This is a genomic window from Mucilaginibacter mali (genome assembly GCF_013283875.1).
GTDB lineage: Bacteria > Bacteroidota > Bacteroidia > Sphingobacteriales > Sphingobacteriaceae > Mucilaginibacter > Mucilaginibacter mali.
On sequence record NZ_CP054139.1, the window covers coordinates 1,378,965 to 1,609,650 of the forward strand.

The 230,686-nt window shown below is 45.0% G+C and carries 188 protein-coding genes and 3 tRNA genes (2 of these 191 only partly in view); 105 read left to right on the plus strand and 86 right to left on the minus strand.

Annotation, left to right across the window (positions count from 1 at the left end; genetic code table 11):
* The 5 genes from HQ865_RS05975 to HQ865_RS05995 form a co-directional block, all read right to left on the minus strand.
* Positions 1 to 1,165, minus strand: partial view of a dicarboxylate/amino acid:cation symporter gene (locus HQ865_RS05975; protein ID WP_173414015.1) — the 5' portion only. Its footprint begins 233 nt before the window's first position; the window shows 1,165 of its 1,398 coding nt (coding positions 1-1,165); the start codon lies at positions 1,163 to 1,165; its stop codon lies off the left edge, out of view.
* Positions 1,166 to 1,353: 188 nt separating this feature from the next.
* A complete protein-coding gene (locus HQ865_RS05980) occupies positions 1,354 to 1,875 on the minus strand; it encodes a hypothetical protein (RefSeq protein ID WP_173414016.1) in 522 nt (173 codons plus the stop codon).
* A 572-nt stretch (positions 1,876 to 2,447) separates the two neighbouring features.
* Positions 2,448 to 3,083 (minus strand): DUF4291 domain-containing protein, encoded by a 636-nt coding sequence (locus HQ865_RS05985; RefSeq protein ID WP_173414017.1) that lies wholly within the window; start codon positions 3,081 to 3,083, stop codon positions 2,448 to 2,450.
* Positions 3,080 to 3,562, minus strand: coding sequence for a hypothetical protein (locus HQ865_RS05990; protein WP_173414018.1), 483 nt, complete (start codon positions 3,560 to 3,562; stop codon positions 3,080 to 3,082). The genes HQ865_RS05985 and HQ865_RS05990 overlap by 4 nt, the downstream gene beginning before the upstream one ends.
* 43 nt (positions 3,563 to 3,605) lie before the next feature.
* A complete protein-coding gene (locus tag HQ865_RS05995; RefSeq protein ID WP_173414019.1) occupies positions 3,606 to 4,166 on the minus strand; it encodes a 2'-5' RNA ligase family protein in 561 nt (186 codons plus the stop codon).
* Positions 4,167 to 4,435: 269 nt separating this feature from the next.
* Between HQ865_RS05995 and dinB the strand changes: the two genes are divergently transcribed.
* A complete protein-coding gene (gene dinB, locus HQ865_RS06000; RefSeq protein ID WP_173414020.1) occupies positions 4,436 to 5,620 on the plus strand; it encodes a DNA polymerase IV in 1,185 nt (394 codons plus the stop codon).
* Positions 5,621 to 5,622: 2 nt separating this feature from the next.
* Here the strand turns inward: dinB and HQ865_RS06005 are convergent, their stop codons facing one another.
* Positions 5,623 to 6,033 carry a hypothetical protein gene (locus HQ865_RS06005; protein WP_173414021.1) on the minus strand — a complete coding sequence of 137 codons (411 nt, stop codon included), beginning with the start codon at positions 6,031 to 6,033 and terminating at the stop codon, positions 5,623 to 5,625.
* Between the two features lie 361 nt (positions 6,034 to 6,394).
* Between HQ865_RS06005 and HQ865_RS06010 the strand changes: the two genes are divergently transcribed.
* Positions 6,395 to 6,739 carry a hypothetical protein gene (locus HQ865_RS06010; RefSeq protein ID WP_173414022.1) on the plus strand — a complete coding sequence of 115 codons (345 nt, stop codon included), beginning with the start codon at positions 6,395 to 6,397 and terminating at the stop codon, positions 6,737 to 6,739.
* A gap of 193 nt (positions 6,740 to 6,932) precedes the next feature.
* Here the strand turns inward: HQ865_RS06010 and cmk are convergent, their stop codons facing one another.
* Positions 6,933 to 7,619: a (d)CMP kinase gene (cmk, locus tag HQ865_RS06015; RefSeq protein WP_173414023.1), complete on the minus strand. Its 687-nt coding sequence runs from the start codon at positions 7,617 to 7,619 to the stop codon at positions 6,933 to 6,935.
* 125 nt (positions 7,620 to 7,744) lie between these two features.
* Here cmk and arfB point away from each other — a divergent pair, with 125 nt between their 5' ends.
* Positions 7,745 to 8,155 (plus strand): alternative ribosome rescue aminoacyl-tRNA hydrolase ArfB, encoded by a 411-nt coding sequence (gene arfB / locus HQ865_RS06020; RefSeq protein ID WP_173414024.1) that lies wholly within the window; start codon positions 7,745 to 7,747, stop codon positions 8,153 to 8,155.
* 94 nt (positions 8,156 to 8,249) lie between these two features.
* Here arfB and HQ865_RS06025 read toward each other — a convergent pair whose 3' ends face one another.
* Positions 8,250 to 9,197, minus strand: coding sequence for a lipid A deacylase LpxR family protein (locus HQ865_RS06025; protein ID WP_173414025.1), 948 nt, complete (start codon positions 9,195 to 9,197; stop codon positions 8,250 to 8,252).
* A gap of 154 nt (positions 9,198 to 9,351) precedes the next feature.
* Here HQ865_RS06025 and HQ865_RS06030 point away from each other — a divergent pair, with 154 nt between their 5' ends.
* From HQ865_RS06030 to HQ865_RS26105, 3 genes are read left to right on the plus strand one after another with little or no spacing between them, the layout of a single operon-like run.
* On the plus strand, positions 9,352 to 9,555 hold the full coding sequence (locus tag HQ865_RS06030; protein WP_173414026.1) for a hypothetical protein: 204 nt from the start codon (positions 9,352 to 9,354) through the stop codon (positions 9,553 to 9,555).
* Positions 9,548 to 9,820 carry a PIN domain-containing protein gene (locus tag HQ865_RS25845; RefSeq protein WP_202020455.1) on the plus strand — a complete coding sequence of 91 codons (273 nt, stop codon included), beginning with the start codon at positions 9,548 to 9,550 and terminating at the stop codon, positions 9,818 to 9,820. Before HQ865_RS06030 ends, HQ865_RS25845 begins: the two co-directional genes overlap by 8 nt.
* 19 nt (positions 9,821 to 9,839) lie before the next feature.
* Positions 9,840 to 9,980, plus strand: a complete 141-nt coding sequence (locus tag HQ865_RS26105) for a hypothetical protein (RefSeq protein ID WP_394353367.1) — start codon at positions 9,840 to 9,842, stop codon at positions 9,978 to 9,980.
* 119 nt (positions 9,981 to 10,099) lie between these two features.
* Here HQ865_RS26105 and lon read toward each other — a convergent pair whose 3' ends face one another.
* Positions 10,100 to 12,571, minus strand: coding sequence for an endopeptidase La (gene lon / locus HQ865_RS06040; RefSeq protein ID WP_394353368.1), 2,472 nt, complete (start codon positions 12,569 to 12,571; stop codon positions 10,100 to 10,102).
* Between the two features lie 385 nt (positions 12,572 to 12,956).
* Here lon and HQ865_RS06045 point away from each other — a divergent pair, with 385 nt between their 5' ends.
* A complete protein-coding gene (locus HQ865_RS06045; protein WP_173414028.1) occupies positions 12,957 to 13,556 on the plus strand; it encodes a tetratricopeptide repeat protein in 600 nt (199 codons plus the stop codon).
* A 2-nt stretch (positions 13,557 to 13,558) separates the two neighbouring features.
* Here HQ865_RS06045 and HQ865_RS06050 read toward each other — a convergent pair whose 3' ends face one another.
* Together HQ865_RS06050 and gpmI are read right to left on the minus strand one after the other, a co-directional pair.
* The gene (locus tag HQ865_RS06050; RefSeq protein WP_173414029.1) at positions 13,559 to 14,119 is read right to left on the minus strand and encodes a hypothetical protein; all 561 of its coding nucleotides are present in this window, start codon (positions 14,117 to 14,119) and stop codon (positions 13,559 to 13,561) included.
* A complete protein-coding gene (gpmI, locus tag HQ865_RS06055; RefSeq protein WP_394353374.1) occupies positions 14,106 to 15,632 on the minus strand; it encodes a 2,3-bisphosphoglycerate-independent phosphoglycerate mutase in 1,527 nt (508 codons plus the stop codon). The genes HQ865_RS06050 and gpmI overlap by 14 nt, the downstream gene beginning before the upstream one ends.
* 109 nt (positions 15,633 to 15,741) lie before the next feature.
* Between gpmI and HQ865_RS06060 the strand changes: the two genes are divergently transcribed.
* The 5 genes from HQ865_RS06060 (at position 15,742) to HQ865_RS06080 (ending at position 21,317) form a co-directional block, all read left to right on the plus strand.
* On the plus strand, positions 15,742 to 16,134 hold the full coding sequence (locus HQ865_RS06060; protein WP_173414031.1) for a DUF4783 domain-containing protein: 393 nt from the start codon (positions 15,742 to 15,744) through the stop codon (positions 16,132 to 16,134).
* A 190-nt stretch (positions 16,135 to 16,324) separates the two neighbouring features.
* Positions 16,325 to 18,601, plus strand: a complete 2,277-nt coding sequence (locus HQ865_RS06065) for a family 78 glycoside hydrolase catalytic domain (protein WP_173414032.1) — start codon at positions 16,325 to 16,327, stop codon at positions 18,599 to 18,601.
* A 16-nt stretch (positions 18,602 to 18,617) separates the two neighbouring features.
* Positions 18,618 to 19,784, plus strand: a complete 1,167-nt coding sequence (locus HQ865_RS06070; protein ID WP_173414033.1) for a serine hydrolase domain-containing protein — start codon at positions 18,618 to 18,620, stop codon at positions 19,782 to 19,784.
* Between the two features lie 175 nt (positions 19,785 to 19,959).
* Positions 19,960 to 20,913 carry a hypothetical protein gene (locus HQ865_RS06075; RefSeq protein WP_173414034.1) on the plus strand — a complete coding sequence of 318 codons (954 nt, stop codon included), beginning with the start codon at positions 19,960 to 19,962 and terminating at the stop codon, positions 20,911 to 20,913.
* A 164-nt stretch (positions 20,914 to 21,077) separates the two neighbouring features.
* Positions 21,078 to 21,317, plus strand: a complete 240-nt coding sequence (locus tag HQ865_RS06080; RefSeq protein WP_173414035.1) for a hypothetical protein — start codon at positions 21,078 to 21,080, stop codon at positions 21,315 to 21,317.
* Positions 21,318 to 21,511: 194 nt separating this feature from the next.
* On the opposite strand, the gene HQ865_RS06085 is transcribed toward HQ865_RS06080, so the two are convergent.
* The 3 genes from HQ865_RS06085 to HQ865_RS06095 form a co-directional block, all read right to left on the minus strand.
* The gene (locus tag HQ865_RS06085) at positions 21,512 to 22,078 is read right to left on the minus strand and encodes a DUF1543 domain-containing protein (protein WP_173414036.1); all 567 of its coding nucleotides are present in this window, start codon (positions 22,076 to 22,078) and stop codon (positions 21,512 to 21,514) included.
* 357 nt (positions 22,079 to 22,435) lie between these two features.
* The gene (locus HQ865_RS06090; protein WP_173414037.1) at positions 22,436 to 22,888 is read right to left on the minus strand and encodes a ferritin-like domain-containing protein; all 453 of its coding nucleotides are present in this window, start codon (positions 22,886 to 22,888) and stop codon (positions 22,436 to 22,438) included.
* A 22-nt stretch (positions 22,889 to 22,910) separates the two neighbouring features.
* A complete protein-coding gene (locus HQ865_RS06095) occupies positions 22,911 to 24,641 on the minus strand; it encodes an FAD/NAD(P)-binding protein (RefSeq protein WP_173414038.1) in 1,731 nt (576 codons plus the stop codon).
* Positions 24,642 to 25,140: 499 nt separating this feature from the next.
* Here HQ865_RS06095 and nadC point away from each other — a divergent pair, with 499 nt between their 5' ends.
* Genes nadC through HQ865_RS26110 form a run of 7 tightly spaced genes read left to right on the plus strand, consistent with a single transcriptional unit; the run spans position 25,141 to position 28,919 of the window.
* Entirely contained in the window at positions 25,141 to 25,989 is an 849-nt protein-coding gene (gene nadC / locus HQ865_RS06100; protein WP_237073803.1) for a carboxylating nicotinate-nucleotide diphosphorylase, read from the plus strand.
* Positions 25,990 to 26,034: 45 nt separating this feature from the next.
* Positions 26,035 to 26,694: a glycerol-3-phosphate 1-O-acyltransferase PlsY gene (gene plsY, locus HQ865_RS06105; protein WP_173414040.1), complete on the plus strand. Its 660-nt coding sequence runs from the start codon at positions 26,035 to 26,037 to the stop codon at positions 26,692 to 26,694.
* Positions 26,691 to 27,488 (plus strand): M48 family metallopeptidase, encoded by a 798-nt coding sequence (locus HQ865_RS06110; RefSeq protein ID WP_173414041.1) that lies wholly within the window; start codon positions 26,691 to 26,693, stop codon positions 27,486 to 27,488. Before plsY ends, HQ865_RS06110 begins: the two co-directional genes overlap by 4 nt.
* A 43-nt stretch (positions 27,489 to 27,531) precedes the next feature.
* Positions 27,532 to 28,266: a YqjF family protein gene (locus tag HQ865_RS06115; protein WP_173414042.1), complete on the plus strand. Its 735-nt coding sequence runs from the start codon at positions 27,532 to 27,534 to the stop codon at positions 28,264 to 28,266.
* A 42-nt stretch (positions 28,267 to 28,308) separates the two neighbouring features.
* Entirely contained in the window at positions 28,309 to 28,542 is a 234-nt protein-coding gene (locus HQ865_RS06120) for a hypothetical protein (RefSeq protein ID WP_173414043.1), read from the plus strand.
* A 2-nt stretch (positions 28,543 to 28,544) separates the two neighbouring features.
* On the plus strand, positions 28,545 to 28,772 hold the full coding sequence (locus tag HQ865_RS06125) for a PIN domain-containing protein (protein WP_173414044.1): 228 nt from the start codon (positions 28,545 to 28,547) through the stop codon (positions 28,770 to 28,772).
* 36 nt (positions 28,773 to 28,808) lie between these two features.
* Positions 28,809 to 28,919 carry a PIN domain-containing protein gene (locus HQ865_RS26110; protein ID WP_173414045.1) on the plus strand — a complete coding sequence of 37 codons (111 nt, stop codon included), beginning with the start codon at positions 28,809 to 28,811 and terminating at the stop codon, positions 28,917 to 28,919.
* Between the two features lie 2 nt (positions 28,920 to 28,921).
* On the opposite strand, the gene HQ865_RS06135 is transcribed toward HQ865_RS26110, so the two are convergent.
* The 6 genes from HQ865_RS06135 to HQ865_RS06160 form a co-directional block, all read right to left on the minus strand.
* Positions 28,922 to 30,187, minus strand: a complete 1,266-nt coding sequence (locus HQ865_RS06135) for an anthranilate synthase component I family protein (RefSeq protein WP_173414046.1) — start codon at positions 30,185 to 30,187, stop codon at positions 28,922 to 28,924.
* A 365-nt stretch (positions 30,188 to 30,552) separates the two neighbouring features.
* The gene (locus HQ865_RS06140) at positions 30,553 to 31,833 is read right to left on the minus strand and encodes an adenylosuccinate synthase (RefSeq protein ID WP_173414047.1); all 1,281 of its coding nucleotides are present in this window, start codon (positions 31,831 to 31,833) and stop codon (positions 30,553 to 30,555) included.
* A 9-nt stretch (positions 31,834 to 31,842) separates the two neighbouring features.
* Positions 31,843 to 32,469: a nucleotidyl transferase AbiEii/AbiGii toxin family protein gene (locus tag HQ865_RS06145; RefSeq protein WP_173414048.1), complete on the minus strand. Its 627-nt coding sequence runs from the start codon at positions 32,467 to 32,469 to the stop codon at positions 31,843 to 31,845.
* A complete protein-coding gene (locus HQ865_RS06150) occupies positions 32,424 to 32,717 on the minus strand; it encodes a DUF6922 domain-containing protein (protein ID WP_173414049.1) in 294 nt (97 codons plus the stop codon). The genes HQ865_RS06145 and HQ865_RS06150 overlap by 46 nt, the downstream gene beginning before the upstream one ends.
* Before the next feature lie 2 nt (positions 32,718 to 32,719).
* The gene (locus HQ865_RS06155) at positions 32,720 to 33,190 is read right to left on the minus strand and encodes a Fur family transcriptional regulator (protein WP_173414050.1); all 471 of its coding nucleotides are present in this window, start codon (positions 33,188 to 33,190) and stop codon (positions 32,720 to 32,722) included.
* 163 nt (positions 33,191 to 33,353) lie between these two features.
* Complete coding sequence (locus tag HQ865_RS06160) at positions 33,354 to 35,582, minus strand: RelA/SpoT family protein (protein WP_173414051.1); 2,229 nt, start codon at positions 35,580 to 35,582, stop codon at positions 33,354 to 33,356.
* Between the two features lie 107 nt (positions 35,583 to 35,689).
* On the opposite strand from HQ865_RS06160, the gene HQ865_RS06165 reads away from it, so the two are divergent.
* The 3 genes from HQ865_RS06165 to bshB1 all read left to right on the plus strand — a co-directional run bounded on the left by HQ865_RS06165 (position 35,690) and on the right by bshB1 (position 37,689).
* On the plus strand, positions 35,690 to 36,301 hold the full coding sequence (locus HQ865_RS06165; RefSeq protein WP_173414052.1) for a DUF4294 domain-containing protein: 612 nt from the start codon (positions 35,690 to 35,692) through the stop codon (positions 36,299 to 36,301).
* 4 nt (positions 36,302 to 36,305) lie between these two features.
* A complete protein-coding gene (locus HQ865_RS06170) occupies positions 36,306 to 36,809 on the plus strand; it encodes a glutathione peroxidase (RefSeq protein WP_173414053.1) in 504 nt (167 codons plus the stop codon).
* 151 nt (positions 36,810 to 36,960) lie between these two features.
* Positions 36,961 to 37,689, plus strand: coding sequence for a bacillithiol biosynthesis deacetylase BshB1 (gene bshB1, locus HQ865_RS06175; RefSeq protein ID WP_173414054.1), 729 nt, complete (start codon positions 36,961 to 36,963; stop codon positions 37,687 to 37,689).
* A gap of 13 nt (positions 37,690 to 37,702) precedes the next feature.
* Here bshB1 and HQ865_RS06180 read toward each other — a convergent pair whose 3' ends face one another.
* The 4 genes from HQ865_RS06180 to HQ865_RS06195 are packed head-to-tail and all read right to left on the minus strand — an operon-like array spanning position 37,703 to position 39,818.
* Entirely contained in the window at positions 37,703 to 38,182 is a 480-nt protein-coding gene (locus HQ865_RS06180) for a hypothetical protein (protein WP_173414055.1), read from the minus strand.
* Positions 38,183 to 38,225: 43 nt separating this feature from the next.
* Positions 38,226 to 38,744 carry a GNAT family N-acetyltransferase gene (locus HQ865_RS06185; RefSeq protein ID WP_173414056.1) on the minus strand — a complete coding sequence of 173 codons (519 nt, stop codon included), beginning with the start codon at positions 38,742 to 38,744 and terminating at the stop codon, positions 38,226 to 38,228.
* Positions 38,744 to 39,334, minus strand: a complete 591-nt coding sequence (locus HQ865_RS06190) for a hypothetical protein (protein WP_173414057.1) — start codon at positions 39,332 to 39,334, stop codon at positions 38,744 to 38,746. The genes HQ865_RS06185 and HQ865_RS06190 overlap by 1 nt, the downstream gene beginning before the upstream one ends.
* Positions 39,321 to 39,818, minus strand: a complete 498-nt coding sequence (locus HQ865_RS06195; protein ID WP_173414058.1) for an RNA polymerase sigma factor — start codon at positions 39,816 to 39,818, stop codon at positions 39,321 to 39,323. Before HQ865_RS06195 ends, HQ865_RS06190 begins: the two co-directional genes overlap by 14 nt.
* An 823-nt stretch (positions 39,819 to 40,641) precedes the next feature.
* On the opposite strand from HQ865_RS06195, the gene HQ865_RS06200 reads away from it, so the two are divergent.
* From HQ865_RS06200 to HQ865_RS25935, 5 genes are all read left to right on the plus strand, one after another.
* Positions 40,642 to 41,472, plus strand: coding sequence for a DNA adenine methylase (locus HQ865_RS06200; protein WP_173414059.1), 831 nt, complete (start codon positions 40,642 to 40,644; stop codon positions 41,470 to 41,472).
* Positions 41,469 to 43,748: a DGQHR domain-containing protein gene (locus HQ865_RS06205; protein ID WP_173414060.1), complete on the plus strand. Its 2,280-nt coding sequence runs from the start codon at positions 41,469 to 41,471 to the stop codon at positions 43,746 to 43,748. The genes HQ865_RS06200 and HQ865_RS06205 overlap by 4 nt, the downstream gene beginning before the upstream one ends.
* Positions 43,749 to 44,343: 595 nt before the next feature.
* A complete protein-coding gene (locus HQ865_RS06210) occupies positions 44,344 to 44,700 on the plus strand; it encodes a VOC family protein (protein ID WP_173414061.1) in 357 nt (118 codons plus the stop codon).
* Between the two features lie 105 nt (positions 44,701 to 44,805).
* Complete coding sequence (locus HQ865_RS25930) at positions 44,806 to 46,926, plus strand: ATP-binding protein (protein WP_237073754.1); 2,121 nt, start codon at positions 44,806 to 44,808, stop codon at positions 46,924 to 46,926.
* A gap of 175 nt (positions 46,927 to 47,101) precedes the next feature.
* A complete protein-coding gene (locus tag HQ865_RS25935; RefSeq protein WP_237073755.1) occupies positions 47,102 to 49,105 on the plus strand; it encodes a sensor histidine kinase in 2,004 nt (667 codons plus the stop codon).
* 303 nt (positions 49,106 to 49,408) lie between these two features.
* Here the strand turns inward: HQ865_RS25935 and HQ865_RS06225 are convergent, their stop codons facing one another.
* Complete coding sequence (locus tag HQ865_RS06225) at positions 49,409 to 49,936, minus strand: hypothetical protein (RefSeq protein ID WP_173414062.1); 528 nt, start codon at positions 49,934 to 49,936, stop codon at positions 49,409 to 49,411.
* An 84-nt stretch (positions 49,937 to 50,020) separates the two neighbouring features.
* Between HQ865_RS06225 and HQ865_RS06230 the strand changes: the two genes are divergently transcribed.
* The 6 genes from HQ865_RS06230 to HQ865_RS06255 all read left to right on the plus strand — a co-directional run bounded on the left by HQ865_RS06230 (position 50,021) and on the right by HQ865_RS06255 (position 58,736).
* Entirely contained in the window at positions 50,021 to 50,347 is a 327-nt protein-coding gene (locus HQ865_RS06230) for a YbjQ family protein (protein WP_173414063.1), read from the plus strand.
* Positions 50,348 to 50,573: 226 nt separating this feature from the next.
* Complete coding sequence (locus HQ865_RS06235; RefSeq protein ID WP_173414064.1) at positions 50,574 to 51,173, plus strand: RNA polymerase sigma factor; 600 nt, start codon at positions 50,574 to 50,576, stop codon at positions 51,171 to 51,173.
* Positions 51,174 to 51,218: 45 nt separating this feature from the next.
* The gene (locus HQ865_RS06240; RefSeq protein ID WP_173414065.1) at positions 51,219 to 52,406 is read left to right on the plus strand and encodes a FecR family protein; all 1,188 of its coding nucleotides are present in this window, start codon (positions 51,219 to 51,221) and stop codon (positions 52,404 to 52,406) included.
* Positions 52,407 to 52,611: 205 nt separating this feature from the next.
* Positions 52,612 to 55,839 carry a TonB-dependent receptor gene (locus tag HQ865_RS06245; protein WP_173414066.1) on the plus strand — a complete coding sequence of 1,076 codons (3,228 nt, stop codon included), beginning with the start codon at positions 52,612 to 52,614 and terminating at the stop codon, positions 55,837 to 55,839.
* 30 nt (positions 55,840 to 55,869) lie between these two features.
* The gene (locus tag HQ865_RS06250) at positions 55,870 to 57,510 is read left to right on the plus strand and encodes a RagB/SusD family nutrient uptake outer membrane protein (protein ID WP_173414067.1); all 1,641 of its coding nucleotides are present in this window, start codon (positions 55,870 to 55,872) and stop codon (positions 57,508 to 57,510) included.
* Positions 57,511 to 57,539: 29 nt separating this feature from the next.
* Positions 57,540 to 58,736 carry a CehA/McbA family metallohydrolase gene (locus HQ865_RS06255; RefSeq protein WP_173414068.1) on the plus strand — a complete coding sequence of 399 codons (1,197 nt, stop codon included), beginning with the start codon at positions 57,540 to 57,542 and terminating at the stop codon, positions 58,734 to 58,736.
* Between the two features lie 71 nt (positions 58,737 to 58,807).
* Here the strand turns inward: HQ865_RS06255 and HQ865_RS06260 are convergent, their stop codons facing one another.
* From HQ865_RS06260 to HQ865_RS06270, 3 genes are read right to left on the minus strand one after another with little or no spacing between them, the layout of a single operon-like run.
* Positions 58,808 to 60,523: a glycoside hydrolase family 26 protein gene (locus HQ865_RS06260; protein ID WP_173414069.1), complete on the minus strand. Its 1,716-nt coding sequence runs from the start codon at positions 60,521 to 60,523 to the stop codon at positions 58,808 to 58,810.
* Positions 60,498 to 64,253, minus strand: coding sequence for a glycosyltransferase family 2 protein (locus HQ865_RS06265; RefSeq protein WP_173414070.1), 3,756 nt, complete (start codon positions 64,251 to 64,253; stop codon positions 60,498 to 60,500). Before HQ865_RS06265 ends, HQ865_RS06260 begins: the two co-directional genes overlap by 26 nt.
* Positions 64,250 to 65,599, minus strand: coding sequence for a hypothetical protein (locus HQ865_RS06270; RefSeq protein WP_173414071.1), 1,350 nt, complete (start codon positions 65,597 to 65,599; stop codon positions 64,250 to 64,252). Before HQ865_RS06270 ends, HQ865_RS06265 begins: the two co-directional genes overlap by 4 nt.
* 368 nt (positions 65,600 to 65,967) lie before the next feature.
* Between HQ865_RS06270 and HQ865_RS06275 the strand changes: the two genes are divergently transcribed.
* The 3 genes from HQ865_RS06275 (at position 65,968) to HQ865_RS06285 (ending at position 76,573) form a co-directional block, all read left to right on the plus strand.
* Positions 65,968 to 67,074 (plus strand): acyltransferase family protein, encoded by a 1,107-nt coding sequence (locus HQ865_RS06275; RefSeq protein ID WP_173414072.1) that lies wholly within the window; start codon positions 65,968 to 65,970, stop codon positions 67,072 to 67,074.
* A 233-nt stretch (positions 67,075 to 67,307) separates the two neighbouring features.
* Complete coding sequence (locus HQ865_RS06280; protein WP_173414073.1) at positions 67,308 to 75,875, plus strand: FG-GAP-like repeat-containing protein; 8,568 nt, start codon at positions 67,308 to 67,310, stop codon at positions 75,873 to 75,875.
* Positions 75,872 to 76,573 (plus strand): hypothetical protein, encoded by a 702-nt coding sequence (locus tag HQ865_RS06285; RefSeq protein WP_173414074.1) that lies wholly within the window; start codon positions 75,872 to 75,874, stop codon positions 76,571 to 76,573. The genes HQ865_RS06280 and HQ865_RS06285 overlap by 4 nt, the downstream gene beginning before the upstream one ends.
* A gap of 562 nt (positions 76,574 to 77,135) precedes the next feature.
* On the opposite strand, the gene HQ865_RS06290 is transcribed toward HQ865_RS06285, so the two are convergent.
* Positions 77,136 to 80,120 carry a DEAD/DEAH box helicase gene (locus HQ865_RS06290; RefSeq protein ID WP_237073756.1) on the minus strand — a complete coding sequence of 995 codons (2,985 nt, stop codon included), beginning with the start codon at positions 80,118 to 80,120 and terminating at the stop codon, positions 77,136 to 77,138.
* 86 nt (positions 80,121 to 80,206) lie between these two features.
* On the opposite strand from HQ865_RS06290, the gene HQ865_RS06295 reads away from it, so the two are divergent.
* Positions 80,207 to 81,202: a PDDEXK nuclease domain-containing protein gene (locus HQ865_RS06295; RefSeq protein WP_173414075.1), complete on the plus strand. Its 996-nt coding sequence runs from the start codon at positions 80,207 to 80,209 to the stop codon at positions 81,200 to 81,202.
* A 59-nt stretch (positions 81,203 to 81,261) separates the two neighbouring features.
* On the opposite strand, the gene HQ865_RS06300 is transcribed toward HQ865_RS06295, so the two are convergent.
* The 3 genes from HQ865_RS06300 to hscB form a co-directional block, all read right to left on the minus strand.
* Positions 81,262 to 81,777, minus strand: a complete 516-nt coding sequence (locus tag HQ865_RS06300; protein ID WP_173414076.1) for a DUF6155 family protein — start codon at positions 81,775 to 81,777, stop codon at positions 81,262 to 81,264.
* A 98-nt stretch (positions 81,778 to 81,875) separates the two neighbouring features.
* Positions 81,876 to 81,959, minus strand: a tRNA-Leu gene (locus HQ865_RS06305).
* Between the two features lie 24 nt (positions 81,960 to 81,983).
* Positions 81,984 to 82,508 (minus strand): Fe-S protein assembly co-chaperone HscB, encoded by a 525-nt coding sequence (gene hscB, locus HQ865_RS06310; protein ID WP_173414077.1) that lies wholly within the window; start codon positions 82,506 to 82,508, stop codon positions 81,984 to 81,986.
* Positions 82,509 to 82,620: 112 nt separating this feature from the next.
* Between hscB and kdsA the strand changes: the two genes are divergently transcribed.
* Complete coding sequence (gene kdsA / locus HQ865_RS06315; protein WP_173414078.1) at positions 82,621 to 83,397, plus strand: 3-deoxy-8-phosphooctulonate synthase; 777 nt, start codon at positions 82,621 to 82,623, stop codon at positions 83,395 to 83,397.
* A gap of 3 nt (positions 83,398 to 83,400) precedes the next feature.
* Here kdsA and HQ865_RS06320 read toward each other — a convergent pair whose 3' ends face one another.
* Entirely contained in the window at positions 83,401 to 86,190 is a 2,790-nt protein-coding gene (locus HQ865_RS06320) for a SusC/RagA family TonB-linked outer membrane protein (RefSeq protein WP_173414079.1), read from the minus strand.
* A gap of 118 nt (positions 86,191 to 86,308) precedes the next feature.
* Between HQ865_RS06320 and HQ865_RS06325 the strand changes: the two genes are divergently transcribed.
* From HQ865_RS06325 to HQ865_RS06490, 34 genes are all read left to right on the plus strand, one after another.
* Positions 86,309 to 87,244, plus strand: coding sequence for a KpsF/GutQ family sugar-phosphate isomerase (locus HQ865_RS06325; protein WP_173414080.1), 936 nt, complete (start codon positions 86,309 to 86,311; stop codon positions 87,242 to 87,244).
* 89 nt (positions 87,245 to 87,333) lie between these two features.
* On the plus strand, positions 87,334 to 88,653 hold the full coding sequence (locus HQ865_RS06330; protein ID WP_173414081.1) for a nucleotide sugar dehydrogenase: 1,320 nt from the start codon (positions 87,334 to 87,336) through the stop codon (positions 88,651 to 88,653).
* A gap of 80 nt (positions 88,654 to 88,733) precedes the next feature.
* Entirely contained in the window at positions 88,734 to 91,199 is a 2,466-nt protein-coding gene (locus tag HQ865_RS06335; RefSeq protein WP_173414082.1) for an SLBB domain-containing protein, read from the plus strand.
* A gap of 28 nt (positions 91,200 to 91,227) precedes the next feature.
* Positions 91,228 to 92,295 carry a Wzz/FepE/Etk N-terminal domain-containing protein gene (locus HQ865_RS06340; RefSeq protein ID WP_173414083.1) on the plus strand — a complete coding sequence of 356 codons (1,068 nt, stop codon included), beginning with the start codon at positions 91,228 to 91,230 and terminating at the stop codon, positions 92,293 to 92,295.
* A gap of 3 nt (positions 92,296 to 92,298) precedes the next feature.
* Entirely contained in the window at positions 92,299 to 93,297 is a 999-nt protein-coding gene (locus HQ865_RS06345; protein WP_173414084.1) for an NAD-dependent 4,6-dehydratase LegB, read from the plus strand.
* Between the two features lie 3 nt (positions 93,298 to 93,300).
* Positions 93,301 to 94,455, plus strand: coding sequence for a LegC family aminotransferase (locus HQ865_RS06350; RefSeq protein WP_173414085.1), 1,155 nt, complete (start codon positions 93,301 to 93,303; stop codon positions 94,453 to 94,455).
* A 16-nt stretch (positions 94,456 to 94,471) separates the two neighbouring features.
* A complete protein-coding gene (locus HQ865_RS06355; protein WP_173414086.1) occupies positions 94,472 to 94,702 on the plus strand; it encodes an acyl carrier protein in 231 nt (76 codons plus the stop codon).
* Positions 94,703 to 94,755: 53 nt separating this feature from the next.
* Positions 94,756 to 95,508: an SDR family NAD(P)-dependent oxidoreductase gene (locus HQ865_RS06360; protein ID WP_173414087.1), complete on the plus strand. Its 753-nt coding sequence runs from the start codon at positions 94,756 to 94,758 to the stop codon at positions 95,506 to 95,508.
* Between the two features lies 1 nt (position 95,509).
* Positions 95,510 to 96,517 carry a 3-oxoacyl-ACP synthase III family protein gene (locus HQ865_RS06365; protein ID WP_173414088.1) on the plus strand — a complete coding sequence of 336 codons (1,008 nt, stop codon included), beginning with the start codon at positions 95,510 to 95,512 and terminating at the stop codon, positions 96,515 to 96,517.
* 45 nt (positions 96,518 to 96,562) lie between these two features.
* Positions 96,563 to 97,198 carry an acetyltransferase gene (locus tag HQ865_RS06370; RefSeq protein ID WP_173414089.1) on the plus strand — a complete coding sequence of 212 codons (636 nt, stop codon included), beginning with the start codon at positions 96,563 to 96,565 and terminating at the stop codon, positions 97,196 to 97,198.
* Entirely contained in the window at positions 97,198 to 98,208 is a 1,011-nt protein-coding gene (gene neuB / locus HQ865_RS06375; protein ID WP_173414090.1) for an N-acetylneuraminate synthase, read from the plus strand. Before HQ865_RS06370 ends, neuB begins: the two co-directional genes overlap by 1 nt.
* 3 nt (positions 98,209 to 98,211) lie before the next feature.
* Complete coding sequence (gene neuC, locus HQ865_RS06380; protein WP_173414091.1) at positions 98,212 to 99,369, plus strand: UDP-N-acetylglucosamine 2-epimerase; 1,158 nt, start codon at positions 98,212 to 98,214, stop codon at positions 99,367 to 99,369.
* 30 nt (positions 99,370 to 99,399) lie between these two features.
* Entirely contained in the window at positions 99,400 to 100,449 is a 1,050-nt protein-coding gene (locus HQ865_RS06385; protein ID WP_173414092.1) for a nucleotidyltransferase family protein, read from the plus strand.
* Position 100,450: 1 nt separating this feature from the next.
* Positions 100,451 to 101,470 (plus strand): Gfo/Idh/MocA family protein, encoded by a 1,020-nt coding sequence (locus HQ865_RS06390; RefSeq protein WP_173414093.1) that lies wholly within the window; start codon positions 100,451 to 100,453, stop codon positions 101,468 to 101,470.
* Positions 101,467 to 102,216: a cytidylyltransferase domain-containing protein gene (locus tag HQ865_RS06395; protein ID WP_173414094.1), complete on the plus strand. Its 750-nt coding sequence runs from the start codon at positions 101,467 to 101,469 to the stop codon at positions 102,214 to 102,216. The genes HQ865_RS06390 and HQ865_RS06395 overlap by 4 nt, the downstream gene beginning before the upstream one ends.
* 12 nt (positions 102,217 to 102,228) lie before the next feature.
* Positions 102,229 to 103,527 carry a glutamate-1-semialdehyde 2,1-aminomutase gene (locus HQ865_RS06400; RefSeq protein WP_173414095.1) on the plus strand — a complete coding sequence of 433 codons (1,299 nt, stop codon included), beginning with the start codon at positions 102,229 to 102,231 and terminating at the stop codon, positions 103,525 to 103,527.
* Complete coding sequence (locus HQ865_RS06405; protein ID WP_173414096.1) at positions 103,527 to 104,264, plus strand: SDR family oxidoreductase; 738 nt, start codon at positions 103,527 to 103,529, stop codon at positions 104,262 to 104,264. The genes HQ865_RS06400 and HQ865_RS06405 overlap by 1 nt, the downstream gene beginning before the upstream one ends.
* Positions 104,265 to 104,308: 44 nt before the next feature.
* Positions 104,309 to 105,484, plus strand: coding sequence for a hypothetical protein (locus tag HQ865_RS06410; RefSeq protein ID WP_173414097.1), 1,176 nt, complete (start codon positions 104,309 to 104,311; stop codon positions 105,482 to 105,484).
* A 4-nt stretch (positions 105,485 to 105,488) separates the two neighbouring features.
* Positions 105,489 to 107,030: an oligosaccharide flippase family protein gene (locus HQ865_RS06415; RefSeq protein ID WP_173414098.1), complete on the plus strand. Its 1,542-nt coding sequence runs from the start codon at positions 105,489 to 105,491 to the stop codon at positions 107,028 to 107,030.
* Between the two features lie 32 nt (positions 107,031 to 107,062).
* Positions 107,063 to 107,971, plus strand: coding sequence for an NAD-dependent epimerase/dehydratase family protein (locus HQ865_RS06420; RefSeq protein ID WP_173414099.1), 909 nt, complete (start codon positions 107,063 to 107,065; stop codon positions 107,969 to 107,971).
* Between the two features lie 4 nt (positions 107,972 to 107,975).
* Positions 107,976 to 108,743, plus strand: a complete 768-nt coding sequence (locus HQ865_RS06425) for a class I SAM-dependent methyltransferase (RefSeq protein WP_173414100.1) — start codon at positions 107,976 to 107,978, stop codon at positions 108,741 to 108,743.
* A gap of 1 nt (position 108,744) precedes the next feature.
* Complete coding sequence (locus HQ865_RS06430; RefSeq protein WP_173414101.1) at positions 108,745 to 109,947, plus strand: glycosyltransferase family 4 protein; 1,203 nt, start codon at positions 108,745 to 108,747, stop codon at positions 109,945 to 109,947.
* Between the two features lie 48 nt (positions 109,948 to 109,995).
* Positions 109,996 to 110,898, plus strand: coding sequence for a glycosyltransferase family 2 protein (locus HQ865_RS06435; RefSeq protein WP_173414102.1), 903 nt, complete (start codon positions 109,996 to 109,998; stop codon positions 110,896 to 110,898).
* Positions 110,899 to 112,080, plus strand: coding sequence for a hypothetical protein (locus tag HQ865_RS06440; RefSeq protein WP_173414103.1), 1,182 nt, complete (start codon positions 110,899 to 110,901; stop codon positions 112,078 to 112,080).
* Complete coding sequence (locus HQ865_RS06445; RefSeq protein ID WP_173414104.1) at positions 112,070 to 112,918, plus strand: glycosyltransferase family 2 protein; 849 nt, start codon at positions 112,070 to 112,072, stop codon at positions 112,916 to 112,918. Before HQ865_RS06440 ends, HQ865_RS06445 begins: the two co-directional genes overlap by 11 nt.
* Positions 112,919 to 112,927: 9 nt before the next feature.
* Positions 112,928 to 113,674, plus strand: coding sequence for a glycosyltransferase family 2 protein (locus HQ865_RS06450; protein ID WP_173414105.1), 747 nt, complete (start codon positions 112,928 to 112,930; stop codon positions 113,672 to 113,674).
* 1 nt (position 113,675) lies between these two features.
* Positions 113,676 to 114,566: an NAD-dependent epimerase/dehydratase family protein gene (locus tag HQ865_RS06455; protein WP_173414106.1), complete on the plus strand. Its 891-nt coding sequence runs from the start codon at positions 113,676 to 113,678 to the stop codon at positions 114,564 to 114,566.
* Between the two features lie 99 nt (positions 114,567 to 114,665).
* Complete coding sequence (locus HQ865_RS06460) at positions 114,666 to 115,634, plus strand: MraY family glycosyltransferase (protein WP_173414107.1); 969 nt, start codon at positions 114,666 to 114,668, stop codon at positions 115,632 to 115,634.
* A gap of 15 nt (positions 115,635 to 115,649) precedes the next feature.
* Positions 115,650 to 117,245, plus strand: coding sequence for a hypothetical protein (locus HQ865_RS06465; protein ID WP_173414108.1), 1,596 nt, complete (start codon positions 115,650 to 115,652; stop codon positions 117,243 to 117,245).
* Positions 117,246 to 117,344: 99 nt separating this feature from the next.
* Positions 117,345 to 119,285, plus strand: coding sequence for a polysaccharide biosynthesis protein (locus HQ865_RS06470; protein WP_237073757.1), 1,941 nt, complete (start codon positions 117,345 to 117,347; stop codon positions 119,283 to 119,285).
* Between the two features lie 143 nt (positions 119,286 to 119,428).
* A complete protein-coding gene (rfaE1, locus tag HQ865_RS06475) occupies positions 119,429 to 120,394 on the plus strand; it encodes a D-glycero-beta-D-manno-heptose-7-phosphate kinase (protein ID WP_173414110.1) in 966 nt (321 codons plus the stop codon).
* Positions 120,395 to 120,758: 364 nt separating this feature from the next.
* On the plus strand, positions 120,759 to 122,162 hold the full coding sequence (locus tag HQ865_RS06480; protein ID WP_173414111.1) for an undecaprenyl-phosphate glucose phosphotransferase: 1,404 nt from the start codon (positions 120,759 to 120,761) through the stop codon (positions 122,160 to 122,162).
* 3 nt (positions 122,163 to 122,165) lie between these two features.
* Positions 122,166 to 122,957 carry a helical backbone metal receptor gene (locus tag HQ865_RS06485; protein WP_173414112.1) on the plus strand — a complete coding sequence of 264 codons (792 nt, stop codon included), beginning with the start codon at positions 122,166 to 122,168 and terminating at the stop codon, positions 122,955 to 122,957.
* Positions 122,958 to 123,022: 65 nt separating this feature from the next.
* Positions 123,023 to 123,104 (plus strand) — tRNA-Leu (locus tag HQ865_RS06490).
* A 37-nt stretch (positions 123,105 to 123,141) separates the two neighbouring features.
* Here HQ865_RS06490 and HQ865_RS06495 read toward each other — a convergent pair.
* Positions 123,142 to 123,633 carry a hypothetical protein gene (locus HQ865_RS06495; protein ID WP_173414113.1) on the minus strand — a complete coding sequence of 164 codons (492 nt, stop codon included), beginning with the start codon at positions 123,631 to 123,633 and terminating at the stop codon, positions 123,142 to 123,144.
* Between the two features lie 208 nt (positions 123,634 to 123,841).
* On the opposite strand from HQ865_RS06495, the gene HQ865_RS06500 reads away from it, so the two are divergent.
* Positions 123,842 to 123,991 (plus strand): hypothetical protein, encoded by a 150-nt coding sequence (locus tag HQ865_RS06500; protein ID WP_173414114.1) that lies wholly within the window; start codon positions 123,842 to 123,844, stop codon positions 123,989 to 123,991.
* Between the two features lie 60 nt (positions 123,992 to 124,051).
* Here HQ865_RS06500 and HQ865_RS06505 read toward each other — a convergent pair whose 3' ends face one another.
* On the minus strand, positions 124,052 to 125,140 hold the full coding sequence (locus HQ865_RS06505; protein WP_202020456.1) for an MBL fold metallo-hydrolase: 1,089 nt from the start codon (positions 125,138 to 125,140) through the stop codon (positions 124,052 to 124,054).
* Positions 125,141 to 125,238: 98 nt separating this feature from the next.
* On the opposite strand from HQ865_RS06505, the gene HQ865_RS06510 reads away from it, so the two are divergent.
* The 3 genes from HQ865_RS06510 to HQ865_RS06520 are packed head-to-tail and all read left to right on the plus strand — an operon-like array spanning position 125,239 to position 129,262.
* Entirely contained in the window at positions 125,239 to 127,083 is a 1,845-nt protein-coding gene (locus HQ865_RS06510) for a CocE/NonD family hydrolase (RefSeq protein WP_173414115.1), read from the plus strand.
* A 12-nt stretch (positions 127,084 to 127,095) separates the two neighbouring features.
* Positions 127,096 to 127,644, plus strand: a complete 549-nt coding sequence (locus HQ865_RS06515) for an RNA 2'-phosphotransferase (protein ID WP_173414116.1) — start codon at positions 127,096 to 127,098, stop codon at positions 127,642 to 127,644.
* A 25-nt stretch (positions 127,645 to 127,669) separates the two neighbouring features.
* Positions 127,670 to 129,262: a M1 family metallopeptidase gene (locus HQ865_RS06520; RefSeq protein ID WP_173414117.1), complete on the plus strand. Its 1,593-nt coding sequence runs from the start codon at positions 127,670 to 127,672 to the stop codon at positions 129,260 to 129,262.
* Positions 129,263 to 129,265: 3 nt separating this feature from the next.
* On the opposite strand, the gene HQ865_RS06525 is transcribed toward HQ865_RS06520, so the two are convergent.
* Positions 129,266 to 129,838 (minus strand): hypothetical protein, encoded by a 573-nt coding sequence (locus HQ865_RS06525; protein ID WP_173414118.1) that lies wholly within the window; start codon positions 129,836 to 129,838, stop codon positions 129,266 to 129,268.
* A gap of 73 nt (positions 129,839 to 129,911) precedes the next feature.
* On the opposite strand from HQ865_RS06525, the gene HQ865_RS06530 reads away from it, so the two are divergent.
* Positions 129,912 to 130,784 (plus strand): glycoside hydrolase family 25 protein, encoded by an 873-nt coding sequence (locus HQ865_RS06530; RefSeq protein WP_173414119.1) that lies wholly within the window; start codon positions 129,912 to 129,914, stop codon positions 130,782 to 130,784.
* A 70-nt stretch (positions 130,785 to 130,854) separates the two neighbouring features.
* The gene (locus tag HQ865_RS06535; RefSeq protein WP_173414120.1) at positions 130,855 to 131,031 is read left to right on the plus strand and encodes a hypothetical protein; all 177 of its coding nucleotides are present in this window, start codon (positions 130,855 to 130,857) and stop codon (positions 131,029 to 131,031) included.
* A 230-nt stretch (positions 131,032 to 131,261) separates the two neighbouring features.
* On the opposite strand, the gene HQ865_RS25940 is transcribed toward HQ865_RS06535, so the two are convergent.
* From HQ865_RS25940 to argH, 6 genes are all read right to left on the minus strand, one after another.
* On the minus strand, positions 131,262 to 132,566 hold the full coding sequence (locus HQ865_RS25940) for an asparagine synthetase B (RefSeq protein WP_237073758.1): 1,305 nt from the start codon (positions 132,564 to 132,566) through the stop codon (positions 131,262 to 131,264).
* A 239-nt stretch (positions 132,567 to 132,805) separates the two neighbouring features.
* On the minus strand, positions 132,806 to 135,391 hold the full coding sequence (locus HQ865_RS06545) for a zinc-dependent metalloprotease (protein WP_173414121.1): 2,586 nt from the start codon (positions 135,389 to 135,391) through the stop codon (positions 132,806 to 132,808).
* A 108-nt stretch (positions 135,392 to 135,499) separates the two neighbouring features.
* Positions 135,500 to 136,186: a DUF1345 domain-containing protein gene (locus HQ865_RS06550; RefSeq protein WP_175582431.1), complete on the minus strand. Its 687-nt coding sequence runs from the start codon at positions 136,184 to 136,186 to the stop codon at positions 135,500 to 135,502.
* 67 nt (positions 136,187 to 136,253) lie between these two features.
* Entirely contained in the window at positions 136,254 to 136,460 is a 207-nt protein-coding gene (locus HQ865_RS06555; RefSeq protein WP_173414122.1) for a YwbE family protein, read from the minus strand.
* A gap of 9 nt (positions 136,461 to 136,469) precedes the next feature.
* Positions 136,470 to 137,576 (minus strand): TlpA disulfide reductase family protein, encoded by a 1,107-nt coding sequence (locus HQ865_RS06560; RefSeq protein WP_173414123.1) that lies wholly within the window; start codon positions 137,574 to 137,576, stop codon positions 136,470 to 136,472.
* Between the two features lie 80 nt (positions 137,577 to 137,656).
* Entirely contained in the window at positions 137,657 to 138,994 is a 1,338-nt protein-coding gene (argH, locus tag HQ865_RS06565; RefSeq protein ID WP_173414124.1) for an argininosuccinate lyase, read from the minus strand.
* A gap of 221 nt (positions 138,995 to 139,215) precedes the next feature.
* Between argH and HQ865_RS06570 the strand changes: the two genes are divergently transcribed.
* The gene (locus HQ865_RS06570; RefSeq protein WP_173414125.1) at positions 139,216 to 140,004 is read left to right on the plus strand and encodes a hypothetical protein; all 789 of its coding nucleotides are present in this window, start codon (positions 139,216 to 139,218) and stop codon (positions 140,002 to 140,004) included.
* 123 nt (positions 140,005 to 140,127) lie between these two features.
* Here HQ865_RS06570 and abc-f read toward each other — a convergent pair whose 3' ends face one another.
* From abc-f to HQ865_RS06585, 3 genes are all read right to left on the minus strand, one after another.
* Positions 140,128 to 142,050, minus strand: coding sequence for a ribosomal protection-like ABC-F family protein (abc-f, locus tag HQ865_RS06575; RefSeq protein ID WP_173414126.1), 1,923 nt, complete (start codon positions 142,048 to 142,050; stop codon positions 140,128 to 140,130).
* A 254-nt stretch (positions 142,051 to 142,304) separates the two neighbouring features.
* On the minus strand, positions 142,305 to 143,486 hold the full coding sequence (locus HQ865_RS06580) for a TlpA disulfide reductase family protein (protein WP_173414127.1): 1,182 nt from the start codon (positions 143,484 to 143,486) through the stop codon (positions 142,305 to 142,307).
* 116 nt (positions 143,487 to 143,602) lie between these two features.
* A complete protein-coding gene (locus HQ865_RS06585) occupies positions 143,603 to 144,361 on the minus strand; it encodes an SGNH/GDSL hydrolase family protein (protein ID WP_173414128.1) in 759 nt (252 codons plus the stop codon).
* Positions 144,362 to 144,478: 117 nt separating this feature from the next.
* On the opposite strand from HQ865_RS06585, the gene HQ865_RS06590 reads away from it, so the two are divergent.
* Entirely contained in the window at positions 144,479 to 145,519 is a 1,041-nt protein-coding gene (locus HQ865_RS06590) for a quinone-dependent dihydroorotate dehydrogenase (RefSeq protein ID WP_173414129.1), read from the plus strand.
* A gap of 166 nt (positions 145,520 to 145,685) precedes the next feature.
* Here HQ865_RS06590 and HQ865_RS06595 read toward each other — a convergent pair whose 3' ends face one another.
* The 3 genes from HQ865_RS06595 to HQ865_RS06605 form a co-directional block, all read right to left on the minus strand.
* Positions 145,686 to 145,862 (minus strand): spore protein, encoded by a 177-nt coding sequence (locus HQ865_RS06595; protein WP_173414130.1) that lies wholly within the window; start codon positions 145,860 to 145,862, stop codon positions 145,686 to 145,688.
* 27 nt (positions 145,863 to 145,889) lie between these two features.
* Positions 145,890 to 145,960: transfer RNA gene (locus tag HQ865_RS06600), tRNA-Cys, on the minus strand.
* Between the two features lie 51 nt (positions 145,961 to 146,011).
* Positions 146,012 to 146,758, minus strand: coding sequence for a TrmH family RNA methyltransferase (locus HQ865_RS06605; protein ID WP_173414131.1), 747 nt, complete (start codon positions 146,756 to 146,758; stop codon positions 146,012 to 146,014).
* On the opposite strand from HQ865_RS06605, the gene tamL reads away from it, so the two are divergent.
* Together tamL and HQ865_RS06615 are read left to right on the plus strand one after the other, a co-directional pair.
* Complete coding sequence (gene tamL, locus HQ865_RS06610; protein WP_237073759.1) at positions 146,749 to 149,097, plus strand: translocation and assembly module lipoprotein TamL; 2,349 nt, start codon at positions 146,749 to 146,751, stop codon at positions 149,095 to 149,097. The genes HQ865_RS06605 and tamL overlap by 10 nt on opposite strands.
* A 542-nt stretch (positions 149,098 to 149,639) precedes the next feature.
* Positions 149,640 to 151,232 (plus strand): ABC-F family ATP-binding cassette domain-containing protein, encoded by a 1,593-nt coding sequence (locus HQ865_RS06615; protein WP_173414132.1) that lies wholly within the window; start codon positions 149,640 to 149,642, stop codon positions 151,230 to 151,232.
* Between the two features lie 322 nt (positions 151,233 to 151,554).
* On the opposite strand, the gene HQ865_RS06620 is transcribed toward HQ865_RS06615, so the two are convergent.
* The gene (locus HQ865_RS06620) at positions 151,555 to 153,042 is read right to left on the minus strand and encodes a PAS domain-containing sensor histidine kinase (protein WP_173414133.1); all 1,488 of its coding nucleotides are present in this window, start codon (positions 153,040 to 153,042) and stop codon (positions 151,555 to 151,557) included.
* A gap of 264 nt (positions 153,043 to 153,306) precedes the next feature.
* Here HQ865_RS06620 and HQ865_RS06625 point away from each other — a divergent pair, with 264 nt between their 5' ends.
* A complete protein-coding gene (locus HQ865_RS06625) occupies positions 153,307 to 154,488 on the plus strand; it encodes a DUF1624 domain-containing protein (protein ID WP_173414134.1) in 1,182 nt (393 codons plus the stop codon).
* A gap of 75 nt (positions 154,489 to 154,563) precedes the next feature.
* Here HQ865_RS06625 and HQ865_RS06630 read toward each other — a convergent pair whose 3' ends face one another.
* Positions 154,564 to 155,001 carry an RrF2 family transcriptional regulator gene (locus tag HQ865_RS06630; RefSeq protein WP_173414135.1) on the minus strand — a complete coding sequence of 146 codons (438 nt, stop codon included), beginning with the start codon at positions 154,999 to 155,001 and terminating at the stop codon, positions 154,564 to 154,566.
* Between the two features lie 95 nt (positions 155,002 to 155,096).
* Entirely contained in the window at positions 155,097 to 157,757 is a 2,661-nt protein-coding gene (locus HQ865_RS06635; protein ID WP_173414136.1) for a glycoside hydrolase family 2 TIM barrel-domain containing protein, read from the minus strand.
* 326 nt (positions 157,758 to 158,083) lie between these two features.
* Between HQ865_RS06635 and HQ865_RS06640 the strand changes: the two genes are divergently transcribed.
* On the plus strand, positions 158,084 to 158,512 hold the full coding sequence (locus HQ865_RS06640; RefSeq protein WP_173414137.1) for a hypothetical protein: 429 nt from the start codon (positions 158,084 to 158,086) through the stop codon (positions 158,510 to 158,512).
* 49 nt (positions 158,513 to 158,561) lie between these two features.
* Here the strand turns inward: HQ865_RS06640 and HQ865_RS06645 are convergent, their stop codons facing one another.
* From HQ865_RS06645 to HQ865_RS06660, 4 genes are all read right to left on the minus strand, one after another.
* Positions 158,562 to 160,382, minus strand: coding sequence for a DNA polymerase III subunit gamma/tau (locus HQ865_RS06645; RefSeq protein WP_173414138.1), 1,821 nt, complete (start codon positions 160,380 to 160,382; stop codon positions 158,562 to 158,564).
* 155 nt (positions 160,383 to 160,537) lie between these two features.
* On the minus strand, positions 160,538 to 162,364 hold the full coding sequence (locus tag HQ865_RS06650; RefSeq protein WP_173414139.1) for a phospholipase D-like domain-containing protein: 1,827 nt from the start codon (positions 162,362 to 162,364) through the stop codon (positions 160,538 to 160,540).
* A gap of 286 nt (positions 162,365 to 162,650) precedes the next feature.
* Entirely contained in the window at positions 162,651 to 163,139 is a 489-nt protein-coding gene (locus HQ865_RS06655; protein WP_173414140.1) for a VOC family protein, read from the minus strand.
* Between the two features lie 93 nt (positions 163,140 to 163,232).
* The gene (locus tag HQ865_RS06660) at positions 163,233 to 163,856 is read right to left on the minus strand and encodes a hypothetical protein (protein ID WP_173414141.1); all 624 of its coding nucleotides are present in this window, start codon (positions 163,854 to 163,856) and stop codon (positions 163,233 to 163,235) included.
* A gap of 165 nt (positions 163,857 to 164,021) precedes the next feature.
* On the opposite strand from HQ865_RS06660, the gene HQ865_RS06665 reads away from it, so the two are divergent.
* From HQ865_RS06665 to HQ865_RS06710, 10 genes are all read left to right on the plus strand, one after another.
* Complete coding sequence (locus HQ865_RS06665) at positions 164,022 to 166,814, plus strand: outer membrane beta-barrel protein (RefSeq protein ID WP_173414142.1); 2,793 nt, start codon at positions 164,022 to 164,024, stop codon at positions 166,812 to 166,814.
* A gap of 116 nt (positions 166,815 to 166,930) precedes the next feature.
* Positions 166,931 to 167,554, plus strand: a complete 624-nt coding sequence (gene yihA / locus HQ865_RS06670) for a ribosome biogenesis GTP-binding protein YihA/YsxC (RefSeq protein WP_173414143.1) — start codon at positions 166,931 to 166,933, stop codon at positions 167,552 to 167,554.
* Between the two features lie 160 nt (positions 167,555 to 167,714).
* Positions 167,715 to 168,596: a UbiA-like polyprenyltransferase gene (locus HQ865_RS06675; protein ID WP_173414144.1), complete on the plus strand. Its 882-nt coding sequence runs from the start codon at positions 167,715 to 167,717 to the stop codon at positions 168,594 to 168,596.
* 446 nt (positions 168,597 to 169,042) lie between these two features.
* Positions 169,043 to 169,507, plus strand: coding sequence for a GNAT family N-acetyltransferase (locus HQ865_RS06680; protein WP_173414145.1), 465 nt, complete (start codon positions 169,043 to 169,045; stop codon positions 169,505 to 169,507).
* A 297-nt stretch (positions 169,508 to 169,804) separates the two neighbouring features.
* Positions 169,805 to 171,889 (plus strand): HEPN domain-containing protein, encoded by a 2,085-nt coding sequence (locus HQ865_RS06685; protein ID WP_173414146.1) that lies wholly within the window; start codon positions 169,805 to 169,807, stop codon positions 171,887 to 171,889.
* Positions 171,886 to 172,665 carry a uroporphyrinogen-III C-methyltransferase gene (gene cobA, locus HQ865_RS06690; RefSeq protein WP_173414147.1) on the plus strand — a complete coding sequence of 260 codons (780 nt, stop codon included), beginning with the start codon at positions 171,886 to 171,888 and terminating at the stop codon, positions 172,663 to 172,665. Before HQ865_RS06685 ends, cobA begins: the two co-directional genes overlap by 4 nt.
* Positions 172,643 to 174,160, plus strand: a complete 1,518-nt coding sequence (locus HQ865_RS06695) for a TSUP family transporter (protein WP_173414148.1) — start codon at positions 172,643 to 172,645, stop codon at positions 174,158 to 174,160. The genes cobA and HQ865_RS06695 overlap by 23 nt, the downstream gene beginning before the upstream one ends.
* Positions 174,160 to 174,903, plus strand: coding sequence for a phosphoadenylyl-sulfate reductase (locus HQ865_RS06700; protein ID WP_173414149.1), 744 nt, complete (start codon positions 174,160 to 174,162; stop codon positions 174,901 to 174,903). Before HQ865_RS06695 ends, HQ865_RS06700 begins: the two co-directional genes overlap by 1 nt.
* Positions 174,904 to 175,362: 459 nt before the next feature.
* Positions 175,363 to 176,262: a sulfate adenylyltransferase subunit CysD gene (cysD, locus tag HQ865_RS06705; protein ID WP_173414150.1), complete on the plus strand. Its 900-nt coding sequence runs from the start codon at positions 175,363 to 175,365 to the stop codon at positions 176,260 to 176,262.
* Position 176,263: 1 nt separating this feature from the next.
* The gene (locus HQ865_RS06710; protein ID WP_173414151.1) at positions 176,264 to 177,517 is read left to right on the plus strand and encodes a sulfate adenylyltransferase subunit 1; all 1,254 of its coding nucleotides are present in this window, start codon (positions 176,264 to 176,266) and stop codon (positions 177,515 to 177,517) included.
* Between the two features lie 380 nt (positions 177,518 to 177,897).
* On the opposite strand, the gene HQ865_RS06715 is transcribed toward HQ865_RS06710, so the two are convergent.
* Entirely contained in the window at positions 177,898 to 178,113 is a 216-nt protein-coding gene (locus HQ865_RS06715; RefSeq protein WP_173414152.1) for a hypothetical protein, read from the minus strand.
* 360 nt (positions 178,114 to 178,473) lie between these two features.
* Here HQ865_RS06715 and HQ865_RS06720 point away from each other — a divergent pair, with 360 nt between their 5' ends.
* Together HQ865_RS06720 and HQ865_RS06725 are read left to right on the plus strand one after the other, a co-directional pair.
* On the plus strand, positions 178,474 to 178,683 hold the full coding sequence (locus tag HQ865_RS06720; protein WP_173414153.1) for a hypothetical protein: 210 nt from the start codon (positions 178,474 to 178,476) through the stop codon (positions 178,681 to 178,683).
* Positions 178,684 to 179,094: 411 nt separating this feature from the next.
* Positions 179,095 to 180,318, plus strand: a complete 1,224-nt coding sequence (locus HQ865_RS06725) for a multidrug effflux MFS transporter (protein WP_173414154.1) — start codon at positions 179,095 to 179,097, stop codon at positions 180,316 to 180,318.
* Between the two features lie 348 nt (positions 180,319 to 180,666).
* On the opposite strand, the gene HQ865_RS06730 is transcribed toward HQ865_RS06725, so the two are convergent.
* From HQ865_RS06730 to HQ865_RS06755, 6 genes are all read right to left on the minus strand, one after another.
* Complete coding sequence (locus HQ865_RS06730) at positions 180,667 to 180,942, minus strand: hypothetical protein (RefSeq protein WP_173414155.1); 276 nt, start codon at positions 180,940 to 180,942, stop codon at positions 180,667 to 180,669.
* 162 nt (positions 180,943 to 181,104) lie between these two features.
* Complete coding sequence (pnp, locus tag HQ865_RS06735; protein ID WP_173414156.1) at positions 181,105 to 183,243, minus strand: polyribonucleotide nucleotidyltransferase; 2,139 nt, start codon at positions 183,241 to 183,243, stop codon at positions 181,105 to 181,107.
* A gap of 128 nt (positions 183,244 to 183,371) precedes the next feature.
* A complete protein-coding gene (gene rpsO / locus HQ865_RS06740; RefSeq protein WP_173414157.1) occupies positions 183,372 to 183,650 on the minus strand; it encodes a 30S ribosomal protein S15 in 279 nt (92 codons plus the stop codon).
* 194 nt (positions 183,651 to 183,844) lie between these two features.
* Entirely contained in the window at positions 183,845 to 184,888 is a 1,044-nt protein-coding gene (locus tag HQ865_RS06745) for an adenylate/guanylate cyclase domain-containing protein (RefSeq protein ID WP_173414158.1), read from the minus strand.
* Between the two features lie 4 nt (positions 184,889 to 184,892).
* Positions 184,893 to 185,270 carry a response regulator gene (locus tag HQ865_RS06750; RefSeq protein WP_173414159.1) on the minus strand — a complete coding sequence of 126 codons (378 nt, stop codon included), beginning with the start codon at positions 185,268 to 185,270 and terminating at the stop codon, positions 184,893 to 184,895.
* Positions 185,271 to 185,289: 19 nt separating this feature from the next.
* Positions 185,290 to 186,597, minus strand: coding sequence for a sensor histidine kinase (locus HQ865_RS06755; RefSeq protein WP_173414160.1), 1,308 nt, complete (start codon positions 186,595 to 186,597; stop codon positions 185,290 to 185,292).
* Positions 186,598 to 186,788: 191 nt separating this feature from the next.
* On the opposite strand from HQ865_RS06755, the gene HQ865_RS06760 reads away from it, so the two are divergent.
* Positions 186,789 to 188,063 (plus strand): MFS transporter, encoded by a 1,275-nt coding sequence (locus HQ865_RS06760; protein WP_173414161.1) that lies wholly within the window; start codon positions 186,789 to 186,791, stop codon positions 188,061 to 188,063.
* Between the two features lie 127 nt (positions 188,064 to 188,190).
* On the opposite strand, the gene HQ865_RS06765 is transcribed toward HQ865_RS06760, so the two are convergent.
* On the minus strand, positions 188,191 to 189,834 hold the full coding sequence (locus HQ865_RS06765) for a glycoside hydrolase family 28 protein (protein WP_173414162.1): 1,644 nt from the start codon (positions 189,832 to 189,834) through the stop codon (positions 188,191 to 188,193).
* Between the two features lie 365 nt (positions 189,835 to 190,199).
* On the opposite strand from HQ865_RS06765, the gene HQ865_RS06770 reads away from it, so the two are divergent.
* Both HQ865_RS06770 and HQ865_RS06775 read left to right on the plus strand, forming a co-directional pair.
* Positions 190,200 to 191,117, plus strand: coding sequence for a DUF72 domain-containing protein (locus tag HQ865_RS06770; RefSeq protein ID WP_173414163.1), 918 nt, complete (start codon positions 190,200 to 190,202; stop codon positions 191,115 to 191,117).
* 474 nt (positions 191,118 to 191,591) lie between these two features.
* The gene (locus HQ865_RS06775; RefSeq protein ID WP_175582432.1) at positions 191,592 to 193,226 is read left to right on the plus strand and encodes a S10 family peptidase; all 1,635 of its coding nucleotides are present in this window, start codon (positions 191,592 to 191,594) and stop codon (positions 193,224 to 193,226) included.
* A 212-nt stretch (positions 193,227 to 193,438) separates the two neighbouring features.
* Here HQ865_RS06775 and HQ865_RS06780 read toward each other — a convergent pair whose 3' ends face one another.
* Entirely contained in the window at positions 193,439 to 194,320 is an 882-nt protein-coding gene (locus HQ865_RS06780; protein WP_173414164.1) for an AraC family transcriptional regulator, read from the minus strand.
* 112 nt (positions 194,321 to 194,432) lie between these two features.
* Between HQ865_RS06780 and ppsA the strand changes: the two genes are divergently transcribed.
* A complete protein-coding gene (gene ppsA / locus HQ865_RS06785; protein ID WP_237073760.1) occupies positions 194,433 to 196,898 on the plus strand; it encodes a phosphoenolpyruvate synthase in 2,466 nt (821 codons plus the stop codon).
* A gap of 123 nt (positions 196,899 to 197,021) precedes the next feature.
* On the opposite strand, the gene recN is transcribed toward ppsA, so the two are convergent.
* The 9 genes from recN to HQ865_RS06830 form a co-directional block, all read right to left on the minus strand.
* On the minus strand, positions 197,022 to 198,677 hold the full coding sequence (gene recN, locus HQ865_RS06790) for a DNA repair protein RecN (protein ID WP_173414165.1): 1,656 nt from the start codon (positions 198,675 to 198,677) through the stop codon (positions 197,022 to 197,024).
* 410 nt (positions 198,678 to 199,087) lie between these two features.
* Positions 199,088 to 201,469 (minus strand): M56 family metallopeptidase, encoded by a 2,382-nt coding sequence (locus tag HQ865_RS06795; protein ID WP_173414166.1) that lies wholly within the window; start codon positions 201,467 to 201,469, stop codon positions 199,088 to 199,090.
* Positions 201,470 to 201,481: 12 nt separating this feature from the next.
* The gene (locus HQ865_RS06800) at positions 201,482 to 201,859 is read right to left on the minus strand and encodes a BlaI/MecI/CopY family transcriptional regulator (RefSeq protein WP_173414167.1); all 378 of its coding nucleotides are present in this window, start codon (positions 201,857 to 201,859) and stop codon (positions 201,482 to 201,484) included.
* A gap of 414 nt (positions 201,860 to 202,273) precedes the next feature.
* Complete coding sequence (locus HQ865_RS06805; RefSeq protein ID WP_173414168.1) at positions 202,274 to 203,200, minus strand: IS982 family transposase; 927 nt, start codon at positions 203,198 to 203,200, stop codon at positions 202,274 to 202,276.
* Positions 203,201 to 203,457: 257 nt separating this feature from the next.
* On the minus strand, positions 203,458 to 204,354 hold the full coding sequence (gene porD, locus HQ865_RS06810) for a type IX secretion system protein PorD (protein WP_173414169.1): 897 nt from the start codon (positions 204,352 to 204,354) through the stop codon (positions 203,458 to 203,460).
* Entirely contained in the window at positions 204,351 to 205,550 is a 1,200-nt protein-coding gene (gene coaBC / locus HQ865_RS06815) for a bifunctional phosphopantothenoylcysteine decarboxylase/phosphopantothenate--cysteine ligase CoaBC (protein WP_173414170.1), read from the minus strand. The genes porD and coaBC overlap by 4 nt, the downstream gene beginning before the upstream one ends.
* Before the next feature lie 513 nt (positions 205,551 to 206,063).
* Complete coding sequence (locus tag HQ865_RS06820; protein ID WP_173414171.1) at positions 206,064 to 206,783, minus strand: hypothetical protein; 720 nt, start codon at positions 206,781 to 206,783, stop codon at positions 206,064 to 206,066.
* A 222-nt stretch (positions 206,784 to 207,005) separates the two neighbouring features.
* Positions 207,006 to 208,163, minus strand: coding sequence for a molecular chaperone DnaJ (gene dnaJ, locus HQ865_RS06825; RefSeq protein WP_173414172.1), 1,158 nt, complete (start codon positions 208,161 to 208,163; stop codon positions 207,006 to 207,008).
* A 98-nt stretch (positions 208,164 to 208,261) separates the two neighbouring features.
* Positions 208,262 to 208,858: a nucleotide exchange factor GrpE gene (locus HQ865_RS06830; protein WP_237073761.1), complete on the minus strand. Its 597-nt coding sequence runs from the start codon at positions 208,856 to 208,858 to the stop codon at positions 208,262 to 208,264.
* A gap of 563 nt (positions 208,859 to 209,421) precedes the next feature.
* Here HQ865_RS06830 and HQ865_RS06835 point away from each other — a divergent pair.
* The 3 genes from HQ865_RS06835 to argS all read left to right on the plus strand — a co-directional run bounded on the left by HQ865_RS06835 (position 209,422) and on the right by argS (position 215,310).
* On the plus strand, positions 209,422 to 211,662 hold the full coding sequence (locus HQ865_RS06835) for a PAS domain-containing sensor histidine kinase (RefSeq protein WP_173414173.1): 2,241 nt from the start codon (positions 209,422 to 209,424) through the stop codon (positions 211,660 to 211,662).
* Between the two features lie 139 nt (positions 211,663 to 211,801).
* Positions 211,802 to 213,337, plus strand: a complete 1,536-nt coding sequence (locus HQ865_RS06840; RefSeq protein ID WP_173412997.1) for an IS1182 family transposase — start codon at positions 211,802 to 211,804, stop codon at positions 213,335 to 213,337.
* Between the two features lie 206 nt (positions 213,338 to 213,543).
* Positions 213,544 to 215,310 (plus strand): arginine--tRNA ligase, encoded by a 1,767-nt coding sequence (gene argS, locus HQ865_RS06845; protein ID WP_173414174.1) that lies wholly within the window; start codon positions 213,544 to 213,546, stop codon positions 215,308 to 215,310.
* A 188-nt stretch (positions 215,311 to 215,498) separates the two neighbouring features.
* On the opposite strand, the gene HQ865_RS06850 is transcribed toward argS, so the two are convergent.
* Positions 215,499 to 216,338 carry a phosphatase PAP2 family protein gene (locus tag HQ865_RS06850; protein ID WP_173414175.1) on the minus strand — a complete coding sequence of 280 codons (840 nt, stop codon included), beginning with the start codon at positions 216,336 to 216,338 and terminating at the stop codon, positions 215,499 to 215,501.
* Between the two features lie 149 nt (positions 216,339 to 216,487).
* Positions 216,488 to 216,901 carry a winged helix-turn-helix transcriptional regulator gene (locus HQ865_RS06855; protein ID WP_173414176.1) on the minus strand — a complete coding sequence of 138 codons (414 nt, stop codon included), beginning with the start codon at positions 216,899 to 216,901 and terminating at the stop codon, positions 216,488 to 216,490.
* 131 nt (positions 216,902 to 217,032) lie between these two features.
* Here HQ865_RS06855 and HQ865_RS06860 point away from each other — a divergent pair, with 131 nt between their 5' ends.
* A complete protein-coding gene (locus HQ865_RS06860; protein ID WP_173414177.1) occupies positions 217,033 to 217,788 on the plus strand; it encodes an SDR family oxidoreductase in 756 nt (251 codons plus the stop codon).
* Between the two features lie 117 nt (positions 217,789 to 217,905).
* On the opposite strand, the gene HQ865_RS06865 is transcribed toward HQ865_RS06860, so the two are convergent.
* The 10 genes from HQ865_RS06865 to hisG form a co-directional block, all read right to left on the minus strand.
* Positions 217,906 to 218,805 carry a WD40 repeat domain-containing protein gene (locus tag HQ865_RS06865; protein WP_173414178.1) on the minus strand — a complete coding sequence of 300 codons (900 nt, stop codon included), beginning with the start codon at positions 218,803 to 218,805 and terminating at the stop codon, positions 217,906 to 217,908.
* Positions 218,806 to 218,919: 114 nt separating this feature from the next.
* Complete coding sequence (gene hisIE, locus HQ865_RS06870) at positions 218,920 to 219,510, minus strand: bifunctional phosphoribosyl-AMP cyclohydrolase/phosphoribosyl-ATP diphosphatase HisIE (RefSeq protein WP_173414179.1); 591 nt, start codon at positions 219,508 to 219,510, stop codon at positions 218,920 to 218,922.
* Positions 219,511 to 219,593: 83 nt separating this feature from the next.
* Positions 219,594 to 220,133, minus strand: a complete 540-nt coding sequence (locus HQ865_RS06875) for a GNAT family N-acetyltransferase (protein WP_173414180.1) — start codon at positions 220,131 to 220,133, stop codon at positions 219,594 to 219,596.
* 182 nt (positions 220,134 to 220,315) lie between these two features.
* A complete protein-coding gene (hisF, locus tag HQ865_RS06880; protein ID WP_173414181.1) occupies positions 220,316 to 221,068 on the minus strand; it encodes an imidazole glycerol phosphate synthase subunit HisF in 753 nt (250 codons plus the stop codon).
* A gap of 147 nt (positions 221,069 to 221,215) precedes the next feature.
* Positions 221,216 to 221,965 carry a 1-(5-phosphoribosyl)-5-[(5-phosphoribosylamino)methylideneamino]imidazole-4-carboxamide isomerase gene (locus tag HQ865_RS06885; RefSeq protein WP_173414182.1) on the minus strand — a complete coding sequence of 250 codons (750 nt, stop codon included), beginning with the start codon at positions 221,963 to 221,965 and terminating at the stop codon, positions 221,216 to 221,218.
* 5 nt (positions 221,966 to 221,970) lie between these two features.
* Positions 221,971 to 222,561: an imidazole glycerol phosphate synthase subunit HisH gene (hisH, locus tag HQ865_RS06890; protein WP_173414183.1), complete on the minus strand. Its 591-nt coding sequence runs from the start codon at positions 222,559 to 222,561 to the stop codon at positions 221,971 to 221,973.
* Between the two features lie 83 nt (positions 222,562 to 222,644).
* Positions 222,645 to 223,796 carry a bifunctional histidinol-phosphatase/imidazoleglycerol-phosphate dehydratase HisB gene (hisB, locus tag HQ865_RS06895; protein ID WP_173414184.1) on the minus strand — a complete coding sequence of 384 codons (1,152 nt, stop codon included), beginning with the start codon at positions 223,794 to 223,796 and terminating at the stop codon, positions 222,645 to 222,647.
* On the minus strand, positions 223,789 to 224,835 hold the full coding sequence (gene hisC / locus HQ865_RS06900; protein ID WP_173414185.1) for a histidinol-phosphate transaminase: 1,047 nt from the start codon (positions 224,833 to 224,835) through the stop codon (positions 223,789 to 223,791). The genes hisB and hisC overlap by 8 nt, the downstream gene beginning before the upstream one ends.
* A 129-nt stretch (positions 224,836 to 224,964) precedes the next feature.
* The gene (gene hisD, locus HQ865_RS06905; RefSeq protein WP_173414186.1) at positions 224,965 to 226,257 is read right to left on the minus strand and encodes a histidinol dehydrogenase; all 1,293 of its coding nucleotides are present in this window, start codon (positions 226,255 to 226,257) and stop codon (positions 224,965 to 224,967) included.
* A gap of 149 nt (positions 226,258 to 226,406) precedes the next feature.
* Entirely contained in the window at positions 226,407 to 227,264 is an 858-nt protein-coding gene (gene hisG, locus HQ865_RS06910; RefSeq protein ID WP_173414187.1) for an ATP phosphoribosyltransferase, read from the minus strand.
* 484 nt (positions 227,265 to 227,748) lie between these two features.
* On the opposite strand from hisG, the gene mutS reads away from it, so the two are divergent.
* Positions 227,749 to 230,358, plus strand: a complete 2,610-nt coding sequence (gene mutS, locus HQ865_RS06915; RefSeq protein ID WP_173414188.1) for a DNA mismatch repair protein MutS — start codon at positions 227,749 to 227,751, stop codon at positions 230,356 to 230,358.
* A gap of 53 nt (positions 230,359 to 230,411) precedes the next feature.
* On the opposite strand, the gene HQ865_RS06920 is transcribed toward mutS, so the two are convergent.
* A protein-coding gene (locus HQ865_RS06920) for a beta-propeller fold lactonase family protein (protein WP_173414189.1) crosses the window boundary here: on the minus strand, positions 230,412 to 230,686 show its final stretch. 3,664 nt of this gene lie beyond the right edge of the window; the window shows 275 of its 3,939 coding nt (coding positions 3,665-3,939); its start codon lies beyond the right edge, outside the window; it ends in the stop codon at positions 230,412 to 230,414.

Below are 230,686 nucleotides of genomic sequence, written 5' to 3' on the forward strand. Positions count from 1 at the left end.
ACATCAGCACCAGTAGCATGGAGACTTCCTGACCAATGGATAGATGCACCCCGTACGATTGCGCCAGGAAGATAGACGCGAAGGTCATATACATCATCGAACCATCCAGGTTAAACGAGTAGCCCAGCGGCAGTACAAAGCTTACTATCTTATTATTACAGCCAAATTTCTCCAGTTCAATCAGCACGCGCGGGTAAGCGGCCTCGCTTGTCGAGGTGCTGAAAGCCACCAGCATAGCATCTTTTATATTATTCACCAGTTTAAAGGTACGGCCCTTCAGCACCATAAAGCCGGCGAATACGATCACCAGCCAAAGCAATATCAGCGAAAAATAAAACTCGCCGATGAAAATGGCATAAGTTGAAAGGATGCCCAAACCCTGTTTAGCCACAACAGCCGTAATAGCGCCAAACACGGCGATTGGGGCAAGTTTCATCACGTAGCCGGTAATTTTCAGGATAACGTGGGCGATAGCATCCATGGCTTTCACCACAATTTCGCCTTGCTTGCCAATGGCGGCGGTAGCCACCCCGAAGAACATCGAGAAGATCACGATTTGCAGGATCTCGTTATTCGCCATCGATTCGGTAAAGCTGCGCGGCACTACGTGGCTGATAAAATCCTTTAATGAAAGGGCCGACTTTTTAATTTCGGTACCCAAATGGCTATCCGGCAGCGGGATGTGCATGGTAATTCCCGGCTTAAACATATTCACCAGCAGCATACCCAGTAGCAGCGATACCAGCGTAGCACTTAAAAACCAAAGCAGCGTTTTGCCGCCAATACGGCCCACCGCCTTAATATCGCCCACCTTGGCTACGCCTACCACAAGGGTAGTGAACACCAGCGGAGCTACGATCATTTTGATGAGGCGAAGGAAAATATCGCTTAGAATAGTGAAACCTTCCAACTTGTCCTCGCGGATGCCGTCGTTCTCCTTTTTTACCTTTACTTCGGCTACGCGTTGCGTTTTCAGGGTCTTGAATTCGGCAACGGTAGTATCTTTCATCTCCACCAGTTTGGTGTCTATGGCTTTGATGTTGGCATCGGCCGTACTTATTTTTTTGTTGTACTGGTCTATTACGTTAAGGTTGTACAGATAGCCGGTAATTACACCAACTACCAATGCGATGAAAATAAAAAGTGTGAGTTTGTTTTTTAGCATTCCGGTGGTTTTGATGGGGCTAAAGTACAAAATTGGACGATGATTTTTGAATGCCTCACTGATTTTGCATTGGTGGCAATTTAACCACAAAGTACACTAAGTACACCCCTCCCAAACCCTCCCCAAAGGGGAGAGGGTTTCAGAGAATTTTTAGAACCCTCTCCTTTGGAGAGAGCAGGGTGAGGTACTTATTCGGCCAGGCTATAGGTATAGCCCCGGGTCGATTTTACTTTTAAGGCGATACGCTCCAGGCTTTCTTCCAGATTATCTACCTGTTTCTTATTGCTTGCCGCCAGCAATGCCTTCCTGAACATGCCGGATGCCTGTGTCCAGTTGCCGCTTTTTTCGGCCAGTAAACCTAACTGCTTGTAAACAGCAGCATGATCTACACCGGGCACCTGCAACGCCTTTTGGCTTACAGCGCCGGCCTGTGCAGCCATATTTAAAAATACCAGCAGTTGCAAATAGGGTATATAAGCATCCGGAAACTGCGGCTCCAGTTCAGCGCATAACTTCAGGTGATAGCCGGCCGTTTGGTAATCGGCCATGTTGTAATAATATATCAGCCCCAACTGGTAATGCGCACGGGCATACAGCGGGTCTGTTTGTATAATATCGTTAAGCAGTTGCAGGCTTTTAGGCATTTCGCCGTAATAGCGCTCCTCCACCGCCTGAAGATACTTTTCTTCGATGGTATAAAAAGTGTCCATAAATATATTAATGGCTGTTAAGCCTTGTAATCAATAATAAATAAAATTTGATGATCGTCTGTTTAAGCGGGTACGCTAAACAGGAGCGGAGAATGACTGAGCCGGTGCAAAACCATCCCCCTGCACGCCCATGGGCTGCATACAAGTTGAGATATGTTTTTGAAATAGCATCGGTTTGAGATTTATTTTTTGCGAAGATATGGAATTATTATCGAAAATAAATATCAACTAACTGCCTGCAATAATGTGCTGCTGTAAGAGATTTAGGCTAAAGCCCTCCGGATAGCCTGCTTACCCGTTGGCTGAAGCCAACGGCAATGAGTTAGAAATGTTTATACCGGATAATTTAGGGCAAAGACATCGTGGGGATTTATTACCGTCCCATTTATGGTACGGATAGCAAGTTTATAAAACCGGCTTTAGCCAAAACAAATCAGGAAGATTGTTTTGAAAAGCACTGCCAGTGCTGCTATCAATGTTTGTTCCCGTGCTGCACTCCAACTCCTCGCGCCACCGCGCAATGCCGGCGCTGGCTGTGGGGTTTCCGCTTCGCCCGGGTTTATGTTGAACGGTTATGCTATACCGAGTTTCATATTCAAACTTTCGTCCCTTGGCCTGAACACAGTTTCAACCGGAACCGTCAATTCATCTAAACGATCGTCATCAAGCAGAATTTTCTGCTGCTTTACAAAATCGGTGATATCCTCAATAAACGCGATCTGCTGTGTAAACGCTTTTAAAACATCGCCCTTTAAACCCAGTTGAATAGCGCGGCGCTCCAGTTTATTGCCATGCGGGTCGTGGTCAGGGTCCCATTGCAAGCGTATTTCTTTTGTGGCAAGTTCGTTCTTCCATTCGTCGTGGGTGCTATAATTCCCCTGCGCAAAGGATGAGAACGCGGCTTGCGCTAATATTTGTTCGAAGCTTTCCTTCGTTATCCAAATTGCTAAAACGCGCTCCTGGTTTTCCTTTCCGGCCCAGCCGCAGCGGTACATCATCCACAAAAAATTAGGCTTTATCCACGACATGCGGTTCATGCTAAAATCTGTCCCGCCCAGCGTTTGATGCTTAATCGCGTAATTGGCAATAGCTGGCTTGTAGGCCTGGTAAACCAGTAAATGGGTATCGGTTTGGTGAGCTAAAATATGCTGCCCGCTTTGCGGCAGCGCTGATAAACTTTGTCTGTAAGAATGTAAAACAAGTTTCATATGAACCATGGAAATGTTTTGGCAGAAAAGTACTCGTCCAGTTCATCAAAGTCACCGCACGCATCGCACTCGCATATATACGTTAGGGCCTTCAAAGCCTCGTCGCTGTTTTGTTTTTGTAGGAAGCTGATAGTATCCGTTACGCCGGCAAACGGCACTAATTGTATATCCAGGCCACAGTAGGTATCAAAGTCGATGGTTTTAGCATCCCATATTTTTAAGCAATCTTCGATATGGTTTTGCAGCCCTAAATTAAAGCAGGCCAACATCAGATCTTCTGCGGGCATTATACCATCCGGCTGTCGCCTGGTAGTTATAAATTTATCCAGCAAAGCCAGTGCAAATGCCCTATCCTTATTTTGCCTGGAATAGCTAATAAGTTCTTTACGTAAGGCAGTATCGGCTTGAAACGCCGCAATTGTTTCTGTATTAATATCGTTCTCGGTATGAAAGCGATCAAGTATTTCGTATATCGTCATTAGCAATAATATCCACAATTTCCCCCACTTTTCAAAATGCCTTTTAATACTCCATCAACTGCTCCCCAAACTTAAACTCCTTAAATTTTTGCCAGCGGGCGTTGGGGTTGTAGGTTTCGCGTTCCAAAACCATCAGTCGGTCGGCCACAAAACTGGCTTTAAATTTGCACTGCTCAAACTTTGGCCATAACAATTTAAATTTATCGGGATGGATATTGCGCACTACCGTAATATGCGGAACAATAGGTTTTTGAATGATACGCATACTACCCTGCAAGCCTTTAAACCAGCGCTGGGTACGCTCATCCATCACCACGCAGGCGTAAATGGTCATGCCGGTATCGCCATGGGTAAAGTATTTAAAATTGCTGATGTACAGTTCATGCGGCGTAAGCAGTCCCAGTTTACCCGCCATCTGACTAATGGCATGCCGCGCCACAAAAGGCTTGCAGCGGTGCTGATGGTTAATGCTGATATGTGCCGGCGAGGTCAGTCCATCGTAATTTCCGATCACCCGGGCCGAGGCACGCTTATAACGGTCGATATCGTACCTGATCGCGTCGGACGGGGCAAGTAGCATTAAGTAATCAGTGTATCCGGTCATGGCAAAATGATTTTGGATAACAAATTTGCTAATATTTTTAGTAAAATATCAAATTTATTTAGCAATTTTGTGAGGTTACTCACCCCGGCAATGCTTCGCTGGTCGGCCCTCTCTCCGCTGCGCGGAAAGAGGGCCGGAAATACTTTGCCGCTATACAGCGATGGGGTTCAAACCCATCGCTACCGTTACCACCCTCTTTCCGCGCAGCGGAGAGAGGGTGGTCGAGCGAAGCAACGACCGGGTGAGTAAAATGGCGATCAAGAGAAAAATTGGAACACAAAAAACATATCGTACACATCGATCTCGATTCGTTCTTCGTATCGGTAGAGCGGAAGTTTAACCCTGCGCTTATCGGCAAGCCGGTGCTGATCGGTGGCTCGGCCGATAGGGGCGTGGTGGCTTCCTGCAGTTACGAGGCGCGCAAGTTCGGTATCCACTCGGCCATGCCGATGAAAACGGCTATGAAGCTTTGCCCGCATGCTATTATCATCCGCGGTACGCATGGTCGCTATGGCGAGGCATCGCGCGAGGTAACGCAGATCATCCACGATACCGTGCCCCTGTACCAAAAAACATCGGTAGATGAATTTTATATCGACCTGACCGGCATGGAACGCTATTACGATTGCTACAAATTCGCTACCGATCTCCGGCAAAAAATCATCCGGGAAACAAAATTGCCTATCTCGTTCGGGATGTCGTCGGGCAAAACGGTATCAAAAATGGCCACCAACCAGGCTAAGCCTAATGGGCAGTTATTTGTCCCGCACGGCAAAGAGTGCGAATTTCTGGCTCCGCTGCCCATCCGCAAAATACCCATGCTGGGTGAAAAGACTTGCCAGAAGTTATACAGCTACGGCATTGAGAAGATAGGCGATCTGCAAAAGGTAAACCTGAAGTTTCTGGAAGCCGTGTTTGGTAAAGCAGGATTATTTATATACGAAAAGGCACACGGGATTGATCATAGCGAGATCGTGCCGCATTCCGACCGCAAATCCATATCGACAGAAAATACCTTTGAAACCGATGTGTCTGACCAGCGCGTACTGGAAAACATCCTGACATCCATGACAGAGGAACTGGCCGGCAAACTGCGCCGCGAAAACAAGGTAGCCGGCTGCCTGGCCATTAAGGTACGCTACGCCAATTTCGAAACGCATACCATCCAGGAAAAGATCGCCCTCACGGCCGCCGAGCATATCCTGCTGCCCGGCGTAAAAAACCTGCTAAAAAAAGCCTGGAACGGTCGCCGGCCCATCCGCCTGATAGGAGTGAGGTTAAGCAACCTGGCCACCGGCAGCTACCAGATCAACCTGTTTGAAGATAACGAGGAACGCATCAGGCTATACCAGGCTATGGACCAGATCAACTTTAAGTTTGGCGATAAAACCATTTGCCGGGCAGCCGGTATGGAAATTGGCACCCGCAACTTTAACCCTTTTATGAAAGGTTAAGCTTATTTAATACGCACATATTTATAACTGTAACCATCGGTGATGTTGTAATCGAACAATAGCAAAGTATCCGGCGCTTTTAAAACGTACGATTGGGTGTTTGAGCGGGTAGAGTAATATATTACACTGTCTTTTACATTGGGCGAATAAACGGGTGTAGCCATAGCTCGTATATGATAAGTTCCCTGGTCTACAATAAGGTTATTAGCATAGTTTTTATAAGTGCTGTCGGTATTAAACTCAACCGTTGCCTTGCCGTTGGGGCGATATACCCCGCCAGCGATACCGCCCGAAAAAACTACGAGGTTCCATTTGCCAATAAGGTTATTGTGGGTTGATGCAGGCGCGCTTTTTTCTTTTTTGCAGCTAAATACGGCGAGGGTTACCAGTGCGATGTATATGGTCTTTTTCATAACGGGTGGTTTATGAAAGGTAATACGGATGTAAAAGGAAAAACGCTACAGTATTACAGCGTCATCCTGAGCGATAGCGAAGGATCCCCGGTAAGTAAGTTCGATTACTATTGGTATGAGTAGAACTTCATACCGAACTTGTTTCGGCACCCCACTTGCATGGTTAGTTTTGCATATGGGATATGTATGATGGGATGCTGAAACAAGTTCAGCATGACAGTTTATTTTTCCGCTGAAGCCTCACCCTGCCCTCTCCAGAGGAGAGGGTTCCAAAGTCTCCCCTTTTGGGAAGATTTAGTGGAGGCTTTCATCGGCATATCATAAAAACCATTAGAGGCCTGCCGGGATTATATTACTCAGCATGACAGTTTGTTTTTCCGACAGCAAAAGAGCTTCCGGGCGAAAGCGGGCAGAACAATGGTGGCCTGTGGGCGGAAGGGGCATTAGCTTGGTGCTGAAGCGTAGGCTTGTGGGTGCGAAGCAGGGCATCAAGGTTCAGCCCGTGGTTCAGCCCGCTTTGCTGGGCAAAGGCCTGTGCGGCAGAGGAAGCATTTTTGCTGTCTTGAATTTTGCTACTTTTTTTCAAGAAAAAGTAGTAGGCCCCTGCGGCTATGAGCAGACCAACATTCATGAAAGCACAACCGATCATCCTATGAGATTGCCACGCTATCGCTCGCAAATGACAATACCTTTTAATGTCATTTAACCACTAAGAGGCCGCCGGATTTTTATAACTACCCATGACATGTTTGTTTTTCCGCTGAAGCCTCACCTTGCCCTCTCCAGAGGAGAGGGTTCCAAAGTCTCCCCCTTTTGGGGAGATTTAGTGGGGGCTTTCATCGGCATGTCATAGAAACCATTAGAGGCCCCCCCGGGATTATATTACTCAGCATGACAGTTTATTGGGCAGATTTCTCCATAAACGGCTTTATCCTATCCAGCGCGAATTGCAGTTGTTCGTCGGGTGTAAGGTCGGTGTTATCTAAAATAATGGCGTCATCGGCGCGGGTTAGCGGGCTTTCTTTGCGGGTGGTGTCCTGGTAATCGCGGTGAGCCAGGTTCTCAAAAACGTCCTCTAAGGATATATCGGGGTTTTTGGGCAGCAATTCTTTATAACGACGCTCGGCACGGATCTTCGGGTCGGCGGTCATGAACAGCTTCACCTGCGCGTGAGGGAATACCACAGTACCAATATCGCGGCCATCCATTACAATATTTTTTGATTTGCCCATGCGTTGCTGCTGCTTCACCATTTCCACACGCACACTGTGGATAGCCGAAACTGCGCTCACATTTTCGGATACCGGCATCAGGCGTATCTCTTCAGATACTTCTTCATCGTTAAGTGTGATGTGGCTTTCATAATCGCGCGAGTGAAAGTTCAGGTGGATGTTTTCCAAAACCTGTGCTACCTGGGTTTCATTTTGCAGATCGACGTTGTTGCGCAAAAAGTACAGGGTAACTGCCCGGTACATGGCGCCGCTATCGACATATATGAAATGGAGTTTTTTGGCCAGTGCTTTGGCTAAGGTACTTTTTCCGCATGACGAGTAGCCATCAATAGCTACCACAATGTTATTGCTCATCGGGAGACAAAGGTAGTTATTTTAGTTGATTGGGTTGATTAAGTGAGCAGTTGAATTAGTTGTTTTTTCTGTATACCCAACTATTCTCCTAATCAACCCAAGCAACTAATTCATTAAATTTGGCCATGAATTTAAACAAGGCCGATCTGCAAAGAGAGGTTACCTATAAAACATCGCGCAGCGGAGGCAAGGGCGGTCAAAACGTAAATAAAGTATCAACTAAGGTTGAATTATTGTTCCCGATAGATACGTCATTATTGTTTACCGGCGAGGAAAAGCAATTGCTTACCCATAAACTGCATTCCCGTTTCAATAAGGATGGTTTGTTACAGGTGGTATGTGATGAAGAGCGCAGCCAGTTGTTAAACAAAGAGATCGCGCTTGAACGTTTAGCCCAGTTATTAAGCCAGGCGCTGATCGTTCCGAAAGCGCGCAAAAAAGTTAAGATATCCAAAGCCAAGAAAGCTGCCAGATTGGATGCCAAGAAGCAGCACTCGGCCAAAAAGGAATCGAGGCGGAGAGATTTTGATTTTTAAAAGATAACCGTAGAGACACGATACCTCGTGTCTCTCTTATTTAAATTTAACTTGCATAGCGGGGGCCACAAATATGTGGCTCTACAATATTTTTTTAAAACCTATACAAAACCGTAGCCGATCCCCACTGGTGCACCCTTACCTGTTCCTTAGTATCTTTGGTATGAAATATCGCCGCGAAGCTTAATACCCAATGGCTGGCAGTGTAGGCCACGCCAACTTCGTTACTTAGCATAATAGGTTGCCGGTTTGATGTGATTTGTAAGGGGGCCGAACTTTTGTTACTGGATAAACTACCCTGTATGGTAGCATCGTAAGCCACATAGTTAAGCACCGGTTTGTAATAGGCAAAAAACTCGTGCGGGTGCAGCAGATCTTTGCTATCGATATTGCTGGCCGTGCTTTGGGTGCTTACCGAATTGAACAACTGGTTAAAATTACCTGCACGAACCATCAACCCCGCACCGGCGCCGCTAAAACCCATACCAAGATTGCCGTACCCGGTAAACGACAGGTCGATGCCATCGCCGCGGGTAAGCAGTTTATTATATTCGGCCGATAGATTAATAACCGCGCCATCATGTATCTGGTATTCCCAGCCGGTTGGGTGGTAAAAGTTAAACCACCTGTGCACGGTGTTTTGTGTACCCTCGGCGCCTGATCCGGGACCGATAACACCTACCTGCGCACCCAGCTTTAAATTGCTTTCGTTAGCATAAAGCAAGTTCAGGGTGGCGCCGGCATACAGGTATCCCGCAAAAGGCCTGTCGATATATTGCGGGCCAGGGATATTGCCGCCCTGCGGGTTAAAGATCTTTTGCCCGGCCTCGAACCCTAATACCTTGTTTTTAAGTTTGGTGCCATCTGCCTTAAGCGCATGGCGGAAGTAAACGAAGATGCCATCGGTATAATACCTGTCGGATCCCTGCGCCAGGTACGAGTCGTTATCCGACTGTATGCCGATCTCGTTTTTATGTGATTGAGCGACGCTGGTATACGTAAGGGCAAGGCTTACAAATAGGGATATTAGTTTTATTCTCATTGGTTATTAATTAGCAGAACGGTAAAAATATAAAAAGGCTGGATATGTTTAGGCGATATGAATTATTAATTGTATTGGCCGATAGGATAGAGATCACCAACATATTCAGGAAATAAATTTGTAAATTTGTATATAAGCACCATATTTAGCAGTTATGAGTACCTTAAATTATCCATTGAATAATGCGCAGGTTGAGTTAATGAAGATACTCGACAGGAATTTGTCGGAAAACGATATTAAGGACCTGAAAGAACTGCTGTCCCGGTTTTTTGCAGATAAAGCCATAAAGGCTGCAGATAAAATATGGGATGAAAAAGGCATGACAGATAATGATATGGATCGTCTTTTAAATGGATAGAGTTAAACCGCTGGTTGTTGTGCTCGATACCAATATTCTGCTGGTATCTATTTCAAGTCGCTCAAAGTATCACTGGCTATATCAAGCTTTGTTAAAAGGCGATTTCTATATCGCTATCACTCCTGATATTTTATTTGAATACGAAGAATTAATTACAAAACATTGGAATAGTGAAGTTGCTATTAATGTAAGCCGTTCCATAACCGAACTTCCTAACGCCATTTTCACCACAGTATATTATCAGCTTAATTTAATTACCTGCTGATACCGATGATGATAAATTTGTGGATTGTGCATTTGCTGCAAATGCGGACTACATTGTGACTCATGACAATCATTTTAATGTTCTTAAAACCATCCCTTTTCCACGCATTCCCTTAATCGATATCCATAGTTTTAAACTCATTTTAGAAGAAGCGAAGTAGGATGACCTTAACACCCTCATCAGGTGCCTCGCGTTTAAACTAAAAAAGGAAAGTTATAAACTTTCCTTTACTCGGGGCTTCAGTTATAAACTGAAGCCAGTAAAAAAATATGATCCGGTTTAAACTGTCGCCTTGGGTTCTTCCTTCACTGTCAGATCCAGCGGATCGTCCACCAGTTCATCCAACAGGGCCAGGTCTATCACCTCGCGCATTTCCTTTACGTAATGGAAACTGAGGTCTTTAATATAATCTTCCTTGATATCCAGGATATCCTTCTGGTTAGAGCGGCACAGGATAATATCTTTAATATTGGCGCGCTTGGCAGCCAGTATCTTTTCTTTAATACCACCTACGGGCAGCACACGGCCACGCAGGGTGATCTCGCCGGTCATGGCCAAATGCGGGCGCAGCTTACGCTGGGTAAATGCCGATGTTAAGGCGGTTAGCATGGTTACACCTGCCGATGGGCCATCCTTAGGGGTAGCGCCGGCCGGTACGTGGATATGCACATCCCACTGATCGAACAAGCGCGGGTCGATCTTAAAGTAATTGGCATGAGCGCGCAGGTAGGCGAGGGCTATCGTAGCCGACTCCTTCATTACATCGCCCAAATTACCGGTCAGGGTTAAGCGGCCCTTACCTGGGCTCAGGCTCGATTCGATAAACAAAATATCGCCGCCAACCTGTGTCCAGGCCAGGCCGGTTACTACGCCGGCCACATCATTGCCTTCGTACAGGTCCTTATCAAATATCGGTGCGCCTAATATCTTCTCGATGTCTTTTTTGCTTACGGCCGGGTTATACTCCTCCTTCATTGCGATGTTTTTGGCCACGCCGCGGATCACCGAACCGATCTGCTTATCCAGCGTACGTACGCCCGATTCGCGGGTATAATCTTCAATTACCTTTTCAATCACATCGTTCTTTAGCGTAACATCCTTAGCTTTTACGCCGTGGGCTTCGCGCTGTTTTGGAACAAGATGTTGTTTGGCGATCTCGATCTTCTCCTCGATAGTATAACCATTCACCTCGATGATCTCCATACGGTCTATCAAAGCGGGCTGTATGGTGCTTAGCGAGTTGGCGGTGGCGATAAACATCACGTTACTCAGGTCGAAGTCCATTTCCACGTAATGATCGTAAAAAGTACTGTTCTGTTCCGGATCCAGCACTTCCAGCAGAGCGGATGACGGATCACCTCGGAAATCGTTCCCCACCTTATCAATCTCATCCAAAATAAACACAGGGTTAGCCGCGCCGGCTTTTTTTATCGATTGGATGATACGGCCCGGCATAGCGCCAATATAAGTTTTACGGTGACCACGCACCTCGGCTTCATCGCGGATACCACCCAGGGCCATACGCACATATTTGCGGTTCAAAGCCTTGGCTATCGATTTACCCAGCGATGTTTTACCAACACCCGGAGGGCCTACTAAACAAAGGATAGGGGCCTTCATATTATGCTTTAGCTTCAATACGGCCAGGTATTCAATAATACGCTGCTTTACCTTATCTAAGCCAAAATGATCTTTATCCAATATCTTTTGGGCTCGCTTCAGGTCGAAGTTATCCTTGGTAAACTCGTTCCATGGCAGGTCCAGTAACAGTTCAAGGTAGTTGATCTGCACCGAATAATCTGCCGCGGCGGGGTTCATACGGGCCAGCTTTTCTATCTCTTTATTAAAGTGGTCTTTTACTTCAATGGCCCATTTCTTTTTAACGGCACGGTCGCGCAGGTTTTCTATCTCCAGGTCGGGCGTATTGCCGCCTAGTTCTTCCTGTATCGTTTTTAGCTGTTGGTTCAGGAAATAATCGCGCTGTTGTTTATCCAGGTCGGTGCGCACACGGGTTTGGATCTGGTTCTTCAACTCCAGCATCTGTATTTCGGTGGTGAGGTGTTCCAGCACCATTTTGGCACGCTCACGCAGATCGGCAGTCTCCAGCATTTTCTGCTTGGCCTCCATATCGGCGTTCATGTTTGATGAGATAAAGTTGATCAAAAACGAAGTGCTCTCGATATTACGGATGGCGATGCCGGCCTCGCTGGGTATATTTGGCGAAAGCTGGATAATGCTCATCGCCATATCTTTAATAGATGATATCAGCGCCTTAAATTCTTTATCCTCGGCAGGTTTTACCTCTTTGAAAGGTTCAACTGTAGCCTTAATGTAGGGTTCGCTTTGTACCTCGTCCTGTAAAACAAAGCGCTTTTTGCCCTGTAGAATAACGGTGGTGTTACCGTCGGGCATCTTAAGCATTTTTATAATAAGGGCGGTTGTGCCTACACGGTTCAACTGATCGAAGATCGGGTCTTCGATGTTTACATCCTGTTGCGATACCACGCCGATCAGGCGGTCTTTTTTATTGGCTTCGCGAATGAGGCGGATGGATTTATCGCGGCCCACGGTAATGGGCATCACCACACCCGGGAACAATACGGTATTACGCAGCGGCAGGATAGGCAAAACAGAGGGCATCTGTTCGTTATTCATTTCCTCCTCGTCTTCCGACGACATTAAAGGAAAAAACTCAGAATCCTCATTTATGATTGGTAAAGCAGATTTAAAGTCAAATGGATCGAAGCTCATCAAGTACCTCTCTATTATGGTAAAAACGTCAAAATGTCAGCCTGTATTGCTACAAACTAACTTAAATAGCAGCTATAAATAAAAAGCCGCCTGTGTAGCGATATGTTTCAATCCCTGTGCCAACTTATAGCCTCAGCATAGTTTATATCATGTAAAAATATAAATACCTGAGCGAATGCCCATTATAAAATTAAAATTTGCTGGTTCAAAAAAAATATCAGATAATTGGGGCTGTTAAAAAGTCAGGGATAATTTTCCCCGCCCCATAAAACTATTTTTTGCGAAAAAACTTAATTAAGATATAATAATTTGGTTTTATAACAGTTATTATTGATACTATTTGGTTGCGTAACATTTGATGAGGATATCCGTCATTCTTTCATGCTTGATCATTTCGTCGGTTAGTGTCCGTCCGTCACTTGCCCAAAACGCCTATGTAAGTATGGGCCGGCAGGCTTTAATGGATGCCGACTTCCGTACAGCGGCAAAACACCTGGAACGGGCCTGCGTGGTTGACTCTACCAATACCAACGCGCTTTGGATGCTGGGCTATTCCTACTTTCATAGCGAAAGCTACAAAAAGGCCATCACTACTTATTCAAAGCTTATTGCCCTTAAACCGGCCGAATGCATGGCTTATTATTACCGCGCACTGGCACAGGGCCGCTTGGCTAAGGATGCATCCACTTCAACATCCGATAAAGATAAGTGCCTGTTAGCCTCTATTGTAGATTTTACCAAAGCCATTGAAATTGAGCCCGGCGATATGAAGATCTATCAGAACCGCGGCATCGCTTATCGCGAATACGGTATATTTAAAGTGCAAAGCACCAAACCAAACGATAAAGCCCGTGGTATTGCATCGTTAAAGGCATCGGTTACCGATTTTGAGAAGGTTTTGAATAATGATCCTTCAAGAGGCGATATCGAATCGCTGATCGCCCTGTCAAAAGAAAAACTGGCTACCGCCCAGGGACACCACTAAATTTAAAACACCCCCTTTACCGAATACACGTTTTTGCCTAACAGGCGAACAGTCTGCGTGCGATCTATCTGGTAGGCTGAATCAGGGAAATAGCTAAGCTTCTCCACATTTTCATACAGCAGGTTTTTGGTGTGGTTATAAATAAGGATGTAGTTTACCCTATCGCCAGTTTTCTTGATGACGATCCTGGTCGTTTTCAGATCCGGGTCCTTTGATTGATAAATTGTCTGATCGTTGGCCGATCGAGTTTCGTAACTATCGCGCCAGGCTGGTTTATTGATGTCCGAATTTTCGAACAATTCAAACTCGCGGCCCCAGTTATCAATATAAACCTTTTTGGTTTGCGATTCGCCATTGTGCATTACCGTTTTGGTGATCAACGGATGCTTAATACTTAACCGCGCCGAATAGGCACGGAAGTAGCCTTTGAGATCGAAGTACTTCTGCTCGGCCTTAGTTTCCTTTATCTCGGGCCTGCACGACGCGATAAAAGCAGCAATAGCCCCGAGGGCTATCGCTGTATAAAAATTCTTATGCTTTAAAGGTTGCTTATACCAATACATCTCCAGTCATTTCTGCCGGGATAGCCACGCCCAGTATATTTAATACGGTCGGCGCGATATCTCCAAGCTTGCCATCCTTAACGGCGGTAACATCCTTATCAATCACAATACAGGGCACCAGGTTGGTGGTATGCGCCGTGTTTGGCGAACCATCTTCGTTGATCATGTAATCGGCATTACCATGGTCGGCAATGATGATGAACGAGTAGCCGTTCTTCAGGCCGGTTTCTACCACTTGCTGTGTGCAGGCGTCAACGGTTTCAGCAGCTTTTACTACGGCTTCGAAAACGCCGGTGTGGCCCACCATATCGGTATTGGCAAAGTTAAGGCAGATGAAATCGGCCCAGCGGCTTTCCAATTCGGGTAATATCGCGTCGCGGATGCCCTCGGCGCTCATTTCGGGCTGCAAGTCATAAGTAGCCACTTTTGGCGATGGCACCAACAGGCGCTTTTCATTCTCAAATTCCTTTTCGCGGCCACCCGAGAAGAAGAACGTTACATGCGGATACTTCTCGGTCTCGGCAATACGGATCTGCGTTCTGCCGGCATCCTGCAAGATCTCGCCAATGGTTTTCACCAGGTCATCCTTGCGGAAAACCACCTGCACACCGTTGAACGTTTCATCGTAGGTGGTCATGGTGATATAGCGCAGGTTTAGCGGGTGCATATTCTGCTCAGGGAAAGCCTTTTGGGTAAGTGCCACGGTGATCTCGCGGCCACGGTCGGTGCGGAAGTTGAAGCACAATACCACATCGCCATCTTTAATAACGGCCAGCGGCTGTCCGTTACTGTCGGTTTTAACAATCGGTTCTACAAACTCGTCGGTTACACCGGCTGAGTATGATTCGCTGATAGCGGTCAGCAGGTTTTCGGTCGGTTTGCCGGTACCGTTCACCAGCAGATCGTACGCTTTTTTAACACGTTCCCAACGATTATCACGGTCCATAGCAAAGTAACGGCCAATTGCCGACGCTACTTTAACCCGCGTATTGCTGATATGGCTTTCCAAATCGGTCATGAAGCCAATGCCCGAATTAGGGTCGGTGTCGCGACCATCTAAAAAGGCATGAATAAACACCTTTTGCAGGCCAAACTCGGTAGCGGCATCGCACAAACCCTTTACGTGTTTAATATGCGAGTGCACACCACCATCGGACACCAGCCCGATGAAGTGTACATCTTTATTGTTTTCCTTAGCGTAGGCAAAGGCGTTTTGTATTACCTCGTTTGTGCTAAACTCCTTATCTTCAACAGCTTTATGGATTCGGCCCAGCTCCTGGTAAACCACGCGGCCCGCGCCCAGGTTCATGTGGCCTACTTCCGAGTTGCCCATCTGCCCGTCGGGTAAACCAACGGCCATTCCCGATGCCTCCAGTTTGGAGTTGGGGTATTTGGCCAGCATGCTGTTAAAGAAAGGCGTTTTAGCGTTAAATATAGCGTTCGATTTGTCCTGGCGGCCGTATCCCCAGCCGTCCAGTATAATTAGTGCAAGTTTTTTTTGTTGTTCCACAATGCAAATATAAAAGCAACGTTGTATAGTAAAGTTAATTTATTTGTCTATTTTCATGGCTTAACGAAAAGTACGACAAGAAACCGAATAATCTTTTTAGACCGATCCTGTTATGATGACCAGGTTGTTTATTATGCTGCTGTATATCATGCCCATAGGCCACACCGCCCCTGGCCCAATAGATAACGCGGCCGACCTGATCAAAGCCAACAACATCCATAAACTGGCCGAAATGTTCGCGCCGACGGTTGAAATTACCATCCTTAACGAAGAAAATATCTACTCTGCCGCCCAGGCAGAGGTGGTGCTGCAAAACTTTTTTAAAGCCAACCCGGTAAAAAGTATGCAGATCGTGCACCGCGTAAACTCTAATCCCATCATCCGTTACGCCGTGCTGCAACTGGTTACGGCTAATGGCACTTATCGCACTTCCATATCGCTGAAGCAGGTGGATGGGAAGTTTCTGTTGAATGAGATAAAGGTAGAGACGGATAAGAAGGGGTAGTTACAAACCGTAGAGACACGATACTTCGTGTCTCTCACTATGCAATCAGATTTGAATAATGATAAAGAGACACGAAGTATCGTGTCTCTACTACAATTGCTTTTCCTCAACAGACAGCCAAGGATAGTTTTTCTCCCCACTTTTATTAACTTGGCTAAACCAATACAAAACTGATCAAAACCGCATTCGCATGAGAAAACTATATGTGCTATTAGCTGCGCTATTTTTAAAATCGATAACCGCCCATGCCCAAACCGGTGTTAAATGGCAGGCGAAATGGATAGAACCCGCCGATACCACCAACGGCCCCGAGCGGGCGGCGCAATATTTTCGTAAAACGTTTAAAGCCGATCAAAAGCCTGTTTCGGCCACCTTATACATTACCTGCCACGGCCTGTACGAGGCCCAACTGAACGGCAAACGTGTAGGCGATGCCTATTTTACACCAGGCTGGACCGAATACAAAAAGCGCCTGCAATACCAGCAGTACGATGTTACCAGTCTTCTTACCCAAGGCAACAACACCATTAACGTCACCGTTGGCGACGGTTGGTATCGCGGCAACTTCGGCTTCAACGCCGCGCGAGACAGGTACGGCAAACACCTGGGGCTGCTTTGCCAACTGGAGGTGAAATACAAAAACGGTAAAACCGCTATTTTTACAACCGATAACGACTGGCAAAGCGCTTCGGGGCCGATCCGCATGTCCGAGATCAACGCCGGCGAAACCATCGACGCACGTGTGCAACCTACCAACTGGAGTGCCGTTACAACAGCCAATTACGGGTACGATCTGCTGCTGCCTACGCAAGGCACGCTGGTTACCAGGCACGAAACCTTTAAACCTATAAAAGTGATCACCACACCTAAAGGCGAAAAAGTGCTGGATTTTGGCCAAAACCTGGTTGGCTGGGTAATAGTAAAAGCCCGCGGCACGGCCGGTACCAAAATAAGCATTAAGCACGCCGAGGTGCTGGATAAGGACGGCAATTTCTATACCGAAAACCTGCGCGCGGCCAAAGCCACCGCTACTTATATTTTGGCCGGTAACGGCGAGGAGACCTTCGAGCCGCATTTTACTTACTTCGGCTTTAGATATATACAGGTTGATGGTTACCCGGGTGCTATTAATCCCGATGATTTTACGGCTGTTGCACTGTACTCGAACATGGCGCCGACGGGTACCTTCGAATGCTCGAACCCGATGATCAACCAGTTGCAGCACAATATACAATGGGGACAGAAGGGGAACTTTTTAGATGTACCTACCGATTGCCCTCAGCGTGATGAGCGCCTGGGCTGGACCGGCGACGCGCAGGTGTTCTTTCGCACGGCAGCTTATAATTACGATGTGAAGCGCTTCTTCACCAAGTGGATGGCCGATGTGGCGGTATCGCAACGTGCTGATGGTGCTATTCCGCATGTGGTGCCCGATATCCTGAACGGTTCGGGCGGCTCGGCAGGCTGGGCAGATGTGGCGACGATTATACCGTGGAATATGTATTTGGTTTATGGCGATAAGGCGCTGCTGGCCACCCAATACCCAACTATGGTAAACTGGATTGGGTTTATGACCAAAAATAGCACCAATAACCTGTGGAACAAAGGCAACCACTACGGCGACTGGTTAAGCTATCACTCGCCAAACGATGACGGTTCGGACGCGATCACTGATAAATACGAGATAGCGCAATGTTTCTATGCTTACTCAACCCAACTGGTTATCAACGCCGCCAAAGTATTGGGTAAAACCGAAGACGTTGCCAGATACCAGCAATTGCTAAACGATATTAAAGCCGCTTACAATAAAGAGTACGTTACCGGCGGCGGTCGCCTGATGAGCAATACCCAAACCGCCTACGTGCTGGCCTTGCAGTTTGATATGTTGCCCGAAGACAGGCGTGCGCAAGCTGCCAAATACCTGGTGGATAACATTAAGCGTTATAATAACCACTTAACCACCGGCTTTTTAGGCACGCCTTATTTGTGCCATGTACTAACCCGCTTTGGCTACACCGATGTTGCTTACCAACTGCTGCTGCAACCCACTTACCCGGGCTGGCTGTACCCTATAAAAATGGGCGCCACCACCGTATGGGAGCGTTGGGACGGCATCAAGGCCGACGGTACCTTCCAATCCAGCCGGATGAACTCGTTTAATCACTATGCTTATGGCGCCATCGGCGATTGGATGTACCGCACTATTGCAGGTATAGATACAGATCCTGATCAGCCGGGATATAAGCATATCATCATCAAGCCACATCCGGGCGGGGATATGACTTATTGCAAGGCATCGTTTAAAACGCAGCATGGCGATATCAAAGTGGAGTGGCATAACGAAAACGGCAAGTTTAGCATGAGTGTTACCGTGCCCGAAAATACCACGGCTACAATCAGCGTGCCGGATAACACCGGGGCAAATTATACCGTGCACGAGGTGAAAGCAGGGCAGTATCAGTATTAACCGAAAGCAGATCGTTATGGCTAACAACAGAATCAAAAGCGGAATCGTAACGGCACTTATCTGCCTTTTATGGTCGTTGCACACCTTTGCCCAGCAGGCGGCGTTTAAGCAAAATCTGCAGGCCAGGGTCGATTCGCTTTGCGCGGCGGGACATTTCCCGGGCTTATCGGTGGCGGTTGTTTTTCCGGATGATAAAATGGTAGCCGTAGCATCGGGTATGGCCGATTCGGTTAAGCATCAACCCATGAAAACCGACGACCGGATGATGGAGGGCAGCGTTGGAAAAACCTACGTATCGGCCATTGCCATGCAGTTGATAAAGGAGGGCAAATTTAGCCTGGACGATAAGGTGTCCAAATACCTGGGGCATTACAGCTGGTTCAACCGGCTGCCCAATGCTGCAGATATCACCATAAAAATGCTGATGCAGCATACCAGCGGCATTATGCGCTACGAATTTAAGCCAGCCTTTACCAACGACCTGACCGCTAACCCCGCCAAGATTTGGAAGCCCGAGGAACTTTTGGCCTATGTGTTTGACGAAAAGGCGCCCTTTAAAGCCGGGCAGGGCTGGGATTATGCTGATACCAATTACATCGTACTGGCTATGATCATGGAGCAGGTTAGCGGCAAAGCCTATTACGATATGCTGCGCGACCGCATCCTGAAACCCTTTCATCTGACGGAAACCCTGCCATCGGACAAGCGGAAACTGAAAGGCCTGATACAAGGCTATGCCGGCAAGAATAACGATTTTGGTCACCAAAGCGAGGTGATAGCGCCCAACGGCGAGTTTATCATCAATCCACAATTTGAATGGACCGGCGGCGGCGTTTACGCCACCACGGCCGACCTTGCCAAATGGGGCAAAATGCTCTACGAGGGCAGGGTGTTCGACCCGGCGATGCTACCCATAATGGAAGACGGCGTACCGGCCCGGATGCTGGGCCGTAACACCAATTATGGTCTTGGCGTTATCATCAGGCAGTCGCCCGACTTTGGTGTTTCTTATGGACACAGCGGCTTCTTTCCGGGATATATGACCGAGATGTGCTATTTTCCCAAATACAAAATTTGCATAGCCGTGCAAACCAACTCCAGCGATTACGCCAGTTTTAAAATGCAGCCCTTAAGGGTGTTGAACGAGGTGGTGAAGTTGTACGCGGCGACATATAAGGATTAACCCTGCAGAGACACGATACTTCGTGTCTCTTTTTGTTTGGCATGGCGGGAGACACGAAGTATCGTGGTTCTGTAATCAATTTTGAACGTTTGCCAGAATAAGCAGTCATTAGACATTTGCTTATCTAATCGCATTCCGCTAACTTGTACCACCATACCATCGGAAAAATTACCCCATGAAATACCTCTGCCTGCTCACCCTTATCCTGCTTACCGGTTGCAGTTCCTGCGGAAATAAAACCGAAATGCCCAATCTTCCCGCTGCTGATCTGTTACAGGCTGGTAATGTAAAGGCGCTCGTGGCTAAAAATCATCAAAACCTGCGTGGAGTAGATGGCGACTTCGAATCGTTTAAGGAATACCTGAACGGGTTAAAGGACGATGACGCCGCCTCGATCCCTTACGCAATGGATTATATTAAAACATGCCTGCCATCAGACATGGCCGGGCGCGATTCTGTAGTTCTGTTATTTAACGTAAAGTTTTTTAAGATCACTAATTTTATCAGTAGCAAGCTGGAGACCCGCTACGCGGCTATGGTAAAGCTGTATGATGGCGAACCCCAATCGGCAAAACTTAGGATCTTTAAAAACAACCTGAAGACTTGCGGTATCGGCATTTTCCAAACCGAGGGGAATTGTTATTTGGATGTGTTGCCCGATTACTTTTATACCAATTTTAAGAACCGCGTATCGGCAGGGGTGAAGGAATACCTCAATATCAGGCGGGTGGAGCTGGCGCAGGGCTTTTCGGAAGATGCCGGGCTGCTGATCAGCTACAGGCAGTTATATCAAAGGGTTAAGCGCTGGGAAAAATATATGAAGACGTACCCTACATCGGTATACCGTAACGAAGCTGAAAACTATTATACCACCTACCTGGAAACCTTGCTTACCGGCATGGATAATTCGCCCGTATTTGAGGGTTTTAGCGAAACGCTTTCGCCCGAAGTAAAGGCCATTTACGAGCAGGCTATCCTTAGGGATCCCGAATCGCCCTCATCAAAGATCATTACTTATTATTACGGCCTGCTTTCGCGTAATGATTTCAGGCGTAATGATAGTATCCCCATATTTTTAAACGAGCACAAGCTATCCAACATGAGCGGTATTCAGCCGGATACCAGGTGAGGACATTTTATGTAGAGGCACGACACTTCGTGTCTCCCGATATGAAGGCCGGATTTACAGGTAACACAGGAGCCACAAATATGTGGCTTTACACATTTATGTTAAATTACCACCAATAGGTTTAATCTTCTTAAACACATTCAGCTTGAGTGGGTTATTTCTGTATGAAAAACACTTACGAAAAACAGGATAGAAGCCTGTTGATAGGAGCCATTGCCTTAGGCGCTGCCATTGCTGGCGGACTGGCTTATCTATTCTTAACCGAAAGCGGCACAACCCTGCGCGGCAAAATGAAAAGCGCCATAAAGGAAAAGGGCAAAGATGTTGCCGCCAACGCGCTTACAAAAAAGACCGGCGTACCCAAGAATATCACTAAGGCAGCCGCCAATACGATGCTTGATTAGATTTACACCCCTGCCACTCCTGCCGCTTGTCATTTCGAACGATAGTGAGAAATCTTATGCGCGCGATAGTCTTGGCGTATAATTTCTCCTCACTCAAAGGCTTGTCCCCACTCAAGTTCGTTCGTATGACAAATTGGTTTGAAGTCGTTGTTGGAGACAAACCAATAATGATTCCGGCAACAATCCCCGAAACTTTAAAGCTTATGCAATTGCAAATAACCCAGGTGTATCTCATCATCGGGTAAATCAACATCAGGCGAAAGCGCAATATGATAAGCGGCCTTATCGGCATCGCTTAGCAGGTCATCAACGCGGTAGATCTCATCCACATCAATACCGTACTTTTCGTCGATGTGGGCATTGGCACCTTTTACTTTGGCAATGGTGGCGGTTTTGAAAAAGGCGGTAAGTTTTGATGCCGACAGGGCCGACAGGCGGTCGTTTTGCACGGTAAGTAAGGTGTAGTGTTGCTCCTCCAGTTTGCCTGATGTATACCCGCCAAGGTTGATGAAGAAGAGGCGCTCTGTAGCCGTATTCGCCGCGTCTTTTGGCATCACCTCAACTCGGTACCCATCAATATGGGTTATCCGCCGCCAACCGTCAATATGCAGGCTGTTGCCTGCCTCGGGCCAAAAGTTGCGCATCGCTGGCACCAGGTGGCGTAGCTCGCTTGCTATACCGAAGAAGAAATCGTGCTGCTCTGTATTGCGGGCGGGTGCTTTTGATCCCAGCAGCACCATGAACAGGTATTGGCTTTTCATAGGTTAAAAATAATTATCTGCCGGCAATCTGTCATCCCGAACTTGTTTCGGGATCCCATTTGCATTGTTTAAACTTTGCATGTGTTATACCTGTTTGATGGGGTGCTGAAACAAGTTACCCATGACATGTATGTTTTTCCGCTGAAGCCTCACCCTACCCTCTCCAGAGGAGAGGGTTCCAAAGTCTCCCCCTTTGGGGGAGATTTAGAGGGGACTTTCATCGGCATGTCATAAAAACCATTAGAGGCCGCCGGGATTATATTACTCAGCATGACAAGTTATTATTAAAGGGCATTAGGTATAAAAATAGTAAAAGCCGCCTTTTTTACGGGCGGCTTTTACTGAAAAATGTTCAATTTACGCGGCATCACGCAACGCTTTGATACGATCGTGCGCGGCGTTAATGTCCTGCGCCTGCGCGGTTACTGTTTCATAAGCATCGGCGCTTAGTTCGCCGCTGCTCAGGGCATCGCGGTAAGCTTTTTTAATGGCATCCTCGCCACGTTCGGCTTCGCTTAAAATGCTTTCACGGTCGCTGCCGCCAAATAATGCTTTAACGTCTATCCAGGCACGGTGCAGGCTGCCGCTTGCGCTATTTCCTGTCTCCGCATCGCCGCCGTTAGCAGCTACTATAGCGGTCAGTTTTTGGCTAAACTCACGGCTTTGCGCGCTATAATCCTGAAATAGTTCCTTCAGGTCGATATTCTCGTCCTTAATATCGGCTATCACTTTTTCAAAGCCAGCTACGCGGTCGTTGTTGATCTCGATCAGGTCGTTCAATGTGTCGATTGATTTTTCTGTAGTTGCCATAGGTTTTTAAATTTTGATGTACCTAATCGGGGGCAAGCATTGTGCCAAGCAGGCTGCCTAAAATTATTTTCGAGGCCGCTTCGCAAAAATCAAGGCCCGAATAGTCGGGGTTATAACCGCCAATAAAAGGCACAGCCATAATGTACAGCCTGTCATTCAGTGCGTTGTAGCTATCCAGGGGCTGGAAGTGATCGTTAATGGCCAGGCCCGGCACGGTTAGATAAGTTACTCCGTTTAGTGCTACTATATTTTTATCGCCTTGTGCCAGTAATTCCTGTCCGTATTTTTGGTCATGGAAGCGCAGCCGGGCCGGGCTTATCGTATGCCACTCCCGCAAACCGGGAAACGGAAGCTGGTTAAAAACCAAATGCGGCTGGCCAATACTATCCACAAACACAGGATAATGATCTTTATGCTGTTGGCCATCTTCGGTGTAACTGTAGGTAGCGCCGCCGTTTTCGTCCGGGATCACCTCGCTATCCTCGCCAACGGTCACCATGCTAAGGCGGCCGGCATCATGCAGGGCCATCAGCATTTCTGCCGAACTTTGGGGCACAAAGGCAATAACTACCGAGATCAACGGCATCAATGTTTCCTGCAGACACAGCATATCTTCGGCAGAAAAATGTTTGGCCGGGTAATTCATCGCGAAGCTGAGGATGGCCAGCATCTCCTTCCAGTAAACCGAACGTTTTTGTTTGATGGACCGTTCAGCTTCAGCATATTCGGCTTTTAGTAATTCAAATGGATCGCGCTGCTCGCGGCTGTTCATCGTATAAGCCACAAAATCCTCCATGCGCATGTCCTTTATCTTTTGATAATAGTCAGGATCATGCTCGCGGATACCATCCTTAAAATTGTATTCAAACACGTAATCGAGCGGCAGGAAGCCGTCGTTAAGCTCCATTTGCCGTCGGATCACCTTTTCGTCCAATACCGTATCCTTGCCCAGGTGGGTATCCTCCAAATGAAAGCGCACCGCAGGCAGTAAACCGTTGCGCGAGTGCATGACGATGCGGAAATTGGGACTATCAGCACTTACCTGAAAACAGAGTTTGCCCTTCTTGTCCTTTATAAACTCACCATTATGGCGGGCAAGAGTACGTACGGCGTCGATAGCGGTAAGCGATGCGCCGCGAATGGCTACAGGGTGGTTGGCATATAGCGAGATTTTCTCTGGTGGATAAGGCGAATCGAACCAACCGGGTACCTTACCCTCGTGCTTTTTAGGCCATAAGTGACCGGTGCAGATAATCACGCGGTCGTATAGTGCTTCGCTGCCGTCAGGCATTAATACATTCACCATTTCCTGTTCGGGTTGATCTATCAGGTCGGCTACCAGGCTTTTGTAGTGGATATTGGTTTCAAGTCCGGCCGCTTTGGCCTGTTTAAGTAATAAGTTAAATTGATAGGACAGGTATTGGCCGAACAGCAGGCGGGGCAATACCTTGTACTCGTTAAAACGGTCGGGGTCGATATGGTATTTATCCAGTGTATCCTTAGGGACGGTTTTGATCCAATCAGACACGGAGGTAGCCATTTGCGGTATCTCGTTGCCCGATACATTGGTGATATGTTCGTCGGCGGCGCCGGCGCGGCTGTAAGGCATGCCGCAGCCCAGGCAATCGCCCTGTTCGTATATATCGATAGCCAGGTTCTGCACGCCGCTATCTACTAAGCGTTTAAACATAAACAGGCCGCTTGGCCCGCCGCCTATGATGGCGATCTTTAAAAATCCGGTTTTAGTTTTCATATATCGTGCCGCATAGCAGGATAAGAACCCTGAAGGTTGGGGTTTTGTTTAAGGGATTGGAGGGAAAGCCCGGAGCCGAAAGAGCATGCGCGCCGCTTGGTGAGGACTTGTACGAAAGCCCGCCCGCCGGCAACGCCCTTATTATTATTGATCGTTATGTTTAGCGTTTGGGTTATCTATTGCGCCTTTTTGCCACAAAGTATCTATAATATTTATAACAAATGGTGGCGAAAAAATGTCAGTTCCCTCAAAAAAACCAAAAAGTAGAAAAAATGAAATATTGAACAATCGCATATATTGAATTGTAAGTCAATGTGTTGCGTGTTCAATTTTTGTTCAAAAAACGTGTTTTTTTGTTCAGTTTTTTTCTTCGCGTGAACATGATGGCCGTGATTTGGGCTGCAATGAGTTATTTCCGTTCGATGTTTGAAGATGAAAAAAACATGAAAACAAAAAAATGCCAAATGTTATTACTTTTGTGGCAAAACACATATACGATTTGGACCAGCATATTATCCATCAGTTTATAAAAAATGCCCTTGCCGAAGACGTAGGCGATGGCGACCACACTTCACTGTCAACCATCCCGGCCGGAACGCAAGGTAAGGCCAGGCTGATCATTAAAGATACCGGCATACTGGCCGGTGTTGAGTTGGCGCTGGAGATCTTCCGTGAGATTGACCCGCAGTTAAAGGTGAACGTAACGCTAAATGATGGCGCCGAGGTAAAGTTCGGCGATATCGCTTTCGAGGTGGAAGGCAGCGTACAAAGTATCCTGGTGGCCGAACGCCTGGTACTAAACTGTATGCAGCGTATGAGCGGCATTGCCACTACCACCAACGAAATAGCCGATATATTGCGTAACACCAATACCCGTGTGCTGGATACCCGCAAAACCACTCCGGGAATGCGCTATTTGGAAAAATGGGCCGTGAAGATAGGAGGAGGAGTGAATCATCGCTTCGGGTTGTATGATATGATCCTGATCAAAGACAACCACGTAGATTATGCCGGCGGCATAGCTAATGCCATCACCAACGCGCAACAATATTTATTGGATACCGGCAAAAAACTGGCCATAGAAATAGAAGTGCGTAACCTGGAAGAACTGGAAGAGGTACTGCAGGTTGGCGGTGTTGACCGTATTTTGCTGGATAACTTTAAGTTTGATGTGCTGAAGCAGGCGGTGGCTATGATAGAGGGCCGGTATATCACCGAAGCATCGGGCGGTATTACCGTTGATAACGTGTTGGAGTACGCCCTGTGCGGCGTGGATTACGTATCGATGGGCTCGTTGACGCATTCGGTAAAAAGCCTGGATATGAGCTTAAAGGCCATAAAACAATAAATAAAAGCGGGATTTGATCTGTCATTTTAGTATAATTGTGGTGAGATGATAACTATCTACTCAATTACTTCCCTGATTTTGGCGTACCTGTTAGGTTCCATCCCCACAGCTGTGTGGATAGGGCAGGCCTTTTACAAAGTCGACGTACGCGAATATGGCAGCGGCAACGCGGGGGCTACCAACACCTTTAGAGTACTAGGCAAAAAAGCCGGTATCCCGGTAATGCTTATAGATATACTGAAAGGGTTTACGGCTACCAATTTGGCCTACCTGAGTATTTTGGGCATGCCATCGGCGGTGGATTCGCATTCGGTGGTATTTACTAATTACGAGCTGGCTTTGGGCATCACCGCGGTGATGGGCCATTTGTTCCCGATTTTCGCAGGTTTTAGGGGCGGCAAGGGCGTGGCTACACTTTTTGGTATGGTACTTGCCGTGCATTTACAAGCCGCGTTGCTTTGCGTAATTGTGTTTATTGTGATCTTATTACTCACCAAATACGTGTCGTTGAGTTCAATTGTGGCCAGTTTTACTTATTTAATTGGGGTTACATTTGTTTTCCCGGTGTCGGTACGTTCGGTGGTGATCTACGGCATGTGTATCTGTGTGCTGATCTTAGTCACTCATCAAAAAAATATAGAACGCTTGCTGCACGGACGGGAATCGAAAGTGAACCTGTTTAAGAAAAAAGTAGCAAGCGTATGAAAAACTACAGGATAACCTTAGCAATAATTTCTTCACTTATATTTTTTGGCTGTGCCACCGTTCCGCTCACCGGACGAAAGCAGCTAAGTTTGGTTGGCGACGGGCAAATTAACCAATCGGCCGCGCAGAGCTATACCCAGCTATTATCAGATCCCAAGACAAAAGTCATCAGCGGTACGGCTGATGCCCAGCGTGTGAGGCGCGTAGGTAACCAACTGGCAGCCGCGATAGAAAAATACCTGAGCGATAACGGCTATGCCGGCAAATACGATTTTAAATGGGAGTTTAACCTGATACAAAGTAAAGAGATAAATGCCTGGTGCATGCCCGGTGGCAAGGTAGCCGTTTATAGTGGCATTATGCCTTTAACCAAAGATGATGCCGGCCTGGCCACTGTGATGGGGCACGAGATCGGCCATGCCATTGCCCGCCACTCGGCAGAGCGGATATCACAGCAATTTGCGGCACAAACCGGCGGCGCGCTGGTTGGGGTAGCATCGAGCAACCAAAGCAGCACTACGCAAGCCATCATTAATCAGCTATATGGCACCAGCAGTGGCTTAATGTTACTGCATTACTCACGCGCGCAGGAATCAGAAGCAGACAGGCTTGGCTTAACCTTTATGGCCATGGCCGGATACGATCCTAATAATGCCGTCGGCTTTTGGGAGCGTATGGCTGCCCAAAGCAAAAACACCACGCCCGAATTTTTAAGCACGCACCCGGCCGATGCCACCCGTATTGCCGATATCCGTACGCATATCCCTGAGGCGATGAAATATTATCGTAGATAAGCTGAAAGGTTAGAGGCGAAAGCTAAAAGGTTTATAAATGCCTATGCAAAAACGGACATTCCTCAAGGCCAAATGGATCAACCTCCTGATGCTGAATTATGAGGTTGATCCGGATATATTAAAACCGTATCTACCACCCGGCACCGTATTGGATACATGGCAGGGCAAAACGTTGGTAAGTATGGTGGGTTTTCTGTTCCAGGATACCCGTATGATGGGTGTCCGCTGGCCATTCCACGTTAATTTTGAAGAGATCAACCTACGTTTTTATGTACGTTATTTTGATGGGAAAGGTTGGAAGCGTGGCGCTGTATTTATCAGCGAGATAGTACCCAAATACATGATAGCCGCCATAGCCAATACTTTTTATAACGAACATTACATGGCCATGCCAACCCGGCATGAAATTATCCCCATTGATGACTCCCAAACCCGCTACAATTACGGCTGGAAATATAAAGGGCAATGGTGCCGCCTTGAAGCTACCGTAAATAATACCCGTCAGCCCATCATACCCGACAGCGCCGAGGAGTTTATCTTTGAACATTATTGGGGATACAATAAAGTAAGTGAAAATACCACCATCGAATACCAGGTTGAGCATATCACCTGGCAAACAGGCGAGGTGACCGAAGCGGTTTTTGAAGCACCTATAGCCAAGTTGTACGACCCGGCTTTTGAACCGTGGTTAACACGCCAGCCCCAATCGGCATTTTTTGCCGATGGGTCTGATGTTATTGTAAGGGCTGGGAGCAGGTTTAATAGTACAGCTTTGTAATCCAGTTATAATTATTGTATTTTTGTTATACAACGCAATAAAATGGAATTGATCCTTAAATCGAACAATGAGCAAAGCCTTGCTAAAATAATAGCCTTGGCAAAGAGGCTGGATGTTGCCGTTGTTCAAAAAGATGCTGAGGTAGATAGTTCTACAGCGCGGGATAAGATCAAAGACCGCATCTTAAATTTCAAAGCCAAAGGCAGTTCCTCGTTTGGTGATGCAAGCGATTGGCAAAGACAACAACGCGAAGACAGGGAACTTCCTCTTTCCTGAACATGGCTTTTTTAATAGATAGTAACATCATTATTTATTCCTACTCAGACGAGTATCAATATTTGCGTGAAATTATTTTAGATGATTCTGTCTATATCTCTGAGATATCAAGGATAGAAGTCCTTGGTTATCATAAATTGAAACCCGATGAAGAAAGATATTTTATCGATGTTTTTGATGTTGTGCCGGTCATAACTCCTTCGCGAGCAATATTTGGTAAAGCTATATAAGTTCGCAAACAATATAATCTCAAGTTGGGTGACAGTTTGATAGCAGCTACCGCGCTTGTTCATAACTTGGTGTTATATACCAGGAACACTGACGATTTTGAAAAAATTAAAGAACTGAAGTGTATGAACCCAGTACGGGCTAAATAAGATCATAATATTCCCAATACCTCAAACATCGCCGAAGCTTTTACCAAACACTCCTCATACTCCATTTCTGCATCGGCATCATAAGTGATAGCACTGCCAACATGCAGGGATAAATATTTATTTTTAGCATTGTACAATAAAGTGCGGATAATTACGTTAAAATCGCAATTACCATCCGGAGAGAAATAACCCACACTACCGGAATACACGCCCCGCCTGCTTCGTTCAAACTGTTCCATTAGCTGCATGGTACTTATTTTTGGTGCACCCGTCATGCTGCCCATGGGGAACGTGTTTTTAATGGCCTGTACATCCGATAAGCTATCCTGCTTTTCGCAAACCACGGTCGATATCATTTGATGTACCTGGTTGAAGCTGTATATGCCAAATAACTCCTCGGTTTTAACCGTACCCGGCTTGGCCGAATGGGTAAGATCATTACGCACCAGATCAACTACCATCACGTTCTCCTGCCGCTCTTTTTGGTTGGTTTGTAGTTGGTGTTTTATTAGTTCGTCCTGCTGGTAATTAGCTTGTCTTTTAGCCGTGCCTTTAATGGGTTGCGAGATGAGTTTGTTCCCCCGTTTAGCTAAAAACCTTTCGGGCGATGCGCAGATGATATATTGCTGATAATGCTTAAAAAAACAAGCAAAGGGGTTGGGCGATAGCGCGTTTAAGCGGTTAAAAACATCCAGCGGGTCTATCACCGCATTGTCTGCGTAAAACTCCTGACAAAAGTTGCTTACGTAGATATCGCCGCGAACAATATGTTCCTGTATCTTCCTGACTGTATCTACATAATCTGATCTGCTGAAGCGTGGTTGCAGGTTAATAGCAGGAGAGCCTTGATAAAACTGTATTCCCTGCTTTTCTATCTCTTGCAGGATATTCTGCGAATCATCTGATGTGATAATCACCTCATCCCCTTTTATAATGATCAGATGTTCAGGAACAAAAAAATACAGACCGGGGAGGTGCAGATGATCAGGATTACTGGATGATAGCTGTTCTATCTCATTCTTCAAATCGTAGGTAAAGAAGCCCGTCATCCAACCCGGATGCTCATACCTGTACTGCTCTAACTGCTCAAATGCCGAACCGATATCCGCCTTCAGTTCATGCTTAACACCAGTCGCGATCAGCGCATCAAAATTAGTGTATGGGTCGCTGAAGTTATTCGAATCGAGATAACAGGCCACACCGAACCCTGAAGCCCATTGCAGTGCTTTTTGTTTGAATGCGGTAATATCGGGGGAGATGAAATTCATCGGGCTGTAAAGTTATGAAAACAAAAATGTCCGCATTTTAAATGTGGACATTTTTGTTTTCATCTGAAAAGGCTCATTAGCTTACTAAATCCCCATATCGCGATTATAACTATAATAAAAGCGATGTTATATACCATCATTACAAATCGTACATGTGGGGTGAAATATACATAAGCCACAACTGAAAGAATTATAGCAATTGTTATTTCTATGATATTTCTTTTAGTATAAGCACGATACCTGAGCGTAATAAATATTAGTATTACACTGCAAGGCGGAGCTAAAGTTCCGGATAAAGCAGCGAGATAAGTTGTAATATCTTTTAATGCCGGCATTAACGGGATATGTTTTGAATTGAAATATTCCTAAACTGGCAACACTAGGGTCTGCACCCTATCCGGCCCAACCGAAAGGTATTTTACCGGAACGCCTAATTGCTCTTTCAAAAACAGCATGTAGTTATTCAACGATGCCGGGATCTGGTCCAGTTGGGTAATACCGGTGATATCTTCGTTCCAGCCTTCTATCTCCTGTAAAACAGGTTCAGGGCTAATGGTGCAGATATCGTATGGCATATAATCTATCACCTCGCCATTGTAATTGTAATGGGTACAGGCGTATATCTTTTCAAAACCGCTTAATACGTCGGCCTTGGTCATCACCAGTTGGGTAACGCCGTTAAGCATAATCGCGTATTTTAAAGCAGGCAGGTCTATCCAGCCGGTACGACGCGGGCGACCGGTAGTAGCGCCAAACTCATGGCCTAATTTGCGTAGTTCTTCGCCGGTTTCGTTATCCAGTTCGGTAGGGAAGGGGCCACCGCCTACGCGGGTGCAATAAGCTTTAAATATGCCAATCACCTCGCCAATTTGGCTTGGGGCTATACCTAAACCGGTGCAGGCACCTGCCGAGGTAGTGTTTGATGAGGTAACAAACGGGTACGAACCAAAGTCGATATCCAGCATAGCGCCCTGGGCGCCTTCGGCCAGTACTTTTTTGCCCTTGCGGATATAGTCGTTCACAAAGTGCTCCGAATCTACCAGCGGGAATTGTTTGATCACGTCCAACGCTTCAAAGAACGCCGCTTCGCGCTCGGCAAAATCAACAACTTCGCCGTATAGAGCCTGTAGCATAGATGTATGCTTGGATACCAGTTTTTGGTAGCGCTCTTTAAAATCGGGCAGGGTAATATCGCCAATGCGCAAACCATTACGGCCGGTCTTATCCATATAAGTTGGGCCAATACCTTTCAGGGTAGAGCCGATCTTGCCGTCGCCCATCTTTTTTTCCGACGCGGCATCCAGCAATTGGTGGGTTGGCAATATCAGGTGCGCTTTTTTGGCGATCACCAGGTTCTTTTTAGCCAGCAGGTCGTGCCCGGCGGCTTTCAGTTTATCAAGTTCTTTTTTTAGGGTGATGGGGTCTATCACCACGCCATTACCTATCAGGTTTAGTGTGTTGTCAAAAAATATACCCGAGGGGATGGTGTTCAGTACAAACTTCTGCCCGTCAAACTCCAGCGTATGGCCGGCATTCGGGCCGCCCTGGAAACGCGCGATCAGATCGTAATCGGCAGCCAGTACATCAACAATTTTTCCTTTACCTTCGTCGCCCCATTGCAGGCCTAATAAAACGTCAACAGCCATTTATTTTATTTATATCTTTCTTTTATAGTAAACTTCCAAACCTTTGCTGATCGTCTTTTTCACGTCAACCCAGGTTATTTTATCTAATGTATCAGGATCAATGTCATCTTCCGCATCGTTAAAGTATGCCATTGATCTAATTACCGCAAAGGTATCATCATAAGTATATCTATCATGATAAAATTCAAAAAGATTATCAAAAGAATAGAATTCTAACAATTTAGCGATGTCCCAAAAGTCTTTTTTGCGCCCCCGGCCTTTAATAGCATTCAATTTTAAGGCGATCAATTCCCTCGTATCAGGAAAGGGAATACCGTCTAATATTTGCACTGGATATATGAAAGGGTCTCTGATGGCAACAAGGTCGACTTTCACGTTTTGGATGTTACATTGAATGATATTTCTTGTTATATCCCGGGATTTAATGTCCCCGAAGATGTTTTCTAATGTAGAGACGACTATATCACGTTCGATCTGCTTATCAGTAAAAAGATCAAGATCTATCGATTTGCGGTGGCCATATAGTAGAGATATTGCAGTACCTCCAACCAGTCTGAAATCTTTCATTTCAGGCAATGAAATGATTTGCTTTAAAAGTCCCAATGTAGCCGGTTCGACTGTTTCTTCTCGTAACATTTAAAGTCGGTAGGTTTTACTTTGAATAGTGCGCAGCAAAAGCTTATGCTTATATCCGATAGCCAGAGCGCCTGTAAGGCAAGCTGTTTGACATGCTCAAAGCCATAAAATTTTAATATGCTAATAAAGTCATCATTTGTACCGCGCTCGATCACCTTTTCAACAACGTGGCGAGCATTCTTCTCATAGTCGATCTTATCCATATCAACATCCCAAAATGCCTGTTTACTTAAGATCGGTTTATTCATGATCAGGAAACTTTTCGGTCACAAAAACCTTCTTTAAGTTTAGTACAATTGCCATAAAGATTAAGCGAGTGGTGCTTGATGTCGAATTTCAACAAACCGCCCATCATACTTTGGATCTGCTGGATGCGCGGATCGCAAAACTCAACCACCTTTCCGCAATCAATGCAAATGATATGGTCGTGCTGTTTATACCCGTACGATTTTTCGAACTGGGCCATATTCTTACCGAACTGGTGTTTGGTCACCAGGTCGCACGATACCAGCAATTCCAGCGTATTATATACCGTGGCGCGGCTAACCCGGTACTTTTTATTTTTCATGTGGATGTATAACGATTCCACATCAAAGTGGTCGTTCCGCGAATAGATCTCTTCTAAAATGGCAAAGCGCTCGGGGGTTTTCCTCAGGCTTTTATTTTCGAGGTAAGCTTCGAAAATTTTTTTAACCATAGCTATGGTTTCTGTTTGCGACATATGGGCAAAGTTATGAATTAATGTGCAAATGTGCGGATATGCAAATGTGCAGATGTTACAGATGTGTAAATATGCAAATATGCAGATGTGCAAATGCTTACATTGTGGTTATTAATTAAAAATATCAATTGCACATACGCACATCTGCATATATGCACATCCATCAGGATGCCCGCTCTACCGCCGGGGCCGAATCAAAGCGGGTAACCGCAGTGATGCCGCGCACCATTTTTAAACGCTTGATCAGGTTTTCCAAATGCTCGGTATCGTTCACGTAAACCATTATCGAACCCTCGAAGATCCCGTTATCGCTATCTACAGTGATGGAGCGGATGTTTACTTTAAAATCGTTAGAGATAACCGTAGTTAACTTATTGATCAGGCCCACATCATCAATACCCGTAATGCGCAAGCCGGTTAAAAATGCCAGCTCCTGTTGGTTTGTCCAGCGGGCTTTTACAACGCGATAACCATAGTTCGACATCAGTTTGGTAGCATTAGGACAATTGGTACGATGGATCTTAATACCTTCACTCACGGTGATGAAGCCAAATACGTCATCGCCCGGGATAGGGTTGCAGCAATTAGCCAGGGTATAGTCTATCTTCTGCATATCCTCGCCAATCAGCAGCATATCGCTATCCTTCGTTTTGATGCTTTTCAGCAGACTTTGTACCTGGTCGGTATCAATTTTATCCTGCGGCTTGTTCTCGACGCTCTTTTCCGATGCCTGGTATTCTTTCAGGTCTTTCAGATCGATCAAGCCTTTGGCCACGTTGTAGAACAGTTCCTGGGTAGATGGCAGCTTAAAATAATAGCTTAGCTTATGCAGGTTCTCTGAATTATAAGTGATCTTCAGCGATTTTAACTTACGCTCCAGTATCTCCTTGCCATCTTCAGCTATTTTGCGTTTCTCTTCTTTTAACGATGATTTGATCTTGGCTTTGGCCTTGGCCGTTACCACAATGTTCAACCAATCCTCTTTAGGTGTTTGCTTGCCCGATGTGATGATCTCTACCTGGTCGCCGTTTTGCAGCTTATAGTTCAACGGCACCAGTTTGTGGTTCACCTTGGCGCCGATACAACTGGCGCCAACATCCGTATGTATCTCAAAGGCAAAGTCCAAAGCTGTAGCGCTTGATGGCAATTGTATCAGGGCCCCTTTTGGCGTAAAGATGAAGATCTCGTCGCTAAAAAGGTTCATTTTGAAATCATCCAGGAAGTCCAGCGCGTTGCTGTCGGGGTTCTTCAACATGTCGCGCACCTTTTGGATCCATTGGTCAAGGCCGTTATCTACCGATGATTCTTTATATTTCCAGTGTGCCGCGAAGCCCTTTTCGGCAATTTCGTTCATGCGTTTGGTACGGATCTGCACCTCTACCCATTGGCCGCGGGGACCCATTACAGTGGTATGCAACGATTCGTAACCGTTGGCCTTAGGCGATGATACCCAATCGCGCAGGCGGTCGGGGTTGGGGCGGTACAGGTCGGTAACGATAGAATAAGCTTTCCAGCAATCCGATTTTTCGTTCTCGGGCGCGCTGTCCAATATGATGCGGATGGCAAACAGATCGTATACCTCTTCAAACGGGATCGCCTTTTTCTTCATCTTATTCCATATGGAATGGATGGATTTTGGACGGCCAAACATATCGGCCTGCAAGCCCTGCCCTTCAAGCACTTTTTTTATCGGGTCGATGAAATCGCGGATAAACTTCTCGCGTTCGGCCTTTTTTTCGTTTAGTTTATTTTTGATGAACTGGTAAGTTTCGCTTTCCATGTATTTCATAGAAAGGTCTTCCAACTCTGACTTTATGGCATATAAACCCAGGCGGTGTGCCAGCGGGGCATACAGGTATACGGTTTCCGACGATAGCTTCAGCTGCTTATCGCGCGGCATAAACTCCATAGTGCGCATGTTATGCAGGCGGTCGGCCAGTTTGATCAGGATCACCCTCACATCGTCGGCCAGGGTAAGCAGCATCTTACGGAAATTCTCGGCCTGCAGCGAACTGTTGGTATCGAATACGCCCGAGATCTTGGTCAATCCATCGATGATCTTGGCTACCTTTTTGCCAAACTCGCGTTCGATATCATCCAGCGAAACGTCGGTATCTTCAACAACATCGTGCAGCAGGGCGCATACAATAGAGGTAGTGCCCAGGCCAATTTCCTCGGCAGCTATTTGCGCAACGGCAATGGGGTGGTAGATATAAGGCTCGCCACTTTTACGGCGCATATCTTTATGGCTTTCCAGCGCCATATCGAAAGCTTTGCGTATCATGCGTTTATCGCCTTTTTGCAGGGTTGATTTGGATGCGCGCAGCAAAGCCCGGTACCTTTTCAGTATCTCGTTCTTCTCTGCTTCTAAATCTATCACTATATCTTTCATTTATAACCCCTTATCATTTATGCCCTAAAAACAGGCCCCGAAAAAAATATTGCATTCAATTTATGAAATTGAATAAAAAATAGCATTATTTTTGTAATCGTAAAAATATGAAATTTATTGGCTTTGTATTGGTGTTTTGCTGCTTCGCTTCCATAGCGCTGTCACAAAATACATTGCCACGCCCTAAGTTAGGCAAAAACGATACCATTAAAACTTATTTAACAGAATATGACGGAGAGTTGATACCGTGGACAGTTACCCCCGAAGTTAAAATAGTTGACACCCGAATTTTTAAGAGCGAAAAAGACCGCCAGGATTACAACCGCCTGCGCTACAACGTGTATAAGGTATTGCCTTACATGCGTTTTGCCAGTGCCCAGTACCAGCAGTTACAGCGCGATCTGGCTACCACCGGCGATAAAAGCAAGCAAAAGGAAATGGTAAAAGCTTGCGAAACCAGGGTGAAGGACCTATTTAACAAGGAGATAAAGAACCTGACCATTACGCAGGGCGAGATATTGATAAAATTAGTTAACCGCGAAACAGGAAATACAAGTTATGATATGCTGAAGGAATTGAAGGGCGGATTGAACGCCTTTATGTTCCAGTCTATTGCACGGATATTTGGCCATAACCTGAAAGAGACCTACAATCCCGAAGAGGAGAGGGATATCGAATCTATTCTGCAATCGGCAGGGTATATTTCCTTCAATAATTAAATTAATGGACGATAAGAGCATTTACCAGTTTAGCGTTAAAAGGCTAAACGGTGAAGAAGTTAACCTTGGCGATTATAAAAACAAGGTACTGTTAATTGTAAATACCGCGTCGCAATGCGGTTTTACCCCACAGCTTAAGGAGCTGGAAGAACTGAGAAAGTTATACAAAGACCAGGATTTTGAGATACTGGCATTCCCATCTAACGATTTTGGCGGGCAGGAGCCTTTAGCTGGCAGCGAGATCAGTAAGTTTTGCGCCATCAACTTTGGTACGCATTTCCCGCTGTTTGACAAAGTGAGGGTACGCGGGCCTTATAGCCATCCGTTGTTCCAGTTTTTGGCGGACAAGAGACTGAACGGTACCGTAGCATCGGCCCCAAGATGGAATTTTCATAAATACCTTGTTGATGCCCACGGTTTGGTAACCGACTTTTTTTACCCGTTTACCAAGCCAACATCATCAAAGATCAGGAAAAAGATAGACCGCCTGCTGGCAGCGGGACATTGATCTCTTGTTAATGTCATTGCGAGGAGCGGACGGGGTTGTGAAATGGGGCGACGAAGCAATCTCGTAGCTATGCATCGTCGATACACAAACTACGAGATTGCCGCGCTATCTCTCGCAATGACAAAGTTTTAACCTTAACATCTACACCATTATGCAAAAACTGGATATACTTGTACTGGCCGTTCACCCGGACGATGCTGAATTAGGTTGTGGCGGCACTGTTGCCAAACATGTGGCTATGGGATATAAGGTAGGTATAGTTGACCTTACCCGCGGCGAATTAGGTACCCGCGGCACAGCCGAAATTCGCGATCAGGAAGCTGCTGAAGCCGGCAGGATACTGGGTTTGGCGGTAAGAGAAAACCTTGCCATCCCCGATGGTTTTTTCGAAAATACCCGCGAATATCAGTTGAAGATAATTGCCGCTATCCGCAAGTTTCAGCCCGGGATCGTAATTACTAATGCCTATCACGACCGCCACCCGGATCATGGCCGCGCTAACGAATTGGTAGAAGCTTCGGCTTTCCTTGCCGGCTTGCGCAAAGTAGAAACACTTGACGATAACGGCCAGCCCCAGGAAGCCTGGCGACCAAAGCAGGTGCTGCATTTTATACAGGATAACTACATCCACCCCGATATTGTGATTGATGTTACCGATTACTGGGATACTAAAATGGCCAGCGTATTTGCCTATCAATCACAATTCCATAACCCTGACTGGAACAGCGACGAACCGCAAACCTATATCTCATCACCGCAATTCACCGCCGTGGTAGAAGGCCGTGGCCGCGAGTTTGGCAAAAGCATCGGCGTAAAATATGCCGAAGGCTTTACCAGCCGGAAGGTATTGGGTGTGGATAGTTTGATGGATTTGCGGTAGTAGTACTATAATACTAAGGTTTTGGTATTTGCGTACGGCCGAATACGAGATCCATCTCCGTATGATCAGCAATTACGTATGCGCCACTATCCTGGCTTTGATAAGTATCATGGTTAGGATATTCTGAATGTACACTTAGCCTGGAATCGCTGACATAGGTGATTTTAAATTTTGTTGTATAGTTTACATCAATAACTAAACTATCTCCCTCGGAATTTGATTTTATGGTATAGTTATATTTTTTAGAACCATAATCGCAGGTATTATCATCATAAAAATGATAATGTGATGCAGCATAAAGATCTCTTGTTGTTTTTGCATCGTGGGACAAAGGGGACTTACCAACGAAAACTTCTGTGCTATATGATTGGTAGTACCAGTCTCCCTGGATCATTGTTTTAATTTCCGCTTCCCTTTTATGATTACTTCCGTCTTTTTTACAGCCTATATAAAATAAGGATGCTAATGCAATCAATGGTAGAATTTTTTTCATGATAAGATATAATTTCTGACAAAAGTATAGATTTATAGCGATGTTAAAGAGATTTTCGCATCAGCAGATCCGTTTGCAGGTCGCTTCCCAATAAAAAATCATGACTGCCAAAAACTTCAAAGCCATTTTGCTGATAGAATTTTACAGCCCGGTGGTTTTGCTCCCACACGCCCAGCCATATGTATTGCAGGTTGGCTTTCCGGGCTATCTGCACAGCGTGGTTTAGCAATTGCGCGCCAATTTGCTTACCCTGGTGATGTTTGCTTACGTAAACCCGTTCTATTTCTAAGGATGCCGGGTCTTTAATATCCGACTGCGCTTCAGCGAAGTTTATTTTGGTGTAACCCGCTATCTCGCCATCAATCTGCGCGAAGTAAAATGCCGAATTTGGTTTAGCAATTTCAGCGGACAGCTTTTCTTCGTTCAGGAATTTATCTGCGTAAGCCAATATGTCTTCCGGCTTGTTAAGGTGGTAAAAGGCGTCGAAAAATGTAATATTGCTGAATAACGTTAAAGCCTTAACGTCGGTTAAGGTGAGTTTGGTGAAAGTTACAGGCAACATTATTCAAACTGCGATTTAAGGCGTTCCAAACGATCTATCATCATATCCAGTTTCTCCTGTTCATTCTTAAATATACGCCGTTTTAAATAGAAGGTACAAAACAGCAGCCACACTACCGTAGTACCGTAAACCATCACTTTGCCCGCTGTTGAAAAAGTGGTTAATATCTCGTAGAAATACAGCAACAGCCCCAGGCTGATCAGTAGCACATAGATATAATAGAACCAGCCGACGATCTTACCGCGCTCTTTCTGATATTCGTGCAGGCTTACCAAATATTCGGTTGGGTTTTGGGTGGCATCGTGCTTGCTTAAAATTCGGTAATGCCTGATGATAAGCGTAAAGTACATCAGCATACATACCATCATAATGAGTATGCCTGCGTAGGTTACCCATGAGTTGAATACCAGGAAGAACATCACAAAAAAGGTACTCAACAGCAAGGCTACCACAGCCATAATGCTCCAGCGCATTCGGCTGGCAATCCCTCTTACATCCTTCTTTACCTGCTTCAGTACGCTATCCACTGAAAGCTTGTCGTGTACAGGCTGCTCCTGCCACACCGACATTATGTGATCAAAGTCTTTCATGGTGGTTATATAATTCGGTTAACTTCTGTTTAATACGATGAATTTTTACCCTCAGGTTACCCTCGGATATGCCCGAGATCTCGGCTATTTCGGGGTATGGCAATTCATCCAGCACCATGGTAATAATTATCCTTTCCGACTCCTCCAATTTCGATATGCACTTATATAACAGGGCCACCTGCTCGTTCTTTTCCGAAAACTCTTCGGCGCGGGTTTCTACCAGCGTTTCCGTCAGTTCGTCCTTGGCCTGGCGTTTTTCCGATCGTAAATAGGTTAGGCAGGTGTTAACGGCAATACGGTATATCCAGGTACTGATCATGGCCTGGTTGCGGAATTTATCCAGGTTTTGCCAAACCTTCAAAAAAGTTTCCTGTAGCAGGTCGTTCGCGGCATCGTTATCGCCGGTATAACCATAGCACAAATGAAATATCTTCTTTGAGTTGGCTGCAAATATATTCCTGAAGGCAACTTCCTTGTCGGCCACTATGCTGTTAATTTATGGGTTGGATGTTTCGCGGGTGCAAATGTTACAATAAAAGTTCAAATTTGGTAGAGGCGGGGTGCTTTTGTGCCTGTATACGCAAATCTTATCATCACAACCTTGTTCGAAATTCAATTTCAAGCCTCCCGGATTTTGCGCCCGGCTTTCCAAATAATGGAAGCCATAGCGACAAAACCCCCGCATACGCGTTGTATAAGCAATTTATGCCCTGTACATATCAAAGAACACCGTGCTTTTGCTGTTTGCCTGATGGCTGTTTTGAGAAATTTTATTTGGTGATTTAGACTCGCCTAAAAAGTGGACTTTGCAAACATTGTACAATGGCGGTATTGTACCAACGACAGGATATACAATATACGCAAAATTACCGGGATAAGCAAGCAGGATTTGCGCGGTAAGCAGTGGATGCCGGTATGACCGATGATGCCATTTGTCTGAACCTGGATTAAACAGATTTAACAGATGGCAGGATTTTAAAATGGTTGCAATTACGCAAACCAATTACAGTGAAGCGGAATTACCCTAATGACTATAATGGCGTTGCCTCCGGCCCGGGCTATTCGTTACAAGTCCTCGCTTTGCTGCCGCGCAATTTCCCCGCACGCTGTGGGCTTTCCACTGCTATCCCTAACGCGGGTGGGTGGTGAGGGTTGCACCTACACTTGCTGTAGAGGCACGAGTACGCCAGCCTCAAACCGTACGCTGCATACTCGCGCCAGTTAGGGGGAACAAATAATATTATAATAGTTTGTCTCTTCAATAAATATTTATACATTCGAAAAATAACCTTATTCCTTAATCCACAATGGATGAAACTAAACCTAAACTCAAATCAGTAACTCGCCCTTTTTTAAGATGGGCAGGTGGAAAAACATGGCTTGTCAAATATTTAACTAAAGTAAAAGAAAGCAAGTTTAACAACTATCATGAAATCTTTCTTGGCGGCGGCGCGACTTTCTTTTTCCTTAAACCTCAAAATCATTCTTATTTATCAGATTTAAATATTGAATTAATAAAAACATATCAAACTTTAAAAGACGATGTGGAGGGCGTTATACGCGAATTGAAAAACTTTAGAAATGAGGAAGCCTATTATTATAAAGTGAGAGAAACAGTTTTTAATGATAAACTAGAACAGGCTGCTCAATTTATATATTTAAATCAGACCTCTTTCAACGGAATACATAGGGTTAATACGCGAGGAAAATACAATGTGCCTTACGGGTTTCGAAAAAAAGACTTTTTAGATTCAGAGGGTCTACGGGCTGCAAGTTCAGCCTTATTTAATACAACAATTTCCAATGGTGATTTTTATTCGACAATTGACAATATAAAAGCGAAAGATCTTGTATTTCTTGATCCCCCGTACACTGTATCACATAACAATAACGGCTTTATTGAATACAACGAAAAGATATTCCAATTAAGTGATCAACGTAGGCTAAGTAGAATGATTGATGATATAAAAAAGAAAGACGCGTATTATATTTTAACAAATGCTGCGCATAATACTATAAAAGAAATATTCGAAAAAGGTGACACTAGAATCGAATTAACACGGGCAAATGCTATTGGCGGTGCCAAAGCACAACGTGGGCAAACATCAGAGTTAATTTTTACAAATATTGAATTATGACAGAAGACCTACGCAAAACTCTTTTAAATGAATTTATATCTGATGAGGATATCCAAAGACTACTAAGAATAAAGAAACTCGACTCCTACAAAGAAAGTTTCAATAATGGTTCTGCGGCTCTTGAGGAAAAATTAAATGAGGGCTGGGAAATTGACACTGTTTTAAAATCTAAAACTAAAATTTCTAAGCAAAAAGATAATGGTGTACTGTTTAAAGATAAGGTATGGTCATTATTTGCTCAGTTGGGCTTTACTACTTTAAATCGATATAGTTTTAATATCCCCTACGACAAAAAGGATATCTCATTAACACACAAAATAGACGTGTTTGCTAAAGATGATGAAACAGTATTGATAATTGATTGTAGATCAGCGGTGAAAAACACCGCTTGCGATTTTAGTGATGAACTTAATGAAATAAAATTCAGAAAGGCTGGTATTATCAATACCATTCTTGCGTTGTTCCCGCAAACTAAACCTAAAATCAAGTACATTTTAGCAACACGTAATATTGCTATCTCAAGCGAGAATGTAGAAGCGCTTAATAAAGTTGATGCCATTCATTTTCCGGAAGAAACAATAGATTATTATTATTCTTTACATTCACAATTAGGTATTGCGGCGCGATATCAACTTTTAGGTGCATTATTCTCTGGACAAGAAATCCCTGACTTAGATAATAGAATACCTGCAATAGAGGGGAGAATGGGTGGACATATTTATTACTCATTTTCTATAGAGCCGGAAAAGTTATTAAAAATTGGCTATGTATTACATAGAAATAAGGCAAATGAGAATATGATGCCAACATATCAACGTCTTATAAAAAAAAACAGATTAAAAGAAATACATAAATTTATAGACGAGGAGAAAGGCTACTTTCCCAATTCTGTTATTATAAATATTGAATCAGACAAAAATAAAGATTTAGTTTTCGAACGCAGTGGCAATCAGGTTCCTGATGCTATATCTCGAATTGGGGTTCTTCATCTTCCTAAAAAATATAGATCCGCTTATATCATAGATGGTCAGCACCGTTTGTATGGGTATTCAAATTCTAATTACAAGAATACAAACACAATTCCGGTAGTAGCCTTAGTAAACTTAGAGCGCGCTGAACAGGTAAGGCTATTTATGCAAATAAATGAAAACCAAAAGCCTGTATCCAAAGATTTGCGAAATACTTTAGACGCCGATTTATTATGGGATTCTGAAAATTATACAGAACAAATCAGGGCTCTGAAATCAAGAGTTGCGATTAAGTTAGGGGAGGATAGAAATTCACCATTTTATAATAAAATATCAATTGGTGAAGATAAAAAAGCTATCTCAACTCAACAAATAGGTATAGCGCTAACAAGGAGCGATTTTTTAGGTAAAGTAAAAGCAAAAGAAATAGAAAAGAAAGGTACTTTTTATGTTGGAAATCTAAACCGAGCATATCACAGTATCTCCGAATTTCTTATGAAAAGCTTTGCTTACATCAAAGATGGAGTAGACGAACTATGGGAACAAGATGGGAATATAATTGTCATTAATAAAGGCTTTTATGGTATTACGATGATATTGAATGATTGTGTTAATCATCTTGTCGCAAATGATATGATAGATACAAACACTTCAGCAAAAGAGGTTTTTGAAGAAGTGAAGATTTATTTAGATCCGATAATTAATTTCTTTAAAAACATTGATGAAATAAAAATTAACGAACTAAAATCGGCATATGGTACGCCTGGTGATGCAAAATATTGGCGTACATTGCAAATAGTACTCAGACAAGATTTTCCTGAAATACACTTCGAGGGCTTAAACGAATATTTGAAAAAAGAAGAAAAGGAAAATAACGAAGCTGCCTTTAAATATATAAGAGAAATAGAAAGCTCATATTTAAAAGATGCAATAAAACAAAAACTCGAAGAAGAGTTTGGTAAAAATTGGTTCAAAAAAGGTGTGCCTGAGGGGGTGTATTCTGAGGCCATGGTCTTAGCGGCTAAGAAAAACCGCGAAATTGATAATGAAGAAGATGAAAAAGATCCTTGGGATCAATTACACTTAATTAATTACAGAGAAATTATATTAAAAAACTGGCAGAAACTGTTTGAAAAAATGTTTACCAAGCCGGGTGAAGAAAAAATCCCAGGGGGAAAAGAGGCAAAAACTAAATGGATTTTTGATCTAAATCGTATAAGAAACGAAAACTCGCATACATATTATGTAACAAGTGATGAGTTGTCTTTTATAGAAGAGGTTTACGATTGGCTGTCAAAACAAGCATAACCCCCCGCCTATCCAAGCGTGTCGCTTGGATATTAAGAAAGTTTAAGCGTCCCGCTTAATTTGGCTGAGCGAGCAAAAAATTAAGCGACACGCTTAATTAATACTTGGCATTCAAGCGGCACGCTTGAATGGGCGTAATAGGCGCTACGTTAACCCTGTGCACATAGCCCTCCGTTAAACTTGCGCCAGCTTCTGCTAATAGCCCTCCACCCGCGTTAGGGATAGCAGTGGAAAGCCCACAGCGTGCGGGGAAATTGCGCGGCAGCAAAGCGAGGACTTGGAACGGATAGCCCGGGCCGGAGGCAACGCCATGATAGTCATTGGTCATTTCGCTTCGCTGTCATTGGTTAATTAGTCATTATGCTTCGCGTCATTGGGGCACTCGCTTCGCTGTCATTGTTTACAGGAATACCACGTTTTTAAAAATCCTGCCATCTGTTAAATCTGTTTAATCCCGGTTCAGACGAATTGGGTCATTACGCTTCCCTGTCATTGGTCATTTGGCTAAGCATCTATAAATGCCGCAGGCATTTAATCTCAAATCTCAAATCTCAAATCTCAAATCTCTATCTTAGCAATACTAACCCCATTTATTATGAAAGCATTAAGTTTGGCCGTAGTTGTGCATGTAAGCAACCTGGATGCGGCCATGGAGTACTATACCAATGTGTTGGGCTTCAGCACCGACTTTGTGTTTGGCGATTATGCCGGGATGATCTTTAATGATGTACTGATCCACCTCAACGGCCCAACCAACCAGGGCACCAAAAAGGTACCCGGCAGCGCCCATTTTTGCATCGATTGCGACGGGATAGACCAATACTACCAACAGATCGTCAGCAAGGGTGCCATTATCGAAGCACCGCTGGCCGACCGCCCTTACGGCATGCGCGACTGTGCCATCAACGACCCCGACGGCAACACCATTGTATTCGGCATGGCACTGGAGTAGCGGACTGGGGCATTTCTTCCAACATATTTACTTTGCTTTTTTAAAAAAGCCATCCACTATTAGTACATTAGTCTCATTATCGCCCTGTCTCAATTAAGCCGACTAATGAGAAAATTGCTGCTCGTTATTATTTTAACCATTCCGTTATTTGCTTTTGCCCAAACACAGGCAGATACCATTGTTAAGCTACCCGCCACCGGCTACCCGCTGGCAAAAGGCTGGAAATTTCAGCCCGGCGATGACGCAGGCTGGGCTGCCGTTAACTTTAATGATAGCAAGTGGCAGGGTATCAATCCATCTTTACTTATTCATGATCTGCCGCAGATTAGCCGGGCGCAAATAGGCTGGTTCAGGATACACTTATATGTTGATAGTGCCCTGAGGGGCAAAACAGTGGCGCTGGTTACCAGGCAAATTGGCGCGTCGGAAATTTACGTAAATGGCCTGCTGGTAAAAAAATATGGCAGGGTAAGCGCCAACTACCACGATGAGGAAACCTATAATCCCAATTACGAGCCGCTAACCATACAATTGAACGCACAGGCAGAGCAGGTGCTGGCCATCCGTTATTCGTTCAATAAGCAAAACTGGTACGCGGCAACCGGCAGGCCAGTGCTTACCGTGGCCGCTTACCAGCCCGATGATGCCTGGGCAATGTTTAATACCCGGCTAAACAGGAACGCCAACCGGTCGTTCGTTTTTGGGGTATTTTTTATTTTAACCATACTGCATTTTGCCATTTACCTGGCCTACAAAAGCCGCAAGCTTAACTTTTACCTGGCTTGTTTCACCTTTTTGCAGTCGCTTACTTTTATAGATGGCTTAATGGTGAACTGGCGTAGTAACGGACTGTACGAATTTAGCCGCGCCCTGTTTTGCGCCGCTGCGCCGGCAACCTTTGCTTACCTGCTGTTCATGGTTTACGGCCTGTTTGGTTACAGTAGGCCACCCTGGGTAAAATGGCTGGCTTATTTAGCCCCGCTTATTACCGTTTTACAGTTTTTTGCAAGTTTTGGCGAAGCAGTGCTGATCTGGTATGCTGTTATTATTTATGGGATAACCATCTATGTGGCTATACGTGCCTTAAGTGATAATAAAAGCGGGGCTGTACTGTTTTTAATTGGCCAGGTAACGGCCTTTGTGTTTTACTGTAGCTTTAACCTTAATTCCTATTATCTCGGCCTAATACCATTTGTTGGCCAACTGGTACTGATAGATATGGCATTTCTGCCACCAGCCATTGTTATCTCGGTTTTGCTGGCACGGGAGTTTGCTCAAAATAACTTCAGCCTGCAACTGCAGCTAAAGCAGGTAGAAGAACTTTCGGCAAAAAATATGGAGCAGGAACAGGAAAAGCAGCAAATACTGGCATCACAAAATGAGTTACTGGAGCAGCAGGTGAACGAACGCACATCGGAGCTGAACCGATCGTTAACTAACCTGAAAGCCGCGCAGGCACAATTGATACAGGCCGAAAAAATGGCTTCGCTGGGTGAACTAACGGCCGGCATCGCCCACGAGATACAGAACCCCTTGAACTTTGTGAACAATTTTAGCGAGGTAAGTATTGAGCTGCTTAGCGAAATGGGCGAAGAACTGGATAAAGGTGATGTGGAAGAAGCCAAAGCCATCAGTACCGATCTGAAACAAAACCTGCAAAAAATAAACCAGCACGGCAAACGCGCCGATGGTATAGTAAAGGGGATGCTTGAACACAGCCGCGCAGGCAGCGGCGAGCGCCAGTTAACTGATATTAACCAACTGGCCGATGAGTTTTTGAAATTGGCCTACCACGGCATGCGTGCAAAGGATAAAGACTTCAACGCCGGGATTGTTACCAATTTTGCCGAGAACCTGCCCAAAGCCAACATTGTGCAGCAGGACATTGGCCGCGTACTGCTCAACCTGTTCAACAACGCGTTTTACGCGGTGAATGAAAAGAAGAAGACCGAGGGTGATGGGTACACTCCACAAGTAACCATTACAACCTTTACGCCCCCTTTAGGGGGCTGGGGGGCTATCGTTCGTGATAACGGCAATGGCATCCCCGACGCGATAAAAGATAAGATCATGCAGCCATTCTTCACCACCAAGCCAACCGGCCAGGGTACGGGATTAGGTTTATCCATAAGTTATGATATAGTAGTAAAAGGCCACGGCGGTAAAATTGAGGTGCAGAGCAGGGAGGGTGAGGGTTCGGAGTTTGTGGTGCAGATACCAGGGTGATCATTATAGGCTTCGCGTCATTCACTGCGTTATCATTGAGTGATTATGCTTGAAGCATCGGGTCCTTTACATATCTTATTCATGCGGTAAAAATATCCGTTGCTTATACTTACATTAGTTGAATAATTTATTTAGCTGTAAACCATTACAATTTTAGCCGTTGCCAATACCCCTTATGAAACGATTTATCCTGGTTTGTTTGCTGCTTTGTTCCGGCCGGCTTATGGGGCAGCAAATTAATGTGGATAACCTTATCCATATAGCCATTGCCCGGGCCAGGCCGGTGGGCACTTACGCCGGGCAAAGCCACGATAGCCTTTTCGCGGCGTTTAGAGTGGCTAAGCCGGGTAAAGAGCGCACCAGGATCATTTACCAGATCATCAATTACGGGCAGCCTACTTCCAGACTGGGGCTTACTTATCATTACAAGATACTGGACTGGTCGCGCAAAAATAACGACCGCATCAGCGAAGCCATTATTATGGCCGAGATCGCTTTTCAGCTTGCGCAGAACGGCGATGTTGCCGAGGCCATTAAAATGGACCTGGCCGCCCTGAAACTGGCTGAAAAAACCGGCGATAACGAGGCGCTGGGCATTATATACGATAGCCTTGGCTGTTGTTTTAGCAATGCCGACGATACCTTTACGGCCAACAATAAGCAAATGATCTGGTATTTCGGGATGGGTTTGAAGTACTCGGCGTTGGCCCACAACGATATTTTTATTTCGTATGATTACGGCGGCCTGGGTGCCGCTTACCGCGTGCTCCACATGCCCGATTCGGCCGCGTACTATAGCTTTAAAAGCTTTGAATACGCGGTGCGCAAAAATATTACGGTGCAGGTTGCGCAAAGCTTACTGGATATACAGCAACTGCAAACCGCCGACGAACTGAAACTGAAGTACGCACGCGCCGCTATTGCGGTAGCTACCCTTGGGAAGGTAAACCACGTGCTGGTGGTGGGCAATGCTATGCTTGCCCAGTTTCACAAAGCGCATGGGCGGGCCGATTCGGCCATGTTTTATGCCAGGAAGTCTTACGGATTTTCGTTCCGGCAGGCGGTATTCGCGCAGATCGAGCCTGCCGGGTTGTTGAAAGAGTTTTACACCGGCCACAATGCCGATAGCGCGCTGAAGTACGCCAATATTTATTACAGCGCGCGCGACAGCGTTTTTAACATCGGCAAATCACAACGGGCGCAGGCGCTGGCTTACTCAGAAGAGCAGCACAAGCAGGAACTGGAAGCGCAAAAAGCTGCCGACGCGGCCCGGCAACGGCTTTACCTGTTGGTGTTGGTCATTGCCTTCATATCAGTTATCGCCTGGATTTTTTGGCGCAACAGTGTGCGCAATAAAAGGGACAAGATAAAGATCCAAAGTACACTGAACGAGCTGAAGGCAGCCCAGGCACAATTGATCCAATCGGCAAAAATGGCATCGCTGGGCGAACTGACGGCTGGTATAGCCCACGAAATACAGAACCCGCTGAACTTTGTAAACAACTTTAGCGAGGTAAGCATCGAACTATTGGAAGAACTGAAAGAAGAGGCTGAAGCCGGTCATACCGAAGATGTGATAGCTATTGCCGATGACCTTACTCAAAACCTCGAAAAAATAAACCAGCACGGCAAACGCGCCGATGGTATTGTAAAGGGGATGCTTGAACACAGCCGCGCGGGCAGCGGCGAGCGCCAGTTAACCGATATTAACCTGCTGGCCGATGAGTTTCTGAAATTAGCTTACCACGGCATGCGGGCAAAGGATAAAGACTTCAACGCCGAGATAGTAACCAATTTTGACGAGAACCTGCCCAAAGTCAACATTGTGCAGCAGGACATTGGCCGCGTACTGCTCAACCTGTTCAACAACGCGTTTTACGCGGTGAATGAAAAGAAGAAGACCGAGGGTGATGGGTACACTCCACAAGTAACCATTACAACCTTTACTCCCCCTTTAGGGGGCTGGGGGGCTATCGTTCGTGATAACGGCAACGGCATCCCCGACGCGATAAAAGATAAGATCATGCAGCCATTCTTCACCACCAAGCCAACGGGGCAAGGTACGGGATTAGGCTTATCGATAAGTTATGATATAGTAGTAAAAGGCCACGGCGGTAAAATTGAGGTGCAGAGCAGGGAGGGTGAAGGTTCGGAGTTTGTGGTGCAGATCCCCGGGTGATTTAACCGCTTAACCTGATGACTAAATCTAAAACCTCCGTCCGCTACCGCAGGTTTAGCGCAGCGTAACCTGTGGTCAACATCGTAGAAGTTTCAAACTTCCGCGAAACCCAGGCACAAGTTAACCCTGCACACATTGCCACCATTTAAACTTGCACCAGCTTTTTAATACTTACCACCTCACCCGCGTTAGGGATGGCAGCGGATACCGGCCTTGTGGCTAAAGCCTGCAGGCGTATGAGCGTACAGCCCGGGCCGAAGGCAACGCCATGGTTCAGATGACTAAATATTTACACGCAGCAAATTAAATCTCAAACTCCATCTTATTAAACCACGATAGCTTAGCATCCGCGGCATCCAGCAATTGGGTGTAATCGGTCATATAATCAAATTGCAGGTCTTCGTGCAGTTTGCTGATGAGCTTGCCTACCTTTTCTACCTGGCGGATGAGGATGGTGCGCAGGGGTTTGTAGTTTACTTTGGTGTAGGTATACTCCAGGTAATTGGTGCAGAAGCTGATGAGCAGGGTGATCTCGACGCCTTTGGATCCCGAGAAGCGCGACAGCTTGGTGATATAACGTAATATCTTGCGCAATACCTTTACAGCGTTAAAAGGCTGCGAGGGCATGCTGTAAAACATCATTCCTATTTCGTATTTAGCTTGCTGGATGAACGCCTCTTCGTCGCCGGCTAAAAATAGCAGGTAAGCCAGCAGTTCCTTGTTCTCTTTTTTATAGCGGGCCAGGCACAGCACTAGTTCGGCCAGCCGGGGGCTGCTAAGGTGTTGCAGTTCCTTTTTAATGTCTTGCAGTCCGTACGCGTCTATTGCCATATTTTCAGCAAATTAATAATTTACTCTTCATATAAATATCGGCATTAACAACTATGTTTGAATAAATTAAAACCGGACAACCAAATGATAGTAACAACCAGCACACATTTAGAGGGTTACAAGGTAACCGAACATTTAGGCGTTATCAGGGGTATTACCGTGCGTTCGCGCGGGGTAGGGGGCAATTTTCTTGGCGGACTGCAAAGCCTGGTAGGTGGCCGCAACTCGGTTTATACCGATCTGTGCGAGCAATCGCGCCAGGAGGCTTACGATTTGCTGATGCTGCATGCCCAGCAGGTAGGCGCAAACGCCATCATCAATATGCGGTACGATGCCAATGAGGTGATGCAGGGCATTACCGAAGTGCTGGCCTACGGCACCGCGGTTAAAGTACAGAAGATAGAGGGATAGTAACATCTTCCGCAATAAGGCAACCACAAGGCCCCGGTTTTTAAAAACCGGGGCCTTGTGGTTTTTACAGTAACGGGAATCTTACATTTTTTAGCCCGGCATTGCCATAGCTTTAACAAATTGATAATATTAGCTAAACCGGAAGTGCACAGACAGACGGCAACTTTGTTCCGCCCGAAGTTCTCAGATAATGCCCAGTTTTGTAAAGTCCGGTATAGCCCTAAAAATGCATTGGGACACTTTCATTATAGAAGGTGGCCAGGATGTTTTCTATACGTTATACTCTCATTATCATGATTACCTCATCTACCTCGGTGGTTTAAAAGGTGCAACGCTTGATAGCTCGAAGGATTGTATTAACGACCTGTTCCTGTATGTTTTCGAGAACCGCAGCCGGTTGCAGTATATCCGTAATCACCACAACTACCTGGTAACGGCTTTCCTGCGTAACCTGTTCCGCAAGCGGCATTTTAGCGCCGAGGAGGGCTTGGAGCTGGATGATCTGCCCGAAATGCCGGTTTACCCATCGGTAGAAGCCGAGTACATCAGGCAAACTACCCAAAAACAGGTAACGCAGGTGCTGAACGATTATATCAGCGAATTGTCCGACAGTCAGTCGAAGATCGTATACCAAAAATTTTATTTAGGCCTAAGCTACGAGGAGATCGCCGGCATTAACAATATCTCAGTAAAAACGGCTTATAATACCATATACAATTCTGTCGAGAAACTCCGGAAACTCATCGGGCAGGATTACGTGAGCGTGCTTTCTGCCGCTATTTCCCTGTTCACACTTATTTTTATAATTTTTTTCAAAAAAGCATAGGAAAAAATTGAGGCTGCCTGCTCTATTGTGCAAAGTCTGCCAAAAATGCTTGAAAAAGACCTCGGTCACCTACTCCATCAGGAAAGCTTCCTGAATTATTGTTTCGGGAGAGACGATAACGATGTCAGATATTGGAATAAATGGCTGGCCGAACACCCCGAAGATGCGGTACAGGTAGAAGACCTGAAGCGGACAGTGATCATGATGGCTAAAGCCTCGCGTAACGCGCTGCGGGATAAGCATTTTGAAGAGCTTCAGCAAAAGATGGCAGGCGCCCCTGTAATTCAGCTGAAGAGGAAGCGGGCATTCTGGCAGCCGGCGTTGGCAGCCGCTGCGGTATTGCTTATCGTATCTGTTGCCGCGCTTATCTACTATCCGGGCATTGAACCGGTGCAGAAAAATCCCATCGCGCAAAAAATTGATGTTAAGCCCGGCGGCAATAAGGCCATCCTGATACTGGGCAACGGAAAGAAAATTACACTGACAGACTCCCTCAACGGCCAGATCGCGGTGCAATCCAAAATAAAGATCACCAAAACCGCGCAGGGGCAAATAGTGTATGAATTACCTGCCGGTGTGGCCACTAACGATCCCGTACCCGAATATAATACTATCGAGGCGCCTACCGGCGGACAATGGGAGGTAGTTTTGCCCGACCGTTCGAGGGTTTGGCTCAATGCCCGATCGAGCCTTACTTACCCCACTTTTTTTGCCGGGAACGAACGCCGGGTACAGCTTAAGGGCGAAGCCTATTTTGAAATTACCCACAACGCCCAAATACCCTTCAGGGTAGCCAGCGGGAGCCAGGTAGTTGAGGTATTGGGTACACATTTTAATATCATGGCTTATGATGATGAACAACTGATGCGGACAACCCTGCTGGAAGGTTCGGTGAAAATTTCGGATCATGGTCAGTCGCGCATCATTGTACCGGGCGAGCAGGCACGGGTTAGCGATGCCGGCATAAAAGTAACCAATGAGGTGGACCTGGAAGACGTAATATCCTGGAAGAACGGCTATTTCAAGTTTAACGAAAGCCTGGAAAGCATTATGCGCAAAGTTGCCCGCTGGTATAATGTGGAAATAATTTATGCAAGCAATATCGATCCGTCGATGCGTTTCGGCGGAAAGATCTCCCGCTATAAGAATCTGTCATCTGCGCTCAAGATCATGGAATTAACCGGAAATATTCACTTTAAAGTAGAAGGAAGGAGGGTTACCGTTATGCAGTAAGCAGACCTGGTAAAACGGTAATCCACAAAAAAGCCAGGGGTGCTTGGAACCACCACTGGCGTGCTTTGGGCTTACCATTCCGCTTTAACGGAAAAAAATAATACGCAAATAAGATTTTTCGATTAAACCCTAATAACAAATGTATAAAACTTTTTTATATGTCGGGCATGGTTTTTCGTCCCGCGCCCTAAAAAAATGCCTGTTGATGATGAAACTTACGATGATCATACTAACAATGGCTATCATACAGGTAAGTGCCGCCTCTTTTGCACAAAAAATTACGCTGAAAAAAACCAACGCTTCGCTCGAACAGGTTTTTGATGATATCCGTAATCAAAGCGGTTATGATTTCTTTTATAATCTAACCCTTATAAAAAGCGCCAAACCGGTTACGGTAAATATAAAAAATGCAGAGCTGGAGGACGCTCTCGCGCAAATTTTCAACAATCAGCCTTTAACTTATACCATAACCCGCGAGGATAAGGCCGTAGTTATTAAAGAACGTAAAGCACCGGCACCACCACATGCTGTAACCGGTAAGGTGGTTGATGAGCAAGGTACGCCGCTGATAGGCGTTGTAGTAAAATGCAAGGTTAACAATGCGGTTGCATCTACCGATGTAAACGGCAATTTTACCATCACTGTGCCCGATGATAACGCGGTACTGTCTTTCACCTATATTGGATATAAGCCAATTGAGATAGCCGCGGGCCACAGCAGCCTTAGCATTACCATGCAGCAAACAGTTTCGGCGCTTAACGAAGTGGTTGTTGTGGGTTATGGCACACAGAAACGTACCGACCTTACCGGCGCGCTCAGCTCTGTATCTAATGATAAGCTGGTGGCTACGCACTTCAACAATGCTATACAATCGCTGGCCGGCCAGTTACCGGGTGTAGATGTTACCACATCAAGCACCAAGCCTGGTGGCGGTTTCGATATCTCCATCCGCGGACAGAACACCATTAAATCGGGCACAGACCTGAGTGGCATCAACCCACCCCTATATGTGTTGGATGGTATTTATGTTAGCTCTATCAACGATATTTCGCCTACCGATATTGAGCGGATCGACGTGCTGAAGGATGCTTCTTCTACGGCTATCTACGGTTCGCGCGGGGCCAACGGTGTTGTTATTGTTACCACCCGCAAAGGCAAGCAAGGCAAAAATTCGGTAGAGTATATCGGATCGGCTTCTGTAAACTCGGTAATGAATTTGCCTCATTTCACTACTGCTACCGAATGGGTGCAATATCGTATAGACCGCAGCAAAGGGCAAAACTATACCAACCCGGCTTACGAACCTAATTTGGCCACATTGCTGGGTCAGGCGGCATACAACAATTACCAGGCAGGCAATTCAATCAGTTGGCCGGATGAGATACTGAAGAAATCTTACACGCAATCGCATGCAGTAAGCTTGAATGGCAGCGCCGAAAAGCTTACTTATAGCCTGGGCGCGGCAATCAATTCAGAAAAAGGCGAGATTGAGGGCGATGGCTACACCCGTTATAATGTGAGTGCAGCGCTAAATAAGCAGATAAACAATACATTTAAGATAGGGACCAATATATATACTGCTTACGAAATTGCAACCGGCGCCAGCCCCGAAACCTTCCGGACCATCTATCGTTTGAACCCGCTGACAGATAAGTACAACGCGGACGGGTCGCTAAAGTTCTATCCGGATGGTATAACAACCATCACCAATCCCTTTTTAGAAGAGAAGAACAGGCACACGCAAACTAACAACACGCATGTTTTTGGAAACATGTACCTTGAGGTGAAACCGCTGAACTGGCTGAAGTTTACCACCACCTTTGCACCCGACATCAACCATACAGAAGGCGCGTCGTACATCGGCTCGATGACAAAAACCGGTGCAGGTGCGCTGGCCAATAGCAGTGCCCAGTACCAGGCAGGCCGTACCATAAAATATACCTGGGATAACTTATTGCAGGCCGATAAAACCTGGGGCGATCATAGCGTAAACCTCCTTTTGGGCGCATCGCAGTACAAATCAGCCATCATGACCTCGGCCGAGGCGGCAAGGGCGTTCCCTACCGATGCATACGATTGGTATAACCTTGGTGCAGGTACCATGTCCTCTATGTCTACCAATTATATACAGGAGCAGCTGAGTTCGTTTTTTGGACGTGTTAACTACGACTACAAAGGGCGCTACCTGTTAACAGCAACAGCACGTACAGACGGTAGTTCTAAATTGGCCGAAGGCCATAAATGGGCATTCTTCCCATCGGCTGCTTTGGGTTGGAGAATCTCTGAAGAGGAATTCTTGAAAGACAAAACCGCCCTGTCTAACCTGAAACTGCGTTTTAGCTATGGTGTATCGGGCAATAACGGCGTGTCGCCTTATAGCAGCTTTCCAACAGTTGCTAATGCCCGGTACCTTTTTGGTACCACAAGTGTGGTGAATACATCGTCGGTAACACGCTTTGCAAACAAAAACCTGACATGGGAGCGCACTAATGAGTTTAACCTTGGTGTAGATTTCGAACTTTACAAAGGACGGATCGGTGGAACGATAGACGTGTACAACCGGCGGACAAACGGCATTATCATGAACCGGGTAATGTCGATACTTAACGGGTTTACCAGCCTGACGGATAATGTGGGTTCGGTTAACAATAAAGGTATCGAGTTTTCCCTGAATACGACCAATGTTAAAACCGACAGTTTCTCATGGAACACATCGCTTAACGTAGCATCTAACAGCAACAAGATCGTAAGCCTTGCTGATGGTTCACAACGTGATGAGGCCAACGGTTGGTTTGTGGGCCAACCCGTGGGCGTAGTGTGGACATATGACCAGGTTGGTTATTGGAGCGAAAGCGAAGCGGCAGACGCTAAAAAGTACGGACTGGCACCAGGTAGTATCAAGGTGCGCGATATTGACAATAGCGGCACGATAAACAATGCCGACAAAGTATTTAAAGGGTCTCTTTTCCCTAAATGGACGGGTGGTATTACCAATAGCTTCGCATATAAAAATATAGACCTGGCATTCACCGTAACTACCCGCCAGGGACAATATTCATATTCGCAGTTCCATGGGTCGTATTCGTTAGAGGATAACGAGAATTTCAACGTACTGAAACTCAACTACTGGACACCGCAAAATACCAGCGGTACCTGGGTGCGCCCCGGTGTACCTTCAGGCCCGATGGAAGTGTTATACTTTCAGAAAACCGCATACGTAAGGGTAGGCTATATCAACGCCGGCTACAATTTGCCTAAGGGCTTGATAGGCAAAGTAGGGCTTAGCAAGTTGCGCGTATTCGCTTCGTGTCAAAACCCTTTCATCTTTACCGATTATGCAGGCTGGGACCCGGAAATAGCAGGCAGGGACACGCAAACCTATGGCTATCCGATGACACGCAAGTTTATGTTCGGCCTCGATCTGGCGTTTTAATTCATTAAGAATCACACATATTATTAATCCATGAAAAAATTAATCACTTATATAGCGGCGATTTTGGTGCTGATCCTCGCGCACTCCTGTAAACTGGACGAAGTTAACCGTTCGTCGGTAACGAGTGACAAGTACTTCGTAACCCAGGACTCGTACGAGGAGTTGGTGAACGAAACTTACCGATACCTGCGCCCATTATTGCAAAACACCGGGCACATGTGGTATGGTACCGATATGTACGACCGTACCGGCGTAGTAGATGACACCCAATTGCCCATTAACGATTACACCGTGTTTACAGGCAACGAAAGTCAAAGCTGGTGGACTGACAACTACAATCTGATAACCAAAGCCAACACCGCCCTGTCACGCGGCGCGGCCATACAAAGCAGTATCGACCCCAAAGTGTACGCCACACGCACCGGCGAATTACTGGCCTTGCGCGCTTATGCCTATTTAAACCTGGTTGAATCATTTGGCGATGTGCCGCTGATCACCAGTGAGGTGACCGACGCTACCTATAATTTCACCCGTGCCCCGGAAGCAGATGTGTATAAACAAATGGTGGGCGATCTTAACCAGGCCATCAACCAGCTGCCGGCCGATCCAAGCGACTACGGACGGGTAGCCCAGGCCATGGCCCAGCACTTGCTTGGCAAGGTGTTGCTTACACGCAGCTATAAAACCTATGCGCAGCCTACCGACCTGGCAGGTGCCGTTAGCGCCCTGCAGGTAGCCATGAACAAATCAACGCTTACGACATGGGAAACACTCTTCGGCGACCAATATACAGTTGGCAATAAAGAAGTGATCTTCGCGGTGCGCTATTCCAGCACCGATGCGAACAACAAAAATGGTAACAACCTGTACCAGCAATTTAAGTTCTGGACCGATAGGTTTCCGGGTGGGGCACTGGCAGCACCTTATTGGAGGCAAGACGCGTCTTACCAGCCTACGTCATATGTTTTCAACCTTTATAGCGCTAATGACTTTAGGGCATCCGAGCGCTTTTTACAAAGGCATATCGTGGCGGCTACCAACAACGCCGCGGGAACTAATGGCGCCATTAAAACCGGAGACGTTGTGATCTACCTGCCCCAGGTGGCTATGACCGATGCCGAGATCACTGCCTACAAAGCAGCCAACAAGCCAACATATTATGTAGTGAACCCCAATCAGTACCATACGTTTTTTGGATCGAACGTTATCTATCCCATCATCTGGAAATTCTACGACCCTACCGTTGTAGTTTATACCAACGCGGGGGTTGATCCGCAAGGGCATCGCGATACGTATGTGTTCCGTCGAGCCGAAACCATGTTGCTGCTGGCCGAAGCGTACGTTAAGCAAGGCCAGGGCGCCCAGGCTACCGCATTGATCAATCAATTGCGCCAAAGGGCCAAACTTTCAGGCAGCGACCTGCTTGCCGGAAATGCCACTATAACAGATGTGCTTGACGAATCGGCCCGCGAACTTTTCGGTGAATCAAACCGCTGGATGGACCTTAAACGCACCGGAACGCTGCTTACCCGTGCCGCGCAATACAACGCCTTTACCGCTCATAATCATCCTACCGCCATCGATACTAAGTATTTGGTACGTCCTATCCCGGTAACGGAGATCGTGCGCAGCCCAACTCTTACACAGAATCCCGGCTATCCCGGTAAATAATTATCACATCACCTTTAACATTAAAAAACATGTACAAAAATATTCGCATTGCATTTTCACTGCTGGCCATCATCGGCATCAGCAATATTGTATCTGCACAAGACCTAAAGCCGGCACAGTATCTGCCAAAAAATCATGTTAACCCATGGATCAAACCATTGGGCGCCCTGCCGCCAATAGCCAGCCTTACCGATGGCGTATGGTTAAAAGGAGACCTTCACGTACACTCGAGCCATAGTAGCGAAGGCGGATATGACCCTAAACGCCACCCGGTTAAAGACATTATTGCCTTTGCTAAATCAGTAGGATTTGGCTACATCGCCATTACCGATCATGATAACCATGTGTTAGGAGATGTAGAACACAACACCTGGGCCGACCCCGATTTCAAATCAGATTCGGTACTGTTATTATATGGTGCCGAGTGGACCACCACCCGCGGCCACGGTAATACCTTTTCGGCGAAGCCATACGATCATCAAAAATTTTATGATGTACGTGATCAGCGCGATGCTAATATCCTCGCGGTAAAAAAAGAACTGGGTATTCATTTATCGGCTAATCACCCTGCTGGTCCAAAAGATCACTTCGGCTTTTCGTACGACATGGTTGACGCGATGGAAGTTTGGAACTCGTGCCTATGGACCAAGAACGCCAACTCAAACCTGATCTGGGAAGATATGCTGGCTTCCGGTCGCAGGGTAACTGCTCGTGGTGGTAGCGATGTTCACAGACCAAGCGACGTTAACTATATTGGTACCCCTACAACCTGGGTATTCGCTGCTAAGCGCAACGCGCAGGGTGTGGTTGATGGTTTGGTAAACGGCCGCGTTTCGGTAAGCGCGAACCCTTTCGCGCCACGTGTTGAGTTTTATGCGGATATTAACGAAGACGGTAAAATGGATATGATGATGGGTGATAACGCCAAATCTACCGGTAAGCCTATCAAATTCCGTGTTGAACTTAAAGGAAACGTAAAAAAGGATAGCACTTATACCATCAATGTAATTAAAGATGGCCGTAAGTTTGGCAGCTATAAAATGGCAGGCAGCAACCCTGTGGTTGAGTTTACCGATACGCCAAGATTAGTTGAGCGCATGTACTACCGTTTGATAGTTGAAGGCCCGGCTACCGATTACCCGCAGGTGCCCCGCTCGGCAGCGGTTACCGGTAACATGGTTGCGTTATCAAACCCGATCTATTTCAACTTCGATCCGAAGTTTTAAAAGGGATTTGACCGGATAAAAGAAAGCCGCCTGTACTTTGAGTACAGGCGGCTTTCTTTTAACTGATATCTTTAGTTTCCGGCGTTTACACTGTTGCAGAAAAACTGCATGTTTTGCGGCGATATGCTCCAGTCGGGGGCTTTAATATGTCCCCAGGTTTTGGGGTTATCATATAAATTAAAGTAGCAAATGCCAAAAACATGCTTGTTGTGCCGCAGCGTATTGGCGGCATCGGCCAGCCATTTGTGCTGATAATCTTCAGGCCCCTTTACGCCAAACTCGGTGATAAACAGCGGGCGGTTAAGGAAGCGCATGCGATAATACTTACGCTGAAAAATGGTGCTGAAAAGTTCCTGCTTGTTAGGGTCGGTAATGTTTTTATCGGGCAGGCCGTAAATGGCAATGCTGATATAATCAACCACATCGCTTCCGGGCCACCAATCGGCCGAACCACGGTCGCCGGCGGGGCCCCAAACACGTTTGATATTTTTGGCGTGGATTTTATCGGCCTGCATAAAATAGCGGAACGCCCGGATATAGGTAGCCGGATCCTTACTTTGCCAGGCGTAGCGCTTAATGGGGATCTCCATTTCGTGGGCGAAGCGCAGATAAACCGTTTGCCCGCAATTGCTGATCAGCTGATACAACTTTTGGATCGCCGGGTCAAAACGGCCATCCAGCGTACTTTGCAGTACGTTAGGGTCAGGCCGTTTGATGGTATCCTTCCATGGCTCAACGGTTAACACCACATCATGATGGCGCGCAAGGATAGAATCGAACCGAAGCTTAAGTTCGCCCCGCTCAATTTCACCCATATCGGTAAAAATATGTTCGATGCTTACGTTGGGGTTATTGATCAGCCTGCGATTGGGGTCGAACACACCAACTTTTAGTTTTTGCCGTACCGGTTTATCGGGATCGGTCGTAATAAAGTTTGCTGGTGAATAAACAGTAGTATCGTATCGTCTCTCCTGTCTAACCTGCTGCTTTAACCAATCGGGCTGTAAAGGCGATGCAGCGCTGGCTTGCCCGCCTAATACCAGTACCGGCTTATCCATAAAGCGTAACCTGTGAAGTTTGGAAAACAGCATGCCTGGTAGCTGGGGCTGATAAGGATAAGCAGACGATGTTTGCTCTGATTGGCTGCCGAGTGTTACACTGATAAGATCTACATATTTGTTTCCCGGCCAAAATTCAGAATCGCCGGGGAAACCGCTTGGCCCCCAAATGATCTTCGCGGCGGGAGCGGCCTGCTTTAATTTTGCAGCCATATAATTAAACGCCCTGATGTATTGCGGTGCCGACTGGTATTGCCACGGAAACTGGTATACCGGTACTTCCATATCCGGATCGAACCTTACATAAATGCTGTGGCTGCTTTGCTTGATCAGGCCTGCCAGCTCATCGAGCTGGCGGTTGAAGCTACCTTTAAGTATCGCGGTGAGGGCATCGGTATACCATGGCCCGGCATAAGCCTGTGGCCAGGTCTCTATACTGAGCAGCACATCGCTTTTTTTGAGCAGGCGCAATAGTTCACCGCTGTTTTTAAATTTTATGGCTGTGCTTTTCCAATACAGGGTATAGTGCGGCATGCCGGTCAGCCGTGTGGCAGTGCTGTCGCCGTGTTTAAAAAGTGCCAGCACAGGCTCGTTATTCCGTTCAGTAAACTGATCGAAAAAAGTATTACGCACATATCCCGGGCCTTTAACTATCACGGCTGCCAGCAACAGCAGCCCAATAATACCAATCAGTGTGGCACGATTAATCTTCAACCGGTACTTCCTCATGTTGCAATGGGATGTTTAATATAGAATATGCAGTAGTTACCCGCTGTCCGTCTGTAGCAACCAGGTATAGCTTGTATAACCGTGGGTTTTCGGGTACCTTGTAGTTTAACAACGGGCCATCGCCAAGGTGTACCATTTTTAGCGGCGTTCCCCACCTGTCTGTACGTACCTGGTACCATTCAAAACGGAGCCCGTTTTGTACGCTTTGCGCGAATTTCCAGCCGCCCGGATCTTTAACAAGCGCGTTATAAGGCAGCACATCGTCGGGTACGGTAGCCGCCGATGGGCGCAGGATCTTAATTTCGGGCAGACGGTTAACATGGGTGCCTGCGCCCCAATGCTTTATCAATTCGTCAAATGCCAGTTTAGAACGGCCCTGCATATCTTTCAATCCGTCAAAAGTAACGCCCGACGCGGTTTGCTGGTCCTGCCAGTTAGCAAGAATGGCGGCGGTTGAAAGGCTTTTGTACTGAAAATAAAAATCAGGATTTACATTACTGAAATAATAAGGGACAGACAATTTGCCGATCAATGTGGAATCCTTCAATCTATCCTTCCAAACCAAACCAAACGCGTCTATTTGCGGCACCTGGTCGTGCAATTGCGCAACGGTGCGGCGCATATCGCCGGCTACTTTCACATCAACGGTAACAGCCCTGCCCGGATCGGCTTTTTTAATTTGCTGCACCAGGTTCTTCAGCCACGTGGTATAAGCCTGGCGGCGGTAAAACAGTTCGGGTTGCAGGTAAACATCGTTCATTTGCTGCAGTGTGCAGCTGCCGATATTCCAGCACTGGATCAGCTGGTTGTTTTTATGGTCGTTTACGGTCGAGAGGATATTTCGTGCAAGTTTGGCCAGGTAAACGCTGTCGGCCATTTGCAGGGCCGGATCGGGTACCCAAAAGCTGTAGTAAACCTTCAGGCCGGTTTCGCGGGCGGCCTGTAGGGTAATATGATCGTAGATGCCGGGGCCGTAAATTTTTATGGTGTTCAGGCCGGCCTGGCGTATGGCTGTAAAATCGTTAACAATAGTTCGGCGCGTAATGGCGTATGTATTGCCATACCAGTTCTGCCCCTTCGCGTAAAGCACGCCTTTGGTATCTCCGGAGAAAATGCTGGCTGTTGAACGGGGGATATTACGCGGCGCGGCAGCTATGGGTTGCTGTTGTAACGGACGTGCGCTGCCGAAAGACTTTAAGGTGGCCAAATTATCCTGGCGCCAGTTAATACTGGCAACACTATGGTTAGGTACATTCTGATCAAAGGCCGAGTTAAACAATACCAAGCCTTTAATTTCGGGGAAGCTATAACGGGTGCTTTGGATACCGGCCTGCAGCCACGCGGTTTGATCGACAGCTTCTTTTACGGAACCCATTTCGGCTATCATTACCGGAATGCCCCATTTCATGATCTTCAGCCGGTGATAAGGCATGTATATTTGCTTAAACGACCAGGATCGGCCATCTATGCCATACTTTCCATAGTTTAAACCAGTGATACCTATCCAGTCTATATATGCATAGCCCGGGAAATAGGTCTCGGCAGCTTTGGGAGTCCATGGGTTCCATACCCAGGTTACGTTCCAGGCGCCATTCGCTATAAACAGGTTATGCACATATTTCCAGGCGGCCTTGAAATCTTCGGGTGTATTTTTACCCGCAGCCGACCATGGGTAAGCCGGGTTATCGGCTTCATGCGCGAAGCGTAAAAACACCGGGCGGTTAAGCGCGCGCAATTGCCCGGCCATGCGGGTAATATAATCATCGTATTTACCGGCCAGTATGTGGGCAAATACAGATTCATCCTTTTGGCCCGCAAAGCCTGAGAACAGATTTTGCCATGGTTCCCAGGTGATCATGGGGGTAGAGTTATTGCGATAAATACTATCCATCAGCGCGGCCGGCACAAAACATTTAGGCTGATCGCCCCATGACAGGTAAACGGAAACGATATCAAAGTGAACTTTCCCGCCCTGCTGAAGATGGTTTACGTTCGACATGGCCGTCAGCCCATCGCCGGCTTTAGCGGGATCGAAAATGCCGCTTAACAATACATTTTTATGTACAGGCGGCAGTACCGGCGAATCGCCTTCCTGCGCGCGTTTGCTTGCGTAATAAGACAAACAGATAGACGCGATCATTAAAGGGAGGCTAATAGTTCGCACCACGGAATAGATCCGCCTGCGAAACAGCCAGAACTTGCGTTTAAACTCCCCAATACTGTTGCGCACGGCCGAAAGCCCGCTGTGGCGGTTTTGGTACGACCGCAGTTGAAGCTGTTGGCTGGCCATCAGCATAAACACCATGAAACAGCAGTTGATGCTGCAAATGCCGGCCATGATGATGGTAAAGGGGTTCCAATCGTTATATAAACTATAACCAATGGCGGCTACCGACAAGCCCAGGATAGCGATATTGGGCAAATTGATGCCGAGGTTCCGCTCTTCGGTATCATCCTTGGGGGTGGGGATATAAGGTACTTTTTTGCGTATGATGGTGTAAACAAAGCCAACAATAAATACCCACCACGTACCGATGAGCAATAAACCACCGATAACATGGAAGCCCCGTTCCTGGTCCTCCATCACCCAGCGCTGTACAAAATGCCTGATGAGCAGCACGGCCATAATAAATGGAACGGTTACGATAGCGAATACCGAAAAATCCATCCGCAGGGGATAAACATCGGCAAAAAGTGCCGCTATAGGGATAAGGAAGTTGAGCAGGTAGATAAAGCCCGACAGGTAGAACATGGGCACCAGCCCGTAGTGCAATTTTTGTCGCCAGGTAAACTTGCGGAACAGGGTGATATACGAAGTTACAAGCAATTCGAACACCCCACGCGACCACTTGAGTTGCTGCTTATAATAAGCAGAGAGGGTAGCCGGTACCAAACCGCGTGATAATACCGCGGGTACGTATACCGATTTCCAACCTTTGGCATGCAGTTGCATAGAAGTGTGCATATCTTCGGCCAAACCGGCCGCGTGGCCGCCGATAGAATCCAGCGCGGCACGCCTGAAGGTACAATTGGCGCCAATGGCCTGGGCGGTGCCATAGGCGTTCATGGTCATCATCATCGGGCCGTAATACTGGTAGGTTTGCTGGGCCGCGCCCTTGGCTATCCAACCCTGGTCCTGGTTAAAATAAGCCTGGACGATCTGTACAAAGCCTACTTCGGGGTTGTTAAAATGATTAACAATAGGATCTAAAAAGTCGGGAGAGGGCACATGGTCAGGATCCAGCACTACACATAAGTCCCCATTGGAATGCCTGAGCGCGTTGTTGATATTGCCGGCTTTGGCATTTACTTTTTCGATACGGGTTACATGGTGCACACCCAGTTTACGGCAAATATCTTTTAAGTAAGGGTCGTCGGCCTCATCGCACAGATAAGCCTGGTGCGGATAAGTGATCGCTTGTATTGCTTCCAGCGTTTCAACAATCATCTCGTAGGGTTCACCGGCACAAAAGGTGGTAAAAATATCTACCGTAAAAGCCTTGCCGGGCGGGGGAGGAGTATCTATTTTAATGGTCCAGTAGTGGTACCATTCGTATAGCACTTTTGCGGCGGTAAAGGCAAAAGTAATGATCAGTAAGGCGTATAGCGGCCGGTAACCACGCGCAGCCGGCTGAAGCAGGTAATAAGCGAAGAAAGCCATGCAGCCAATGCCGATCAGGATCATTAGCCGCAGGCTACGCCTTTGGTTTTTATCAGGTGGTTTGATCATTTGAGCGGCGGGGTATTGGGGCTAACCACATAAAAAGGCGTATTGCAGGTGGCAAAGTAGCCCTTGTCGTTATAAATATAAACATAAACACGGTAAGGCCCTTCAGTTGTGGGCGCACGAAACACAAAACGATCGGCAGTGGCGCTGATGGTAAATTCATCAAGCGAGCGCTTTTCTTTTTGGTTGTAAAAATGTTGTACACGAAACCAGTCTTCCGGTTGTAAAAACCAACGGTAACTCAAATTGCTGCTGCTGTCCTGCATGTAAACCTGTGCGTTGATCACTGTTCCGGGGTTGTATAACAGGTTGTCTTTAGCACCTTTTCCGTCAACCAGCATATATTTAACTTTAGGCGCACGGTGAGGGGCCGGCCGGCCTGTCCATAGCTGCTGTAACACATCAACAGAGGCCGATCTGTTGCCGTCTTTATCAAACAGGCTGAACCAGGTGGGGGTTGTTTCCTGTTTATAGCCCCAATAAAACACCATCGACCCCAGGAAACCGGCCTCCTTTTGCGGCATATAGCGCTCGTATAGTTCGCGGTATTGTTCGGCTTTCTTTTCGCTGGTTTGTTCGATGTAAGCATTCCAGGCAGTTTGCTCATGCCCGGGCCATGGGCCATCTATGCCCCACTCGGTAATCAGGAAAGGGCCGCGCCACCAGGTATGAAAGTTGTCGAGGTCTTGGCTAAGGTGTCTTATCGCGCCAAAGATGTTGAACGAAACAAAATCAATATGTGTCCACAGTTTGATATTGAGCAGGTACCGGTCTTCGAAATTGATCAGCGTGGTGGTTACCGGGTGATCCGGGTCTTCGCTATGGATCATATCAATAAAGCGGTTAAAAACCCCATAAAATTTGAAGTATTGCGGTTTAACCGGGTAGGCTAGTTCGTTACCCAGGCACCAGCATAAAATTGCCTTGCTGTTACGGTATTTCCGGATAACGTTTTGATATCGTTTAAACAGGCTATCTACCTTGGCATCGTTGTTATAAAAGGCGTCCATGTTATCGTTATACGGCATAAACAAACCTACTATTACCGCTATCTGGTTCCGTTCAGCGTCGGCAAGAACCGAATCGAGGTTGGTTTCATCCCAGGTTCTGATGGTATTTCCGCCGGCGGCCTGCAATTCGGGTAAATGTGTATTGCCAGCGGCACCTTTTACCGTAAACGGCTTGCCGAAGCGGTAAAGAGCATATCGCCCATTTTCGTAGCGGATATAAACGGCTTTTTTTTGCGGATCTTTAAACCTTGAGGGGTAAGGGTTCCACAAAGCAAACAGTAACACCCCGCAAATGCAGAGCAGAATTACGGCTATCAGGATGATGTATTTTAAGCGCAAGTGTAAGGCATATGTTAGCAGTAAAACTAATTAATTATCCGGCGATAACAAAGAGTTATAATGCAATTAGATGAATAAATATGTCGCTGAAGGAAATAAAGATTACTTTGGTGAAAATGAGTAGGTTAGATATAAAGCGTTTGCGCCGTTGAATAAAGTGCCGGAATTTACCGGCATAAATAAAGGAGCAAGCTGTTTTGATCGATCGGTTCGGCGGATCAGTTAACCATAGTTAAACATAGGTTCAGCTCAGCATAGTTCACTCCCTGAAAAGAAAGATACGAATATTTTCCTGCCCGGTTGGATAGCGATGCATCGTTTTCCTATTTTGCGCCGGTTTATTTCGTAGCCTGCAATCTATTTTATTAATGAACAATAACGAGTTGGCCACCAAGCCACACTATCCAATATTAGATGGCCTTCGCGGTGTCGCGGCTATTATCGTGGTAACTTTTCACCTGGGCGAGCCATTATCTACCAGTAATTTAGATAAACTGGTTAATCATGGCTACCTGGCGGTCGATTTTTTCTTTTTATTATCTGGTTTTGTTATCGGCTATGCTTATGACGACCGCTGGACGAAAATGACCACAGGCAGCTTTTTCAAACGCCGTATCGAACGCCTTCAGCCCATGGTGGTTTTGGGGATGACCATAGGCGCCATCGGGTTCTATTTTACCGACTCTACATTGTGGCCGCTTATCCACACCATTCCGGCCTGGAAGATGCTACTGGTGATGCTGATCGGTTATACCATCCTGCCCGTACCTTTATCGCTTGATATACGGGGCTGGGAAGAGATGCACCCGCTGAACAGCGTAGGTTGGTCGTTATTTTTTGAATATATCGCTAACATCCTTTATGCTGCCGGTATCAGAAAATTCTCTAAAACGGCGTTAAGCATCCTGGTGGTTATCGCGGCTATCGCACTCGCGCAACTGGCCATCACCAACGGCGATGTGAGTGGCGGCTGGACATTGAACGTACCGCAAGTGCGCATTGGGATAACCCGTACCATATATCCATTCTTTGCCGGGCTGCTGCTTTCGCGTGTAATGAAGCCCGCTAAAGTTAAACATGCCTTTTTATGGTGCAGCGCGCTGCTGGTTGTGATACTTTACATGCCGCGCATTGGCGGTGCCGAACATGTTTGGATGAACGGGATCTATGAATCTGTTTGTATCATCATCATTTTTCCGCTGATCGTATACCTTGGTGCCAGCGGGGTGATTAAAACGCAGCGGGAAAACCGGATATGCAAGTTCTTAGGTGGTATATCCTACCCGCTTTATATGGTACATTACACACTGGTTTATTTCTACGTCGCGTGGATCAGCGATCATAAAGGGGTAACCATTGCGCAGGTATGGCCTTATGCCTTAATGATTTTAATTGGCGCTATACTTTTGGCCTATGCCACGCTAAAATGGTATGACGAGCCGGTTAGGAAATGGTTGCGGAAAAAGCTTGGGTAGGGAGGTGCGCAAGCGAAGTGCCTCATATACCATATTAGATTAACCAAAGTTTACTTATTTAGCCTTAATTAGAACAGGGTAGTATCTCAAATCGATTTACTTTGTTGTTGTACTTTGCTGTCATTCTTTGAACTACATTGATAGCGGAGTTACGGCACCCCATCGGGCGATAAGTAAAAGAATCCTATATCCTTATCTGTGTAATAATATTATATTTGGTAAAAATATCTTTTGTGGTCAAACCTCTACTTTATTACTTCCTGATCTTTATCACCTTTTCCGGATTTGCACAAGCGCCGGTGGTTAATTCTTTTAACCCGGTAGCTGCAAATGTTGGGGCAACCATAACCATTTCTGGGGCCAATTTTAATGGAAGCGCGGCCGGAAACCTGGTGCTTTTTGGCACTTCGAAAGCTACGGTTTCGGCGGCAACAGCCAATAGCCTGACGGTAATTGTGCCAGCCGGTGCCACGTACGATCATATTTCGGTATTGAACAGCGATAACCATCTATCAGGCAGTTCGGCTGCCGCGTTTATACCCACCTTCAGTACCAGTAATAAGGGAAACAAGCCCGCGCTTGATCCGGAGTTTAATATTACCAGGGCTTTCGGGCCGCTTTCAGTAGCAGCGGGCGATATTGATGGCGATGGCAGGCCCGATCTTGTCTTCACTAATTCGGAGACCAATGTGATCTCGGTTATGCGTAATACCGCCACAGTAGGCACTCTTTTTAATGATGCCTCATTTGCTATAAAGGCAGATTTTGCCACCGGCAAGCAACCATCAGCGGTAAAGCTTTATGATATGGATGGTGATGGCAGGCCGGATCTCGTGGTGAATAATATTGCCGACCGAACGATATCTGTTTTTCGTAATACGGCAGCGCCAGGAAATATCAATACAAATTCCTTTGCCCAACGTATGGATTATCCTGTCGGTGCCATGCCGCTTTCCTTTTGCATCGGCGATATGGATGGCGATGGGAAACCTGATATACTGGTGGCTAACCAGGCTGATAATACCGTTTCGTTTTTGCGGAACGCGTCGGTACCCGGTGGTTTTACTAATGCCAGCTTTAGTAAAACAGATCTCCCGGTTATCTCTTCGCCGGCAAGCATCGCTACCGGTGATATAGACGGCGACGGCAAGCCGGATATGGTAATCACCAATACAGTCCTTGGTGTAGGTAATGATAATAATATCGCTATTTACCGAAATGCCGGCGGCAATGGAGTTAACACAGCCTTGTTTGCCCCTGGTTTTGAAATGCAGTATACCGAGGGAGCTCCTGTCGCGGTAGCCCTTGCCGACCTGGATAACGATCAAAAACAGGACTTGCTAATTACCACTTCGTATGCCAAACTCATCGTATATCAAAATAACGCCACGCCGGGTGTCCTTAACGCAGGTTCGTTTGCTGCACCGGTAGGTTTTAACGTACAAAGCAGCCCACCGGGCGCAATCGCGATCGGCGATATGAATGGTGATGGTAGGCCGGATGTTTTTTTGGGTGCCGGTCGGATGTATCCACCATGGCTGCTGACCAATACTTCGACCAAAGGTTTTATAGATGCCGGCAGCCTTTTAACCGATGGATATGTTACCCAGTACGGATCGGCGGTGGCCATCGCCGATATGGACGGCGATCATAAGCCGGATATGATAACAGTGAATCCCAATAACGGGGTTATTTCAATTGTGCGTAATATCACCACCGACGTGCCGCCCGTTATAACAGGCGTAATACCGTCCAGCGCCCCGGTTGGGAGTACGATAACTATTAGCGGGAATAATTTTAATGGCGACAAGGACGCAAACACGGTGACATTTGGTACGGTAAATGCCAAAATACTTTCGGCAAACGCTTCACAATTGCAGGTAACCGTACCTGCTGGCGCAGCTTATCAACCCATCAGCGTAACCAACACACCCGCGGCCCTAACCGCTTTTAGCCGCTTGCCATTTAATCCCACCTTCTCTGGTAAAAATAGCATTGCCGCTACAGATTTTGATACACCAGTGGAAATCCCCTCTGGTAATTCGACGTACAGCTTCCTGGCTAATGCCTTTACCTTTAACGATATTGATGGCGATGGTAAGCCGGACCTTCTGGTGGAAGATGGTGACAAAGTATTATACATTTATCCTAATATCGCTTCGGCAGGCAAGGTAACTAAAGCCTCATTCGGCCCGCCGGTTAGCATACAGGTGGCCTCAAACTCACCGATCACCAGTATTAACTCGGCCGATATGAACGGCGATGGCAAGCCGGATGTATTGATAGGGTATGACAGCGGCAAGATATTGATCCTCCTGAATAATTCCAGGCCGGGAAACTTTTCCTTCGGTGCCATCGCAGGCTATAAAAACCAGGATGGGAATTATTATAACCTGGTTGCCGATGTTGATCTTGATGGCAAGCTGGATATTGGGCGCCTAAGTCCGTCCACCGCTTCGCTTATTACCAACCTGATTTTAGACTACAGTTACATGTCGGCCGACCCGTATAAGGGCAGAACCGTTTCCAATCAGGGTTCGCCCGGCGGTATGGCCATTGCTGACGTGGATGGAGATGGCCGGCCCGATCTGATCGTGACGGAGCGGGACAAGGCCGTTGTTTCGGTATATCAGAATGTGAGCGACCAACCCCTTTACGGGAATCCCAATTATAATTTAGCCCCCAAGGTAAGTTTCGCTACCGGAACAGCCCCCTATGCAATAAAAGTGGCCGATATCGACGGAGATGGCAATCCCGACCTGGTTATCGCAAGCCAGTCCGCCAATGAAGTATACGTTTTACGCAATACCGCGGTAAAAGGCAGCATTTCGGCGAGTTCGTTTGCTCCTAAGGCAGTTTATAACACCACGGCGGCGGGTGCGGCATTGAGTATTGCCGATATAGACGGGGATGGTAAACCCGATATCGTTGTCAACACCAGCGCGGGCATTAGTATATTGCGCAATCAGGCAACGGCCGGAACCATTGGGGCCGCATCATTTGCTCCCCACACGGATATTGCAGGTACGCTGGCCGGTCGGGTAGAAATGGTTGATGTGGATGGCGACGGCCTGCCTGATATAGCCGGGCTTAACAGCACAACCAAAGCCATTGTTATTTATCGTAATGACCCGCTGAGCGCTACACTACAGATTAAGGCAAGCACGGGTAAAACGATATTTAATTACGCCAGTACGTCAGCGCCCGCGCCAATAATTGTTGATGCCGGAATAACTGTGGCCGACGCCGGAAATTCAAAGCCGCGCAGCGGTACAATATCCATCGCTAATTTCGTGGCAGGTAACGATGTCCTGGCTTTGATTTCGAATCCCGCTTCGATGGGGGATATCACCGCTAAATTCAATACAGGCAATGGTGTTTTGTCGCTTTCATCAGTGGCGGGTGCAAGCATTGCACAATGGCAGGCGGCCCTAAAAGCCGTCACCTATGTTAACCGAAATACCACTAACCCTGACCTGTCTGACAGAACCATCGGCTTTGTTTTGAATAATGGGGCTATTGGCAGTAATACCGAAACAAAGACGCTCGGCTTTATCAATAACTCCGACGCCCGTTTGAGCAACCTGCAACTGAAATTTGGCAACCTTACGCCGGCTTTTAATCCCGATAGTTTGAACTATAAATTCCTTATCGGTAGCAATGCCAGCCCAATGACGATTACCGCCACTGCCGCGGTTGGAAGTGCCACCATAAAAGTTAATAATGTAGTTGTCGCCAGCGGTACAGCAACAAACGACCTGGTACTTAACACCGGCGACAATACCTTTAGTTTCGTTGTTACGGCTGCCGATGGAATTACACAACGTACTTATACCGTGGTATTCACTAAAGTGGCAGTAGCGCAGGCCTTATCAGTACCGGCAACGGCAACCGTTAAATATGGTACTTCATATTACCAGGTGGATGTAGCCAAAACAACAAGCTTTCAACCCGTCTCTTACACAAGTAGCAACAGCGATGTTGCTACTATTGATGCCAGCGGTTATGTGAAGGTGCGCGGCGTGGGTACAACCACCATCACAGTCAGTCAAACCGGTTCGGCATCGGTTACCCAGCAATTCACCGTAACCCCTGCAGACCTAATTGTTACCCCCAGTAATGTTTCCATTGCCTACCTGGACAAGGTGCCCACTGCTTTTTCATTAAATTACCTGGGTTTTGTGAACGATGATAATCAATACCAGATCACCGATCCGCCGAAAGCGACAACAACCGCCACAGCAAATTCGGTAGTGGGAAAATACCCGATCACGCTGAGTGGTGGCTCCGCCCGTAATTATAAGCTGGTTTATCAGGCGGCAACACTGGCCATCACCGGTCCCGTCATCAATCCGCTTACAACGCCTGTTACACTAACCCTGGCGGCCAACGGCAGCCGGAGTGTGCAGTTATCCGACCTGGCTAAAATATCCAATAACAGTAAGGGCCTGAGCCCACCTGTCAGCATTACGCCATCCGTTCTTAACTGCGCTACGCTGGGCAAGCAAAATATCACTATCACATCTACCGATGGTAATGCGCTGAACGCGGGTGTAGCCTTCAACAGCCCCGCCAGTATCGCTATGGATGCAGCCGGTAATTATTATGTGGCTGACGCCGCAAATTATGTTATCCGTAAGATCAGCACCACGGGATTGGTGACCACCTACGCCGGAAATGGCTATAGGGGATCGGCGGATGGACCGGCTGCTACCGCGAGTTTTGGGTACCCGGTTGGGCTTGCGGTAGATGCTGAGGGAAATGTATATGTGGGAGATAATTGGTACAAGCGCCTGTGTAAGATTGATGTGAACGGGATGGTAACTACCATTGCCACTTATCCAACCGAGAATATATATTCGATGACGATCGATAGTCGTAAGAATATCTATTTTATCGGTGATGGCTCTTGCGTTTACAAAATAAGCGCTACAGGCGTGTTCAGCATGCTGGCAGGAAGTAATATACACGGGACGCCGTACCTGGGCCAGGGGATTGCCCCGGACGTATCTTTTGATGGGATCAACAGTGTATTTGTAGATGAACAGGACAATGTACTGGTGGCCGACCGGACAAGGTTGTTGAAGATACAACCCAATAATACGGTGACCACAATGCTGACGTTTTACAGCGCGGACAAGGTGATGATGGATAGCCAGCATAATTGTTACGTATACTCGTACTACAGCAGGGCCTTATTAAAATATAAATATCCTAACGCCTATGGCGAGTTGTTAGCAGGCAGCGGGACCCCGGCTTCAGAAGACGGCATTGGCGCGGGCGCTTCCGTTTTAAACATCATTAGTATGGTTGCGGACCGCTCAGGCAACGTATTGGCGATTGAGGGTAACACGCATAAAATCAGGAAGGTTACACCAGATGGTGTAGTGTCCACATTTGCAGGCAGCGGCATGGCCGGATTTTCGAACGGCGACTTAAGCGCTGGTGATAATGGCCGGGTCTTTTCGATGCAGGTGCCGGTTAATGTGAAAAGCAGGCTGGCCATAAACACCGTATATAATAATATAACGCTTACTCCCGATGCCTCGGGCAAAGTGCTGATGCCCGACTACGCGTCGTCGGCAAATGTGGGCAGCAGTTGCCCCAATGCCGGTATAAAGGTTGCTCAATCTGTACTGGCAGGTACGGTATTGCCGCCAAACACGGCGGTAACCGTTACCATAACCGCAACAGACGATACCGGCGCTAAGGACGAAAAAGTATTTAACGTTACAGCAACGGCTTCGCCAATTCAACTCACCGCCAATACCGGGCCTATCGTGCTGAAACTGGATAAAGCGACAACCAGCAAAAAATTGGTAGCGGCAGACCTGGTTAAAGCGAATAGCCCTGCCGCAGTGTTTACCTTTGCACCCGCGGTGCTCGACTGTTCTACACTGGGGCCGCAAACCATCAAGGTCAGCGCCGCGAGTAACGCGCAGGGTACCCCGGCATCTGTTAGGTTTGACCGGCCCTATGGCATCACGATAGACCCGGCGGGGAACATTTATTTTACAGAAAATAATTTATCATCCGTCCGGAAGATTAGTACCACAGGGGACGTAAGTACCTTAGCGGGGGGCAGAGGCCAGGGTTTTGCGAATGGTACGGGAACCGCGGCGCTTTTTAATTCGCCCTACGGCATCGCTACAGATGCAGGTGGCAACGTATACGTAGCCGATTATCAGAATAACAGCATCCGGAAGATCACTTCGACCGGTGTGGTTACCACGCTTGCCGGCAGCCAAAACTGGGATAATGACGGCTTCGGCACTTTGGCCAGTATAGATATGCCTTATGCTGTAGCGGTAGCGCCCGACGGCACGGTTTACGCCGGGGGCGTAAATACCAATATCCGGAAGATTACCCCTGAAGGAGTAGTTACCACTATCGCGGGCACAGGATCTGTTAACGCCACCGGCACCTCTCTTGACCTGGGCGTGGCGAACGCGATGATCTGCGATAAGCAGGGTAATGTTTACACGGCCGACCGCAGCAATTCCAGGATTATCCGCATCACGCCTTCGGGCCAGGTTAGCACCTATGTGGCTAACGTGATCAGCCCAACTGGCTTAGGTTTCGATTCGAAGGGGAACCTGTTTATTTCACAGTCTTTCAATTATACCGGCCGGATATCAAAGTGTGATACCAACGGCAACCTGAGCACTTTTTTGGATTTTTTGAACCCTTTCAGTTATATCTCCCCATCGGGCCTGGCCATCGACGCGTCGGACAATATCTACTTTACAGATACGACCAATGGGCGGATAATCAAGGTAACGCCGGCCGGCGTAATGACCTCTATTGGAGACAGTACGGCACCGCTTGATGGTAATATTGGGAACGCCATGGCGGCTACTTATGCCAGTATCGATATCCCTGTGACCGTGCTGAGTACGCCTGCGATTACCAGTAGTTACCCTAATGAGCATGTGATTGCCAATAGCACAGGAAATGCCTTATTACCCGATTATACCGTAACGGCCACAGCCACCAATAACTGTACTAACAGCAAAGTGACCTTTACCCAAACACCAGCAGCGGGCACTGTTGTTCCTGCTGGAGGACAGATTAGTGTTACCCTTACAGCTACCAATGTCGAAGGGGGGACCGATCAGCTGACCTTCCCGGTCAGCGCTACTTACTTGTCATTCAGTGCACTGCCGGCAAAAACCTATGGCGCGGCCGATTTTAGCCCAGTGGTTACCGCATCAATTACCGGCGAGATCACTTATACCAGCAGTAATACCAGGGTTGCCACCTTCGTCAATGGTAAGATACATCTTGTGGGGGCCGGTACCGCTAATATCACGGCAATATTTAACGGGAGTACGTCTGGCTCGCTGACGCAAACCTTACAGGTGAATAAAGCGCCTTTAACCATTAAGGCCAATAACGTGTCCAGGGCCTATCATGCCGATAATCCGGCGTTTACCTTCACTTATACCGGTTTTGTTAATAACGAGGATGTGAACAGCCTGGCTGCTATGCCAATAGCAACAACCACAGCGACTTACAGTTCAGACCCAGGTGGGTATTTTATTACACCAGCCGGTGCGGTGGCGGCCAACTATACCATCACTTATGCCACGGGGGTGCTGACAGTCTCCCTGCAGCCACAGATAACCAGCATATTGCCGGCGGCAGCAAAGCCGGGCGCTACCGTTGTGCTGTCAGGTATCAATATCAATAATGCAACTTCGGTATACTTTGGCGATACGCCGGCAGCTTCGTTCACGATCAACGGCAATGGCAGCATCTCGGCTGTGATCGGGTCGGGCACCTCCGGGACCGTTTCGGTTACCGGGCCGAATGGCACAGCTACTTATCCGAACTATCCGGTGGTGCAGGTGCCAGTCATTACAGCCGGTGGGCCTACTACTTTTTTTAACGGGAACAGTGTTGTATTGACGACCAGCCCTGTCAATGGTTATGCCTATCAATGGTTCAGGGACGGCTCGGCTATTACTGATGCTACATCAGCCAGTTATACGGCAACACAAAGCGGGGCATATACGGTCGGCGTCAGCATCAATGCGATCACTCAAACATCAGTCCCAATACAGGTTGCCTCGGTATTCAGCCTGCCGGCAGACAATTTTAAGGTATCGGCCACCAGCGCTACCTGTAGAGGATCGGCTAACGGTGCGATCAATATTACCGCTAAGCGGTCGCTGGCATACACGGCTACCATAACGGGTGGCGCGCTAAATAATTCTGTATCCTTTACAACTACCGGGCTGGTCGATAAACTGGCCGCGGGTACTTATAATGTTTGTATCACCGTTGCAGGACAACCCGATTATCAAAAATGCTATACCCTGGTAATCAGTGAACCCAAAGACCTCTCGGTTTATACGGCTGTAACGCCCGATCAGCATGCTATAAACCTTACCTTAACAGGTGGAACCACTTACTATATCCAGCTGAACGGGGTAAAAAGTACGGTCACCGATAGCATACTTACACTACCGCTTAAGGCCGGTACCAATCATTTGATCGTTACGACAGACAAGGCCTGCCAGGGGATCATTGAAAAATCTGTGGTGGTGGAAGATAAGGTATTGCCTTATCCCGATCCTTTTGGCGATACTTTAAGTATAAACCTGGGCTTTGAGCAGACAAGCACCGCTACCGTAGAGATCTACACATTGTTTGGCCAGCGGGTATATCAGCAGCAGTTCAATACCCCCGGCGGTACTATCCGGCTGGATGTAAGTAGCATTAAAAATACCGGTGTTTACTCGCTCCACTTACGGACCGATGCGGGGACGAGGATATTTAAGATATTTAAAAAATGAAGAACATTTGCTTGTTATTTTTAGCGCTGCTTTTCGCCTCTTCCTGCGGAAAGAAGCAATCAGATAGCCCCCCTGATCCGGTCCCTGCTGTAATAGTGCCGGGAAAAAGCAGTTTATTGCTGCCTGCGGCAAACGCGGTTTGTACTACCGGTAGTGTAGTTTCAAACACGCAAAGCGTGATCGATTTTAGCTGGACGGCCACCGATCATACAGATAGTTATACCATTGTCATCAAGAATCTGTTAACTGCGGCCACTGTACAACAAAATGTAACAACTAACCGCACACAAGCCACACTGGACCGGAATACGCCCTACTCGTGGTATGTAACTTCTACATCGTTGAGCGCTTCTGCTACTACACAGAGTGATATATCGAAATTTTATAATGCAGGCCCTGCTGTGGTGGATTATGCGCCATTCCCGGCCGAGCTAACCGCTCCTGCCTTTGCCGCGACCATCAGCGCAGGGAATATCAATTTAACGTGGAAGGGCAGTAGTACCGAAAATGATATTGCCGGTTATGATGTATACTTAGGTACAAGCAGCAACCCGCCGTTGTATAAGAACAATGTTACCGATATGTTCCTGAATAATGTACCTGTAACTGCGGGCACACAGTACTATTGGCGGGTAGCCACCAGGGACACGCAGGGAAACGCCTCAACTTCGGATACTTACCAGTTCAAAACCAACTGACCGGGCTGGGAACAAGCGCTTTTGGGGATATTAGCATTTTTGAGAGCTGGGTATAATGTTTACTTTTTGCCTGGTGCAAGCCGCTGGGAGGTGTTTAACTCACCAGTCTTTCTGCCACCCTGTCCTCCTCATCGGGCACGATTAAGAAGCGCACCTTCTATCCTAAATTTGATGATTGAACATACCAATCGCTGGTAGTGTCTTCAGATGTGAAAGATTTTAAGATAATATTGAAACTCCATTTCTAATCTGGCTGTCATCCCAGGGAGTTACGTCAAAGGAGCCATGTTTCATTAATATTTGATATATACCTTAGGTTGATGAAAATGCCCCTTTTCACGCAAATTATACCGATGCCGAGTTGGCAGGGCTATTGCGTGAAGGTGTTGACATCATAAAAAAAGGAACAATCTGTTAAGATTGTTCCTTCCTGTACCCCTCGCCCTTATATATACGAACCGATTTAGAGATCATTTGAAGCGTGTGGCAAGAATAAATTGGGGTTTAAAGAGTGATGGGACAGGATATATTGATAAATAACGTATTAACTATTGCTTTTTTTTTAGAATAGTTTTTCTTCCAATAAGTCTTTCCATATAATTAAACCTTTATTGTCATCCGAATAATTATGTACAATGCGGCTAAAATGTTCGGGATTAGTTTCAAGATATTGTTGACGGCCTTTTGTCCTTATTTGGCCGAGCAAGCTGTCTATTCGCTTTACACCCCGTTCCAGTTCGTAAATAGATTTTTCAATGTGCCATATATAAGTTGCTTCTTCAGTATCTAATGTTTCCCATACCAAGTGATATTGATTATTGCCAGAAAGCAGAAACATAAATGAAAATGGCTCCAATACAAAGCGGAGCTTTAATATAGATCGTTCATGTTTCTGAGAAAGATACCGAAGATGGCGATGGTGTTTATATTGTTTAAATGTCAGTATATTTTCAAGTAAATCATCTTCGTTGGTATAAACTAATTGCTCGTTGCCGCCTTGCACTTGCCCGACGTTCAATAGATTTTCTTCGCCGGCCAGGGCACCTTTTATAATCTCTTTATTTAAAAACCGGAACTTTACACTTTCAATAACCTCGTGATTTATTTTATCAAGGTCGTTTGAGGTCGCTGATTTAAAGACTAATCTGTTATATTGGAACGTAGCTCGGATACTGACTAACACAGTTGTGCTTTTTAGAAATCGAATAAAATACGGTTTAAGTACGGTGAACTCCGGTCTGATATTTAAATTCTCTATTTCAAACTCAACCTCTTTATTATTAAAATCGGCAATGACATGTTTAAAAGTAATACTGCCAAATCTAAATTCTAATTGTTCGATTGTTACCTCGATTTTCTTATTTATTTGACCACTTACTATTTCGCTTTCATCTATTGGATTTGTTAGGCCGCTTTTATCAAGTTTTTTATAGTACAGGTTTCTTTTCTGAAATAGTTTTTCGAGGTAGCTAATCTTATGGTCCCGATAATCATAGATAACGGGCGATACTTCTGATCTTCGTACCCTGCCGATATATTGAATGAGCTTACCCTCAAAAGCGAATGGGTAAACTAAAAATAAACACGCTATATTGTGAATATCAGTCCCTTCCCCAAAATACTGGCCCGTTGTGATCAGCACCTGAAAATCACCTTTATTTATGGCCGCCCACTTAGATTTTTTACTTATGTCAGAATCTTCGCCACTCAATGCAATAGTGTCGTATTGTTGTTTCAAATATTGTTGAAGCGAACCAATATGCTCCTTTCGCTCTGTTATTATAACAGCTTTCTTACCTAAATTCAATTGCGAAACTACGTCATTCAAAATAAGTTGGTTCCGCACGGAATCATGTATCAAGATCTTAAAAAGGGTTTCAAACTTATCTGTCTTAATGTTGAATGGAACAAACAGGTCGGTATCTCTAACAATGATCTGACTACCAATTTGGTTTTGTACTTCTGGCGCTTTGACCTCATGGATGATCTCGCCCAAATAAATAAATATTAGGTTACCATCATTATATTTTCTGAATGGTGTAGCAGTCAACCCGTACATGTAACAACTATTCAGTTTTCCGATAACCCGCTGATAGGTTTCCGCTGGGATATGGTGGCACTCATCAATAATAACAGTACCAAAGGCATTGTTTAATTCCGGGGATTCTGCTGCATTCAGCGCTTTTTCCATACTTTGTATCATGGCGACTGTGATGCGTTTGCCTATTTTATTTTTCCCCTGTCCAATACGTCCTATGTCTTTTTTCGGGATACCCAAGAACGACTCTACACGATCTATCCATTGATCAGCCAACTGCTTACGATGAACTAAAATGAGTGCCGGTTGCTGTTTGTCTTTTGTGATAGCTAAACTCAATACCGTTTTACCAGAGCCGGGTGGAGCAACAATAACTCCAAAGTCTTTTTTTGTAGCTGCCTGCTGCGCTGCCAGTTGATACTCCCGTAATGTTATAGCGCCTTTGAATTTGATCGTTTCCGTCTTTTTTCTTTGATCCTCAAAGTTATACTCAATTTGCTGTTCTTTACAAAAACGTAATAATCTACCAATAAAACCTCTTGGAACAGTGATCGATTCGGAGGTTTCGTTAAGTAATTTAAAATAACGCTTTATACCAAATGTATTTTTGTTAATGTTCTTTTTTACCTGGTATTCAGTATTGGCAAAGTTTAACTCCTCCTTTAAAAAAGCTATAAGTGCAACAGGTAATCCTGCCCTGCCAATGTGAATTTCATTACGTAACACAATTGACAACTTTCCTGTAATGGGGTGCTCCTTTTGAAACAGCCCTGTAGAAATTTCATCCTGATGGGTTTGATCTTTATAGATAGAATTGAGTTGGCTTATTGTGATCCTTTTAATCGTTTTTAAAAATGCCCACTGGTCATCAAATGACTGTAAGGTTTCAGGATCAATAAAACAGCTATTGCCATTACTCAAACTTATTTTGTTTAAAGGTAGGGCGATCAGGTTACCTAAGCCCTTTTTCGAGTGATAATCCTGATTCGGAAAAAGCCGGTCGAAACTTGAGTTTTTATCGAACACAGAAATAATCCCTGATTTCTGCAATAGCGACAGCACTATTTTTCTGCTTCTAAATGCCTCATACGGTTCTTCAAAAAATACCCATACGTGGCCGCCTTTTCCTGAACGCGAACGCTCTAAGTAGGCAGGTATATCATGTTCCTCACAAATTTTAATAAATGCGCGGCATTCTTCTATCCAATCTGCTTCATCAAAATCTGCCGCAATAAACCACGATGTGTTATCTTGCAGTAAGGGATAAAGGCCGACGACCTGTTCTCCTTTGAAATGTTTAATTAAATGATTGTCTGTTAATGTCTCGTAAGTTTTATCAGCAAAAGTTTGAAAAGTACCGCCCTTCATTTGATGCAGCCGATATCGATGAGGATCAAAATTATATGCGGGCATATAGCTGCCTTTACCACCTTTTTCCCGTCTAAGTGCAAATACATCTTCTCTACCTTTAAATAAGGACTTGTATAAACTCAATCGATCATCTTTCATCAAAGGTGGATGTTTAGCTAATATTCAAATTTAGGTAAACCGCCTGTATTTTGTAAATTTGACAATTACCTAAAATTCAAATTACTATGCTTATCAATAAATTGGTAATTGCTGACATCCAAGCTATAATTCTTCAGGCTAAAGACAACGCGATCCGACTGGTTGACCATGAACGTACATTAATGTATTGGCAAATTGGGCAACGTATTTTTGAAGAAGAACAGCAAGGAAAAGACCGGGCCGATTATGGCAACTACTTAACTAAATTTATTGCTGAGCAATTAGAACCGGAATATGGTAGCGGTTTTTCTAAACGCCAAATAGAATTATTTCGGCAATTTTATAGGACATTCCCAATTGCGAATACAGTGTATTCGCAATTGAGCTGGAGCCAGTATAAAGTTATTATCAGGCTTGATAGTCAAGATAAGCGCGACTTTTATGTAGCTGAAACAATTAAGAATAATTGGACGGTACGCCAATTAGAACGTCAAATCCATAGTAGCCTATGGGAAAGGTTATTGATGAGCAATGATAAAGATAGTGTATTAGCTGTTGCTCGGGATGAAAGACAACCGTCTGATGCCAAAGAGATCATTAAAGACCCTATGTATCTTGAATTTTTAGGATTACACCGTGAGGCTTCTTACTATGAAAAAGACCTGGAACAAGCCATTATTACACACTTGCATGATTTCTTGTTGGAAATGGGTAACGGCTTCGCTTTTGTTGCAAGGCAAAAGCGATTACATATTGAGGGAGATGAGTTTTTTATTGATCTTGTTTTTTACAACCGCCTCCTACAATGCTTCGTAATTATAGAGATTAAGACCTCAAAATTCACTCACCAAGACATTGGTCAACTACAGATGTACGTCAACTATTATGACAGGTACGAAAAGAAAGACTTTGAAAATCCAACCATAGGTATCTTATTATGTGCTGAAAAGAACAACGCTGTTGTTAAAATATCCTTGCCTGAAAATAATAAGACCATTTTTGCAAGTGAATATAAATTGTACCTGCCTACTGAGGAACAGCTAATAGCAGAAGTTAAAAAAGAGATAGATAGTAGAAGTTAAGAAAGATATGAATATCACTTTCAACTTACGGTAAGTGCTTGATAATTTATCAGGTGTTATTATTCGTCATCATAAAATTGGTAATAAATATCAATCAAGCAATCGTGAAAACCCCATCCTATGTTAATAGTATTATCTATAATCTTACTTGCTCTATCATAAAACGTATCCAATAAAGCCTCACTCTTCATAAACTTCAAAGCTGCGAGATAAGTAGACTCCATACTTGAATAAAAAGGCTCGTTAATGTCTCCAAAATCATTAGTAAATTGTACACCAGTTTCTACATAAAAAAGCATTATGTCTGCAATCCATTGCGAAGAAGTTCCTAATTTTTTGAAATCAGTTATAGCCTGTTTGCCATCTTTAAGGTTATAATTAAAACCTCGTTTTGGATAAAATGCTTCATAAACCTTATTGCGGTATTTGTTGAATAGCTCATTTTCATTCGGAGTTGCATAGAAATCAAGAAATTCTTTAACAGATTTGTTTTTTGTGTATAAATCCGCAATAAGGTTAATGAGTTTGTCTTTGTCAAGCTTTCTTAGTTCCTTTTTTACATCACTTAGTCCCATATCTATTCGAGTAATGACATCGTTATAAAAGTACAAATAGCTCCATACACAAAAAAACCGTAAGCTAAACATATGTTCAACTTACGGTAAGTGATTTGTACCCAGAGCCGGGGTCGAACCGGCACGGCCTTGCAGCCATTGGTGTTTGAGACCAACGCGTCTACCGATTCCGCCATCTGGGCATTGCCTAAACAATTGTTGCTTGTTCAGAATCGGGCTGCAAATGTATCTAAACTCTCTTTAATTCGCAACAAATATTTTTGTCTGTAGTAAATATCTGCAATTTTATTTAGCCGGTCTTCCTTTGCGGTATCGCTTAAGGTTTCATAATCAGCAGTTAAGGCATTGAGATTGTTTTGCAGGTCATTTTCAACAGCTAAGGTTTCCGCACTGATTTCGCCTAATTGGGTGGCGTTTTCTACCTCCATCAGGCGTTCGTTTATATCCATCATCTCCATTAAAAAATTACCGGGGAGTTGCGGTTTGGCGCCTTCCGATACCAGGTCATGGCTGCGCAGGATATATTCCAGGCGCTTTGCCGGGTTGCCTAATGTTTTGTAGGCTTTATTATTAAGGGTGGATAGTTCCAGTATTTCCTGTTGGCGTTCGTCGGTATCGTTGGCGTAAAAATCGGGGTGATATTCCTTGCTCAACTGGTAAAACTTCTTTTTAAGCAGGGCCTCATCCGGGTTGAATGATTCGGGTATGTCGTAAAATTCAAAGTAATTCATGGTGAGGCAAAGGTACGAAAGAACGGCTGAAGTCCTAATTAACGGTGCTTTGGTTATGAGTACCTGCTAAGGATTTTAAAAATCATATCTTTGCCGCTATAAACCAAACAGTATGTTATTCGATCAAATGCGGCAAAAGCCGTTCTTTATATTAGGCCCATGTGTAATGGAAAACCAGGATTTGCTTTATACGGTAGCCGAAAAGGTAGCCGAAGCAGGTCAGCGTTATAATGTGCCTGTGGTATTTAAATCATCGTTTGATAAAGCTAATCGCACGTCCATCCACTCGTACCGTGGGCCGGGTATTGAAAAGGGAATGGAGATGTTGCAAAAAGTAAAGGAACGTTTTAACCTGCCAACAACTACCGATATCCACGAACCTGCACAGGCGGCTATAGCTGCACAGGTGGTTGATATTTTGCAGATCCCCGCTTTCCTGTGTCGCCAAACCGACTTGTTAGTGGCAGCCGCGCAGACCGGCAAAATTGTAAATGTAAAAAAGGCACAGTTCCTGTCGGGCCAGGATATGTTCTACCCGGCGCAAAAGGTTGTTGAGGCTGGTAATACACAGGTAATACTGACCGAGCGCGGCAATATGTACGGCTATAATAACCTGGCGGTAGATTTTAGGAATGTATACGATATGAAAGCCTTTGGCTATCCCGTTTGTATGGACTGTACCCACTCGGTACAGCGCCCCGGCGGCGCAGGCGGTAAAACCGGTGGCGACCGTACCTTTGTACCCATGATGGCCCTGGCCGCAAAAGCATTCGGTGCCGATGGATATTTCATGGAAATACACCCCGATCCGGATAATGCGCTTAGCGATGGGCCCAATATGGTTAAATTGCAAGACCTGGGCAAGGTGATGCAGCCTTTAATTGCTTAATTGTTATTTTACGATGTAAGTTAAAGTTTTTCGCAATAGGTTGCCCCTAAAGTCCATCCCTTCAAGGGTAACTTTGTAGGTGCCTTCGCCATCGGCGTTAAAGTAACTGAAATTTGTTTTTCCCTGCACATCGGTAACCAGGTCGGGGTTCCAATATATGGTCGATCTCAGGTCGGTCATTTTATCGGCTTCAGATGGCGCATCGTATGCAGGCGCGTAGAATTCTTTAGTTACCGAGTATCCCCGGGCAGTAACCTTGCTTACATTAACCAGGGGAATATTCACCAACCCCTCGCCACCGCGTTTGGATGTGATCAGTATCACGCCCCAGTAACCATCGTTGCCGAAGATCGCAGTGTTTGTTTCCGAAGTTAGTATTTCTATTGCTGCAATACCATCTGTCGGTATCTCCATCAGGTCACCCAGCTGTATCCTGGCACCATCCAGCATAATCATCATTGGTTGCGATTGTGTGTCAGGATCGGCAGTAGATACCATGGCTATACCACCCTTTACGGCTTTAGGTGTAAAGGTATTGTTTTGCAAACGGTTAGTATGGCCTATGCGAAATATCCCTCCCTTTTTTACCGATATATTTGATATGCCGTAAAGTGCCATTAATAAACCGCTTTCCTGGCCAATCTTTTCCTGTGTTATTACCCTGTCTGCCGAACCTGGATTGGGGTTAACAGAGTTAGGTACTACCTTTGCCGATGTGTAGGTTTTTTGTGCCACTATTTTAACTTCTTTAAGCGGTACAACGTTTTTAAACAAACCAAACTTGTTCATTTCGATAAACCGGCTTTGGGTAGCCTTTATATATTCGTTCAGGTTTGAATTGGCAAGTGGGTTTGCAAAAACACCATAAGGTGATGCGGATTGTATAATTGGTTTACGGTCCATCACAATCTTAACATTTTTACGGTCTTTTTGATCTGTTGCACGTATAGTGGCTCTTACGGTATCAGTAAAATGCAGGTTTCTAAAAACAAAATGTCCGTTTTCGTCTGCTACTGTATCTATAATAATTGTATTATCGCCTTTACTTGCAAAGAGGGTCACTTTGCCATGAGGTACTGGTTTATCCATCAGATTAACAATTTTGCCGCCTATCGAAGGGTTTTCTTCGGGTTGATAAATTATCTGCGGAAACTTATTAGTCAGCACATCAGCCCAGTTAAAACGGCGCCAACCCTGGGTAAGTAATAATTGGTCAAGATGTTTTTGTCTGTCTGGATTTTGCGGGTTAAAATAATAGTTAGGCTGTTCTATATAGCCTTTAATATCTGATGTGAGCAAAAGGTTCGAAAGGATCGAAGTTTCATTATTTTCGTCCGGTTTTACTTTGCCCTCATCTGTAACCGATACCGAAAAATTGCCCGAAATCGGCTGTCCGCCCGCATCGGTAACGGTAATATCCATGTTTACTTTACCACGTTTGCTGTAAACTTCTTTATCGGGTTTTATAACGGACCGCAAATAGTCGTTATGGTTAATAAACACCAGTCTTTCAGCCAATGGCGTCATCTCTGCCGAAAAAAGTGTAAACTGTATAATACCTGTCGGGATGTTTTTGGCTGTTATATAACTTAGGTTAGATGCCCTGTCCATGCGGGTTTTAGCCGCGAATTGCACTACGCCATTACTTTGCCCCACAATGTACATTTCTTTCCCGTTAACCAGCGTTGCACTGGATGCTACCCTTACCGACAGAGAATCGCTGCCAATATGGTTTATGTTAAGGATATAGCCCTGTGCTTCGGCTTTTGGCAGTGCGTAGCGTTTTTCTGAACCGTCTTCGTGCTTAATAACAGCCGTATAGGTCTTGCCGGTTTGTGGCATCAGGGCAAAAACACCCATACCCGCGTGCTCCGATTTAAACTCAGCAACATGTTCGTTCTTTTCGTCGGCTATATAACCGCTGATATCTTCGCCCAGGCCGTTAGGTTTAAGCGCTTTGAAACCTACTTTGGTGCGCAGATTGTCGACAAGGTGGCCACCCTCGGGAAAAAATTGAATATTGGCAACCTGGGCAAGGGGTTTAATTACAAAATCGCGTGTAATGGTTTGCCCTTTGGCTGTAGTGAAACTTGCGTTAATAACAACGTTAGCGGTTTTATATTCATCCTTTATTAAAGCGGGAACATTTAGCAAACCATCGTTATTAGTGGTGCCGCGGCTATCCGTAATCGTTTTATCATTAACTTTTACAGTGTAGCTTACCTGCTGGTTGCTTATGGGGGTAGTGTTGTCTTTTTTAAAAATGATTTGAGCGTTAATTTGCTTGCCTGTTGGTGCGGCGTTGGCCTTATACTCCATGTTAGCGCAAATAGCGCCACCTATAGCGTTAACTACTTGTATATCTTTCCTGAAATAATAGTCGCTGCTAAAATTACTCATCCACTTAGTATAAGCGTAAATGTGGTAATTACCTGCTTTAAACGTGGTATCGCTAAGGTGTAGGTTGCCAATGGCCATACCATTTATCATTGGCAACAGCAAAGTATTGCATACCGAATCGCGGTCATCGATCATGTCCACATAAAGTATCTGGCTGTGGTTTGAAAGGTGATTTTTTTCGGCATTTACCACATAAGCCTTAAACCACACATCCTCGCCCAAACTATAAAATGGTTTATCAAAATGCAGATGCACTTTTTCCTGGGGGTAGGCTGCCGTTAATTTTTCTAAAGAAGCCAGTAATTTATCTAAAGGGGAATCCTTAAATCTGAAGGCCAGTAAAAGCAAAAAAGGTAAAATAAATAGCAGGGCGATCAGGCGTTTTTTTTTCATAGCATAAGGTATGTGGTAAGCCTAATTTACAAAAATGACACATGCAAAAAAAACTTTTGCACTTAAAATATTAGTTATATTCATAATTATACAGAATTTAGCAGCCAATTACATACTTATGAAAGACATTGCCAGGCAGGTATTCGCTACCGAAATAGAATCATTGCAGCATGTTGCGGCTTGTATCGACGATCAGTTTGCCCAGGCAGTAAACACCATTTTAACTGCTACCGGCAGGCTTATTATAGCCGGGGTAGGCAAATCGGGTATCATCGGGCAAAAAATAGCTGCGACACTAACAAGCACCGGTACCCCCAGCTATTTTCTGCATCCGGGTGAAGCTTTTCATGGCGATTTGGGCATGGTGGCCCGGCGCGATCCGGTGATACTGATCTCTTACTCGGGCGAAACCGACGAGGTATTACAGATCATCCCCTTTTTAAAATGGAACGAAAATACCATCATTGGTATAACAGGCAACCCGGCATCAACCCTGGCAAAAAACAGCAGTTACCATTTAAATATCAATGTACTGCACGAGGCTTGTCCGCTTAAGCTTGCGCCCACATCGTCAACCACGGCGGCGCTTGTAATGGGCGATGCCATAGCTGTTGCCCTGATGGAGGCCCGCCAGTTTCAGCACGAGGATTTTGCCCGTTTTCATCCCGGCGGCAGCCTGGGGCGTAAGTTACTGGTTAGAGTGAAGGATATGATGCGTACAGATAACCTGCCATTTATTGATGAAGCGGCTACATTTACCGAATTGTTGCTCCGCATGTCCGAAGGGCGCCTTGGCCTGGTAATAGTAGGCAAGGCCGACAGTATTAAAGGCATTGTTACTGATGGCGACTTGCGGCGCGCCCTGCTAAAGTTTGGTGATATCGCCCACATACACATTGCCGAAATAATGACAGCAAACCCGGTGATAGTAGAAGCAGATGAATTTATTAACCAGGCCGAACATATCATGATGGAAAAAAAGATCACAACGATATTAGTAGGTTCGGTAAAACAAAGATCGGTTAATGGCGTTTATCAAATTTATAATTCATAAAACCAGCGTATTAAATATGCGTGATATTAATTTAACATTCTCATTTAGAAATAAGGCTATATTTACGGCCTGATAAGAAAACAGTCCTAATGCCTGATCAAACAATTGCTTCGACCGATAGCTTTCTTCCTCCTGCTCATATCAGTATCGCTGTAATTGGTCTTGGATATATTGGTTTACCTTTGGCTGTTGAGTTTGCAAAAAAGGTTAAGGTTATTGGTTTTGATATCAAGCAAAGCAGGCTCGATGAACTGAATCGGGGCTTTGACCGTACGCTGGAAATAGATGAGCAGGAACTAAAGATTGTAATTGCAAACAACGGGCTAAAATTTGCTTCAAATGCAGAGGCAATACATAGTTGTAATATTTACATTATTGCCGTACCTACCCCAACAGACCGCCATAATCGTCCAGACCTCACCTTGCTTAAAAAAGCGAGTGAAACTGTAGGTAAGGTGCTTTGTAAGGGCGATGTTGTTATTTACGAGTCAACCGTATACCCGGGTGCTACCGAAGAGGTTTGTATACCCATACTTCAACAGGCTTCAGGCTTACAATATAATTTTGATTTTTTTGCTGGTTACTCGCCCGAGCGTATTAACCCTGGAGACAAGGTACATACCCTTACCAATATTTTAAAGGTAACGTCAGGTTCTACACCACGAGCGGCCGATTTTATTGACGATTTATATCGCCTGGTGGTAACTGCCGGTACCCATAAAGCGCCCAGCATAAAAGTAGCCGAAGCTTGCAAAGTAATAGAAAACTCGCAACGCGATATCAATATTGCTTTTGTAAACGAACTGGCTAAAATATTTAACATTATGGGTATCGATACCCATGCGGTATTGGAGGCTGCCGGCACCAAATGGAATTTTTTGAAATTTAAGCCAGGTTTGGTTGGCGGGCATTGCACCGGCGTCGATCCGTATTATTTAGCGCAAAAGGCGCAGGAGGTAGGTTATCACCCTGAAATTATATTGGCCGGCCGCAGGCTTAACGACGGTATGGGGACATATGTTGCCCAGGAAGTTGTTAAGCTGATGATAAAAAAAGATATAGCTGTAAAAAACGCCGATATATTAATACTGGGCTTTACGTTTAAAGAAAATTGCCCTGATGTACGTAATACACGTGTGATAGATATTATAACCGCTTTACAGGAATATGGCGCAAGTACAGAAATATACGACCCATGGGCTGACAAAGCTGAAGTTAGAAAAGAGTACGGCATTGATACAATAAATAGTGCCTCACAGTTAAGAGAAAATTACGACGTTATTATAGTAGCTGTGGCACATAACGAATTTGGCAGTTTAAATTACGCTAAATTAAAGAAGAGCAACGGTGGTATTATTTACGATTTGAAGGGAATATTACCCAATCATGTGTCAGACGCCAGATTATAGGTCGTGAGAAATAAATTAGCTATTATTGCACTTGATTAATAATAACAAACTTGTAGTATTATAAACTACAGTATTTATTTATGAAATATTTAAAAGTTTTATTTACTCTAATTATATTAATTACTGCCGCTGGAAAATTTACAACGGTAAATGCCCAAAATATTCCGGCTGGTACCAGTATCGATCAATACTCTGATGCGCAATTAAAGCTATACCTGCAGCAAGCACAAGCGCAAGGCCTGTCTGACGCGCAAATTATCCAACAGGCCCAAACTCGAGGTTTATCTGCCGATCAGGTTGCCAAATTACAGCAACGCATAGCTAGTATACGTAAGACAGGGTCAAATAATTATGTTGCGGGCGATACCACCCAAAGCCAATCGCGCAAGGTAAACTATGGCAGTGATACTATCAGTGCACAAAATAGCCTTAATAATGGCATAAAAGGCCCCCAAATATTTGGAGCCGATTTATTTAGAAATGGTACGATATCTTCTGCACCTAATTTAAGGCTGGCTACCCCGGTAAATTACATATTAGGTCCTGACGATCAGTTGCGCATTAATGTTTATGGTAATTCAATAGTTAACTGGAATTTGAATGTAACACCAGAGGGTAATATAAATATACCCGGAGTGGGCCCATTAAATGTGGTTGGCAAAACAATTGAACAAGCTACGCAAAGTATTAAAACTAAACTTGCAGTAAATAAGTACGCCATTGGTAAAGGTACCGATGTAAAAGTAACGTTGGGCGATATCCGAACCATTAAAGTAAGAGTTGTAGGCGAGGTTGTAAAACCTAATACCTATAATTTACAATCGTTCGCTACGGTATTTGACGCATTATATTCGTCTGGCGGTCCCAGTAATAACGGCACTTTCAGGCAAATTGAGATAATAAGAGGAAATCAGATCATCCGCAAACTGGATGTGTATGATTTTATAGTAAGTGGCAGCCAAAAAGATAACATCAGTCTGAAAGATCAGGATATCATACGTGTACCCACTTATCGTACAAGAGTTGAATTATCAGGCGAGGTGAAGATCCCCGCTTTGTTTGAAGTATTGCCTGGTGAAACGTTGCAAAATGTGATTGATTTTGCCGGCGGTTTTACCGAGCAGGCATATACCGCCCGCATAAAAGTACAACAGGTTAGTGATCAGCAACGGCGCTTGGGCGATATTATTGAAAGTGATTATAAAAACTATATTCCTTTAAGGGGCGATAAGTATATTGTAGATAAGATACTTGACAGATATGAAAACCGCGTTACCATAAGCGGCGCCGTATTCAGGCCCGATCAATATGAACTGCAAAAAGGATTAACAATATCGCAATTAATAAAAAATGCAGGCGGTATAAAGGAAGACGCGTTTACCGGGCGTGGTAATATTACCCGTTTAAAGCCCGATAATACTACAGAGCAGGTATCTTTTGATGTTTTAGGGGTTATCAATCACACAGTGCCTGATATAACACTGCAAAGGGAAGACGTAGTTAACATAGCGTCGATATTTGATTTGCGCGATAAGTATACTGTCAATATTCAGGGTGAAGTTAGGAATGCCGGCCAGTTTGCATATGAGGAGAACATGACAGTCCAGGATCTTATCATTAAGGCAGGCGGCCTTAGCGAAGGTGCAAGCCCAAAGCGCATTGAGGTTGCCCGCCGTGTAACTGATAGCAACCCGTTGGCAACTAATAGTTATGTTGCAAAGGTATTCAACATCGATATCGACCCTACATTAAAAAACGGCGATACCAATTTTAAACTTGTGCCATATGACCAGGTTTCAGTTTATATGTTACCGGGGTACCAGGCACAAAAAACAGTTAAGATTGAAGGAGAGGTTTTGTTGCCCGGACCTTATACCATCGAGAAAAAAAATGAAAAAATATCTGATATAATTGTAAGGGCAGGAGGTTTAACTGCGTCAGCTGACGTAGAAGGCGGCACGCTTAAACGTAGTAATATTGCAATATTAGGTATAGATAAAAGTAAAGTAGATACAACAGGTATCGAAAAGGAGCATGCAAACCAGATTAAAAGGTTACAACAGGCTAACAAAGCCACAACAAATATAGATAGCTTGCAAACCAGGAATGATTACGTAGGCATTGATTTGAAGAAGATACTTGAAAAGCCCGGTACCAGTTCAGACCTGATTTTGGAAGATGGCGATATTTTACGGATCCCCAAAAAGCAGCAAATTGTAAGGGTTAATGGCGAAGTTCTGTATCCTAGTGCCGTTGTGTTTGAAAAAGGCAAAGCATTTAGCAGTTATGTTTCTAATGCAGGAGGATACTCTCCAAAAGCGTTAAAAAGCAGGGCATATATAGTATATCCTAACGGCACTGTAAAGGGGACACATAAATTTCTATTTTTTAATAGCCATCCAAGCGTCAGACCAGGTAGCGAAATATATGTTCCTTTAAAGCCAGAAAAAAAGGGGCTGGGTGCTACAGAAGTTGTAGGTATAACAACAGGGGTGGCCTCTATAGGGGCTGTATTGCTGGGGGTGATAACCCTTATGAAGAAATAAAAATTACATAACAATTGGATTATAATACATGGAAAACACTGGAGATGACAAAGAGATATCTTTAAAAGATGTTGTCATCAAATTGAAAGAATGGGTAGAATTCCTTTTCTCAAAATGGCCGACAATTGTTATTATGTGTGTTATAGGCGCTATACTGGGTATAACTTACGCATATATAAAAAAGCCCATATATAAAGCACAATTAAGTTTCGCATTGGAGGATGATAAAGGGAGTAGCGGACTTTCTGCAGCAGCCGGTTTGGCAAGTCAATTCGGATTTGACATTGGTGGCGGCGGTGGCGGCGCATTTTCTGGCGATAACTTAATGGGGCTTATGAAATCGCGGTATATGGTAGAGAAAGCCTTACTTACATCTGTCAATATAAAAGGGAAAAAAGAAACACTTGCAGAGTATTATATTATTTTCAATAAGTTGCGTGATAATTGGAAGAATAAGCCTCAATTAGCCAGAATTCATTTTCTACCCGATGTTAACAGATCCACATTTTCTTTACAGCAAGACAGTTTATTAGGGGAAATTTATCGGGCGATAACAAAAACCGATCTAACAGTAGATAAAACAGATAAAAAGCTAAGTATTGTTAATATAGCAATGGCTTCTGAAAATGAATTATTTGCAAAATACTTTGTCGAAAATATAGCAAAAACAGTTTCGGATTTCTACGTGACCACTAAAACTAAAAAATCTGAACAAAATGTTAGTATTCTTCAGCATCAAACAGATTCGGTGAAGAATGAACTAAATAATGACCTTGGTGGCGTTGCTTCCTCAATCGATGCAACACCTAATATAAATCCGGCCCGTCAGATACTCAGAACCCCATCACAATATAGACAGGTGAAGGTAGTTGCAGACCAGGCAATACTAACAGAGCTTGTAAAAAATCTGGAAGTATCAAAGATAGCTTTAAGAAAAGAAACCCCCCTCATACAAATTATAGATACCCCTATCCTGCCGTTGGAAAAGGAAAAGGTAGGGAGGTTGAAGGGAGCAATATTAGGTGGAGGGATAATGGGCTTTTTGACAGTTTGCTTTTTTTTATTAAAAAGACTAATAATCGACTTATTAAAATAACTAATGAATTTGCAAGGAAAAAAGGTTTTAGTAACAGGAGCTGATGGTTTTATCGGGAGTCATTTGGTTGAATTATTACTACAGGAAGGAGCAATAATTCGGGCATTTGTTTATTACAACTCCTTTAATAGCTGGGGATGGTTGGAGACGTTGCCTAAGGAGAAATTACAACAAATAGAGATTTTTGCCGGCGATATTAGAGATCCTAATGGAGTGAGAACAGCAATGAAGGATATAAATGTAGTATTTCATTTAGCGGCATTGATAGCTATACCATTCAGCTACCATTCACCAGATTCGTATATTGATACCAATGTAAAAGGTACCTTAAATATTGTTCAAGCAGCAAAAGATATGCACGTTGAACGTATATTGGTTACCTCAACTTCCGAGGTTTATGGTACTGCAAAATATATTCCGATAGATGAAATCCATGAGCGCCAGCCCCAATCACCTTATTCTGCATCAAAGATTGGCGCCGATGCTATTGCTGATTCTTTTTACCGCAGCTTTGATCTGCCCTTAACCATTGTACGGCCATTTAATACATACGGGCCAAGGCAATCCGCACGTGCCGTTATCCCAACCATTATTTCTCAGCTGTTAAATGGAATGAGAGAAATAAAATTAGGTGACACATCACCTACACGGGATCTGTTATATGTAAAAGACACAGTGAAGGGGTTTGTGGAAATAGCAAAGTCAGATAAACTGAATGGACAGGACTGTAATATTGCTACGCAATCTGAAATTTCGGTTGGAAACCTTGCCCAGGAACTGATCAATCAGATTAACCCAGACGCTAGAATAGTGTCAGATGAACAGAGATTGAGACCAAGCAAATCAGAAGTGTTCAGGCTGTATGGCTCTAATGAAAAAATTATTAAAAATACAAATTGGAAACAATCATATAGCCTGCAACAAGGCTTGGCTGAAACTATAGAATGGTTTAAAAAACCTGAAAATTTAACGCAATACAAAGCCGATATCTATAATATTTAAATTATGGATAAAAATTATTTCGAGAACATAATTCTTTGTATTAAAGAACAATTCACACAGCAGAATTTTATACCATTACACGCCCCCGTTTTTATAGGTAACGAAAAAGCGTATGTAATGGATACACTTGAATCTACCTTTGTGTCGTCAGTTGGCGCATATGTTGATCGCTTTGAAAAAATGATGTGTGATATTACTGGCGCTAAATATGCCGTGGCTATTGTTAATGGTACCAATGCTTTGCATATGGCTGCTTTGCTTGCAGGGGTAAAGCCTGGAGATGAAGTTATATCTCAAAGCTTAACTTTTATAGCCACGTGCAATGCGATAAGTTATATTGGTGCTCAGCCAGTATTTGTTGATATTGATAGATCTACATTAGGGATGTCTCCTGAATCACTAGCTGATTTTTTAACTAAAAATGCAATTATTGGCGAGGATGGGTATTCTTATAACAAGTTAAGCGGCAAACGTATAAAAGCCTGTGTACCAATGCATACATTTGGGTTTCCCTGCCGGATAGATGAAATAGCAGTAATATGCGACAAATGGAATATTACGTTGATAGAAGACGCAGCAGAATCCATCGGCAGTTATTATAAACGCAAGCACACCGGTATTTATGGCAATATTGGCGTATTTAGTTTTAATGGCAATAAAACGATTACGTGCGGCGGCGGCGGTGCATTGATCACCAATGATCAACTAATAGCTAAACGAGCAAAGCATTTAACAACGCAAGCCAAGGTGGCTCACCCCTGGGCTTTTATACACGATGAAGTAGGCTATAATTACAGAATGCCCAATATTAATGCAGCATTGGCATGTGCTCAACTTGAACAGCTTGATAATTTTGTTAAAAATAAACGTGAATTAGCCGCCATTTATAAGGATAAATTTAAAAAAATAGGAGCTAATTTTTTTTCTGAGCCTGCTGATGCCAAATCTAACTATTGGTTAAATGTGCTGATTATGGATAATTTGCGCCAAAGAAACGAGTTTCTTGAATTTGCAAACGCCAATAATGTAATGAGCAGGCCGGCTTGGGAGCTGATGCACAGGTTACCAATGTTTAAAAATGCTGTTTGTGCAGATCTAAATAACAGTGAATGGCTGTCGGATAGGTTGGTGAACATACCAAGTAGTGTAAGATTATAATAAAATAATAAGTATCATGGAATTGGATAAATTCATAAAAAATTTCGCAAATCAGTTTGATGAAACGGATATAGCTGTGTTTGAAGCAGGGACAATTTTTAAAGATCTGGAAGAATGGTCTTCTTTAACTGCATTATCAATTATTGCAATGATAGATAATGAATACGGTGTAAAAATAGCTGGGAGTGATATAAAAAACGCCTCAAAAATTGAAGATTTGTATAATATAATTGCCCAGAGAAAATAATTATTTTTACTATAAATATATTCAATTTAATTTAATGGTGCGATAATTTTCCTATGACGTATAATCCCTTTTCATTAGCTAACAAAAAAATACTTATAACCGGTGCCTCATCCGGCATCGGAAGATCTGTAGCTATTGAATGCTCTAAGCTGGGTGCAGATGTATTTATAAGCGGCCGTAATGCTGAAAGGTTGAATGAGACTTATGCACTTTTAGCAAAAGGAAATAATGGGCAGATAACCGCAGACCTTAATTCACCAGAAGATCTGGCATTTCTTGTCAACAAAATTACTGCTATCGATGGCATTGTACACTGCGCAGGCATCTTTGGACATAAACCTTTTACTTTTTTGCAAAAAACCGATTTTGCAGAGATGTTTGACATTAATTTTTTTGCTCCTGCGCAAATGACAATTGAGCTGCTTAAACAAAAGAAGATCAGTAAAAATGGGTCGATCGTTTTTATAACATCAATTTCCGGTATCCTCACATCTTATTATGGCGGGGCACTTTATTCATCAACCAAGGGTGCGTTAAACGGACTTATAAAAGGAATGGCGTTAGATCTGTCTGCAAAAAAAATAAGGGTTAACAGCGTAATGCCTGCCATGGTTACAACTGATATTATGAGCAATGGTGCTGTAACTGATGAACAGATTAACGCTGATATAAAAAAATATCCGCTAAGCAGGTATGGCAAGCCCGAAGAAGTAGCATATGCTGTTGTATATCTCCTTTCTGATGCTTCGTCGTGGGTTACTGGTTCAAACATCCTGTTAGACGGCGGCAGGACAATAGCATATTAATATGAAGGCATTTATAAATAGTATATCGTATTATCTGCCAGAGAAAATTGTAACAAATGAAGATCTTATTTCGGACTTTCCGGAATGGACTGCAGAGAAAATAGTAAAAAAGATCGGTATTAATAAGCGGCATATAGCCGCTGAAAATGAATTTGCGTCGGACCTGGCATTTCACGCAGCCGAAAAACTATTTAACGAACACAATATTGACCGTTCAATAATAGATTACTTATTGTATTGTACCCAATCGCCAGATTATTTTCTTCCAACCACTGCTTGCTTATTGCAAAACAGGTTGAAATTATCTGTTAACACAGGGGCATTGGATTTTAATTTAGGTTGCTCCGGATTTGTTTATGGGTTATCGTTGGCTAAAGGATTAATCGCGGGACAGGTTGCAAAAAATGTTTTACTTATAACTTCAGAAACTTATAGTAAAAGTATACACCAAAAGGATAAAAGTAACAAAGCCATATTTGGTGATGGGGCAACAGCCACATTAATTTCAACACATGGTTTTGCCGAAATTGGCATGTTTGCGTTAGGTGCCGATGGCTCTGGCGCGGATAACCTGATGATAAAAACAGGCGGGTTCCGTTTTAAAAATCGACTAAATGATTTGTATTTTGATGAAAACGAGAACCCCATTTCATCGGATTATCTTTATATGAACGGAGTAGAAATATTTAATTTTACTTTAAGTGCCGTTCCGGAGCTTGTAAAAAACACTTTGCAAAAAAATAAATTATCACAAGGTGACATAAATATGTTTGTTTTTCATCAGGCAAATAGATTTATGATGGACTTTTTACGTAAAAAAATAAAAATAGAAGAAGAAAGATTTTATTACTATTTAGAGGAAGTAGGAAACACGGTTTCGTCAACCATTCCTATCGCCTTATATCATGCCCAAAAAGATGGCCTATTAAAAGGGAATATAGTTTTAGCCGGCTTTGGTGTAGGCTATTCCTGGGCAGGCACCGTATTAAAATATGCCCCCTTAACCTGATCATATTGAGCGACAGATTTAAGAAAAGAAATTGTTAAATGCATCATGGAAGATATATATATATTAGGCAGCGGAGGCTTTGCAAAGGAAGTTTATGCGTTAGTTAAATCGTTAAATCTTTATAAAGTTGTAGCATTTGTTGACATCGAAGAAAGAGATGACATTCGTTTTAATGAACGTAGCGTGCCGGTAATTTCAGAGGACGGTCTTGCAACAATAAGTAATAAAGCAGATAACAAGGTAAATTTAGCCATTGGTGTTGGCGATCCGCTTTTAATTACCAAGCTGGCACATAAGTTTAACGATTTTGTTTTTCCCAATCTCATCCATCCGTCTGCTATATATGACATTCATGAAGTGGAATTTGGCAGAGGAAATGTTATTACAGCCGGTGTAATATTTACAACTTGCATTAGCGTTAAGGATTTTAATATTTTTAATTTATCCGCCACTATTGGGCACGACTGTCAAATCGGGAGTTACAATGTGATAAACCCATCTGTAAATTTATCTGGTGGATTGCATATTGGCAACAGTAATTTATTTGGCGTTGGTTCTGTGATTTTGCAACATTTAAACGTGGGTAACAATAATACGATAGGGGCATCTGCCTTGGTGACGAAAAATATCGATAATGATTCTATACACATAGGGGTACCGGCTAAAAAATTTTTAAAATAATGGGATCAACAATTATAATCGCCGAAGCTGGGGTTAATCATAATGGCATTATGGAAAATGCTTTCCGTTTGATTGACGAAGCGGCAAATGCCGGTGCAGATTATGTAAAATTTCAAACATTTAAAACAGAGTTGTCGATTACTAAAAATGCTGGCAAAGCAGCCTATCAAATAAAAAACTCAACCATTGAAAATGAATCGCAATTTGAAATGGTAAAGAAACTTGAGTTATCATTTAAACAGCATGATGAGCTTATCAGTTATTGCAAGGCCAAAAATATAAAGTTTTTTTCAACAGCTTTTGATCGTGATTCACTAAATTATCTTGCACAGGCAGGGTTAGATTTGGTTAAGATTCCATCGGGTGAAATTACAAATCTCCCATACCTGCGTCATGCTGCAAAACTGTTTAAAAAAGTAATCCTATCTACTGGTATGGCACAATTAACCGAAATAAGACAGGCTGTTGATGTTTTTCTTCGATCGGGTATTTTGATCAGTGATATTGCGATACTTCATTGTAATACAGAATATCCTACGCCTATGAAAGACGTAAACCTTATGGCGATGCTCAATATTAAAAAAGAGTTTGAAACAGAGGTAGGGTATTCAGACCATACATTGGGCATTGAGGTGCCAATTGCTGCTGTAGCCTTAGGGGCGTCAGTTATTGAGAAACATTTCACATTGGACAAAACAATGGATGGGCCGGACCATCGCGCTTCGCTGGAGCCTGCCGAATTAAAGGCCATGGTTACCGCTATTAGAAACATTGATATCGCGATTTCAGGTTCAGGGATAAAGGAGCCGTCTGAATCTGAAAAAAAGAATATAGAAATAGCCAGAAAAAGCATAGTGGCTTATTGTAATATATCAAAAGGCGAATACTTTTCGGAAAATAATTTAGCTGTAAAACGACCAGGAAATGGCATTTCTCCAATGAAGTGGGACGAAGTTATTGGAAAAATAGCGAAACGGGACTTCTTTGAAGATGAATTAATAGAACTATAACAGATGAAAGTTTGCATAGCCACAGCAACAAGGGCTGAATATGGACTGTTAAAACCTTTAATAGATAAGATATTAATTGAACCTGGGTGGACGCTTCAAACATTAGTAACAGGTGCTCATTTATCGCCTGAGTTTGGCTTAACTTATCAGCAAATTGAAAGAGATGGCTTAAAAATAGATGCCAAAGTAGAAATGCTGCTTTCATCTGACACAGCCGGGGGGATCGTGAAATCAATGGGCTTGGGTATGATCGGATATGCCGATGCCTTTAAAAACCTAGCGACAGACCTGCTTATCATACTGGGCGACCGATACGAAATGCTTGCAATTGCATCAGCGGCTTTAATATACAAGATACCTATTGCGCATATAAATGGCGGAGAGGTTACTGAAGGTGCTTATGATGACGCTATAAGGCATGCCATTACTAAAATGAGCCATTATCATTTTACTTCAACAGATGAATACCGTAAAAGGGTTATTCAATTGGGTGAACACGCTGAACATGTTTTTAATGTAGGTGCTTTAAGTATAGATAATATTAAAAACATAATTCCGCTTAGTAGGGAGCAATTGGAAAGAGACTTGGGTATCAAATTTTTGAAGTATAATTATCAAGTAACGTTTCACCCAACCACGTTAGGAGATATATCTTCAGAAAAACAATTTAAGGAACTGTTAAGTGCGATAAATACGCAGGATGAGAGTTTTTTTATTTTCACCAAGGCTAATGCTGATACCGATGGAAGGATTATCAATCAAATGATAGATGAATATATCAGTATGAACCCTGATAAAGCTGCATCTTTTACATCGCTGGGAACAATTCGGTTTTTATCTGTATTGAAAGTTTGTGATGCAATAGTTGGAAACAGTTCAAGCGGGATTGTAGAAGCTCCATCTCTTGGGATAGCAACCATCAACATTGGGAGCAGACAACATGGAAGAATACAGGCACAAAGTATTATTAATTGTAGCGTAAATACAACTGAAATAGTAAATGCATTTGAACAGATTAAAGATTCTGAATTCAAATTAAAAACAAATTTAGTGATTTCACCTTATGGTAATGGAAATGCCGCACAGGAAATAGTTAATGCCATAAGATCGATACATGTAAAAAAATATTCTCCCAAAGTATTTAACAATATTGCCTTTTAAAAACAGGCATTACTTTAATGTACATTTTAAATGAAATATGATTATAAGAAGCATTTAATTTTATCTGACAGTTCTATAAAAATAGCTTTGGCAACATTTAATGAACTGGGACCTGATGCTATCCTGTTTGTTATAAACAGAAGCGGGCAGCTTGTTGGGTCGCTGACAGATGGAGATGTTAGAAGGGGCTTGTTAAAAGGCCTGACTTTGGAAAATAATGTTGACGAATTTGTTCAACCGAATCCCAAATATATACAGCGCGGAAACTATACAATTCAACAAATAATTGGATATAGAGATAGTGGTTATAAAATTTTGCCCGTTATAGACTATAATGGAGTTGTTGTAAATATTATTAATTTTCGATTTCTGAGATCTTATTTGCCGATTGATGCCATTATCATGGCCGGCGGGCGGGGTGAAAGATTAAGACCACTTACAGATACGGAACCCAAGCCGATGCTAAAAGTGGGAGACAAGCCTATTATTGAGCATAATTTAGATCGTCTGGCAGATTTTGGAATAGATGATTTTTGGATATCTGTTAAATACCTGGGTGAAAAGATAAAAGATTTTTTTAAAAATGGCGAGGGTAAAGGTGTAAAGATTAACTATTTGGAAGAAAATTTGCCGCTAGGTACAATTGGATGTGTATCTACAATAGCGACATTTGAGCATGATCATATTTTAGTGACAAACTCTGACGTGTTGACAAACTTAGATTATGAACAATTTTTTTTGGAGTTTATTAAATCGGATGCAGATTTTTCAGTTGCTACTATACCTTATAACGTAAACATCCCATACGCTATTTTAGAAACCCAGGAGAACCTTATCCGGAGTTTTAAAGAGAAACCCACCTATACATATTTTGCAAATGCAGGGATATACCTGATGAAAAAAGAAATGTGTGAACGAATACCGCGTGAAACATTTTACAACGCTACAGACCTTATGGATGATCTTATTAAAAATGGGTTTAAGGTAACTTCTTATCCGTTGCGGGGGTATTGGCTGGATATTGGCAAACACGACGATTATATAAAAGCTCAACAAGATATTAAATATATAAAATTTTAAAATGGAAGGTCATATTTTGATAATTGGATTAGGCTCTATGGGTAAAAGAAGGATAAGGAATCTTTCTGCTATAGGCTTAAAAAATATCATTGGTTTTGATAAAAGAGAAGATCGTTGTGCAGAAGCTTCTGATAAATATAAAATACCTACGGCGACAGATTTTGATTCGATTATTCATGAGTATGAAATTAAAGCATTCGTGATCTCTGTACCGCCGGATGTTCATCATATTTATATGAACAAGGCTTTGCAATTAAATATCCCTGCATTTATTGAAGCCAGTGTTGTGGATACAGGCATGGAGGAAATTATAAAAGAAGCGGATAAAAAGAATATTTGTTTAGCCCCGTCATGTACTTTATATTTTCATCCGGCAATACAAAAGATTAAAAGCATTATCGAGAAAGGTGAGTTAGGCACTATCTCTAACTTTTTATACCATTCTGGTCAATATTTACCAGATTGGCACACATATGAAAATGTATCGGATTATTACGTGTCAAATAAAGCTACAGGCGGCGGAAGGGAAATAGTACCATTTGAATTAACCTGGATTACCATGATCTTAGGATTACCTAAAAAAGTTGTTGCATTTTATAAAAAAGCGATAAATATACAAGGTGCAGAAGAAATTGATGATACATACAACCTGCTGCTGGATTATAATACGATGATATTCAATTTAACTGTTGATGTAGTGTCCCGTCATGCAACCAGGAGATTGGTGATCAATGGTGACAAAAAGCAATTATCTTGGGATTGGGATGATAATGCAATAAAAATTTTTGAACCCGAATCGAATCAGTGGGATGAGATTACATATGAAATAACATCTGCACAGGCCGGATATAATAAAAATATTACCGAGCAAATATATATTGATGAAATGGATGCTTTTTTAAAAGCTGTTGCCGGTGAGGGTTTTTTCCCAAATACATTATCTAAAGATCATAAAGTTTTGCAGCTGCTATATGCTGCCGAACGGTCCTGTGACGAAGACATAATAGTGAAATTTATATGACAGGCATCTTTATTACCGCACGTTTAGGTTCAACAAGGCTTAGCCAAAAGCATCTGATAGAAGCTAATGGAAAAACATTTATTGAGTGGTTGATACAACGTTATGCCTGTGAGTTTGATACGGAAATTAAGAATAATGAGATCAAGATATTTATAACAAGTTCTATCGCGCCGGAAAATCATAAGTTTGCTGAACTTTTAAAGCATCAAAATGTAGATATTTTTTATGGTTCAGATGAAAATATACCACTTCGGCATTTAGAATGTGCAGAGGCTAATAAGATTAATAAGATCATATCAATAGACGGTGATGATATATTATGCTCTGCAAAAGCCGCACGGCTGGTGTTTGAAGGTCTTAAACAGCACGAAATTGTACAAACCAGTGGATTGCCGATAGGGATGAATGTGTTTGGGTATTCAAAAACAATACTCGAAACATCGCTACGGAATCATATATCAAAAAAACTTGAAACAGGCTGGGGTAAAATATTTGATAATTATGAAAAATATAATATTGCCTTTGTAGCGAATGATAACGAAAAAAAAATCAGGATGACTTTGGATTATCCTGATGATGCGTTATTTTTTAAAAAAATAATTCAGATCATGGGCGACAAGATAATATCTATAAGCGACAATGAATTGATAAATATTATTTTGGAACAAAAAATATATTTACTAAATACACATCTTAACGAACAATATTTAGTGAATTTTAATAAATTAAAAGAATTAGAAAATTAAAGATCCTACTAAATGAGAGACTCATATTCAAACAGATTACATAATGCCATACCTGGTGGTGCGCACACTTATTCGCGAGGAGATGATCAATACCCGTCAAATGCTCCATCTATATTAAAAAGTGGTCACGGAGCGTATGTTCTTGATGCATACGATAAAAAATATCTTGATTATGGCATGGGCTTACGATCTGTGAATATTGGTTATGGAAACAAAGAGATTGCAGAAGCCTGTTATCAAGAGATACTGAATGGCAATAATTTAACAAGAGCATCACTTACCGAATTAAAAGCTGCTGAATTATTGATCGAGACCATACCATCAGTTGATATGGTTAAATTTGCGAAGCATGGCTCAACAGTAACATCTGCAGCAGTGAAATTGGCCAGGGCTTATACCAATAGGAAATATATAGCCGTAGCTGCCGAACATCCTTTCTTTTCGTTTGACGATTGGTTCATTGGCTCGACACCATTAACAAAAGGTATCCCCGAAGAGATGCGGACTTTAACTCTAAAGTTCAACTATAACGATGATAACTCACTTAAAAATTTATTTGAGCAATATCCAGATCAAATAGCGGGAGTGATGCTGGAGGCGGCGACTACTGTAGGACCTACAAACAATTTTTTACATACAGTGAAAGATTTGTGCAGACAAAATGGAGCAGTGTTTATCCTTGATGAAATGATAACAGGCTTTAGATGGCATTTGCAGGGGGCTCAGGCATTTTTTGATGTAGAACCTGACTTGTGTACGTTTGGAAAGGCAATGGCTAATGGCTTTGCGGTAGCAGCACTGGGCGGTAAAAGAGAAATTATGCAAATTGGCGGTATATTGGAAGAAGGGGCAGAGCGAGTGTTTCTAACTTCAACCACACACGGTGCTGAAATGAGTGCTTTAGGTGCATTTATAAAAACTATCGAAGTACTGAAGAGAGATAATGTTATAGCGCATTTTTGGCGTTATGGAGAAACTTTGATAAATGAGGCGAATAATATTGCGACCGAATTAGGTATTGCCGATCGCTTTTATCTGGAAGGATACCCATGCTCGCCAAATTTTGTCACAAAAGATAATGGTGGCAACCCTTCGTTGCCAATGCGAACATTATTTGCACAGGAGATGATAAATAACAATGTATTAATACCGTGTATAGCCATTTCTTATGCCCATAAAGAAATAGAACTGGATATGACCCTGTCAGCAATTAAAGCATCATTAACTATTTATGCCCAGGCTTTGGATAAGGGTACAAATGCATATTTAAGATCCCCGGTTATAAAACCGGTATTTAGAAAGTATAATTAATGTTCTCCGTTAAAGATAAAGTAATAGTTGTTACCGGGGGTAATGGATTATTAGGTAAAAAAATTGTAAATAGTCTTCGCGCCGAAGAAGGTATTGTAGTATCTGTCGATATAAAATTTGATCACCAGCATAGCGACAACCTTATGATGGATATAACAAATGAAACTTCCGTTAATAAGGGAGTTAGCGAGATATTGTCTAAATACGGTAAAATAAATGCGTGGATTAATAACGCATATCCCAGAACAGCAGATTGGGGCAATGCGCTTGAAGATGTCGAATTTGATTCGTGGCGAAAAAATGTCGATATGCACCTAAATGGTTATTTTTTATGCTGTAAAATAGTGCTGAATACAATGAAGGACCAGGGGTATGGATCATTAGTAAACATGTCATCCATATATGGTTTAGTAGGGCCCGATTTTACTGTTTATGAAGGAACACAGATGACAAATGCGGTAGCTTACTCAGCTATTAAGGGTGGCATCAATAATCTTACCAGGTATCTTGCATCATATTATGGTCCTTATCAGGTACGTGTTAACTGTGTATCGCCAGGGGGGATATTTGATAACCAATCAGATGTTTTTTTAAAAAATTATAATAAAAAGGTGCCAATGCGACGGATGGGTACTCCTGAAGATATTGTAGCCGCAGTTCATTATTTGATCTCAGATGAGGCAAGCTACGTAACAGGGCATAATTTGATTGTTGATGGTGGTTGGACCGCAATTTAATTAACATTACACGACATCTTATTTGCCTTTCGTTTATTAACAATATGATCAGAAAGATTATTTTTGTAACCTATCAGCCCATAACAAAAGTTTTTATAAAGAACTTTTTTTTAACTGAATTAATAGACAACGGGGGCTTCGAAATAGAATATTGGGACCTCAGTGAAGTTTTTTTCCCAGGTATTTTAACAGCAGAATTTGATTGTCCATATGTAATCAAGATAAATAGTTTAAATGGTGTAGAAGCGGAAATAAAAAAACAAAGTACAGAAAGTACTTTGTTTATGATTATTATCACGTATGAAGCACGGGTTATGCAATTATTTAAGCTATTGACTAAATATAAATGCTTTACCGCATTTTTTGCAAGGGGCGCGGTTCCAATGCCACACCTTGCGTTTTCAACCAATGCCTTAATATCGAAAATTCGTAAGTTGTTTAATGCTAGGTTATTGTATTTATTTCTCATAAATAAAATTGCTTTGGCATACAAAAAATACGGCTTGGTTAAGCCTTATGATATTATATTTAATTCGGGTAAATTAGGTATATATACTGTTGGCGTAGGTTCCCAAATAGATAATGATAAATCAAAGCTGATAAATATAAACTCGTTTGATTATGAGCGTTATCACCAAACCAGAAACAGCACCAGAGTTACGCATTCAAAATATGCGGTTTTTTTGGATGATTATTTGCCACACCATCCTGATTTCTCTATTCTTGGTATTAAAACAGTAACTGTTGATACTTATTACAAGCAATTAAACGCGCTTTTTAAATTTATAGAAGAACGATACGATCTAAAAGTGATCATTGCTGCACATCCTAAAGCTGATAATTATAAGAAAGAGAATCCCTTTCAGGGAAGAGGAGTATATTTTGACCAAACAGCTGAATTAACGCGACATTGTGAATTTGCTATAAGCCATTGTTCCACATCACTTAATTTTGCGGTATTAAATGAAAAACCGATCATCTTTATCTATAACGATGAGATAAAAAATACAATGCCACATTTTTACCAAACAATTAATTATTGCGCACAAACGTTAGACAGCAGTTTGGTAAATTTTACTGTTATAAATAAAAACCTGGCCGCTTTAAAAGAGATTAATATTTTAAAATATTTTGATTATAAATATCAGTATTTAACGTCGAGGGAAAGTGAGAACACATTATCGTTCGATATTGTGAATAATACTATTTCTAAAATATAATTACATGCGCAGGCAATCATACTTATTACAATACGTTAAAATATACATATGGCAGGGAGTATCACTGATATTAAACTTTTTATCAATGTTTGTGGTTGTGCCCTATCTTACAAAAGACCCCTCAACTTATGGTATATATTCGGTATGTATTTCCGTTTCAATTTTTCTTGCATATTCTGATCTGGGGTTTATGGCAGCAGGGCAAAAATATGCTGCAGAACATTACTCCAGGAATGAAAAGGAAGATGAAATAAAAGTAATAGGCTTTACTTCATTCATTTTATTGATATTTATATTATTATGTTCGGCAATCTTTTTATATCTGGGTTTTAATCCTCAGGTACTCCTTAAAGACTTGAATACTCCCGCGAAAGTTTCTATCGCTTCTAAGTTATTGATCATTTTAGCTTGTTTTGCACCCTTAACGGTGATACAGCGTATTACACAAGTAATATTCAGTATACGTTTGGAAGATTATGTGATACAGCGCATTTTTTGCGTAGCAAGTGCTCTGAAAATAGTTTCTGTCTTATATTTTTTCGGCGGCAGTAATTATCTGATTGTCGAATATTTTTTGTTTAGTCAGGTAATTACCGCTATAGCGTATCTCACCTTTTTAGCTATGGCTTATTACAGATACAAGTATGATTTTCGTTTATTCGTCCAATGTTTCCGTTTCGACAAAGGCATTTATAAAAAGGTAAATAGCTTAGCACTTTCGAGTTTGTATGTAACAATAGCCTGGATATTGTATTATGAACTGGACAGTGTTGTAATTGGTAAATTTTTAGGAGTCGATAAAGTGGCGATATATGCTATCGGTCTTACAATGCTATCCTTTTTTCGAAGTATTTTCGGTATACTCTTTTCTCCATTCAGCGTTCGTTTTAATCATTTTGTTGGGGTTAAGGATACAGAAGGATTAAAGATATTCGTAAGGCAAGTAATTCAAATTACCTTACCACTTGTGATATTCCCAATTATAGCACAAGTGATTACCACAAGATCGTTTGTTTTATCCTGGGTTGGTGCAAGTTATGAGCAAAGTACGATATTGGCCCAGATTCTTATTTTTTGTAATATCTTTGCTTTCATTTCTTATCCTACGAGTATGTTGTTGCTGGCTCAAGAAAAAATTAAGCAAATGTATACAATCAATACAATTATACCTGCTGTATATTGGATAGGGATTATAGGCCTATATTCTATTTTGGGACTAAAGTCGTTTGCAGTGTTTACATTTATCGCATTCTTACTGTCGGCTTCATATTATACATTTTATTTGCTAAAGTTTTTGGATACCTCTTTTATCAGTTTTTTAAAATCAGTGTTAGAGCCTGTTATTATACCTGTTGTCTTTTTGGTAATAGTTTTATTAGGCGCTAATGGGTTTTTACCACACGAAAAATCAAAGATTAACCTAATCCTTGTAATGGGCGTGACAGGAATTGGGGTACTCCTGTCGTTTTTTATTCAATACTTTTTCTCTGCAAAAACCAGGAAAACAGTGAATGAACTATTGTTTACCATCAAGCAAAATAAATAATATTGGCCTGATATCGCTGTTTTCAACATTTTATGAAAAGTAAGATCTTAGTTTTAGGCGCAAACGGTTTCATTGGTAAAAATTTAGCGTCTTATATTGCTCAAAACCATTATATTGATAAACACGTTTTTTATTTTGCAAGCAAAAGCGAGTTTGCGGAACCTGTGCAAGATATAAACTATTTAAGGTTTGATTTTTTTGAACCATTATCACTTCAAACGATACTGGCCGAAGTAGTCCCGGATTATATTATTAATTTGGCAGGTACGCTTGACAATAATGACATTAATAAATGCCTTGCATTAAATGCGGAATTATCGAGACGAGTATTAGAAACGATCATTGACCTTAAACTAGAAATCAAGAAGGTTTTGTTTATTGGCTCTGCCGCTGAGTATGGGGCAAACAGCGTCATTCCGCTTTCAGAAAATCATGAATTGTTGCCGATAACGCCGTATGGGCTTTCTAAAGTTATACAAACGCAGTATTTTAACTATTATACCCGGAAATTTAAGATACCAGCGAACATTGCGCGAACCTTTAATATAATCGGTAGGTCAATGTCCGACAAGCTTTCCATAGGTTCTTTTATAAAGCAGATTAATAATAGTAAAGATGAAGATGTAATATTTACAGGCAATCTATCTTCAGAAAGAGATTATTTATTTATAAACGATGTTTTAGATGCCTTTTTCAAAATACTATTTGAAGGTAAAGCCGGCCAAATTTATAATGTATGTAGTGGTAGTCATATTGCAATGTCAAAAATACTTGATTCGCTTATAAAAGTATCGGGGAAAAGCATTACGGTAAATGTAAAGCCAGAATTAGTTAAAAAAGACGACATACCTGTAAGTTGTGGTGATAACAACAAGCTTTTTAAAGATACCGGATGGAGGCAACGCTATAAAATAGAAGAAATTTACGATAATTTGCTTTAAAAAAATGAAAAAAACAGAAGAAGATTTTTGGGCGGGTTTTTGGGCGAATTTAAAATTCCCTCAGATCGTCAACTATAATTTAAAAAATGACCGTGTCATTTCAGATAATATTGTAAAGTATATCCCTAAAGCCAACCTTAAAAAGAAGGTTTTGGAAATAGGTTGCGCTCCAGGTAAATGGCTTGTTCTATTTTATGAAAAATTAGGATACCACATTACCGGAATAGAATACGTAGATATAGCAGCACGCAAAACTATTGAAAATTTCCAAATACTTAATATTCCGGAAGAAGCGTATGCTATTCAAATAGCCGATTTTTTGGCTGTTGATGCTGTTCCGGAGTTTGACGTTGTTTTTTCATTAGGTTTTATAGAGCATTTTGATAACTGGGATGCAATATTGGATAAGCATATCAAATTCTGTAAGCCTGGCGCGCATTTATTAATTGGATTACCAAATTTTAGAGGTATCAACTATATAATTCAAAAAATTATTGATAACAACACTACTGATACTAAACTTCTACCCATTCATAATCTTAATATTATGGATACAGCAGTTTTGAGGGATTATGCAGAAAAAAGAGGACTCGAAATAATAAAACTGGATTATGTAGGCGGATTTGAACCTGCGCTTTTTAATACAAATGCAGGTAATAAATTTGTGCAATTTATACTTAAATGCGCTGTGAAAACCGGGGCGTTAATTTTCGGTAACTTAAATACTAGCAAAACCAGCAGCTATATTTTGGGGGTATTTAAAGTTAAATAACTTGAAAAAGATACTTGTATATACCGAAAACTATGAACGCGGGGGAGGGAACCAATACGTAATTGACCTGATCAATAATTTCCCCGAAAACTGCTCTTTTATCCTTATTTCTAATAAAAATGGGATGTTTGAGAGCGACTTGGAAAAAATAGAACGACAATTTCAATATCATACAATTAATATTAGGTCTATACCTATCCTATATCAAAATATAAAATCGGGTAGGCTAAGCAAGTTGTTTTTTTTTATATGCCGAGTGCTGATCAAGGCATTTAGGTTTTTAATTTATGGTTTTTTTAAGTGGTCTAATAATAAAAAAATCAAAAAAACAATTGCATATCATAACCCGGCGCTTGTTATTAGCTGTAATGGTGGATATCCATCTGCAATTACATGTTTAGATTGCGTAAACTCCGCGAACCAATTAAAGATTCCTGTATGGCTAACGGTAGTTTCAATGCCGCACAAAAAGACGATGGTTGATTTACTTTACAAAAAAATAAAAGATAATATAAACTATTTGATTGTAAATTCTGAGTGTATAAAAAATGAATTTATTGTTAAGCGGGGTTTTTTACCGGATAAGATTGTGGTATTGCATAATTTTATTCCAACTAAAGAAATACACAACGGCCCCGTTAATTTTACCAGGTTTAATATAAATCTACCGGTATATAAACTTGGCTACATTGGTAGGATAGAACAAGCCAAGGGAATTATGTACTTGCTTGATTCTTTTAAAAAACTGTTAAAAGATTACCCGAACCTGCAACTAATATTAACTGGATCAGGACGTGATATGGCATTGGCCCAAACATATTGCACAGAAAATGGCATTGCCGACAAAGTGATATTTATGGGTTATTATCACGGCAACGTGAAAGATGTATTAACGACATTCGACGTTTTTATTTTTCCATCGTTATGGGAGGGGTTGCCCTATTCTGTACTTGAAGCAATGGCAAACGCGAGGTTAGTGATTTCAACAAATGTAGGTGGGATACCGGAAATCATTACGGATAATGAAAACGGTTTTTTAGTTGAACCAGCAAATTCAGAAAAACTGTACGATAAGATTAATTATGTGCTAAATAGTGATGATAACCATCAAATAATTGCGAACGGGGTAGCAACTATAAAAGATAAGTTCTCCGGAACATTGTTCCGTCAAAAACTCAAATCACTTTTAGATAGCAGTATATAATTAAATAGAAGCAAGTTAAAATTAGCATAAATTTTGCATGATTTAGGTATGTTTACCCATAATTATAAGTTTTCTATTATCATACCTACTTATAATAGGGCAACTGAATTGGACAGATGTTTACTATCAGTACTAACGCAAACTGTAAGCGATCTGGAAATAATTGTCGCAGATGACGGATCAACGGATAATACAAAAGACATTGTACAAAGATACAAAGACAATTATCCGCAAACAGCAATACACTACATTTATACCGAAAATTGGGGGGGGCCTGCACGCCCAAGAAATTTAGCTTTGCAACATAGTTCGGGCGAATGGATATGTTTCTTAGATTCCGATGATTGGTACATGACCGACAGGTTACACAAACTATCACAGCTGAAATTAGATGATTATGATTTTTTTTATCATGACCTTATCATGATAAAGAATGAGGCCCATTACAAGACAATGACCTGCCGGCAATTAAAAGATAACTGTTTTTATGACCTTCTTTTTAACCTGAATACCATCGCAACTTCATCAACATGCATCAGGAGATCATCATTAATAAAGAGCGGTGGCTTCAGTGAAGCAAGAGACATCATTGCTATGGAAGACTACGACTTATGGCTGCGAATGGCTCAAAGCGGAATAAGATTTAAATACGTGCCGCAAAAACTTGGATATTATAGCCTGGGAGATGATAACATCACTTTATCCGATAATAGGCAAGTAAACAGATTCAAATCATTATATCCTTACTTTATAGATAAATTAAACAACCAATCATTAAAAAAAAAGGCCATCGGAGCAATGCATTATCAAATAGCCAGGATATTTTTAATGAGTAATAAAACTCATGATTTTCTTCATCATATATGGTTATCCTTCATAAATGGTAATCACATCATTAAATTTAAATCATTATATCAGGTAGGCTGTTGCTTAAAAAAAAGGATGTTTTAAATGAAAAAGGCGTTTATAGCAATTTTATTTTTTTATCTGATATTTCATTTTATAATCCCCCAAATATATATTCTATGTTTTGGCGATATTCACTTATATTCTGATATAACCGATTCAGGTGCGTCTATCAAGGTTTTTTGGCTTAATGTATTGCCAATTTTAATTACTGTGTCATTGTTATACATCTTGCCGCTGAAAAACTTCCAGGTTAAACCCGCAATCCGATCTTCGGCAGCCAGCGAACTTTTTTATGTTTCAATGTGTTATACAGTGTTGTTTGTGATTGTTGCAGGTGGTTTTAAAGGGATAGTTTCTGGAGCACTTTCGGGTAGCTTATTTAATTACGTCAATTTATTTTTAAATCCGCTTGTACTATTAATGGCTGCCATTTTTTTGCAGGAAAAAAAAATGAAAGTTGTTCAAATGATATTGATTTATGTAGTGGTTATAACTTTATCCGGCAGCCGCAGCGCTATTATTGGTATTGTGCTTGTTTTTTTAATCGGTATTGGTTTTTATAATTTCAACAAGTACCAAAAGGGGATTAAGAAACTTTTGGTTTATGCCTCGATTATATCGCCTGTTTTATTTATACTCGCCACCCAACTGCGTGAAAGTTTTTCAGCGGTTGACCTAAGTGTTATTTCTTATGTTATGATCGGTCGTGTTTCATGTATTGAACTGGGAATGATCCCAGTTCATTTTATGGACACGAACAGCCTGGATTTTAGTTTGTTTTTTGAGAAATATGGTATGATCCATCAACTGAAACTTATTGTGGACTCTCTTGTGCCTGGAGATCTATTTGGTTTTGATATAATGCCTAATCAATATTACAGGCAAATATTTTTCGGGCAATCTGAAAGCTTCGTATTAGAAAACTATATGTCAATAAATATAACATTTCCTGTTTATTTATACCTGTATTTTGGCTATTGGTCTATTATATTAACAGTGCTTTTTTTGTTGTTATATTTCATTTTTTTGTATAAATTAAAAAATAACTCATATATATTGTTGCTTTTTTTGCCTCCTTTATATCACATTTTAATATATTTTGATTGGGTTATGATATTCAATGAGTTTTTTGTTTCCTTATTAACTGTAGGAACTTTGTTTGGTTACAAGTTATTTAGGAATTATTTTGTTGAAAGTGTAAAATCAGATTCTCATGTTAATTAGTTTAATTGTTGCTACCTATAATCGGTCGGAAGAATTAAGGGAACTTCTTGAATCGTTAACCAAACAAGTATATAAAAATTTCGAGGTGCTGATTATCGATCAAAATGATAAGATAAGCATTGATCATATCGTTAGCGACTATTTTACACTGTTAGATATTAAGCATATTAAATCAGCCAAAAAAGGTATCGCGATTAATAAGAATATTGGAATTAGACACTCCCGTGGCGAACTAATTACCTTTCCGGACGATGATTGTACGTATTATCCTGAAACCATACAACAAGTGTATGATTTTAGCATGGCTAATAAACACGTGGATATGTTTTATGGCCGTATATACGATTTTGAAACGAAAACAAATATTATCAGAAATTGGTCTGTTAAACCTATAAGGCTAAATAAAATCAATTTCCATAACAATAACTCGGCGATAACCTGTTTTAATAAACGCAAGGAACTACTGTTTGATGAAAATTTTGGTGTGGGCTCTAAGTATGGATCGGGCGAAGAATTTGATTATATCATGAATGCTTTAAACAAGGGGTATGAGGTAATGTATACGCCTGCAATATCTATATGGCATCCCCTTTTGCATGTAACAGTAATGTCTAACGATAAGGTTTATTATTATGCTAAAGGGTATGGCGCTATCTTCAGGAAAAATCTGAATCTTATTTATGGCCTGTTATTTTGCTTTTCATTAAGCTTTCAAATCATTCAATCGCTCATTAATCTATTAAAGGCAGATTTTACTACGTTTAATAAAAGACGTATAGCCTTTAAAGGCCGTATTGTTGGATTTTTAACTTTCAAACGTTCGGCTACCACCCCATAATGCTACCAAATGACTATCTCAATAATTACTGTTGTTTATAATAACAATGAAACGATCCTGGATGCCATACAATCTGTTTTATCTCAAAAAAATGTTGAAATAGAATACATTGTGATTGATGGAGGCTCAACTGACGGTACCGTTGAACTGATCAAAAAAAATAGCGATCAAATAAGCGTGTTTATTTCTGAACCCGACCTTGGTATCTACGATGCCATGAACAAAGGAATTGGATTGGCCAAAGGTGATGTTATTGGGATATTGAATTCTGATGATGTTTATGCCAATAGTAATGTTTTAAATGATGTTTGCCTATCCTTTAGGAACTATCCCGAAACAGAAATATTGTATGGAGATCTGATTTATGTAAAAAAAGATGATATCAATAAAAAAGTTAGAAGTTGGAAATCAATGCCTTATTATAAAAATTTTTTTGAAAAAGGAAATGTACCACCGCATCCCACTCTTTTTGTCCGTTCTCATATATATCAACAAGCAGGGGTATTTGACATAAAATATAAACTCGCCGCTGATTATGAATTTATGTTAAGAATATTTAAGAAATATGACTTTAAAGCAAAGTATGTTGATCAATTAATGGTGAAAATGAGGCTTGGTGGGGCTACAAATAAAAGCATTTCCAATATATTAAATGGTAATAAGGAAATAGTGGCAGCATGGAAAAAAAATGGCCTAAAGCCTCCACTTTTTTTAATGCCATTACGCTTTTTTAAACGTTTGGCGCAATTTTTTTGAAATGAAGGTAATAATAACTGGAGCCACTGGTTTTTTGGGTAAAACAATTGTACAAAATTTGATTGCTCTGCAACACGATGTTTTTACTCTGGCTCGTGATAATGCAGATATTACAAGTGACCTGGCCATAAATATCCCTTCGTTACCAGCATGCGATTTGTTGATACATGCGGCAGGTAAAGCTCATATTGTACCTAAAACAGAAGAAGAAAAAAAAGATTTTTTTGATGTAAATGTTAAGGGTACACAAAACCTACTAAGAGGTTCAGAAGCATCCGGCTTACCCAAAAGTTTCGTATTCATTAGTTCGGTTGCTGTTTATGGGCTTGAAAGTGGGACAAATATAAAAGAAGATATGCCATTACTTGCGAAAGAGGCATATGGAGAAAGTAAAATTGAAGCCGAACGTCTGGTGTGGGCATGGTGCCAAAAAAATAATGTAACCTGTACCATCCTGCGCTTACCACTGCTGGCGGGCAGCAATCCGCCGGGTAATTTGGGTGCCATGATATTGGGCATAAAAAAAGGCTATTACTTTAATATAGCCGGAGGGAAGGCAAAAAAAAGCATCGTATTGATTGATGATGTTGCAAATGCTGTTTTAACGGCGGCTTCGACAGGTGGGATCTATAATCTGACAGACGGTTATAACCCCTCGTTTTATGAATTAAGTACGTTTATTGCAAAACAACTGCATAAAAAACAACCATTTAATATGCCTTATTTTATTGCCAAAATGTTGGCTTTTACAGGTGATATAATAGGCAGCAAAAGCCCCATTAATTCGGTCAAGCTAAATAAAATAACAGCCGATCTCACCTTTGACGATAGCAAGGCCCGCGCATTGTTAAAATGGGCACCGCAACCTGTTTTAAAAGGATTAAAATTATAACGTTTAAAACTTAATTACTGATGTAACGTTAAATAAAAGTAAGTTATAATTTCAGATTAAACCTTTCTTTAACAAACTTGTCATAGGTTTGCGCAAAATATGATCTATCTTCTCTATCTGGTGTTGCTGCTTATAATTGAACTGGCTTATTTTAAAATAGCTGATCGTTATAACATTATCGATAAACCTAACCATCGCAGTTCGCATACCGAAATTACCATACGGGGTGGAGGTGTAATTTTTCCTTTTTCGGTTTTTTTGTGGTTCGTTTTTTCGGGGCTTCAATATCCATGGTTTGTTGCAGGTTTATTGCTGATATCGGCCATTAGTTTTTTAGATGATATTAAGGATTTTTCAAGGCGCCTGCGCTTATTAGCGCATTTACTGGCTATGTTGATGGTGTTTTGGCAATTAGGATTGTTTAGCGTTAACTGGATATATATACCTGTAGCATTTGTGTTGTTAATTGGTGTTATAAATGCTTATAACTTTATGGATGGCATTAACGGCATAACGGGTTTATACAGCGCGGTTGCATTGCTTACTTTGCTTTGGATAAATACTTATAAAACTTATTTTATAGATTCGTCTCTGCTTTTATCTGTTATCATAGGTGTTTTAATATTCAATTTTTTCAACTTCCGCAAAAAGGCTGCTTGTTTTGCAGGGGATGTTGGCAGTATATCTATTGCTTTTATTATTTGTTTTCTGTTAATCAAACTTATCTTTCAAACGTCCGATATCCGGTATGTTCTATTATTAGCAGTTTATGGGGTAGATGCTGTATTTACAATTATTTTACGGTTACTTAAAGGTGAGAACATATTTTTGGCACACCGTTCGCATTTATATCAGTTAATGGTAAGCGAGCGTAAATTTAAACATTTAACTGTTGCTACTTTATATGCTTTTATGCAGTTAATTATAAATTGGATAATAGTAGTTACTACAGATATAAATAAATATCAGTTAATATGTATTATATTAATTATATTATCGGTGTTTTACATAATATTTAGAAATATAGTTGCCAGCCGACGCTTTACAAAACGGGTACGGTGTAACTAATTAACGATGTACTAAATGAGAAGATACTTACATGTGCTTTTAATGTTGGTTTTGAATTTTGCCTTTGTGAAAGCCAAAGCTCAATCAGAATTAATACCTATAAGCAATTACATTAACAGTAAAATTGATAAAAGTATATACTTTTCAGGCAGCGAGCGTAGTCATACAGCTATGCGCCCGTTTATAATAGGCGATGTGCTCGACTCGGCAAAATATGCTTCGTTATTAAGCCCAGTTCAATTTAAACAATGGCAAACAGATAGCTGGCTGGGGCGAAAAATATTTGCAGAGCATTTAATAGAGTTTAAAAGACCCGACTTCGAATTAACTGCCGACTTTTTGCCCGATCTGGCCTTCGGTAATGAAAAATCGCGTTCGCTATACCTTAATACCCGCGGTTTTGAAATTAAAGGAGTGGTTGGTAAAAAGAAACTCTTTTCCTTTAACACATATCTTTATGAAAACCAGGCAAAATTTGCAGGTTATATTACCAAATTTGTGAATGATAACCAGGTAGTGCCCGGGCAGGCCACACTTCATAACACTACGGTACATAACACATTCGATTATGCCTATTCAGGCGGTACAATTTCGTTTACCCCGAGCAATTTTTTAAACATGCAAATGGGTTACGATAAAAACTTTATAGGCGATGGGTACCGCTCGTTACTCTTATCGGACAACGCGGTTAATTATCCTTTTATCAAATTAACAGGAACATTGGGGCCGCTAAGGTATATGGCCATGTATGCCGAGTTCACGGATGATTATGGCCTTGTTTCTAACGATGATATCCCCTTCCCCAAAAAGCACGGCATATTTCATTATTTAAGCTGGAATGTAAATAAAAACCTAAACTTTGGCTTGTTTGAAAATGTGATGTGGGAACCAGGGGACATTGACTTCACTTATTTAAATCCAATCATATTCGCGCATCCGGTAGATCAGGCCAACGGGTCGCCGGGTAAATCTACTATTGGATTTACAGGCAATTATAAATTCCTGAATCACTACGTGCTTTATGGACAGTTTGCCCTAAATGAATTTACATTTAAAGAGTTTTTTGCCGGAACCGGATACTGGGCCAACAAACACGGCGAACAATTAGGGTTAAAATACCTGGAGGCTTTTAATATAAAAGGGCTTAACTTGCAGGCTGAGCTTAATTCGGTGCGGCCATATACATATGCTTCGCAAAAAACAGCTACTAATTATAGCCATTTAAATCAGTCTTTAGCTCATCCGTATGGCGCAAATTTTAAAGAATTTTTGATGATCGGCACTTACAATGTTAAAAGATTTACAATACGTGAACAACTTGGTTATAGTTTGTACGGGCAGGATACCTTAGGCGTTAATTATGGAAAAAATATTAATCTATCGTATAAAGATAGAGCTGCTGATTATGGTAATTTTATAGGGCAGGGTGTTAAAACGCACTTATATTATTCCACCCTAAATATTTTTTATTTATTAAACCCCAAAAATAATTTAGGTATTGAGTTGGGATATGCCGCGCGTCGTGAAAGCAGTATCGCCTCAACAAACAATACGTCAATTATAACGTTTGGGATTAAAAGCTCGTTCAGAAATATATACTATGATTTTTAAGCTGGTTGTCTGCCTAAGTTATTTAGAATTTAATTAAGCGTTTTTTAAAATTTCATACTATTTTTGCAAATATTTAAATTATCTATCATGTTAAATAGAATGAATATTGTACCCAGATGGATTATTTTTTTCCTGGATATATTTTTTTGTACAATATCTTTAATATTAGCACATGCTATTAGTAATAACTTTGAAGTAGGCCATGTCAATTATAGTCTGTTAAATAAAGCTTTATTTACTTTCCTTATCATTAACTGCCTCGTATTTGGTGTATTAAAAACATATGCTGGTATTGTACGGTATACCAGCGGTCAGGATTCTATACGTATATTATTTTCAGTGTTAACAAGTAATGTCGCATTTTATGCGATAAGCAAATCTTCTCTGCTTAGTCATTTTGTAAGCAGGATAGAGCAAATAATCATAATTAACATCTTATTTAGCTTTGTATTGCTGATAAGTTACCGCTTATTGGTAAAATACATGTTTGCTTATATAAATAACCTGAAGCTTAATCAAAAGCGTGTAATAGTGTATGGTGCAAGTGAAACAGCCATTACAACCAAGCGCATACTAGATCAACAGGGCACGGGGCTAAATATGAATATAGTAGCCTTTATTGACGAAGATAACCGCATACGCGGCAAAAAAATAGACAATATTAAGATACATCCATTAGCAGATATTGAAAAAATCATTGTATCAGAAAAAATCAACGAACTTGTTATTGCAAAAGAAGATATCGATATCAATATAAAAAGCACCATAGTTGATGTTTGCCTTGCCAACAATGTTAGGGTTTTAAATATACCGCCAATTGCAAACTGGATAGGCGGACATCTTAACCCAAGTCAGTTGCAAAATATAAAAATTGAAGATGTATTGGAACGTGAGCCAATACATATTAACAATACACTGATTGAAAGTCAAATAAACAGTAAAAACATATTAGTAACAGGTGCAGCCGGCTCAATAGGTTCTGAAATGGTGCGGCAATTAATGAAATATAAGCCTGCCCTTATCATTTTAAATGATATCGCCGAAACAGCTTTACATGAATTGCAATTAGAGTTAGAAGATACAGGCTATGATAATGTCAGTTTTGTAACCTTTATAGGCGATGTGCGTAATATAGAACGCATGAGTGTTTTGTTTGAAACTTACCAGCCAAATTATGTGTATCATGCAGCAGCATATAAACATGTGCCGATGATGGAGAACAATCCTTGTGAAGCGATAAATACCAATGTACTGGGTACTAAAAACATTGCAGACCTATCTATGCACCACGGTGTAGAAAAATTTGTGATGATATCTACCGATAAAGCGGTAAACCCAACAAATGTTATGGGCGCGTCGAAACGTATTGCCGAAATGTATGTGCAATCTTTGGTTGATTTCCACAGTGACGATCATATTGTGCTCAACAAAAATTTGAGTGTTATCAATAGTAAATCGAAAAATAAAAACCGTACAAAATATATCACCACACGGTTTGGTAACGTATTAGGCTCTAATGGTTCGGTAATACCGCGTTTTAAAGCGCAGATACAAAAAGGCGGGCCAATAACAGTAACACACCCCGAAATTACCCGTTATTTTATGACCATACCTGAAGCCTGTCGACTGGTACTTGAAGCCGGTTCTATGGGCAGTGGGGGAGAGATATACCTTTTTGATATGGGTAAATCGGTTAAAATTGTCGACTTGGCAAAAAAGATGATCAGGCTTTCGGGCTTCGTTGTCGATCAGGATATCAAAATTACCTTTACAGGTTTACGCCCAGGCGAAAAATTATACGAAGAGTTATTGAATGATGCCGAAAACACCATCCCAACTCATCATCAAAAGATCATGATAGCTAAAGTACGCAAGCAATCTTACATACAAATAAACAAACACATTACAGAATTGGTTAACCTTTCCGGCTCGTTTAACGATGCAATGGTTGTACGAAAAATGAAAGAAATTGTACCCGAGTATAAAAGTAACAATTCGATATTCGAGGAATTTGATGTTGCCGTGCCCGTTGCTTTATAAATGCAAAGCCTGCTAAAAAAGCCGGTTATTGCTAACCGGCTTTTTTGTTGTTTAAATTTCTTTAGTAATACAACAAGATATACCGATATTCGCAACTTAAATACTAAAACTATGTTGTACAGTTTTAGATCAATTACTATTTAATGACTGCTTTTACACTACCTCGTAACAACGAGATAAGGATATGTGTTATAGGCGATATGATGCTTGATCACTATATCAATGGCTCATGTAGCCGTATATCGCCCGAGGCACCCGTACAGGTGGTGGATATTTCTGGCGAAAAATACAGTTTGGGCGGAGCTGGCAATGTGCTGAAAAATCTTAATTCGTTAGGCTGCCAGCCTACTATAATCAGTTTAATAGGCGATGATGATGCTGGTAAGGTAATGCATGGTGAGTTAACCAATACAGCTTCCTCATCTGTTGCTTTAATAACTGATGCAACCAGGCGCACAACAATAAAAACCAGGGTTATTGTAAGCCGGCACCAATTGATACGCCTTGATAAGGAGGACAGGCACTATTGTAGTAAAGATATGGCCGATAAAATTATTGCAAGATACCGGGAATGTATTCATGAGACAGACCTGTTGATCATATCAGACTATTGTAAAGGCGTGTTAAGCCCATACCTGGTTGAGCAATTGATAAAATTGTCAACAGAACACAATATCAGTACTATTGTTGATTCGAAACATAAGGACCTGTCGAAATACAAGGGGGCAACTTTAATTAAACCTAATAAAAAAGAAGCGGCTTTGGCTTCGGGGGTAAATATAGTTGATGACAAAACACTTGAACAGGCTTGCGGAATAATAGCAGCGGTAACAGCCTGCCAAACGGTAGTTGTTACTTTGTCCGAGGATGGTATAGCTATCTATCATGCGGGCCAACTTACCAAAATACCTACAAAAGCAATAGAGGTGTTTGACGTTACCGGAGCAGGAGATACGGTTATTGCCGCGTTGGGTGTAGCCTTAGCCAATGGTATGGATATTAGCACAGCCTGCAATTTTGCAAATCATGCCGCAGCTGTTGTAGTAGCCAAGTTTGGCAGCGCCGTAGCCACTTTAGATGAAATTAATAAATTAAGCACCACTTTTTAAGTGGGCGACAAACATAAATATCAGACCAAATAACCGAACATAATACGGTTATAAAACAATATCCGCGCCCGCTTTATCAATGATATCTGGTTGGTTTTACAGGAACGATGGGTGCAAATGAAAGATATATACAATAAAACAACAGCCCGTATACAAGAAATGCACATACTTATCGTGCACATCATTTGTGCCCATATAGATGACAAATCTTGAATGAATCAAATTACTTTCTGATTAATTATTTTGATTGCCGGTAGTTGAAAAAAGTATTTCAGCAATATCAATATCAGTTTAAAATTCACAGTAATTTGTGTTAAATTAGCGCAATAATAAAAAGCACTCCCAGGGGTTAGGATAGGTAAGAATGATATACAGATACGCTACCTTTATTAAGGCTATCAACCTTTCTATTGATTATACCATACTGAATATAAGTATGGTTATTGCATACCTGATAGTTGATAAATCATATATTTTTTGGGCAAGCAACAAAAACTACTTACCTGTAGTTTTGGTGTTTAATTTGATTTGGTTATTATCGGCCAACATTACCGGCTTATACGAACAAGTACTGAATAAAGATTCAATACGCACCTATCAAAGCGTATTTAAAACCTATTTGCTTTTTGTTTGCCTGATATGCTTTACCATTATAATTATTATTGGTACAAAAGCCTATTTTATTACCCGCGAATACTTGTTTTACGCTTTGGCCTTATTTGGCTTTTTGGTAGGTGTTTGGAAATTGATATTTCTGGCCATCAGAAAAAGTGACAGAAATTTGTTGGTCGACGCGCGTAATGTCATTATAGTGGGCGCCGGCCACATTGGTAAGGACTTGTATCATTACTTTAAAACAAATACTGATAAGGGATATAATGTATTAGGCTTTTTTGACGACGAGCCCGAAAAGGTAATTGACCGAAAACTTTATCTGGGCAGTACCGACAATTGTGTCGACTATGTAATAACCAACCAGGTTGACGAAATATTTTGCGCCCTTCCGGTTTCCGACTCAGGAAAGATAGAGCAACTGATGCTTGATGCCGATAAACATCTGATCAGGTTTAAAATTATTCCTGATTATTACATCAACTCGAAAAAGTCGATGTTTGTGCAGAATTTTGACCATATCCCGGTTATTGCTGTACGCCCCGAACCGCTTGAAAGCATGCTTAACCGCATGGTAAAACGCTTGTTCGATTTCCTTTTCTCGTGCTTTGTTATAGTATTTATTTTAAGCTGGTTGTTCCCGATATTGGCTATTATCATAAAAATGCAGTCGAAGGGGCCTGTGCTGTTTGTACAATTACGCTCAGGCCGCGATAATTTGCCTTTTAAATGTTATAAGTTTAGGAGCATGCGTGTTAACAGCGATGCTAATAAAAAGCAAGCTACACGTAACGATGCGCGTATCACCAGGATCGGGGCTTTTATGCGCCGAACCAATATTGATGAATTACCTCAGTTTATCAATGTACTGATGGGGGAAATGTCGATTGTTGGCCCAAGGCCACACATGATCAGCCATACCGAAGAATACTCTAAACTGATAGATCAGTTTATGGTGCGCCATTTTATGAAACCGGGCATCACCGGATGGGCGCAGGTAAAAGGCTTACGCGGCGAAACCAAAACCACCGAGGCCATGATGGAAAGGGTAGAAGCCGACGTTTGGTATTTGGAGAACTGGTCCTTCCTGCTGGATATGAAGATCATCTTCCTTACCGTATGGAACACAGTTAAAGGTGAAAAGAACGCTTTTTAAGCGATGATTACACTTACCGATCAGTTGGGCCGGCCCGTTTCTTTGGAACAGCCTCCATCGCGCATTATTTCCCTGGTGCCATCGCAAACAGAATTGCTTTATTATTTAGGTCTTGACGATCGAATTGTTGGCATAACTAAATTTTGTACCCACCCGGCAGATAAAGTAAAATCTAAAACAAAAATAGGCGGTACCAAACAACTGGATACTCCGCTCATCCGCTCTCTTGATCCCGATTTGATCATCGCCAACAAGGAAGAGAACGAACGCTTGCAGTTGCAGAACCTGATGGCCGACTATCCCGTGTATGTAAGCGACCCTAATGATATGGACACCGCGTTGGCTATGATAAGCGATATAGGTCGGTTAACAAGCTGTCAGCAGGCTGCCGATGAATTATCATCAACCATAAGTCAACAGTTTGCTAAATTGGAAGAGGAGCGTCTTACAGGCCTCAGTGTCGCTTATTTAATTTGGCGTAAGCCCTATATGGTTGCCAGTAAAGGAACGTATATCGACGATATGCTTGATCGTTGTGGCTTTGTTAACGTATTCAAACAACAGCGCTACCCCGAAGTTAGTAACGAAATGCTGGCCGCCACCCGGCCAGACGTGGTGTTATTATCGTCCGAACCGTATCCTTTTAAGCAAAAGCATATAGATGAGTTTGCGCAATTGCTACCCGGTGCTATTATAAAATTGGTGGATGGGGAAATGTTTTCGTGGTATGGCAGCCGGATGCTTTATGCCCCCGAATATTTTATTAAGCTGATAAACAGCATACAAACCATATAACCTTAAAAAACAATTTTACTATTTGGCATTTAATCTTATCTTTGCCAACTCAAAAAAATCCTAATGCGGAAGTGGCGTAATTGGTAGCCGCACCAGACTTAGGATCTGGCGCCGCGAGGCGTGGGGGTTCGAGTCCCTTCTTCCGCACTGCAAGAACCCGGTCAAAATTGACTGGGTTTTTTGTTTATTGCTCAGACCGCATCTTCTCCAAAATAGCTTGAACTAATTTCAGCATAAAGTCGGGATTACTCATTTGTTTTATGTAGTCGATTATTTTGTCATGAATCAGGGTTTTCTTTAAAAATTGATCTCCAAAATCCGTAACAGCATATTTTATCGGATGCCCCAAGCCGTTAGTTTTAGCAAAATATATTAATTGATTATTGACCAGGTTTGCAATGCTGATACCCTCATTTCCAGGGAAATCGCACATATCCAATCGATGCCCTAAAGTTCTGGGGGTATTTATATTTGTTTTGCATATTAATAGCAATACTAATTGATCTCTGGTAGGTAGGGTAGTTAAATTTAACGGAGATGTATTGATATCAATTTCAGGCGGTTCATGATTGATAATGATGCAGGCCTTATTTTCGTTGTCAGGTTTGTTACCTTTTAGAAAATCAAACATTCCCGTCTTGAGTGTTTTAATTATATAAATATAAGTAATCTTCATTTATCTATTCCTTATGATTTCATGAATAATTGATGATATATCCTCAAGGTGTGCAAACGTAATCGCATGTGGTGCACTAAAATTAAAAGCAGCCCGAAAGGCTGCTTTTTTGCTTAAATACTATGCTCCTGGCGGCGTAAACATTAGTAAAGCCAGTTTGTTCATATAAAACCTATTCAATACAGAAGAGGAGATAATGTGAACAAAGATGATCAGGAAATTGAAGTCGGGCCAGTATCGCATCTACTCAAAAAAAGTTGATCCCGAAACGCATAAACGGAAAAACCTGGGCACATTCGATTCGCTTGACGCGGCGAAGAAACACGAGAAAGAGATCCAGTATTTCAAGCATCACTAATAGCCAGGTATGATCATCCTTTGCGCATCGACAGCGCGCATATTATTTTAGATCAACCCATCAGTCAAAATCCCACCAAATCGTTTTCATTGGCGGATTCCCAAGCGTGTAAGGTTCGCCTATGCGCGGCACGTTTACCTGTATGCCCGCCTTTTCGGCTGCGGGGAGCAATTTTTCAATGGGTTCGTTCCATGGATGATTAGCTTCCTCAAACTTAGCCCAATGGATAGGCTGTAACATACGGGCCTGCAGATCGACAGCCGCCTGGGCGCTTTGCCCAAGCCATAAGTGTGTCCATGGCCAATTGGGGCTGTATTGCCCGCATTCCAGCAGGGCCAGGTCAAAGGGGCCATATTGTTTGCCTATTTGCTTAAAATGTGGCCCATAGCCACTATCGCCGCTGTAAAATAACCGGTATTGACCAGCCTGTATTACATATGATGCCCAAAGGGTTTTATTCTCTTTACTATAACTGCGGTTACTGCGGTGTTGCGCTGGTGTGGCGGTGATCTGCAACCCGCCAGGGAGCGTGGTTGATTGGCTCCAATTCAGTTCGATGATCTTTTTACGGTCAAAGCCCCAATATACCAGGTCGGAGCCAACCCCCATGGGTACAACTGCCATTTTAATACGGTCTTTTAGCTTAACTAAGGTTCGATAATCCAGATGGTCGTAATGATCGTGCGAAATGATCAGCACGTCAATCGGCGGCATATCCGCGGCGTGATAATTGGTAGTGCCCTTAAAAGCAGTGATCAACCCGGGAACCGGGCCAGCATGGTTACTAAAAATAGGATCGATAAGGATATTACCCTGGCCAGTTTTGATCAATAACGACGAATGGCCGAACCAAACCACGGTAGGGGCCGGGGCCGGCAGCGTCTTCAAGTCGGTTTTAACCCAGGGCAACGCCTGCGAAGGCCTGACAGTTTCAGGATGGCTGCGCAGGAAAAGCCATTTGCTTTTAATGGTAGAGTCGGCGCGTTCAGCCAGATTTTCAAACGCGCCATTTTTGTAGTTGGGTAAGGTATCCAACCGGGCAAGTTCATCGCCGTAGGGGTCTTTCCCCATCGACCGTACCATACCACAACCAACGATCGCCGTTAGCCATAAAGCGGCCATTCCGGCCCACAAGAAACTCCTTATCATACAAAGCAATAACGCTTAAAAGAGCTGATTATTACCTTAGTAACTAAAATGAACAATGTTTAACCCTGCACATATTCTAAAAATCAATACCTTTAGGTATGAAAAAACTAAGCCTGCTTATCATCATTCTGCTGCCCTTTTTAGCCGCCGCGCAAAATCCGGATTCGGCATGGTTTGTAAATAATTACATCAAAAAGGAAGTAACCATCCCTATGCGCGACGGGGTGAAGCTTTTTACCTCCATCTATATGCCCAAAGATCAATCGGAAAAACATCCTATCCTGTTAACCCGTACGCCTTATTCCGTTTCGCCTTATGGCGCTAACTATAGGCCTTACTGGAACAGCTATCAGATGCGCTACATCCGCGAAGGTTATATCATTGTTAACCAGGATATCCGTGGTAAATACATGAGCGAGGGCCAGTTTGAAGTAGTGCGCCCATTTAATCCCAATAAAAAGACCAGCAAGGATATTGACGAAGCCAGCGACAGTTACGACACCATCGACTGGCTGATTAAAAACATCGACGGTAATAATGGGCGGGTAGGGGGCATTGGCATCTCATTTCCCGGTTTTTATGCTACTATGATAGCGCTGAGCGGCCACCCGGCATTAAAGGCAGTTAGTCCGCAGGCGCCGGTAACCGACCGCTTTTTTGGCGACGACGATCATCACAACGGCGTAATGATGCTGATGGACGCGTATGAGTTCCAGGTGGCGGGCGCGTTTGCCGCCCCAAGCCGCACACCATCTACCCGAGGCATCAGGGGTTTCAGGGTAAGCTATCCGGATAACTACGCCTATTATTTAAAAATGGGCGCCATGCCCAACTTTACCAAAATGAGCGGCGACACCATGAAGTTTTGGACTGGTATGATGGATCATCCCAATTTGGACGATTGGTGGAAGGTGCGAGATGCCCGTGCCGGTATAAAGGATGTAAAACCCGCTATGCTGATAACCGGTGGCCTTTTTGACGCCGAAGACGGTTACGGTGCCTGGAACACCTACCAGGCTTTGGTTAAAAAAAGCCTGGCTACCAACAGCAAACTGGTGATGGGGCCATGGTACCACGGCCAATGGGCCAGTAAAGATGGTACGCATTTGGGCAATATTCAGTTTGGCAGCAATACATCAACGTATTACCAGGATATGGAGGTACCATTTTTTAATTACTACCTGAAGGGAAAGGGGGCCGATACCCTGAGCAAGGCCACTATCTTTTTCTCGGGCGAAAATAAATGGCGCAGGTTTAAGCAATGGCCGGTTGCCGGTATTAAGTATACGCCGGTTTATTTAGAAGCTAACGGTGGTTTATCGTTCAATCAGATCCAAACCTTCGCGCCATCGTTTGATACTTATATCAGCGACCCTGCCAGGCCGGTACCCTATACCGAAGATGTGGGCAACCGCCGCACCCGCGAATATATGGTAGATGACCAACGCTTTGCTTCGCGCCGCACGGATGTGCTTACGTACAGTACCGGCGCGCTTGATAAGGATATTACGCTGGCCGGGCCTCTTGTAGCTGATCTGTTGGTGAGCTTGTCTAACACGGATGCTGATTTTATTGTGAAGCTGATCGACGTGTTACCCGATGATACCCCAATGGATAGGACAACCCGCTACCCGATGGGCGGCTACCAAATGCTGGTACGCGCGGAAACCATGCGCGGAAAATTCCGTAACAGCTTTGAAAAACCGGAGCCGTTTACGCCCGGTAAAACCACCCAGGTAAAGTTTGCGCTGCCCGACGTGGCCCATACCTTTAAAAAGGGGCACAAGATAATGGTACAGATACAAAGCACCTGGTTCCCGTTGACAGATAGGAATCCACAGCAGTTTTTGGATATCAATAAAGCAAAGGACAGCGACTTTGTAAAAGAAACGATAAATGTATACCACAATCAATCGAAAATTATATTACCGGTAATTGAATAACAGAACTAAGAAATGATAAGTGATAAGGAAAATAAGAACATCAGTAAATTCCTGAGCTTGGTGCTGCGGCATCAACCGGAGTTGATTGGGATTGAGTTGGATGAAAATGGCTGGACGGATGTAGACGCACTCATCGCAAAGTCGGGTGAGCACGGCGTTCGGTACAATATAGATGCGCTTAAGCATGTGGTAACCACAAATAATAAGCAGCGCTTTGCCTTTAATGATACGTTTGACAGGATCCGGGCTAACCAGGGGCACTCGGTTGAGGTAGACCTGGGTTATGAGGCAAAAATTCCGCCTGAGGTATTATATCATGGATCGGCTATCAAAAATGCTGACTCGATATTGGCATCTGGCCTTGAAAAGCGGGAGCGCCACCATGTGCATTTAAGTGCCGATGTAGCAACCGCCGCTAATGTAGGGCAAAGGCATGGCAAGCCGGTGATATTTGAGGTAACGGCCTTGCAAATGCACCATGATGGTATGCCATTCTTTTTATCTAATAATGGAGTATGGTTAACAGACGCCGTGCCTCCAAAATATCTGAAGAAGCAATAAAATCCCAACCTATAAATCAAAACCTATGCGCAACCGCATCACCTTATTATTGATTTTCGCCGCGTCGATAGCGCAGGCGCAGCAAATGTTTACCTCGGGAGGCAAACTGAAGCCCGAGCAGGCTATAATGGATGTAAGGCACTATACGGTAGCCCTGAATGTGGATGTGGATAGAAAATCGATAGATGGTTATACGGATATCGATGTACTGATGGCAAAACCAACCAGGGTGTTGATGCTTGACCTGGTGGACTCATTTAAGATCAGCAAGATTTTGGTGAACAACCAGCCGCAGCAATTTACTTATCAAAACAAACTGATCTCCATTAATTTAAATAAGGAGATACCTGCCGGTAAAGCAACCATTAAAGTGCTTTACGGCGGTAAACCCAATGTTGCACGCCGCCCGCCATGGGACGATGGTTTTACCTGGACTAAAGATAGTAACGGCACTCCCCGCGTAGAGGTAACTGCCGAGGGTTCGGGCGGTAAGCTGTATTTTCCATGCAAGGATCATCCGTCAGACGAGCCGAACGAGGGTGTGGATATGATCATTACCGTGCCGTCTAACTTAGTTGTGGCTGGTCCGGGTTTGCTGATCAAAACCGTTAAAAAGGGTAATACGGCTACTTATCATTGGAAAACAAATTATAGCATTAATAATTACAGCATTGTGTTTAATGCTGCCGATTACGTGGTGGTGAGCCGCCAGTATAAAACCATTGATGGCAATACGGTACCTATCCAATTTTATGTTTTAAGGGAAGATGCCGCCAAGGCCGAACATCACTTAGATATATTTGAAAAGACCATCCGCGAGCAGGAGAAGTATTTTGGCGAATACCCTTGGGCAAAGGAAAAGATCGGCATTGTGGAAACCGCGCATTTGGGCATGGAACACCAGAGCATGAATGCCTATGGCAATAAGTTTAAATACACCAAAATAGGTGGCGAAGATTACGACGGACTGATGCACCACGAGTTTGGGCACGAATGGTGGGGAAACAAGGTTACCGCTAACGATTGGGCCGATATGTGGATCCACGAGGGTATTGGCACCTATGGCGATGCTTTATACGTCCGTGAGTTTGAGGGCGAACAGGCTTATATCAATTATTTTAAAAAGAGCGCGTTCGGAATCCGTAACGATAAACCGGTGGTGATGGGTAAGGATGTTGACGAGGAGAGCGCTTATAATGGTGATATCTACCCCAAAGGCGCGTTCTTTATGCATACGTTGTGCTATATCATGGGAGACAGTACTTTTTTGCCTGCGCTAAAAAGGTTTGTTACCGATAAACGATACACTTACGATAATATCATCAACACAACAGATGTAGAGCAATACTTCAGCGGGGTATATGGTAAGGATCTGAAACCGCTGTTCAACCTGTTCCTGTATACCACCAATAAACTGGAAGTACATGTTAAACCGATGCCGAACGACCGATACTCGCTGCAACTAACCAATATTAACATGCCGCTGCCTGTTGATGTGACTACAGATGCGGGTACTAAGCGGACTGTGCTGAGCAGCGCACCTGTTATCATCACCAGTAAAACAATGCCTGTTATTGATAAGGATACGTTTTACCTGAAGAAGGTGACGATAGATTAATGGTCAATGCCGTTTATGGGACTGTCGGTTAAACAGTGGAAATAGTATGTTTATTTTACCAGCCACCCTTAATTGGTAAACTATGCCTGCAAACAGACCAATTGCGCCGCCCAAATAGCTGAAATTGTGCATGGAACCTGCTGCTATAAATGCTTTTTTGTCGATTAAATTATCTGGAAACCACCAGTTTACCTGGGTGTTGGCCAAATAGAGTTTACCATAGCAATAGCCCATAAGTCCGGTAACAGCCGCTATTCCCATATTCAGCACAATAGCTTTAATAATAGTGCGTTGCATGATTTTTGCATTTGAATGTATCAATCCAGTCAATCCATGGCCGATACCTATAAAAATACCAGTCCACCAGGTTGCTAAAAAACCGACTATAGCTACAACCATTCTGTTGTTTGATAAAATTGCTTTGCCTTGGTCAACTAATCCAAATTGTACGAATTTAAATTTTGTGAAATACTCATTGCTGATGGTATACGTAAATTGATCATGCAGTACACCGTATAAACCCGCCAGAATTGGAGTGAATAGAATAGTTATGACTAGTACTTTAAATTTTTTCACCTGTGTGGATTTTTTAATCTGGCTTAATTTACACATTGCAGTTTATATCCCCGCCCTTTTTTAATTTAGCGGCGTGGCTGCCCAAAAAAGAACTTCGGTAACAAAATCTAAAACTACTCCTAAAAAGAAGGCTCCGGCTAAGCGTAAAAGTTCGGGCGGTATTAAAACGCCGTGGAAACTGATTATTGGCCTATTGCTCATCCTGCTATCGCCTTTTTATTATGGTTATGTAGTTAAAGCCTTTACCAGCACCTGGCAGTGGATAAAGGATATTGGCGAAGACCCGCATTACCGCACTTATAAAAGCTTCAATATCCGCATCCCTAACAAATACCATATCCATGGCATTGATGTATCGTATGCCCAGGGCAAGATAGACTGGCAGCGGGTAAAGAATATGGAAGAGGATAGCGTACGCATCAGCTTCGCTTTTATAAAGGCTACCGAGGGGTTGATCACCGTTGATCCATACTTTAAACGCAATTGGCGCGAGGCGCCCAAGATGGGTATTGTTTGCGGCGCCTATCACTTTTTTCATCCCGAAAAAAACGGGGTGTGGCAGGCACGCTTCTTTTTGCAAAATGTAACGGTAGAAAAAGGCGATCTGCCCCCTGTAGCTGATGTGGAGAAGCTTTACGGTGTTAAACCCGAGGTGATGCGTAAGGAGTTAAAAGCCTATCTAGGCCATATATACGCGCAAACCGGCGTGCGCCCAATCATCTACACCGGCCTCAGTTTTTATGCCGATTACCTGGCAGGATATTTCGACGAGTATAAACTATGGATAGCCAATTACCACCAACCCCACCTGCAGATAGCCGAAAAAAGTAACTGGCAATTTTGGCAACACTCGGATATTGCCCGCATTAATGGTATTGGCCATACGGTAGATTTTGACGCTTTCCGCGGCGACAGCCTGGCGTTTCAAAAAATGCTGGTGCACTAATATTTCATTTAAACTTAACCATGTATTTACATTCCGGGATTAACTTTCTTTTAAAAGATTGGAAATTATTATGGACGTTAATTATTGGGTAGTTGGTCTGGTGTTATTGATGGTGGTAGTGCTGCTAATTTTATTTTTCAGAAAGAACCGTAAGGATGAAAAGAACCTGGTAGACGAAATTCAACAGCAGGAATTGCGGCCTGAGAAGGGGACTATGGATGATGTGGATAAAGATAATTTGGTGTAACATAGTACCACATCGTTATCCTTCGTCGTCAACCCCAGCGATTTTCAAAGGCGTAATAAAATATTCAAAATGTCATGCTGAACTTGTTTCAGCATCCCATCACATATGTCCGGTATACAAAGTTTGCTATGCAAATAGGATGCCGAAACAAGTTCAGCATGACTTCTATCTTACCACTTAGCTAACCGGGGATTCTTCGCTATCGCTCAGAATGACGAAGAGGAGAAGAATTAGGTTTTCTGCTTCTTCTTTTTTGCAGCCGGGAACAGGATATTGTTCAATATCAAACGATAGCCTGGTGAATTGGGATGCAGGGCCAGGTCGGTTGGCGGCTCATTGGGGCTGTGCTGGTAATCTTCCGGATCGTGGCCGCCATAAAATGTCCATTGGCCTTTGCCGTATTCGCCGTGGATATAACGCGCTTCCCCCGCCGATTTTAGTTCACCCATAATCGTTACGCCAGGTTTCAGCTTGGTTTTATCAAAAGCTGTAGCTAAACCTTTAAAGCCTTTTATCACATGGTCATGGTCCTGTGTAAGCATGCTGGGAACGGGATCCCACTTAGCCGAAAAATCGAACAGGGTAAAGAAATCGCGGTCGCGTTGCACATTGCGGGTATCCGATACATCGATGTCGCTAAACCTGCGTCCGCGGCCTAACACTACATTGAAGTTTTGAAAGGCGAGCGTCTGCGAAAAATCAAGCTTGGCCTGCGCATCCGGATCGTAAGGGTCGCCGTCAAACTGGCTGTCTACAATATCTGTTTTAGCCGCTGCCAGGGCGATATCAAAACTATCAGCCCCCGAACACATAGCGAACAGGAAGCCGCCGTTACCACAAAAGTCGCGGATATGCTGCGCTACTGCCAGTTTCATTTTTGATACCTTGCCATAGCCCAGCTTTTTTGCCAAAGCTTCCTGCACGGGCTTGCTTTCCGCATTATCTTCGGGCCGATACTCTACGTTGTTGTTGTTAAAGTCGCGACCACCGCGGCCACCGCCATTAAAGTCAGGCGGACCACCCATGCCGCCACCACCACCGCCGAAACCACCGCCATAACCACCACCGCGGAAGCCGAATCCGCCCGCACCCATACCTTTGCTGTACTGGCCGGTAAAGTCTTCGTGGTGCAGGTGTACCCAGTCATATTTCAACAGATCGCCCTTTAATACTTCCTCATCATACAAATAATCGAAAGGTATCTCGGCGTATTTTAATACCAGGGCAACGGCATCTTCCAGGTTGCCTTTGCTTTTAGGCGAGTATAAAGCAATTTTAGGCGCTTTCTCTAACTTTACCACATCCATGTTTACCGATGGGTCAGCTATCTGGTTCATAATGGATGTTACGCTGGCATCGGCCAAAACCTCGAAGGTAATTCCGCGCACCTTGCATTCATCTTCGGTCTTTTTATCGTATTTGGCCAGGAAACTGCCGCCGCGATAGTTCAGCAGCCAATCTACCGTACCACCTGCTTTTAAAACCCAAAATGCTATGCCGTAAGATTTTAAATGATCCTTTTGGGTGTCATCCATAGGGATCAGAATAGAGGCGGCTCTGCCCAGAAAAGGCAAAAAAAGGAAGATAAACACTAAAAGAATTTTGGGCTGCCGCGTCATTATACCAAATATAATAAACAATATAACAAGGTATTAGCATGTTGCATAACAAATAACTAAAGTGTAATGCAAATATGACAGAAGCTATGCCCCGACACAAAAAAAGCCGCCCTGTTTACACAGGAACGGCTTTTTAGAAATCACATTATAATTGTTTAGCTTTTAGGGTTCAGTGCCGCGGTGATCCTTTCAGAAAGGTCTTGCAGGTGATATTTGCTCATACTGTCGCTTGTGCCAGGCAGAGCGGAAGTGATCTGGCTGTTGATGAGGCGTAACTGGGCTTTAGCTACCGAAACAACATCGGTTTGCTCCAGTTCGCGACCACCACCGCCACCACGACGGCCACCGCCGGCCGGGATAGCCGTAGCTGCTGCCGCAGGCTCAGGTGCCGGGGCTACAATGTCTATCAGCTTATCTACATACAGTTTTTGCAGGTTACGGCGATAGATATCGATAGCCGCATTAGTCTTCAATTCGCGGAAGATAATGTTCTGCATATCCCCGAAGAAATCGGTGATCTTGTAGGTGTTTTTATCCTTCGATTCGGCAATCAGCAATTTATTCATTTGGTGCTCGGTCACAATGCGGTTAAGCACGGCATCCTGTAAACGGTAGATCACGGTTACGCCGTTACCACCGGTTTGGTTAAGGATATCGTTATTAACCAACCACATTGGGGTAGTGAACAGCTGACGGTCTAAAAAGTCCATCGCTTCCTTCTGCGTAGCGGCCGGGGTCAGTTCATAAACAAAACCAGCCTCTTCAACCGATTTAGGGTTCTCGTAGATCCCACCGATGTTTTTAGCCACGTGGCCCATGTACCTGCCAAACTGAGTGGTCAACTGACCGTACATATTGTTCAGGTTATCGTAATCCTCGTTAGGCTCTTTGGTCCACTCAGGCAATTTAACCAATATGCGTTGCAGGTTCTTGATACCATAATCGCTGGCTTTCATAGCGTTGTCGCCCAAGTCCTCGTTTTGTGAGTGCGGGTCGTCAGGGTTAGTTTCGGTACCGAACCAGTTGCGGCGGTTTTTCAACGCCTCGATGGTCATTTTGTTTAATACCGGTACTTCAGCCTCTGGAGATTTTACGCCGGGCAATACACGGTAACCCCAGTTAATGGCCCATTTATCGTAGTCACCAATGCGTGGATATAAACCGGCTTTAGTGATGTTATCTTCGGGCTGTGCCACGTAGTTAAAGCGGGCATAGTCCATAATCGAGGCGGTGTGGCCGTTGGCTTCAACCCAGGCTTTGTCGCGCAGTTTTTCAACCGGCGTAGCCGAGCTTGAGCCATAGTTGTGGCGTAAACCAAGTGTGTGGCCAACTTCGTGCGATGATACAAAGCGGATCAGGTCGCCCATCAACTCATCGCTGAATTGCATTTTACGGGCACGTGGGTCAACTGCCGCGGTTTGGATCATGTACCAATCGTGCACCAGTTTCATTACGTTGTGGAACCAGTTGATGTGTGTTTCCAGTATCTCGCCGCTGCGCGGGTCGGAGATGTGCGGGCCGCTGGCATTCTCAGTTTCTGATGGTTTGTAAACCAATACCGAGTGGCTGGCATCGTCCAGGCTCCAGGTAGAATCTTCCTTAGCGGTAGGGGCAATTTTAGCTACGATAGCGTTTTTGAAACCGGCAGCTTCAAAAGCTTTTTGCCAGTCGTTAACGCCTGCTATCAGGTATGGCTGCCATTTTTTAGGTGTGGCAGGGTCAATGTAGTATACAATTTGTTTTTTAGGTTCAACCAGGATACCTTTTTTGTATTTCTCCATGTCCTCCGGTTTTACTTCAAGCCTCCAGCGGGCAATCATCTGGATGTTTTTGATACCCTGTGGATTAGCATCGAAATCGGTATAGCCATGAGCGAAGAAACCAACACGTGCATCAAAGAAACGGGCTTCCATTGGCTTTTTAGGCAGGATCACCATCGAAGTGTTTAACTCAACAGTAACCGAACCCGTGCTGCCGCCACCCGGAGTAGGGGTAGGGGCGCCGCCACGTGCGCCAAACGGAGAAGCTGCCGCGCCTAAGGTATAGGTTTTAACAGTGCTGATCTCTACATTGGTTTTAAAGCTGCGTACGCTTTCGATATAGCTACGATCAGACAGTTGGTTGCCTAAACGGAAGCGTGATTTGGCAGCGGCAGAGCTAAAGTAGAAGATATCGTTATCGCTATTGATATAATCGGTCATATCTACTACGCTACCTTTGTTATCGGGCGCGTAGGCCGCAATGTTGAAGGCGGCAGCGATAGCCTGCACGTTTGAGCGCTGAACCACCGCGTACATTGATTTGGTGCTGTCAGGGCTGTAGGTGCTGTATGATATTTTACGCATGAAGATGCGGTTGGCAGGGCCTTTTTCAAAGGTGATTACGGTGTTACCAATGATATCGCCAGCGTAACCATCGGCCACGCGCACATCTGCGCCCGATTTGGCCACGCGGTTAACCACCAGTATTTCGCGGTTAAGGATGCTGTCGGCAATTTCAAAATAGTAATGATCGTCAACCTTGTGGGTTTTAAATAAACCATCGCGTGTAACCGCCTTATCGGTAATTACACTTTTGTACGGACGTGGTACGGCTCTGGCCGCTGTCGCACCGCCACCGGCGCCCGGGAAGCCTCCCGGTAAAGCCGCGCCACGGCGACCACCACCGGTGGTATCTCTTTGCTGAGCAAAGGCAGCTACCGCCAATGTTGTCAATAAGACAGGTAATAAAACTTTTTTCATATAATTAAAAACAATTTGAGGATTTAAATGTAGGGACTATACTGCATAGAAATATTGTATAACTTATATGTTACAATAGATGTGATAACCTATAAGTTAGTGTTATAACTAACGTGATACCAGGCCCGATACCACGTTGATGCTCAAGGCCAGTATGGCCGTGTTGAAAGCAAAAGCGATCAATCCATGCACTAAAGCCAGCCGGCGGATAGGGCGGGCGGCTATCTCTACATCCGATACCTGGAAGGTGGTGCCCAATACAAAGGAGAAGTACACGAAGTCGAGATAATCGGGTTCGTCTTCGTTGGGGAATTGCAAGCCGCCAATAGGTTTCTTGCCGTCGCCATCGGGATCGGTACTGTAATACATGTGGGCGTAGCGCATAGTAAAAATGGTATGCACCAGCCACCATGATACCACTACCGATACCATACTTAACACCACATGCCCGGTAATTTCGGCCTCAGAAAGGTTTTTGTCGCTTTTGAGCAGGAAAAGTATGGATACCAGGCTAAATAACGAGGCCACAATTACAAAAACAAATATGAGCGTACGGCTGGAATCTTCCAACTTGGCCACCTTCCTCACCTCGCGGGGATGGCAGGTGAAGATCAGGATCCAATCTAAAATAATAACCGATAGCGCGAACGACGACCAGGTAAGCAACACCACGCCGGTTGTAGAAAGCACTGTACGGATAAAGAAGAACACCACAGCTGCCACCACCAGCGAAAAGTATAGCTTGTAGTGCGCATCCATTGTAAAAAAGTGGCGGTGGTTCTTAAATGAGTTCATGGTTGCTAAAGATAGCTTATTGTAAATGAAAATACGATGAACCATCAATTATGAACCATGAACTAAATTAAAACTCATCCTCATCAATAATATGCGCGACGCGGCCAACCTGCCCATCTTCCAGTTGCACTTTAATACCACGCGAGTGATAAGCGGCGCTGGTGAGCAGGCGCTTTACAAAGCCACGGGTTAGGGCACCGGTGCGCTGGTCTTTTTTAAGGATGATATCAACTTCAAGTCCGGGGTATATGTCTTTCCTGTTTTGTCCGTTCATGTATAAGCGTTATTTCAAATAGCCGTTAATAGTGGCTAAGATCTTGTCTTCGTTCTCTTTTTCGAAGCCGCCTAATTTAGTAAGTAAGTTGCGTTTTCCGTCAATAAAAAATATCTGCGGGATGTAGTTAAGGTTATATTGCATTTTAACACGCTCCATGATGGCCTGATCGATAGAGAGTTGCTGCCAGGGCATTTGCTCTTCGCCCATGGCTTTTTTCCAGCGGTCTTTGTCATCATCAATAGATACGCTCACCATCCTGAAACGGTCGTCCTTAATTGTGGCGGCTATCTTTTTCAGCGATGGGATTTCCTGCCGGCAAGGGCCGCACCAGCTTGCCCAAAATACTACCATGTTTAGTTTTTTGGTGGTATCTATCATAGGGATGTGCTTGCCGTTCTCGGTAGTTAACATGTTGTTGGGGCGTAAAGCCTTTTCATCGGGGCGGGTATCTAAAAACTCTTTTATTTTACGGCCGCTGTAACCGTTGCGGCTTTGCTCGTCGAAGGTGTTGTATATTTTCCTCAGTTCATCATTGTTTACCTGGAACTTTAAATTGCTAAGGGCAAACATGCACCAGTACGCATTGGGCATGGCATTTAACTTTTGCACAAAACTATTAACCTGCGCCTGGTGCTTTGCAGGGATGCTGCTGATATCATTAAAAGGCAGATCGACGTTTTGAAACCGGAATTGATTTTGCGGCCCGCCGGTAAGCGTTATACCCCGGCTTTTTTCCAGATCACCGGTTAATTCGATAGTTCCGGTCTCCATCAAAAAATCGCCGTATAAATTCAGTTTGCCATCTTTTGAAGTTACAGGGTTAATGATCCCTAATCCGGAACGGGGATCATTCTTATCGCGAACGATATACACCAGCTTGGTTTCAAAAATAGTATCAGGTTTAAAGTGGAAGGTAAACGTGCCATTATTGACCGCTGCGGAATCGAGCGGGGGCTTTTTAGTTACCGGGTAAACATTATACAGATACACCCATTTTGACTTTAAGCCCTGGATATTCCCTTTGATAATGATCTCGTTACTTTTTTTGATGCAGGATAGCGTTGTTACCAGCAGAACGAGCGATAACAATTTTAACAGTTTGAATGATTGCATGACAGGTATGTATAAGGATTACGTGGATATTAATGCTATCCCTAAGATATCTTTAAAAAGCACCTGTCAGCAAGTGTCGATTAGTATTTGGTCAGCTCGGCTACAGCTTGTTCTACTTTTTCGAACTCAAATTGTGCTAAAAGTGCATCCATCGAATTAGCAATTTGCTCGTTATGTAAATTACCGATGCTGCCCTCGTGGGTATGGTTCACGGTTTTTTCGGGGTTGAAATTGCCTTGTTCAATATCCAAACCCACCTGTTTATAAGCATCGCGGAAAGGGGTGCCATCCAGCACCATTTTATTCACCACTTCAACACTAAACAGGTATGCGTATTTAGGATCGTTCAGGATATCGGTTTTTACGGTGATGTGCTGTAACATGAAATTGGCCATGTGCAGGCATTGTTTCAGCTCGGCAAAGGCCGGGAACAGTAATTCTTTCAGCAATTGCATCTCGCGGTGATAGCCGGATGGCAGGTTGGTGGTCATCATGGCCACATCGGTAGGCAGGGCTTGCAGTCGGTTACATTTGCCGCGCATGATCTCCCAAACGTCGGGGTTTTTTTTATGTGGCATAATGCTGCTGCCGGTGGTCAGGTTTTCGGGATAGCTTACAAAGGCGAAATTCTGGCTCAGGTACAGGGTTTGGTCCATAGCCATCCTGCCCAAAGTAGCCGCCACGGCCGATAAGGCCTGCGCGATGATGCGTTCGGTTTTGCCACGACCCATTTGCGCGTAAACTACGTTATGGTTCAAACCGGCGAAGCCCAGTAATTGGGTGGTCATGGTGCGGTTAAGCGGGAACGATGAGCCATAGCCCGCCGCCGAACCCAATGGGTTTTTATTGGTGATCTTATAAGCGGCCAAAACCAGTTCCAGGTCATCAGCCAAACTTTCGGCATAAGCGCCAAACCACAAGCCGAACGATGAAGGCATAGCTACCTGTAGGTGGGTATAGCCGGGCAGCAGCACATCCTTATGTTGTTCGCTCAGGCTCAATAACAAATCGAACAGGCTTTTTACTTCCTGCACCACCTGCTGCAATTCGCTGCGGAAGAACAGTTTCAGGTCTACCAGTACCTGGTCGTTGCGGCTGCGGCCGCTATGTATCTTTTTGCCTGCTTCGCCAATGCGGCGGGTAAGTAGCAGTTCAATCTGCGAGTGTACATCCTCTACGCCGTCTTCTATCACAAAGCCGTTTTTAGTAATATCGGCATAAATGCTTTTCAGTTCCTGTTGCACGGTGGCCAGGTCTTCAGCGCTCATCAGGCCAATGCTTTGCAGCATTTGGGTATGGGCTAACGATCCCAAAACATCAAAAGCGGCCATTTGCTGGTCAAACTCGCGGTCGCGGCCAACGGTAAAGTTTTCTACCAGTGCGTTTACGTCGGTTGTTTTTTGCCAGATCTTGCTCATGTGGGTGTAGATGAAACGGGTGCTTACTAATGGGGCAAAAGTACGTTATTGAGAGTTGTCTTGCAACGATTCATCATCAATAACAGCATCGCTTTTAATCCGAACCAAACTTACGAAGTTTTTAAAACTTCGTAAGTTTTGATCTTCGTGATAATTATTAAACTACGATTGTTTCGTAGTTTAATAAAATATGCTTAACATTGGTCATCAACATTTATCTAATGACAAAGCAAACCCCTCTCATTCTTTTAACGGTAGCTTTATTAAGCAATTCCTTCTCAGCCATTGGCCAAAAATTACCAAATAAGCAGGAAACCAGCGTTTACGCGCCTGCCGATATTAAAATAGATGGTAAGTCTACCGAATGGAACGATAAATTCCAGGCGTACAATCATGCGGTGGAAGCCTGGTATACCATTTCAAATGATGATAATAACCTTTATCTCATTTTCCGTTCTAATGAAACGGAGGTGACGCAAAAGATCATTACCGGGGGATTTGTTATAACGGTGAGCCCGGTGGATAAAAAAAGTGAGCTTACGCCTGTGGCCATGAATTACCCGGTGGTGCCGTGGATGAGTTCGCAGGTTGATTACCTGTTAAAACCTTCGGGCCCGGTTAAGGATGCCGATGTTAAATTTTTGAATAGAAAGATCAATGATCAACTGAAAGAGATCAAGATCAGCGGTGTAAAGTCTATACCAGATGGATCGATATCTGTTTATAACGACCTGGGTATTAAAGGCGCGCACCTTTTAGATAACCAGAAGAATTACACCTGCGAAATGGTGCTGCCCCTATCGTTCATTAAACATTTAATTGATGATAAAGGAACCTTCGCTTATCGCGTGCAAGTGAATGGTATCGATCTGAAGACAACTGTAATAGTAGGAGGCCGATCCGCAAGCGACCCTGCTGCACCATCGTCAGATGCCGTACCGCATGGCTTGTTGTACGATACATCGCCCACCTATTTTACGGCGACTTATACGCTGGCTAAGAAACCGTAGTGGGAATATGTCATTGCGAGCGATAGCGTGGCAATCTCGTACTAAGCAAATCAAACTACGAGATTGCCACGTCGCTCCACTTCACCATGCCCCGCTGCTCCTCGCAATGACATGGTAGGGAGGTTACGCCTCCAACTCCATTATCTGCTCGGCCAGTGCTTCCCATTTGCTTTGCAGGGTGTTTAGTTCGGCTTGTTTAGCTTTGTACAGTGCGTTGGTGTCTTTTAATTTGGCTGCATCGTTAAACACAGACGGATCGGCCAGTTGATCTTCCGCTTGTTTTACTTCTTTTTCCAGCACTGCAATTTGCTCTTCCATTTTACTCAGGTCTTGGTTAAGCTTTTTTAACTGCTGATGCTTGTTATCGTTCGGTTGCTGCTTGGCAGGCTCCGGCTTTTTCTCTTCCTTTTTAGGCTGAGCGGCCGGAATAGCGGCCTTGGGCTCTAACTTGCGTTTGCTGTTCCATTCCTCGTATTCCTGGTAGGTGCCCGGGTATATTTTTATCTTTTGGTCTTCAATGAACCAAATCTTGTTGGCTACATTATCCAGGAAATGGCGGTCGTGCGATACCACAATTACCGTACCCTCGTATTGCTGCAGGGCTTGTATCAGAATGTTTACCGAAGCCATATCCAGGTGGTTGGTAGGTTCATCCAGTACCAGGAAGTTGGCATCGGCGGTTAAAGCTTTGGCGAGTGCCACACGCGATTTCTCGCCACCCGAAAGTACTTTGATTTTTTTGAAAACGTCATCGCCGGTGAACAGGAACGAACCTAATATCGAACGCAATTCGGTATCGGTATGTTTGGGCGCGAAGGCCTGCAGTTCCTGCAAGATCTGGTTCTCAAGGTGCAGCGATTCTAACTGGTGCTGCGCGAAGAAGGTTTGCGTAACGTTATGACCCACTATGGCCTTGCCAGTAAAATCCTTATCGGCCCCGGCCACAATGCGCAGCAGGGTAGATTTACCTTTACCGTTGGCACCAATAAGGGCTATCTTATCGCCTTTTTCAATTACGGCCTCGGCATCATCTAAAATATCAATAGCCGGGTATTTTTTGGTGATATGTTCAAGCATTACCACGTGGCGGCCCGATTGCTTGCTGAATTTAAAGCTGAAGTTAACTTCAGGGTTATCATCGTCCACATCTTCCACTCGCTCCATTTTATCCAGCATTTTGATGCGCGACTGCGCCATTTTTGCTTTCGATGCCTTGGCGCGGAAACGCTCGATCAGGCGTTCTTCCTGCTTTATTTTTGATTGCTGGTTTTTGAACTCGCCGCGCTGAATTTCGGCACGCAGGGCCTTCTCTTCCAAATAGAAAGTGTAGTTGCCCGCGTAAACGGTCAGCTTGCCTTTGCGCGATTCTACCGTGCGGTTAATTACCTTATCCAAAAACCACCTGTCGTGAGATACGATAACGATGGCGCCTGTGAAAGCTTTCAGGTAATCTTCCAGCCATTGGATCGAGGGGAGGTCTAAGTGGTTGGTAGGCTCATCCAGCAGCAGGATATCGGGTGCTTGCAGCAGGATCTTGGCCAGCATTACGCGCATACGCCATCCACCCGAAAAGGTGCTTAGCTTGCGGTGGCAATCTTCCTCGCTAAAACCCAAACCGGCCAATATCTCGTGCGCTTTATACTCGATGTTATAACCGTCCAGCAGTTCAAATTCATGCTGTTTATCGCTTAGCTTGTGCAGCAGGTCCTCGCTGTAGTCGGTCTCCAGTTTTTTCAGCAACGCTTCAATCTCATCGTGCAACTGGTTCTGGCGCTCAAAAGCTTCCATAGCCACGTGAACGATGTTTTTATCAGACGAGTAGGAGAGCAGATCCTGGTTAAGGTAACCCATGGTCAAATCCTTAGCCATAGATATGGTACCCGACGTAGGTTTATAATCGCCTACAATTATCTTTAAAAGGGTGGTCTTGCCGGTGCCGTTAGCACCTATCAGGCCAATTTTTTCACCGGGTTTAATATGCCAGTTGGCCTCATCGTATAATGCCCTTGCACCTATCTCGAACGTCAGATCGTTTATTGCTATCATTTCGGGCGCAAAGATAGGGTTTTTGAGGCGTAAGGTAAAAGGTTAAAGGCGAAAGGTATAGGTTCGGGCTACAGTGTGTTTGGAACTTACTATAGCTTGTTTATTATTTGAAAAGCAGGGCCAGTACTGCTATCAATGTTTGCTCCTGCTATCCGTTCCAACTCCTCATTTCGCTGCGCTGCATTGCGGGGTTTCCACTGCTATCAGGTTTAGGTTGAATGGTTGCACATTTCACCTGCTCGCTAACTCTGCTTTTAAGGGGCTGGGGGGAATACCTCTGCCAGTTTTTTATCCAAAGCGGTTGCGTTATCACTATCGTATCTGCCAATGATGATACCGTTTTTATCAATCAGTATTTTGGTAGGGAAAACATGTACATTATACTGCCCGGAAATGTGTTTTTCTTTGGGTGTAGCCGTGTCATCCCGCGGTATATCCATCACGTTATGCCACAGGGCAGTACCATCAACTTTTATGGCCTTTTTCCAGTCGTAAGGGGTATCGTTGCAGGCAATGGCTACCACCTCTAAACCCTCTTGATGATATTTAGCATATAGCTCTTTTAAATGTGGCGTACTTTGGCGGCAGGGCAGGCACCAGCTTCCCCAAAAATCAAGCAGCACATATTTGCCTTTTAAATTAGCCAGGCTAAAGGTTTTGCCATTCAAATCGGCTTTGCTGAAATTTACGGCTGGCATGGCAGCTTTAACTTCCCGTTCATCAATCGCCCTTTTTATTGCCAGGCCAGAAGTTGTGCTTTTAACGGCCTGGCTAAAGCTATTATACACCGTACGCACCGAATCAAGCGGCCATGATACGGCATAAACGCTCATTTGTATGGAACTGAGGTATGAATTAGGGTGACTGATAATAAACTGCCGCGCGATATCCTCGTATTTTTTAACAAAAGGTATACGCTGCTTTTCATAAACTACTAATTCTTTTTCCAGCGAATCGATAACATGCTCAGGCTTATTGGTGCTTTTGGCCAGCTTTACTTCCTTGTTCATCCGGTTAAGGTTTGCCGATACAGGTTCGAATCCTTTATTCACCTCGTCAAGTTGAGCCTGCAAGGCTATGTTTTCGTCCTGTGTTTTTGATCCGGTGAGCTTTAGCGCGCTGAAATTTGCCATAGTTGCATCAATGATCATGTTTGTTGGTTCAAGGTATATGCTGGCGAAGCTGTTCTTCGCGGCTTTTAGCATCAGGCTGGCCCGGCTTGGTTCGGCCAGGGCGCCTTTAAAAGCAAAAGCATCGGCCTGTAGGCGCATGCTATCCCTAACGCTCTTTTTTTCAGTATTTTGATAGGTGAGATATATCCACGCATCACCGCCCCCGGTAACCTTTCCCGAAAGGGTAAATTGCTGTGCGAATAAACGTGATGAGCCGAATAATAAAACAATAACAAGGGCTTTGGTTAACAGATGCTTATACATAGGTTGACAGGTTTGGAGATATAACTATTAGACAACCGATATATTGCACCGTTGCAAAAAGGCAGCATGTTTTTTAACAATGTTTAACAAAGCCTGTTACGCCAGTATTATCCTAATTACTTGATCGCTTCCAGCCAGGTATGGGCCAGAAGAGTGATGCCCGCCATGTTGGGGTGTACACCGTCGCCTGTCCAATAAGCCCCCGGTGCCTTTTTCATAGCCTTATCAACAGCCGATTGGAACGGAACGAATGCCGCACCATATTGATCGGCTATCTCCCGCGCCGCCACCTGGAACTCAGGGAATTTAGGGTACCATGCATCGGTTACCGATTTTACACCATTGATGGCATAAGGCTCGCAGATGATCAGTTTTACATCGGGCAGGGCTTGTTTGGTACGGTCGATGAGTTTTTTATAGTCGGTGCGATAGGTTTCAATAGTGCCGGTGTATGGTGGTTTAGCGGTAAGCGTATGCCAGTAATCGTTAACACCAACAAAAATACTCAGCACGTTAGGTTTCAGGTCAAGGCAATCGGCATCCCAGCGGTCGGCCAGTTGAAATACTTTATTGCCGCTGATGCCTTTGTTATAGATCTGCAGGTTTTTATCGGGATTATTAAACAATAGGGTAGAACCCGCTACAAGCGCGTAACCGCTGCCCATACAGGCCACATTGTTGGCAGCTGTACTCTTTTTATCGCGGCCTGAGTCGGTAATGGAATCGCCTTGAAACAGTACCACGTCGTTATTATTAAGCGTGATTTTTTTACCATTGCCTTCTGCAAAAGCGGCAGCGGCAATTTCGGGGATAGATAAACTTGCCAATGTACCGATGGCAGCAGTAGTAATAAAAGAGCGGCGCGAAGTGTTCATTTTTTTGTTTTTATAGGTTTATTTAGCCCATGGACTATGGTCGATGGTCCATGGACTAACAACGCTAAATTATAAATATTCTTAATATGTTAACGCACAAAGCGGTAAATTCGCGGCATGTATTCGCTGATCAAGCCCATCCTTTTTAAATTCGACCCAGAGAACGTTCATTATTTTGTAACCGACGGTTTGCACCTGGCCAACCGCATACCTGGCGGGGCCGCGTTAAGCCGTGCCGTGTGGGATGTTGAAGATAAACGATTGGAGCGCGAGGTATTTGGCCTGAAGTTCAAAAACCCGGTAGGTCTTGCCGCCGGATTTGATAAAAATGGCCTGATGATAAAAGAGATGGCTAACCTTGGTTTTGGTTTTATAGAAGTTGGTACTGTAACACCATTAGCTCAGCCGGGTAACCCCAAACCACGTATGTTTAGGTTACCCGCCGATGAAGCGCTGATCAACCGCATGGGTTTTAACAATGGCGGGGTTGATGCCATGGTAGAACGCATTGCCGAATACCGTAACAGTCCCGCTGCCAAACAGCAACGCGTAATTATTGGGGGTAATATCGGTAAGAACAAAGTTACCCCTAACGAGGACGCTGTTAACGACTATATTATTTGCTTTGATAAGCTGTTTGATGTGGTTGATTACTTTGTGGTGAACGTGAGTTCGCCCAATACCCCCGGTCTGCGCGAATTACAGGAAAAAGGCCCGTTGCTGAACATCCTGAATACACTGCAACAACGTAATAACAAGAACGGCGTATCGCGCCCCATCCTGTTAAAGATAGCTCCCGATCTCACCAACGAGCAGTTGGATGATATTGTAGAGATCGTACAGCAAAGCGGCATTGCCGGGGTGATAGGCACAAACACCACAATTAGCAGAGATAATTTAGGTTCACCTGATACGCTGAAAAGTGAAACCGGCGGTTTGAGCGGCAGGCCATTAACTAACCGTTCAACCGAAGTGATCAGCTATCTGCATAAAAAATCAAATGGTTCGTTCCCCATTATAGGGGTGGGTGGGATTCATTCGGCAGCGGATGCTTTAGATAAACTGAACGCCGGTGCATCGCTGGTACAGTTATATACGGGCTTTATTTATGAAGGGCCAGCGTTGATAGGGTGGATAAATAAGGCTTTATTGAAGTGATACGTTGATCGTTACCTCGTCATAGCGACGTGGCTATCCCCCGGCTTGTATATCGTCTCTGTATATCGGGGATAGCCACGCTATCGCTCGCTATGACGGGAGATTTAAACAAAAAAGTCCCGCTGGCATCACCAACAGGACTTTCAATAATTTTTACAACTAAAAATTAGTTAGCAGCAGCAGCTGTAGCTAAAGCTATGTTGTTTTTAGTGATCTGGCTGTGTTTTGATTCAGCAGAACGGCTACCTAATTCAATGTTGGTAGCTAATTTCAGGAACTGTACTTCTAAACGTGAGAAAGTTTTGTTCCTTCTGTCTTTTCTTTTTAAACGTGTAACGCCCATTGTAATATCTTTATAAAGTTAACCTCGAGGTCGAGAGCGGATTCGAACCGCTGTACAAGGTTTTGCAGACCTCTGCCTAGCCACTCGGCCACCCGACCATTTTTCAGGAGTGCAAAGTTAATTAATTTTTATTGCCTATCAAGTTTTATTTAAAAACCTTTCCGAAATATTTCTGAACAAAATATCGCGGTAGCAATGGCTACGTTTAACGATTCGGTCATATTATCACCCGGGATGGTAACCGAATTGCTGATGAGCTTTTGTACAGCCGGGCGAATGCCGTTGCCTTCGTTCCCCATAACGATCAATCCTTCGTTATGAAAATCAGTGTAATAGATGTTTTTACCATTCAGCATGGCGCCGTATACCGGCATTTTTAATTGAAGGATGGTAGTTTGCAGATCGGTATAATAAATATTCATCCGCGCCAGCGAACCCATAGTAGCCTGCACAACTTTAGGGTTGTATACATCAACCGAATCTTGCGAACATATAATGTGCCGGATACCAAACCAGTCGGCTGTGCGGATGATGGTGCCCATATTACCAGGGTCCTGCACGCCATCAAGCACCAGCGCGTATTTATTTTTTAATGTAGACGCTTGTAATGCGGGTAATTCGGGTATTTTTATCAGGGCGATAACTTCCTGCGGGGTGGTTAAGTTGCTGATCTTACCCAGTTCGTCTAAAGAAATTTCCTGGAACTTTATTTTTGCCGATAAATTCAGCATTTTTGGGGCAATTGCTGCTGTATGGTAAACAGTTTGTACCGGGTACCCCGATGCGATAAATTCAGTTACAGATTTTAATCCCTCGGCCACAAATAAACCATGAACATTGCGGAACTTTTTATGTTGTAAAGATTTAAATAAACTGATCTGAGATTTTGAAAGCATATACCGGTATAAAATATCAAAGCTTTACCATACTTATCGCCCTGTTTGTTTTCGTGGTTTCGGGATGCAGTTTAACGCGCCGCTTAAAACCTAATGAATCGCTGGTGCGCAAAATTACAATAAAAGGTGTAGATAAAGAATTTAGTGAAGCCGCGCTCACCTATGTTGATAAGCAACAGCAGCCAAACAACTGGATAAACCTGAACCTGTATTATATGTTCAGCAAAAACGGGAAGAACGATGTGGGTGAACCACCCGCTATTCTCGACAGCAGTTTGGTTGAATACTCGCGGGTGCAGATAGAAAAATTCCTGCAAAACAAAGGCTACCTGAAGGCTAAGGTTATCGATTCCATCATTATTAAAAAGAAAAAAGCCCAGCTGATCTTTACCGCCACTGAAGGGCCAATGTTCAGGATCCGTAAGTTTCAGGATAGTATTGCTGATAAAAATATCGAGCGGCTTTATCGTAACAACCGCACGCAATTTTCGCACATACAACCGGGCAAGCGTTACGATAAGGATAGCCTGGCCTACGATCGTGATGAGATATACCAGCTGATGAAGCGTAACGGTTATTACGATTTTTATCGCCAGTATATCACCTACGATTACGATACTACTTTTAACAATAGCGTGGCTGATGTGATCATGAAGATCAGGAACCCGGAAGGGAAAGCCTTTCACCCGGTTTACCGGATCAATAATACCCTCATCACCATATCAAACAGCAACAGCCGCTACCCGGGTAAGCCCGATACCCTGCAGGTTGACTCGCAGTTTCGCTTTGTGGATTTTTCCCGCTTTTTTAAACCAAAGGCGGTTACTTACTATGTGTTCCAAAAAAAGGGTGATATCTACAATATCGATATGCAGGGCCTCACTACCAGCCGGCTTTCCGAGTTGAACGTATTCCGTAATGTGCCCAATCCCACTTATACCAAGCTGCCCGATAGTACCAACCGGCTGGATACCAAGATAGAACTGATCCCTCTGAAAAAGATGAGCGACCGGATAGAGCCCGAGTTTATCTTTAATGGCGGGCGATATGGCTATAACCTGGGTAATACCTTTACCAACCGTAACCTGTTTGGCCGTGCCGAAATATTACAGTTTAAAATAAACTGGAGTGTGCTGTTTGATAAATCGAGCGGGCAGGGCGCGGCGGGCATCCAAAACCAGGATTTCAGGACGGGTATCAGCCTGGCTTATCCGCGTATTATCACGCCGTTTAACTTGCCTATTTTGGGTAAGTACGGGGTGCCGCATACTACTTTCTCCACCAACTACTCTTTGTTTTATCAAAAGGGGCTGGTTACCCGCGAAAGTTTTATTAACTCCCTTACTTACGATTTTGCCGAGACCGGCCATAAACTGCACACGTTAACGCCCATCAGTATCGAGTATTCTACCGGTAAGATTGATTCGGCCGCACGTGAGGAGTTGCTGAAGATCAACCGTTACTCGTATGTGTTCCTTATCGGCCGTACCGTATTTACTATCGGCAGCCAGTACACCTACCAGGTAAATGCCGACTTGTTGAACTCCATCGGTAGCTTCGAATATTTCCGTGGTTCGCTTGATGTGGCTGGTAATACGCTCGGTTTGCTCACAAAAGCGCTTAATACCAAACGCGATACATCCGGCGCGTATACCATTTTTGGCCAACCCTTTTCGCAGTATACCAAGGCCGAGGTAGATTTTAGGGTATACCGAAATGTAGGCGGCGAGCGACAGATCGTGTTCCGCATCAATCCCGGCATCGGTGTGCCTTACGGCAACAGCAGGCAATTGGTGTTCGAGAAGAATTTTTATGCCGGCGGCGCCAATGATAACCGTGCCTGGCTACCGCGCACTTTGGGCCCCGGTAATTTTAACCGCTCCATTTACCCCGACAGTACTACCCGCAACCGCCTGAAATACCTCGACCAGTTTGGCGAAATTAAGATACAGGGTAACCTGGAGTACCGTTTTAAGATAGCCGATAACTTTTTCGGTTCGAAACTAAAGGGCGCTACCTTTACCGATTTTGGCAACGTTTGGCGCCTGCGTAACGAGGTGGAAAGTCCCGGCGGCCAGTTTAGCTTAAACAGCCTGTTTAAAGGGGCAGCAATTGGCGTGGGTGCCGGTTTGCGCTTTGATCTTACCTTCTTTGTGTTCAGGCTGGATGCTGCCTTTAAATTTAAAGATCCGCAATTCACCGGGGCCGATCAGTGGGTGTTGCTGCGCCATGGTAACGAGTTATTCCATGCCGGGGCATTCAAAAATAATTACCTCATCACCAATGGCGAAAGCTACAACTTTATGCAGCTGAACTTTGGTATCGGCTTGCCGTTTTAGGCGCTGCGCTGTCATTAATTTTTGATGGCGGGGCCTTTGCGGTTTTCCGTCATCGGGAGGGATTTCTCTTTGGCGTTGCTATAGTGTAGAATCTTGTCTTTGGAAATTTTTTCAAAATTCTGTTTTTAAACTTTTTTTTCGTGATGCCTTTTATCCATGTAATTGAACTGTTAAGATAAAAAACGTGGATTGGGTATTGCTGGTGTGCTTTTGTGCTTTGTATGATCAAAGAACGTTGCTTTTTACTGTTTGCCGAAGCTTGTTTTGGCGGAATATTATTTGGCGATTTAGATTTTTCCGAAAAAAGGGCCTTTGCAAATATCGTACAATCGACTGATCGGGATTTGAAGTTTTATACAATATACTAAAAATTTGCCGGAACTGCAAGATCGCCGGTTTCGCATTTTTTCCTATCTTTGCCCTGCAAAATTCAATAAAGCACCGCTCCATTATATGTGATCAGCTAATTCCCTTCAGGACAAATAAACAGCCGGCGACATGCTCCGCGTGGCTATTATTCACCCGCTTAACGAAAGGAATTTATGCTTCTTCTTCAGGATATTACTTATATACACCCCAACAAGGATGCCCTGTTTACCGGCATCGATCTTATTGTAAATAAACATTGCAAAGCCGCGCTGATAGGGAATAACGGCGCCGGAAAATCAACCCTGTTACAACTGCTGGCCGGCAACTTAAGTCCTTCCTCGGGATTGGTGAAAGCCAGCTCCCGGCCCTGGTATGTGCCGCAAATTTTAGGTCAGTTTAATAATTGTACCGTGGCCCGGGCTTTGCAAATTGATGGCAAGCTGACCGCCCTGCACCAAATTTTGGCCGGTGAAGTAAGCAGCGAAAATATGGCCCTGCTTGATGATGATTGGGGCATTGAAGAGCGCTGTACCGAAGCTTTTGCCTATTGGCAACTGGATGGTGTTGACCTGCAGCAAGCAATGGGTAGCCTTAGCGGCGGGCAAAAAACTAAGGTGATGTTAGCGGGTATCAGGATACACCGCCCTGAAATTGTGCTGCTCGATGAGCCGAGCAACCACCTTGACATGGCAGGCCGGGCATTGCTTTATCAATACCTGCAAACTACCAATCATACGCTGCTGGTGGTGAGCCATGACAGGACTTTGCTTAACCTGCTTGATACGGTTTTTGAACTCAGCAAGCGCGGCATAACCACTTATGGCGGTAATTATGATTTTTATGCCGCCCAAAAAGCCATCGCCACCGAAGCGCTGAACAACGATGTACGTAACCGCGAAAAGGAACTGCGCAAAGCCCGGGATACCGAGCGGGCGGCGATGGAAAGACAGCAGAAACTGGACGCCCGTGGTAAAAAGAAACAGGAAAAGGCCGGTGTGCCCACCATCATGATGAACACATTGCGGAACAAGGCCGAGCGCAGCACCGCCCAAATGCGCGGCGTACATGCCGAAAAAGTAGGCGATATTGCCCAAAAGCTAAGTGAACTGCGCCGCGAATTGCCCGGTACCGATAAAATGAAGATGGACCTGGATAATTCGGCTTTGCATAGGGGTAAGGTGTTGGTGAACGCAAATAGCGTTAATATTGGTTATGGCGATAATTTGCTTTGGCGCGATGGCATCGACTTTAAAATAACCAGTGGCGCGCGGATGGCCATTAAAGGGCCTAATGGTTCGGGGAAGACCAGTCTCATCAGGCTGGTGTTGGGACAGCTGTTACCGCTTGCGGGGAAACTTGATAAAGCCACGTTCACATCGGTTTATATCGACCAGGATTATTCGCTTATTAACCAGCTGCTTACGGTTTACGGACAGGCGCAGCAGTTTAACACAGGCGCATTGCAGGAACATGATATCAAGATCCGCCTTAACCGCTTCCTGTTTACGGCCGATGACTGGGATAAATCCTGCAATGCCCTAAGCGGCGGCGAAAAAATGCGGCTGATGCTGTGCTGCCTGGCCATTGGCAACCAGGCGCCCGATATGATGATATTGGATGAGCCGACCAATAACCTGGATATGCAAAATGTAGAGATATTGACCAATGCCATTAATCAATACCGGGGCACGCTGCTGGTGGTATCGCACGATGAATGGTTTTTAAAGGAGATAGGAGTGGAGGAAGAGATTGTGGTGGGGGGATAATGGAATGATATCAATCTCATCGGTCGAGCCGTGAACGCTGTAGCCTTGAAACATAACATCAAAAATGTCATGCTGAACTTGTTTCAGCAACCCATTATAAAAAAGCGACAAGTAAAGCTTAAACAATGCAAATGGGATGCCGAAACAAGTTCGGCATGACGTTCTGTTTTAAATCCCGCCCATTGAGGCGTCCACGCCTCAATGTAATTCCATGTAAGCGTCCACGCTTACGATGCCAGTTACGTAAGCGTGGACGCTTACAATCTTTGGTATCCGGGCGTGGACGCCCGGATAGGCTTGAATATATTTTTTTAAGAAAATCTCACGCCTTCTCCATCACCGGCAATTTAAAATAAAAAGTACTGCCCTTTCCCGGTTCGCTTTCGGCCCAGATGGTGCCGCCGTGGCGTTTGATGATCTCGGCGCATAGGTACAGGCCAATGCCAAAGCCGGCTATATGGCTAATTTCGGCTTCCTTAACGCGGTAATAACGCTCAAAAAGACGGGGCAGGTCGGGTGGATTAATGCCCATGCCTTCGTCGGTTACGCTCACCTGCACATCGTTACCCATTGCTATGCAGGCAATATTAATTTGCGAGCCGGTGGATGAGTACTTCACCGCGTTGCTCAGCAGGTTATTAAAAACCTGGCCAATCTTTTCGCGGTCGGCATTTACCCATATCTCATCCATCGGCCAAAACAGCACCTTATGGCTATATATGGTGGCCATGGCCTCTTCCTTTATTTCCTGCACCAGTAGCGCCAGGTTAAATGGTTTATGATCTATCTGGATATGGCCCGATTCTAAACGCGAAACGTTGAGGAACCCGTTGATCATGTTGGTCATTTTATTAAGCTGCTTCCCGGCGCGGGTCAGCATATCGGCCGATACCTGGTCATTGTTTTCGGCTGCCCGCTTTTGGGTGATCTGTACGTAGCTGATCACCGATGTAAGCGGCGTTTTTAACTCGTGGCTCACCATGCTGATGAAGTCGTTCTTACGCTGCTCGTTGGCCTTGATCTCGCTGATATCGCGCGTGGTGCCGGCTATCGATTCTACCTCGCCCTGCTCGTTAATTACGGGAACGAGTATATAATCATAAACGCGGCGGCCCAGCGTAGCGTGCGGAAAGGCCACCTCGCCACGCACGGTTTCCTTTGTGTTCACAATATGGTCTATCTCGCGCTCGTGCATTTCGGCATGCCAGGGTTCGTAGCCGTTCTCCAATAATCGTTTGCCAATGGCCTCTTCACGGGTTTTGCCCCACATGTTCAGTAAGGCCGGGTTGGCGTAGGTGAAACTGTAGTCAAGGCCAAAAATATACACCAGGTCGGGCGTGTTTGATGCTACGGCTTCGTAAAGGCGTTTTTGCTGCTCAGCCTCTTCTTTGGCTTGCTGCAGGGCCTCTTCCATCTGCTTGCGGTCGCTGATGTTATTTGCCGCGCCAAACCATTCAATTATTTCGCCCTTGTCATCCAAAATAGGCACCGCTTTAGATGATGTCCAGCCCAATTCGCCGTCGGCCGTCAACACCCGGTGCTCTAACTGGAACATGCTTTTGGTACGGATGGCCCCGGCAATGGCAGCCTTAACGCGCTCCTGGTCAACCGGATGAATATATTTAGCCATCCAGTCGGCTATGGGTTTGCCCGTATCGGTAAGGAAATCGCCGCCTTCCAGCTGTCGCATCACGCTCCAATCGGGGTTCATACGATAAACTACATCTGATGTAGCGGTTACCAGCGCGCGGTAACGCGCCTCGCTTTCACTAAGACCCTGGTTATGATCGATGGGGTTTATTGGAGCCATTTAAAAGGAATAATTGAATGCTAATGTACTAAAACGCAATGGGCGAAAAATAGTTTAGAGTTAATTATTATTCAATATTTGATCTGAAAAGTAACAATTTGTTCTTTTAAGGGATAATGACATAGGATAATAGCGCCTCTGCAAATCCCTGCTTTTTTTAATCCTGCAACAAAATAGAGATAATTAAAAAATACCATAAATAATCCGGCCGGTATTGTTTACATTAGTTAACCTTTTTACAATTAGCTATTTACCTTTCGTGTCATGACCGCTCAACCCCTAACCGCAAAGCACCGCATCGAATCGATAGATATCCTGCGCGGGCTGATCATGCTTATTATGGCTATTGACCATACCCGCGATTTTTTCCATGCCGGGCATCCCGAACCTACCGACCTGGCCGTTACCACGCCGTTATTGTTCTTCACCCGGTGGATCACGCATTTTTGCGCCCCGATATTTGTATTCCTGAGCGGAGTATCGGCTTACCTGGCCGGCACAAGGCGTACCAAAAGCCAGTTCAGCGCCTTTTTAATAAAACGCGGGCTTTGGCTGCTGGCTATCGAATTTTTAGTGGTGCGCCTGGCCCAAACCGGCGATCCGTTTTTTCATACCATCATTTTCCAGGTGATATGGGCCATTGGCGGCAGCATGGTACTGCTGGGCCTGCTGGTATGGGCGCCGCTTACCGTCATCTGTATTATAGGCGCGCTGATCTTCTTCGGCCATGATATCCTGTACCTGGTAAACGTAGGTGCGGTGGGTAACACCTTCTTATGGAAGCTGCTGCTATCGGGCCGTGGATTTGGCGATGTTTGGGTGATTGACAGCGATCATATAATGATAATGGCTTACGCCCTGTTGCCATGGACGGGAGTGATGCTGCTGGGATACGTTTTTGGCACCCTGTATAAAAAAGATGCAGATGCAGCCAAACGCCGGAAAACGCTATTGAATTGGGGCCTGGGCTTGCTGGCGCTGTTTGTGGTGTTGCGGTACTTTAATTTTTATGGCGATCCGGCGCCGTGGTCGTCGCAAAAAACTGCCAGCTTAAGCATTATCTCGTTTTTTAACGTAAGCAAATACCCACCCTCGTTGCTATATCTCTGTATGACCCTCGGTGCCGCTCTTATCGCTCTTTCGCAAACCGAAACCGTTAAAAATAAGCTGACGGATATATTGGTTATTTATGGCAACGTGCCCATGTTTTACTACCTGTGCCACTGGTACCTGCTGCTGATCACGTTTATCAGCCTGTATTTGGGTTCGGGCTATCATTTAAACCAGTTCGACCCAAAGACGGGGCAGCCACCCGCGTCGTTTGGTTATGGGCTTGGTGGTGTTTACCTGGTTTGGCTCATCGCGATCATTATCCTGTATTTTCCATGCCGCTGGTATAGTAAATACAAGCGCGCACATACGCAGTGGTGGTTGAGTTATTTGTAGGCTTTTTGGGGATTTCACCGATTTTAGAATGATTTCACCGATTTAATATTATCCAACAATCGGTGAAATCAACCATTAAATGATCCCTATCAAATTCGTCTCCCGGTTGATAATATCTGCTATGCTGGTTTCGCTGAGGATCTTCAGCGTGGCGTCGCGAACTTCAATAAACACATCGCGGATACCGCAGGTGGTTTCCTGGTGGCATTCATCGCAGCGATGGTAAAAATTTAAGCTGGCGCAGGGTACCATGGCAATAGGGCCATCGGTAATGCGCAATACGTTTACCAGGTAAATATCCTTGGGGTCTTTGTTTAAGCTGTAACCGCCACCCGCGCCTTTTTTGCTGTACAAAAATCCCGCGTTACGTAAATCAAGCAGTATCTGCTCTAAAAACTTCTTGGGGATCTTCTCTTGTTCAGCTATCCACGAAATTTGCAAGGGTGGTTTGTCCCGGTGTTTACCCAGTATTACTAATGCCTTAATGGCATATTTGGTTTTTTTGGAAAGCATTTGAGCAGTTAATACAACAAAATTAGCTAATAATTATGGTAAAGTTTTGCGCCTGTGCCCAAATATTCTGAAAAAAAGTTAGTTTCCCTATGGTTTTAATATATTTTTTTTATTTGCGCAGCATTTAATATGGTTTGTCCGCTTAGTGGTTTAAAGCCAATGGTGATGCCTTGTCCGCCCTTTGCCACCACAACCGTGCTGGTAGAATAGGCCATTTGCGGCTCAAGATAGTTAGCGCTGCCCAGGGCGTTAATAAACGACTGCCCGTTCACCGAAACATCAAACGCGCGCGATTTAACCGTAGCGGTTTGCTTTGCATCGTTCCCCAAATTGTATACCAGCAACTCGCCATTTGATTTGGCCTGCAACTCGGCAAAGTGCAGTGTTACTTCGTATTTGCCATCAGGCACGTCGGCTTTAAAAGCTTCGATACCCAAACGCTGGGTTTCGTAAACCGGGTCATAACCGGTGCCGAAGATATCCTTGTCCGATCCCATACTGGTACGGCCACCGCCGCTTTTCAATGGCTCGCCGCCAACGTAACCCCATCCGCCTTTGGTGTAGGCTTGTTCGGGCAGCCAAACCTGTTGCAGTTTATCATCAACAAAATAACGGGTATCACCAAGGCTAACGTTCAGTTCGGTAAAGGGGATGCGGGTATCGTTCAGTTGGGTAGGGAGGAGTTTGAAATCTACAACCTGGTCATCGCTGGTGTTAACCCCGGTACCGATAGCCCGTAGCTTGTTAATGCCATTTATAAATGGAACGTTAAATACCGCCATATGATCTACTACATTCGCGCTGCCCAGGGTTTTGCCGTTAAGCCATAATGTAACCGATGGCTGATTGCTGAAAACGGTAAGCGGCTGTGTGCAGGTAGCGCCATCGGTACTCATACCCGAGCGCAGCTTCCACTGGTTACCGCCTATTTTAATGTATGGAGATGTCAACAGGTTGGCCTGGTATAAAAAGTAAGTCTCCTTAGGGTCGCGGGTTTCGGTGGTGATGCCCTTGCTGTTGACATGTGGGGTAGATTCAGCCCGGCCTTCCGAGTTAAAATCGACCAAATTCCATATCGCCGCGCCGGCCACAAAAGGGCGCTGCATCATCTGTTTGATGTAATGGGCGTGGTACATCACTTCATATTCTATCGATTTATCAAAGCGCTCAGGCTTCATGCTGTGGCTGCGGGAATCGGCATCAGCGCCGTATTCGGTAATAATGAATGGGGTTTTGGGGTTCTCTTTATGAAACTTATCCATAAACTCCTCAAAACCGTTAAGGCCCGCACTGTACCAGCCGTTATATAAATTCCAGCCTACTATCTGCGGGATCCTGGTTAAGCCAACGCTGTTATAAAGCGCATAAGCGCCATGGCAGGGGATCATGGTATAACGTGCCGGGTCTTCGGCACGACTCAGCGAATCGATGCTCTTAGCCAGTTTGGCTACGTTGGCAAAATAGGTTTTCTGCCGATCACCCTGGAATTGCGGGCGCAACAGCACCTCGTTCATATAGGTCCAGATGATGACCGCCGGGTGGTTAAAATTCTGGCGGATCATCTCGGTCTGCATATTCAAACAGTTCTGCGTGAACCCTGCCGATTCGGTAATGCTGTTCACAATAGGGATCTCTACCGATGCCAGTATGCCCAGTCGGTCGCAGGCTTCCAGTACGGCAGGATCCTGCGGATAATGGGCTATGCGGATAAAGTTGGCGCCCATATCCTTTAGCAGGTGCATATCACGTTCGTGCAAGGCGTTGGGCAGGGCATTGGCCATGTCTTTATAATCCTGGTGGCGGTTGGCGCCCATCAGTTTAACCGGCTTGCCGTTCAGCATAAAACCTTTATCGGCATCAAAACTAAACCAGCGCAAGCCCAGCGGGTTGCTTTGCTCGTCTAAGGTTTCGCCGGTTTTGGCATCGGTGATACGGGTAACCACATGATACAAATAAGGATCTTCCGGCGACCATAAATGCGGCTGTGGTACAGTTTGCTGTTGATCGAATGCCTGCTTGCCCGACGCGTTTATAATAAGCTTTTGCTCGGTTTTATTGATGATCTTGCCCTCCGCGTCGATCACTTCGCTAACTACTTTCAGGTTTTGTTTTTGGGCTGATGTATTGCAGATGCTCCCACCAATGCTAACAGACGCCTTTGCGTTATCAACCACAGGCGTTTTAACGCGGATGCCTGCCGACGCATGATCGTCCATATCAAAATGTACCGGGTTGGCGGCCACTAAATATACATCGCGATAGATGCCGCCATAAAAGGTAAAGTCGGCACTCAGCGGTGGGATATCGGCGTTGTGGCTGTTATCAACCTTAACGGTAACCTCGTTGGCACTCAAACTATCGCTTAAATTTAAGTATTGGTTAATGGAGAAACTGAACGCGGTATAACCCCCAATATGCTTACCGGCCGGTTTGCCGTTCACAAAAACTTCGGTTATCTGGTTGGCACCCTCAAAGTACAGGTAGATGCTTTTATTTTTCCATGCGGCAGGGATATATAGCGTTTTTTTATACCAGCCGATGCCGCGGTAATAGCCGGGGGTATCGTCGTAAACATCGGCGGTGTTCCAACTGTGGGGGAGAGACACCTTTTCCCAATCGGTTTTAGCACCGGCGGCGATATCGCCCTTATGAAAATTCCAGTTACTGTTTACCGATTGAACGATGCGGCCCTGCGCAAAAATTTGTCCGCAAAAAAACAGGCAGATGATAATTGCCCTAATGGTATATTTATACATAAAATTAAAGCCTTTGGTAAGGTATTGTAATGCCTTGGTTCAGCATTACAATTTTAAATAACATTGGCCTGATATACTTCAATAGCATATTCCTACATATCATTTGGGTATGCATAAGTGTCTGTTGTACACTAAACAGGCGGTATAGATTTAATCAGGCACGGATTTTTTCGAATTTAGGCGAATTACACGAATTGAAAATAATGATTCGTGCAATCCGGTTAAATTGTAAACAACAAGCAAGGAATTCGTGCTCATAAAAAATAGCCCGCGCAAACCAATTATGGTCTGAACGGTTTATCTTTATATACTAAAACCATACAGCCATGAACCCGGATAATTTTGATGAATTTGATAACGAAGAGAACGACAGGGACCGCACCCTGCGCGATAGCCTTGGCGAAACTACCGACGAGGACGAACTGAAATACGATCCCGATAAAAACAGTTTTGAGTTTGACGTAAAAAGCGATGACCCGGATTACGATCACCCAGACCCGTACGATACTACGGTGGCTAACGGCGACGATATCAGCTCGACTTACGACGAGGCTAACCCCTACGATGTGAACGGCGAGTACGATAGCAAGCGATCGATAGAAACCGACGTTGACCAGTTGGGTATGCACATTGATGATGGCGACATTGTTGAGGTTGATCCTGCCGATGAGTTGTTATCACGCACTCCCGAAGATGATCGTGATGACCTTGATGAAGAGGGGTATCCGAAAAATGACGGGAATTATTTGAAGTAGTAGCAGTTTGCAGTGGGCAGTCCTGTGCAAACTGCCCACTGCAAACTGATTATTCTACATCCAAATTAAACTTCTTCCGCAACTCCATCAGTTGCGGGTTTTTGGCGGCCATGTGCTGAAACTTCTCTACCGCTGTATACGGGCGCTTGCTCACCATATGTTCATCTACCCGGGTAATCACCGTCAGGTCGAAGTTTTTTAGTGTGGTACGCATATAGTTCAGTAGGTTTGGCTTTTCCTCGCGGAATGCTGCTTCCTGCGCTTTGGTGCTCACGGCTATCTCGTAATCAACCGGGCCTAACTGCTTAGGTGCATCGCCCGAAAATATGGTAACCAGTGTAGGTTTATTATCCTTTTTTAGTTTAGCTGTATAATCGGCCCAGCATTTCAAAAATTCATCGTAGGTAAAGCTTTCCTTATCGGTGCCTTTCAGGTACGGGTCGTCATCATTAGCGGCCTCTTCTTCCACCTGCTTACCCATATCGCTGAATGATGGGATCTTGATAGACATGGACGATGAACCCGAATTAGGCACAAAAACCTTAGGCTTCTCCACCGGTGGAGGAGTTGCAAGCGCTTGCTGTGTTTGTGCCGCAGGCATAGAAGAAACTGAGGCACTTACAGGCTGCGATATTGGTGCAGCAGTTTGCTGTACCTGTGTAACAGGGACAGCTGGCGGTGCCGAAACAGGCGTTTTTTGTTCAGAAACCGGCGCTATTGCTGAGGTATCAGGTTTTTTTTTTAATTGCCCCTCGGGCATCGCGGCTAAACTAAAGGCCGATGGCAGGTGGCATATCTTCAACAAGGCCAGTTCAACTTGCAATCGCTGGTTTTTGCTCAGGCGATAGTTCAGGTCGCATTGGTTGGCAATGGCCATGGCCGATAACAGGAATGATACCGATGTAGCCTGCGATTGCTGCAGGTATTTATTACGGATGCCCTCGCTCACTTCCAGTAGTTTCAGCGTACCGCTATCCTTGCCAACCAGCAGGTTGCGCAGGTGGGCGGTAAGGCCGCTGATGAAGTGCGCGCCGTCGAAACCCTTGCTCAATATCTCATCAAACAGTAATAAAACCTTGGCCGTATCTTCCTTTAAAAGGCTGTCGGTAATGCTGAAATAGTAATCATAGTCAAGGATGTTCAGGTTATCGATAACCGAACTGTAAGTAACGTTACCGCCCGAAAAGCTAACGATCTGATCGAACATCGAGAGCGCATCGCGCAAACCACCATCTGCCTTTTGGGCAATAATGTGCAGGCCATCGTCCTCGTATTTAATGCTCTCTTTTACGGCGATCCCGGCCAGGTGGTTGGCCATATCTTCAACCCTTATACGGTTAAAGTCAAAGATCTGGCAACGCGACAGGATGGTGGGCAATATCTTATGCTTCTCGGTAGTGGCCAGAATAAAGATGGCGTAATGCGGGGGTTCTTCCAGCGTTTTCAGGAAGGCGTTAAAAGCCGCCTGCGATAGCATGTGCACCTCATCGATGATATATACCTTATATCTTGCACCCTGTGGCGGTATGCGCACCTGGTCTATCAGGTTACGGATATCATCTACAGAGTTATTCGATGCTGCATCCAGCTCATGAATGTTAAAAGAATTTCCGTTCTGGAACGACTTGCACGAATTGCACTCGCCGCAGGCTTCGCCATTGGGCTGCAAATTCTCGCAGTTAATGGTTTTTGCCAGGATACGCGCGCATGTTGTTTTACCCACCCCACGCGGCCCGCAGAATAAAAATGCCTGCGCCAGCTGATTATTTTTAATTGCATTCTTCAGCGTATTGGTAATATGCTGCTGACCTACAACGGTTTCAAATGTAGCGGGGCGGTATTTTCGGGCCGAAACAATAAAATTCTCCACATGGCTAAGGTAATAATTTTTTAACAAGTGGTGAGCCGTCAATAACAAGATTGTCATTGCGAGCGATAGCGCGGCAATCTCAGACGACAAGCAACGGGGACTTGCCTATGAGATTGCCGCGTTGCTACGCTCTCCTCAATGACAGATGATATAGCTTACCCAAACAAAACCCTATCCGTACAATGCAGGTCCTTAGGGTCGAAATAGCGTTTGGCCCAGCTATCGTTATTATAAAGATTTAGCGTATGTGTTGCAGGGTGCGTGGCGGCCTTTTTTGATGCGGTTGTATTATCCTCGCCTTTAATAGCTGGTTTAGCGGTGTCTTTTTTAGGTGCGGCATGCGCGTTGCGGAAGTCAAAATGATCTACCAGACCAATGGCTTCAATAGCAAACGCTGTAGCAATATCAGGGTTGGCAATGCGGATCAGGTTGTCGCCGTTTGCTTTTTCGCCGCCCTCGGCCAGGTTTGATGAGCCGCAGAAAACTACGGCATGGTCGGTATTAAAATCGCAGATGATAAACTTATGGTGCACCTGGTGCCCGAAGGATATGGAGCGTTCCTTATTAAAGGGTGGCGGTAGTATGGTGGTGCCGGGCTTGCCACCTACCAGCACGCCGGTTTTATTGCCCGGTTTATACAGGTAGGTACCCGCGCCCGGGGCATCGGATATGCCATAGCTAAAGATATCCTGGTTTTCGTGCAGGTGGGTTAATGCCGGGTATACCGATCCGCCGCCTGCCATATCCATCACGGCGAAGAGCACGCTGCTGGTAGCGGCATTTACCCGGTTGGCCACTTCATCAAGCACGTTTTTGGCGATATCGTCGGGATGCGGCGAAAAACTGATGGTCAGTGGTTCCGCATCGCCGGTTTCAAATACCGAAGCTATTTCGGCCAGTGGCGATTGATTGAAGCTTACGCTTACCTTGTCTTTCCAGGCTTCGGCAAACACAGCGGCATATGCCCCGGCTATTTGCGGATTGTTAAACACCAGCACATGGTTTGAGTTAACATACATACCCGTAACCGAAAAATTGGTAGAGCCGGTAAGTACTTTAACCGGCTGCGGTGCAGTATGTGGCGCGTTTTTATAAACAATAAACACCTTATGATGTGCGTAACGGCCAAACTTGCCGCGCATAATAGCGGCGTTGCCGGTAGCTGCTGCTTTAAACTGATCGGTAAAATCATCCTCCGGTTTACCGGGGTGATGCAGGGCTGCGTTATCCAGTATCATCCGGATGCGGCCCTGGGCAGCCAGTTTAATGAAAGCTGCGCAAACATCAGGCTCGTTCAGGTCGTAAGCGAAAATATCTACCGACAGGCTTGGGTCGGCAGTAACTTCATTGATCACCTCAAATATCCGCTCGCGCGCTGTAAAACCCGACCATTCGTATTCGTCCTGGAAAGTGTATGATTGCCCGGCAGCATTGGTGCCGGCATTAACGGTAGTATCAAATAATAACTGTTTGCCGACGGGGCGAAAATCGGCATCCTTGCCAAAGTGGCGTGTAAACGCCTGCGATTGCACAAAACCGCGGGTAAAGCCCAGTTTAACCTCATCTATGGAAAAACGATCTACAACAATATCAACCGAAACGCTGAGTGTGGTATCGATAGCTTTGAGCAGTCCTGCCGCGTCAAAATATCGCGGGGTGATGGTATAGGTATAATTGCCGTAAAAAACACCTTCGTCCTGGTGAAACTGACCGGGCACATGCAACCACCTGAATTTTTGAATAGGGGCGTTGGCGGTTGAGTTTGCCGGTTCATTAGCTACAAGGGCATGGGCACCCGGTGCCAGGGTAAGGTTATTTAAAAGGTAATAATCGGGCTTAGTGCCGGGCTTTACGCAAATGGAGAACCCGGCCAGGTTGGTTACGGGTGTGTCATTAGCAAAATTAAAGGCAAGCAAGGTTTTAGCATCTCCGCGCCAGGCTTTCACCGAGAAGCCGGCACCGTTTGATCTGTTTTCAAACATGGCAATGGGTTTAGGGATAATGTGAACTATCGTGGGTTAATAATCAATCAAATATAAATAGCACCATGCTATTTATAAGTTAAAATTGGATTAATAATTACATTATTCACCGGGTGATTTTACGTTTTTGGGATACGTGTTTTCACCTGATGGCTTCCCTAAGTTGTCATTGCGAGCGATAGCGTGGCAATCTCATAGCAAGTTTACAACCTAAGAGATTGCCATGTCGCTCCTCCACATATTCCAAAGCTAATCTCCGCGCAATGACAAATATTTAAAAAGACATTTACTCTGCCAGTTTCAGCAACCCCTCCACATCCAACCGGCGGGTAAACATTGTAAGCTTACCGTTTTCGTCAACCGGCCATTGCTCCTTCGGGCGGTCCCAGTAAAGTTCAACACCGTTTTGGTCGGGGTCATCAAGGTATATCGCTTCAGATACGCCATGGTCCGACGCTCCGGTTACCGGGTAACCGGCATCCAGCAGGCGTTTAAGGGCAACGGCCAGATCCTTACGCCCGGGAAACAGGATGGCGGTATGATAAAGACCCGGCGCAAATTCGGGGGCCGGAGGGGCGCCTTTACTTTGCCAGGTGTTCAGACCGATGTGGTGGTGGTAGCCGCCGGCCGATATAAAAGCGGCCTGATCGCCATACTTCATCATCAGTTCAAAACCCAGCAGGCCGCAATAAAAATCTAACGACTTTTGCAGATCGCTCACTTTCAGGTGCACATGCCCGATGCGGGTTTGCGCGGGTATCTTGTAATCGCTCATTTTAAATTATGTGTTTAAACATGTAAATTTAAACAGACGGATTTGAATTGTTGTTATATAAATGTAATGTTTACTATAATTCAGCTTTATTTATCAAACTTTCCCTTTTATGTAAGCCACCAGCATCCCCCAGCTTTTAGCCTGCAATGCCCTGCTGATCACTTTGTCCCATTGCTTTTGGGCATCGGCATTGCGGCCGTTATTGGTTTCTTTTTGGTAAACGGTATTGATGCGGGCCTCATCTCGCGACAGCTGATCGCGTATACCCAATATCCCGGCGGCATAATCGCGGCTGTCGAAAAAGGTTTCGCTCAATTGTGTCTTTAATTCGGCAGCCATCAGCAGGTGGATATCGTAATGGCCCTGTTCGTGGTTAAGCACTTTGGCCTGTAGGTCGGGGTTATGCTTCACCGTATCGGCCAGCCAGGAATTGAATGAGAAGTAGGGGATGATCTGGAAAAAATATTTCGACTTACTGCCGTTTACCTGTAAAGTTTGCAACTTACGCAGGCCGATGAGCATTTTAGTGTTCGATGCGTTGTCGTTACCGGTGGGCGCGTTGCCTTTAAATTCGGCTGCGGTTAGTTTCATCGGGGTCATTGTGAAGCCGTTGATGAGGCGTGGATCTATCGATGACAGGTTTTGTGCTTTGGGCTGCGCGCAGGCTAAAGTGCAGACCGCTAAAAATGCTACAATAAGGACAAGGTTTTTGCTCATGCTGTAAATATGCTAAAAGCGGGTAAATGGTGCAAGTGGGTGCCTGATGCTTTATTACGATCAGAAATTTAATAACCTAAATATTACAAAATAATATCACCCCGACTTGCCAGATATAAAAGTATTTCTACATATTTGGAAACAAACTAACCTTATAGTTACTTAATGTACAAACAATTATTGCTGCCTGCCCTGCTGGTATTATTGGCATTTATGGGTATGGCACAAAACCGCGCCGAGATAAAGGGAAAGATCATTGATTCTGCCGATAAAAAACCTGTTGAAATAGTTACTGTAGCCGTTCTGCACGCCAAAGATACCACCGCGGCAGCACTGATAGCTTACGCCCAAACCGATAAGGATGGCTTGTTTAATGTCCGTAATCTGCCCAGCGCAGTGCCGTTAAAGGCAGTGATATCTTTTGTTGGCTTTAGGCCGTATGTGAAATTCTTCACGCTGATAAAAGGGCAAACGCTGAACATGGGCACCATTGAAATGGCCCCGAAGCTATTGAACGAGGTAACCATCACCGCCGAGCGCATGCCCATTACCATCCGCAAGGATACCATTGAATTTGACGCCGGCGCCTTTAAAACCAAACCCAACGCCGTTGCCGAAGACCTGTTGAAAAAACTGCCGGGTGTGGAGGTAGACAACAGCGGCAAAATAACGGTAATGGGCAAAGATGTTAGCAAGATATTGGTTGACGGCAAGGAGTTTTTCTCCAGCGATCTGCGTATCGCTTCAAAAAATCTGGATGCAGATCTGATATCAAAAGTGCAGGTATATGATGACCGTGAAAATGATCCGAACCACCTGATCCCTGACAATGAGGTGAACAAGATCATCAACCTGAAATTTAAAAAAGCGCTGAAAAAAAGTCTTTTCGGTAAAATGTATGCGGGTGCTGGCACGCAGGATCATTACCAAACCGGCGGTTTGTTCAACATGTTTAAAGATACCCTGCAGGTAAGCGCCCTGGGGTATACCAATAACCTGAACAGTACCGGGTTCGATTTTAACGACCTGTATACCAATGGTGGGGGCAACCGCGATGGCGGCGCCTTTTCACGCTCGGGAATTGGCTTTAACTTTGGCGGCGGCAATGGCCGGCAAACAGCTACATCAACCGGGATCAATATTAATACCGATTATGGCAAGAAGTTTAAGGTAAACCTATCATATCTGTATCGGCATACCAACTCTGCCTATAACACCATCACCAATCAACAGCAGTTTTTAAAGGATACCACCGTAATCACCGGTTCGGCCAGCGACAGGATGACACTGAGCGATAATCACCTGATCAGCGGTTCGCTTACCTGGAAACCGGACGACGCTACGCAGTTGCGGTATACGCCCAATGCCACCATCGCCAGCGGATCATCGAGCAATGCCAACGGCAGCAATAGCTACAGTAATTTTGTAAACCCTATCAACAACTCGCTCAACAGCAGTAATTCGTCAAACAGCAGCGCGTCGTTCAGTCAATCGCTCAACTATAATCATCAGCTTGATAAAAAGGGGTCATCGTGGGGAATTGATCACAATCTGAACATCAACCCGGGCTATAAAAACAACAGTTACGACAACCAGAACCTCACCTCGTATGTGGGTGCGTTACCATCGTACCTGCTGAAGCGCTTTGCCGATAACCTGAGTAAGAGCAGCAGCGGAACCGTATCGGCCAATTATCGCAAACAGGTGATAGAAAAGAAACTGAACATTGATGTAAGCGGCGGCGTTGATTATAACAACTCGCTGGATAAGGCATCTACCTACGATTACAACCCCATTACCGGCGAATACGACAGTTTTGTACTGATGTTAAGCAGTGATCTGAACCGCATTAGCTGGAAAGAAACCATCAACCCCGGCTTTACTTATAATATATCGCAGAAAACCAGTATTGTAGGGCACCTCAGTACACAGTGGCAGCAGGTTACTAACATATTTCAGCGCGGCTATAACGATATTAAACAGCAATTCTTTTTCCTGACGCCAAATGTAAGCCTGCGTTTAAACCATATATCTATTGGCTATAGCCGTAATGCCAATATCCCCAACATTGGCGATATGATCCCATATAGCATCGTATACAGTCCGCAGAGTTCGGTTACAGGTAACCCTGATCTAAAACCCGCTGTCAGTAACAGGTTCACGGTTAGCTACAATAATTACAATTATCAAAAGGGCCTGAGTTTTAACCTTAGCGGCAGTTATAATTTCGACGAGAATAGCATCTTCAGGCAGCGCACCATCAATAGCCAGCTGGTGGAAACCAGCATGCCGATAAACCGCGATGGGCGCTATGGTTTGAGTACCTATGCGTATTTATCTAAACAGGTAAAAAAAACAAAGGAACTTCAGCTCAGCATCAGCGCCAATGTTAACCTGTCGCAAAACCACGATTTTTTTGTGATCAACCGCCAGGACGGCTTTCAGAATAGCTACCGGGCCAGTTTCTCGCCAAGGGTGTCGCTTAATTATAAGGATATCGTCCAGTTCGATCCGTACTATTCCATATCGCAGGTATATACCCGTTACACCGGTGTAGCCTACAATGCCCAAAGCAACCTGACGCATAGTGGCGGCGCGCATTTTATGCTGTACTTTCCGGCTAAATTTAACCTGGAAGGAAACTATACCTATCAATTCAACCCGCAGGTGGCGCCGGGCTATCAAAAAAGCAGCAACCTCCTTAACCTTAACCTGGCCCACCAGTTTTTGGCTAAGGATCATGGCGAGATCAAACTCTCCTGCTATGATATCCTCAATCAAAACATCAGCAACTACCGTTACGTAGGCGCCAATACCATTACCGATACCCAATCGCAAATTATAAAGCGCTACTTTATGCTGACATTCCAGTACCGCTTCAATAAATCGACAGTTAAAGGCGATGAAAAGCCGGCACCAAGGCCATCGGGTAGTATGCCTATTATTATTAGGTATTGACGCCTGCGGCAGAGATTAGAGATTAGTTAATCAGAGATTAGTACGCATAGCGGATGGAAACTAATCTCCAACCTCTGATTAACTAATCTCTGATCTTAATCACTACCTTTGCCCCCATGATCATCAAATCAGCCGATTTTATTTGCAGTAACACCCAGATATCCAAACTGCCACCGCCGGTAAAGCCGGAGTATGCCTTTATTGGCCGATCTAACGTAGGCAAGTCATCGCTGATCAATATGCTGACCAATAAAAAAGGTTTGGCTAAAACATCGCAAACTCCGGGAAAAACCCAATTGATCAACCATTTTCTGATCAACGATAACTGGTACCTGGTGGATCTGCCCGGGTATGGTTATGCCCGTATCTCTAAAAGTAAAAAGGAGGATTGGGATAAATTCATCCGCAACTACCTTAACAAGCGCGAAAGCCTGCAATGCGTAATGGTGCTGATCGACAGCCGCCTGGAGCCGCAAAAAATAGACCTGGAGTTTTGCAATGTGCTGGGTGAAAAGGGTTTGCCCTTCGCGCTGATATTTACCAAAGCTGATAAGCAATCGGCTACCAAAACCGATCAAAACATCGCCAAGTTCCGCAAGGCCCTGCTGACTACTTTTGAGGAAGTGCCGGATATTTTCATTACATCGTCTGAAAATATGTTGGGCAGGGATGAAGTTTTGAATTTTATTGATGGCGTTAACCAGGGGTTTGTAGTGCCGGAGTTTAAGAGTTTTGAGTAGTTTTTATAATCCCGCGTTATTGCGCGGAACGAAGCAACTTCTACGCTTTTAGGTTAGTGCTTATTTAAATCAATTGTCATTGCCACGCTATCGCTCGCAATGACAATTGATTTAAATAAACCGAAACATTACTACCTTTGCAAACCATTTCGGTTTACAAATGAAAAAATATCTATCCCTGGTTACTTTCTCGCACACCATATTCGCTATGCCGTTTGCTTTTATCGGCTTCTTTTTGGCAGTTACTACTACCAGCCACCCCTTTAAATGGCAACTGCTGGTGCTGATGGTGTTGTGCATGGTATTTGCCCGTAACTCGGCTATGGCGTTTAACCGCTACCTGGACAGGGATATAGACGCTAAAAACCCGCGTACCAAACAACGCGATATACCGGCTGGCCGTATTACGCCGCAGGCGGGTTTAACGTTTACCATTATCAACTGCTTGTTATTTATCACCACTACATGGTTTATCAACCCCCTGTGCTTTTACCTGTCGCCGGTGGCTTTGCTGGTAGTGTTGGGATATAGCGCTACCAAAAGGTTTACAGCGCTTTGCCATTTGGTTTTGGGATTGGGCTTATCGCTGGCGCCTATCGGGGCGTATTTGGTGGTAACTGGTGAGTTCCAGTTGCTGCCCTTATTCTTTTCGCTATCGGTATTGTGCTGGGTGAGCGGTTTTGATATCATCTACGCTTTGCAGGACGAAGACTTCGACCGTAGCGAGAACCTGCACTCAATCCCCTCATACCTGGGTAAGATAAATGCCCTGCGTCTGTCTACCTTTTTGCATGTACTGTCGGCTATATTTATTATGTTGCCGGTGTTTTTTACAGCAGTAGGGGTATTGTATTATGTGGGTATTGTATTCTTTTGTTCGATGCTGGTCTATCAGCACCTGCTGGTTAAGCCAAACGATCTGAGCCGGGTAAACTTCGCCTTTATGACTACCAACGGCATTGCCAGCGTGGTGTTCGCCTCGCTGTTTCTGTTGGATAGGGTATTTGTGATCCATTTGTGGGAGCATTTGGGGAGGATGTAATCCGGTGAAAATGGTTGGCCCTTTTGACGATACTAAAGCGACCAGGCTTTTGGGCTTTTGGTTTCGGGGTGTTATATATTTATTTCTTTTGGGGGTGATCGTTTGGTCGTTATTGGGGCCAAGCAGAAAGGAAATAATAATGAAAAATGATTTGGCTGAGCAATTTAATGGGAAAGTTGATTCTATTTATTGCGATGAGCGAAACCATAGCATACAGATGGAGGTACTTTCAACAGGCTGGCTTTTTTCTACACTTTCCCAATGGGCGTCGAAAATTGAAGTAGGGGATTCAATGGCTAAGTCGCGGGGTTCTTTAAAATATATCTTTATAAAAAAGGGAAAGAACCTATTGTGTTAGATTATAAGGAAACTTTACCAGAAAAATAGCCTTTCTTCAAATAGCTATTATACTTGAAATGGCGGTGTTCTTCAGTTATCTTAGCCCAATGAATGCTGCCCAAACCCTCCGCACCACCAGCGCCAATCCACACTTCCGCACTTTAGTAACCCAGCTCGATGCCGAACTGCGCCTGATGTACGCCGACCTGATGGATACCTACGATCAGCACAATATCATTGAACATAACGATACCGTGGTAATTGCTTATGCTGATAGCCTGCCTGTGGGTTGCGGCTGTTTCAAACCTTTTGATAATGAGGCCGTGGAGGTAAAGCGAATGTTCGTTCACCCGGATGTGCGGGGCCGGGGCATCAGCAAGCTTATCCTTGGCGATCTGGAAGCCTGGGCACGTGAACTGGGCTTCACATATACCGTACTGGAAACCGGCCTGAAAAATTCCGACGCGCACCATTTATATCGTAAAACAGGTTACGTAGATATCCCAGGATTCGGGCCTTACATTGATCTTGAGGAAAGTATCTGCATGCGGAAAAGTCTGAACCATGATTAAACAGATTCACCTGATGACAAGATTTTATCTGTACACCTGATCCTGTTATCCTATAAATCTGTTTAATCATGGTTCAGGCAATCAATTGTAACAAATTTTAAATAAATTCTATTATTTCTGTAGACTTTATATATATTTGAAACATGAACGTAATTCCGGCTTGCCATATTAACCATATCTGGTGCTGCATGTACGCCGGAAGTACGCGGTAGTGATTGATTCAACATATTGTATATCAGCCTCTACAGCCAAAAGCCGCAGGGGCTTTTTTATATCATTGGTAAAAGAAAATAAGAAATGCAAAGCTTCAGAACCGAGCTGGAAAACCCGATAGTAGAAAAGGACATTATTGACCTGGAGCGTAAAATTCGTGCCTTTCGCGAGGGAAACATACACGAAGAAAAATTCCGCAGCCTGCGTTTGGCGCGCGGGATATACGGCCAGCGCCAGCCCGGTGTGCAGATGGTGCGCATTAAACTGCCCTTTGGCAGGGTTACTTTTAAACAAATATTGCGCATTGCCGATATAGCCGACGAATATGGCAGCGGCAACCTGCACCTCACTACCCGCCAGGACATACAGATCCACTACGTAAGCCTTGACCGTACGCCCGAATTATGGGCCAAGCTGGAACAGGATGATATTACCCTGCGCGAAGCCTGCGGTAACACTGTGCGTAACGTAACCGCATCGCCAACAGCCGGTATCGATCCGCTGGAGCCCTTTGATGTTTCGCCTTATGCGCAGGCTACATTTCAATATTTTCTGCGTAACCCTATCTGCCAGGAAATGGGCCGCAAGTTCAAGATCGCCTTTTCATCAAGCGATGCGGATACTGCTTTCGCCTACATTCATGATATAGGTGTTATTCCCAAATTGAGGGGTGAGGAGCGCGGCTTTAAAGTATTGTTAGGCGGTGGTTTGGGCGCGCAACCCGCTATTGCCAGCATTGTACACGGATTTTTGCCTGAGGATGAACTGATCCCGTTTATCGAGTCGGTTATCCGCGTGTTCGACCGTTATGGCGAACGCAACAACCGCAATAAGGCCCGCATGAAATTTGTGGTGGCCAAATTAGGTTTGGATGAATTGCTGCGACTGGTAGCATTAGAGCGCGTAGCCAATAAAGTAAAAACTTTCCCAATAGATAGGACAACTATCGCCACGCCTTTTATTCCCGAAAATACCAGTTACCCCCAAGCACCGGTTAGCTTGAAATATGAGCAATGGTTGGCAACCAATGTTTTTGAACAAAAGCAAAGCGGTTTTTATGGGGTATATGTAAAAGTGCCGGTAGGCGATATCAAAACCGCCGAAGCCCGCAAACTGGTGGAGGGTTTACGCCCATGGGTAGCCGATGAAATGCGGGTAACCGTTAACCAGGGCCTGTTACTGAAATATGTGCGCAAGGAAGCCCTGCCGGCCGTTTACGCAGCTTTAGTGGCCGTTAACCTGGCCGAACCGGGTTTCGACAGTGTGGCTGATGTAACCACTTGCCCCGGTACAGATACCTGCAACCTGGGTATCAGCAACAGCATGACCTTTGCGCGCGTGCTGGAAGATGTGGTGTTTAACGAGTATGAAGATTTTGTTTACAATCGCGATATCAAGATAAAAATAAGCGGCTGTATGAATAGCTGCGGTCAGCACGGGCTGGCGCATATCGGCTTCCACGGTAGTTCGCTAAAGGCAGGCACCCGGGTGTTGCCATCAATGCAGGTATTGCTGGGTGGTGGTACGGTGGGCGATGGCATTGGCCGTGCAGCTGATAAAGTGATCAAAGTTCCCGCGAAGCGTGCTGCTAATGTGCTGCGCTGGGTGCTGAATGACTATAAGGCTAATTCGGTAGAGAGCGAGGTTTTTCATGATTATTATGACCGTAATGGCAAGGATTATTTCTACCAGTTACTGAAGCCACTGGCCGATCTGACCAATTTGACTGACGAGGAATTTGTAGATTGGGGCCACGAGGAAACTTTTAAAACCGCTATTGGCGTGGGCGAGTGCGCCGGTGTAATGATTGACCTGGTTGCCACCCTGATATATGAAAGCGATGAGAAATTTGGCTGGGCCGAAGCCGCGTTTAACGAACAGCGCTGGGCCGATAGCATTTATCATAGTTACAGCGTTTTCATCAGTTCGGCAAAAGCTTTATTGCTTGATAAGGGTGTGAACAGCAGTACGCAGACAGGCATCATCAAATCGTTTGATGAGAAGTATGTGGAGACTGGCGAAGTGTCGCTGAATACAACTTTTGATGAACTGGTACTGCAGATCAACAAAAACGAACCAACAGAGGCGTTTGCCGCTGCTTACCTGCGCGACGCGGAATTATTTTTAACACAGGTAAAAGAAAAAAGAGAGGAAGCGGTGCAGGCATGATAACACAAAACACAAAAGAACCACGCATTACTTTGGTAGGCGCAGGCCCGGGCGATACCGACCTGATCACCATAAAAGGCCTCATCGCCCTGCAAAGCGCCGATGTGGTTTTGTATGATGCATTGGTGAACGATGAGATGCTGCAGTTTGCTCCGGCCAACGCCGTAAAGGTTTATGTAGGCAAACGCAACGGCGATCATAGCTATTCGCAGGAGGCGGTTAACAAGTTAATGGTTGATTACGCTTTGAACTACGGGCACGTGGTGCGCCTTAAAGGCGGCGATCCGTTTGTGTTTGGCCGTGGTTACGAAGAACTGGATCACGCGGCAGCTTATAGCATCCCTACACAGGTAATCCCCGGCATTTCAAGCTCAATTGGTGTGCCCGGCTTGCAAGGTATCCCGGTAACCCACCGTGGCTTGGCCGAAAGCTTTTGGGTGGTAACCGGTACTACAGCAAGCGGAATGCTGTCTAACGACCTGTACGATGCGGCTCGCAGCCGTGCTACAGTGGTTGTATTGATGGGATTGCATAAACTGAAGGAAATAGTTAAATTGTATCAAAACGAAGGCCGCGGTAAACTGCCCGTAGCGATAGTGCAAAGCGGATCTACCGCCGATGAGCAAATTGCCATTGGCGTGGTTGATACCATTGTTGAGGTAGTTGAAGAAAATAAAATAAAAGCGCCGGCGCTGATTGTTTTGGGCGAAGTAGTATCGCTGCACCCGAAGTTCCAGCCGATAAAAGATTTTTATGCCATTGCTGACAAAGAATAACGAGTTACCTGGTGATGCAGTGAAAGCGCCGGACAAGAACGAGTTGTTCCCGGTGTTTTTAAAGCTGAACGAATTGCATACGGTGCTGATTGGCGCGGGCAATATCGGTTTGGAAAAACTGACGGCCCTGCTTGGTAACAGTCCGCAGGCAAGGGTAACGGTTATTGCCAACAGTTTTGTACCTGAAGTGCATCATTTGGCATCAGCTTATCAGCAGGTTACCATTCTGCAAAAAACTTTTGCCGATACCGATCTGGATAATGCCGACCTGGTGGTAGCCGCTACCGGCAACCCCGAGTTGAATGATTATATCCGCCAGTCGGCCCGCGACAGGAAGTTGCTGGTTAATATTGCCGATAAGCCTGACCTGTGCGATTTTTATTTGGGTTCTATTGTGCAAAAGGGCAATCTGAAGATAGCCATCTCCACCAACGGCAAATCGCCAACAGTGGCCAAGCGCATCAAGGAGGTCTTGAACGATGGCATCCCCGATGAAATAGATACCACTCTTACCCAGGTAAACCAGCTACGCAACGCTCTGCATGGCGATTTCAGCGAAAAAGTGCGCCAGTTGAATAAGCTGACCGCCGTACTGGTTGAGCAAAAGAAACCGGTTGAAGAGAAAAAGAATTTTAAATGGCTGATATGGGGTACCATTGTGCTGTCGGTACTAATTATTGTTACTACGCTTTGGTTTAAAGATCCATCGGCCCAGGCTTTTATACGCGATATCGACCCGGTATTCTATTATTTTTTAGGTGCGGGGTTTTTATTTGCCATGATAGACGGGGCCATCGGCATGTCGTATGGTGTTACTTCAACCAGTTTTTCGCTAAGCATGGGCATCCCGCCGGCTTCGGCCAGTATGGCGGTGCACTTGAGCGAGATCATGAGCAACGGGATTGCCGGCTGGATGCATTACCGCCTGAATAATATCAACTGGAAATTGTTTTGGTTGTTGTTGATACCTGGTGCGGTCGGTGCGGGGATCGGCGCTTTCCTGTTATCATCTTTAGAACATTATAGTGCTTACACCAAACCGGTCGTATCGGTATATACATTGATATTAGGCTGGGTGATATTGAATAAAGCATTTAAATCGGCTAAGAAGCGCTCGGCCGATAAGATCAAGAAAATATCCCTGCTGGGTTTTGGCGGTGGTTTTATTGATGCTGTTGGCGGCGGTGGCTGGGGATCTATCGTGCTGTCGAGTTTAATTGCCGGCGGTCGTAACCCTCGCTTTTCGCTGGGCACAGTTAAACTGTCGCGATTTTTTATCGCAATGGTAAGCTCAACTATGTTCATTACCATGCTCAGTCATGAAAGCCGTTGGGATGCCGTGGCCGGGCTGATCATCGGCAGCGCGTTGGCAGCGCCTATCGCGGTTAGGGTATCCAACAAAATATCTGTTAAAACCATTATGGTGGCGGTGGGCATTATTGTAATGCTCATCAGCCTGCGCAGTATCGTATTATTTTTAATGAAGGTGATTTAATGAATGCCCTTGTAGAACATATCAAACAACAAACAGCCGGGCTATCACCCGTGCAAGCCCTGCAGCATCTGGCCGATACTTATCCCGGTGGCGTGGTATTCTCCACCAGTTTTGGCTGGGAAGATCAGGTGATCACGCACATGATCTTCGCCAATAATATCCCCATCAAGGTATTTACGCTGGAGACCGGCCGCCTGTTCCCCGAAACTTATTATGTATGGAACCGCACACTGGAAATGTACGGCAAACAGATAGAGGCTTATTTCCCTGACGCGGAAAAAGTGCAGCAGATGGTAAGCCGTAAGGGCCCGAATAGTTTTTACGAATCGGTTGATAACCGGAAGGAGTGCTGCAACATCCGTAAGATAGAACCACTGAAGCGTGCCCTTGCAGGCAACCAGTGCTGGATAACCGGTATCCGCGCAGAGCAATCGGCCAACCGCCAGCACATGGCGGATGTGGAGTGGGACGAGGGTAACAAGCTGGTGAAATTTCACCCGGTATACGATTGGGACCTGGGCGATGTGAAGCAATACATCCGCGATAATAATGTGCCCTACAATACCCTGCACGACAGGGGCTTCCCCAGTATTGGCTGCGCGCCCTGTACCCGTGCGGTACAACCCGGCGAGGATTTCCGTGCGGGCAGATGGTGGTGGGAAGATCAATCGAAAAAGGAATGCGGGTTGCACAGCGTGGATGCAACTATCGATGAAGAGACTAAGGAGTTGAGGCCGTTGTAAAGCCGGTTGGTGGCGAAGACTCACCCGGTCGTGGCTTCGCCCGACCACCCTCTCTCCGCTGCGCGGAAAGAGGGGAGATACAACAGTAGCGATGGGTTTCAAACCCATCGCTATATCGATAAAAGCAATCCTGCCGGCTACCCGCGCAGCGAAGAGAGGCCGACCAGCGAAGCGTTGTCGGGGTGAGTAAGGCGGTAAGCAGAGCCGCAACCCCGCGATAGGGATAGCAGTGGAAAGCCCGGAGCGCGGGCGGGAATGAGTGAAAGAAAAGCGAGGACTTGGAACGGATAGCCCGGGCCACAGGCATCGCCAAAAAAAGAAAGACTAAGGTGTCATGCCGAACTTGTTTCGGCATCTCACTTGCAAAGTAATAAATGTGTATGAATGACCTGTTTGATGGGGTGCCGAAATAAGTTCGGCATGACATGAAGGTTAGAGAGCAAAAGAGATAAAATAGTAATGACAAAACCGGATTATTTAGACGAGTTGGAGGCCGAGGCTATCCATATTTTACGGGAGGTTGCCGGGCAGTTTGAAAAGCCGGCGTTGCTGTTCTCGGGTGGTAAGGATTCTATTACGCTGGTGCGCCTGGCCGAGAAGGCTTTCCGACCGGGTAAGTTCCCGTTCCCGCTGGTGCACATAGATACCGGTCATAACTTTGAGGAAACCATCCGCTACCGCGATGAGATGGTAGCCCGCATTGGCGAGAAACTGATCGTCGGCCATGTGCAGGATGATATTGATGCCGGCAGGGTGGTGGAGCAAAAAGGCAAAAACGCCAGCCGTAACCAGTTGCAAACGGTTACCCTGCTAAACACCATTGCCAGGCATCAGTTTGATGCCTGTATAGGTGGTGCCCGTCGCGATGAAGAAAAGGCCCGTGCTAAAGAGCGCGTTTTCAGTGTGCGCGATGAGTTTGGCCAATGGAACCCCAAAAGCCAGCGCCCTGAACTTTGGGACCTGTATAATGGCAAGATACATAAGGGCGAGAACGTACGCGTGTTCCCCATCAGTAATTGGACCGAACTGGATGTGTGGAACTATATCCGCCGCGAAAATATCCCGCTGCCAAGTATCTACTTCGCGCATGAGCGTGATGTGATAACCCGTAACGGGCAACTGATGGCCGCATCACCTTTCCTGAATATGGATGACGAGGATGTGGTACAACGCAAGAACGTTCGCTTCCGCACCGTGGGTGATATGAGTTGCACGGCGGCGGTAGAATCGTACGCGTTTGAGATAGATGATATTATAGCCGAGATAAGCGCCAGCAATATCAGCGAGCGCGGCGCACGTATGGACGATAAAGTGAGCGAAGCCGCCATGGAAGACCGCAAGAAAGGGGGATACTTTTAATATGAATATGCTTAAATTTTTAACCGCCGGTAGTGTGGATGACGGAAAAAGTACCCTCATCGGCAGGTTATTGTACGATACGGATTCTATTCTTGATGACCAGCTGGAAGCGCTGCAACGCAGCAACCGCAAGAATGATGATGGCACCATCGACCTGGCCATCCTTACCGACGGTCTGAAAGCCGAGCGCGAGCAGGGGATTACCATTGATGTGGCCTACAAATACTTCCAGACCGAGAAACGCAAATTCATTATTGCCGATACTCCGGGGCATATCCAGTATACCCGCAACATGGTTACAGGTGCATCTAACGCCGGGCTGGCTATTATTTTGATAGATGCCCGTAAAGGTGTTATCGAGCAAACCATCCGCCACTCGTTCCTGGTATCGCTGCTGGAAATCCCGCATGTGATCGTTTGCGTTAACAAGATGGATATGGTGGATTACAGCGAGGAAGTATTTGACCAGATCGTTGCCGACTACCGCGCCAAAATAGCCGTTAAACTGAACCTTAAAGATGTGCAGTACATACCGGTTAGCGCCTTGAAGGGTGATAACGTTTGCTATCCGTCTGACAGGATGTTTTGGTATAAAGGCACCCACCTGTTGGAGCATCTGGAGACCGTAGAAACTCATACCGGCGAAGAAATCAATGTTACCCGCATGCCGGTACAATGGGTGGTACGCCCTCAAACTGACGAACTGCACGACTACCGCGGTTATGCCGGTAAGGTACTTAGCGGCAGTTTTAAACTGAACGATAGCGTTACCGTATTGCCATCGGGCTTTACGACCACGCTGGACAGGATAGAGCTATTTGATAAACGCCCGGAAGAAGCGGTAGCCGGTATGTCGGTTACCCTGCATTTAAAGGACGAGATAGATATCAGCAGAGGCGATATATTAGTGAAGAGCAATCAGCCGCCTATCGTATCGCAACTGATAGAAGCCGACCTGTGCTGGATGGATACTAAACCGCTTGACCCTACATTAACCTACCTGCTACAACACAACAGCAAGGTAACGCGCTGCCGCATAAGCGAGGTGCTGTATAAAATGCAGATAAACACGCTGGAAAAACTGTATGACGAAGAGTTTAAACTGAACGACATTGGCCGCATTGTGATCAAAACCGCCGATCCGCTGGCCTTTGATGTTTACCAGCAGAACAAAGCGAATGGCCGTGCCATTTTAATTGATAGCCGTACGAATTTAACCGTTGGAGCGCTGATGTTCAGGGCCGCGGCGGAGTAGAAGCCTCACCCCAAACCCCTCTCCAGTGGAGAGGGGCTTAAAAAAAGAGGCATAAAGAGTGTTGTGGGCAGAGAGGCAATAGGCCTGCGTCTTTGCTAATAGTTAATTCCTAAATTTGAGAGAGAGGACGCGCCCGCACAGGCGCGTTCCTTTTTTGTGGGCAGTTTCCATGTCATTGCTGTAAGGAACGACAGCGACGAAGCAATCTCATAGGAAGGTCCTCGTTGCATGTCCTATGAGATTATTATAAGTTATTAATGAGCTCCCGTTGGTCGGTTGTCCACGCTATCGCTCGCAATGACATAGTTGTACAAAACAATAAACCCGCTTACAGCCATCGCCATAAACGGGTTTAAAGTATTAAGTAAAAAGATTATTGCTTACCAGCCTGAACCTTTTTTAGCGTTACCTGCTGCGATATGCGCTTCGGCAGTAGCTTTGCCTAATATAGCGGCCATTTTGTTGCCTTGTCCGTCTGTACCGGTTGCAATGTACCTGCCTGATTTTACATCGATAACAGGATCTACCATTGGAACATTTTTAGTTTTGGTTTTTACTGAATAAGCGGTAATGCCGCCTGATGCTGCTGTTGCCATTGAATAAATTGTTTAGTTTTTAAGTGTTAACCGATTTATTGGTATTTTGTTTATAAGTGATTTTGGAAAATTCAGCTTTAAACACCCACAATATTAACATATTGAAAAGAAATTACTGATTAGTTAAGTATAATACTTATCCACATTTTGGACTTATTGAACACTTTAATCTGTAACTAACATAAAATCAATATTATGCATTTGTGTTGTAGGTGGTTTATAGTGGTTTTTTATTTGATTTTATAGCTTAAATAAAACTTTTGGGAGTGTAACAGTTAGCTGTAGCCTTAGTCTTATTGTTGTAAACGCTGCCCGGCAGCGTAAAATATTAATTTAACATTCATTTTAAGCAATACAATTATGGGCTTTTTCAGTGCCGACGAACCTAAAAGTTATGAAATTGACGGCAAACGACTGTTGTGCCAGTTTTGTGATAACAACACCTTTTATACCCGCCACGAGCAATTGCATACGCCAACCACCACTTTTTTAAACCTGGAGTGGACCGATAAAACTGCAACATGTTTTGTTTGCAGCAGTTGCGGCTACATCCACTGGTTTATGCGGTAGCGGTGTAATTGTTCATTGTATCAGGCGTAGTTGGCCAGTACTAACAAAAACAAGCTAACAAGGCAAAAGGCGATGAATAATTTAACCATGATATTTAATTTGATCTCCATAGTAGCAGATTGATGTTTCAAAGGTAGCATAACAAAAGGGGCTGGTGTATCCGTGCTACCACGTATTTTACCCCGTGAAAACACCCTATTTTAATATAGTATAAACACGAGCGGCGAAAGAGGAGGTCGCCTTTTAACCCGATTTGTTGCTATTATGAAATCAAGGTCGGGTTTTTTGTATTAAAACTATAATGTAAGTTTTTATATAATATCAATTCAATAATTTCTTAATAATGTAAATTGTGTTTCAGATGACTGTATTCAGCAGGTACAAAACTATCTTTGCGGCATCATCGCAATTATGACAAAGCAACGTTACTTCTTCCTTGTCCTTATCCTCGGCTCGCTTACTGCGTTGAGCCCGTTCAGTATAGATATGTATCTGCCTTCCTTCGCGCAGATAGCTGCTACCATGCATACTACTGTAGAGCAGGTGGGGCTGTCACTGTCCAGCTATTTTATTGGTTTGGCTGCCGGGCAGTTGCTGTATGGCCCGCTGTTAGATAAGTTCGGGCGTAAAAAGCCGCTTTACATTGGCTTATCGGTTTATATCCTGGCTTCGTTCGGGTGCCTGGCATCGCAAAGTATAGATATGCTGATCATCCTGCGCTTTATACAGGCTGTAGGCGGCTGCGCGGCCGGTGTGGCCTCAGTAGCTATGGTGCGCGATCTGTTCCCCCTGAACGAGAACGCCAAGGTATTTGCCCTGCTGATGCTGGTATTAGGCGCTTCACCGATGCTGGCCCCAACCATCGGCGGCTTTGTAACAGACGCTTTTAGCTGGCGGGTGATCTTCCTGATACTGGCTATTATAGCGGCAGTGATCTTCGCGGCGGTGGTATTTACGCTACCTAACAGTTACGTGCCCGATAAAAGCATATCGCTTAAACCGGTGCCCATCATCACCGGCTTTTGGGAAGTGCTGAAGGTGCCGCAGTTTTATACTTACGCTTTCTCAGGTGCCTTATCATTTGCCGGGCTATTTACGTACGTATCGGGTGCACCGGTGGTGTTTATGAAGATCTATCATTTAGATGCCAAAGCCTTCGGGTTGATCTTCGCCGGGCTTTCTGTTGGCTTTATCGGGTTTAGCCAGTTCAATACCCTGTTTCTGCGCAGGTTCCGCAGCGAGCAGATCGTACCGGTGGTATTTATAAGTCAGTTGATATTTGCAACGCTGTTTTTAATACTGGCAATTACCGGCTGGATAACCCTGCCGCTGATCATTATAATGGTATTTCTGCAATTGTGTTGCGTCGGGTTGATCAGTCCTAACGCTTCGGCCTTATCTATCGCCCCGTTCGAGAAGAACGCCGGAACAGCTTCGTCCTTATTGGGTGCCCTGCAACTGGGCATTGGCTCGGCGGCTACAGTGGGCATCAGTTCGTTTCATGTGGTGAATATTATTCCGCTGGCAGCCGTAATGTGCGGGGCAGGATTGTTAGCCTGCTCTGTTTATTTTATTGCCCGCAGAGGAATAAAGGAGCATGTGAAGATGGGTGAGGGGGCTGTTGTGGCGCATTAACGCTTACTTTCTTTTTGGAACAGTTTACTATAATTGATACCGCGTGCGACATTACCTTCAATGGTTGTTTCGCTTGTACTATTAATGAACGTCAGTCTAGCTCAATCGCCGCACGGAGGGGCTGTTACTTTTTTCGTGGTGTTTTTTTAAAGCCACTCATGAAAACGGCGTAGCCTTCTTTAGTGCTTTAAAAAAATAAACACACCACGGAAAAAGTAATAGGTTACTGCGGCTATGAGCAGGCTAACAATAATAAAGCACTAACTGAACTAAAAAGCACTAACCTAAAAGCGTAGAGAGTGCTTCGTACCTCGAAATGACGTGGTGGTTAGATTTGGCGCTGCGCCATCAATCGCAATTCTGCAACAAATCGTAATACTTACGTATCAGTTCGGTATCGTAGTTAACCAGCGAATTATAGGCTTCGGTAACCAGTTCGGTGAGGATGGAGGCGCCTAAGGCCCCGGCACCGTTGGGGATATCTTCGTAATATTTTATTAATTCTTTCACACGGATGATCTCGTACAACAGTGCCTGTATCAAATCAGTTTGCGCACTGCCGCCACGGCTTCCCTGCTTGTGGGTTAGGAAGTCTAAAGGATCATCAGTATTGGCAGAAGTCATCGGCAAAGTAAGCGCGCGTTTAATTAATTAGAAAAATACGGTTCTCGTCATTAATTAAGGGAATATAAAAAAAGTGTTTTTGTTTTAAATTTTTCACTTTTTTTTCATAAAAACAAAAAAGTCCCTGAAAATAGGGACTTTTTTAACTTTTTGGCAATTATATTAATTGGCAGATGGTGCCGGCTTCTCCGGGCGTGGCAATAATACCTTGCGCGAAAGCTTCAGCTTACCTTGCTTGTCAACTTCTAATAGTTTTACTTTAACAATTTCGCCAATCTCGAACACGCCGTCCATTGTTTCAATGCGTTTGTGATCGATCTCTGAAATGTGCAGTAAACCATCTTTACCCGGCATGATCTCGATGAATGCACCGAAAGGCATGATCGAACGAACTTTACCTTCGTAAATTTCGCCAACCTCTGGTTTCATGGCGATAGCTTTGATACGGCCAACAGCGGCGTCGATAGCGGCTTTGTTATCGGCAAATACCTGCACTACACCAAAGTTACCAACCTCTTCAATGTTGATGGTAGCACCGGTTTCGCGTTGCATCTCCTGGATGATCTTGCCACCGGGGCCAATAACAGCACCGATGAACTCTTTATCTATCTTAAGGGTAATAATACGCGGAGCGTGTGGTTTGTAGTCTTCACGTGGTGCTTCGATGGTTTTCTTCATCTCGCCCAGTATGTGTAAACGGCCGGCTTTAGCTTGTTCTAAGGCCTGGGCTAAAACTTCGTACGATAGGCCGTTGATCTTCAGGTCCATTTGGCAGGCTACGATACCGTTCTCGGTACCGGTAACTTTAAAGTCCATATCACCTAAGTGGTCCTCGTCGCCAAGGATGTCTGAAAGGATAGCGTATTTGGTGCCCATTTCGTTGGTGATCAAACCCATGGCTATACCTGATACAGGCGCTTTCAGTTTTACACCGGCATCCATCAGCGCTAAAGTACCAGCGCAAACAGTAGCCATTGATGATGAACCATTAGATTCTAAGATATCAGATACCACACGGATAGTGTATGGATTCTCGTCGTCGGCAGGTAATACTTGCTTTAACGAACGCATGGCCAGGTTACCGTGGCCAATTTCGCGACGGCCGGCACCACGGTTAGGACGAACCTCACCAGTTGAAAAGCCAGGGAAGTTATAGTGCAGCAGGAATTTCTGGTAGCCATTGATGAAGGCACCGTCTATCATTTGCTCATCATCTTTAGCACCCAGGGTAACGGTGGTTAACGATTGGGTTTCGCCACGGGTAAACACAGCCGAACCGTGAGCAGCAGGCAGGTAGCCAACTTCGCTCCAGATAGGGCGTATCTGTGTAGTAGTACGGCCGTCTAAACGTTTGCCTTCGTCAAGCACAAGGTTACGGATAGCATCATACTCAACATCGTGGTAGTATTTTTTAGCTAATGATTTGGTGATATCGTCGATCTCGCCTAAAGTAGCGATATAGGTATCGCGCACTTCTTTAAATTTAGCGGCACGCTCGTCTTTGCCCGATGCAGATGATGCAACAGCATAAACCTGATCGTAAGTAGCGGCGTAGATGGCCTTCTTCAGGTCTTCGTTACTGTGCTCGTGGCAGTAAACACGTTTTACAGTTTTGCCGGTCTCTTCGGTCAGTTCACGCTGAATTAAGCAATGGTGCTTAATGGCGGCGTGGGCAAACTTAATGGCTTCCACCATTTCGCTTTCCTGTATCTCGTTACATTCACCTTCAACCATGTTCACGTCAAACTCCGAACCGGCAACGATAAACTCTAAAGTAGCGCGCTCAAGGTCGCTCAGGGTAGGGTTGATCACCAGCTGACCGTCGATCTTAGCTACACGTACTTCAGAGATAGGGCCGTTGAAAGGGATATCAGAAACAGCCAGTGCTGCCGATGCTGCTAAACCAGCAAGGCAATCAGGCATGATATTTTTATCAGCAGAGATCAACGAGATCATCACCTGGGTATCAGCGTGGTAATCTTCAGGGAATAAAGGGCGCAGGGCGCGGTCAACCAGGCGTGAAATTAATACTTCATAGTCTGATAAGCGTGCCTCGCGGCGTAAGAAACCACCGGGGATACGGCCTGTAGCGGCGTATTTTTCCTGGTAGTCGACAGAAAGCGGAAGGAAATCTACGCCTTCTTTAGCTTCAAACGATGATACTACGGTAGCCAGTAACATGGTGTCGCCCATTTTTACTACTACGCTGCCATGCGCTTGTTTAGCCAGTTTACCGGTCTCGATCTCGATGGTGCGTCCGTCGCCCAGGTCGATAACCTTTTTAATTACATTTAAACTCATTTGTTTGTTGTTGTGGTGCACCTTTCATCTTCGGGGGCGCACCGGTTTTATGTTGTGTAAATTGTTTCAAACAAAGTAAAAAAGCCATTCGACTAACGAACGGCTTTTTTTTGAAAAACTTGGAAAGCTTATTTAATGATATCCCTTAGCTCTAAAGCTTTGATGATAGCACGATACCTTGCAATGTCTTTTTTGTACAGGTAAGCCAATAAACCACGGCGTTTACCTACTAATTTTTGCAGCGATAACTGGGTTGAAAAATCCTTACGGTTTTTTTTCAGGTGGCCGGTTAAATGCGCGATGCGGGTGGTGAATAAAGCAACTTGTGCTTCGGTTGAACCAGTGTTGGTAGCAACGCCACCGTGTTTTGCAAAGATCTCTGCCTTTGCTTCTTTACTTAAATACATTACTTGAATAATATTAAAGCGTTAAATATTTTTGTTAATTGTGGCGCAAAGATACGTTTAGTGTTTTAGATATGCAAGGGGAGGAGCAGAGATTAGTTAATTAGTGATTAGAGATTAGGGGGCGTATAAAATGGCATTTGTCAATCCATAGCGATGGGTTTCAAACCCATCGCTATATGAGAGGATTATTAGGCTTACTCCACCACCTGGTATATCACCACAGGCTTGACCTTATTCTTCAGCACCACCTCGCCAATCAATTCGCATTTAAACGATTCTTTGGCTTTTTGATATACCTCTTCAGATATTACGATCTGTCCCGGCTTGGCGGCTGATTGCAGCCTTTGCGCGGTATTTACCACATCGCCTATCACGGTAAAATCCAGGCGCTTTAACGATGCCGAACCGATATTGCCCGATACCATTTCGCCAGTGTTTATACCTACCGAGATCTCTGGTTTATAGATTTTATCGCCCATTTGTTCGGCCGGTACGCCGCTCAGGTTGTGTTTTACGGCAAGCGCCGCGTCGATAGCGCGATCGAGGTGGTAATCGCCTTTAAACACAGCCATTACGGCATCGCCCATAAATTTATCTATAACGCCGCCCTGTTTGATGATCTCCTGCACTACCTTATCAAACAGGCTGTTCAGCAGGTTTACCACAGTGTTAGCAGGCACCTGTTCGGTTATGGCGGTAAAGCCTACCACATCAAAAAACACAACGGTGGCTTCCAGTATTTCGTTTTTGAGAAGGCTGCTTTCAAACTCTTTGTGTGTCATAAAGTTTAGCACGTTCTCATCTACATACATTTTAAGGATATCGTTCTCCTTAATGGCTTTAATGGTTTGCTGCAATTGCCTTACATGCTGTATGGTTTTCTCCATGGTTAGGTCAAGGTCGTCAAAGTCTACAGGCTTGCATACAAAATCAAAGGCGCCGCGGTTCATGGCCGTGCGGATGTTTTGCATATCGCCATAGGCCGATACTACCACTGCTTTCAGCATGGGGTTGGCATCGGGCAGGCGACTGAGCAGGGTAAGGCCATCCATCACCGGCATATTGATATCGCTCAGGATGATATCCAGGTCGGGATGTTCGGCAACCTTTTGCAGTGCCTCCTCGCCATTCTGCGCGAAAACAAACTCGTATACGTTCTCCCTTATCTTGCGGCGAAACTTCTGCTTCACCAGCAGTTCCAGGTCGGCCTCGTCATCAACAACTAATATTTTTGCCATTAGGTTAGATAGTAATGTGTTTCAGTTTTTCCTTCAGTAAGCCAAAATCAAGCGGCTTGGTTAAAAAGTCGTTAGCCCCTTTTTCCATTGCCTGGCGGTGGTTTTCTTCATCGCCGTAAGCGGTGATCATCATCACAACGGGCGGCGGCGCATCGTAATCGTGCCGAATTTTCGATAGTAGTTCTATCCCGCTCATGCCCGGCATGTTGATATCCGACAGGATGAGCACCACTTCGCTATGCTTCTCTTCTAAATAGGCCAGCGCCTCCTCGCCCGAAAGCGCGAAGTCGAAATCGATCTCGTGGTTTTTTATCTCCTTGCGAAAGCGTTGCAAAAATAAGGGTTGTACGTCTGCTTCGTCGTCTACAACTAAAATTTTCATATATATGTTTATGTTATGCTCAGGCTTTTAAAGGGAGTTGAATGGTGAATTCAGAACCCTCGCCCTCTTTACTATCTATATTTATTTTGCCGCCGTGGCCTTTAACTATAATGTCGTAACTTAAGGACAGGCCCAGTCCGGTACCCTCGCCGGTTGGCTTGGTAGTGAAAAAGGGCTGCATAATTTTATCCTTAATAGCGTCTGGTATGCCGGTGCCGTTATCTTTTACAACAACAATCACATTGTTATCGGCCTGGCTGGTGGTTAAGGATACGGTTGGCTTGTAATCGGGGCCAGCCGCCGCCTTCTTTTTGTGGATGGCATAAAAGGCATTGGTGAACAGGTTAAGCAGCACGCGGCCCACATCCTGTGGTACAATGTTGATCAGTGGCAGATCAGGGGCATAATGCGTATCCAGGTCGGCGTTGAACGACTTATCCTTGGCCCGCAAGCCATGATAGGCCAGGCGCAGGTACTCATCCGCCAGGGTGTTGATATTGGTGTCTTCTTTTACATCGCTGCTTGCGCGGCTATGCTGCAGCATACCTTTCACAATACCGTCGGCACGATTGCCATGGTGAATGATCTTCTCCAGGTTCTGCTTCAGGTCGCCGGCAATAGCAATGGCTTCTTCCTTGTCGCCATTGTTCAGTTCTTCCTCCATCTCGTCAATCAGCTCCATACTCACCTCGCTAAAGTTCTTCACAAAGTTCAGTGGGTTTTGAATCTCGTGGGCTATGCCGGCGGTAAGTTCACCCAGCGATGCCAGCTTTTCCTGCTGGATCAGTTGGGCCTGGGTGGCTTGCAGTAGTTTTACGGTTTCCTGTAGTTCGTTCTTTTGTTTGGTGAGTTCGGCTGTGCGTTCGCCTACCAGCCGGTCCAGCTCGTTATTGCGCATGGCAGCCATTTGCAGTTCCTGCTGCTGCTTTTTTGAATTTACCCAGCGGGCGTAGATCCAGGCAAAGGCCGCCAGGATGGCGAACATGAAGTAAGTATCGTACTTATCGTAAAAATTGGGCGCAATCAGTTCGGTTAAGCTGGTGAGGATACCGACGCCAACCAAAGGGTAATGCGCCTGCACATAAAACCCAAAAGATTTAAAGTCGGGTTCTTTACTGATATAGTATAAGATCCCCAGCAATATCAGGCTACCCAGCAGACCGGTTACATCATCGGGCAGTCTTTGGGTGAGTATAAAGATCCCCATCACTATCCAGGGCGAGTAGCTGAGCTGCTGCCGCCATTTAGGATATTGCGGCGAGAACTTCAGTACTTTTCTTAGGCGAAAGATGAGCAGAAAAGACGCTAAAAAGTAAAAAAACTGCATGCTTTATGTTTTTTGTGATTGAGTAAAGATAGTTATTGCCGCCGTTATCGCAAAGGTGGCACTAAACCACCTGCAAATTTATAGCTGTAATATTTAGCGTTGGCAAGAAATATTTAATCAATAAAATCAATTCTTAATCGGTGCGATCAAATTAATATCTTAGCCCAACCACAAAATAAACCGTCCCGAGTATGATCCGTCAGCAAACCCCACAGCATCGTATATGGTCTATCATTGCCGGTTCGCTGGGCAATTTGGTGGAGTGGTACGATTGGTATGCCTACTCGGCTTTTACCCTCTACTTTGCCGACGCGTTTTTTCCGTCGGATAACCAGGTAGTACAATTGCTGAATACTGCCGGCGTGTTCGCAATCGGCTTCCTGATGCGCCCGATAGGCGGCTGGCTGATGGGTACTTATGCCGACCGTAAGGGCCGCAAGGCTGCCTTAACCCTATCGGTTTTACTGATGAGCTTGGGCTCGCTGATGATCACCGTTGTGCCGGGCTACGCGCAGATCGGTATCGCCGCCCCTATAGTATTGGTGATAGCCCGCATTATCCAGGGCCTGAGCGTTGGCGGCGAATACGGCACCAGCGCCACCTACCTTAGTGAAATGGCCGATAAAAAGCATCGTGGCTTTTATTCCAGCTTTCAGTACGTTACCTTAATTATGGGGCAGTTGCTGGCGTTGGGTGTCCTGGTGCTATTGCAGCGCGTGTTTTTAACCCAGCAGCAATTGCAGGATTGGGGCTGGCGCATCCCCTTCGGTATCGGCGCATTTCTGGCTATTACGGTGATGTACCTGCGCCGGAACTTGCAAGAATCGGTAGAGATGAGCAAGCCGAAGCAGGAGCGGGGTACCATCAGCGCGCTGCGCAAGCACCCACGGGCGGTGATGGCGGTTATCGGCCTTACGCTTGGTGGTACAGTGGCCTTTTATACGTATACCACTTATATGCAAAAGTTTTTGGTGGTAACATCGGGCTTTAGCAAAAATACCGCAACGCTCATCTCATCGTTCACGCTGTTTGTATTTATGTTGTCGCAGCCGCTATTCGGGGCGCTTTCGGATAAAATAGGCCGCAAGCCTTTATTAATAGGCTTCGGTATTTTAGGTACGCTGACTACCATGCCCATTATGCTGGCCCTGGGCAAAACCAACGATTTCTGGACCGCCTTCGCCTTGCTGATGGCAGCCCTGGTGGTAGTGAGCGGCTATACCAGTATCAACGCCATTGTAAAAGCCGAGCTTTTCCCCGCGCATATCCGCGCGCTGGGCGTAGGGTTCCCGTATGCCATAGCCGTTTCCATGTTTGGCGGCACGGCCGAATACATCGCCTTGCTGTTTAAAAATCACCATCACCAGGAGTGGTTTTACTGGTATGTAACGGTGTGTATCGCTATATCGCTGTTTGTGTATTGCTTTATGAATGATACGCGCCGGCATTCGAAAATGGAGGATTAGCGTAATAAGAATGTCATTGCGAGGAGCAGCCGAGGGAATGCGTGTTGGGGCGACGCGGCAATCTCGTAGTTTGATCTGGGTGCTACGAGATTGCTTCGCTATCGCTCGCAATGACAAGTTGTTGATGTTACTTCACCGCCACTACACCAATCGAACTTCCCGCCCCGGCCTTCACCGCTTCCTTCACACTTTTTAAATTGCTGCCAGTAATATTGATGGCCTTGCTTTTCTCGCCGCTTACATTAATAAAGGTGCTCACCTTATCGGTAAAGCCAATGTTATCCAGGCTGATATTCCAGGCGTTGTTAGCTGTAAATAAGTTTTTTTGTGGCGACAAGATCTTTACATTCTTCAGGTCGATGTCGCTGGCTTCGGTTATATCCACACCTTTATCAGCAGATAACACTATATCGCTGAAGTGCAGCTTACTCACCGGCATTTCGGGCAAACCGGTTATAGATATGGCCGATTTGGCCCCGCTGCCGTAAATATGGCTAAGGTAAAAATCCTTAAATATCGGCGTCTTAGCATTCACCTCAAATTTCTGACCGGGTTCGCCCGGTTTTTCATCCTCATAATAGGTGCTGAACAGCACGGCTTCGTTCAGGATATCGTGCATGTAGATGTTATCGACATAAATATCATGTACTGGTCCGCCGCGGCCGCGGCTGCTTTTTACACGGATACCGATATCGGTATTCACAAAGTTGCAGTTGGTTACATAAACATTCTGCATGCCGCCATCGGTATTACTGCCGATCACGAAGCCACCGTGGGCGTGGTACACAATGCAATCGGCAATAATAATGTTCTTCAGGGCCGGATCGTTCAGTGCGTCGCCTTTGCCACCGCTCGATTTCATGCAGATGCCGTCATCGCCGGCGTGAACAGTGCAATGGTATACCACCGCGTTTTTGCAGGACGACAGGTCTATTGCGTCGCCGTTTTGGGCATGATACTCATTAAATATGGTCACGTTGCGGATGATCATATTGGTGCAGCCTTTGGGGTTCAGCGCAAACTGGGGCGAGTTTTTAAAGGTAGGCCCATCGAACAGCACATTTTTGCTATTGGTGATAGAGGCCAGCGCCGGGCGCAGGAAATCGCGGGCGGGCAGGTAATCCTTTTCGGTAAGGTTGGTTTTGCCTTTCAGGGTTTTCAGATATTCTTCGCCGTTCATTCCTTCTTTGGTGGGCCAAAGCATGCTGCCGTCTTTACTTACCACGCCTCCGGCCTTCAGCATATCGGCCCAGAGGGTGGGCGAGGCCTTGCTTTTCTTTAGCGGCCGCCAGGTATCGCCGCCACCATCGAAGATGCCCTCGCCGGTAATGGCCACGTTCTCCAGTTTATTACCCGACAGCAGCACTTTGGTTTTGCCATCGATAACAGGATATTGGGTATGATCGGTAGTGAAGGTAACCAGCGTGCCGCGTTCGGTATGCAGGTTTACGTTGCTTTTCATCTCGATGGGGCCGGTAAGCCACAGGCCGGGCGGCACCAGCACAGTACCGCCTCCGGCAGCATTGCAGGCGGTGATAGCTTTATCAATAGCCGTGGTATTGAGGGTTTGCCCATCGCCAATGGCTCCGTAATCTTTTATATTGAAGATCTTACCGGCAAACTTCGGTTCGGTAACAGCCGGCATTTTGAATGGAGCGTGTGCTATGTAATAATCCATATCGTGCGCGGCAGTTTGCTGGGCGGCGGCATAATATGTAGGGAACAACAGAGATAACGCGGCAATGGCCGGCCATTTCAGGATATTCTTCATGATGGTATAATTGGTTATTGTGTAGCCAAATAACGCTAAAAATAAAGCAGGCTGATATGCTATTGGCCTAAAAAACTACGCAAACGATACCGGGAACGATAGGCGGAAGTGGATGGTGAATATATTAGTCGAATAGCATGCTGGTTATTTAACTCACCCGGTCGTTGCTTCGCCCGACCACCCTCTCTTCGCTGCGCGAAAAGAGGGAACAGGAATTATCCCGTACTACTTTTGCCCTCTTTCCGCACAGCGGAGAGAGGGCCGACCAGCGTAGCGTAGTCGGGGTGAGTTTAAGCATTAAGGATAATGCTTGATGCCCATCAACAAAAAATAATCCCTAAATTTCCGCCCTAAAACCAAACGATATGGAATTTGGCCGCGTAGCTCCCGAACAACTGCCCCTGATAGATTTTACCCTGCCGGCTGATCCGGCATTAACCACCGCCACCTTAGCCGAAGCTAAAGGCAAAGGCTCTACACAGGTTTATGTAGGCTGCGCCAAATGGGGCCGTAAAGAGTGGGTAGGTAAAATTTATCCGCCCAAAACCAAGGACGCTAATTTTTTGGATGAATACGTGAAACACTTCGATAGCATTGAGCTGAACGCCACCTTTTATCAAACCTACGGACCGGAGACGATCACCAAGTGGAAGGAAAAGGCCGATACTAACCCCAACTTCAAGTTTTGCCCCAAATTTTCGCAAAGCATCAGCCATATCCGCCGCCTGAAGAACGCCGAAGATATTACCACCCAGTTTTACGAAGGGATTATGGCCTTTGGCGATAAATTAGGTCCGCTGTTTTTGCAACTGGGTGATAATTATACGCCCAAAAGCTTTCCTGAACTGAAAGCCTATTTACAACATTTGCCCAAAGATGTACCGGTGTTTGTAGAAGTGCGCCATAAGGATTGGTTCGCTGTCCCCGCTGTGCGCGATGAATTGTTCGGTGCTTTGCACGAGTTAGGCATTGGTGCGGTAATAACCGATGCTTCGGGCAGGAGGGATTGCGTGCATATGCAATTGCCAACACCACATGCCTTTATACGTTTTGTGGGTAACAGTCTGGACAGAACCGACTACAAACGTGTGGATGATTGGGTGGCGCGTATTAAAGATTGGTCGGGGCAAGGCCTGCAATCAGTTTGGTTTTTTATGCACCAGCACGATGAGCGATATTCGCCCGAGTTGGCTGATTATGTGAGTGATGAGTTGAATAAGGCCTTGGGGTTGAATTTACACCGCCCCGCGTTTATTGGCAGGGATAAGGGGTTGTTTGATTAGTACTCCTTTTAACTGTAGAGACACGATACTTCGTGTCTCTATCATGAGGGAGACGCAAAGTATTGCGTCTCTACAATAAATTGCACATCCGTTCAACATAAACCCGGGCGTAATGGAAACCCCGCAGCGAAGGAATAGCTGGCGCGGCAGGGGCGAGGAGTTGTAATGAAGCACGGGAGCAAACGTTAATAGCACTGGCAGGGGTATTGCTTTTCAAAATAGTTCTTAAAGCAACTTGTCATTGCGAGCGATAGCGCGGCAATCTCATCGGACAAGCAACGAGGACCTGCTTATGAGATTGCCGCGTCGCCCCATTTCACATGCCGGCCCGTTGCTCCTCGCAATGACAATTTGGTAATGTATCTCGCCCTTTTGTATCAATAATATTATAAAACTAAACGTTTGTAATACATAGCTTAGCATTTATCATTTGGGCCTGCAGGCCTGCTTTTAATTATTTAAGCTATCACAATTATGAAAAAAACTTACTTACTGTTATTAACGGCCATTTGCGCTATCTCGTTAACTGCCCAAGCCCAGCGTGGCACAGGAGGCGGTGGCGGCGGACAAGGTACAGGTGCCGGCGGCGGCGGATTTGCCGGCCGGCAGGGCGCTGGCGGCGCTACAACGGCTGCTCCGTCGGGCGGTTCGTCAACAACTACATCAAACCCCTTGCAAATCAGCAAAAGCCGCATCCTGTTGTTAGATTCGGCCATTACCACCAAACACACGGTTACCATTAAAGGTAAAGCGGTGCCTTATACCGCCGCAGCCGGTACCCAGCCGGTGTGGGACGAGGATGGCCACGCTATTGCCGGTATATTTTATACTTATTACGAGCGTACCGATATAACCGACGAGCAGCGCGCCACACGCCCGCTGGTGATATCGTTTAACGGTGGCCCGGGTACTGGTTCGCTGTGGATGGAACTGGGCTATACCGGTCCGCGTAAGTTGAAGATAGATGATGAGGGTTACCCCATCCAGCCTTACGGTTTGGAAGATAACAGCAATTCGATACTGGATGTGGCCGATATTGTGTACATCGACCCGGTGAATACCGGCTATTCGCGCACCGCTAACAGCGAAGTGAATAAAGCGCAATTCTTCGGCGTGAACGAGGATATCCGCTACCTGGCTACCTGGATCAGTACTTTTGTATCGCGCAAAAACAGGTGGGCATCGCCTAAGTTCCTGATCGGCGAAAGTTATGGTACCACCCGTGCATCGGGCCTGGCGCTTGAACTGCAGGATAGCCACTGGATGTACCTGAACGGCGTGATCCTGGTATCGCCAACAGATCTGGGCATCGAACGCAGCGGCCCGGCTGCCGCGGCTTTATATACGCCTTACGAAGCAGCTACAGCCTGGTACCATAAAGCGCTGCCAGCTGAATATCAGAACCGTTCGTTGCCTAAATACCTGGCCGAGGTAGAAAAGTTCACGCTTGATGAGTTAACCCCGGCAATGACCAAAGGCGGCATGCTGTCAAACTCCGAACGCAAATCGGTAGCGGCTAAGCTGGCACGATACATCGGCATTAAGGAAAGCGTGGTGCTGGATAATAACCTGGCCATCAGCGCCGGCTTTTTCTGGAAAGAGTTGCTGCGCAGCAAGGGTTACACCATTGGTCGTTTAGATTCGCGCTATAAAGGTATCGACCGTGATAACGGCGGTACGCGTACCGACTACAATCCCGAGCAGCAGTCGTGGAGCCACTCGTTCACCCCGGCTATCCACATTTACCTGAAAGACGAGTTAAAATACAAAACCGATTTGGAATACCTGGTTTACGGCCCGGTACAACCGTGGAATAATACTGTTAACCGCACCGGCTATAACCTGCGCCAGGCTATGGCCGAAAACCCTTACCTGCACCTGCTGGTTCAGTCTGGTTATTTCGATGGCGCCTGCGATTACTTCAACGCTAAATACAGCATGTGGCAAATGGACCCCAGCGGTCGTTTAAAAGACCGCATGAAGTGGGAAGGCTACGAAAGTGGGCACATGCTTTACCTGCGCAAACCAGATGCGGCTGAAGCCTGTGATAACCTGCGTAAATTTTTAAAGGAATCTGTTGCTAAGGCGGGTACACCGGCTAAGTATTGATACCTCTCCCCAACCCCTCTCTGAAGGAGAGGGGTTTTTAAAATAAACACAATTTGTCATTTCGAACCCTTTGAGCGTTGGAAATGGCAGGGCAAGGGTGAGAAATCTTATACGATATGTATATGTCAAACAATCCGTATAAGATTTCTCCTCATCCCCCTCGCTCAATGGCTCCGCTTATTCGTTCGAAATGACAAACTGTTATAGGGGGGCTACCTAAAAAACTGCCTGTACTGCAAAGGCGTTTTCCCTACCAGTAACTTAAAATGCCGGTTAAAGTTAGACAGGTTGCTAAACCCCGATTCGTAACAAACCACCACAATGCTGTAATCGTGCTCTTTAAGCAGTTTGCAGGCATGCCTTATTCTTACCTCCATTAAAAACGTGAAGTAGCTTTTATGCGTGCGCTGTTTGAAATAACGGCAAAAGGCGTTGGGTACCATATAAACCAGTTTGGCCACATCCTTTAGCGCTATGGTTTTGGTGAAGTTATTCAGCGTGTAAAGGTATACCTTGGTGAGACGGTTCTCATCGCTTTCGTTATACGCCGATTGGTCGGGCGCGGATGTGATGTATTGGCGATCCTGATTTTCGCCAAGGGTGTTCAGTAATTGCATTAATAACCACAGGCGCTGGTGGATAGTAGCCCCGGCGAGTTTTTCCATCAAATCCAGTATGGGGGCTATCGCGTCGCCCTGGAATATCATTCCCTTAGAAGCGTCTTTCAATAAGCCAGCTATCAGCTCGTTTTCGGGCAGGGATAAAAAGCGTTCGCCTAAAATATCTGGGTTTACGTGCAGGGTGAGCAGCTTCAGTGGCAGATCTATCTTGCCCTGCTTCATTAATTCGTTAAAGTAGCGATGTGTTTCGAACTTAAACATATGCGGCACATCAGGGCCGATGACGATCAGCATGCCGCTGCTCACCTCTTCCAACTGTTCGCCGATTAGTAAAGTGCCGGCACCCTCGGCTATGTAAACGATCTCCAGTTCCCGATGATAGTGCAACTCGCTAAGCGCATGGTAATAATCCGACCATCTAATACTGAACGATCGGTCATCACTATTTAAAAAAGTATTTAAATGCGCTTTCATTTATATCATAATAACCTAATTTTTATTATGTGATACAAATATGGTTAATATAGTATCATTTTTAATGAATTTTTACAAATTCTTATATAATGGCCCAATCTACTTTTGTATTATGAAAACAATCAACTCTATGAGCACCGAAAAATATACCATGAAACTGGTAGAAGCTTCTATCAACGACATTGACAAGGTTGGCGGCAAGAACGCCTCACTTGGCGAAATGCTACAGCACTTAAGCGCACAGGGTATCCGCATCCCCGATGGATTTATTATCACAGCCAGCGCTTACTACCGTTTCATCGATCATAACCAGTTAGATAAGCAGATCAGGGCTATTGTTAACGCCGCTGATATTGACGACCTGAAGCAACTAAGCGCCTGCGGTGCCGAAGTTAGGACACTGATACAAAACGGTACCTTCCCGGCCGAGATGCAGCAGCAGATCGAACAATCATATAAAGCGCTTTGCGCCCAATACGCCCAGGACAATGTTGACGTAGCGGTACGTTCATCAGCCACTGCCGAGGACCTGCCCGACGCTTCCTTTGCCGGTCAGCAGGATACTTATCTTAACGTGAGCGGCGAAGCGGAACTGCTTACCTCCATTAAAAATTGCTTTGCCTCTTTGTTTACAGACAGGGCTATTAGCTACCGCCAAAACTTTGGGTACGATCACTTCCTGATCGGTCTTTCTGTTTGTGTGCAGAAGATGGTGCGTTCGGATATGGGCGTATCAGGTGTGGCCTTTTCGCTGGATACCGAAAGTGGGTTTAAAGATGTGGTGATCATCAATGCATCGTACGGCTTGGGCGAGATGGTTGTGCAGGGCGCGGTTAGTCCGGATGAGTTTATTGTTTTTAAACCTATGCTGAATAAGGGTTTTGAAAGCATCATCGAAAAAAAGTTGGGCAAAAAGCACCAGAAAATGGTATATGGTTCAGCAGGCGAGGAGCGTGTTGAGATTGTAAAAACGCTTACGCACGAACAAAACCGTTTTTGCCTGAATAACAAGCAGATCATCCAGCTAAGCCAGTGGATCGTCGCTATTGAAGATTACTACTCGAAACTTAAAAATAAATGGTGCCCCATGGATGTGGAATGGGCGCTTGACGGTCGCAGCAACGAGCTGTTTATTGTGCAGGCCCGCCCGGAAACCATCCACTCGCGCAAGGTAGTGGGTAGCATTACCGAATTTAAGATCCACGATGCGCAGCGCCACAACCACCTGCTGCTAAAAGGTATTGCCGTTGGCGATAAGATAGCATCAGGCAAGGTGCATTTGCTGAATGGCCTGGATAAGGAAGGCATCCACCATATCGACTTTAAAAAGGGCGATATCATGGTAACCGATATGACCGACCCGGATTGGGAACCCGTAATGAAAAAGGCCGCGGCCATTATCACCAACAAAGGTGGCCGTACCTGCCATGCCGCCATTGTAGCCCGCGAACTGGGTGTGCCAGCCATTGTAGGTTGCGATAACGCGACCGAAATATTAAAGACCGGTCAGCTGATCACCGCTTCATGCGCTGAAGGCGAAACCGGGTTGATCTATGCGGGTGAGATCTTGTACGAAAAACACGAGCATAACCTGAGCGACCTGCCCGAAGTGGATACCAATGTGATGATGAACATTGCGTCGCCGGATATGGCTTTCCAGTATGCGCACTATCCTAATAAGGGTGTTGGCCTGGCGCGCGAGGAGTTTATCATTAATAACTATATCAAGATACACCCGATGGCCTTGCTGAAGCACGAGGAATTGCGCGACGCGGAATTGACCCAGCTCATCAACCAAACCATTAAGGGTTATGCCAGCGGTGCCGATTTCTTTGTGGAGAAGCTATCGTACGGCATCGCCAAGATCGCCGCGGCTTCGCATCCGCATAAGGTGATCGTACGTTTCTCGGACTTTAAGACCAACGAGTATTATAATATGCCGGGCGGCAAGCATTTTGAGCCTACCGAAGAAAACCCGATGATAGGTTGGAGGGGCGCTTCACGCTACTACTCTAAAAATTACCAGGAGGCTTTCGGCTTAGAGTGCATTGCGATTAAGAAGGTGCGCGAAACCATGGGCCTGAAGAATGTGGTGGTGATGATCCCGTTCTGCCGCACAGTAACCGAGTTATTAAAGGTTTATGACGTGATGGCCCAATACGGCCTGAAACGTGGCGAAGATGGCCTGGAAGTTTACCTGATGGCCGAGATCCCATCGAACGTGATACTGGCCGAACGCTTCGGGCAATATATTGATGGCTTCTCTATCGGTTCTAACGATTTAACGCAGTTGGTTTTAGGCTTAGACCGGGATTCATCGCTGGTGGCCGATCTGTACAGCGAGCGTAACGAAGCGGTAAAAACTATGATCTCATCGCTGATACAAACCGCCAAAAAGCTGCGCATTAAAGTAGGTATCTGTGGCCAGGGCCCGTCTGATTTTCCGGATTTCGCCCAGTTTTTGGTAGAAGAGGGGATAGATTCGCTATCGGTAACACCCGATTCGTTTATGAAGACGGTGAAGGCGATCAAGCAGATTGAGGATGAAATAAGAGAAGGCGCGAGGTTGACGGCGTAAAACATAAATTGTCATTGCGAGCGATAGCGCGGCAATCTCGTAGTATACCTATCAAACTACGAGATTGCCGCGTCGCTCCGTTTCACAGGCCTTCGCTTGCTCCTCGCAATAACAATATTTTTACTACACCCCCAGCAACTCCTTAGCATTCTGCAAGGCGCTTTCCCCCGGTTTTTCGCCGCTTAGCATTTTGGCTATTTCGGTAATGCGTTCGGTTTGCTCCAGGCGGCGGATGCGGGTGTAGGTGGTGGCCGCTTCATCATCCTTATAAACAAAGTAATGGCTTTTGCCCTTGCTGGCAATTTGCGGCAGGTGGGTAATGGTAATTACCTGCAGGTTTTGCGCCAACTGCTCCATGATTTGGCCAACCTTGTGCGCCACCTCGCCGGATACGCCTGTATCTATCTCATCAAAAATAATGGTAGGCAGGGCGGTATGACGGGCAATCAGCGACTTAATGCTCAGCATCAGCCGTGAAAGTTCACCTCCGGATGCTACCTTGCTCATTTCGGCCAGGGCGTGGCCCTTGTTAGCGTTGAACAGGAAGCGTACCTGGTCGGTACCGTTATCGCCTAAACCGTCAATGCGATTCAGCTCGATCTTCATGGCCGAGTTACCCATGCCCATTTCGGCCAGGGTTTGCAATACCTGCTGCTCGATACCGGGGATGGCATTGGCGCGGTTAGCCGATAGTTCAAGGGCCATGTTTTCCAGTTCCTGTTTTTCGGTGGCTATCTGCTTTTGCAACTGTGCGATGGCCTCATCGCCAAATATAGCCTGGTTAATTTTGTCCGACAGGTCGGCCTGGATAGCCAGCAGTTCGGCGTTGGTGCTTACGCGGTGCTTTTTTTGCAGGTTGTAGATAATGCTTAAACGTGCGCCCACTTCATCGGCGCGGGCCGGGTTGGTTTGTGTTTGTTGTTCTAAGGCCTCTATTTCGGCAGCTATATCTTTTAGTTCGATAATGGAACTGTTCAAGCGTTGGTAAAGTTCGCCAATTGCCGGGTTAAATTTTTCGGTAGACGACAACTGGTGGCCAGCCTCGCGCAATTGGATCAGGGCCGATGTTTCGCCCTCCTGCATCAGGTAGTGGGCGCCAAGCAGGTTGCGCTTGATCTCGTCGGCATTATTCAGCGTATATAGTTCCTGTTCCAATTGCTCCTGCTCTTCATCGGCCAGCGTTGCTTTTTCCAGTTCATCAAACTGAAATTGATAGTAGTCAAGATCAGCCTTGGCTTTATCGCTTTCCTCTGTCAGTTGCTTCAGCCGGCTGTTCAGCTTTTTGTAGGCTTTGTATTTAGTTTGATAATTGCCCAATAGTTCGCCATGCTTTGCCGCTGCATCAACTACCAAAAGCTGGAACAGCGGGTTATTGATCTCCAGTGTGGCATGCTGCGAGTGGATCTCGATCAGCTGTTCGCCAAGTGCTTTCAGCGTATTCAGGTTTACCGGCGTATCATTCACAAAGGCACGAGATTTACCATCGGCGCTGATCTCGCGGCGCAATACGGTCTCGGTTTCGTAATCCAGATCGTTCTCTTCAAAAAACGAGCGCAGGTGGAAGCCGTCGATGGTGAAGTTACCCTCGATCACGCACTTCTTCTGTTGATTGAAAAAGTACCGGCTCTCCGCCCGCTGACCTAATATCAGCGACAGGGCGCCCAGAATGATGGATTTACCCGCACCGGTTTCGCCGGTGAGGATATTAAGTCCCGCCCCGAAGCGGATCTGCAGGTTATCAATTAAAGCGTAATTGGTGATGCTAAGCTGTTGCAGCATAAATTAGTTCCCTTTTTTAGCGGAGACTAAATTACTAAATGTGGACCGCTGATTTTGTCTGAACCGCTGATTTTTTTGATTTCGTTGACTTCATTGATACGGTGCCAGGGATGGGTGATGTTTTAGACTTAAGAAGTTAAAAAACTTCGTAAGTCTGATCTGACCAGAATACTTTTCCGCGTTATGGATGGGAGCGGATACCGGCCTGTGGCTAAGGCCCGTGCAGTATGAGCGTACAGCCCGGGCCGTAGGCAACGCCAAGATTATCTGAATCAGAATTTTCAGAATTAGACAATTTACAGAATTTTGAAAATCCTTAAATTCTGTAAATTCTGATTCAGACAAAAAGCCGGCTACACAATTAATGCAGCCGGCACAATTTAACTGATCGATGCTAAATTAAAAAGGTATTATTTGCCCGGTTTGCTTTTTGCAGGTTCGGGTGCTTTAACTTCTTCAACAACAGGCTTAGGGCTTTTTACAATTACTGTGCTGGGTTTCACTATGGGGGCAACCTCAATAGCTTTGCCTGGCGCGTTACCTGGTTTTTCAACAACGGCAGCTACGCTTTCGGTTGCAGGGAGTACTTTAGCTTCTATTATCGCGGCTGTTGCCGGTTTGGTTGGCCTTGTGGCACGTTCGCGAACACGACTGGTATCAGCAGCACGGGTTTTTGTCGGGCGTTCGGCCCTTGCAGGGGCAACGCGGCGTTCGCGAATACGGCCAGTATCGGTTGAACGGGCTTTAGTTGAACGCTCAACAACTCTCGATGGCATTACACGGCGTTCGCGGATGCGGCCGGTATCTCCCGAAGCGCGCTCAGCCCTTGCGCGGGTTTCGGCAATTTCCGCACGCACACGCTCCTTAACATCGCGGTTAGTATTTTCAATCTCAGCTTCTATTTTTCTGCGGTAATCGGGGCTGTTGCGGTATTCGCGCATTTCTTTTTCCAGCTTTTTCATTTCCTCTTTTTCACGCATAATGTCCGGATTTTTTTGGTACTCGCGCATCGTTTCACCCATTTTGCGCATGGCTTCCTGCTGCTCTTTCATCATCGGGTTTTGATAGTAGTGGCGCATGCTGTCGCCATAGGCCCGCATCTCGTCCTGCATCTTTTTAAATTCAGGGCCCTGGTAGTAACCGCGCATTTGTTCCGATATTTTTCTGGCCAGTTCGGCTTGCTCCTTCACTACCGAACTATTGGTATAATCCTTGAATTTTCCGGCAAGGGCTTTAAATTCGGCCTCTTGTTTTTTGTATTCGGCTGTTCCGGGTTTTGCGGTAGCAAACAGTTGGGCCTGCTTCTCGTATTGCTTTTGTATTTTGGCGTATTCAGGGCTGCTGTAATAGGCTTCCATCTTTTTACTGGTAGCCTCTAATTGCTCGTGCAGCTTTTTCATTTCGGGGCTGTCGTTCATTTTTTCAAACTCAAGGCCCTTCTTTTCCATTTGCTCCTGTAGTTCCTTCATTTTGGGGCTATTAAAATAGGCTTCCATTTCGGCACCCTTCTTCTCCATATCCTCCTGCATTTTTTTAAACTCGGGGCTATTGTAGTATTGTTCTAACTTTTGCGCGTGTTTTTCCATTTCGGCGCTTAAAGCTTCCATTTTGGCATCGTTTACATACTCTCCATCTTTAGCTATTTTCATAGCCTGTTTTTTGGATGATGGTTTTGATTTAGCAACCGGCTTTGTAGTTTTTGCCTTTTGTTTGATGACTGTATCTGCCCCAAAGTTGATGGTGTTTAAGGCGTTGGGGATACTTTTTACGGTTATCTTACCATCTTTTATTTTAGGGTTAAACCAGGCGATGCTCGTTAAGCTGCAGGTTAAAAGGGCCAGGGCAATCAGCGCCGGGCGTATATTTACGGTGGATTTTTTAGTTTTCATAATGCGTTCAATACGGTTTAATAAGTGATATTGCTTGCCGGTGGCAGCCAGCGCTAACTGCCAGTCGGCTTGTTTATTCTGTTCTAATTTTAGCAGCGCCTGGGCATAAATAAGCGGACTGCCGGTAGTTTGCACCACCACATCGTCGCAGCAATTTTCGCGTTCGCGGTTGATGATGCGGTTGATAAGGATGCTGAATGGATTAAAGAAAAGTAGTATCCCGATAGCCTGTTGCAACAGGTTTAGCAGGTAATCGTTACGGCGGATGTGGGCCAGTTCGTGCAGCAGGATGGCCTGTATCTCATCGGCGCTTAAATAAGTGCTGATGGTGCAGGGTAGCAGGATAATGGGTTTGATGAAGCCGGTGATGCAAGGCACATCGATATACTGGCTGAACGCCACTTTTACAAAGCGGCTGATATTCATTTTTTTAGCCAGGCTATCAACCTGCTGCTGAAATTCTGAGGCGATGGTTTGCTGTTTGATGCGGTAGATATTATTCCAGGCCAGGCCCATTTTAAGGGTGTTGAACACCAGGCCGGCTATATAAAGCATGGTAAGGTAGGGCATATAACCCGCTATCAGGAACGTGTAATGATCTGCAGGCGGGGCAACCCAACGCTGTGCGGCTTGCGGAAGCAGTACGCTTAATGGCAATGGCGACTGGTAAGTTGTAACTGCCGACCAGGTGTAGTTATTCACCTCGGTAGCCAGCGTATAGATAAACCAGCCCAGCATCAGCGTAAGCGCGCCGAACGCCAGTTTGTACTTAGCGTTTGCCGATAAATTAGGAGCAAACTGCATAATGGCGTGCAGTACCATAAAAATGGTTAAGCCCTGCCACAACGAGTGGATGATGGTGATGCCCAGCACCTGGCTGATATTATAAAACAGGTTTTCCATAACTGTTATATTTTATTTTTTATCCTGATCAAACTGTTGCAGATATTTTTTGATAGCGTCTATCTCCTCGTTACTGGCGCGATGGTTGCCCAGTGCCTGGATCACCAGGTCGGCGGTTGAACCTTCGAACACGGTTGAGATGATCTTATCCAGCGCGTTTTGCTGGGCCTGGCCCTGTGTAACGATAGCTTTGTAGATGTGTGTTTTGGCGGTCGCGTCCCTGTCTACCAAACCCTTGTCATACATAATTTGCATTAGCTTTAGGGTAGTGGTATAGCCGGCATCTTTGGTTTTAGCTAGTTCTTCGTGTACTTCCCTAACGGTGGCTGTGCCCTGTTTCCACAGTACGTTTAAGATCTCCAGTTCGCTATCGGTTGCTTTAATGTTCATGTCGCTTATTTACTATTCTACGAAACTTGTCGTACAAATATCTACGATGATTTTCGTAAATCAAAATAAATTTGAAATTATTTTTACTGATAAGACGCGGCGGGATCAGTTATGTTGCAGGGATGTAGGAAATATTACATGCCACCCCTCGGGGGGGCCTATTATACTTCGGTGTATGATTCTATTAACATGTCGTCCCTCCGGGCAATGTCATTATTTAAGAGATTTCGATACTCCGTAGGAGTAAAATATTGGTAGAAAAATGCCCCAATAGATTTCTGAGTGCCGTAGGTACTCTATATTTTTTATATTCAACACCTACGGCGTTGCTTTATTTTCCGATCCGTTTTCTACCAATATTTAACCTCTACGAGGTTGTTAGGCCCTTAAGTTAACGTGAGTTCGATATAAGCATTAGAGCGAAAGTTGCAGTGATTTTGAATGATCAAATTCAAAATGAGTTTTGATGGATGGTTTCTTAGGGAGGAAACTGTAAGCGGCAATTCCGCTGTATAGGTTAATAATAAAGCCTGATATAGACCGGTGCCTGGAATGTTCTATCTGACAAATATTTTTCAAAGCATCATTTACGCATTCGACCACGCTCCGTTTTCTAAGCATGATTTTATCAGAGATGCTCATCAATTTGTTTTTCATATTGCGTTTGATCTTAGTAATGAGTTGCACACCACTATGAAAAAGATGCTCGAAAACAGACTGTTTTACCAAATATCCCTTATCACCATATAACTTGCCAAATAGTTTCTTGCAAAGTGTAAGCAGCAGGTCGGTATTATTGTCGGATACGCTGCCCTGGGTGAGTTGGAATGCAATTATTTCACCCATGTCATTGATTACTAAGTGTAATTTAAATCCATAAAACCAGCCCATCGTAGAGTAGCCGCGTGAAGCGGCCCCGCTGAAAACTTTATTCTGATGTATCCGCTCTTTCGCACAAACCTCTAATCTTGTAGAATCTATAAAAGAAATACCTGTGCAGTTGCCAAGGCTATGGGCGCTGACAAACATCAACATGGGCAAGGCGTATTTCTGCTGTAATTCCACAAAACGGTTATAAGAAACCAGGTGTGGGAACTCCCGGCATAGATGAACGCAGACATAGTCCAAATAGAAGTGTTTTAACGTTCTGTAATCGGATAGATGGAAACAGATCAGGATGGTTATTACTTCACTCTGAGAAAGTCCGCAAGGTTTGTTACGGGTCTTTAATGTTGTATCGCTATCAAGCTTAATCATACAATCATCAATGTGTTGATTAAAATAATGGCAATATTCATCGGCCAGAAAGAAAATTTCGGTAATTTTATCAAGAGTAAGCATAGATTGTTTCTTTAAATTCGACACTTAAATATAACAAAATATGCTTACTTATTTGATTATCAGATAGATATATCATTAAATAAATCCCGCCTCTTATATCGAACTCACGTTAACTTAATGACATTGCCCATGGGGACTTGTTTGGAGTTGAGCGCCAGGGGCGCGATATGTTAATAGCATAACGCTAACACTCAATTAAGAGCTTCGGCGGAGCGAAATGTTTTACAAGAGATATTTATGCTTGATTTCGAGCAAAATCAGTTATGTTGCAGCACGGCGTATTTATTTCCGTTGGCCGGGTCGGCCTTGGTGAGGATATTCATGGCCTGGTTCTTCTGCTGCAGGTCGGCCCGGGTGAAGATGCCCACCAACTCATCGCTTTTGGCGGTGAAGAATACGGTAGGTAGCATGGCGCCAACACGCTGACGATCTAACTGGGTAAGTACAGGGAGTATGCCGGCAATAACTTTGCGGCCTTTGGCGGCGTTATCGGCCATCAGGTCAAGGCCGTTGCGGTGGTAATCGTACACAAAGCCGCGCAGGTTGCTGTAAACCCGGTTATTCAAGTTTTCGGCCAGCCAGTAGCGGTTCAGGTTGCTGTCGAATGCCTTCCAGCCCTTATAGCTGCTGGCCTGGGCGTTGTTAACGATATTTTGCGCGGCTGCGAAGTAGGGGGTACCTCCAAGTTTCGAAAAGCTGTCGTAATCCATCCCTACTATCATGTAGGCATAAAAAGCCATCACGGCACTCAGGTTGTTTTGAAAACTTTGGTCGGTATAGTCGATGGTTTGGCCCTCGGTATAGGTAAAATCAAAATCGCGGTCGTTAACATTCAGTAGGGTAGTGGTGTACGACGCGTTGTAAACCGGCCGCTGTGATTGCACCTGCAATTCGGCACTAAAGGCGCTGTTGCCATCCCACGATATGATATTAAAGGTAAAGCTGCAATCAATGCGTTCCTGCGACAGGATATCGTCGGCAGCCCATTTGCGCCCGTTCAGGAAATCCTTCATGGCCGTTTCAAGCGATTGGAATACACGCTTGTTACTGGTTTGTATTTTAGGGGTAAGCACCTGCACGCGGGCGTTAAGGTCCTGCGCGTTCACGGTAAATCCGCAACAAAATAAAATAATGTACAGTGCCAGTTTTTTCATGCAGTTAACAGTGCGGTTACTTTATTACAAATATCAATGGCCGCGTCGTCCTTGCTTTTTAAATCGTATACGGTTTTTTGCAGGTCGCGGTCTATAATGGTGATCTTATTGGTATCGGTACGGAAACCCGCGCCCTTATCGTTAAGCGAATTTAATACAATAAAATCAAGATTTTTGCTTTGCAGCTTACCGATGGCGTTTTGCTCCTCGTCGTTAGTCTCCAGCGCGAAGCCGGCCAATACCTGCCCGGGTTGTTTCATGCCGCCCAGTGTTTTTAAAATATCTGTGGTTTTCTTTAGTTCGATATTGAAGCCGGCATCTTGCTTCTTTATTTTTTGCGATGCCACGGTTACCGGGGTGTAATCGGCTACAGCTGCGCTCATTACACAGGCATTGGTATTTGGGAAATTTGCTGTACAGGCCTCCAGCATCTCGGCGGCCGAGGTAACATCGATGCGTTTAATGCCCATTCCGCTTTTTAAAGCCGTTGGGCCGGTAACCAATGTAACATCAGCCCCCAACTTAACCAATTGGGCGGCAATGGCAAACCCCATTTTACCCGATGAATGGTTGCCGATGAAGCGTACCGGATCGATAGCCTCGTAAGTGGGGCCGGCGGTAACCAGTACTTTCTTATGATTTAGTGGCAGTTTTTTTTTTATTTCGGTGGACAGGAAGTCGACAATCTCCTCCGGCTCTGACATGCGGCCTTCGCCGCTTAAGCCGCTGGCCAGTTCGCCGCTGCCGGGAGGGATGAGGGTATTGCCATATTTTACCAGTTTAGCTACGTTGGTCTGTGTAGATTCATGCTTCCACATGTCCAGATCCATTGCGGGCGCAAAGTAAACCGGGCATTTGGCCGATAGGTAAACGGCCATTAGCAAATTATCGCACAAACCGGTAGCCATTTTTGCCATGGTATTGGCGCTGGCGGGGGCTATCAGCATCAGGTCGCCCCAAAGCCCTAACTCCACATGGTTGTTCCATTCGCCGGTGTCATTCTTGTAATAATCGACCAGAACGGGCTTTTTTGAAAGTGTGGAAAGTGTAAGCGGAGTGATAAAGCCGGTAGCATCCTTAGTCATTACCACCTGCACCTGCGCGCCGGCCTTTACCAGCAGGCGCACCAGCGTAGCCGATTTATACCCTGCTATACTGCCACAAACCCCAAGAATAATCTTTTTACCTTCCAGCATATGGCAAAAGTATGTTTTTATTAGTAAAGATGGAGTGGTCTGCAATAGTCATCATGATAAATTGAATCTAACGTGTTTGGGCTAAAGCCCTGCTTGTGTTTGCACTTAACCGTTGGCTAAAGCCAACGGCAATGAACCGGGCATTTGAAATTCATTGCCGTGTTTGGGCTAAAGCCCTGCTTGTGTTTGCACTTAACCGTTGGCTAAAGCCAACGGCAATGAACCGGGCATGTGAAATTCATTGCCGTGTTTGGGCTAAAGCCCTGCTTATGTTTGCGCTTAACCATTGGCTAAAGCCAACGGTAATGAACCGTGCAATGTGAAATTCATTGCCGTGTTTGGGCTAAAGCCCTGTTTGTGTTTGCGCTTAACCGTTGGCTAAAGCCAACGGCAATGAACCGGGCATGTAAAATTCATTGCCGTCCCATTTATGGGACGGAATATGAGACGATAAAAGTGGCTTTAGCCAAACCAATGACCAATGACCAATGACCAATGACCAATGACCAATGACTATTTCCCCGGCGCTGCCAACTTCACAGGCACCCTTTTCTCAGGCGGTAGCTTCATATACTCCTTGTAGCACTTATCTAAATAGGCCAGCAGGTTAAAATCATTAGCTGTATACACTTTTGCACCTGGCGTATATCGCGTAATAAAACCTTCTATTTCAACCGGGGGCAGGGGTAGGTATTTGGCCAGGTTCTTCGCGGTGAATACTTTGAGGATCTGCTGGTTCACTTCCTCCTCCGCCTGTTTTTGCGCCAGCTTTTGGCGTTTGTGTTCAGCCCCTTTAGATGACCATATCCTGAATGCCACACCGCCTTTATAAGATCCATCAGCATTGCGCTGGTAGATGGTGGTTTGATTATGAAAAGCAGGGTCAGACCAACCGCTCCCGGTATTTACTTCGGGCGTAGAGATATCCACCTGGTTCAGCATATTGGTTTTAGGTTCAAGAAATACCTCTTCCATTTTTAGGTTGGTCACCAGCAATGTATCGTTAAGATAGCCATAGCCGGTGAACACCAGCAGGTCGTTAAGCTTCGCCTTCAGGCTGAATTTGCCTTTTACATCGGTAATGGCGCTTTCCTTATTACTAAGGTTGCGTATAAAAATGCCCTGTAGGGTAACGCGGGTATGATTTTCGAACACGGTAGCCTTAATAGTTTGCGCGCGGGTATCCACGAAAAACATGCAGCACAGCAGTGATAGAATGGTATAACGGAGCATGTTTAAAGATAAGATGAAAAAAGCCGGGTTGAAAACTGATAAACGTGAAAGAGGCCATAATGGGTATATTATGGCCTCTTTTTAACAATTATTAACAGATTGGCCACCTCGCAATGGCGTGGTGGATATGTTTAGTTTTAAGACTTCTATACCCCTGTTTCCGCAAAGCCGAGAGAGGGTGCCCGGGCGAAGCCACGGGCGGGTGAGCCTACAGATTATATCTTAATCAAAATACTCCTTCATCCGTTCAAAGAAACTCTTCTCGTTCTTACCCGGGTTGGGTTTAAAGTTTGGCGAATCCTGTAGTTTTTCCAGTATTTCACGCTCTTCGCGGTTAAGGGCCTTTGGTGTCCAGATGTTGATATGCACCAACTGGTCGCCGCGGTGGTACGAGTTTACTTCGGGTACACCTTTACTCTTCAGGCGCAGGATGCGGCCGCCTTGCGTGCCTGCCTCTATCTTTATCTTCGCTTTTCCCTCGATGGTTGGTACTTCAACGCTGGTGCCTAAGGCGGCATCAATAAAGCTGATGTGCATATCATAGATCACGTTATTGCCATCGCGCTTCAGCGTCTCGTGCGGAACTTCCTCCACCAGAATGATCAGGTCGCCCGGAACACCGCCGCGTGGGGCAGCGTTACCTTTGCCGCTCATGCTTAGCTGCATGCCTTCGCTTACGCCGGCAGGGATGTTGATGGTGATGGTCTCTTCGCCGCGTACTACGCCATCGCCATGGCAAACGTTACATTTTGATGTGATTTGCGTGCCTTCGCCGTTACAGGTAGGGCAGGTGCTGGTGGTTTGCATCTGGCCCAAAATGGTATTGGTTACCCTGCGCACCGCGCCGCTGCCGCCGCAGGTTTTACAGGTTTGGAACGATGATTTATCTTTAGCGCCGCTGCCGTCGCAGGTTTTACAGATGATCTGCTTGTTTACTTTGATCTTCTTTTCGGCACCGTTGGCAATCTCTTCAAGGGTTAGGCGCACCTTAATACGCAGGTTGCTGCCACGGGCTACCCTGCGGCCACCGCCTTGTCGACCGCCGCCACCGAAGAATCCCTCGAACGGACTACCGCCGCCAAAAATATCGCCAAACTGGCTGAATATGTCGTTCATATCCATACCGCCGCCGTAACCGCCGCCACTGGCCGAGCCGGCATTGGCCGCGTGGCCAAACTGATCGTACCGCTGGCGTTTTTCGGGGTTGCTTAATACCTCGTAGGCTTCGGCCGCTTCCTTAAAGCTTTCCTCGGCCTGTTTATCGCCCGGGTTTTTATCGGGGTGATATTTAATGGCCATTTTGCGATATGCCTTTTTAATATCATCGGCCGAGGCGCCTTTTGCTACGCCCAATACATCATAATAATCTCTTTTTGACATCTTATTCTATATGTTCTAAGTTAATTAAGTTAGATTGAGTTGATCGGGTTTAAGCAATGCAACTAATCTCTAATCAACTAATCTCTAATTAACTAACCTCACGCCCCTACTACCACTTTTGCAAAACGTACTACCTTGTCGTTAAGGTAATAACCTTTTTCCAGTTCATCAACCACCTTGCCCTTCAAATCATCGGTTGGGGCTGGGATGCTGGTGATAGCCTCATGAATATCAGCATCAAAAGTGGTACCTTTGGCTTCCATTTCTTTCAGGCCTTTTTGCGTCAGTATATTTTTAAGTTTGTTTTGAATTAAAGCTACGCCTTCTTTTACAGCGTTAACATCGGTAGCATTTTGCATGGCCTTTTCAGCACGTTCAAAATCGTCCAGAACAGGCAGCAGGGCAACAATGGCTTCCTTGCCGGCTTCCTTGCGCTCGTCGGCACGTTCTTGTCGCGTGCGGCGGCGGAAGTTATCAAACTCGGCATAAAGGCGCAGGTATTTATCGTTAGCCTGGGCAACTTCTTCCTTTAGTTTATCTTCGGCGGTAGGGCCATCTTTTACTTCGTGTGTGGCAGCCGTTTCTTCTGCCGTTTCTTCATTATTTAAAGTTTCTTCTGCTGACAGTTCGTCGTGCAGTTCTGTATGCTCCATATCTTCCTTCTTCTTTTTCTTCAACATGTGTTTAAATATCATTTGCAGGTAGTGCAAAACAAGTATCCTGCCATTTAGCGCTTTCCGACAAGCTGTCAGTGCATTTTTATTTTATTGGGGCGATGGCAGGCTTGGGTGTCAGCATTTTTTAGATGGGTTACCGAGTAGTCCCCTCTTTCCGCACAGCGGAGAGAGGGTGGTCGGGCGAAGCCATGACCGGGTGAGTCTTCACAACTGCGGCATTATCAAACTGCATTTTATTAAACTTCATTCAATGTCAGTCTATACAGCTATGGATTTGAAACCCATGGCTATTATTTCAAAATTTTCGATTCTGTCCCGAGCAATTTATTTATCCCAATTAAGGATAACCCGCGGAAAACTTCCTGGCACATAAAGCGCACGGTTATAGCTATTTGACAACTTTTGGTTGTATTAACGTAATAATTAGTTTTAATTTGAACGATAATTTTGTTTGTAAATAGTAGCAAAAGGTGCTAACTTGTGATGTAAGAGATTTTGTATACCTAATTTGTACTGTTTTGTTGTTTGCTAACTCACCTAAACCAGACTTGTATAATCGATTTGACAATACGCTTTTTAAAATGCTGATCGATCAGATTGAAGACTACGCTATTTTTATGCTCGACCCTAACGGCTACATCCAAAGCTGGAACAAAGGGGCCGAAAATATAAAAGGCTACACTGCCGACGAGATCATCGGCCAGCATATCTCTGTTTTTTATACCGAAAAGGATAGACGGGAAAACATGCCCGGCAAAATACTGAGCGAAGCCCTGCGCAATAATATTTATAAAACCGAGGGCTGGCGCGTGAAAAAGGATGGCTCGGTATTTTGGGCCCATGTAGTTTTAACCACTGTTTACGACGATCATGGCCGCCTGGCAGGTTTTGCCAAAGTTACACGCGACATTACCGAACTTAAGAAAAGCGAAGACCAGAAAATACTGATAAATGCCGAGCTGGAACGCCTGGTGAAGATAAACACCGACGAGATCATCAGCAAAGAACGCCGTTTCAGGAAACTGATAGAGAACAGTTACGATGGCATATCGCTGCTCGATCGCAACCTGCAGGTGTTTTACCGCAGCCGCTCGGCCGAACGGATAAACGGGTGGAACGATGTAGAACGGGCTGTACAGCCTTACGAATCGCTGGTACATCCTGATGACCTACCACAGGTGGTTGCCACATTGAATGATGTACTTGAGCATCCAAATAAACCCATGCTCAGCACTTATCGCACGCAACATAAAAAGGGGCATTATATATGGATAGAGTGCCTGCTGAATAACCGGCTGGACGATCCGGATATTGGTGCCGTGGTATGTAATTTTAAGGATGTAACCGACCGTGTAGTAGCCGAGGAGCAGTTGCGGGAGAAGAATAAACAAATAGAAAACATACTGGACAGCATAACCGATGGCTTTATAACATTAGACAAAAACTTTAACTATACCTATGCCAACCGGCGTTTAGGCGAGATGCTTGGGCTCGATTCGCAATGGCTTATCGGCCGTAACGTATGGGAAACATTCCCCGATGTAGTTGGATCAAGCACTTATAAAGCATTTTATAAAGCAATGGAAACCGGACAATACGTTTGGAACGAGGATTATTACGCACCCTTAAATTTTTGGGAGGAAAGCCACATTTATCCTACCCCACAGGGGCTGTCGGTTTTTATACGTGATATTACCGAACGCAAGCTGGCCGAAGCTTCTTTGCTGCAATCGGAATCGAACCTGCGGTCGGTGTTCGAGAATAGCGAGCATGCTATTATTTTGTTTGATATACAGGGTATTGTAGTTTCGTTTAACCATAATGCCAGCGAGTTGGCGGCATTGCATTTTCATAAAGAGTTGAAGGCCGGCCTGTCGGCTTTTTATTACAGCTCGCCCGAAAGGAAAGACGATGTGCTGAAAATGATAGAAAGTTTGAAGGAAAAATCGTCTATCACATACGAAGTATCCTATCCGTTGCCCCATAACCAAACGGTTTGGTACGAGGTGAGGTGGGTAAGCGTGCTAAATAACGAGAAGCAGCCGTCGGGCATTATCCTTACCCTTAAAAATATCACCGAGAAAAAAATGGCCGACCTTGAGCGCGACCGCATGACCGCCGACCTGATACAGCGTAATAAAGATCTGGAACAGTTTACCTATATCATATCGCACAACCTGCGCGCACCGGTGGCCAATATTATGGGCCTGGCGGATATTATGCAGTTGAACGGTGTTGATGGCGACAGCGAGAACGGGCAGGCATTGGACGCGCTTACTGAATCGGTTGGTAATTTAGATAAGGTGATCATCGATCTGAACAATATCCTGCAGGTAAATAATGCCGCTAACGAAACGCTGGAAATGGTTTCGCTGCCGCGATTGGTAGACGAGGTGAAAACGGCTATTGCCGACCTGGTGGTAAAGAACCGGGCAAAGATCAGCTGCGATTTTAGCGGGATAAGCGAAATGATGAGCTTAAAGGGTTATATGTATAGCATCTTCCAAAACCTTATTGTAAACAGCATTAAGTATAAACGGGCAGGGGCCGATCCGCTTATCGGCATCAGTACCAGGCTTGATGGCAGCAAGGCCTGCATTTGTTTTAAAGACAATGGCCGCGGTATCGACCTTTTGCGGTATGGCCGGCACCTGTTTGGCCTGTACAAACGCTTTGATGTAAGTGTGGAGGGGAAAGGTATGGGCTTGTTTATGGTTAAAATGCAGGTAGAACGCTTAGGCGGCAAAATAAAAGTAAAAAGCAACCTTGATGAGGGCACCGAATTTATTCTCGAGTTTCCGCTGAAGCCGGTGCAGGGGTAGAGTAAACCGGTAGAGGCTGTATCATAAATCATGGTATGGCCTCTTTTTTATTTGTGCATAATTTATTGGAATAAAGAGGGGTATTTATTTGATATAATAATCTGATTTTCATATATTTATGTATCGAAAGTAGCGTAGTATGTCCTCTAAAAGACCTGTATTCAAGCCCTACCAGCAACGGCAGTTGATGGCTATTCCTCCGACACTTGACGAATTAGTTCCGGCATCGCACCCGGTGCGTGTAGTTAACGATGTGATCGACAGGCTCTATCTGGAACCATTGCTGAAAGCTTATCATATCCGCGGGAGTTCAAGCTATCACCCGCAAATGTTGTTAAAGGTGCTGGTATATGGGTATGTAACCAACACCTACTCCAGCCGAAAGCTGGCAGCAGCCTGCCGGGAAAGCGTTTACCTGATGTGGCTGAGTTCGATGAACTATCCTGATCATAATACGATCAACCGTTTCCGGGGCGTACGTTTGAAGCATGCGCTGCGTGATGTGTTCGAAGATGTGGTGAAACTTTTGGCAGAGGAAGGCCTGCTCAGTATTGAAGAAGTGAATACGGACGGGACAAAGATAGAGGCGAATGCAAACCGGTATACCTTTGTCTGGAAGAAAGCGATTCAGACCAATAAGGAAAAGATGAAAAAGCAGCTGTCAGAGATATGGGACTATGCCCAAAGCGTAGCAAAAGAAGAAGACAGGCTGCCTGATCCGCCTGACTTTACTGTTATTGACAGTGAAAAGGTCAATGCCGCAGTAGATAAACTCAATGAGAAGCTTTCCTCGCGTGAGGATGTTTCCAAACAGGTCAAAAGCAAGCTGCGGTATATCAGCAAACATTACCCGCAGGCCATTGCCCGCTATGAGCAGCAGGAAGCTCTGCTGGGTGAACGCAACAGCTATTCCAAGACCGATACGGATGCCACATTCATGCGGATGAAGGAAGACCACATGAAAAACGGCCAGTTAAAACCGGGGTATAATGTTCAGATATCCACATCCAACCAGTTCATTGTCAATTACACCATTCACTCCAACACCACAGACACCAATACATTAAGTGCTCATTTAGCGCAGCATGAAGTCAGCTTTGGCAAAGCACCGCAAGTGCTTACAGCCGATGCCGGATATGGCTCCGAGGAGAACTACACGCGGTTGGAACAAAAAGGAACAATCGCCTTTGTAAAGTATGGGATGTTCGATAAGGAACAAAATGAGAATCACAACAACAAGCACCCTTTTGCAGCAAATAAGCTTTTTTACAACCAGGAGAAAGATTGTTACATCTGCCCGATGGGCCAGCAAATGAATTTCATCGGAACAAGTAAAAGAAAAACAAGCACGGAGTTTGAACAAACGGTAAAAAGATACCAGGCAGTTAACTGCGCTAACTGTCCGCTGAACGGTATTTGCCATAAATCAAAAGGGAATCGGATCATTGAAATCAATGAAAACCTGAACCGCCTGAAACAAAAGGCGCACGAGCTGTTAAACAGTGAAGAAGGCATACAACGGCGAAAGAAACGCTGCTTTGATGTAGAACCTGTATTTGGTAATATTAAGCAGAACCATGGCTTTAAACGGTTTATGCTCCGCGGCAAGGAAAAAGTAGAAATAGAATGGGGTTTAGTTGCAATCGCACAAAATCTAAGGAAAAAAGCGGCTTAAATGAGTCGTTTTACCACTCAGGTTCGCCCAAGAAAGCTACCCCCTCCCCCTCAAAAAATTCCATAGAAACTCAATACCAAATTCAGCTATTAGGCTAAAAAAATAAAGACCGCATCATTTGATTTATGATACGGCCTCTTTCTAATCATGAGCTACAACGCTATCGGCAACTCGGCAGGGACGAAAAAAAATGTTAATTTTGCCCCATGGATTTTATAATCGACGCTACCCTTAAAGCAGTAAAACATTTATACCAGGCCAACCTTAACCCTGCCGACGTGAGTTTGCAGCAAACCCGCAAAGAGTTTGAAGGGCAGGTTACTATAGTTACCTTTCCATATACCAAACTCTCGCGTAAATCGCCCGAGCAAACCGGCACCGAGATAGGCGAATACCTGCAAAGCAACCTGGCCGAAGTATCGGGCTTTAATGTGATCAAGGGTTTCCTTAATTTATCCATAAGCGATGCCTACTGGTTAAACCTGTTTTATAACCACATCCTCCCCGGCGATGGCATCGCCGCCGAACCTAACGGTAAAAAGGTGATGGTAGAATATTCATCGCCAAATACCAATAAACCGCTGCATTTGGGCCACGTGCGTAATAACCTGCTCGGGTATTCGGTAGCATCTATACTGGCTGCCGCCGGTTACGAAGTGGTAAAAACCAACCTGGTGAACGACAGGGGTATCCATATCTGTAAATCGATGCTGGCCTGGCAACTATTCGGTAACGGCGAAACGCCGGAGTCGGCCGGAATGAAAGGCGACCATTTGGTGGGTAAGTACTACGTGGTTTTTGATAAGGAATACAAAAAGCAAATAGACGAGTTAAAGGCGGCAGGACAAACCGAGGAAGAAGCTAAAAAGAACGCTCCACTGATTAAAGAGGCCCAGCAAATGCTGCAAAAGTGGGAAGCTGGCGATAAAGAGGTTATCAGCCTGTGGCAAACCATGAACGGCTGGGTATACGCTGGTTTTGATAAAACCTACAAAGCCCTTGGCGTTGATTTTGATAAATTTTACTACGAAAGCAATACCTACCTGTTAGGTAAAGATATTATAGACGAAGGCCTGGCTGCCGGTGTTTTCTTTAAAAAAGAAGACGGTTCGGTTTGGATAGATCTTACCGCTGATGGCCTTGACCAGAAACTGGTATTGCGGGCCGATGGCACATCGGTATACATTACCCAGGATTTGGGTACCGCCCAATTGAAGTATAACGATTTCCATATGGACGAATCGATATACGTGGTGGGCAACGAGCAGGATTACCATTTCAAGGTACTGTTCCTGATACTGGAAAAACTGGGGAAAAGCTGGGCTAAGGGTTTGTACCACCTGTCGTACGGCATGGTCGACCTGCCATCGGGCAAAATGAAATCGCGCGAGGGCACGGTAGTTGATGCCGACGACCTGATCCGCGAGATGGAGGAAACTGCTAAAGAACATACCGAAGCCTTAGGTAAGGTGGATGGTTTTGAAGATACTGAAAAACTGGAGCTATACCATACTATTGGCATGGGCGCGTTGAAATACTTCCTGCTAAAGGTAGATCCGAAGAAACGCCTGTTGTTTGACCCTAATGAATCAGTAGATTTTCAGGGACATACCGGGCCGTTCATTCAATATACCCACGCGCGTATCCGCTCGGTGATCAGCCGTGCGCCGTTACAATTAGACGATATTGTTCCGCTGACAGGGTTAGACCCGATAGAGCGTGACCTGATCATCACCCTGGGCCAATATCCCGAAACGTTACAGGCCGCTGCCGCGGGGCATAATCCTGCTGTTGTTGCGAATTATGTTTACGAACTGGCCAAAGCGTTCAATAAGTTTTACCACGAGAAATCTATCCTGCAAGCCGAAAGCGATGATTTGAAGCGCTTCCGTTTGCAACTGGCATCGGCATCGGCTAATATCATTAAGGCAGGTATGGGCCTGCTGGGTATAGCTGTGCCGGAGCGGATGTAAGGGCATTGTCTTTTTGGTTTGGGCTAAAGCCTCCTCCCGCTTGCTTTTTACCCGTTGGTTAAAACCAACGGCAATAAATGTTAATCGGGTATGTATGGCCATTCATTGCCGTCCCACTTTATGGGACGGATTTATATGGTAAGTAAAAGGACTTTAGCCACATTTGCTGTGCACAGAAACTTTGTATATTAAAACTGCATCGCAAACTGCAACCCCACAGCTCCATTTTGATATGACGGCAACAAAATACTGCTATTGCCATCCTTCTTTTTCAGATCAGCAGGCACATCGCGGTTCTTTTCTTTTTCGCGCCCGGCTTTAAACAGGCGGTTACGGATATATGGGTAAAGCAGGTAAGCCGCTTTAGTGCTTAAAATACCGAAGCCGGCCCCGGCTATCACATCGCTAAGCCAATGATCCTGGTGATAAATGCGTAGTATACCTGTTGTAGTGCCCAGGCCGTAACCAATAACGCTGTAGGCAATGGATTTATCGCCCAATTCCTGCGCCATAAACTCAGCGCCCACAAAGGCGTTGCTGGTATGACCCGATGGGAACGAAAGAAAATCGGAATTATCGGGCCGTAAACGGTGGGTAAGGTGTTTTAATGAAAATACTGATGCACCCATCATACCTTGCGCCAATACGTAAATGAGCGTCCGGTCTATAAAAGTGTTTTTCCCATGCACACCCACCAAATTTAGCCCATACACCAGGGCCACCGGCGAATACTGTATCACGTTCTCCATTTTGGTTGACGGCGTAGGGTTATGCTCGATAGCTTCGCGGTAGATCCATTTATCAAACCGGCGCAAGGGGTGTATGGCAAAAGTACCGGCACCATAACTGATCATGGCGATGGGCGGTATCATGGAGGCAGTCCGGCTGTGCAGGTGCTTTACGGTATCCGGCGCGGTGAACAGGTCTTTTTTCAGCGTATCGGCAATATTAACTTTTTTGGTAGTGTCGGTTTGTGCCTTTGCACCGAGTGTTATAAATGTCAGCAGTATAAAAATGTAACTTTTCAAAGAAGGTAGAATTAATTTGATAACAATAGTTTAACATACGTTGCGCAAGCAAAATAGTTTGCATTTGGCTGCGGATATGGTAAAAATTACAAGTTACTGTTTAATTCTGTAGTAATTTTGGAGAATAAGATAAGTAATAACGCATGACCTTATTGCACAGGCTGACTTGTTTTAAGTGCTTCCGCTATATCGGCACTAAAACAACTGGCATCCATTTCCACCACGGTACCATCAGGATTATTAACGGTCATAAAATGGCTGCCCCATTTTTCGAGGGCGTAAAATATGCCGGTCAGTTCTTTGCCTAATTCAGTATAAGCGTATTCTACCTTTGGGGGCACTACCGGGTAAACGGTGCGGAATATAATACCGTCTTCTTCCAGTTCGCGCAGTTGTTGGGTAAGTACTTTTTCGGTGATGCCTTTGGCGCCGCGTTTAATATCGGTATATCGTGCCGGGCCGGCCAGCAGTTGATTCAGTATCTTTAATTTCCATTTACCCTCTATCACGGTTAGCGCCGCTTCCATGGCGCAGGTATAATCAGCTTGTCGTTTTTTTGTCATATAAAATTTGGCCGATGCCTTTTAAATAAAATGGGGCCATAACCTACCAAAAAGTGCGTCCCTTACAAAATTGTGCCTTCTTGACGGGCGTTCAAATAAAGCGTCCCTTTGATGTATTAAAACATAAAAATATGAAAAAGTTAGCAGGTAAAACAGCAATAATAACAGGTGGTAACAGCGGTATTGGTTTAGCTACCGCCCACGAATTTATAGCACAGGGCGCAAAAGTGATCATCACAGGGCGCAACCAAAGCGCAATTAACGCGGCCCTGACCGAACTGGGCGAAAACGCCTACGGTATCGTATTCGACAGCGGCGATATGCAGCAGATCAAAAAACTGGCCGATCAAGTAAAAGCCTTTACTCCGAACATCGATATTATCTTTATCAACGCTGGTGTAGGTAAATTCAACTCGGTAGAGGGGATGGAAGAAGCCATGTTCGACGAGATCATGAACATTAACTTTAAAGGTGCTTATTTCACCTTGCAGCAGTTGTTGCCGCTGGTGAACGATGGCGGTTCGATCATCTTTAATACCTCTATCAATGCCCACATTGGTATGGCTGGTGCCAGCGTTTATGCAGCCAGCAAGGCCGCTTTATTGTCGTTGATCAAAAACCTTTCGGCCGAGTTATTGCCACGCCGCATCAGGGTAAACGCGGTAAGTCCGGGCCCGGTTGTTACCCCATTGCATAGTACAACTAAATTAGGTATCAGCGATGAGCAGTTACAGCAAATGGGCGAGGGGATAGTGAAACAAGTGCCGGTAGGTCGCTTTGGTACTTCGGAAGAAATAGCTAAAGTAGTATCCTTCTTCGCTTCGGATGATTCGACCTTTGTGCTGGGGGCCGAGTTGATAGCCGATGGTGGGATGTATACGCTATAAGCAGATTGATTCGCCCTATACAACTTGTCATTTCGAACGATAGTGAGAAATCTTATACGGCTATACTTATCGCCCGTATAAGATTTCTCCCGTTGGTCGAAATGACATTTTGCTTTATTAGAAGATACCCCAAACCTTAATCACCTTATCATCACCTGCGCTCAGTAACCGGTCGCCGTCCCAGGCCAGTTTGTTGATGGACAGGACGTGCGCCGGGTAGCCCTTCTCGCGGCTGATGGTCTTGATTAACCGGAAGTCTTCGGCATCCCATAGTTTGATGGTCTTATCCATACTGCCAGTAGCGAATATAGGCCGGGTAGGGTGGTAGCAGATATGATTGATGGCGAACAGATGCGCGGGCACATTCTTCACCAGCGTGAATGTTTGGGCATCCCAAACCTTCAACTGCGCATCGCGCGCGCCGGATAGGATATACCGGCCATCGGGCGAGTATTGCGTAGTGAACACTGCCATGGTGTGGCCCTGCATTGCGGTGATAGGTGTATAATCATCCAGATTAAAAACGCTTACCGAGTTATCGCGGCAGCCTAAAGCCATTTGCTTTTCATCGGGCGATACGGCTATGCTGCGGATGGTATCGTGCGATACCTTTACTGTATGCAGTAACTCCAAAGTATCCAGGTGCCATACTGATACGGTACCATCTTCAGATGCGACCAGCAATTCCTTTTTACCGGCTACCGACTTGATATCGAATACCGGTTTAAGGTGATGGTTCAGCCCTTTAATGAGTTTCTGCTGCAAAAAATCGAACACCAGTACCTGCCCGCTGCGTAACCCGGCGAATTGCAGCGGGTACCCCGCCGGGCAATGGATAGCATAAATAGAAGCATTGACAGGGAACATCACCTTGATAAAAGCAAATTCCTTCAGGCTCCATTCTACCAAACCCTTATCGTTACCCCCGCTGAATAGTATCCCCGGTTTTTGGGATAGTTCCAGCGTGTAGATAGGGTTGGAGTGGCCGCTTAGTTCGGTTATTTTTTCTATGGTCATTGTGCTTTTATAAGCTGTCATTGCGAGCGATAGCGTGGCAATCCCATAGGACAAGCAATGTGGACCTGCCTATGGGATCGCCGCGTCGCTGCGCTCCTCGCAATGACAAGTTGGTTATTTGTGCCGACTCTCCAAATTCTTCGCGATGGTCTCCAAACTCAATCCCTTCTCCCGCAACAGCACCAGCAGGTGAAACACCAGATCCGATGCTTCGTTGATCAGGTCGGTCTCGGTTTCGGCCAGTGCGGCTATCACGGTCTCTACACCTTCTTCGCCAACTTTTTGGGCTATCTTATTTAAACCTTTATTGCGCAGCTTGTTCACGTACGACCCTTCTACCGGGTTAGCGTACCTGTCGGCAATAATGTTCTCCAACTCGCTGATGAAGTTGTGGTTATACTCTGTATTAAAACAGCTGCGCGAACCGGTATGACAGGTAGGCCCATCGGCCTTTACCTTGATCAGGATGGTATCGTTATCGCAATCAACAAAGCTTTCCTTTACATGCAGAAAGTTGTTGCTGGTCTCACCTTTGGTCCACAAGCGTTTTTTAGAGCGCGAGTAGAATGTTACTATCTTTTCGGCCTGCGTTTTGTCCCAGGCTTCCTGGTCCATGTAGCCCAGCATCAGTACTTCCAGTGTCTGGGAATCCTGAATTACTACGGGTACTAAACCGTCGGCGCTTTTATTGAAGTCTATTTTCATTTTATCTTATTCTCTCATGTCATTGCGAGCGATAGCGCGGCAATCTCGTAGGTTGCTCTGCTTGCGACGAGATTGCCGCGTCGCTACGCTCCTCGCAATGACAAGTTGTTATTTATCCAATCTTCCTTTGTTATCACATAGACAACGCCCGGGTGGCAACCGCAATCGTCGTTTTGCGAATATGTTAAACCTAACTTTTTAAACACATTGATAGATGGCGCATTATCCACCATGGCCTTGCCAATTATCTTTTCCAACCCTAAAACCTTGAAGCCGTAATCTAAACTTGCTTTCGCGGCCTCGGTGGTATAGCCATATCCCCGATAACGTTTGATCAGGCGGTAACCAAGATCAACTTCGCCGCTATCCACCAAATACTTTAAGCCACACCAGCCAATGTACTCGCCGGTGGACTTAAGGAATACACTCAGTCGCCCCATTTGGTATCGCTCGTACTGATCATACCCTTTGATGAACGCTTCCGCATCTTCAATACTCTTGAAAGCTATATCGCCGGTGAAGCGCTGCACATCGGCATCCTGGTATAATTCAAACATACCAGGCGCGTCCTGCACTTCAAATGGGCGCATGGTCAGTCTTTCGGTTTCCAGGTTTAGTGACATGGTTGTTTGTTTTGCTTTCTTATATAATGTCATTTCGAACGATAGTGAGAAATCTTATACAGATGGCTTATCCCGCGTATAAGATTTCTCTTTCGCTCCCTCGCTCATCCTCGCCCTTGCTCTATCGTATGACAAGAGGTGAGGCTTTCGTCGCTACGCTCCTCGCAATGACAGATGCCGGTCTATCTAACCTCTATATTTCTACCTCTCAACTCCTGCTTCAGGTCGGGTATCAATATCTCGCCATAGTGAAATACCGATGCCGCCAATGCCGCATCTACATTGGTCTTTTCAAAAACATCCACAAAATGCGCTACCGAACCGGCCCCGCCCGAGGCGATGACCGGGACATGCACCGCATCGTTAACGGTTTTCAGCAGGCCGTTATCAAAACCAGCCTTGGTGCCATCATGATCCATAGATGTGAGCAATATCTCCCCCGCGCCACGGCTTTCGGCTTCCAGTATCCAGTTCAGTGTTTCTTTTTCAGTGGGGATGCGGCCGCCGTTAAGGTGTACGATGTTATTCGTGCCATCAAAACGGGTATCTACTGCCACCACTACGAACTGCACACCAAAAGCACGGGCTAATTCATTAATTAAAGCCGGTGTACGCACCGCGGCCGAGTTAATGGATATCTTATCTGCCCCGGCATTTAAAAGCGCTTCAGCGTCGGCTATTTCATTTATACCGCCACCTATAGTGAATGGGATATTGATCTGCCTTGCTACGGCTTTAACCAGGTCTATCATGGTCTTGCGGCGCTCGTGCGTGGCGGTAATATCAAGGAACACCAGTTCGTCGGCACCCTGCTGCGAGTAGTTCCATGCCAGTTCTACCGGGTCGCCGGCATCGCGCAGGTCAACAAAGTTTACGCCTTTTACCGTGCGGCCGTCTTTAACGTCGAGGCAGGGGATGATTCTTTTTGCAAGCATCTTTCGATTAGTTCTTCAATTCGTCATTGCGAGGTACGAAGCAATCTCTATGTTAGCAGGTCGGACTTGCTTATCCGCGCTGTATAGCTTAGAGATTGCTTCGTACCTCGCAATGACGTTGGGGGTAATGGTCGGCTCTGCGGGCCTTTATATACTTATCAACGATTTCAAATTCCAGTTCTGTATCTCTTCGATACTGATGCGCCCTTCGTAAATGGCTTTACCTACCACGCACGATTCTACCTTGATCTGGCTCAGTTGTTCGATGTCTTCCAGCGACGATACACCGCCTGATGCGATCAACTTGATGAAAGGGGAGTGGTCCAGTAGTTTTTTGTACAGATCTACACCCGCGCCGCCCAGTTTGCCGTCTTTATTGATATCGGTACACAGGAAGCGGAAGAAACCCAGTGAAAGGCACTTGTCAACATAATCCATCAGTTTAATGGGCGAGCTTTCCATCCAGCCCGAGTATTTGATCACTTCGTCCAGCACGTCGATAGCGATCACTACCTGGTCCGAACATTTGTCTTTACCGCAGATGGCCTTGCTCAGGTCGGTTAAAAAAGATGGGTTGGTGATGGCCTGGGTACCCACAATAACGCGGTGAATGCCGGCCTCTATCAGCTCTTTCACTTTATCGATACTGCGGATGCCGCCGCCGTATTGCACCTTCATATCGGTTTTGCGGATCACATTGAACAGGTATTCCTGATTGCTGAAATCGTTCTTTGCGCCGTTAAGGTCTATCACGTGGATGAAGTTGGTACCATTGCTCTGGTACTTCTCTATCATTTCTTCCAGGCTTACATCGTAATTGGTTACCTGGCTATAGTCGCCTTCGCGCAGGCGCACTACCTTTTTATCTAAAATATCTATAGCGGGAATAATGTACATAGTCGTCAGATCTTTGAAAAGTTAGTTAAGAGGGTCTCCCCGTATATGCCCGATTTCTCGGGATGAAATTGTACCCCATAAAAATTATCCCGCCAAATTGATGCCGAAAATTTTAAACTGTATTCAGTTGAGGCTAAAGTGTATGCTTCGTTGTACTCAATAAAGTATGAATGTACAAAGTAAAAGTGGGTATCGGCCGGAATATTTTGGAAAAGCGGGTTATCACGCTCGCTGTGAACCCGGTTCCAGCCCGTGTGCGGAACCTTATATTCGGCACTATCGGCAAAACGCATGGTCTTCACCGGGATAATATTCAGCAGGCTGGCATCGCCCTCTTCGGAGTGCGCAGTTAGCAATTGCATGCCCACGCAGATACCCAGTGTGGGTTTCTGCAACTTTTGTATGTATGCCACCAGCCCCGTCTGTTCTAATTTAGCCATGGCCGCACCTGCATGACCCACACCCGGGATGATGTAACGGTCATAAAGGTCAAAATCGGCAGGTTTTTCTATCATTCCATAACTGATGCCCAGCCTATCTAAAGCTGAACATAAAGAGAAAATATTACCTGCGCCGTATTGGACTATACCTATCATTTTGTTTTTAGATTCAAGAGCAGAGAGTCAAGAATCAAGATAACGCAGAGGTCTTAATTCTTGACTCTCTGCTCTTGACTCTCTTATAAAACCCCTTTAGTACTCGGTAAAACCATATTGTTCACATCGCGCTTTACGGCCATTTTAATGGCTTTGGCAAAGGCTTTAAATATCGCTTCTATCTTGTGGTGCTCGTTCTGCCCCTCGGCTTTGATATTGAGGTTGCACTTAGCGGCATCGCTGAACGATTTAAAGAAATGGTAGAACATCTCCGTTGGCATTTCGCCTACCTTTTCGCGTTTAAATTCGGCATCCCAGACTATCCAGTTGCGGCCGCCAAAGTCGATAGCTACCTGCGCCAGGCAATCGTCCATAGGCAGGCAGAAGCCATAGCGTTCTATGCCGCGTTTATCGCCCAGTGCTTTGGCAAATAATTCGCCCAGGGCAATGCCAGTATCTTCAATGGTGTGGTGCTCGTCGATATGCAGGTCGCCTTTGGCGGTAATGTCCAAATCGATGCTACCATGGCGGGCGATCTGATCAAGCATATGATCAAAGAAATGCAGACCGGTACTGATCTTCGCCTCGCCTTTGCCATCAAGGTTAACGCGGATATCAATGTCTGTTTCCTTAGTAGTACGGCGATGGGCGGCCACGCGTTCGCCCACTTTTAAAAACTCGTATATCTGCTGCCAATCGGTAGTTTGCAGGGCAATAGTGCCGCTTACTTCTTCGGCAAAGGCCTTATCGTCAAACTCCTGCCCGCCTAAATTACTGTTATTATTTAGCCAAATGGCCTTAGCGCCTAAATTCCTGCCCAGTAACACATCGTTTTTGCGGTCGCCAATAGTGTACGAGTTCTTCAAGTCGTACTTTTCGGTATCGAAGTATTGGGTCAATAGGGCAGTCCCCGGCTTGCGGGTAGGGGCGTTGTCTTTAGCAAAAGTGCGGTCGACAATCACATTGCTGAAATGCACCCCCTCGTTAGCAAAAGTCTTTAGTACAAAGTTCTGTACCGGCCAGAAAGTATCCTCGGGGTACACGGCCGTGCCCAGGCCATCCTGGTTGGTCACCATCACCAGTTCAAAGTCCAGTTCGGCGGCTATCTTGGGGAGGTATTGCAGTGCCTTAGGGTAAAACTCCAGCTTGGCGAACGAGTCGATCTGTTCATCGGCAGGCTCGGTGATCAAGGTGCCATCACGGTCGATGAAAAGGATGCGTTTTAAATTATTCATATTTTGATAAAGTCTCTATCAGTTTAACATTCTCATCCGGTGTACCCACAGTAATGCGAAGCGCGCCCTCGCAAAGTTCTACCTTGGTGCGGTTGCGTACAATAATGCCGTTTTGCACCAGGTAGTTGTAAATTCCATTGGCATCGGTTGTTTTTACCAGGATAAAATTAGCGTCGGATGGGTAGATATCCAGCACAAAATTAAATTTGGCCAGTTGTAATACTAACTTGTCCCGCTCAGTTAAAGTCTCTTTTATCCAATCGTTTACCTGTGTTACATTTTGCAATGCTTCAAGTGCTAATGCCTGCGATGCCTCGTTCATATTGTAAGGTGGCTTTACCTTGTTCATCACTTCTATGATCTCTTCGCTGGCGAAAGCCATGCCTACACGCAAGCCCGCCAGGCCCCATGCTTTCGACAAGGTTTGCATCACCACCAGGTTGCTGTATTCGGTCAGTTCCTGTATAAAGCTTTTCTGGCGGCTGAAGTTAATATAGGCCTCATCTACCACTACCAGTCCGCTGAAATTGGCCAGCAGGGTCTCCACATCGGCACGTTCCATCGAGTTGCCGGTAGGGTTATTGGGAGAGCATATCCAGATGATCTTGGTATGTTCATCAATGTTACCTGCAATGGCATCCACATCCAGCTGGTAGTCTTCAGTAAGCGGCACGCGGCGCAGGGCCACATCGTTGATATTGGCCGATACCTCGTACATGCCATAAGTAGGCGGAACGATGATCACGTTATCTACCCCCGGGTTGCAGAAGCTGCGGTACAGGATATCAATGGCCTCGTCGCTGCCGTTGCCTAAAAAGATATTGCGGGGTGGCACGCCTTTTATCTCGCTGAGGCGCTTTTTAACGGCGTACTGCAGCGGATCGGGGTAGCGGTTATAGTTGGTGCCCAACGGCGAACCGTAAGCATTCTCATTGGCATCTAAATAAACGCTGGCCTCGCCCTTAAACTCGTCCCGTGCGGAAGAGTAGGGGGTAAGGTTTTTGATATTGGGTCTTAGTATTTTGTTAATGTCGAACATTTCTTTTCTTTAAATTTTAAAACCTGTCATTGCGAGCGATAGCGTGGCAATCTCGTAGTGGGTTTACATGCGACGAGATTGCCGCGTCGCCCTCCCGCTCATGGCCGGTCAGCTCCTCGCAATGACAAACTATTGATTATCATTCAACCGCACACTCACCGCATTTTTATGCGCATGCAAACCCTCCATCTCCGCCAGTATCTCTACCGCCGGGCCGATGTTCTGTATGCCCTCGGGCGTGATATGCTGGAAGGTGATCTTTTTCACAAACGAATCAACCGATACCCCCGAATAGGCCCGCGCATAGGCGCTGGTGGGCAGGGTATGGTTGGTGCCCGATGCATAGTCGCCCGCGCTTTCGGGCGTAAGGTTACCCAGGAATACCGAGCCTGCGTTAATAATGCTTCCGGTGATCTGTTGCCAGTACTCGGTAGCCAGTATGAGGTGCTCCGGAGCGTAGGTATTACTAAAAGTTATGGCCTCGTTTAGGTCATTTACCAGTACGGCGTACGAGTTATCGATGGCCTGCCGTGCTATCTCGGCACGTGGCAGTACACCCAGTTGTAGTTCTACTTCAGCTATCGCATCAGTTAAAATTTTACTTGATGTAGAAACCAAAATTGATTGAGAATCAATACCATGTTCTGCCTGCGCTAAAAGGTCGGCGGCAATGTATGCCGAATTGGCAGTCTCATCGGCGATTACTAAAACCTCCGACGGACCCGCCGGCATGTCGATGGCGGTGGTAGTTGTCGACTGGATGATGGTCTTGGCCTTGGTGACAAATTGGTTGCCCGGGCCGAAGATCTTGTCGACCTTAGAAATGCTTTTTGTGCCATACGCCATGGCCGCAATGGCCTGCGCGCCGCCCGCTAAATAGATGCGTTCCACCCCCAGCAGACCGGCCACGTAGGCGATGAAAGCGTTCACTTTTCCGTTCTTCTGCGGTGGCGAACAAACAACAATTTCGTGGCAGCCGGCAATGCGGGCGGGGATGCCCAACATTAAGAAAGTGCTCGGCAAAACCGCCGAACCGCCCGGGATGTACAGCCCCACTTTTTCTATCGGCCGCGCCTCGCGCCAGCAGCTAACGCCGGGCATGGTCTCTACCCTGTCCTCGGCCTTAACCTGCGTTTGGTGAAATTTGTAAATGTTGTTATAGGCCGTTTGCAGTGCCGACTTTTGGTCGTCGGATAGCGTAGTGGCCAGCTCGGCCAGTTCGTCTTTATCCAGGTACAACTTGTCCAGGTCTACCTTGTCAAATTTTTTGGCGTAGCCTATTAAAGCATCATCGCCATACTCGCGTACGTTGGCTATCACTTCTTCCACCACGGCACGTATCTCGTTCGCCGGGTCAACATTGCGCTGCACTAACCGCTCGATGTCTTGCTTATTTAGATCGGAATAATTATAAACTTTCATAAAATTCATTCTAAATCCTTAAACCCCCTAACCCCCTAAAGGGGGAATAGAAGGTAGCTCCCCATAATTGTTATTCTATCATTTGCATATCTGCACATTCGCACATCTGCACATTCACTCCCCCTCTAGGGGGCTGGGGGGCTGTGTATTTACGGCCTGCCACATATTTTCTCTATCGGCATCACCAGTATGCCCTGCGCACCAAGTTTCCTTAATTGGCTTATCTTGGTCCAAAAGTCGCGTTCCTCTATTACCGTGTGCACGGCCACCCAGCCCTCTTCGGCCAGCGGCACTACCGACGGGCTTTTTATCCCCGGCAGCAGTTCCAGTATGCCCGGCAGGCTATCCTTCGGCGCGTTCATCACCACGTATTTTTTGTCCTTAGCGTCTAATACCGATTGGATGCGTTGGATCAGTTCCTGCACCAGGTCGTCTTGCTCTATGCCTTCCCGGCCAATCAGGATAGCCTGGCTCGACATTACATCGGCAAAAGGTTTAAGGCCGTTGCTTTTCAGCGTGCCACCGGTAGATACGATATCACATATCGCATCGCTTAAACCCAGGCCCGGCGCAATCTCTACCGAACCAGATATGGTGCGGATATCTGATGAAATCCCGTTCTTTTGTAAAAATTTACCCAAAATTACGGGATACGAGGTAGCAATTGATTTGCCATTAAGGCCAGACAGGTCGGTGATCTCGGAGTTATTGGTGATGGCTAATTTCAGCGAGCATTTGCCAAAACCAAGTTCTTGCAGGTATTTTACCTGTACTTCGGTTTCCTCTATTACATTCTCGCCAACTATACCCAGGTCGGCAATACCATCCTGAACATATTCGGGGATATCATCATCGCGCAGAAAAAGAATTTCCAGCGGGAAATTAGAAACTGGTGCTATCAGCGAGCTTTTGTAGTTTTCGAAATTTAAGCCGCAATTTTTTAGCAGTTCAACAGACTTTTCGTTGAGCCGACCCGATTTTTGGATCGCTATTTTAAGTGTTTTCAAAAGGGATTGATTTTGTGTAAACTATAATGAATAAAAACGAGGGTTGTTATTTCGCGTAGAAACATACATTTATCTGATCACCACAACGTGGTGATGGTGCAGATGGAAATGTAGTGCGTAACCGTTCATTTTTTTATAGCCTTACTGAGAAGGTGCCGCAAATATATACAGATATTTATAAAATCAAAAAATAATATACTGTTTTGGTAGACATTTGGTGTTAATGGTTTGCGTTCTGGCAATTTAACCACAAAGTGCACTAAGGTTTGCACAAAGTACACAAAGGCATTGTGTATCTTAATTTCTCTTCTTAATAGATAATAAAAGCTTTGTGACCTTTGTGTTTCCTCTTCTTAGTGCCCTTTGTGGTTAAATCGCCACTCCAACCGCCACCCATGCTTTCCACATAATACCAACTTTTCCACAAATCCCTATATCGCCCGCTAATGCATTAACTTTACCCGTTTAACAAAAAGGAGCACATTTGGCTAAGAGCGATACCAAGGAAACGCCGTTAATGCAGCAGTATAACCAGATCAAGGTGAAGTACCCCGGTGCTTTGCTGCTGTTTCGCGTGGGCGATTTTTACGAGACCTTTGGCGAGGATGCCGTTAAGGCATCGGGTATTTTGGGTATCGTACTAACCAAAAGGGCCAATGGCGCGGCTACGCACATCGAGTTGGCCGGTTTCCCTCACCATTCGCTGGAAACGTATTTGCCCAAACTGGTACGCGCGGGACAAAGGGTAGCCATCTGCGATCAGCTGGAAGACCCAAAGACCACCAAGACCATCGTTAAGCGTGGTGTTACCGAACTGGTTACCCCCGGTGTGGCCATCAGCGATAATATCCTGCAACAAAAAAGCAATAACTACCTTGCATCGCTGTATTTCGAGAAGAATACCATCGGCATTGCCTTTATAGATATCTCTACCGGCGAGTTCCTGACCGCACAAGGCAATAGCGATTATATCGATAAGCTGCTGCAGGGCTTCAACCCCAGCGAGATCATTTATCCCAAAACCCGTAACAAGGATTTTAAAGACCTTTACGGCGACCGCTTTTATACCTACATGCTGGATGAATGGCCTTACAGCGGCGATTATCCGCAGGAGACGCTGTTGAAGCATTTCGGGGTAAAATCGCTTAAAGGTTTCGGTATCGATAAACTGAATTTGGGCATTGTGGCCGCCGGTGTGGCGCTGCACTACCTCAACGAGACCGAACACCGCAACCTGCAGCATATCTCGTCCATCAGCAGGCTGGAAGAAGACCGTTACCTGTGGCTGGATAGGTTCAGCATCCGCAACCTTGAACTGGTAGGTTCGCACAACGAGAATGCCATGACACTGGTAGATGTGCTGGATAATACCTGCTCGCCCATGGGTGCCCGTATGCTGCGCCGCTGGATAGTGATGCCGCTAAAGGAAATTAAGCCAATAAACGACCGCCTTGGTGTGGTAGAATACCTGATCGCTTATGATGAACTGCGCGAAGAATTGCAGCAACACATCCGCCAGATAGGCGACCTGGAAAGACTGATCAGTAAGATAGGCCTGCAACGCGCCAACCCGCGCGAGGTTTGTCAGCTGAAAAAAGCCCTGAAAGCCATTGAGCAGATAAAGATAATCGCCGAGGGGACGGAAAGCGCACCGCTAAAGTCGATAGGCAGCCAGTTGAACCCTTGCAGCTTTATCAGCGAACGCATAGAAAAAGAACTTCACCCCGAGCCGCCAATTATGCTGGCCAAAGGCGGGGTAATGGCCGAGGGTATTAACGAGGAGTTAGACCGCCTGCGCAAGATCGCTTTTGGCGGTAAGGGTTATTTACTGGAGATACAAAAGCGCGAGGCCGAAGCTACGGGAATCCCATCGCTTAAAGTGGCTTTTAATAACGTGTTCGGGTATTATTTGGAAGTGACGCATAGTCACCGCGACAAAGTGCCTGCCGAATGGATACGCAAGCAAACGCTGGTGAACGCTGAACGCTACATCACCCCCGAACTGAAGGAATACGAAGACCAGATATTGGGTGCCGAAGAAAAGATCCTGGCGCTGGAGACCAAGTTGTATAACGACCTGCTTTACTCGCTGGCCGAATATATTAAACCTATACAACTTAACGCCAATTTGGTGGCTCGATTGGATGTGCTGCTCAACTTCGCGCATATCGCTATAAAAAATTATTACGTTAAGCCCCAACTGAACGAGGGCCGCGTGATCGATATTAAAGGCGGCCGCCACCCGGTTATAGAGAAGAACCTGCCGCTAGGCGAATCGTACATTACCAATGATGTTTTCCTTGATTCGGAAGGACAGCAGATCATTATCATTACCGGTCCTAACATGGCGGGTAAATCGGCACTATTAAGGCAAACAGGCCTCATTGTGCTGATGGCGCAGATGGGCTGTTTTGTGCCAGCTAAAGAAACATCGATAGGTTTGGTGGATAAGATATTTACCAGGGTAGGGGCATCGGATAACCTGTCATCAGGCGAATCGACCTTTATGGTGGAGATGAACGAGACGGCCAGCATCCTCAATAACCTGTCCGACCGCAGCCTGATCCTGCTGGACGAGATCGGTCGCGGTACATCAACTTACGATGGTATCTCTATAGCCTGGGCCATTGCCGAGTACCTGCACAACCACCCTAACTATAAGGCTAAAACGCTGTTCGCTACGCACTACCACGAATTGAACGAATTGAGCAATACCTTCCCGCGTATTAAGAACTTTAATGTGACGGTGAAAGAGGTAGGCCACCAGATCATCTTCCTGCGCAAGCTGGTACCCGGCGGTAGCGAACACAGTTTTGGTATCCACGTGGCCAAACTGGCCGGTATGCCGGGTAAAGTGCTTAGTCGCGCCAACGAGATACTAAAGAAACTGGAGAATGAACGCACCGGCGGCGAAAGCATTAAAGAAAGCATGAAGAAAGTGCAGAAGCAAGCCCTGCAACTGCAAATGTTCTCGATAGATGACCCGATCCTGGTAAAGATCCGCGATACGCTCAACAATCTCGATGTAAATACCCTCACCCCGGTAGAAGCCATGATGAAGCTGGATGAAATACAGCGGATGATAAAAAGCTAAAAGCCGAAGGCTGAAAGCAGAAAGCTTTTTGCTTTGGTCTTTCAGCTTTTCGCTTAACGAATCACCGCCACATACCCGCTTAGCGGGCTGCTGCCATTATTGAGGTTGATGACATAATAATAAACCCCGGTGGGCAGGTCGGCGCCTTTGTATTTGGCATCCCAGGGACTGGTATAATTTACCGAGTGATAAACCTGCTGTCCGCCGCGGGTAAAGATATCTACTGTGCAATTGGGGAAAGTTTCAATGTTTTTGATGATCCAGGTATCGTTCACCCCATCGCCGTTGGGGCTAAAAGTATTGGGGATAATGGCCTGTATGCCTTTAA

Coding starts and splice junctions, on each gene's coding strand:
- HQ865_RS05980 (WP_173414016.1), bottom strand. CDS start 1,875: ATGGACACTTTTTATACCATCGAAGAAAAGTATCTTCAGGCGGTGGAG.
- HQ865_RS05985 (WP_173414017.1), bottom strand. CDS start 3,083: ATGAAACTTGTTTTACATTCTTACAGACAAAGTTTATCAGCGCTGCCG.
- HQ865_RS05990 (WP_173414018.1), bottom strand. CDS start 3,562: ATGACGATATACGAAATACTTGATCGCTTTCATACCGAGAACGATATT.
- HQ865_RS05995 (WP_173414019.1), bottom strand. CDS start 4,166: ATGACCGGATACACTGATTACTTAATGCTACTTGCCCCGTCCGACGCG.
- HQ865_RS06005 (WP_173414021.1), bottom strand. CDS start 6,033: ATGAAAAAGACCATATACATCGCACTGGTAACCCTCGCCGTATTTAGC.
- HQ865_RS06010 (WP_173414022.1), top strand. CDS start 6,395: ATGACAGTTTGTTTTTCCGACAGCAAAAGAGCTTCCGGGCGAAAGCGG.
- cmk (WP_173414023.1), bottom strand. CDS start 7,619: ATGAGCAATAACATTGTGGTAGCTATTGATGGCTACTCGTCATGCGGA.
- arfB (WP_173414024.1), top strand. CDS start 7,745: ATGAATTTAAACAAGGCCGATCTGCAAAGAGAGGTTACCTATAAAACA.
- HQ865_RS06025 (WP_173414025.1), bottom strand. CDS start 9,197: ATGAGAATAAAACTAATATCCCTATTTGTAAGCCTTGCCCTTACGTAT.
- HQ865_RS06030 (WP_173414026.1), top strand. CDS start 9,352: ATGAGTACCTTAAATTATCCATTGAATAATGCGCAGGTTGAGTTAATG.
- HQ865_RS25845 (WP_202020455.1), top strand. CDS start 9,548: ATGGATAGAGTTAAACCGCTGGTTGTTGTGCTCGATACCAATATTCTG.
- lon (WP_394353368.1), bottom strand. CDS start 12,571: ATGAGCTTCGATCCATTTGACTTTAAATCTGCTTTACCAATCATAAAT.
- HQ865_RS06050 (WP_173414029.1), bottom strand. CDS start 14,119: ATGTATTGGTATAAGCAACCTTTAAAGCATAAGAATTTTTATACAGCG.
- HQ865_RS06060 (WP_173414031.1), top strand. CDS start 15,742: ATGATGACCAGGTTGTTTATTATGCTGCTGTATATCATGCCCATAGGC.
- HQ865_RS06065 (WP_173414032.1), top strand. CDS start 16,325: ATGAGAAAACTATATGTGCTATTAGCTGCGCTATTTTTAAAATCGATA.
- HQ865_RS06070 (WP_173414033.1), top strand. CDS start 18,618: ATGGCTAACAACAGAATCAAAAGCGGAATCGTAACGGCACTTATCTGC.
- HQ865_RS06075 (WP_173414034.1), top strand. CDS start 19,960: ATGAAATACCTCTGCCTGCTCACCCTTATCCTGCTTACCGGTTGCAGT.
- HQ865_RS06080 (WP_173414035.1), top strand. CDS start 21,078: ATGAAAAACACTTACGAAAAACAGGATAGAAGCCTGTTGATAGGAGCC.
- HQ865_RS06085 (WP_173414036.1), bottom strand. CDS start 22,078: ATGAAAAGCCAATACCTGTTCATGGTGCTGCTGGGATCAAAAGCACCC.
- HQ865_RS06090 (WP_173414037.1), bottom strand. CDS start 22,888: ATGGCAACTACAGAAAAATCAATCGACACATTGAACGACCTGATCGAG.
- HQ865_RS06095 (WP_173414038.1), bottom strand. CDS start 24,641: ATGAAAACTAAAACCGGATTTTTAAAGATCGCCATCATAGGCGGCGGG.
- plsY (WP_173414040.1), top strand. CDS start 26,035: ATGATAACTATCTACTCAATTACTTCCCTGATTTTGGCGTACCTGTTA.
- HQ865_RS06110 (WP_173414041.1), top strand. CDS start 26,691: ATGAAAAACTACAGGATAACCTTAGCAATAATTTCTTCACTTATATTT.
- HQ865_RS06115 (WP_173414042.1), top strand. CDS start 27,532: ATGCAAAAACGGACATTCCTCAAGGCCAAATGGATCAACCTCCTGATG.
- HQ865_RS06120 (WP_173414043.1), top strand. CDS start 28,309: ATGGAATTGATCCTTAAATCGAACAATGAGCAAAGCCTTGCTAAAATA.
- HQ865_RS06125 (WP_173414044.1), top strand. CDS start 28,545: ATGGCTTTTTTAATAGATAGTAACATCATTATTTATTCCTACTCAGAC.
- HQ865_RS06135 (WP_173414046.1), bottom strand. CDS start 30,187: ATGAATTTCATCTCCCCCGATATTACCGCATTCAAACAAAAAGCACTG.
- HQ865_RS06140 (WP_173414047.1), bottom strand. CDS start 31,833: ATGGCTGTTGACGTTTTATTAGGCCTGCAATGGGGCGACGAAGGTAAA.
- HQ865_RS06145 (WP_173414048.1), bottom strand. CDS start 32,469: ATGTTACGAGAAGAAACAGTCGAACCGGCTACATTGGGACTTTTAAAG.
- HQ865_RS06150 (WP_173414049.1), bottom strand. CDS start 32,717: ATGAATAAACCGATCTTAAGTAAACAGGCATTTTGGGATGTTGATATG.
- HQ865_RS06155 (WP_173414050.1), bottom strand. CDS start 33,190: ATGTCGCAAACAGAAACCATAGCTATGGTTAAAAAAATTTTCGAAGCT.
- HQ865_RS06160 (WP_173414051.1), bottom strand. CDS start 35,582: ATGAAAGATATAGTGATAGATTTAGAAGCAGAGAAGAACGAGATACTG.
- HQ865_RS06165 (WP_173414052.1), top strand. CDS start 35,690: ATGAAATTTATTGGCTTTGTATTGGTGTTTTGCTGCTTCGCTTCCATA.
- HQ865_RS06170 (WP_173414053.1), top strand. CDS start 36,306: ATGGACGATAAGAGCATTTACCAGTTTAGCGTTAAAAGGCTAAACGGT.
- bshB1 (WP_173414054.1), top strand. CDS start 36,961: ATGCAAAAACTGGATATACTTGTACTGGCCGTTCACCCGGACGATGCT.
- HQ865_RS06180 (WP_173414055.1), bottom strand. CDS start 38,182: ATGAAAAAAATTCTACCATTGATTGCATTAGCATCCTTATTTTATATA.
- HQ865_RS06185 (WP_173414056.1), bottom strand. CDS start 38,744: ATGTTGCCTGTAACTTTCACCAAACTCACCTTAACCGACGTTAAGGCT.
- HQ865_RS06190 (WP_173414057.1), bottom strand. CDS start 39,334: ATGAAAGACTTTGATCACATAATGTCGGTGTGGCAGGAGCAGCCTGTA.
- HQ865_RS06200 (WP_173414059.1), top strand. CDS start 40,642: ATGGATGAAACTAAACCTAAACTCAAATCAGTAACTCGCCCTTTTTTA.
- HQ865_RS06205 (WP_173414060.1), top strand. CDS start 41,469: ATGACAGAAGACCTACGCAAAACTCTTTTAAATGAATTTATATCTGAT.
- HQ865_RS06210 (WP_173414061.1), top strand. CDS start 44,344: ATGAAAGCATTAAGTTTGGCCGTAGTTGTGCATGTAAGCAACCTGGAT.
- HQ865_RS25930 (WP_237073754.1), top strand. CDS start 44,806: ATGAGAAAATTGCTGCTCGTTATTATTTTAACCATTCCGTTATTTGCT.
- HQ865_RS25935 (WP_237073755.1), top strand. CDS start 47,102: ATGAAACGATTTATCCTGGTTTGTTTGCTGCTTTGTTCCGGCCGGCTT.
- HQ865_RS06225 (WP_173414062.1), bottom strand. CDS start 49,936: ATGGCAATAGACGCGTACGGACTGCAAGACATTAAAAAGGAACTGCAA.
- HQ865_RS06230 (WP_173414063.1), top strand. CDS start 50,021: ATGATAGTAACAACCAGCACACATTTAGAGGGTTACAAGGTAACCGAA.
- HQ865_RS06235 (WP_173414064.1), top strand. CDS start 50,574: ATGCATTGGGACACTTTCATTATAGAAGGTGGCCAGGATGTTTTCTAT.
- HQ865_RS06240 (WP_173414065.1), top strand. CDS start 51,219: ATGCTTGAAAAAGACCTCGGTCACCTACTCCATCAGGAAAGCTTCCTG.
- HQ865_RS06245 (WP_173414066.1), top strand. CDS start 52,612: ATGATGAAACTTACGATGATCATACTAACAATGGCTATCATACAGGTA.
- HQ865_RS06250 (WP_173414067.1), top strand. CDS start 55,870: ATGAAAAAATTAATCACTTATATAGCGGCGATTTTGGTGCTGATCCTC.
- HQ865_RS06255 (WP_173414068.1), top strand. CDS start 57,540: ATGTACAAAAATATTCGCATTGCATTTTCACTGCTGGCCATCATCGGC.
- HQ865_RS06260 (WP_173414069.1), bottom strand. CDS start 60,523: ATGAGGAAGTACCGGTTGAAGATTAATCGTGCCACACTGATTGGTATT.
- HQ865_RS06265 (WP_173414070.1), bottom strand. CDS start 64,253: ATGATCAAACCACCTGATAAAAACCAAAGGCGTAGCCTGCGGCTAATG.
- HQ865_RS06275 (WP_173414072.1), top strand. CDS start 65,968: ATGAACAATAACGAGTTGGCCACCAAGCCACACTATCCAATATTAGAT.
- HQ865_RS06285 (WP_173414074.1), top strand. CDS start 75,872: ATGAAGAACATTTGCTTGTTATTTTTAGCGCTGCTTTTCGCCTCTTCC.
- HQ865_RS06290 (WP_237073756.1), bottom strand. CDS start 80,120: ATGAAAGATGATCGATTGAGTTTATACAAGTCCTTATTTAAAGGTAGA.
- HQ865_RS06295 (WP_173414075.1), top strand. CDS start 80,207: ATGCTTATCAATAAATTGGTAATTGCTGACATCCAAGCTATAATTCTT.
- HQ865_RS06300 (WP_173414076.1), bottom strand. CDS start 81,777: ATGGGACTAAGTGATGTAAAAAAGGAACTAAGAAAGCTTGACAAAGAC.
- hscB (WP_173414077.1), bottom strand. CDS start 82,508: ATGAATTACTTTGAATTTTACGACATACCCGAATCATTCAACCCGGAT.
- kdsA (WP_173414078.1), top strand. CDS start 82,621: ATGTTATTCGATCAAATGCGGCAAAAGCCGTTCTTTATATTAGGCCCA.
- HQ865_RS06320 (WP_173414079.1), bottom strand. CDS start 86,190: ATGAAAAAAAAACGCCTGATCGCCCTGCTATTTATTTTACCTTTTTTG.
- HQ865_RS06325 (WP_173414080.1), top strand. CDS start 86,309: ATGAAAGACATTGCCAGGCAGGTATTCGCTACCGAAATAGAATCATTG.
- HQ865_RS06330 (WP_173414081.1), top strand. CDS start 87,334: ATGCCTGATCAAACAATTGCTTCGACCGATAGCTTTCTTCCTCCTGCT.
- HQ865_RS06335 (WP_173414082.1), top strand. CDS start 88,734: ATGAAATATTTAAAAGTTTTATTTACTCTAATTATATTAATTACTGCC.
- HQ865_RS06340 (WP_173414083.1), top strand. CDS start 91,228: ATGGAAAACACTGGAGATGACAAAGAGATATCTTTAAAAGATGTTGTC.
- HQ865_RS06345 (WP_173414084.1), top strand. CDS start 92,299: ATGAATTTGCAAGGAAAAAAGGTTTTAGTAACAGGAGCTGATGGTTTT.
- HQ865_RS06350 (WP_173414085.1), top strand. CDS start 93,301: ATGGATAAAAATTATTTCGAGAACATAATTCTTTGTATTAAAGAACAA.
- HQ865_RS06355 (WP_173414086.1), top strand. CDS start 94,472: ATGGAATTGGATAAATTCATAAAAAATTTCGCAAATCAGTTTGATGAA.
- HQ865_RS06360 (WP_173414087.1), top strand. CDS start 94,756: ATGACGTATAATCCCTTTTCATTAGCTAACAAAAAAATACTTATAACC.
- HQ865_RS06365 (WP_173414088.1), top strand. CDS start 95,510: ATGAAGGCATTTATAAATAGTATATCGTATTATCTGCCAGAGAAAATT.
- HQ865_RS06370 (WP_173414089.1), top strand. CDS start 96,563: ATGGAAGATATATATATATTAGGCAGCGGAGGCTTTGCAAAGGAAGTT.
- neuB (WP_173414090.1), top strand. CDS start 97,198: ATGGGATCAACAATTATAATCGCCGAAGCTGGGGTTAATCATAATGGC.
- neuC (WP_173414091.1), top strand. CDS start 98,212: ATGAAAGTTTGCATAGCCACAGCAACAAGGGCTGAATATGGACTGTTA.
- HQ865_RS06385 (WP_173414092.1), top strand. CDS start 99,400: ATGAAATATGATTATAAGAAGCATTTAATTTTATCTGACAGTTCTATA.
- HQ865_RS06390 (WP_173414093.1), top strand. CDS start 100,451: ATGGAAGGTCATATTTTGATAATTGGATTAGGCTCTATGGGTAAAAGA.
- HQ865_RS06395 (WP_173414094.1), top strand. CDS start 101,467: ATGACAGGCATCTTTATTACCGCACGTTTAGGTTCAACAAGGCTTAGC.
- HQ865_RS06400 (WP_173414095.1), top strand. CDS start 102,229: ATGAGAGACTCATATTCAAACAGATTACATAATGCCATACCTGGTGGT.
- HQ865_RS06405 (WP_173414096.1), top strand. CDS start 103,527: ATGTTCTCCGTTAAAGATAAAGTAATAGTTGTTACCGGGGGTAATGGA.
- HQ865_RS06410 (WP_173414097.1), top strand. CDS start 104,309: ATGATCAGAAAGATTATTTTTGTAACCTATCAGCCCATAACAAAAGTT.
- HQ865_RS06415 (WP_173414098.1), top strand. CDS start 105,489: ATGCGCAGGCAATCATACTTATTACAATACGTTAAAATATACATATGG.
- HQ865_RS06420 (WP_173414099.1), top strand. CDS start 107,063: ATGAAAAGTAAGATCTTAGTTTTAGGCGCAAACGGTTTCATTGGTAAA.
- HQ865_RS06425 (WP_173414100.1), top strand. CDS start 107,976: ATGAAAAAAACAGAAGAAGATTTTTGGGCGGGTTTTTGGGCGAATTTA.
- HQ865_RS06435 (WP_173414102.1), top strand. CDS start 109,996: ATGTTTACCCATAATTATAAGTTTTCTATTATCATACCTACTTATAAT.
- HQ865_RS06440 (WP_173414103.1), top strand. CDS start 110,899: ATGAAAAAGGCGTTTATAGCAATTTTATTTTTTTATCTGATATTTCAT.
- HQ865_RS06445 (WP_173414104.1), top strand. CDS start 112,070: ATGTTAATTAGTTTAATTGTTGCTACCTATAATCGGTCGGAAGAATTA.
- HQ865_RS06450 (WP_173414105.1), top strand. CDS start 112,928: ATGACTATCTCAATAATTACTGTTGTTTATAATAACAATGAAACGATC.
- HQ865_RS06455 (WP_173414106.1), top strand. CDS start 113,676: ATGAAGGTAATAATAACTGGAGCCACTGGTTTTTTGGGTAAAACAATT.
- HQ865_RS06460 (WP_173414107.1), top strand. CDS start 114,666: ATGATCTATCTTCTCTATCTGGTGTTGCTGCTTATAATTGAACTGGCT.
- HQ865_RS06465 (WP_173414108.1), top strand. CDS start 115,650: ATGAGAAGATACTTACATGTGCTTTTAATGTTGGTTTTGAATTTTGCC.
- HQ865_RS06470 (WP_237073757.1), top strand. CDS start 117,345: ATGAATATTGTACCCAGATGGATTATTTTTTTCCTGGATATATTTTTT.
- rfaE1 (WP_173414110.1), top strand. CDS start 119,429: ATGACTGCTTTTACACTACCTCGTAACAACGAGATAAGGATATGTGTT.
- HQ865_RS06480 (WP_173414111.1), top strand. CDS start 120,759: ATGATATACAGATACGCTACCTTTATTAAGGCTATCAACCTTTCTATT.
- HQ865_RS06485 (WP_173414112.1), top strand. CDS start 122,166: ATGATTACACTTACCGATCAGTTGGGCCGGCCCGTTTCTTTGGAACAG.
- HQ865_RS06495 (WP_173414113.1), bottom strand. CDS start 123,633: ATGAAGATTACTTATATTTATATAATTAAAACACTCAAGACGGGAATG.
- HQ865_RS06500 (WP_173414114.1), top strand. CDS start 123,842: ATGATCAGGAAATTGAAGTCGGGCCAGTATCGCATCTACTCAAAAAAA.
- HQ865_RS06505 (WP_202020456.1), bottom strand. CDS start 125,140: ATGATAAGGAGTTTCTTGTGGGCCGGAATGGCCGCTTTATGGCTAACG.
- HQ865_RS06510 (WP_173414115.1), top strand. CDS start 125,239: ATGAAAAAACTAAGCCTGCTTATCATCATTCTGCTGCCCTTTTTAGCC.
- HQ865_RS06515 (WP_173414116.1), top strand. CDS start 127,096: ATGATAAGTGATAAGGAAAATAAGAACATCAGTAAATTCCTGAGCTTG.
- HQ865_RS06520 (WP_173414117.1), top strand. CDS start 127,670: ATGCGCAACCGCATCACCTTATTATTGATTTTCGCCGCGTCGATAGCG.
- HQ865_RS06535 (WP_173414120.1), top strand. CDS start 130,855: ATGGACGTTAATTATTGGGTAGTTGGTCTGGTGTTATTGATGGTGGTA.
- HQ865_RS25940 (WP_237073758.1), bottom strand. CDS start 132,566: ATGGATGACACCCAAAAGGATCATTTAAAATCTTACGGCATAGCATTT.
- HQ865_RS06545 (WP_173414121.1), bottom strand. CDS start 135,391: ATGAAAAAAGTTTTATTACCTGTCTTATTGACAACATTGGCGGTAGCT.
- HQ865_RS06550 (WP_175582431.1), bottom strand. CDS start 136,186: ATGAACTCATTTAAGAACCACCGCCACTTTTTTACAATGGATGCGCAC.
- HQ865_RS06555 (WP_173414122.1), bottom strand. CDS start 136,460: ATGAACGGACAAAACAGGAAAGACATATACCCCGGACTTGAAGTTGAT.
- HQ865_RS06560 (WP_173414123.1), bottom strand. CDS start 137,576: ATGCAATCATTCAAACTGTTAAAATTGTTATCGCTCGTTCTGCTGGTA.
- argH (WP_173414124.1), bottom strand. CDS start 138,994: ATGAGCAAGATCTGGCAAAAAACAACCGACGTAAACGCACTGGTAGAA.
- HQ865_RS06570 (WP_173414125.1), top strand. CDS start 139,216: ATGACAAAGCAAACCCCTCTCATTCTTTTAACGGTAGCTTTATTAAGC.
- abc-f (WP_173414126.1), bottom strand. CDS start 142,050: ATGATAGCAATAAACGATCTGACGTTCGAGATAGGTGCAAGGGCATTA.
- HQ865_RS06580 (WP_173414127.1), bottom strand. CDS start 143,486: ATGTATAAGCATCTGTTAACCAAAGCCCTTGTTATTGTTTTATTATTC.
- HQ865_RS06585 (WP_173414128.1), bottom strand. CDS start 144,361: ATGAACACTTCGCGCCGCTCTTTTATTACTACTGCTGCCATCGGTACA.
- HQ865_RS06590 (WP_173414129.1), top strand. CDS start 144,479: ATGTATTCGCTGATCAAGCCCATCCTTTTTAAATTCGACCCAGAGAAC.
- HQ865_RS06595 (WP_173414130.1), bottom strand. CDS start 145,862: ATGGGCGTTACACGTTTAAAAAGAAAAGACAGAAGGAACAAAACTTTC.
- HQ865_RS06605 (WP_173414131.1), bottom strand. CDS start 146,758: ATGCTTTCAAAATCTCAGATCAGTTTATTTAAATCTTTACAACATAAA.
- HQ865_RS06615 (WP_173414132.1), top strand. CDS start 149,640: ATGCTTCTTCTTCAGGATATTACTTATATACACCCCAACAAGGATGCC.
- HQ865_RS06620 (WP_173414133.1), bottom strand. CDS start 153,042: ATGGCTCCAATAAACCCCATCGATCATAACCAGGGTCTTAGTGAAAGC.
- HQ865_RS06625 (WP_173414134.1), top strand. CDS start 153,307: ATGACCGCTCAACCCCTAACCGCAAAGCACCGCATCGAATCGATAGAT.
- HQ865_RS06630 (WP_173414135.1), bottom strand. CDS start 155,001: ATGCTTTCCAAAAAAACCAAATATGCCATTAAGGCATTAGTAATACTG.
- HQ865_RS06635 (WP_173414136.1), bottom strand. CDS start 157,757: ATGTATAAATATACCATTAGGGCAATTATCATCTGCCTGTTTTTTTGC.
- HQ865_RS06640 (WP_173414137.1), top strand. CDS start 158,084: ATGAACCCGGATAATTTTGATGAATTTGATAACGAAGAGAACGACAGG.
- HQ865_RS06650 (WP_173414139.1), bottom strand. CDS start 162,364: ATGTTTGAAAACAGATCAAACGGTGCCGGCTTCTCGGTGAAAGCCTGG.
- HQ865_RS06655 (WP_173414140.1), bottom strand. CDS start 163,139: ATGAGCGATTACAAGATACCCGCGCAAACCCGCATCGGGCATGTGCAC.
- HQ865_RS06660 (WP_173414141.1), bottom strand. CDS start 163,856: ATGAGCAAAAACCTTGTCCTTATTGTAGCATTTTTAGCGGTCTGCACT.
- HQ865_RS06665 (WP_173414142.1), top strand. CDS start 164,022: ATGTACAAACAATTATTGCTGCCTGCCCTGCTGGTATTATTGGCATTT.
- yihA (WP_173414143.1), top strand. CDS start 166,931: ATGATCATCAAATCAGCCGATTTTATTTGCAGTAACACCCAGATATCC.
- HQ865_RS06675 (WP_173414144.1), top strand. CDS start 167,715: ATGAAAAAATATCTATCCCTGGTTACTTTCTCGCACACCATATTCGCT.
- HQ865_RS06680 (WP_173414145.1), top strand. CDS start 169,043: ATGAATGCTGCCCAAACCCTCCGCACCACCAGCGCCAATCCACACTTC.
- HQ865_RS06685 (WP_173414146.1), top strand. CDS start 169,805: ATGCAAAGCTTCAGAACCGAGCTGGAAAACCCGATAGTAGAAAAGGAC.
- cobA (WP_173414147.1), top strand. CDS start 171,886: ATGATAACACAAAACACAAAAGAACCACGCATTACTTTGGTAGGCGCA.
- HQ865_RS06695 (WP_173414148.1), top strand. CDS start 172,643: ATGCCATTGCTGACAAAGAATAACGAGTTACCTGGTGATGCAGTGAAA.
- HQ865_RS06700 (WP_173414149.1), top strand. CDS start 174,160: ATGAATGCCCTTGTAGAACATATCAAACAACAAACAGCCGGGCTATCA.
- cysD (WP_173414150.1), top strand. CDS start 175,363: ATGACAAAACCGGATTATTTAGACGAGTTGGAGGCCGAGGCTATCCAT.
- HQ865_RS06710 (WP_173414151.1), top strand. CDS start 176,264: ATGAATATGCTTAAATTTTTAACCGCCGGTAGTGTGGATGACGGAAAA.
- HQ865_RS06715 (WP_173414152.1), bottom strand. CDS start 178,113: ATGGCAACAGCAGCATCAGGCGGCATTACCGCTTATTCAGTAAAAACC.
- HQ865_RS06720 (WP_173414153.1), top strand. CDS start 178,474: ATGGGCTTTTTCAGTGCCGACGAACCTAAAAGTTATGAAATTGACGGC.
- HQ865_RS06725 (WP_173414154.1), top strand. CDS start 179,095: ATGACAAAGCAACGTTACTTCTTCCTTGTCCTTATCCTCGGCTCGCTT.
- HQ865_RS06730 (WP_173414155.1), bottom strand. CDS start 180,942: ATGACTTCTGCCAATACTGATGATCCTTTAGACTTCCTAACCCACAAG.
- pnp (WP_173414156.1), bottom strand. CDS start 183,243: ATGAGTTTAAATGTAATTAAAAAGGTTATCGACCTGGGCGACGGACGC.
- rpsO (WP_173414157.1), bottom strand. CDS start 183,650: ATGTATTTAAGTAAAGAAGCAAAGGCAGAGATCTTTGCAAAACACGGT.
- HQ865_RS06745 (WP_173414158.1), bottom strand. CDS start 184,888: ATGGCAAAAATATTAGTTGTTGATGACGAGGCCGACCTGGAACTGCTG.
- HQ865_RS06750 (WP_173414159.1), bottom strand. CDS start 185,270: ATGAAAATTTTAGTTGTAGACGACGAAGCAGACGTACAACCCTTATTT.
- HQ865_RS06755 (WP_173414160.1), bottom strand. CDS start 186,597: ATGCAGTTTTTTTACTTTTTAGCGTCTTTTCTGCTCATCTTTCGCCTA.
- HQ865_RS06760 (WP_173414161.1), top strand. CDS start 186,789: ATGATCCGTCAGCAAACCCCACAGCATCGTATATGGTCTATCATTGCC.
- HQ865_RS06765 (WP_173414162.1), bottom strand. CDS start 189,834: ATGAAGAATATCCTGAAATGGCCGGCCATTGCCGCGTTATCTCTGTTG.
- HQ865_RS06770 (WP_173414163.1), top strand. CDS start 190,200: ATGGAATTTGGCCGCGTAGCTCCCGAACAACTGCCCCTGATAGATTTT.
- HQ865_RS06775 (WP_175582432.1), top strand. CDS start 191,592: ATGAAAAAAACTTACTTACTGTTATTAACGGCCATTTGCGCTATCTCG.
- HQ865_RS06780 (WP_173414164.1), bottom strand. CDS start 194,320: ATGAAAGCGCATTTAAATACTTTTTTAAATAGTGATGACCGATCGTTC.
- ppsA (WP_237073760.1), top strand. CDS start 194,433: ATGAAAACAATCAACTCTATGAGCACCGAAAAATATACCATGAAACTG.
- recN (WP_173414165.1), bottom strand. CDS start 198,677: ATGCTGCAACAGCTTAGCATCACCAATTACGCTTTAATTGATAACCTG.
- HQ865_RS06795 (WP_173414166.1), bottom strand. CDS start 201,469: ATGGAAAACCTGTTTTATAATATCAGCCAGGTGCTGGGCATCACCATC.
- HQ865_RS06800 (WP_173414167.1), bottom strand. CDS start 201,859: ATGAACATTAAAGCAACCGATAGCGAACTGGAGATCTTAAACGTACTG.
- HQ865_RS06805 (WP_173414168.1), bottom strand. CDS start 203,200: ATGCTTACTCTTGATAAAATTACCGAAATTTTCTTTCTGGCCGATGAA.
- porD (WP_173414169.1), bottom strand. CDS start 204,354: ATGAAAAAACTGGCACTGTACATTATTTTATTTTGTTGCGGATTTACC.
- coaBC (WP_173414170.1), bottom strand. CDS start 205,550: ATGCTGGAAGGTAAAAAGATTATTCTTGGGGTTTGTGGCAGTATAGCA.
- HQ865_RS06820 (WP_173414171.1), bottom strand. CDS start 206,783: ATGCTCCGTTATACCATTCTATCACTGCTGTGCTGCATGTTTTTCGTG.
- dnaJ (WP_173414172.1), bottom strand. CDS start 208,163: ATGTCAAAAAGAGATTATTATGATGTATTGGGCGTAGCAAAAGGCGCC.
- HQ865_RS06830 (WP_237073761.1), bottom strand. CDS start 208,858: ATGATATTTAAACACATGTTGAAGAAAAAGAAGAAGGAAGATATGGAG.
- HQ865_RS06835 (WP_173414173.1), top strand. CDS start 209,422: ATGCTGATCGATCAGATTGAAGACTACGCTATTTTTATGCTCGACCCT.
- HQ865_RS06840 (WP_173412997.1), top strand. CDS start 211,802: ATGTCCTCTAAAAGACCTGTATTCAAGCCCTACCAGCAACGGCAGTTG.
- argS (WP_173414174.1), top strand. CDS start 213,544: ATGGATTTTATAATCGACGCTACCCTTAAAGCAGTAAAACATTTATAC.
- HQ865_RS06855 (WP_173414176.1), bottom strand. CDS start 216,901: ATGACAAAAAAACGACAAGCTGATTATACCTGCGCCATGGAAGCGGCG.
- HQ865_RS06860 (WP_173414177.1), top strand. CDS start 217,033: ATGAAAAAGTTAGCAGGTAAAACAGCAATAATAACAGGTGGTAACAGC.
- HQ865_RS06865 (WP_173414178.1), bottom strand. CDS start 218,805: ATGACCATAGAAAAAATAACCGAACTAAGCGGCCACTCCAACCCTATC.
- hisIE (WP_173414179.1), bottom strand. CDS start 219,510: ATGAAAATAGACTTCAATAAAAGCGCCGACGGTTTAGTACCCGTAGTA.
- HQ865_RS06875 (WP_173414180.1), bottom strand. CDS start 220,133: ATGTCACTAAACCTGGAAACCGAAAGACTGACCATGCGCCCATTTGAA.
- hisF (WP_173414181.1), bottom strand. CDS start 221,068: ATGCTTGCAAAAAGAATCATCCCCTGCCTCGACGTTAAAGACGGCCGC.
- HQ865_RS06885 (WP_173414182.1), bottom strand. CDS start 221,965: ATGTACATTATTCCCGCTATAGATATTTTAGATAAAAAGGTAGTGCGC.
- hisH (WP_173414183.1), bottom strand. CDS start 222,561: ATGATAGGTATAGTCCAATACGGCGCAGGTAATATTTTCTCTTTATGT.
- hisB (WP_173414184.1), bottom strand. CDS start 223,796: ATGAATAATTTAAAACGCATCCTTTTCATCGACCGTGATGGCACCTTG.
- hisC (WP_173414185.1), bottom strand. CDS start 224,835: ATGTTCGACATTAACAAAATACTAAGACCCAATATCAAAAACCTTACC.
- hisD (WP_173414186.1), bottom strand. CDS start 226,257: ATGAAAGTTTATAATTATTCCGATCTAAATAAGCAAGACATCGAGCGG.